At 39.4% G+C, this 230,686-nt stretch carries 210 protein-coding genes, 5 tRNA genes and 1 pseudogene (2 of these 216 cut by a window edge); 113 read left to right on the plus strand and 103 right to left on the minus strand.

From position 1 onward, the window contains the following. From HS960_RS07495 to HS960_RS07515, 5 genes are all read right to left on the minus strand, one after another. Positions 1-1,438, minus strand: partial view of a RagB/SusD family nutrient uptake outer membrane protein gene (locus tag HS960_RS07495; protein WP_153847359.1) — the 5' portion only. 113 nt of this gene lie to the left of the window's left edge; the window shows 1,438 of its 1,551 coding nt (coding positions 1-1,438); it begins with the start codon at positions 1,436-1,438; the stop codon falls past the left edge of the window. 18 nt (positions 1,439-1,456) lie between these two features. Then, positions 1,457-4,729 (minus strand): TonB-dependent receptor, encoded by a 3,273-nt coding sequence (locus HS960_RS07500; protein ID WP_182332007.1) that lies wholly within the window; start codon positions 4,727-4,729, stop codon positions 1,457-1,459. Positions 4,730-4,764: 35 nt separating this feature from the next. Continuing rightward, a complete protein-coding gene (locus tag HS960_RS07505; RefSeq protein ID WP_159726642.1) occupies positions 4,765-5,904 on the minus strand; it encodes a FecR family protein in 1,140 nt (379 codons plus the stop codon). 67 nt (positions 5,905-5,971) lie between these two features. After that, complete coding sequence (locus HS960_RS07510) at positions 5,972-6,529, minus strand: RNA polymerase sigma-70 factor (RefSeq protein WP_159726644.1); 558 nt, start codon at positions 6,527-6,529, stop codon at positions 5,972-5,974. 212 nt (positions 6,530-6,741) lie between these two features. Then, positions 6,742-7,446, minus strand: coding sequence for an LOG family protein (locus HS960_RS07515; RefSeq protein WP_167512255.1), 705 nt, complete (start codon positions 7,444-7,446; stop codon positions 6,742-6,744). Between the two features lie 115 nt (positions 7,447-7,561). Here HS960_RS07515 and recR point away from each other — a divergent pair, with 115 nt between their 5' ends. After that, on the plus strand, positions 7,562-8,176 hold the full coding sequence (gene recR / locus HS960_RS07520; protein WP_088161620.1) for a recombination mediator RecR: 615 nt from the start codon (positions 7,562-7,564) through the stop codon (positions 8,174-8,176). Here the strand turns inward: recR and HS960_RS07525 are convergent. From HS960_RS07525 to HS960_RS07535, 3 genes are read right to left on the minus strand one after another with little or no spacing between them, the layout of a single operon-like run. Further along, positions 8,173-9,348, minus strand: coding sequence for an oxygenase MpaB family protein (locus tag HS960_RS07525; RefSeq protein ID WP_153847355.1), 1,176 nt, complete (start codon positions 9,346-9,348; stop codon positions 8,173-8,175). The two genes, recR and HS960_RS07525, sit on opposite strands and share 4 nt — an antisense overlap. Positions 9,349-9,353: 5 nt before the next feature. Beyond that, positions 9,354-9,707 carry a hypothetical protein gene (locus tag HS960_RS07530; protein ID WP_182332009.1) on the minus strand — a complete coding sequence of 118 codons (354 nt, stop codon included), beginning with the start codon at positions 9,705-9,707 and terminating at the stop codon, positions 9,354-9,356. Between the two features lie 14 nt (positions 9,708-9,721). Continuing rightward, positions 9,722-10,336, minus strand: a complete 615-nt coding sequence (locus tag HS960_RS07535) for a hypothetical protein (protein ID WP_153847353.1) — start codon at positions 10,334-10,336, stop codon at positions 9,722-9,724. 390 nt (positions 10,337-10,726) lie between these two features. Here HS960_RS07535 and HS960_RS07540 point away from each other — a divergent pair, with 390 nt between their 5' ends. Continuing rightward, positions 10,727-11,578 carry an AraC family transcriptional regulator gene (locus tag HS960_RS07540; RefSeq protein ID WP_159726649.1) on the plus strand — a complete coding sequence of 284 codons (852 nt, stop codon included), beginning with the start codon at positions 10,727-10,729 and terminating at the stop codon, positions 11,576-11,578. Between the two features lie 76 nt (positions 11,579-11,654). Beyond that, on the plus strand, positions 11,655-12,908 hold the full coding sequence (locus HS960_RS07545) for an amidohydrolase (protein ID WP_182332011.1): 1,254 nt from the start codon (positions 11,655-11,657) through the stop codon (positions 12,906-12,908). A gap of 82 nt (positions 12,909-12,990) precedes the next feature. On the opposite strand, the gene HS960_RS07550 is transcribed toward HS960_RS07545, so the two are convergent. Beyond that, on the minus strand, positions 12,991-13,578 hold the full coding sequence (locus tag HS960_RS07550; RefSeq protein WP_228280237.1) for a hypothetical protein: 588 nt from the start codon (positions 13,576-13,578) through the stop codon (positions 12,991-12,993). Positions 13,579-14,125: 547 nt separating this feature from the next. Here HS960_RS07550 and HS960_RS07555 point away from each other — a divergent pair. The 3 genes from HS960_RS07555 (at position 14,126) to HS960_RS07565 (ending at position 17,210) form a co-directional block, all read left to right on the plus strand. Further along, a tRNA-OTHER gene (locus tag HS960_RS07555) sits at positions 14,126-14,187 on the plus strand. A 403-nt stretch (positions 14,188-14,590) separates the two neighbouring features. Then, complete coding sequence (locus HS960_RS07560; RefSeq protein WP_153847350.1) at positions 14,591-15,685, plus strand: slipin family protein; 1,095 nt, start codon at positions 14,591-14,593, stop codon at positions 15,683-15,685. A gap of 103 nt (positions 15,686-15,788) precedes the next feature. Beyond that, positions 15,789-17,210, plus strand: coding sequence for an RtcB family protein (locus tag HS960_RS07565; protein ID WP_159726655.1), 1,422 nt, complete (start codon positions 15,789-15,791; stop codon positions 17,208-17,210). A gap of 81 nt (positions 17,211-17,291) precedes the next feature. Here HS960_RS07565 and HS960_RS07570 read toward each other — a convergent pair whose 3' ends face one another. From HS960_RS07570 to HS960_RS07585, 4 genes are all read right to left on the minus strand, one after another. Beyond that, a complete protein-coding gene (locus tag HS960_RS07570) occupies positions 17,292-18,587 on the minus strand; it encodes a chloride channel protein (RefSeq protein ID WP_182332013.1) in 1,296 nt (431 codons plus the stop codon). 94 nt (positions 18,588-18,681) lie between these two features. Beyond that, entirely contained in the window at positions 18,682-19,140 is a 459-nt protein-coding gene (locus HS960_RS07575; RefSeq protein ID WP_153847347.1) for a GyrI-like domain-containing protein, read from the minus strand. A gap of 61 nt (positions 19,141-19,201) precedes the next feature. Continuing rightward, positions 19,202-20,059, minus strand: coding sequence for a DUF6265 family protein (locus HS960_RS07580; protein WP_182332015.1), 858 nt, complete (start codon positions 20,057-20,059; stop codon positions 19,202-19,204). A gap of 35 nt (positions 20,060-20,094) precedes the next feature. After that, positions 20,095-20,652 carry a DUF4256 domain-containing protein gene (locus tag HS960_RS07585; protein ID WP_153847345.1) on the minus strand — a complete coding sequence of 186 codons (558 nt, stop codon included), beginning with the start codon at positions 20,650-20,652 and terminating at the stop codon, positions 20,095-20,097. Between the two features lie 133 nt (positions 20,653-20,785). Here HS960_RS07585 and HS960_RS07590 point away from each other — a divergent pair, with 133 nt between their 5' ends. Further along, on the plus strand, positions 20,786-21,655 hold the full coding sequence (locus HS960_RS07590; RefSeq protein ID WP_153847344.1) for a DUF808 domain-containing protein: 870 nt from the start codon (positions 20,786-20,788) through the stop codon (positions 21,653-21,655). 82 nt (positions 21,656-21,737) lie between these two features. Here the strand turns inward: HS960_RS07590 and HS960_RS07595 are convergent, their stop codons facing one another. The 3 genes from HS960_RS07595 to acnA form a co-directional block, all read right to left on the minus strand. Beyond that, a complete protein-coding gene (locus HS960_RS07595) occupies positions 21,738-23,123 on the minus strand; it encodes a WG repeat-containing protein (protein WP_182332017.1) in 1,386 nt (461 codons plus the stop codon). Positions 23,124-23,261: 138 nt separating this feature from the next. Further along, positions 23,262-23,846, minus strand: a complete 585-nt coding sequence (locus HS960_RS07600; RefSeq protein ID WP_153847342.1) for a pentapeptide repeat-containing protein — start codon at positions 23,844-23,846, stop codon at positions 23,262-23,264. 278 nt (positions 23,847-24,124) lie between these two features. Further along, on the minus strand, positions 24,125-26,893 hold the full coding sequence (gene acnA / locus HS960_RS07605; protein WP_228280238.1) for an aconitate hydratase AcnA: 2,769 nt from the start codon (positions 26,891-26,893) through the stop codon (positions 24,125-24,127). Between the two features lie 224 nt (positions 26,894-27,117). On the opposite strand from acnA, the gene HS960_RS07610 reads away from it, so the two are divergent. The 4 genes from HS960_RS07610 (at position 27,118) to HS960_RS07625 (ending at position 31,083) form a co-directional block, all read left to right on the plus strand. Then, a complete protein-coding gene (locus HS960_RS07610; protein WP_153847340.1) occupies positions 27,118-27,648 on the plus strand; it encodes a TlpA family protein disulfide reductase in 531 nt (176 codons plus the stop codon). 113 nt (positions 27,649-27,761) lie between these two features. Further along, complete coding sequence (metA, locus tag HS960_RS07615; RefSeq protein WP_182332019.1) at positions 27,762-28,703, plus strand: homoserine O-acetyltransferase MetA; 942 nt, start codon at positions 27,762-27,764, stop codon at positions 28,701-28,703. Between the two features lie 61 nt (positions 28,704-28,764). Further along, complete coding sequence (locus tag HS960_RS07620; protein ID WP_153847338.1) at positions 28,765-28,968, plus strand: hypothetical protein; 204 nt, start codon at positions 28,765-28,767, stop codon at positions 28,966-28,968. Between the two features lie 111 nt (positions 28,969-29,079). Further along, entirely contained in the window at positions 29,080-31,083 is a 2,004-nt protein-coding gene (locus tag HS960_RS07625; protein ID WP_159726661.1) for a M13 family metallopeptidase, read from the plus strand. A 73-nt stretch (positions 31,084-31,156) separates the two neighbouring features. Here the strand turns inward: HS960_RS07625 and HS960_RS07630 are convergent, their stop codons facing one another. The 6 genes from HS960_RS07630 to HS960_RS07655 all read right to left on the minus strand — a co-directional run bounded on the left by HS960_RS07630 (position 31,157) and on the right by HS960_RS07655 (position 36,585). Next, entirely contained in the window at positions 31,157-32,371 is a 1,215-nt protein-coding gene (locus tag HS960_RS07630; RefSeq protein ID WP_182332021.1) for an MFS transporter, read from the minus strand. A 122-nt stretch (positions 32,372-32,493) separates the two neighbouring features. Continuing rightward, complete coding sequence (locus tag HS960_RS07635) at positions 32,494-33,453, minus strand: bifunctional metallophosphatase/5'-nucleotidase (RefSeq protein WP_182332024.1); 960 nt, start codon at positions 33,451-33,453, stop codon at positions 32,494-32,496. Beyond that, positions 33,431-34,192, minus strand: a complete 762-nt coding sequence (locus HS960_RS07640; protein WP_228280240.1) for a 5'-nucleotidase C-terminal domain-containing protein — start codon at positions 34,190-34,192, stop codon at positions 33,431-33,433. The genes HS960_RS07635 and HS960_RS07640 overlap by 23 nt, the downstream gene beginning before the upstream one ends. 145 nt (positions 34,193-34,337) lie before the next feature. Further along, on the minus strand, positions 34,338-35,405 hold the full coding sequence (locus tag HS960_RS07645; RefSeq protein ID WP_153847334.1) for an EamA family transporter: 1,068 nt from the start codon (positions 35,403-35,405) through the stop codon (positions 34,338-34,340). Between the two features lie 18 nt (positions 35,406-35,423). Further along, positions 35,424-35,897: an Lrp/AsnC family transcriptional regulator gene (locus HS960_RS07650; protein ID WP_046673335.1), complete on the minus strand. Its 474-nt coding sequence runs from the start codon at positions 35,895-35,897 to the stop codon at positions 35,424-35,426. A 184-nt stretch (positions 35,898-36,081) separates the two neighbouring features. Further along, positions 36,082-36,585, minus strand: coding sequence for an FUSC family protein (locus tag HS960_RS07655; protein WP_075992664.1), 504 nt, complete (start codon positions 36,583-36,585; stop codon positions 36,082-36,084). 214 nt (positions 36,586-36,799) lie between these two features. Here HS960_RS07655 and HS960_RS07660 point away from each other — a divergent pair, with 214 nt between their 5' ends. The 8 genes and pseudogenes from HS960_RS07660 (at position 36,800) to HS960_RS07695 (ending at position 48,995) form a co-directional block, all read left to right on the plus strand. Beyond that, positions 36,800-39,721 carry an FAD-binding and (Fe-S)-binding domain-containing protein gene (locus tag HS960_RS07660; RefSeq protein ID WP_228280242.1) on the plus strand — a complete coding sequence of 974 codons (2,922 nt, stop codon included), beginning with the start codon at positions 36,800-36,802 and terminating at the stop codon, positions 39,719-39,721. A 93-nt stretch (positions 39,722-39,814) separates the two neighbouring features. Further along, positions 39,815-40,465: a hypothetical protein gene (locus tag HS960_RS07665; RefSeq protein WP_153847333.1), complete on the plus strand. Its 651-nt coding sequence runs from the start codon at positions 39,815-39,817 to the stop codon at positions 40,463-40,465. 208 nt (positions 40,466-40,673) lie between these two features. Next, positions 40,674-41,818, plus strand: a pseudogene (locus HS960_RS07670) (DUF763 domain-containing protein). 84 nt (positions 41,819-41,902) lie between these two features. Beyond that, positions 41,903-42,304: a hypothetical protein gene (locus tag HS960_RS07675; protein WP_153847331.1), complete on the plus strand. Its 402-nt coding sequence runs from the start codon at positions 41,903-41,905 to the stop codon at positions 42,302-42,304. Positions 42,305-42,482: 178 nt separating this feature from the next. Beyond that, positions 42,483-43,565 (plus strand): efflux RND transporter periplasmic adaptor subunit, encoded by a 1,083-nt coding sequence (locus HS960_RS07680; protein ID WP_145326753.1) that lies wholly within the window; start codon positions 42,483-42,485, stop codon positions 43,563-43,565. Positions 43,566-43,586: 21 nt separating this feature from the next. After that, positions 43,587-46,751 carry an efflux RND transporter permease subunit gene (locus HS960_RS07685; RefSeq protein ID WP_182332026.1) on the plus strand — a complete coding sequence of 1,055 codons (3,165 nt, stop codon included), beginning with the start codon at positions 43,587-43,589 and terminating at the stop codon, positions 46,749-46,751. After that, positions 46,744-48,183, plus strand: coding sequence for a TolC family protein (locus HS960_RS07690; RefSeq protein ID WP_153847329.1), 1,440 nt, complete (start codon positions 46,744-46,746; stop codon positions 48,181-48,183). The genes HS960_RS07685 and HS960_RS07690 overlap by 8 nt, the downstream gene beginning before the upstream one ends. Before the next feature lie 125 nt (positions 48,184-48,308). Continuing rightward, a complete protein-coding gene (locus HS960_RS07695; protein WP_182332028.1) occupies positions 48,309-48,995 on the plus strand; it encodes a Bax inhibitor-1/YccA family protein in 687 nt (228 codons plus the stop codon). Positions 48,996-49,074: 79 nt separating this feature from the next. Here the strand turns inward: HS960_RS07695 and HS960_RS07700 are convergent, their stop codons facing one another. The 5 genes from HS960_RS07700 to HS960_RS07720 form a co-directional block, all read right to left on the minus strand. Beyond that, a complete protein-coding gene (locus HS960_RS07700; protein ID WP_153847327.1) occupies positions 49,075-49,587 on the minus strand; it encodes an SRPBCC family protein in 513 nt (170 codons plus the stop codon). A 138-nt stretch (positions 49,588-49,725) separates the two neighbouring features. Continuing rightward, on the minus strand, positions 49,726-50,166 hold the full coding sequence (locus HS960_RS07705; RefSeq protein WP_153847326.1) for a carboxymuconolactone decarboxylase family protein: 441 nt from the start codon (positions 50,164-50,166) through the stop codon (positions 49,726-49,728). Positions 50,167-50,292: 126 nt separating this feature from the next. Beyond that, complete coding sequence (locus tag HS960_RS07710) at positions 50,293-50,658, minus strand: VOC family protein (RefSeq protein WP_153847325.1); 366 nt, start codon at positions 50,656-50,658, stop codon at positions 50,293-50,295. A 27-nt stretch (positions 50,659-50,685) separates the two neighbouring features. Next, positions 50,686-51,717: a glutaminase A gene (glsA, locus tag HS960_RS07715; RefSeq protein WP_153847324.1), complete on the minus strand. Its 1,032-nt coding sequence runs from the start codon at positions 51,715-51,717 to the stop codon at positions 50,686-50,688. 103 nt (positions 51,718-51,820) lie between these two features. Continuing rightward, the gene (locus tag HS960_RS07720; RefSeq protein WP_200845518.1) at positions 51,821-53,212 is read right to left on the minus strand and encodes a glycoside hydrolase family 10 protein; all 1,392 of its coding nucleotides are present in this window, start codon (positions 53,210-53,212) and stop codon (positions 51,821-51,823) included. Positions 53,213-53,535: 323 nt separating this feature from the next. Between HS960_RS07720 and HS960_RS07725 the strand changes: the two genes are divergently transcribed. From HS960_RS07725 to HS960_RS07750, 6 genes are all read left to right on the plus strand, one after another. Then, positions 53,536-54,702, plus strand: a complete 1,167-nt coding sequence (locus tag HS960_RS07725) for a porin (protein ID WP_153847323.1) — start codon at positions 53,536-53,538, stop codon at positions 54,700-54,702. Positions 54,703-54,722: 20 nt separating this feature from the next. Then, positions 54,723-56,153, plus strand: a complete 1,431-nt coding sequence (locus HS960_RS07730) for an anion permease (protein WP_075992653.1) — start codon at positions 54,723-54,725, stop codon at positions 56,151-56,153. Positions 56,154-56,168: 15 nt separating this feature from the next. Continuing rightward, the gene (locus HS960_RS07735; RefSeq protein ID WP_153847322.1) at positions 56,169-56,825 is read left to right on the plus strand and encodes a succinate dehydrogenase cytochrome b subunit; all 657 of its coding nucleotides are present in this window, start codon (positions 56,169-56,171) and stop codon (positions 56,823-56,825) included. 12 nt (positions 56,826-56,837) lie between these two features. Beyond that, on the plus strand, positions 56,838-58,754 hold the full coding sequence (locus HS960_RS07740) for a fumarate reductase/succinate dehydrogenase flavoprotein subunit (RefSeq protein WP_153847321.1): 1,917 nt from the start codon (positions 56,838-56,840) through the stop codon (positions 58,752-58,754). An 11-nt stretch (positions 58,755-58,765) separates the two neighbouring features. After that, positions 58,766-59,515 carry a succinate dehydrogenase/fumarate reductase iron-sulfur subunit gene (locus HS960_RS07745; protein ID WP_075992650.1) on the plus strand — a complete coding sequence of 250 codons (750 nt, stop codon included), beginning with the start codon at positions 58,766-58,768 and terminating at the stop codon, positions 59,513-59,515. A gap of 249 nt (positions 59,516-59,764) precedes the next feature. Beyond that, entirely contained in the window at positions 59,765-60,661 is an 897-nt protein-coding gene (locus tag HS960_RS07750) for a polysaccharide deacetylase family protein (protein ID WP_153847320.1), read from the plus strand. Positions 60,662-60,704: 43 nt separating this feature from the next. Here HS960_RS07750 and HS960_RS07755 read toward each other — a convergent pair whose 3' ends face one another. Next, positions 60,705-61,247: a GNAT family N-acetyltransferase gene (locus tag HS960_RS07755; protein WP_182332030.1), complete on the minus strand. Its 543-nt coding sequence runs from the start codon at positions 61,245-61,247 to the stop codon at positions 60,705-60,707. A gap of 492 nt (positions 61,248-61,739) precedes the next feature. On the opposite strand from HS960_RS07755, the gene HS960_RS07760 reads away from it, so the two are divergent. Then, a complete protein-coding gene (locus tag HS960_RS07760; protein ID WP_153847319.1) occupies positions 61,740-64,955 on the plus strand; it encodes a SusC/RagA family TonB-linked outer membrane protein in 3,216 nt (1,071 codons plus the stop codon). Between the two features lie 36 nt (positions 64,956-64,991). Continuing rightward, positions 64,992-66,869, plus strand: a complete 1,878-nt coding sequence (locus HS960_RS07765) for a RagB/SusD family nutrient uptake outer membrane protein (RefSeq protein WP_153847318.1) — start codon at positions 64,992-64,994, stop codon at positions 66,867-66,869. 45 nt (positions 66,870-66,914) lie between these two features. Here HS960_RS07765 and HS960_RS07770 read toward each other — a convergent pair whose 3' ends face one another. After that, positions 66,915-68,126 (minus strand): MFS transporter, encoded by a 1,212-nt coding sequence (locus tag HS960_RS07770; RefSeq protein WP_153847317.1) that lies wholly within the window; start codon positions 68,124-68,126, stop codon positions 66,915-66,917. Between the two features lie 88 nt (positions 68,127-68,214). Next, positions 68,215-68,874: a FadR/GntR family transcriptional regulator gene (locus HS960_RS07775; RefSeq protein WP_153847316.1), complete on the minus strand. Its 660-nt coding sequence runs from the start codon at positions 68,872-68,874 to the stop codon at positions 68,215-68,217. Positions 68,875-69,078: 204 nt separating this feature from the next. Here HS960_RS07775 and HS960_RS07780 point away from each other — a divergent pair, with 204 nt between their 5' ends. From HS960_RS07780 to HS960_RS07790, 3 genes are all read left to right on the plus strand, one after another. Continuing rightward, complete coding sequence (locus HS960_RS07780) at positions 69,079-69,438, plus strand: hypothetical protein (RefSeq protein ID WP_182332031.1); 360 nt, start codon at positions 69,079-69,081, stop codon at positions 69,436-69,438. Positions 69,439-69,813: 375 nt separating this feature from the next. Then, entirely contained in the window at positions 69,814-71,610 is a 1,797-nt protein-coding gene (locus HS960_RS07785; protein WP_182332033.1) for a serine hydrolase, read from the plus strand. Positions 71,611-71,649: 39 nt separating this feature from the next. Further along, positions 71,650-71,916: a hypothetical protein gene (locus HS960_RS07790; RefSeq protein ID WP_088161582.1), complete on the plus strand. Its 267-nt coding sequence runs from the start codon at positions 71,650-71,652 to the stop codon at positions 71,914-71,916. Between the two features lie 81 nt (positions 71,917-71,997). On the opposite strand, the gene HS960_RS07795 is transcribed toward HS960_RS07790, so the two are convergent. Beyond that, a complete protein-coding gene (locus HS960_RS07795) occupies positions 71,998-73,518 on the minus strand; it encodes a Na+/H+ antiporter (RefSeq protein WP_288062412.1) in 1,521 nt (506 codons plus the stop codon). 425 nt (positions 73,519-73,943) lie between these two features. Between HS960_RS07795 and HS960_RS07800 the strand changes: the two genes are divergently transcribed. Continuing rightward, positions 73,944-74,375, plus strand: a complete 432-nt coding sequence (locus tag HS960_RS07800) for a pentapeptide repeat-containing protein (protein WP_202883768.1) — start codon at positions 73,944-73,946, stop codon at positions 74,373-74,375. Between the two features lie 71 nt (positions 74,376-74,446). On the opposite strand, the gene HS960_RS07805 is transcribed toward HS960_RS07800, so the two are convergent. Next, positions 74,447-74,911 (minus strand): Lrp/AsnC family transcriptional regulator, encoded by a 465-nt coding sequence (locus HS960_RS07805; RefSeq protein ID WP_075992641.1) that lies wholly within the window; start codon positions 74,909-74,911, stop codon positions 74,447-74,449. 192 nt (positions 74,912-75,103) lie between these two features. Between HS960_RS07805 and eat the strand changes: the two genes are divergently transcribed. The 13 genes from eat to HS960_RS07870 all read left to right on the plus strand — a co-directional run bounded on the left by eat (position 75,104) and on the right by HS960_RS07870 (position 89,589). After that, on the plus strand, positions 75,104-76,426 hold the full coding sequence (eat, locus tag HS960_RS07810) for an ethanolamine permease (protein ID WP_182332037.1): 1,323 nt from the start codon (positions 75,104-75,106) through the stop codon (positions 76,424-76,426). Further along, positions 76,423-77,784: a glutamine synthetase family protein gene (locus HS960_RS07815; protein ID WP_159726690.1), complete on the plus strand. Its 1,362-nt coding sequence runs from the start codon at positions 76,423-76,425 to the stop codon at positions 77,782-77,784. The genes eat and HS960_RS07815 overlap by 4 nt, the downstream gene beginning before the upstream one ends. 7 nt (positions 77,785-77,791) lie before the next feature. Then, positions 77,792-78,949 carry an iron-containing alcohol dehydrogenase gene (locus HS960_RS07820; protein WP_182332039.1) on the plus strand — a complete coding sequence of 386 codons (1,158 nt, stop codon included), beginning with the start codon at positions 77,792-77,794 and terminating at the stop codon, positions 78,947-78,949. Continuing rightward, positions 78,924-79,700 carry a gamma-glutamyl-gamma-aminobutyrate hydrolase family protein gene (locus HS960_RS07825; protein WP_200845520.1) on the plus strand — a complete coding sequence of 259 codons (777 nt, stop codon included), beginning with the start codon at positions 78,924-78,926 and terminating at the stop codon, positions 79,698-79,700. The genes HS960_RS07820 and HS960_RS07825 overlap by 26 nt, the downstream gene beginning before the upstream one ends. Continuing rightward, complete coding sequence (locus HS960_RS07830; protein WP_182332041.1) at positions 79,678-81,057, plus strand: aldehyde dehydrogenase family protein; 1,380 nt, start codon at positions 79,678-79,680, stop codon at positions 81,055-81,057. The genes HS960_RS07825 and HS960_RS07830 overlap by 23 nt, the downstream gene beginning before the upstream one ends. A 312-nt stretch (positions 81,058-81,369) precedes the next feature. Further along, complete coding sequence (locus HS960_RS07835) at positions 81,370-81,858, plus strand: NUDIX hydrolase (RefSeq protein ID WP_182332043.1); 489 nt, start codon at positions 81,370-81,372, stop codon at positions 81,856-81,858. A gap of 26 nt (positions 81,859-81,884) precedes the next feature. Next, positions 81,885-82,586: an HAD family hydrolase gene (locus tag HS960_RS07840; protein ID WP_182332045.1), complete on the plus strand. Its 702-nt coding sequence runs from the start codon at positions 81,885-81,887 to the stop codon at positions 82,584-82,586. A 239-nt stretch (positions 82,587-82,825) separates the two neighbouring features. Continuing rightward, a complete protein-coding gene (locus HS960_RS07845) occupies positions 82,826-84,553 on the plus strand; it encodes an amidohydrolase (RefSeq protein ID WP_182332047.1) in 1,728 nt (575 codons plus the stop codon). A gap of 411 nt (positions 84,554-84,964) precedes the next feature. Further along, on the plus strand, positions 84,965-85,681 hold the full coding sequence (locus tag HS960_RS07850; RefSeq protein ID WP_182332049.1) for a hypothetical protein: 717 nt from the start codon (positions 84,965-84,967) through the stop codon (positions 85,679-85,681). A gap of 89 nt (positions 85,682-85,770) precedes the next feature. Then, a complete protein-coding gene (locus HS960_RS07855; protein WP_228280244.1) occupies positions 85,771-86,499 on the plus strand; it encodes a hypothetical protein in 729 nt (242 codons plus the stop codon). Positions 86,500-86,681: 182 nt separating this feature from the next. Further along, positions 86,682-87,869, plus strand: a complete 1,188-nt coding sequence (locus HS960_RS07860) for a S41 family peptidase (protein WP_202883769.1) — start codon at positions 86,682-86,684, stop codon at positions 87,867-87,869. 79 nt (positions 87,870-87,948) lie between these two features. Beyond that, positions 87,949-88,944, plus strand: a complete 996-nt coding sequence (locus tag HS960_RS07865; RefSeq protein WP_182332050.1) for a hypothetical protein — start codon at positions 87,949-87,951, stop codon at positions 88,942-88,944. Positions 88,945-89,124: 180 nt separating this feature from the next. Further along, positions 89,125-89,589 carry a GNAT family N-acetyltransferase gene (locus HS960_RS07870; RefSeq protein WP_182332052.1) on the plus strand — a complete coding sequence of 155 codons (465 nt, stop codon included), beginning with the start codon at positions 89,125-89,127 and terminating at the stop codon, positions 89,587-89,589. A 110-nt stretch (positions 89,590-89,699) separates the two neighbouring features. Here HS960_RS07870 and HS960_RS07875 read toward each other — a convergent pair whose 3' ends face one another. Beyond that, on the minus strand, positions 89,700-90,425 hold the full coding sequence (locus HS960_RS07875; protein WP_153848844.1) for a DUF6090 family protein: 726 nt from the start codon (positions 90,423-90,425) through the stop codon (positions 89,700-89,702). A gap of 241 nt (positions 90,426-90,666) precedes the next feature. On the opposite strand from HS960_RS07875, the gene HS960_RS07880 reads away from it, so the two are divergent. Continuing rightward, complete coding sequence (locus tag HS960_RS07880; protein WP_182332054.1) at positions 90,667-91,827, plus strand: TlpA disulfide reductase family protein; 1,161 nt, start codon at positions 90,667-90,669, stop codon at positions 91,825-91,827. Between the two features lie 126 nt (positions 91,828-91,953). Here HS960_RS07880 and HS960_RS07885 read toward each other — a convergent pair whose 3' ends face one another. The 4 genes from HS960_RS07885 to HS960_RS07900 all read right to left on the minus strand — a co-directional run bounded on the left by HS960_RS07885 (position 91,954) and on the right by HS960_RS07900 (position 93,988). Next, positions 91,954-92,439, minus strand: a complete 486-nt coding sequence (locus HS960_RS07885; protein ID WP_153848842.1) for a GNAT family N-acetyltransferase — start codon at positions 92,437-92,439, stop codon at positions 91,954-91,956. 142 nt (positions 92,440-92,581) lie between these two features. After that, on the minus strand, positions 92,582-93,127 hold the full coding sequence (locus HS960_RS07890) for a hypothetical protein (RefSeq protein ID WP_153848841.1): 546 nt from the start codon (positions 93,125-93,127) through the stop codon (positions 92,582-92,584). A 2-nt stretch (positions 93,128-93,129) separates the two neighbouring features. Next, positions 93,130-93,342 carry a hypothetical protein gene (locus HS960_RS07895; RefSeq protein ID WP_120334399.1) on the minus strand — a complete coding sequence of 71 codons (213 nt, stop codon included), beginning with the start codon at positions 93,340-93,342 and terminating at the stop codon, positions 93,130-93,132. A gap of 558 nt (positions 93,343-93,900) precedes the next feature. Further along, positions 93,901-93,988, minus strand: a tRNA-Ser gene (locus HS960_RS07900). 114 nt (positions 93,989-94,102) lie between these two features. Between HS960_RS07900 and HS960_RS07905 the strand changes: the two genes are divergently transcribed. Both HS960_RS07905 and HS960_RS07910 read left to right on the plus strand, forming a co-directional pair. Beyond that, a complete protein-coding gene (locus tag HS960_RS07905) occupies positions 94,103-94,603 on the plus strand; it encodes a GreA/GreB family elongation factor (protein ID WP_228280246.1) in 501 nt (166 codons plus the stop codon). 35 nt (positions 94,604-94,638) lie between these two features. Continuing rightward, positions 94,639-95,190, plus strand: coding sequence for a BON domain-containing protein (locus HS960_RS07910; protein WP_159726716.1), 552 nt, complete (start codon positions 94,639-94,641; stop codon positions 95,188-95,190). A gap of 74 nt (positions 95,191-95,264) precedes the next feature. Here HS960_RS07910 and HS960_RS07915 read toward each other — a convergent pair whose 3' ends face one another. The 6 genes from HS960_RS07915 to HS960_RS07940 form a co-directional block, all read right to left on the minus strand. Continuing rightward, positions 95,265-95,990, minus strand: coding sequence for a tRNA threonylcarbamoyladenosine dehydratase (locus tag HS960_RS07915; protein ID WP_153848832.1), 726 nt, complete (start codon positions 95,988-95,990; stop codon positions 95,265-95,267). A gap of 77 nt (positions 95,991-96,067) precedes the next feature. Continuing rightward, positions 96,068-96,733, minus strand: a complete 666-nt coding sequence (locus HS960_RS07920; RefSeq protein ID WP_159726718.1) for a TatD family hydrolase — start codon at positions 96,731-96,733, stop codon at positions 96,068-96,070. A gap of 61 nt (positions 96,734-96,794) precedes the next feature. Further along, positions 96,795-98,081 carry an anthranilate synthase component I family protein gene (locus tag HS960_RS07925; protein WP_153848830.1) on the minus strand — a complete coding sequence of 429 codons (1,287 nt, stop codon included), beginning with the start codon at positions 98,079-98,081 and terminating at the stop codon, positions 96,795-96,797. 3 nt (positions 98,082-98,084) lie between these two features. Further along, positions 98,085-99,362: an adenylosuccinate synthase gene (locus HS960_RS07930; protein WP_070564133.1), complete on the minus strand. Its 1,278-nt coding sequence runs from the start codon at positions 99,360-99,362 to the stop codon at positions 98,085-98,087. 128 nt (positions 99,363-99,490) lie between these two features. Continuing rightward, entirely contained in the window at positions 99,491-99,982 is a 492-nt protein-coding gene (locus HS960_RS07935) for a Fur family transcriptional regulator (RefSeq protein WP_046673375.1), read from the minus strand. A 110-nt stretch (positions 99,983-100,092) separates the two neighbouring features. Continuing rightward, on the minus strand, positions 100,093-102,312 hold the full coding sequence (locus HS960_RS07940) for a RelA/SpoT family protein (RefSeq protein ID WP_070564136.1): 2,220 nt from the start codon (positions 102,310-102,312) through the stop codon (positions 100,093-100,095). A gap of 151 nt (positions 102,313-102,463) precedes the next feature. Between HS960_RS07940 and HS960_RS07945 the strand changes: the two genes are divergently transcribed. From HS960_RS07945 to bshB1, 3 genes are all read left to right on the plus strand, one after another. Further along, on the plus strand, positions 102,464-103,096 hold the full coding sequence (locus HS960_RS07945) for a DUF4294 domain-containing protein (protein WP_153848812.1): 633 nt from the start codon (positions 102,464-102,466) through the stop codon (positions 103,094-103,096). A gap of 19 nt (positions 103,097-103,115) precedes the next feature. After that, positions 103,116-103,607, plus strand: coding sequence for a glutathione peroxidase (locus tag HS960_RS07950; RefSeq protein ID WP_153848813.1), 492 nt, complete (start codon positions 103,116-103,118; stop codon positions 103,605-103,607). Positions 103,608-103,780: 173 nt separating this feature from the next. Beyond that, positions 103,781-104,512, plus strand: a complete 732-nt coding sequence (gene bshB1, locus HS960_RS07955) for a bacillithiol biosynthesis deacetylase BshB1 (protein WP_153848814.1) — start codon at positions 103,781-103,783, stop codon at positions 104,510-104,512. A gap of 105 nt (positions 104,513-104,617) precedes the next feature. Here bshB1 and HS960_RS07960 read toward each other — a convergent pair whose 3' ends face one another. The 5 genes from HS960_RS07960 to HS960_RS07980 are packed head-to-tail and all read right to left on the minus strand — an operon-like array spanning position 104,618 to position 108,626. Next, positions 104,618-105,145, minus strand: a complete 528-nt coding sequence (locus tag HS960_RS07960) for a hypothetical protein (protein ID WP_159726720.1) — start codon at positions 105,143-105,145, stop codon at positions 104,618-104,620. 54 nt (positions 105,146-105,199) lie between these two features. Continuing rightward, positions 105,200-106,009 (minus strand): phosphate ABC transporter ATP-binding protein, encoded by an 810-nt coding sequence (locus HS960_RS07965; RefSeq protein WP_153848816.1) that lies wholly within the window; start codon positions 106,007-106,009, stop codon positions 105,200-105,202. Beyond that, positions 105,967-106,818 carry a PstA family ABC transporter permease gene (locus tag HS960_RS07970; RefSeq protein ID WP_159726724.1) on the minus strand — a complete coding sequence of 284 codons (852 nt, stop codon included), beginning with the start codon at positions 106,816-106,818 and terminating at the stop codon, positions 105,967-105,969. The genes HS960_RS07965 and HS960_RS07970 overlap by 43 nt, the downstream gene beginning before the upstream one ends. Further along, positions 106,811-107,707 carry a phosphate ABC transporter permease subunit PstC gene (pstC, locus tag HS960_RS07975; RefSeq protein WP_153848818.1) on the minus strand — a complete coding sequence of 299 codons (897 nt, stop codon included), beginning with the start codon at positions 107,705-107,707 and terminating at the stop codon, positions 106,811-106,813. Before pstC ends, HS960_RS07970 begins: the two co-directional genes overlap by 8 nt. 1 nt (position 107,708) lies before the next feature. Next, positions 107,709-108,626: a PstS family phosphate ABC transporter substrate-binding protein gene (locus HS960_RS07980; protein ID WP_228280248.1), complete on the minus strand. Its 918-nt coding sequence runs from the start codon at positions 108,624-108,626 to the stop codon at positions 107,709-107,711. Positions 108,627-108,825: 199 nt separating this feature from the next. On the opposite strand from HS960_RS07980, the gene HS960_RS07985 reads away from it, so the two are divergent. From HS960_RS07985 to HS960_RS08025, 9 genes are all read left to right on the plus strand, one after another. Beyond that, positions 108,826-110,931, plus strand: a complete 2,106-nt coding sequence (locus tag HS960_RS07985) for a HEPN domain-containing protein (RefSeq protein ID WP_182332058.1) — start codon at positions 108,826-108,828, stop codon at positions 110,929-110,931. A gap of 12 nt (positions 110,932-110,943) precedes the next feature. Continuing rightward, positions 110,944-111,702: a uroporphyrinogen-III C-methyltransferase gene (gene cobA, locus HS960_RS07990; protein ID WP_182332060.1), complete on the plus strand. Its 759-nt coding sequence runs from the start codon at positions 110,944-110,946 to the stop codon at positions 111,700-111,702. A 2-nt stretch (positions 111,703-111,704) separates the two neighbouring features. Further along, complete coding sequence (locus tag HS960_RS07995; RefSeq protein WP_153848822.1) at positions 111,705-112,283, plus strand: precorrin-2 dehydrogenase/sirohydrochlorin ferrochelatase family protein; 579 nt, start codon at positions 111,705-111,707, stop codon at positions 112,281-112,283. Then, on the plus strand, positions 112,273-112,974 hold the full coding sequence (locus HS960_RS08000; RefSeq protein WP_159726730.1) for a phosphoadenylyl-sulfate reductase: 702 nt from the start codon (positions 112,273-112,275) through the stop codon (positions 112,972-112,974). Before HS960_RS07995 ends, HS960_RS08000 begins: the two co-directional genes overlap by 11 nt. Positions 112,975-113,027: 53 nt before the next feature. Continuing rightward, positions 113,028-113,918 carry a sulfate adenylyltransferase subunit CysD gene (gene cysD, locus HS960_RS08005; protein WP_088161554.1) on the plus strand — a complete coding sequence of 297 codons (891 nt, stop codon included), beginning with the start codon at positions 113,028-113,030 and terminating at the stop codon, positions 113,916-113,918. A gap of 29 nt (positions 113,919-113,947) precedes the next feature. Then, positions 113,948-115,192 carry a sulfate adenylyltransferase subunit 1 gene (locus HS960_RS08010; RefSeq protein WP_182332062.1) on the plus strand — a complete coding sequence of 415 codons (1,245 nt, stop codon included), beginning with the start codon at positions 113,948-113,950 and terminating at the stop codon, positions 115,190-115,192. A 488-nt stretch (positions 115,193-115,680) separates the two neighbouring features. Continuing rightward, positions 115,681-117,012 (plus strand): NADP-specific glutamate dehydrogenase, encoded by a 1,332-nt coding sequence (gene gdhA / locus HS960_RS08015; RefSeq protein ID WP_182332064.1) that lies wholly within the window; start codon positions 115,681-115,683, stop codon positions 117,010-117,012. 102 nt (positions 117,013-117,114) lie between these two features. Further along, positions 117,115-117,360 carry a hypothetical protein gene (locus tag HS960_RS08020; RefSeq protein WP_153848492.1) on the plus strand — a complete coding sequence of 82 codons (246 nt, stop codon included), beginning with the start codon at positions 117,115-117,117 and terminating at the stop codon, positions 117,358-117,360. A gap of 7 nt (positions 117,361-117,367) precedes the next feature. Then, entirely contained in the window at positions 117,368-117,703 is a 336-nt protein-coding gene (locus tag HS960_RS08025; protein WP_227550360.1) for a hypothetical protein, read from the plus strand. A gap of 28 nt (positions 117,704-117,731) precedes the next feature. Here the strand turns inward: HS960_RS08025 and HS960_RS08030 are convergent, their stop codons facing one another. The 3 genes from HS960_RS08030 to HS960_RS08040 form a co-directional block, all read right to left on the minus strand. Beyond that, positions 117,732-118,388 carry an MgtC/SapB family protein gene (locus tag HS960_RS08030; RefSeq protein ID WP_159726732.1) on the minus strand — a complete coding sequence of 219 codons (657 nt, stop codon included), beginning with the start codon at positions 118,386-118,388 and terminating at the stop codon, positions 117,732-117,734. Positions 118,389-118,451: 63 nt separating this feature from the next. Then, positions 118,452-120,821, minus strand: coding sequence for an endonuclease MutS2 (locus tag HS960_RS08035; RefSeq protein WP_159726735.1), 2,370 nt, complete (start codon positions 120,819-120,821; stop codon positions 118,452-118,454). Between the two features lie 21 nt (positions 120,822-120,842). Beyond that, on the minus strand, positions 120,843-121,613 hold the full coding sequence (locus tag HS960_RS08040) for a DUF4296 domain-containing protein (RefSeq protein ID WP_153848495.1): 771 nt from the start codon (positions 121,611-121,613) through the stop codon (positions 120,843-120,845). A gap of 73 nt (positions 121,614-121,686) precedes the next feature. On the opposite strand from HS960_RS08040, the gene HS960_RS08045 reads away from it, so the two are divergent. The 10 genes from HS960_RS08045 to HS960_RS08090 all read left to right on the plus strand — a co-directional run bounded on the left by HS960_RS08045 (position 121,687) and on the right by HS960_RS08090 (position 129,628). Next, complete coding sequence (locus tag HS960_RS08045; protein ID WP_153848496.1) at positions 121,687-122,379, plus strand: YggS family pyridoxal phosphate-dependent enzyme; 693 nt, start codon at positions 121,687-121,689, stop codon at positions 122,377-122,379. Further along, positions 122,372-122,824, plus strand: coding sequence for a GNAT family N-acetyltransferase (locus HS960_RS08050; protein WP_153848497.1), 453 nt, complete (start codon positions 122,372-122,374; stop codon positions 122,822-122,824). Before HS960_RS08045 ends, HS960_RS08050 begins: the two co-directional genes overlap by 8 nt. Positions 122,825-122,845: 21 nt before the next feature. Next, the gene (locus HS960_RS08055) at positions 122,846-123,637 is read left to right on the plus strand and encodes a DUF3298 and DUF4163 domain-containing protein (RefSeq protein ID WP_153848498.1); all 792 of its coding nucleotides are present in this window, start codon (positions 122,846-122,848) and stop codon (positions 123,635-123,637) included. A gap of 23 nt (positions 123,638-123,660) precedes the next feature. Continuing rightward, a complete protein-coding gene (locus tag HS960_RS08060; protein ID WP_153848499.1) occupies positions 123,661-124,923 on the plus strand; it encodes an aspartate kinase in 1,263 nt (420 codons plus the stop codon). Continuing rightward, positions 124,924-126,111 (plus strand): THUMP-like domain-containing protein, encoded by a 1,188-nt coding sequence (locus HS960_RS08065; protein ID WP_182332066.1) that lies wholly within the window; start codon positions 124,924-124,926, stop codon positions 126,109-126,111. Positions 126,112-126,157: 46 nt separating this feature from the next. Beyond that, on the plus strand, positions 126,158-127,147 hold the full coding sequence (locus HS960_RS08070; protein ID WP_182332068.1) for an LLM class flavin-dependent oxidoreductase: 990 nt from the start codon (positions 126,158-126,160) through the stop codon (positions 127,145-127,147). A 58-nt stretch (positions 127,148-127,205) separates the two neighbouring features. Then, positions 127,206-128,018 (plus strand): hypothetical protein, encoded by an 813-nt coding sequence (locus HS960_RS08075; RefSeq protein ID WP_153848502.1) that lies wholly within the window; start codon positions 127,206-127,208, stop codon positions 128,016-128,018. A gap of 11 nt (positions 128,019-128,029) precedes the next feature. Continuing rightward, positions 128,030-128,686 carry a DUF1345 domain-containing protein gene (locus tag HS960_RS08080; protein WP_153848503.1) on the plus strand — a complete coding sequence of 219 codons (657 nt, stop codon included), beginning with the start codon at positions 128,030-128,032 and terminating at the stop codon, positions 128,684-128,686. A 44-nt stretch (positions 128,687-128,730) separates the two neighbouring features. Beyond that, the gene (locus tag HS960_RS08085; protein ID WP_088161542.1) at positions 128,731-129,117 is read left to right on the plus strand and encodes a hypothetical protein; all 387 of its coding nucleotides are present in this window, start codon (positions 128,731-128,733) and stop codon (positions 129,115-129,117) included. A gap of 91 nt (positions 129,118-129,208) precedes the next feature. Next, positions 129,209-129,628 carry a c-type cytochrome gene (locus HS960_RS08090; protein WP_075992600.1) on the plus strand — a complete coding sequence of 140 codons (420 nt, stop codon included), beginning with the start codon at positions 129,209-129,211 and terminating at the stop codon, positions 129,626-129,628. 201 nt (positions 129,629-129,829) lie between these two features. Here the strand turns inward: HS960_RS08090 and HS960_RS08095 are convergent. Next, positions 129,830-129,909, minus strand: a tRNA-Leu gene (locus HS960_RS08095). Between the two features lie 182 nt (positions 129,910-130,091). Between HS960_RS08095 and HS960_RS08100 the strand changes: the two genes are divergently transcribed. After that, positions 130,092-131,045: an aldo/keto reductase gene (locus HS960_RS08100; protein WP_159726742.1), complete on the plus strand. Its 954-nt coding sequence runs from the start codon at positions 130,092-130,094 to the stop codon at positions 131,043-131,045. 243 nt (positions 131,046-131,288) lie between these two features. Here the strand turns inward: HS960_RS08100 and coaD are convergent, their stop codons facing one another. From coaD to HS960_RS08115, 3 genes are read right to left on the minus strand one after another with little or no spacing between them, the layout of a single operon-like run. Continuing rightward, positions 131,289-131,765 (minus strand): pantetheine-phosphate adenylyltransferase, encoded by a 477-nt coding sequence (gene coaD, locus HS960_RS08105; RefSeq protein WP_159726744.1) that lies wholly within the window; start codon positions 131,763-131,765, stop codon positions 131,289-131,291. Position 131,766: 1 nt separating this feature from the next. Next, positions 131,767-132,306 (minus strand): 16S rRNA (guanine(966)-N(2))-methyltransferase RsmD, encoded by a 540-nt coding sequence (rsmD, locus tag HS960_RS08110; protein ID WP_153848506.1) that lies wholly within the window; start codon positions 132,304-132,306, stop codon positions 131,767-131,769. After that, positions 132,297-133,094 carry a DUF3822 family protein gene (locus HS960_RS08115; RefSeq protein ID WP_153848507.1) on the minus strand — a complete coding sequence of 266 codons (798 nt, stop codon included), beginning with the start codon at positions 133,092-133,094 and terminating at the stop codon, positions 132,297-132,299. Before HS960_RS08115 ends, rsmD begins: the two co-directional genes overlap by 10 nt. A gap of 85 nt (positions 133,095-133,179) precedes the next feature. Between HS960_RS08115 and HS960_RS08120 the strand changes: the two genes are divergently transcribed. The 3 genes from HS960_RS08120 to HS960_RS08130 all read left to right on the plus strand — a co-directional run bounded on the left by HS960_RS08120 (position 133,180) and on the right by HS960_RS08130 (position 137,728). Beyond that, complete coding sequence (locus HS960_RS08120; protein WP_159726746.1) at positions 133,180-134,604, plus strand: ATP-dependent DNA helicase; 1,425 nt, start codon at positions 133,180-133,182, stop codon at positions 134,602-134,604. Positions 134,605-134,691: 87 nt separating this feature from the next. Next, the gene (locus HS960_RS08125) at positions 134,692-137,178 is read left to right on the plus strand and encodes a S9 family peptidase (protein WP_159726748.1); all 2,487 of its coding nucleotides are present in this window, start codon (positions 134,692-134,694) and stop codon (positions 137,176-137,178) included. A gap of 7 nt (positions 137,179-137,185) precedes the next feature. Then, positions 137,186-137,728: a hypothetical protein gene (locus HS960_RS08130; protein WP_153848510.1), complete on the plus strand. Its 543-nt coding sequence runs from the start codon at positions 137,186-137,188 to the stop codon at positions 137,726-137,728. A 20-nt stretch (positions 137,729-137,748) separates the two neighbouring features. Here HS960_RS08130 and ruvB read toward each other — a convergent pair whose 3' ends face one another. From ruvB to pdxH, 5 genes are all read right to left on the minus strand, one after another. Next, on the minus strand, positions 137,749-138,771 hold the full coding sequence (gene ruvB / locus HS960_RS08135) for a Holliday junction branch migration DNA helicase RuvB (protein ID WP_153848511.1): 1,023 nt from the start codon (positions 138,769-138,771) through the stop codon (positions 137,749-137,751). A gap of 11 nt (positions 138,772-138,782) precedes the next feature. Beyond that, on the minus strand, positions 138,783-139,520 hold the full coding sequence (locus HS960_RS08140; RefSeq protein ID WP_153848523.1) for a polyprenol monophosphomannose synthase: 738 nt from the start codon (positions 139,518-139,520) through the stop codon (positions 138,783-138,785). Between the two features lie 363 nt (positions 139,521-139,883). Beyond that, a complete protein-coding gene (locus HS960_RS08145; protein ID WP_153848524.1) occupies positions 139,884-141,050 on the minus strand; it encodes an NADH-quinone oxidoreductase subunit D in 1,167 nt (388 codons plus the stop codon). A 35-nt stretch (positions 141,051-141,085) separates the two neighbouring features. Further along, positions 141,086-141,574, minus strand: coding sequence for an NADH-quinone oxidoreductase subunit C (locus tag HS960_RS08150; RefSeq protein ID WP_159726750.1), 489 nt, complete (start codon positions 141,572-141,574; stop codon positions 141,086-141,088). Positions 141,575-141,576: 2 nt separating this feature from the next. Beyond that, positions 141,577-142,230 carry a pyridoxamine 5'-phosphate oxidase gene (gene pdxH / locus HS960_RS08155; RefSeq protein WP_153848513.1) on the minus strand — a complete coding sequence of 218 codons (654 nt, stop codon included), beginning with the start codon at positions 142,228-142,230 and terminating at the stop codon, positions 141,577-141,579. Positions 142,231-142,383: 153 nt separating this feature from the next. On the opposite strand from pdxH, the gene HS960_RS08160 reads away from it, so the two are divergent. From HS960_RS08160 to HS960_RS08170, 3 genes are all read left to right on the plus strand, one after another. Beyond that, positions 142,384-142,947 (plus strand): YqgE/AlgH family protein, encoded by a 564-nt coding sequence (locus HS960_RS08160; RefSeq protein ID WP_075992590.1) that lies wholly within the window; start codon positions 142,384-142,386, stop codon positions 142,945-142,947. A 170-nt stretch (positions 142,948-143,117) separates the two neighbouring features. Beyond that, a complete protein-coding gene (gene htpG, locus HS960_RS08165) occupies positions 143,118-145,007 on the plus strand; it encodes a molecular chaperone HtpG (protein WP_153848515.1) in 1,890 nt (629 codons plus the stop codon). A 247-nt stretch (positions 145,008-145,254) separates the two neighbouring features. Next, positions 145,255-145,328: transfer RNA gene (locus tag HS960_RS08170), tRNA-His, on the plus strand. Positions 145,329-145,474: 146 nt separating this feature from the next. Here HS960_RS08170 and HS960_RS08175 read toward each other — a convergent pair. Beyond that, a complete protein-coding gene (locus HS960_RS08175) occupies positions 145,475-146,626 on the minus strand; it encodes a glycoside hydrolase family 130 protein (protein WP_182332070.1) in 1,152 nt (383 codons plus the stop codon). Positions 146,627-146,919: 293 nt separating this feature from the next. On the opposite strand from HS960_RS08175, the gene HS960_RS08180 reads away from it, so the two are divergent. The 3 genes from HS960_RS08180 to HS960_RS08190 all read left to right on the plus strand — a co-directional run bounded on the left by HS960_RS08180 (position 146,920) and on the right by HS960_RS08190 (position 149,507). After that, positions 146,920-147,672: a DeoR/GlpR family DNA-binding transcription regulator gene (locus HS960_RS08180; protein WP_159726754.1), complete on the plus strand. Its 753-nt coding sequence runs from the start codon at positions 146,920-146,922 to the stop codon at positions 147,670-147,672. 11 nt (positions 147,673-147,683) lie between these two features. Further along, positions 147,684-148,400: a ribose 5-phosphate isomerase A gene (gene rpiA / locus HS960_RS08185; protein WP_182332072.1), complete on the plus strand. Its 717-nt coding sequence runs from the start codon at positions 147,684-147,686 to the stop codon at positions 148,398-148,400. 78 nt (positions 148,401-148,478) lie between these two features. Then, a complete protein-coding gene (locus HS960_RS08190) occupies positions 148,479-149,507 on the plus strand; it encodes a Gfo/Idh/MocA family protein (protein ID WP_182332074.1) in 1,029 nt (342 codons plus the stop codon). 52 nt (positions 149,508-149,559) lie between these two features. On the opposite strand, the gene HS960_RS08195 is transcribed toward HS960_RS08190, so the two are convergent. Together HS960_RS08195 and HS960_RS08200 are read right to left on the minus strand one after the other, a co-directional pair. Continuing rightward, positions 149,560-150,453: a cation diffusion facilitator family transporter gene (locus HS960_RS08195; RefSeq protein WP_153848520.1), complete on the minus strand. Its 894-nt coding sequence runs from the start codon at positions 150,451-150,453 to the stop codon at positions 149,560-149,562. Positions 150,454-150,547: 94 nt separating this feature from the next. Then, complete coding sequence (locus HS960_RS08200; protein ID WP_153848521.1) at positions 150,548-151,108, minus strand: TlpA family protein disulfide reductase; 561 nt, start codon at positions 151,106-151,108, stop codon at positions 150,548-150,550. A 273-nt stretch (positions 151,109-151,381) separates the two neighbouring features. On the opposite strand from HS960_RS08200, the gene HS960_RS08205 reads away from it, so the two are divergent. Then, complete coding sequence (locus HS960_RS08205; RefSeq protein ID WP_153848661.1) at positions 151,382-152,707, plus strand: retropepsin-like aspartic protease; 1,326 nt, start codon at positions 151,382-151,384, stop codon at positions 152,705-152,707. 155 nt (positions 152,708-152,862) lie between these two features. Here HS960_RS08205 and HS960_RS08210 read toward each other — a convergent pair whose 3' ends face one another. The 3 genes from HS960_RS08210 to HS960_RS08220 form a co-directional block, all read right to left on the minus strand. After that, positions 152,863-153,084: a heavy-metal-associated domain-containing protein gene (locus HS960_RS08210; RefSeq protein WP_075992582.1), complete on the minus strand. Its 222-nt coding sequence runs from the start codon at positions 153,082-153,084 to the stop codon at positions 152,863-152,865. A gap of 141 nt (positions 153,085-153,225) precedes the next feature. After that, a complete protein-coding gene (locus tag HS960_RS08215; protein WP_153848662.1) occupies positions 153,226-155,643 on the minus strand; it encodes a heavy metal translocating P-type ATPase in 2,418 nt (805 codons plus the stop codon). A 126-nt stretch (positions 155,644-155,769) separates the two neighbouring features. Further along, positions 155,770-156,030, minus strand: a complete 261-nt coding sequence (locus tag HS960_RS08220; protein WP_145330518.1) for a hypothetical protein — start codon at positions 156,028-156,030, stop codon at positions 155,770-155,772. 174 nt (positions 156,031-156,204) lie between these two features. On the opposite strand from HS960_RS08220, the gene HS960_RS26995 reads away from it, so the two are divergent. The 4 genes from HS960_RS26995 to HS960_RS08235 all read left to right on the plus strand — a co-directional run bounded on the left by HS960_RS26995 (position 156,205) and on the right by HS960_RS08235 (position 160,203). Further along, positions 156,205-156,336 carry a hypothetical protein gene (locus HS960_RS26995; protein ID WP_259254939.1) on the plus strand — a complete coding sequence of 44 codons (132 nt, stop codon included), beginning with the start codon at positions 156,205-156,207 and terminating at the stop codon, positions 156,334-156,336. Positions 156,337-156,480: 144 nt separating this feature from the next. After that, entirely contained in the window at positions 156,481-156,624 is a 144-nt protein-coding gene (locus HS960_RS08225; RefSeq protein WP_153848663.1) for a hypothetical protein, read from the plus strand. Positions 156,625-156,711: 87 nt separating this feature from the next. Beyond that, complete coding sequence (locus tag HS960_RS08230; protein ID WP_182332076.1) at positions 156,712-157,080, plus strand: response regulator; 369 nt, start codon at positions 156,712-156,714, stop codon at positions 157,078-157,080. 12 nt (positions 157,081-157,092) lie between these two features. After that, positions 157,093-160,203: a lantibiotic dehydratase gene (locus tag HS960_RS08235; protein WP_182332078.1), complete on the plus strand. Its 3,111-nt coding sequence runs from the start codon at positions 157,093-157,095 to the stop codon at positions 160,201-160,203. Here the strand turns inward: HS960_RS08235 and HS960_RS08240 are convergent. Beyond that, a complete protein-coding gene (locus HS960_RS08240) occupies positions 160,173-160,877 on the minus strand; it encodes a LytR/AlgR family response regulator transcription factor (protein WP_153848666.1) in 705 nt (234 codons plus the stop codon). The genes HS960_RS08235 and HS960_RS08240 overlap by 31 nt on opposite strands. A 28-nt stretch (positions 160,878-160,905) precedes the next feature. Next, entirely contained in the window at positions 160,906-162,015 is a 1,110-nt protein-coding gene (locus HS960_RS08245; RefSeq protein WP_182332080.1) for a sensor histidine kinase, read from the minus strand. Positions 162,016-162,410: 395 nt separating this feature from the next. On the opposite strand from HS960_RS08245, the gene HS960_RS08250 reads away from it, so the two are divergent. From HS960_RS08250 to HS960_RS08265, 4 genes are all read left to right on the plus strand, one after another. Continuing rightward, entirely contained in the window at positions 162,411-162,863 is a 453-nt protein-coding gene (locus tag HS960_RS08250; protein ID WP_153848668.1) for a DinB family protein, read from the plus strand. Between the two features lie 184 nt (positions 162,864-163,047). Beyond that, entirely contained in the window at positions 163,048-163,518 is a 471-nt protein-coding gene (locus HS960_RS08255) for an OsmC family protein (RefSeq protein WP_153848669.1), read from the plus strand. Positions 163,519-163,653: 135 nt separating this feature from the next. Next, positions 163,654-164,889: a TCR/Tet family MFS transporter gene (locus tag HS960_RS08260; RefSeq protein ID WP_327196885.1), complete on the plus strand. Its 1,236-nt coding sequence runs from the start codon at positions 163,654-163,656 to the stop codon at positions 164,887-164,889. Positions 164,890-165,113: 224 nt separating this feature from the next. Beyond that, positions 165,114-166,550, plus strand: coding sequence for an MFS transporter (locus tag HS960_RS08265; protein WP_227550368.1), 1,437 nt, complete (start codon positions 165,114-165,116; stop codon positions 166,548-166,550). 115 nt (positions 166,551-166,665) lie between these two features. Here HS960_RS08265 and HS960_RS08270 read toward each other — a convergent pair whose 3' ends face one another. Further along, positions 166,666-167,535 carry a pirin family protein gene (locus tag HS960_RS08270; protein WP_182332082.1) on the minus strand — a complete coding sequence of 290 codons (870 nt, stop codon included), beginning with the start codon at positions 167,533-167,535 and terminating at the stop codon, positions 166,666-166,668. Between the two features lie 246 nt (positions 167,536-167,781). On the opposite strand from HS960_RS08270, the gene HS960_RS08275 reads away from it, so the two are divergent. Continuing rightward, positions 167,782-168,651: an alpha/beta hydrolase gene (locus HS960_RS08275; protein ID WP_159726778.1), complete on the plus strand. Its 870-nt coding sequence runs from the start codon at positions 167,782-167,784 to the stop codon at positions 168,649-168,651. A 42-nt stretch (positions 168,652-168,693) separates the two neighbouring features. On the opposite strand, the gene HS960_RS08280 is transcribed toward HS960_RS08275, so the two are convergent. Next, a complete protein-coding gene (locus HS960_RS08280) occupies positions 168,694-169,620 on the minus strand; it encodes an SRPBCC family protein (RefSeq protein ID WP_227550369.1) in 927 nt (308 codons plus the stop codon). Positions 169,621-169,671: 51 nt separating this feature from the next. Next, positions 169,672-169,800: an EthD family reductase gene (locus tag HS960_RS27140; protein WP_153848672.1), complete on the minus strand. Its 129-nt coding sequence runs from the start codon at positions 169,798-169,800 to the stop codon at positions 169,672-169,674. A 167-nt stretch (positions 169,801-169,967) separates the two neighbouring features. On the opposite strand from HS960_RS27140, the gene HS960_RS08290 reads away from it, so the two are divergent. Continuing rightward, a complete protein-coding gene (locus HS960_RS08290) occupies positions 169,968-170,957 on the plus strand; it encodes a GlxA family transcriptional regulator (protein WP_182332083.1) in 990 nt (329 codons plus the stop codon). A 7-nt stretch (positions 170,958-170,964) separates the two neighbouring features. Further along, positions 170,965-171,765 (plus strand): GNAT family N-acetyltransferase, encoded by an 801-nt coding sequence (locus HS960_RS08295; RefSeq protein ID WP_153848674.1) that lies wholly within the window; start codon positions 170,965-170,967, stop codon positions 171,763-171,765. A gap of 62 nt (positions 171,766-171,827) precedes the next feature. Here HS960_RS08295 and HS960_RS08300 read toward each other — a convergent pair whose 3' ends face one another. Beyond that, positions 171,828-173,030, minus strand: a complete 1,203-nt coding sequence (locus HS960_RS08300; protein WP_153848675.1) for an MFS transporter — start codon at positions 173,028-173,030, stop codon at positions 171,828-171,830. A gap of 170 nt (positions 173,031-173,200) precedes the next feature. On the opposite strand from HS960_RS08300, the gene HS960_RS08305 reads away from it, so the two are divergent. Further along, on the plus strand, positions 173,201-174,799 hold the full coding sequence (locus HS960_RS08305) for a sulfatase family protein (RefSeq protein WP_182332085.1): 1,599 nt from the start codon (positions 173,201-173,203) through the stop codon (positions 174,797-174,799). Between the two features lie 42 nt (positions 174,800-174,841). Here HS960_RS08305 and HS960_RS08310 read toward each other — a convergent pair whose 3' ends face one another. The 7 genes from HS960_RS08310 to HS960_RS08340 all read right to left on the minus strand — a co-directional run bounded on the left by HS960_RS08310 (position 174,842) and on the right by HS960_RS08340 (position 188,141). After that, on the minus strand, positions 174,842-175,639 hold the full coding sequence (locus HS960_RS08310; RefSeq protein WP_153845988.1) for a GIY-YIG nuclease family protein: 798 nt from the start codon (positions 175,637-175,639) through the stop codon (positions 174,842-174,844). Between the two features lie 47 nt (positions 175,640-175,686). Then, positions 175,687-178,623 (minus strand): DNA polymerase III subunit alpha, encoded by a 2,937-nt coding sequence (dnaE, locus tag HS960_RS08315; protein WP_182332087.1) that lies wholly within the window; start codon positions 178,621-178,623, stop codon positions 175,687-175,689. Continuing rightward, entirely contained in the window at positions 178,604-179,788 is a 1,185-nt protein-coding gene (gene dinB / locus HS960_RS08320) for a DNA polymerase IV (protein WP_120336176.1), read from the minus strand. Before dinB ends, dnaE begins: the two co-directional genes overlap by 20 nt. A 162-nt stretch (positions 179,789-179,950) precedes the next feature. Continuing rightward, positions 179,951-181,984, minus strand: a complete 2,034-nt coding sequence (locus tag HS960_RS08325; protein WP_182332089.1) for a heavy metal translocating P-type ATPase — start codon at positions 181,982-181,984, stop codon at positions 179,951-179,953. A 34-nt stretch (positions 181,985-182,018) separates the two neighbouring features. Beyond that, on the minus strand, positions 182,019-183,329 hold the full coding sequence (locus HS960_RS08330; RefSeq protein ID WP_153845984.1) for an efflux RND transporter periplasmic adaptor subunit: 1,311 nt from the start codon (positions 183,327-183,329) through the stop codon (positions 182,019-182,021). Positions 183,330-183,336: 7 nt separating this feature from the next. After that, positions 183,337-187,659, minus strand: a complete 4,323-nt coding sequence (locus HS960_RS08335; protein ID WP_153845983.1) for a CusA/CzcA family heavy metal efflux RND transporter — start codon at positions 187,657-187,659, stop codon at positions 183,337-183,339. Between the two features lie 152 nt (positions 187,660-187,811). Further along, positions 187,812-188,141, minus strand: coding sequence for a DUF6660 family protein (locus tag HS960_RS08340; RefSeq protein ID WP_153845982.1), 330 nt, complete (start codon positions 188,139-188,141; stop codon positions 187,812-187,814). Between the two features lie 499 nt (positions 188,142-188,640). Here HS960_RS08340 and HS960_RS08345 point away from each other — a divergent pair, with 499 nt between their 5' ends. Then, on the plus strand, positions 188,641-190,257 hold the full coding sequence (locus HS960_RS08345; protein ID WP_153845981.1) for a fimbrillin family protein: 1,617 nt from the start codon (positions 188,641-188,643) through the stop codon (positions 190,255-190,257). 79 nt (positions 190,258-190,336) lie between these two features. Further along, positions 190,337-190,507: a hypothetical protein gene (locus HS960_RS08350; protein ID WP_167512273.1), complete on the plus strand. Its 171-nt coding sequence runs from the start codon at positions 190,337-190,339 to the stop codon at positions 190,505-190,507. 101 nt (positions 190,508-190,608) lie between these two features. On the opposite strand, the gene HS960_RS08355 is transcribed toward HS960_RS08350, so the two are convergent. The 7 genes from HS960_RS08355 to HS960_RS08385 form a co-directional block, all read right to left on the minus strand. After that, positions 190,609-191,268, minus strand: coding sequence for a DUF6266 family protein (locus tag HS960_RS08355; RefSeq protein ID WP_182332093.1), 660 nt, complete (start codon positions 191,266-191,268; stop codon positions 190,609-190,611). Positions 191,269-191,652: 384 nt separating this feature from the next. Next, the gene (locus HS960_RS08360) at positions 191,653-192,819 is read right to left on the minus strand and encodes an alpha-hydroxy acid oxidase (RefSeq protein ID WP_182332095.1); all 1,167 of its coding nucleotides are present in this window, start codon (positions 192,817-192,819) and stop codon (positions 191,653-191,655) included. A gap of 99 nt (positions 192,820-192,918) precedes the next feature. Next, entirely contained in the window at positions 192,919-193,689 is a 771-nt protein-coding gene (locus HS960_RS08365) for an SDR family NAD(P)-dependent oxidoreductase (protein WP_182332097.1), read from the minus strand. A 57-nt stretch (positions 193,690-193,746) separates the two neighbouring features. Then, the gene (locus tag HS960_RS08370; RefSeq protein WP_153845977.1) at positions 193,747-195,390 is read right to left on the minus strand and encodes a sodium:solute symporter; all 1,644 of its coding nucleotides are present in this window, start codon (positions 195,388-195,390) and stop codon (positions 193,747-193,749) included. Positions 195,391-195,399: 9 nt separating this feature from the next. Continuing rightward, entirely contained in the window at positions 195,400-196,620 is a 1,221-nt protein-coding gene (locus HS960_RS08375; RefSeq protein ID WP_153845976.1) for an enolase C-terminal domain-like protein, read from the minus strand. A gap of 48 nt (positions 196,621-196,668) precedes the next feature. Continuing rightward, on the minus strand, positions 196,669-197,715 hold the full coding sequence (locus tag HS960_RS08380) for an alpha-L-fucosidase (protein ID WP_153845975.1): 1,047 nt from the start codon (positions 197,713-197,715) through the stop codon (positions 196,669-196,671). Between the two features lie 41 nt (positions 197,716-197,756). After that, positions 197,757-198,185, minus strand: coding sequence for an L-rhamnose mutarotase (locus tag HS960_RS08385; RefSeq protein WP_182332099.1), 429 nt, complete (start codon positions 198,183-198,185; stop codon positions 197,757-197,759). A 167-nt stretch (positions 198,186-198,352) separates the two neighbouring features. Here HS960_RS08385 and HS960_RS08390 point away from each other — a divergent pair, with 167 nt between their 5' ends. Beyond that, positions 198,353-199,231, plus strand: coding sequence for an AraC family transcriptional regulator (locus HS960_RS08390; protein ID WP_153845974.1), 879 nt, complete (start codon positions 198,353-198,355; stop codon positions 199,229-199,231). A 136-nt stretch (positions 199,232-199,367) separates the two neighbouring features. Next, a complete protein-coding gene (locus tag HS960_RS08395) occupies positions 199,368-199,859 on the plus strand; it encodes a low affinity iron permease family protein (RefSeq protein WP_182332100.1) in 492 nt (163 codons plus the stop codon). Between the two features lie 4 nt (positions 199,860-199,863). Here HS960_RS08395 and HS960_RS26885 read toward each other — a convergent pair whose 3' ends face one another. Continuing rightward, positions 199,864-200,040 carry a hypothetical protein gene (locus HS960_RS26885; protein WP_228280251.1) on the minus strand — a complete coding sequence of 59 codons (177 nt, stop codon included), beginning with the start codon at positions 200,038-200,040 and terminating at the stop codon, positions 199,864-199,866. Between the two features lie 124 nt (positions 200,041-200,164). Then, on the minus strand, positions 200,165-200,752 hold the full coding sequence (locus HS960_RS08405; RefSeq protein ID WP_182332102.1) for a YciE/YciF ferroxidase family protein: 588 nt from the start codon (positions 200,750-200,752) through the stop codon (positions 200,165-200,167). A gap of 657 nt (positions 200,753-201,409) precedes the next feature. Here HS960_RS08405 and HS960_RS08410 point away from each other — a divergent pair. Both HS960_RS08410 and HS960_RS08415 read left to right on the plus strand, forming a co-directional pair. After that, positions 201,410-202,018: a DUF4142 domain-containing protein gene (locus HS960_RS08410; protein WP_182332104.1), complete on the plus strand. Its 609-nt coding sequence runs from the start codon at positions 201,410-201,412 to the stop codon at positions 202,016-202,018. A 73-nt stretch (positions 202,019-202,091) separates the two neighbouring features. Further along, positions 202,092-202,592 (plus strand): hypothetical protein, encoded by a 501-nt coding sequence (locus tag HS960_RS08415; protein WP_182332106.1) that lies wholly within the window; start codon positions 202,092-202,094, stop codon positions 202,590-202,592. Between the two features lie 33 nt (positions 202,593-202,625). On the opposite strand, the gene HS960_RS08420 is transcribed toward HS960_RS08415, so the two are convergent. Both HS960_RS08420 and HS960_RS08425 read right to left on the minus strand, forming a co-directional pair. Next, the gene (locus HS960_RS08420) at positions 202,626-202,859 is read right to left on the minus strand and encodes a hypothetical protein (protein ID WP_153845969.1); all 234 of its coding nucleotides are present in this window, start codon (positions 202,857-202,859) and stop codon (positions 202,626-202,628) included. A gap of 135 nt (positions 202,860-202,994) precedes the next feature. Then, complete coding sequence (locus HS960_RS08425) at positions 202,995-203,480, minus strand: DUF421 domain-containing protein (protein WP_153845968.1); 486 nt, start codon at positions 203,478-203,480, stop codon at positions 202,995-202,997. A 230-nt stretch (positions 203,481-203,710) separates the two neighbouring features. Between HS960_RS08425 and HS960_RS08430 the strand changes: the two genes are divergently transcribed. The 4 genes from HS960_RS08430 to HS960_RS08445 all read left to right on the plus strand — a co-directional run bounded on the left by HS960_RS08430 (position 203,711) and on the right by HS960_RS08445 (position 206,260). After that, positions 203,711-204,454: a nucleotidyltransferase gene (locus HS960_RS08430; protein ID WP_159726798.1), complete on the plus strand. Its 744-nt coding sequence runs from the start codon at positions 203,711-203,713 to the stop codon at positions 204,452-204,454. A 1-nt stretch (position 204,455) separates the two neighbouring features. Beyond that, a complete protein-coding gene (locus HS960_RS08435; protein WP_182332109.1) occupies positions 204,456-205,190 on the plus strand; it encodes a metallophosphoesterase family protein in 735 nt (244 codons plus the stop codon). A gap of 177 nt (positions 205,191-205,367) precedes the next feature. Next, a complete protein-coding gene (locus HS960_RS08440) occupies positions 205,368-205,937 on the plus strand; it encodes a type 1 glutamine amidotransferase domain-containing protein (protein WP_159726800.1) in 570 nt (189 codons plus the stop codon). A 71-nt stretch (positions 205,938-206,008) separates the two neighbouring features. Next, positions 206,009-206,260, plus strand: a complete 252-nt coding sequence (locus tag HS960_RS08445) for a Rho termination factor N-terminal domain-containing protein (protein WP_182332111.1) — start codon at positions 206,009-206,011, stop codon at positions 206,258-206,260. A gap of 142 nt (positions 206,261-206,402) precedes the next feature. Here HS960_RS08445 and HS960_RS08450 read toward each other — a convergent pair whose 3' ends face one another. After that, on the minus strand, positions 206,403-207,059 hold the full coding sequence (locus HS960_RS08450) for a response regulator transcription factor (protein WP_182332113.1): 657 nt from the start codon (positions 207,057-207,059) through the stop codon (positions 206,403-206,405). A gap of 207 nt (positions 207,060-207,266) precedes the next feature. Here HS960_RS08450 and HS960_RS08455 point away from each other — a divergent pair, with 207 nt between their 5' ends. After that, positions 207,267-207,482, plus strand: coding sequence for a hypothetical protein (locus HS960_RS08455; protein WP_088161489.1), 216 nt, complete (start codon positions 207,267-207,269; stop codon positions 207,480-207,482). Between the two features lie 134 nt (positions 207,483-207,616). Here HS960_RS08455 and HS960_RS08460 read toward each other — a convergent pair whose 3' ends face one another. After that, the gene (locus HS960_RS08460; RefSeq protein WP_153845962.1) at positions 207,617-208,177 is read right to left on the minus strand and encodes a DUF4230 domain-containing protein; all 561 of its coding nucleotides are present in this window, start codon (positions 208,175-208,177) and stop codon (positions 207,617-207,619) included. Between the two features lie 202 nt (positions 208,178-208,379). Between HS960_RS08460 and HS960_RS08465 the strand changes: the two genes are divergently transcribed. Beyond that, positions 208,380-208,453 (plus strand) — tRNA-His (locus HS960_RS08465). A 185-nt stretch (positions 208,454-208,638) separates the two neighbouring features. On the opposite strand, the gene HS960_RS08470 is transcribed toward HS960_RS08465, so the two are convergent. After that, positions 208,639-208,971 (minus strand): YegP family protein, encoded by a 333-nt coding sequence (locus tag HS960_RS08470; protein ID WP_182332115.1) that lies wholly within the window; start codon positions 208,969-208,971, stop codon positions 208,639-208,641. A 970-nt stretch (positions 208,972-209,941) separates the two neighbouring features. Further along, positions 209,942-210,721 carry a class I SAM-dependent methyltransferase gene (locus HS960_RS08475; protein WP_120335935.1) on the minus strand — a complete coding sequence of 260 codons (780 nt, stop codon included), beginning with the start codon at positions 210,719-210,721 and terminating at the stop codon, positions 209,942-209,944. A 174-nt stretch (positions 210,722-210,895) separates the two neighbouring features. Here HS960_RS08475 and HS960_RS08480 point away from each other — a divergent pair, with 174 nt between their 5' ends. The 7 genes from HS960_RS08480 (at position 210,896) to HS960_RS08510 (ending at position 216,854) form a co-directional block, all read left to right on the plus strand. Next, entirely contained in the window at positions 210,896-211,852 is a 957-nt protein-coding gene (locus HS960_RS08480) for a bifunctional helix-turn-helix transcriptional regulator/GNAT family N-acetyltransferase (protein WP_159726808.1), read from the plus strand. Positions 211,853-212,005: 153 nt separating this feature from the next. Continuing rightward, positions 212,006-212,539: an RNA polymerase sigma factor gene (locus HS960_RS08485; protein ID WP_159726810.1), complete on the plus strand. Its 534-nt coding sequence runs from the start codon at positions 212,006-212,008 to the stop codon at positions 212,537-212,539. Next, complete coding sequence (locus tag HS960_RS08490) at positions 212,520-212,792, plus strand: hypothetical protein (RefSeq protein ID WP_159726812.1); 273 nt, start codon at positions 212,520-212,522, stop codon at positions 212,790-212,792. The genes HS960_RS08485 and HS960_RS08490 overlap by 20 nt, the downstream gene beginning before the upstream one ends. Before the next feature lie 12 nt (positions 212,793-212,804). Continuing rightward, the gene (locus HS960_RS08495) at positions 212,805-213,488 is read left to right on the plus strand and encodes an ATP-dependent Clp protease proteolytic subunit (protein WP_153845956.1); all 684 of its coding nucleotides are present in this window, start codon (positions 212,805-212,807) and stop codon (positions 213,486-213,488) included. A gap of 96 nt (positions 213,489-213,584) precedes the next feature. Continuing rightward, positions 213,585-213,995 (plus strand): VOC family protein, encoded by a 411-nt coding sequence (locus tag HS960_RS08500; RefSeq protein WP_159726814.1) that lies wholly within the window; start codon positions 213,585-213,587, stop codon positions 213,993-213,995. An 84-nt stretch (positions 213,996-214,079) separates the two neighbouring features. After that, a complete protein-coding gene (locus HS960_RS08505) occupies positions 214,080-215,180 on the plus strand; it encodes a DNA alkylation repair protein (protein ID WP_159726816.1) in 1,101 nt (366 codons plus the stop codon). Between the two features lie 120 nt (positions 215,181-215,300). Beyond that, on the plus strand, positions 215,301-216,854 hold the full coding sequence (locus HS960_RS08510; protein ID WP_159726818.1) for a M20/M25/M40 family metallo-hydrolase: 1,554 nt from the start codon (positions 215,301-215,303) through the stop codon (positions 216,852-216,854). Between the two features lie 4 nt (positions 216,855-216,858). Here the strand turns inward: HS960_RS08510 and HS960_RS08515 are convergent, their stop codons facing one another. The 8 genes from HS960_RS08515 to HS960_RS08550 all read right to left on the minus strand — a co-directional run bounded on the left by HS960_RS08515 (position 216,859) and on the right by HS960_RS08550 (position 228,071). Further along, entirely contained in the window at positions 216,859-218,451 is a 1,593-nt protein-coding gene (locus HS960_RS08515) for a helix-turn-helix domain-containing protein (RefSeq protein WP_159726820.1), read from the minus strand. A 39-nt stretch (positions 218,452-218,490) separates the two neighbouring features. Beyond that, positions 218,491-218,907, minus strand: a complete 417-nt coding sequence (locus HS960_RS08520; RefSeq protein WP_153845952.1) for a hypothetical protein — start codon at positions 218,905-218,907, stop codon at positions 218,491-218,493. A 165-nt stretch (positions 218,908-219,072) separates the two neighbouring features. Further along, entirely contained in the window at positions 219,073-219,618 is a 546-nt protein-coding gene (locus HS960_RS08525; protein WP_202883771.1) for a DUF1573 domain-containing protein, read from the minus strand. Further along, positions 219,599-221,734 carry a DUF4838 domain-containing protein gene (locus HS960_RS08530; protein WP_153845951.1) on the minus strand — a complete coding sequence of 712 codons (2,136 nt, stop codon included), beginning with the start codon at positions 221,732-221,734 and terminating at the stop codon, positions 219,599-219,601. Before HS960_RS08530 ends, HS960_RS08525 begins: the two co-directional genes overlap by 20 nt. Further along, positions 221,721-224,534 (minus strand): tetratricopeptide repeat protein, encoded by a 2,814-nt coding sequence (locus HS960_RS08535; protein WP_182332117.1) that lies wholly within the window; start codon positions 224,532-224,534, stop codon positions 221,721-221,723. The genes HS960_RS08530 and HS960_RS08535 overlap by 14 nt, the downstream gene beginning before the upstream one ends. Further along, positions 224,527-225,963 carry a glycosyltransferase family 2 protein gene (locus HS960_RS08540; RefSeq protein ID WP_153845949.1) on the minus strand — a complete coding sequence of 479 codons (1,437 nt, stop codon included), beginning with the start codon at positions 225,961-225,963 and terminating at the stop codon, positions 224,527-224,529. The genes HS960_RS08535 and HS960_RS08540 overlap by 8 nt, the downstream gene beginning before the upstream one ends. Positions 225,964-225,975: 12 nt before the next feature. Then, complete coding sequence (locus HS960_RS08545) at positions 225,976-227,148, minus strand: HEAT repeat domain-containing protein (protein WP_153845948.1); 1,173 nt, start codon at positions 227,146-227,148, stop codon at positions 225,976-225,978. A 338-nt stretch (positions 227,149-227,486) separates the two neighbouring features. After that, positions 227,487-228,071 carry a helix-turn-helix transcriptional regulator gene (locus HS960_RS08550; protein ID WP_159726824.1) on the minus strand — a complete coding sequence of 195 codons (585 nt, stop codon included), beginning with the start codon at positions 228,069-228,071 and terminating at the stop codon, positions 227,487-227,489. Positions 228,072-228,874: 803 nt separating this feature from the next. On the opposite strand from HS960_RS08550, the gene HS960_RS08555 reads away from it, so the two are divergent. Together HS960_RS08555 and HS960_RS08560 are read left to right on the plus strand one after the other, a co-directional pair. Continuing rightward, on the plus strand, positions 228,875-229,447 hold the full coding sequence (locus HS960_RS08555; protein WP_153845946.1) for a Crp/Fnr family transcriptional regulator: 573 nt from the start codon (positions 228,875-228,877) through the stop codon (positions 229,445-229,447). Between the two features lie 76 nt (positions 229,448-229,523). Continuing rightward, on the plus strand, positions 229,524-229,940 hold the full coding sequence (locus HS960_RS08560) for a Cif family virulence factor (protein WP_153845945.1): 417 nt from the start codon (positions 229,524-229,526) through the stop codon (positions 229,938-229,940). A gap of 121 nt (positions 229,941-230,061) precedes the next feature. Here HS960_RS08560 and HS960_RS08565 read toward each other — a convergent pair whose 3' ends face one another. Further along, positions 230,062-230,686: the 3' portion of a CPBP family intramembrane glutamic endopeptidase gene (locus HS960_RS08565; protein WP_200845524.1), read on the minus strand. It continues 104 nt past the right edge of the window; the window shows 625 of its 729 coding nt (coding positions 105-729); its start codon lies off the right edge, out of view — the gene reads right to left on this strand; its stop codon occupies positions 230,062-230,064.

Genomic DNA, 230,686 nt, shown 5'->3' on the forward strand with positions numbered 1-230,686 from the left:
GTTTGCCGTTATCGCATGTAAATTTTATTTCATTTAGTTTATTCATTACATCTACCGTGACACCATAACGATTTAAATCATCCCAACGTTGACCTTCGAAAGCAAGTTCCAATCGGCGCTCGTTGAGAATGATGGCCTTTAGTGAACTGGAGCTGACACCGGATAAATCTGACAGCCCTGCGCGATGACGTATGACATTAATGGTGTTTATCGCACCAGAAGTATTTCCCAAGGCGTTTTGAGCCTCTGCTTTAAGCAGAATGATGTCCGCAAGCCGCAAAAGGTAAAAATGATCGCCACTTTGGAAGCTGTTGGCATGTTTTTGCTTTACATTAAATGGGATTTCTGTATCGGCATCTCCACAAGGGTTCCAGAACTCATCTGCCCAAGGGACAGAGAAAAACCAGATGTTGGCATTCTTTCGTTCAGTGTCGCCAGCGTTGTCATAAGCTTCGACTAGATCTTTCGAAGGTGTGCCATACCGGCGCCATTCGTTTTCGTTGATTTGGCCATTTTCATCAAGATCCGGGAAAAAGAATGCGCCACCCCAACAGCTTAGATTGGGACTGCCGGCGATGTAGGGAATCTCTATGATAGATTCACTGTTATAGTTATGTTTACCGTCAAAAAGATCCGCATAGTTTTGAAGGAGCTGATAGCCACCTTTTCCAGTAATCACTGCATCGGCGTATTGCAAGACCTTATTGTAATCTCGATCAGGGCGTTGTGCCCATATCTTGGTCAGCAAGGCATTTGCAGCACCTTTTGTAGCTCTAACCTTGTCAATAGAGGCTTGTCCAAATCCATCGGGAAGATTGTTTGCGGCCACCTGTAGATCCGAATCTATAAAATCATAAACCTCCTCTACAGTTGATCGCTTGATGCGTAATACTTCGGCATCAGTACTGTTGGAGTGTTTTTCCAAGGGGACACCACCGTAAAGTTTGACCAATTGATAATAATGGAAGGCTCTTAAAAATGAAGCTTCTCCAAGAATTTGTTTGCGTCTTTCATCCGAAAAGGTAGGATCTGTGACTTTATCAACATTGTCGATAACGATATTGCATTTTGAGATTGCTCCATACAGTTCTTCCCAATCCCTGCGTACCATTTCATTGGTATTGGTAATGGTATTATAGTCAATTTGTGCAAAATCTATTTCGCCACCACCGGCAGCATGCGCATTGTCCGAACGGATATCGGTCTGTAAAATCATTTCCCATTGATAATAATTGGCATTGCTTCCTGGGCGAGTACCATTGCCTATAAAAGAATTATAGGCCCCGTTTAATGCTTTCTCAATATTGTCTCCGGTGAGATAGGCATTTTCACTCGTTACCGTGGAGGTAGGCTGAAGATCTAAAAACTTTTTGCAGGAATTTAGAGCAAGAGAAGCCAATAAGGCGATGGCTAATGACGTATATCTATTTGATTTCATTGTTTGTAAGCTAAAAGGTTAAAAAGTTAGGTTTAAACCAACAATAAAGGTGCGTGCCTGCGGCGAAGTACCAAAATCGATGCCCGGCGCCATATTGGAGCTCACGGTTTCCTGGTTAGTTCCCCCATACATGCTTACCTCAGGATCTAGACCTGAGTATTTTGTGAATGTTAACAGATTCTCGCCTGTTACATAAAAACGGACCTTATTGAGCTTCCATCTTTCAAGCACTTGTTTAGGTAGGGTATAGGCCAAAGTCATCGATTTTATCCTGAGGTAGGAACCTTTCTCTACAAAACGGGAAGAAATCTGTGAATTGTAGTTGTCATCTGTATTGTTTAGATCCGGACGTGGCATAGTACTATTTTTGTTATTGACTGTCCATCTGTTTAACACGGCAGCACTTTGGTTTCTCGGTTCCCACATACCCTCTGTATAAATACGTGTCGCATTAAGGATATCATTTCCCTGTACACCCTGTAAGAAAAAAGAAAAGCTGAAGTTCTTATAACTAAAATCATTTGTCATGCCATAAGAGAATTTTGGTGTAGCATTACCAATGATAGCCATATCACTCGTTTGAAGACCTGCTTCAGGGTCGGCCATCTGATAGATCATATCTCCGGTCTCTGGATTGACGCCTTTCGCGACGTAACCCCAGAATGATCCCAATGCAACCCCTTCTTTTGCAATCGTACTATTGCCACGGCCATCAATATTTCCGTCATAGTAGGTTCCGCCATCAATATTCAGTACTTTATTGCGATTGAGCCCAAAGGTGACTGTTGTATTCCATTTGAAATCGTGAACGAAATTTCGGCTACTCAATTCGAATTCGAAACCTCTATTCTGTAGGTCGCCGAGGTTTTTCAGCGCAGTTCTATAACCGGAACTATACGGAACTCTTGAGTTGAGAAGTAGGCCTACAGTCCTTTTTGCATAATAATCTGCACCAAATATCAATCTAGAATTAAAGAAACTGGCATCCACACCAATGTCGGTCTGGTTTGTCGTTTCCCATTTTAGATTGGGGTTGTCCAAGGTAGAGGGTGTATACCCCGGTACAACCTGATCGCCGATATTGTACGATCCCGTGACGTCAACTAAACCAAGATAGGAAAAGGCCGGGATTTGGCTATTTCCAACCTTACCCCAACTAGCGCGGATTTTCAAATCGTTTACTGTGTTTTTCAGCGAACTGAAGAAATCTTCATTGGATAAACGCCAGCCGGCAGAGAAAGAAGGGAAGTAACCCCAACGGTTATTAGGCCCAAATACAGATGAGGCGTCAGCTCTCAGATTTGCTGTAAATAAGTACTTGTCGTTATAATCATAACCGATTTTTGCAATGCCGGAGACAGTGGATACAGCAGCATCTATCGCTGTTGGCATCGCCGTAATCATCGAACCTCCATTGACGGTGTGAATCGCTGGATTAGCAAAATTCTGGGTAGCAATATTTGAGATTGTTGTTTGTGTTTTAGTGGTAATATAACCTAATAAACCTGTGAAGTGGTGCTTGTCACTAAAAGTTCTGTCATAGTTTAATGTATTTTCGGACATCCAATACTGATTGTCCTGCTGCTGGAGCGTCGCCATTCCTTTATATTTTCTACCCTCTGTCGTGCGGAACGGATCTACAAAAGTGCGGTACTGGTTGTTAAATTTCTCATACCCAAACAGCGATTTGAATTTTAGTCCCGGTAGGATATTAGCCTCCACAAAGGCATTTCCTGTAAATCTGTTGTTGATATAACTGTGCTCGTTGCCTGTTGCCAATGCAACGGGGTTGTCAAGATCCGTATAGAATGGATCTACTGTGAAAGCCCCCTTATCACCGTATATGCCGATGACTGGAGAGCCCAGGTAAGCATTCATGATGACCCCATTTCGGGAGTTCTCGTTAATGTCCACATCGTACCAACGGTTGTAAGATAAGCTTGTTCCAACTTTAAAGATTTTATTGATCTGGTGATCCAAATTAACCTTAAAATTGACCTTGTTTACTGTATTGGTGATGACCGTACCATTATCTTTTTGATAAGATCCAGAGATGTAAAACCCTGTCTTTTCATCTCCACCGCGTACTGAAGCCTGGTATTTTTGGCTGTGGCCGGTGCGGAATAGCTGATCTGGCCAGTTCGTATCAGCGGTATATTTCGACCAATCCAAGGCTTCTCCCATCTCAGTCATTAATTCTCTATACTGTACCGTATTTAGAACGCTAGGCTTTTTTCTGATGGCTGAAAATCCCTGATAGGTTTCGAAATTTACCTGTGTCTTACCGTTTGTTCCTCTTTTGGTCGTAATCAACACAACGCCATTGGCTCCTGAAGATCCATAGACAGCGGCAGAAGCAGCGTCTTTTAATACCGAAATGCTTTGAATATCTGATGGATTGAGCTCCGATATATTTTCAGTAGGAACACCATCTACAATGTATAATGGATTGCTACCTGCAGTGATTGTTGAGGTTCCGCGAACTCGAATGGAGAAGCCAGCTTGAGGTTGTCCGGAGGATTTTACAATTTCTACCCCCGCCATTTTACCTTCCATGGCACTCGCCAGTTGGGTCACAGGGCGATCTTCAATATCCTTTGTGCTCATGGTTGCAATGGCTCCCGTGATGTCCTTTTTCTTCTGTGTTCCAAAACCGACCACAACGATCTGTTCCAGTTGGTTGTTGGCAGTTTTCATCTGCACGTTGAGGAAGCTATTGGAGCCTACCGTACTACTGATAGTCTCATAACCTATCGAACTAAAGCTGAGTTGATGTGTAGAGGTCGCTTCAATCGAGAATTCACCTTTGCTGTCTGTTTCCGTTTGTTTACCTGTTGTTGTATTGCGGATTGTTACCCCTGTTAATGCTTTACCATCGCTATCGGAAACACGTCCTTTGACAAGCTTTTGTACATTAATCGTGTTTCTTGAGGGCATGTCATCTGTTTTCCTTTTTAGGACAATGGTGTTGTTGACAATTTTATAAGAATACGATAGCTCTTTTAGGTTGTCATCCAGAATTTCAACAATAGAACCATCTTTATGGTTTATTCGGATTTTTTGGTTATCATTAATCTGTGAGTTATCGTACAGAAACACATAAGAACTCTGACGCTCGATCTCTTTAGCAAACTTTGCCAAAGTGTATTCCTTGTCTTGTAACTTTATTTTAGTTTGGTTTACATTCGCCATCGCCAAATTATTTGCATGGGAAACGCATTGGATCGCAAGTAAAGCAGCAAATAGTTTTGCCTTTTTACCAGCCCCTTGGATGGTTTTAAGTTTATACATAATTAGTTGGGTAAGTTTGTTTTATATTAAATAATTTAGAGTTCAACTTCAATTTTATTGTTTTGCAATCGACATTTTATATCCAGGAAGTTGAGGGTCTCAACCAGTTGCTGGGCCGTTGAATTACGTTTTATTTTTCCTGTCAGTTCACGCTTTTCATTTGTTCCTTTATAGACAATATCTACATTATACCAGCGTTTTATGGCAGCGAGTGCATCTTTTATTGGTGTCGATTCAAAATAGAAAAAGCCATTTTTCCAGGCCATTGCCTCTTCGATATTGGCTTCTGCTACGATAAGATTCCCGCCTGTAGTAAATGCTGCTTGACCAGGTTTCAGCATTTTTGACTTGCCGAATTGCGAGACTTGTACAGAACCCGCTATAAGTGTGGTTTTATTGTTTTCATTTGGATAGGAGCTTACATTAAAATGGGTTCCGAATACGCGGATGGTTTGTTCATTGGATCGCACATAGAATGGTCGCTTACTATCGTGGCTGACTTCAAAATAGGCTTCACCCGATAATTTTACTTCACGGCTATTCGACGCAAAAGATTCAGGAAATGTCAAAACGGAGCCAGCGTTTAGCCACACCTTACTGCCATCGGCCAAAATTATCGTATACTCTGTTCCAATCGGCGTTTCAATGGTATTGGTACGGCTAGCAGCAGTATTCTTACTGGCTGTAAATTGATATTGCACGGTTCCGGAAGCAGTTGTAACAACTTTCACCTGTTCATCCTGATGGAGAACGCTCTTTTGGTGGGCAGAAAGGTCAATTTTAGTTCCATCGGCTAAAGTTAATACGGCTGCTTTAATGCCCGGATGAACTTGCTGTTGTGTCTTCACGGCTACCTGCGGGCTATCTCCGGTTGTTCTTTTAACAAGGTAAAGGGGCAATATAAATAACAGTGCCAAAGCAGCAGCTATTCCACCCAATTTCATCCATTGTGGAATTCGCTTGATTTTTGACGCTTGGATTTCCTGCTTTATATTTAAGAATAACAGCTCTTTGAGTTGTTGTTCATCTGTTGCGAGCTCCTCGGGGATAGGGAGAGGTTCGCCATTACTTGTTTCATACCATTGTTGCAGTTCGGCTTCTTCTTCAGGGGTACATGTGCCTTGAAGCCATTTATAAGCCAATTGCTTTATCCGGAATTGATTATGATCAACCATATTTAGGGGTTATTTATATATAGAGTCCCTAAATTGGGCTGATACCCTGACAAGAAGAGAAAAAAAATTACAAAGTAATCAGAAAGCGCTGAATACCAGCGCGTATTTTTTTTAAGGCACGGCTTAATTGGGTTTCGACAGTTTTCACAGAGATGTTCATACTTTCAGCGATCTGTTTATAGGAGAGTCCTTCTTCGCGGGATAATTTGAAAACAAGCTGGCATTTTTCAGGCAGTTCCGAAACAAGCTGATCTAGCCGAACACGAAGCTCTTCAAACTGAAGCCAATTTTCCGTCGAGTTATCAAAATCTACCCATTCCGTATCATGCTTAAAAGCTTCCTGCTTGTATTGTTGTGCCAGATATTTAAATACTTTGTATTTAACGGCCACGGCGAGATAGGAGGCGAGATTGCTTTCAATTTGGAGTTGATGGCGTCTCAGCCAAAGAGAAGTAAAGATATTTTGTACGATTTCCTGCGCATCTTCCAGTGAATTTGTTTTGCGGGCCGCCTGGTAATAAAGCTTTTTCCAATAGCGATCATACAAAGCTTCGAAAGCTAAGCTATCGTCTTGTTGAATCAACACGATCAACTCTTCATCTGAATGGCCTCCAAAATCTTTCATGCAAGACAATAATTTGTTTTTCTATGGTTATACGACGTGAAATGCTAATTTCGCTATAAATGTAGGGACTAAATTATGAATAATGCAACTTTAATATATAAAAGCTGGCTTTAAGCAGCTAAACGCGTATTTTACAAAGGATAGCAGCTTCGAATAGACAAAAAAAAGGAGTATCTGAATCAACAGATACTCCTTTTTTGAAGTGGTGCTTCTTAGAAGTTTGGTTTCAACAAGTATTTATCGTAGAATCGGAAAATATGATCAGCTGCTTCCTCGGCTGTATCCACAATTCGAAACAGTTTTAAATCCTCTTCACTGATATATTTGTTTGAAATCATTGTATTTTGAACCCAGTCCATTAATCCTTTCCAATATTCAGAGCCGACCAATACGATTGGAAAACGTGCAATTTTACCGGTTTGAATCAGTGTGATTGCTTCAAAAAGTTCGTCCATGGTTCCGAAACCTCCAGGCATAACAATATACCCTTGAGAATACTTCATAAACATGACCTTTCTGACGAAGAAGTACTTAAATTCAAGCAATTTGTCGCGGTCAATATATTTGTTGTGAAATTGCTCGAATGGTAATTCAATGTTTAGACCAACAGACTTACCTCCAGATTCGTAGGCGCCCTTATTGGCTGCCTCCATAATACCCGGTCCACCACCGGAGATAATACCATAACCGCGTTCCGTCAATAAGCTAGCAATATCTACTGCCATTTGATAATATTTGTGTTCGCGCGGGGTACGTGCTGATCCAAATATTGAAACACAGGGGCCAATTTTTGCCAATTTCTCAAACCCATCCACAAACTCTGACATCACTTTAAAAATCTGCCATGAGTCTTTTACTTTAATTTCCTGCCATGTTTTGTTTTCAAATGCGCGGATAATTTTATCTTCTTTTGTAATGTCCATATATAACGTTATACATTTAATTTTTAAAACCTAATTTTTCAAAAAGGAATACAATATAGCTATTTTTTTAATACTAGCTACTTTTTCTGATTATTCTTACATTTGCATTATGAATTTTTCTTCTAAACTTCTCGAGAACGCAGTGGCCGAATTTGGAAAATTACCTGGCGTGGGACAAAAGACGGCATTAAGACTGGTTTTGCATCTGTTGAAGCAATCCGACGCAGATGTAGCGCGTTTTACGGCCTCTATCGATCGCTTGAAAGAAGATATTCAATATTGCCAAGAATGTTTCAATATTTCTGACCACAGTATATGTGAGATATGCGCCTCATTCAAACGCGATAAAAGTTTGATCTGTGTTGTAGAAGACACGCGAGATGTGATGGCCATCGAAAATACAAATTCCTATCAAGGTGTATATCATGTTTTGGGAGGATTAATTTCGCCTATGGATGGTATTGGCCCTGCTGATCTAAAAATCGAAGGGTTAATTAATCGAATCCAAAGAGGTGAGGTAGAAGAAGTTATTTTGGCCCTTTCAGCAACAATGGAAGGGGATACCACCATTTTTTATTTATACCGTAAATTGCGTGAGTTTGATGTAAAAATTACAACGATTGCCCGCGGTATAGCCTTTGGTGGTGAGCTGGAATATGTCGATGAGCTGACCCTGGGACGCTCCATTGCGACACGGGTGCCTTACGAGCGCAACGTTGGTTAATTGTATTTCAGATAGATTTGTTTCACGCCTTCGTGTACTTTTCTTCCTTTGTCAATTTGTTGTTGTCGCCATAAGCTGTCGGTAACCATACGATTTGCTTTTTTATTTTTTAAGATATTCACATAAGCAATTTTACCGAGTACCGTCTTCTTTAAACCCAATAGTGAACACGAGTAGTCTCCCAATAGATAATGATTGTAGTAGAGATGAATTTCGCGCATGAGCTTTCGTCCCCATTTGTTTGTGGGGTAGGCTGCTTTAATGGGCTCTTCCATAAGCGCTTTTGCTAAAGCTAAACTATCCTGATCTCCTGATTGTTGTGTCATGGTCCAATAATACAAAGCTTCAATAGCTTGCTCCTCTGTGTCGGGGAGAAGTTGCATTGGAATACCCAGCAATGTTCCGATAAATTTCCAGACATGGAATAAACCTTCAACCTCGTTTTTCAATACATTGAATTTCATGCGTTTTAGTCCTGTTAGGTAAACAAGAGAAAATCCAAGATTGGTTGCAAGCATATCCCATGTGTTTAATGGAATACCCCATTTTTCTGTTTGCCACTGACCGTGCTTTAGGATGTTTAATCGCGCATACGAATGGATACATCGGGTGAGTAGAATGGCCTCTATGCCAATATTACCCTTTTTCAGTGCATCATCGCCTGTGATATCAACCCAAAAGGTTACCGTTTCGGTGAGCCGTTTGACAGCGCCTTTTTTTAGTGCCCCCGTAAAGATCAAAGGTTTATTGATCGCGCTGGATTCATAGCCCCCCATGAGGACATAATCCCGTAACACAATAAGTCCTGATAAACCAGAACGTTGACTGAGCCCAATGCCTTGTTCTATTTTATTCCAATCTAACCAAGAAGGGCTGAGATCTAATGTATTTAAAAAATTCAGCAATACATGTTCGTATGCTGCATCAATAGGCTTGCCTGCAAGTGCATCTTTAAGCAGTTGTTGACCTTGATGGAAACCAATTTTTAGGTGTAGCTGCTCGACAAGTTGGTCGCAGCTATTGTCAAATTGATAGAGTAAAGGAGTAAATTGATCGGCAGCAGCCATGGAAAGTTTCGTTGGCAATTTGCGAAGCAATTCGACACCAAGACCCTTCGACCAATAAAAAGAAAATGAACTTGTATTAACTTGATAACGTTCGGGTACTCGCATATCTTTTATTGAATTATCCAAACAGTATAACTTCCAGTTAGTGTGATACTATCATTTGATTTATTAAACTTAAAGTCTATATAATCCATTTGACACGATGAGAGATCACTGCAGCAAAATTGACGATCAATTTTAAAATGAAGTCTAAATGAACCTTCGGTAATATTTGTATAAAAAGTCAATCCACTTACGCTAAAGTCACTTAAATGCGGTGCCCCATCTTTATCTTCCAATTGCTCGATAACGTAATCATTGATTTCTTGCTGATGTTTGTCGATGAATGGTATAAGATCTTGACTGCTGAATGGTATGATTAAATCGTCTTTTTTTAGTTGGATTCTGATGTTAATTTCTGTCATCTTATTATGCTGTACTAATAAAGATCTCTCCAGTTTGGAATATATAAACTGAAAATTGCTTCTGTTTCTTTTCGCGTCTTATGAGCAAATTTACAGAAAGCCTTTAGAATAATTAGATTGATGTGTTCTTTTTCGAAATTAATGAGTCGATTTGAAAAATGAAATCCACCTTCAACGATTCTAAAATCGTTTTTGGATAATTTATGGATGGTTACTGTAGCTACATCATATATATCCAACTGTTCTTCCCAATAAGCAATCTGCTTGATTATTTCATGGTAGAGTAATTCCTGACTCCATTTGTGCAGTAATTTCAATGTATTCGTGCTCTTCTTTTGATATACACATATACTTGTAGCTGTCAGTTCAACGGTTGCTAGCGTTGTGGAAGGATAGATCTTGACCAAATAAGGTTTTCCAAATAGGTAGTAGGGGGCTTCTAGATAGGAATAGGATATACCTTCCGATTTACTTTCTGGAGGGTTTAACTTGATGTACTCTTTAAGGAAAGCAACATCGCAATGTGCCGGAGCATGTACACGATAGGGTGATGAACTACCCGAAATTTGGATATAATCTTTATTCCAGGGAACTATTTCATAAAATATACGACCGATTTCGATTTGCATTTCTCAATTTTAAATTAGTTATGGGGCGTCGGCATTCAATATCGCTTGATACCCTAGCAACTGCGTTAAAGTAACATTTTTTTATATTAAACAATAGTTATAATCGTAACAATTTTCTTTTATACAGGGAGTCCAAACAATAAGAGTTTCGTTTGAACAAATTATGGACTACGAGTAATCAACTTCGGACTGTAAGTAGTATGTCTGTACGATGTAGACATAGTAAATACACTTAGAAAAGGTGGACTCAACGTGGACTTACTGTGGACTCACTGTGCTTACAGGACGAAGTTGGTCATAAGTTAGTCGTAATTTTTAGCATTGTTACCAGCTCTCACTAGCTTTTGTTTTTTGTTTTAATATTTAGATACTATCTTTGGAATACTGTTTATGTATCAACCCAACGACCATTTTCCAATATTAGACCTGCAGAAATTTCAGGAAGGGATTATCGCTGACCGCGATTTACTTTTTCATGAACTCATTGGCCCTAGAGAAATTAGTGAACCGCACAAACACGATTTTTTTATCCTTTTATTATTCCAGGAGTCTGTAGGTACACATACAATAGATTTTGACCGTTTTGTACTAGGCTCAAATCAGCTACATCTGGTTTTTCCGGGACAGGTACATCAGTGGCAGATGGCTGATCCTACCTATGCACTGCAGCTCATGATCAGCAGACATTGGTTCGAAAGTTTATTACCTGCGTTGCGATTTCCTATTTCTTATTATCTTAAGCATTTGGTCATAGATCTTTCAACGACCAATTTTCAGTCGTTATTGACAGAATTCAAGGCAATTGCAGATGATTTACAGGATGGTGAGATCCTATGGGAATTGATTTACGCACGGGTCAAAGTAATTACGCTTCTGATCAGCAAGATCGTTCAGGATAATTATGATGATTATGAACAATATCAGGCTAATCCAATTATGGCAAAATTTGTGCAGCTTATCGATGAATGGTATAAAAGTGAAAAATCAGTCGCTTTTTATGCCGAAAAGCTAAATATTTCGGCAAATTATCTGAATGTGTTAAGTAATCGGGTTTTACAGAAATCAGCTTCATTTTTGATTCAGGAACGTGTGTTACTGGAAGCAAAGCGGTTGCTTAAAATTTCGGATAAAACGATCAAAGCTATTGTCTTTGATTTAGGGTTTTACGATAATGCAAGCTTTAGCAAGTTTTTTAAAAGTCATACGAATATGACGCCAAGCCAGTTTAAAGCGCAGCCATAATATCTACACAAGCTGTGATAATTCGTACAAAGATCATTGTCTCAAATCACTTAGCTTTGGTAAAAATGATATAGGTATGAATGAGATCAATCAGAATCAAGAGACATATTTGTTGAAGAATGTATTGCTAGAAACAGGCTTTCTTTATGAGCATGAGGAAATTGTTGCTACAAAAACAGCATTGTTTGACATTCAAATTGAAGCAAATAAAATAAAAAGTATTGAGCCAGCGCAATCGGTAGCGAATGGAAAAGCTTTTGATGTGAAAGGTAAATTGGCATTGCCGCCATTCCGTGACATGCACATTCATTTGGACAAAACCTTATATGGTCTGCCCTGGAAGGCGGTATTTCCAAAAAATAGGACTGTAAAAGATATGATTGCCAAGGAACAGGTGATCATCCCCGAGTTGTTGAAAACCTCTGTCGAACGGGCCGAAAAATTAATCGCGCTTTTACAGGGCTACGGAACAAATTTTGCACGTACGCATTTTAATGTAGATCCAACATCGGGAACAAAGTCATTGGAGCATTTGTTACAGGCGCTGGAACATTTAAAATATTCATTTGCTGCAGAACTGGTTGCATTCCCCCAGCATGGCCTATATTATACAGAATCGGCGAAACTTATGGAGGAGGTAGCAAAATGGGGGCAGGTGGATTTTATTGGTGGTTTGGATCCCTTTAGTATTGACGGCAGTATTGAGAAACCGATGGACTTGACAGTTCAACTTGCATTGGATAATAACAAAGGAATCGATATCCACTTGCATGAGGGTGGGGAATCAGGTGTTAAGACCATACATTATTTGATTGATAAAGCATTGGAAAATCCGGCATTGCAGGGACGTACATTTATCAGTCATGCTTTCGCCTTAGGCTACATGCCGAAAAAGGACTTAGCACATACGGCCGAACGAATGGCAGAAGCGAAAGTTGGTATCTGCAGTTCGGTTCCTTTTCGCAATATGTTGATGCCATTTCGGGAACTGAAAAAAGCGGGAGTGGAAGTTTTTGTAGGAAACGACAATGTTCAGGACCATTGGGGTACTTTCGGTAGCGGTAATATGCTTCAAAAAGCCAATCTAGCTGCGGAATTATATGGTTATGAAACTGAATTCGAGTTATCCCGTTGCCTTCGTTATGCGACCAATGGCAAAATTCCGCTTGATGATCAAGGGAATTCCGTATGGCCGAAAGTTGGAGATGATGCTAGCCTCCTTTTTGTCGATGCGAGTTGTTCTGCAGAAGCAGTTTCTCGCATCTCAACCGTCTATGGGCTTATCCATCAGGGAAATGTGGTCAAATGGAACAATAGTTCCCAAGCTTAATTGAAAGTAGCAAATAATCATAAATTGAGAATGCCAATTTATCGTCTAGAAAATTGGCATTTTCAATGCTGGGGGATAACGTTTAGTGTAGGAAAGTCGTCTTGCAGTAATCTATTTTATAAGAACCTTGCTCATTGACCAATTGAACTTCATTTTTGGTTCGGATGTCATTACCGTAATCAATAAATACGATAAATTTGCTTTCAGTTACTTTGTCGACTTTGACATCCTTGATATCCAATGCGTCGTCATTACCTCTTCCAAATAACCAGGTTTCCTCCGTATATAAGGAGTAGATTTTTCCCCATTTGGCCTTATAAGCTGCCTCAGCTTTGGGTAGTTCTTCATCTGTGAGGTTGGAGGGGCCGTAAATTTCATTCGCATCTTTTAAAAAGTCTTGGAATCGCTTGGTACATAATGCGTCCTCTTTATCCAGATAGTAACAATATTTTCCAGATGCGGAACCTGTACATTGAAAAATTCCTTTCAACCAAGCTTCTGCTTGCTGATTCTGACCCACTGCCGTGTCTTGCTCCGCTGTCCTTGTGCTGTCTTTGAATGGTATTTGCTTTGCAGGATGATTTGCAGTAGTGCTTTTATGGTCTTGCGCTGAATTTGCACAGCTTGCTAACATGCAAAACAGCCCTATTGTTGCATATAAACTTTTCATTTTTTGATATCGTCTTAATATTGGAATAAAATTAGGATATAAATTGGATAACATGATCACGGATTACCACTATATTCAACAGAATATTCATCAAAAAATCTAATTTTCCATTCTTTTTGAAATAATGCAGCGGGCCGTAAGTCTACCATGTCGATTTAAGACGCAATGAATTTGCGTAGTTCAGGACTTCTAATCTTTTTTTACAACAATTATTTATTTTTATTACCTGTATATCAGAGCTATATAATTTTATATGAGTTTTTCTTATTTCTTTTTATTGTTACGCAAATTCCCTGCGTATTAAACCAATGATATTTGTAATGTCAACAATGACAAACGTTCTTTGATGGAAATTATAGCGAAAAGCTTTAAGATATATACTTTATTATGAAGTATAAAAGAGCCTTTCTTCTTCAGATTGCATCCTGGTCACCTGTTTCAGTATAGCAGGTTAGTATTGTTCTCTATGAGTTTCAATATACTGATAAAACGAGAAGTTGAAAGGAAAGTGCTCGTGTTAGAGGTTCGAATCCTCTCCTGTAAAAAAGGTAGCTCAAGGGTAGAGCAAAGCAGTTAGTTGTGGGGCGTAGGTTCGATTCCTACTCCTGAGCAATCAGGATAGTTCAGTCAGGTTAGAATAACAACACAATCGTGTGGGTTCGAATCCCACTTCCATTTTCGGATGGAATAGCATAAGGGTATTGCATCGAACTGTCCATTCGGACATTCAAAGTTAAGACTTTCTTCAAAAAGGTCATTTGGTAGAAGCTTGCTATCTTTTATCCTGCTTATAGGCTGTTTTCATGCGATTGAGCAATTGATTGATGGCCTGAGATTCCTAAGTGAGGTATCTGCGTTTATAATAAAACGTCATGACAATAAGATGGGGTATTTGTTCATCGACTTTTGATTTTAAAAAAGGGTACCAGGACTTTCGAATCCCGCTTGAGGTCAAGGGATAAAAAATAGCAGGTTTTATAATAGAAATGAAGAAAATTTAAAAGAATATACAATGAAAAGAGTACAGCTAACTACAGACGAAATCGGATTGGTTGTTAAGAACAATGCGGTGATCCGTGTTTTGAAATCCGGTAACTACTGGTTGGGATTTGGTGAAAAACTGGAGAAGTACACGATTACTCATCCATTTCCTTCCGGTCGCAATGTTGATGTACTGTTGCAGTTGACAGGTTTTCGCGAATTGGTCGATATCGTTGAAGTAGGTGATACGGAGATCTGTCTTGTTTTTTTGAATGGTAATTTTGAAAAGACGTTAGCGTCTGGCAGGCATGTTTTTTGGCAGGAATTGCGCGAACGCAGATTTCAATTAGAAGACATTACGGAGATTGAGATCCCTGCATCTGTTAATCGTCAATTGCTGGAGAAGCAGAGCTTAGGCTATTATGTACGTCAATATAAGATTGAACCAAATGAGAAAGCGCTGCTTTTTGTAGACGGTGTGTTTGTGGATATTTTGAAGTCGGGAACGTATTGTTGGTGGAAGAATGCAAAAACCATAGCGATTTTAAAAGCTGATATGAGGGTCTTGACATTGGAAGTGGTAGGACAGGAGATCTTGTCCAAAGATAAGGCACAGATCAGAATCAATTTCACGCTGCAATATCAGATTGTGGATATTGTCAAAGCGCTATTGGATAATAAAGAATATGAAAAGCAATTGTATTCGTTGATGCAGTTGACCTTACGGTCATATATTGGCCAGATGACTTTAGACGAGTTGATGGAGCGAAAGACTGAAATACAGGGCTATGTCTTAGAAAACACATTGCCACAAGTCGCGGGCTTGGGTATAACACTGTTGACCTGTGGCGTTAAAGATGTTATTTTACCAGGAGATGTGCGGGACATCATGAACCAGGTGTTGATTGCGGAGAAGAGGGCGCAGGCAAATAGCATTATGCGTCGTGAAGAGACTGCTTCAACACGGAGTTTGTTGAATACTGCGAAGCTGATGGAAGAAAACAGTATGTTGTTTAAATTGAAGGAAATGGAATATGTCGAAAAGATTGCTGAAAAGATCAATACGATTTCGGTTTCCGGAAATGGACAGATTGTTGATCAGCTCAAGCAATTGTTTGTGAAATAAAAGATTAAAATGTTGAAAGAGGTGCAGGTAGCAACGTAAAGAGATGTTGTTACCTGCTTTGGAGAAATTGTATGGCTGCTCCATCAAAAAAGAAAGTAAAAAAATGGAAAATAAAAGAATAAATGGCAATGATTTAATTGCATTAGGATATAAAGAGAATCATACTTTGGGTGTTGCATTGAAAATCAACAGTAAAAGACACGGTTTTACGCGGGTAGAAATGCTCGAAAAGTTCAAGTCTGTCCTGGAAGATCCGACCGGGTATTCAGAAGATGCTGTTTTCGGAATTTTGGCCCATGCCATACTTGGACAAGAGGCTGTTGATAAGTCGTTAATTGCATTGAACGAGACTCCGGCGGAATATACGATCTATGGCGCATCTGAAATCGAAACCGGGGCAAAGGTACAGATGAATATCGCTATGAAATTGCCTGTTTCAGTTGCCGGAGCGCTGATGCCGGATGCGCATCAAGGGTATGGATTACCAATCGGAGGTGTACTAGCGACCAATAATGCCGTGATTCCTTACGGTGTTGGTGTCGATATTGGCTGTCGTATGGCTTTGTCAATCTTCGATCTACCAGCGTCAATTCTCGAACATAATTTGACGGCTTTGAAGGAAGTTATTATGCGCAATAGTAAGTTTGGAGCTGGTAATGGATATTTGAGACATGAACGTGTAGATCATGAGGTGCTAGATAACAAATTGTTTAGGGAGAACAGTTTGCTTTCTTCATTGAAAGATAAAGCCTGGACACAATTGGGATCTTCAGGTGGTGGAAATCACTTCGTGGAGTTTGGTATCGTCGAATTTGAAGAAAGAGATGAGGTTTTGAACATTGATAGCGGAGCATATTTAGGCTTACTGACACATTCAGGTTCAAGAGGAATGGGCGCTACCATTGCGGCACATTATACCAAGTTGGCTAAATCCTTATGTAAGTTGCCTTACCAAGCGGAAAATCTGGCCTATTTGGACCTGGACAGCCATGAAGGGCAAGAGTATTGGTTGGCTATGAATCTCGCCGGTGATTACGCGTCAGCCTGCCATGAAGTGATTCATGAAAAAATTAAGTCGGCTTTAGGGGCAGAATTACTTGCAAAAGTTGAAAACCACCACAATTTTGCATGGAAGGAAACCTGGAATGGTCGGGAGGTAATTGTCCATCGAAAAGGGGCTACGCCAGCTGCAAAAGGGGTAATGGGGATTATTCCAGGCTCCATGGCTACACCAGGTTTTTTGGTGCGCGGAAAAGGCGAGTTGAGTGCTATTCAATCGGCATCTCATGGGGCAGGGCGATTGATGAGCCGTACACAAGCGATTAAAACCCTATCTTCTCATGAGCTTAAAGAGATTCTTACAGATAAAGGAATTACGTTAATTGGTGCAGGGATGGATGAAGCGCCAATGGCCTATAAAGATATCCATACTGTAATGGCATCGCAAAAGGACCTCATTGATGTTGTGGCCAAGTTCCTTCCAAAGATTGTCCGTATGGCTGATGATGGGAGTAGGGAAGATTAAATTATGAAAAGAGCTCCTTAAATGTATTTAAGGAGCTCTTTTATTATAATTTGATCATGTTTTGTTGATCAATAAGTGAGATTAAAATGGTTTGGCTGTTGCTACTTCCTTATAGGTGTATACGTTATAGGGATATAGTTTTTTAGCTAGCGCTTTCGCAATAAAACTGCTAATAAGTAGCGGTGCCAGAAGCAAATAGCCACCCGGAACAAGACTTGCGATAATAAAGATTGCTGTAAAAGGGGCATGTATTGCTGCCGAAAGCATTGCCGCTGCACCAAAAAGAGCAAAATTTATAACCACCAATTGTGTGCCTAGGTAATGATTGCAAAGTTGGGCAAACAAAACGCCTAATAATGCCCCTGTTACAATGCTGGGTGCAAATACACCGCCATCACCACCTGCACCTAAGGTCAAAGAGGCTACAAAAGGTTTTAAGAGAACAAGCAGGATCAGCGGAAGAAAGTAAGCTAAATTTATGGAATCATGGAGGCTACTTTTTAGAATCTCCCCAAGGCCATGATAGCTATCGCCATAAAGTGCCGGCAAGAAAAAGATAAACGTCCCAACGGCAATTGCGCCCAAGTTGACACGGATAAAATTACTTTTTATGCCTGCAAAATAGGACTTTGCATAAATAACAATTTTAGTAAAATATAACGCTAAAATCCCGCCAATCAGTCCTAAAATAGCGACAAAAGGGATCGCCTGCCATCGCCATGCTTTTACCTCAAATGTAAATAAAGGACTTGCGTCAAGGTAATAAACAAATACGGACGCCACAGCCATTGAAGTTAGTCCACTAATGAGTAAAGTCTTATTATATCTCCGTGCAATTACCTCAAAAGCAAAAAGAAAACCACCCAATGCGCTTCCAAACAACAGTGTGACTCCAGCAATTACGCCTGCGCAGATCAACTCGGTTTTGTAGGCCCAAGCCGGATGTAATCTCTTATACGCTTGGTTGCCTACTGTAGCTGTGGCAACAACTGTGGAGACTTCAACACCGGTTGAACCACCGAAAATTACAGTTAGAAAACCATTGATATAATGTGAAGGAATCTTAAAAAAAGGCAAATGGTCTTTTCTTGTTTCCAATGTTGTATAGATTTCTTTGATCCCTTTATTTTTTCTGTTTTGAAAAGCGTATTTCCGTAAGAAATAAATAGCTGTAATACCTATGCTGGGTAGAATAATAAACAGTTTAGGATTCCAGGAAGATACTCTTTCAAACAATTCTTCCTGTACATAACCTGTGCTGTGCTTGAGGCTGTATGCCAATAAGCAACAAATGATACTAACGAGAGCTGAACTTCCAATTAATTTTAAATAGCTATATCGAACAACTTTTTTTCTGTATGTCGTATTGCCTTGCATAATGTTTTTCTTTAAATTGGCACAAAGGTAAGGGTTATTTAGTTTAAAATAAATGATAAATACCTTAATACATACTTTTTGTTACGGTATACCGCTAATGGATACCTATATATATATCCACCTTTGCATCTTGTGGATTTTGGGCTTTTTCGCCATATATTTCGAAGTCTGCGGCATACGTTCTTGGTAAATCCGAACTCCATATCTTTTGCCAAGTTTCATAAACGATGCCATCTTCTAAACTTCCTTCTGCAGTAAAGTGTTGGTAATGATTTTCAGCAATATGAATACCGTCCAAGTCTTCGGGCACTTCTTCAAGATTGCTCACTTTACAGCCCAAGAAAGTGGTATAAGGTAAGGTGTGATCCTTTTCATATTCGGTATAGATACAGTAGAGTTCGCTGGATATCTTATTGGGAATACGGCTTAATACATCTTCTTTAAAAAAGCGGCTCCAAAGTTCCGGAATGTCCTTAGCTGCCTGTCCATCTTGGTTGCTCGTACGGATGGCAAGGCCAATTATACTGAATGAAGGGATTGTTTTATTTTTCATGACTTTTAGTTTTCCCCAAAGTTAGATCGGCAAATGACAGCTGTATGTCACGAACAAACAGCTAATGTTGTTTTTTCCAGATTTTATCTACTTGAGACAGGTATTCTGCCAAAGCAGCTGAACCATACCAAGGGTAAAATGAAGCTTCTAAGAGACCATTCTTTATCGCCGGATCGTTTTCTAAAATACGCTTTGCCGCATCAATAGAAGCCATGTTATTTAATATAAAAAGGCCCCGGAAGTTATTGTCATTTTTTCCAAATGGGCCAGCAACAATCAGTTGCCCATTTTTTACGAGAAGATTGATATTTTCCATGTGACCTTTGAAACATTCATTAATAAATTGTTTGTCTGTTGTTTTATTCTCGCCAGTTTTCAGGAGGACAAAGATGTAGGATTTCATTCCATAATCATCGGCCCCTAATTTTTTTGCGAGTTCCTGATCGTAATTTGGGTTCGCTAGGGTCGTTGTGGGTACGATTTTAGTCACATAAAAAGATCTGACTTTTCCCGATTTTCCTTCCACTGATATATGAAGTCGGTTTGTAGCGACGGGTGTATATCGAATGTAATTAGGGAAATCATGGGCTTCATTAACAAAAGAATAGGTACTATCCTGATAATTTAGCTCAAAATTGACTTCTTTCCCATTGTTTTGTCTGATGACCAGTGCTGTATATATGATTTTATCCTTTATTTTGGTCAATTTTAGGTATTCACTGACTATCTTTTGGCCATTTTTCAACGCATAGGAAAGGCCTTTTAATTCATGATCGTTTATACGATCCCATTGTTCGTATTCCTCTTTATTGTCAACCTTCCACGTTCCTTCTAAGAAAGAAGGAAAAGAGACTTGTGAAAAAAGTGGTTGAGCAGCTCCCAAGCAAAAGAGCAGGGTGGCGATTAAAATTGTTTTCATATAGGTTTTATATTTTGACGGTTAAGTGCTTTTATTTAAAGAAAAAGTATGGTACGAAAGCCCCGTGCCGCATAATAGGAGATCGCGCCATTATGATAGGTGAAAACTTGGTTGTAACGTCTGTCACCGAATAAGGCGCCACCAAGCTTACGAATAGCCTCCGGAGTTTGTATCCAGCTGGAAGTTTTTAAATCAAATTCACCTAACATTTGGAGTTGGCGATAGTGTTGTTCAGAAAGCAGCTCGGTTCCCATTTTTTTAGCTTCTTCGACAGCACTTCCAATAGGTTTGTTTTCCTTTCTGTCATCTAAGGCTTTTTGGTCAAAACAGAGGCTTCTCCTTCCTTTGGGACTTTCTTCTGTACAATCCACAAAAGCATACTGCTTTTTGTTTGGATCAATAATAACAAGGTCGGGCTCGCCAGCGCTCTTTTCCATTTGGAACAAGCTCCATAATTTTTGGGGGCTTTCAAGCAATTTATGCACTACTTCGTCCCAGCTGATCTGTGGGTGTCGTTTGGGGAATTTCTGAAACCTTTCTTTTAGCGTTTCGAGTAGCATTGACTGTTCCTCTTGTGTAAGCAAATTTTTCATAATGGTTGTCCTTGTGGTATTAAAATTACGTATTTAATTCAAATGTAATGTAGCTTGATATTGCAAATGGATTAAATTCCTTATTTCAAAATTGAATTAAATTTATATTTTTACGTTCAATTTTTATATAAATATGGCTTCAGGAATATTTGCAATTCTAGATGATATTGCAGCATTGATGGATGATGTGGCAGTAGCGAGTAAAATCGCAACAAAAAAAACTGCTGGAATCTTAGGTGACGATTTAGCGGTTAATGCCGAGAAAGCGACTGGCTTTTTAGCTTCACGCGAGCTCCCAGTTTTATGGGCAATTACGAAGGGCTCTCTGCTCAATAAGTTGATAATTGTACCAATAGCATTATTACTAAATGTCTTTTTTCCAATTGCCATCAAATATATTCTAATTTTGGGAGGTTTCTATCTTGCTTTTGAAGGTGTTGAGAAGATTATTGAATACCTGTTCCATCGCAAACATCCTACGGAGGAAACAAAAGTGGAGACTGTCGTTGCTGAAAACTCAGTTGCTGCTGAAAAAGCGAAGGTAAAATCGGCTATTACGACAGACTTTATTCTTTCTGTGGAAATCGTCATTATTGCTTTGGGAACGGTTTTGGGAAAAAGCTTGTCCTTACAAATTATTACGGTTTCGGTTGTTGCTTTTCTGGCCACAGTTGGAGTCTATGGTATTGTAGCACTTATCGTTCGTATGGACGATGCCGGTTATAAATTGATTAAAACCTCACGTGAAAAAGGCCCTATTGCGAGCCTAGGTCGGTTTTTAGTCCGTGCGCTACCCTTTGTTATCAAATTATTGGCTGTTGTAGGTACATTTGCTTTAATTCTGGTTTCAGGCGGAATATTTGCGCATTATATTGATTTCTTACACCATGCGCTACCAGCTCTGCCAGGAATGATAAAAGAGCTGTTATTTGGCCTAGGGGGAGGTCTTATCGTGGTGGTTTTATTTACGATCGGCAAAGGGCTGTTTAAAAAGAAAAAATAAACTCCTATTGATCTTTGATGATCGGCAACCCTATAACAAAAAGCAGCAGATATATCTGCTGCCTTTTTTTGTTATAGGGTTCTTAAATTGTGTCTGTTGCCTCTGCCGCGGCATCCATTTCTACACGTTCACCTTTTGTATTAATCAAAATTACATCGTCCGAATCCGCTAAAGAGACAGAAGCCACGCCATCACTGAAAGAGGTGGCCCCGCTGTATATAAATGGTATGGCCACTTTTCCCTGGCCATCTAAATAACCATACTTTCCATCTTTACTAGCAAGGAAAAGATTAGGTTCTTCTGTAACTGAAATCAAATCGTAGTCGGGAGCAACCATTTTATTGGTTTTTATTTCAGTAAGATTATACGTGTCGTTTTCGATGCTGATGAAATGCGTTGAATTATTTTCAGAAATATAGCTATACGTCGCCGGGACAATTATTTTGCCCGCCTGATTCAATATACCATATTTATTTTTCTGTTGAAATACGGCATAACCACCGTTAATAAACGATATCATATCATAATTTGCGGAAATTAAAATTTTGCCGGATTTATCCATGACCCCATATTTTTCGTTTAGTCCAAAAACCAGTTGCCCAAGGTGATCATCGTAACCTAAATAATCGTATTGGAAGGGGATGATTGGTTTACCGGCCAGATTAATGGCACCATATTTTTCATTTTTATATTGAACTATACTAAGATCGCCAACAAATGGTGCGATGTATAGGTATTGTGCTGGTACAATTGTTTTTTCTTCGCCGTCTTGTACCCCTATGAGATTAGTTGCAGCATCTTCAAATAAATACAGATTTTCAGCAATCTGGTTGCTCTCTTCCGAATCTTCCTCGTCGTCATAAATGGATGCTACTTGCTCATAATCCTCAGATACGATAAAATCTTTATCGTCCAGTTGGCTATCGGCGATGTTCTGGGCAATCATATCCATTCCAAGAGGTGTTGTTAGCTGTAGCACAGCCCCGGGGATTTTTTTGAACAGATCAAATCCCTGCCAATAGGTGACTGGCAATTTATCGCTATACCAGATCGATAAGGTGCTGTTTTCCTCGTTATCTTCTGAAATAGGAATTTCGACCTGAGCTAGTTTGCAGGGATAACCGGCAATCATTTTCGTTTGGTTTGGGACGAATTTGATCGCATGTGGGCTGAGCTCATTTTCTTTAACGACGTATTTTGCCAGTCCTGGGTACAATATAATTGATTGTTCTTCATTTTTTTTAATGAGAAAGATTGACTCTTCGCCGTCTCCGGAAGCCGATATAACTTTTATTTTATCATTGTTAACATACGCTTCGTAAACAGAAACTGGAGCTGCTTGTGCTTCTTCGCTGGGATCGACAGCATACGTAATGGCATAGTTGATCTTGAATGCTTTATTGATCTGGGCAAACGACATTGTGCTGGCCGCTAAGATAGCTGCGAATGATAGGGATATTTTTTTCATCTTCTTAAACTTTGAATGACAAATATCCTGATTCAAAGTGAGGTGTTTTATCCCTGAAATCCGTTATTTAACGATAAATCAACATGTTTCAAATGAATACATTGATTTTGGGAGTTAGTTGAACGGCCTTTCCCATATTTAATCAATAAACAGTTGATATTTAAGTAGTAGACCAGGCAGTTGTTCCGGACCAAATTTACTTTTTTTCATACGATTGACCTCTGGATCTAGCTGGATATTGATCGAAGACCGAAAGTCACAGCCCTCGAGATTGCATTGTACAAATCGGGCATTTAACAAATTCGTTTTTTTAAACAGCACCTGTTGAAGGTTGGCCCGTTCAAAATCCACATGTTGCAAAGAGCATTGTTCAAACTGGAACTTCTTTATATTTCTTTCAAAAAAAGAGGAGTAATCCAGAACCGAGTTGCTGAAATTGGCATGAAAGGAAAATGAACTACATTCATTAAAGTGTATGCCTAGCATTTTGCAGTCATTAAAAACAACATGATCTAATTGTGTGCCCTTTAGACTGACATTGGAAAGATTACACGATTTAAATTCACAATTTGTGAATAGGAGATCTACGAGTTCTGCGTTCTGGAAATCACATTGCTCAAAGGTGCATTTGTAGAATTCCTGAACTTGCTTTAGTTCAGGTGTAAATGTTTGTTTAGTGATTGTTTGTTCGACAAGTTCTTCCATTCTGTATCGTGTTGGCATTGATTTTAGCGAAAATAAGCAATTCTCCCGAATGATTTTACTTTAAAATAAAGTCAAAGGCGCTATTTCCGCTTGCGGACAAAATACCTGATTTCAGGGATAAAAAGGGGGATTTTTTATAGCTATTTTTGGTGTAGCCATAAAACATAATTCTTGGGGTGCTGAGGGGAAGACTGACGTATTGTAGAACTCTGGTAGGTTTTAATATAGTTTGTTAAAGGGCACTGATCAGTGCCCTTTACTATTTTAGGTATTCCGATCCGCTAATTTGCACAATGTTAGTTGTTCTTTAAATACTGACGCAGCACATATTGTAGAATACCGTCATTCTTAAAATACTCTATTTCAATGGCTGAATCAAGTCTTGCTTTCACCTGAAATGTGGTTGTTTTTCCATTTTCATGAACAGCATTTACCGTGAGGAGTTTATGAGGTGTTAAATCGGTCTCAAGTCCCGTGATGTTATAGACTTCTGTTCCATCTAGTCCTAATTTCTCTGCGTTTTCGTCATTGATAAATACAAGAGGTGCTACGCCCATACCGACAAGATTACTTCGGTGGATACGCTCGAAACTTTCAGCGATAACCGCCCGTACGCCAAGGAGGAATGTCCCTTTCGCTGCCCAGTCTCTCGAGGAACCCGAACCATACTCTTTTCCTGCCAGTACGATGAGCGCTGTGTTGTTTTTGCGATATTCCATTGCGGTTTCAAAAACAGTCTTCACCTCATTGGTGGGGAAATACCGACTAAAACCACCCTCACGATCGGTAATTTTGTTTTTAATACGCACATTGGCAAATGTTCCGCGCATCATGACCTCGTGGTTCCCACGTCTAGATCCATAAGAGTTGAAATCTTCTTTACTTACATGATGTGATCTGAGGTATTGTCCAGCTGCAGTTTCTTCTTTGAATGACCCTGCGGGTGAGATATGATCCGTTGTCACCGAATCACCGAGATAAAGTAATACCCTTGCATTCTGAATATCCTGTATTGGATTAGGAAGGGCTTGTAAATTCTCAAAAAATGGCGATTCTTTTATGTAGGTGGACGTGTTGTCCCACTGGTAATTTTGATCAAGATTCACTTCAAGTTCTTGCCAGTCTGTCGACCCGTCGAAGATGACATCATAAACTTCTTGGAAATCCGATTGTTTGACGCAGGCATTGACGGTGTCGATAATATCCTCGCGGCTTGGCCAAATATCTTTCAGATATACGGGCTGACCGTTAGGATCGTAATCCAATGGTTCCTCCAAGAGATTAATATCCACTCTTCCGACCAGTGCATAGGCAACAACAAGCATCGGCGACATTAAGAAGTTCATTTTTACCTGTGGATGCACACGGGCCTCAAAATTTCGGTTACCGGATAATACCGAGGCAACAATCAGTTCACCTTTTTCTACCGCCTCTGCTATTTGTGGTGGAAGAGGACCGGAGTTTCCAATACAGGAGGTACAACCGTAACCCACGGTGTGAAAACGCAGGGCATCAAGATCAGCACTAAGTCCTGATCTTTCAAGGTATTGTGTAACGACTTTTGAGCCAGGGGCTAAAGAGGTCTTTACCCAGGATTTGGTGCGAAGTCCGCGCTCGATGGCGTTACGGGCCAATAATCCTGCACCGATCATGACAGTAGGGTTCGAGGTATTGGTACAGCTTGTTATAGCTGCAATCGCAATACTGCCATCACTGACAATATACTCCTTATGATTGTGTTTGATGCGAACGGCATGAATAGACTCTTGAATAACTTCATGCGGTGAATCATGTTCGACGGGTACCTTACCAAAGGTAAACTCTGTGCCAGAGCCGCCGTCAGCAAGCCAGGCAGATTCCGATCGTTGCAAAACAGGGACATATTGTCGATGGTGTTCGCTGTCTAAGAGTTGTGAAAATGTGGTTTTTAAATCCTTCACTAGAATTTTATCCTGAGGCCTTTTGGGGCCAGATACAGTTGGCTCCAGGCTCGATAAATTGAATTCAACAACCGACGAATATTGAATTTCTTCCTTGCCTGTGCGCCAGAGTAAGTTGCTTTTACAATAATCTTCAACAATTTTAATCTGCTCTGCACTTCGATTGGTGCTATGCATGTATTCAAGGGTTCGGTCATCAATCGGAAAATAGGTAACCGTACAGCCAAATTCGGGGGACATATTGGAGATTGTGGCACGATCTGTCACCGAAAGGCTGTCCAATCCATCGCCAAATACTTCAACAAATTTACCCACAACACCTTTATCGCGAAGTATTTTTGTTATCGAAAGGACCATGTCGGTCGCGGTGCATGTCGCTGGTATTTTGCCCATAAGTTTAAGGCCGATAACTTCAGGACAGGTGAAAAAAATAGGTTGTCCAAGCATGGCTGCTTCAGCCTCAATGCCACCAACTCCCCAACCTAGTACACCAATACCATTGACCATTGGTGTATGTGAATCCGTCCCTACTAAGGTATCCGGAAAAAGCCAATTGTCGCGTTCAATTACTCCTTTGGCAAGATATTCCAAATTGACCTGATGGCAGATACCCATACCCGGAGGAACAACGGTAAAATTTTTCAATCCTTTCTGTGCCCATTTAAGGAGTTCATAACGCTCGCGGTTGCGTTCATATTCCAACTCGACATTCTTGTCATACGAGTAGTCTGTGCCAAAGTAATCGACCTGAACGGAATGATCTATGACTAGATCCACAGGGATAGCGGGATTTATTTTTTGTCCATCCTTGCCATGACGGATAAATTCGGCACGTAGGGAAGCCATATCGACTACAGCAGGTACTCCGGTAAAATCCTGCATTAAAATTCTGGCCGGTTTGAAGGGTATATCTTTGTCAACAGGCTGTGGAGTCCAATGAATCAGGGTATTGACATGCTCGTCCGTGATGCTAAATCCATCATGGTTACGCAATACATTTTCCAGTAGTATCCGGATACTAAATGGTAGGTGCGTGATATTACCTTCGGGAAGATCTTTAATAGCACTATACTGGTAAACTTTTCCGTTAATTTCAATTTCTCGTATTGATTTCTCTTTGCTCATATTCATTTACTTATTTTCATACTATATAATACACATATCCCCGAATTTGTTTGTAATATCTTTTACACATATCTTTCGGCTTTTGTATTCCAAAACGGAATTTATGCCTATGTAAATAATGAATTAAAAAATTGGATAAAAAAAAGATTGCTTTTTCTGATTTAGAGACAATCAAATTAGGATGCAAACGTTATGTTAATGTTTATGCTTAGAAACAGTGTTGTATGAGAAAAAGAGTAAATTATAGTGTCCTTTTCTTGGTTAGTTTGTTGTTTTGCAGCCCATTTCCGGGTAAAGCAAGTACACTTTCTGTTGCCGAAGGGGAGGACAATGGCTGGACCGAAGGGTATGATCTTAGCTTTAGGGACAGTAAAAACAATGTGTTGACCCTAAATCAACTCAAGGGGAAAGTTGTGGTTATTAATTTATGGGCGACATGGTGTCCACCTTGTCTTGCTGAGATGCCTTCATTGGATCAACTCTATAAGGACTTTAAGGGCAACGACACTATTATTATTTTGTCTGTCGATATTGATGGAAATCTTAGCGCTTCGAGAAAATTTATGGCGAAAAGGAAATATAGTCTACCTGTCTATCAGTTAAATTCGGCGTTGCCGAATGGATTGAGTACCACAAGCATACCCACAACAATTATTTTGGACAAGGCTGGTAAGCTGGTCATTAAGCATGTAGGTGGAATGAATTTTGGCTCGCAGAAATTCAGAAAATCCCTATTGGATTTAAGTAAGGAATAGATTTTGGTGTTGGAGATTATAACAATATAATGGAAGATAATTTATGTTTCATTTAGCATTTATGGCATTTTCTTGCTAATTTTGCATGCTAATTGTATAAGGAGAAATTATCTATGCCGGTCAAACTTCCTAATAACCTTCCTGCCATTGAGCTGTTGAAAAAGGAGAATATATTTGTCATGAGTGATTTAAGAGCAAATGAGCAGGACATTAGACCGCTTCGCGTTTTAGTGCTGAACTTAATGCCGCTTAAAATTACGACAGAGACAGATTTTATTCGTTTGCTGTCAAATAATCCTTTGCAGGTAGAAATGGAATTTTTGCGACTTGAAACGCATGTTTCAAAGAACACTCCCGAAGAGCATTTGGAGATGTTTTATAAGAGCTTGACTGAGGTTAAGGAGAATTTCTACGACGGGATGATTATTACTGGAGCTCCAGTTGAAATGGTTGCTTTCGAAGAAGTGACCTACTGGGCAGAAATTCAGACCATCTTCGATTGGGCACGAACCCATGTAACATCAAGTTTGTATATCTGTTGGGCGTCTCAAGCTGCATTGTATCATTTCTATGGTGTAGAGAAGAAGCCATTAGCGGAAAAGCTTTTTGGTGTATTTAAGCATACTACGTTAAACAAAAGACATCCGCTATTCCGTGGATTTGATGATGAGTTCTTTATACCGCACAGTCGCCATACGACTATTGAGAGGGATGATATCCTGGCAAAACAGGGTATAGAAATTCTTTCTGAATCGCCGGAAGCAGGTATTGCTATTGTTTCTTCACGAGGTGGACGAGAGTTTTATTTGACGGGACATTCAGAATATGCTCCTTTTACACTGGATGAAGAGTATAAAAGAGACTTAGAAAAAGGGCAGGAGATTGCTATGCCAGCAAATTATTATGTCGATGACAATCCCGAAAACCGTCCTCTAGTACGCTGGACAAGCCATGCAAACCTCCTTTTCAATAATTGGTTGAATTACTTCGTGTATCAAGAAACTCCTTTTGATCTAAAAGATGTGGTTTACTTAGGCGAAATCAAACAAGGATAATTTAATTCATTTCAAACAAAAACGGCTAAAAAAGCATTCTATTCATGTTAAGTGATTAAATATGAAAAAGACTGCTTTACTAGTTTGTTCTGTTCTTTCATTTTTTTTATTGAAAGCACAGGTTACGCTAGAAGAAAATCAAAAACTCAAAGAAGCGAATGGTACTTTATGGTATGCTAATCCGTGGATCTGGATCGCAGGTATTGCCTTATTCTTACTGATTTTTATCCTTGTACTACGTAAATCAACCCGCAATAAAGCATAGACCTAGCTATGCTTCTTAATTTTGGTTGTCATTAGAACCATATTTGTTGCATCAACAATAGAAGAACTTTTCTTAAGTTTGTGTATAGCGATAAACAAACTAAATTTTTATATGAAGAAAAATCTACTTTTAGCTGCCTTGTTAGCCTGCGGCTCGTTAGCAGGTCATGCGCAAAACAATGCAATCAATGTGAGTTACATGGATAAAAGTGTTCGTCCTCAAGATGACTTTTATAATTTTGTGAACGGGCAATGGATGAAAACAGTTAAAATACCTTCCGATAAAGCACGGTGGGGTTCTTTCGACGAATTGCGTGAAAATACCGATATTGCTACTTTGAAGGTTTTGCAAGAATCATTATCTGGACAGTTCCAAAAGGGTACAGACAATCAGAAAATAGGTGATTTGTATAAATCATTTGTGGATATGAAAACACGTAATAAACTTGGTTTAGCGCCTGTTAAACCTTATCTCACTAAAATTGCTGCAATTAAGAATTTCGATGATTTATATAAATATCTTGTTGAGGTAGCACCCATTGGTGGAAATCCTTTTTTTAGTGGCTATGTATATGCGCATCTTAAAAATTCCGATGTCAATACGGTATACCTCGGCGGCGGAAGTCTAGGGTTGGGACGTTCTTATTATCAAGTAAAAGATAAGAAGAACGAAGAAACGTTAACTGACTATTCAAATTATATTTCTGCACTTTATGCTAAATCGGGCCAGGTTACGAAGGATTTAAAAGGTCCAAAAATTGTTGCCTTTGAAAAACAGATAGCGGCAAACCTTAAAACTGTTGAGCAATCACGTGATGCTAATGGTCGATATAATCCGATCGCTGTAGCTGATCTAAAAACGATGGTGAAAAACATCGATATTGCAAAGTACCTAAAGGATGTCGGTTTTAAGGCTGATACTGTTATTGTGCCGGAAATAAAGTATTATGAAAATTTGGATCGAGTTTTCAGTCCTGAAAACCTACCTGCAATCAAGGAGATATTGACATTTCATATCTTAAATAATGCAGCGTCATATACCACACAGGAGTTGAATGATCTGTATTTTGACTTCTGGGGTCGTAAGTTAAAAGGACAAAAGGAGCAGCGTGCTTTAGATAAGCGTGGTGTGGAATTTGTCAATTCGATCGCAGGAGAATTATTAGGGAAATTATATGTGAAAGAAAACTTCCCTCCGAAGGCCAAAGCTGAAGCTGAAGAACTTGTAAGCTATCTTGTTAAATCTTTCGGGCAGCATATCAAGGGATTAACTTGGATGTCGGATGAAACGAAAGTAAAGGCATTGGACAAACTGGCTAAGTTTAAAGTTAAAATTGGCTATCCGGATAAATGGAAAGATTATAGCAAACTTGATGTTGGTACATCGTTATATGAAAATGTATTGGCTTCGAGTAAATGGGCATTTTACCAAAATTTGGCGAAGCAAGATAAGCCAGTTGACAAATCTGAATGGGGGATGACTCCGCAGACTGTGAACGCTTATTATAGCCCATTGTTTAACGAGATCGTCTTTCCGGCAGCGATTCTTCAGCCGCCATTCTATGATTATAAGGCTGATGCTGCAGTTAATTTTGGTGGTATCGGTGCGGTAATTGGTCATGAACTTTCGCATGGATTTGACGACCAGGGTGCTAAATATGATGGAAATGGAAACCTGAACAACTGGTGGAGCGATGGTGATAAGGCGAAATTTGAAGCAGCGGCTGATGCTTTGGTACGTCAATTTGAATCCTATGAGCCTGTACCGGGCGTTTTTGTGAACGGTCGCTTTACATTAGGGGAGAATATTGGGGATTTGGGAGGCTCATCAGTTGCTTTTGATGCATTGCAACTTTATCTGAAAGATAAGGGAAATCCTGGATTAATAGATGGTTTTACGCAGGACCAGCGCTTTTTCCTTTCCTGGGCAACGATATGGAGAACGAAGACTACAGACGAGTTTGTGGTCAATCAAGTGAAAACTGACCCACATTCTCCGGCACAGTACCGCGCTTTTGCGCCGATCATTAACCTGGATGCTTTCCATAAAGCTTGGGATACAAAGAACGGCGACAAAATGTTTGTTCCGGTCGATAAACGTATCAAAATTTGGTAGGTTATCAATCATTTTACAAAAAGCGGGTGTATTTAATTTTAAATACACCCGCTTTTTGTTTATTTAGTTTATACTATTTCATCCATTTCAGAACCAAATAGAACCCGATTGCCGTTGCAGATAGGGTCAATGCAGTTGCCCACCATAGTGTTTTAAAACCAAAGGAGTCGACTATGCTTGTCCCTAAAAGTGGTGAAAATATATTTGCAGCTGAAAAAGCAAGGGAATTGAAGCCCATGTATGCTCCTTGTGTTTTGGGTGTCGAGCGGTTAACAGAAACCGTTGCCATAAAAGGTAATGTCAGCATTTCGCCGAGACCAAAAATAAAGAATGTGAAATATAACCAACCGAGCCCGCCAGTAAAATTTAGCATGGCATAAGAGCTGGCACATAAAAATGTTCCAAAGACGAGCGTGCTAATTAACGAAAATCTTTTTTCAGCGATATGGACGATAAACATCTCCAGCAATACAATAACGAAACCACTCCAACCGAGTAGAAATCCGATTTGGTGATCGTTCAAATGATGAACCTCACGGTAGAAAAGTGGTAAAGTCGTAATCAGCTGAAAGAAACAAAAAGAGAAAATACAACAAAAGATATTGAATAAGACAAAGGGCAGGTCTGTATAAGGATTTCGTCTTTTTTGAGGCAATTCGTTTTCAGGAATAATCTCTTTTTTTGATTTGATATCGCTTCTTTTTTCTCGTTTATGAAAAAAGACAAAGAAAATCACTGCAGCGCAAAGGACGGCAAAAGAATTTCCATAAAAGATCCAATTGAATGAGATGGTGGCCAAAAATCCAGCAACTGCTGGGCCGATTGAAAATCCCAAATTTATGGCTAAGCGATTCAATGAAAAAGCACGCGTGATATTTTCTGGTTTAGCGTAACTCGCCACTGACACCGAGTTTGCAGGTCTAAAGGCATCGAAGATTAAGCTTAAGGTAAAAATCATGATGGATAACGACTGCACCTCTTTGAAATGTGGAATCAGTAAGAATAAAGGAGCGGCTAATACGAGACTTCCGAACTGAACCTTGAAACTACCAATCCGGTCAGTCAGCCAGCCACCTATATAGGAACCACAAACGGAGCCGAATCCATAACTCATCAATACCACACCAACTTGTTTAATGTCAAAATGTAGAACCTGGGTCATGTAGAGTCCAAGAAAGGGAATCACCATACTTCCCATTCTATTAATAAGCATGACTATGGCAAGTAGCCATGCGGCTTGAGACAGTCCCTTGAAGGAGTCGAGGTATATCGATAAAATTCTTTTCATTAAATGATGAATCAGCTTGTATAGATCGTATAAGTTTTTTAATTCATACGTCTTCTTGTAGTATTGGTAAAAAAAATGCCAAATTGATTAGTCAACTTGGCATTTATTAAAATTAGATCATATTATGCCAATATGGACTCTGGAATTGTAGGATTGACCTGATAGGTACTTGCGACCATTTGTTTCTTCTCAGACCCCGGCTCCATAATAAAGTCAATACGTCCTAGATTAATCCCGGCAAAACCGACTTGATTCACAACGGTCTTTGTTCCTTTTAAATTTGTAACCAGTGTTGGTTCATTTAAGAAGGTATGGGTATGGCCGCCGATAATTAGGTCGATGTCCGAGGTTTTAGCGGCAAGGATCAGATCCGATACTTTATCGTTTTCATATTGATAACCTAAATGCGATAAACAGATGACCAAATCACATTTGTGTTTTTCCTTCAATATGCGGACCACCTTGTTGGATACTTCAATAGGATCCAAATATTTCATTCCCTTGAAGTTATTGGGGTCAACCAATCCTTCAATATCTACCCCTAGTCCAAACACACCTATTTTTATTCCACCTTTATGGAATATGGTATAATCCTGGGTTTTCCCCTCCAATACAGTCCCTTTGAAGTCGTAATTGGCTGTTAAGAATGGAAATTTAGCGTGATCCAGGTACTTTACAAGGCCGTTAAGACCATTGTCAAATTCATGATTTCCGAATGTTCCCGCATCATAACCCAGCTTTGTCATGAGATCAAGTTCAAGTTTTCCTCCAAAAAGATTAAAATAGGGCGTACCTTGAAACATATCGCCTGCATCTAGTAATAGAAGGTGTTCTTCTTCTTTGCGGATTTTATTGATAAGTGTACTTCTGCGCGCAACACCAGCCAATCCCTGATATTTACCGCCGTCCATTGGAAACGGTTCAATACGGCTATGAACATCGTTGGTATGTAAAATTGTAAGCTTTACCTTTTTGCTCTTCGCGTCGACTTGAAAAGGAAGTGATCCCAAAGCAACTGCAGCAGAAAATCCACCAACTTGCTTGATAAATGATCTTCGGTTAATTGATTTTAATTCTTCCATCTAATTCTGCATTTACTTTTTTGCCTTCTTTCGTTAATTCACTCACATATTCAATCAAACCTTCACGCATACGTTGCGGATAATCTGCCCGCGATACAGGTTGTGTCAACAGGGTGAGGTTGTCACCACCATTGGCAAGATAATCATAGGTCACTAGTTTATATAACTTATCGTCTTCAATAGCTTGACCTTTGATCATGATGTCCTGAACTTTGTTGCCTGTAATTGTCAAAGTCATTCCAGCAATAGGTTGACCATGTGTGGTTGCAATATAGTCAGCAAGCTGACGAATTTGACTACCTTTAAGTTCAAGGATGGTCAATGTATTCTCAAAGGGCATAACCTCGAAAATATGTCCTACGGTAATATCGCCTGCTTTAAGGTCGTTTCGAATCCCACCCTTTGTTGCGAACGCTAAATCCGCAAAGTTATGGGCGTTATGTTCACTCATCCACAACAAGGCTTCACAAAAAAAGTTGCCCATTAATGTTTCCGCTGTTTTCTCTTTTGTCAATGCCTTGTCCGCATGTCCTATCACACGGTTCATTTCCGCTTCCATTTTGTGTTTGAAGGGCTCGTAGATTGATACGACTGCAGGATCAGCTTGCATATCGCTATTGATATGATATTGTTGGAAATCTTTTTGCGTTGGATGGAGCTGTTTTGTACAACCTGTAACCATCAAAAGCGAAGCGACACCAAGGCTACCAATAAAGGCAATTTGCTTCGATATATTCATTCTTTTTAATTTAACCAAATACTTTGCAAAGTTAGCCAATTATATATGAACAAATCTTATCCAATGTTAGCTAATTTTTAAAAACAACAAAAGCTTAACATTGTTACACATTAAGCTTTGTCCATATAATTAGAAAAATAACAACCTAGTGAACTAATTCCGTGTCAGGAATAGTATTGGCATCCATTTGGCGATCTGCTGTTTTCAAGTTCTCTAGCTTATTACCTTGTTGGAGGATCTTTTTCCTTTTGCTGCGCGACGACAGTTTGGTGCGATACGCTTTCCAGTTCATCAACAAGACTGAAAATAGAATAACGGCTAAACCGACAATTTGCAAGGAGGTTACCACGTGCGAAGTGAAAAAATGACTTAAAATAAGTGCAATAATTGGGTTCACATACGCATAGGTACTTACTTCCATTGCTGGACGCACCTGCAATAACCAAATATAAGAGCTAAAAGCAAGAATTGAGCCAAATGTAATTAAATACCCCAAATTGAACCAATCTACAGGCGCCACACTACGCAGTGTAAATGACGCATATTCGCCGGTAAAAAGCGCCGTGATATTAAAGAGGACACCTGCGGTAACCATTTGCCACGCGGTCTTCACCATAACATGTAGATCCTCTTTTTCTTCTTTTTCAGATTTTTTAAAATACTTGGAAATCAATGAACCTACAGTCCAAGCGATAGAACCCAATACTAAAATCGATAAGGCAATCACCTTAAGGGTGCCATCTGTATTGTCATTGGTCGCCATGATCTGTTCAGCAAATAGCATCACAACACCACAGAAACCTAATGCTACGCCGGCAACTGTGCTAATGCTGCTAAAGTTTTCTTTCCATTTTGGTTTGTCCAATAATATAAACCAGATTGCAGCAGCAGCAGCAATAATAGCGGCAACACCACCAGATACATATTGCTCCGCCCAGATAACCCCTGCCATATCGACAAAGAGCAATAAAAAACCTACGATTGCGGCCTCCTGAATAGAGCGCTTGTTAAATAATTTAAATCCTTTTATGGCGCAATATGTCATTAGGATTGCACTGGCTGCAACAAATCGAAACGAACCCAAAATAAATGGGGGGAAACTATGTAATGCTTTTTCTATAAAGAAAAAGGTAGAGCCCCATACCACATAAATAATGAAATAAGCAACAACAACCATTACTGGACTAGCTGCCTTTTTTTGTCCTTGCAACATAATTAAACCTCCTTTCTATTACTCAGGTATCACAACCTGCTGATCTTCCTTGACTGTCTGAAGTACAATTGTTGTTCGCGTTGAAATAATACCTTCAACTTTACTTAATGTATTCCGCATGAGATCCACTAAACCTGTAGAATCTGCAGTTCTTACTTTAATAAGGTAACCATCATCACCTGCAATATCATGTACTTCTTGAACTTCAGGGATTTCGGCAAGTGCCAACCCTACACCCTGTTCGCCAATAATATCATTGGCTTTGATAAAAATAAACGATAAAAGTTTCTGATCGACCGCGGCAGGATTGATCTTGGCACTATATTTTAAAATCACATCTTTTTGCTCAAGCTTCTTTACGCGCTCGAGGATTGCTGATGGTGCCATACCTAATTCTCTTGCGATATCAGCATTGTTGATCCGTCCATTATCCTGCATTAAGCGCAAGATTTTATAGTCGACTTGGTCTAAATTATATTCTACTTTTGTCATTTCGACTGCAAAGGTAGGTAAAAAAGCATAATATTCAAAATTATTTATACAATTCTGAATATTATTCTGATAAAGCGGAACTATATGTGAATTTTATTCGAATTCATTGTAAAGAAATCTTAACCATCTGGGTTATGGTACTGAAAGTAAGTATATTGCTTTTTAGGTTGCCTAGCGATATAATTCAACAATTATACCTTTTTCTTAATTTCAGAATAATATTTCTTGTAGACAGGATGACCCCCAATCCAATCAGACAACCTAGACAGACACAGCCAAAGCGATCCAAGGCGGCGAAGTAGGAGCGGCTTTGCTGTTCATGAAGGTAGACGATAATTAGTGCGACCATAGATGTTCGCGCCACAGCCATGATGTTGAGTAGCTTACATGTAATCAACGACGCGACAATGCCGATAATCATGGCGTACAGTTGTGAAATAGGTACAAAATATAAACTAAGCCCAATTGCCGAACCTATAAAATTGGATTTAGCGCGATCGATAGCTATTTTTTTTGATTCATTCTCTTGTGGCGAAATGACCAGTATAATCGATATGAGTGTCCAAGAAACAGAATACTGGGGAAAGGATACAAAGAGTGGGTAACCTATAAGGAAGCCAATCAATACCCGAATGGTGTATATAATAAAATCAGAATGAAGCGTATAGCGAAGGAATAGATTACGCATATAAGGAAGATATCAATCGTTAACTAAATGATGTAGCGCCACAAAAATACACGCATTGTTTGAAGGAACGAAATAAAATTGACTTTTGTGGTAAATTACCCTGTTTTGCGTTTTTATGCGTTTTTTGTTTTTGATTTGTGCGTTTCTTGCATTCATCTCTTTTTCCGATGCATAAATTTGACTAAATTTGTTTCATACATTAAATGCAGATTAAGTGAAAGATCAAAATCAATTAGCCTTATTAGCGTCTCAACTCAAGGGGGAGCTCTTTTATACCAATGAAACCAAGGATCAAACAATGTTGCTTGCCTATTCGACCGATGCGTCTGTTTATCAGGAAAAGCCGTTGGCTGTAGCAATACCAGCTGATATTGATGACATTAAAAAATTAATTGATTTTGCGCAGCAGCATAGGATAACTATAATACCACGTACTGCTGGTACCTCTTTGGCGGGACAGGTTGTAGGCCATGGTATTATTATGGATATTTCTCGTCATTTTAACGGTATTATTGAACTTAATGTCGAAGAGCAGTGGGTTCGGGTGCAACCAGGCGTGATCCGTGACGACTTAAATAGTTATCTTAAACCATTCGGACTGATGTTTGGGCCTGAAACTTCGACGGCAAGCCGTGCCATGGTTGGCGGAATGATTGGTAATAACTCTTCGGGTTTGCATTCAATTGTCTGGGGAGATACACGGCACAATTTGATTTCGGCCAACGTACTTTTGGACGACTGTTCTGAAGTGACTTTTGAGGCGATTGATGAAGCAGCATATTTTAAGAAATTATTATTAGCTGGTCGTGAGGGCGATATCTATCGCAATATGAATGAATTATTGACAGATCCACAACATTTAAGTGCCATAGAAGCGGGCTACCCCAAACGATCCATCACAAGAAGAAATACCGGTTATGCATTGGATATTCTTGCTGATCGTTCGGCCCCTTTCAATATGTGTAATTTATTAGCGGGATCCGAGGGAACTTTGGCTATCGTTACAGAAGCGAAACTCAAACTGATGTCCTTACCACCTCAAGAACTAGGTTTACTCTGTGTTCACTTTGCAGATATGGTGGAGTGTATGCATGGCAACGTGATTGCCCTGGAGCATAAGCCAGAAGCATCTGAACTGGTAGACAAATACATCATGGATTTCACGGTTGGGCATCCAACCTATAAGTATAATCGTTTTTTTATTGAGGGTGATCCCCAGGCTTTATTGATTGTTGAGTTTAGGGGGCAGACAGCAGCTGAAACAGAATCGAAAGCGATGGCCTTGAAAGCGGATCTAATTGCCCGTGGCTTAGGATATGCCTATCCTTATATTACCGGTATTGAACAGACGAATTTAGTTTGGGATGTGCGCAAAGCAGGACTTGGTTTAATCCGTAATTTGCCTGGGGACAGTCAGCCTGTAAATTTGATTGAAGATTGTGCTGTTTCACCTGAGGACCTACCTGCTTACGTGAGTGATATTCAAAAGCTTTTGATAGAAGAGGGAGTACATGCATCTTATTATGCGCATGCAGGAGCTGGAGAGCTACATATCGAACCCTTTGTAAATCTGAAAACTGCAGCGGGGAAACGTACTTTTCGTTCAATCCTCGAAAAAGCGAGTGATCTTGTATTAAAATATAACGGTTCGCTAAGTGGAGAGCACGGTGATGGTCGCCTACGCGGAGAGTTTATTGGCAAAGTGCTTGGTGAAAAAGTTTACAAATTACTTGAAGATGTAAAATCCATCTTTGATCCACAGGGTGTTTTTAATGCAAATAAGATTGTCAACACACCGCCAATGGATTCTCATCTGCGTTATGACAACGATAGCAACCGAACAGCAATAAAGACCTACTTCGATTTTTCTAAAGATGAGTCTATCCTTCGGTTGGCGGAGAAATGTTCAGGTTCGGGAGATTGCCGCAAGACTGAAATTACCGGTGGAACAATGTGTCCGTCGTTTATGGCTACGCGCGATGAAAAAGATACAACACGGGCGCGGGCAAATATGCTGCGTCAGTTTTTAACAAATTCCACAAAGAAAAATCGTTTTGATCATGAAGAGATCAAGGAAGTCATGGACCTCTGTTTAAGCTGCAAAGGCTGTAAAACGGAGTGTCCTTCCAGTGTGGATGTAGCCAAAATGAAAGCCGAATTTTTGCAGCACTATTATGATGAGCATGGTGCGGGATTTAGAACAAAATTAATCGCTAATTTCACCCAGTCTCAGAAACTCGGATCGTGGGTTGCACCTCTTTATAATTTTGTGGTCAAAAATGATTTCTTGTCAGGAATGGTCAAAAAAACAGTAGGATTTGCGCCAAAGCGTTCCTTGCCAACAGTCAATGGAACGACCTTAACCCAATGGGTAAAAAAACAAGCGGCGGTAAGTGATGCCAAGCGTCGTGTTTACCTTTTTTCGGATGAGTTTACCGAATATAATGATGCAGAGATCGGTATTACAGCGTACAAATTATTGACGGCATTGGGGTATGAAGTAGTCATTCCAAAACATGTGCAAAGTGGGCGCACTTATCTTTCCAAAGGGTTTGTGAAAGAAGCAAAGAAGATTGCCAATCAAAATATCCATTTCTTAAAGGGATTAATTACGGATGATACGCCACTTTTAGGTGTTGAACCATCAGGGATAATTACATTTAGAGACGAGTATTTAAGTTTAGTAGACGATGATTTACGAGTTGACGCACAAAAAGTAGCCAAAAATGCGTTGATGATTGACGAATTTCTGTTGACTGAAATGAAGGCAGGACGTATTCATCCGGAACAGTTTACTGGAACAACAAAAAAGATAAAGCTGCATGGTCACTGTTACCAAAAGGCTTTTCACCTCGTGACTGTGACAGAACAGGTTCTATCATTTCCAACGAACTTTAGCGTAGAAACTATTCCTTCGGGCTGTTGTGGTATGGCAGGGTCATTTGGTTATGAGGCTGAACATTATGATGTTTCGATGAAAGTGGCCGAGCTGGTTTTGTTACCAACCATACGTAAAACATCATCCGATACTTTAATTGCTGCGGCGGGTACTTCCTGTAGGCATCAGATTAAAGATGGTGTAGGAAGAAAATCTTATCATCCTGTGGAAATTTTATACGATGCTTTATTGAAATAAAATAAAAACATTGATAATAGTTGTTTGTTATCAGTAATAATGGTAATATTATAAGAGCAATATTCATTAATAACTGATAACAAACAATTCAATATGTACAAGATTCAATCTATAGCATTTCTTGCAACCGCTACGGTGCTGATGGCTAGTTGCGGAAATTCCAATCAAAAGAAAACTGATGGAAGTGATACAACAACGGTTAACAAAATTGAAGGTGTAAAAATCGAACAATTTACTAATGGTACACCGGGTGCAGAAAAGAAGAACTTTTTTCTACGTATCACAGATGAGATCTTAACCGATTCAAGTCGGATCTATATCACAAAATCTCTTTACAAACAAGATACTGTAGGAGCGAAGTTTGAGGTTGTAGATTTTATACCCGCAGGTATAATAGATGGCAAGCCGAGTGATGACGTCGGTTTTACCAAAGGTAAAATTAGAATCTCGTCATCGGGTCAACAGTCCGACAATTTAATTAAGGCGTTAGGTGACTTATTTCAGACTCCTACAACGGATTCTTTTACAAAAGATGTAATTCTTCCGAATGTGTTTTCATCCAATAAGGTGAATGCTGACTTGTCCAAAAAAACAGCATATAGCTTTAAACTATTTTTGGACAATAAAAAAGCTGCTCCAGCGGAGCTCTTCTTTAATGTAGACACGTATAAGCATTCTATTGAGTTTTCTGAAAAAGATCCTTCATTCCGAGCTGGATTGTTATCAGCGTTAACGGGCAAATAAACGGGTTTTGACATAGGGTAAGCTATATATGCTTATGTCTTATGAATAGATTGATCTTAAAATAAAAAGGCTAGATGGATTCTAGCCTTTTTATTTTCGCAAAAAAAAGATAGATTTGTGCTAATATATTTAGTTTACAATGAAACGGTCCGGCACTGCAGATCTCCCATTACACTATGGAAAAGTACCAGCGTGGCTTTACGAACGTATGGCTTCCCTAGGTCGTTCAATAGTTGAAGTTATCCTAATGGATTATGGTAAAGATGAAGTTTTAAGAAGACTGGCGGATCCATTCTGGTTTCAGAGTTTTGGTGCCTGCTCGGGATGGATTGGCATTCTTCAGGGATCACAACAGCTGTTATGGGGGCATTAAAACGCGCTATTAATCCAGATGCGAAGTCGCTGGGGCTTTATATCTGTGGGGGGAAAGGCAAATTGTCTATGCAAACTCCACAGGAACTACTTCAGTTGTCAGATCGAATTGGGTTGGATGGCAACGGCTTGATTCGCAGCAGTAAGCTTGTCGCTAAAGTGGATAACACAGCCATTCAAGATGGTTACCAACTGTATTTACATAATTTTATCGTAACAGATCGTGGTAATTGGTCTGTTGTCCAGCAAGGTATGCATGAAAAGGATGGGACTGCTCGTCGCTACCATTGGCATTCTGAAAAGGTCAAATCGTTCGTTGAAGAACCTCATGCTGGTATCAGTGGGCCTTCGCAAGGTATAATCCTTAACTTGACAGCTGCAGAAGCGGCAGCCAATAGAGCAGGTATTATGACTATAGTGGGAGAGGATTCAACTAAAGTAATGCAAGATTTCGCTAAACTTATTATGCCATCTCATCACGATGTACGTGCTGCAGATGTTGACTTGAAGAGGTTGGGGGCGATGTTGTACGTCGCCCGAGAAAGTCAACCAAGCCATTTTGAAGACCTACTGCTTTTAAAAGGAGTTGGTCCCCGCACGTTACAGTCATTGGCCTTGGTTAGTGAGGTGATCCATGGAGCTCCTTCACGGTTCAACGACCCCGCACGATTTTCGTTTGCTCATGGCGGAAAAGATGGACATCCTTTTCCGGTTCCATTAACCATTTACGATGAGAGCATTCAGATTTTACAAAAAGGTGTTGAAAAATCTAAACTGGGTTATGGTGAAAAATTAAAATCAATCGCCAAGTTGCACCAGATCGTGCTGGATAGCGAAAAAGATTTTCAGCCTCAGTTTGATATTGAACAGATTATAGCGGAGGAACGAAGGGATTCTTGGAAGTATGGGGGCAGAACAGTCTTTGGAGATGCAGAACCTTTGAGAACAAAAGGAAGGGGTTTGCAATTATCACTTTTCTAGCGGAAATCAGCGGATTGTAATTGTTTTGTTAAAATGTGTTAAAGATCGTTAAAATTATTTGTACGCTAGTATATTTGCTCCGCAATGAAAGCGGTTATTACCATACTCCTTTTCCTATGCTTCTTATTTATCAGAAGCAGTAATAGCCATGCTGTGCTCATTGAATCCGATCGACCAGCTGTTAGTTTTATGTTTCAGCATAATCATGCTGATGTGCAGAAGTATATTGATGCATCGGTTGATCACATAGATCCGCTATTTTATGGTAATATACACAGTGATAATCCCGTTATAGAGGAGTTTGATGCCGAGAATTTTCAATTGACTAAGGATTTGCAGGTAACGTCTCAATTTGTTGCGCTGCTGCTTTTTGCAATTGTCCTTTTTGTTTTTGTTTTTCGATTTGCAAAGAAGATTCCTTTTTGCAATTTCATAGCCTATCTTTTCCCTCAAAGATATGTTCTTCAACAAAACTGGAGAATCTAAAACATACCCTTCGAAATTTCATATGCTTTGGTGGATATCTTAAGGGATGCTCCATTGAGTTGTAATCGATTTGTACAATCTATTAACAAGTCGGAAGGACCATAAGCCAAAGTAGAGGTTATTTCACCAACCAGCACAACAAACAATCAAACTTATTTTTTTAATTAGACGCTTACAAATGAAAAGAGTATTTATGCTCGCTAGTTTGGCTATTAGCTTATGCCAAATCGGGTGTACTTCCAAAAAGGAAGAAAAGGAAGAAAAAGAGAAATTTACAGCGACCTCTCCGGTACAAATGGATACAACTATCCGTAAGGATTTTGTCTCCCAGATTAGATCTTTCCGAAATATTGAGCTTCGGGCTCAAGAGAAGGGCTATCTTGAGCAGATTTTCGTGGATGAAGGACAATTTGTCCATAAAGGGCAACTACTTTTTCGGATTATGCCGAAGATGTATGAGGCCGAATACCGCAAATCTTCTGCAGAAGTTAATGTAGCGGAAATTGAAGTTCAAAATACAAAAACATTAGCTGATAAAAATGTTGTATCGCCCAACGAACTCGCTATGGCTAAAGCGAAGCTTGAGCAAGCCAAAGCTGAGGCAGCGATTGCAAAATTACATCTCTCCTTTACAGAAATCAGGGCACCTTTTGATGGAACGATTGATCGGATTCCATTGAAATTGGGAAGTTTGGTGGATGAAGGCGAATTATTGACAAGTCTGTCCGATAATAGTGAGATGTTGGTTTATTTCAATGTTTCCGAACCAGAATATTTAAGTTATCAAACTAACGTGAGTAAACGCGGGGATACCCATGTGGGCCTCTTACTTGCCAATAATGAGCTATTTGCTCAAAATGGTCTTGTAGAGACCATAGAAAGTGAATTTAACAGTGAAACAGGAAATATTGCTTTTAGAGCGAAATTTCCCAACCCAAACCGTCTATTAAAACATGGCGAGAGTGGCAAAGTGGTGATGAACTTTCCGTTGAAACAGGTTTTAATTATTCCACAGAAAGCGACATACGAAATGCAGGACCGTAAATATGTGTATGTAGTCGATAAGGATGGTAAATTAAAAGCTCGTCATATCACAATTGGTAACTCCCTACCAGATCTGTATGTGGTAACGAGCGGACTTCAAAAAGATGATAAATTTTTGTTGGATGGTATTCAGAAAGCGAAAGAGGATGATAAAATCAGCTACAGCTTTGTGCAACCTAAAGACGCCATTTCAAATTTGAAGTTAAAAACAGAATAGACCCCTTACACTTAAATTACTATGTTTAGTCGTTTTATAAATAGACCAGTACTTTCGATCGTTATATCACTGATCATTGTGTTTTTGGGTGTGCTTTCTATGGTACAGCTTCCTGTAACACAATTTCCATCTATATCGCCACCGAAGGTGAATATCACTGCCGAGTATCCTGGAGCAAATGGTGAGTTGATGATTAAATCAGTTATCATACCGCTAGAGCGGGCGATAAATGGGGTTCCGGGCATGAAATACATGGCTTCTGATGCCGGTAACGACGGGGAAGCAAGTATCCAGGTGGTATTCAACCTAGGAACAGATCCGAATCAGGCTTCGTTAAATGTGCAGAACCGTGTGGCTTCTGTGGTCAATAAGCTTCCTCCAATTGTGGTACGTGAGGGGGTGAAGATTACACGTGAAGAATCCAATATGCTCATGTACATCAATCTCTATAGCAAAGACAAAGAGCTTGATGGAAACTTTATGTATAACTATGCGGACATGAATATTGTATCCGAATTACGTCGTGTAGACGGTGTTGGGGTAGCTAATATTCTTGGAACGCGCGAATTAGCGATGCGTATTTGGTTGAAACCAGATCGTATGACAGCTTACAAGATTTCTGCAGAAGAGGTGATGAAAGCCTTATCAGAGCAGAGTTTGGAAGCTTCACCAGGTAAAGCCGGCGAGTCGTCTGGTATGACCTCCCAATCTTTCGAATATGTATTGAAATACCCGGGACGTTTTACGACAACTGAAGGTTATGGCAATATCGTATTACGTGCGGGTGAAAATGGTGAAATGTTACGCTTAAAAGATGTTGCGGACATCAAATTCGGTTCAGCGATGTATGATATCTATTCTACACTGAATGGAAAACCATCCGCAGCGATTGTCTTAAAACAATCCTATGGAAGTAATGCTTCTCAGGTAATCCAAGACGTTAAAAGCAAAATGAAGGAATTGAAGGCATCTTTTCCTAAAGGGCTGGATTACGAAATTAGCTATGACGTTTCAAAATTTTTGGATGCATCCATGGAAAAAGTAGTCCATACTTTATTGGAAGCATTTGTGCTTGTTGCTATTGTCGTTTTTCTATTCTTAGGAGATTGGCGCTCGACGTTGATTCCAACTATTGCAGTGCCGGTTTCATTGGTGGGATCGTTTTTGTTCATGCAGTTTTTTGGAATTACCATCAACTTGATCACCCTATTTGCATTGGTGCTTGCCATTGGTGTGGTTGTGGATGATGCGATTGTGGTTATTGAAGCTGTCCATGCCAAAATGGAAGAGCTTCATATTTCGGCTTATAAGGCGACCAAAAAAGCGATGCATGAAATCAGCGGTGCCATTGTTGCGATCACATTCCTTATGGCGGCGGTTTTTATCCCCGTTGCCTTTATGTCTGGTCCAGTAGGGATATTCTATCGGCAGTTTTCCATTACCATGGCAACATCAATCATCTTATCGGGTGTTGTGGCATTGACACTGACTCCAGCATTATGTGCGATCATGCTGAAGAATAATCATGGCGAGCCAAGAAAGAAATCCATTATCGATAAGTTTCTTGATTCTTTCAATAGATTGTTTGATAAGATGTCCAACAAATATGTTTACTTGTTGAAAGGGATAGTGGATAAACGGGTGTTTACATTTTTAGTATTGATAGGTTTTTGTATTGGAGCCTATTTTTTGAATAATGCTGTTCCTGCAGGTTTTATCCCCAATGAAGACCAGGGGATGATTTATGCTATTATTCAAACGCCGCCAGGGTCGACATTGGAAAGAACCAATCTAGCGGCCCAAACATTGCAAAAAGAAGCTGAAAACATTGATGGTGTACAATCGGTATCGTCGTTAGCTGGTTATGAAATCCTGACTGAAGGAACTGGAGCAAATACAGGTACTTGTTTGATCAACTTGAAAAGCTGGGAAGAACGTAAAGAATCCTCGCAAGAGATTATTGAGCAACTAGAGGCTGCTGCCAAAAATATCCCAGGGGCGTCTATCGAATTTTTCCAACCACCGGCCGTACCGGGCTATGGTGCCGCGGGTGGATTTGAGCTTCGTCTTCTGGACAAAGCCGGTTCTGGTGACTACAAGAAAATGGAAACGGTAAGTAGGGATTTTGTGCGTGAGTTGAATAAGAGACCTGAATTATCATCCGTATTTACCTTCTACAGTGCGAGTTTCCCACAGTATATGTTGCATATAGACAATGATCTGGCGCAACAGAAGGGGGTTACTATTGATAATGCACTGAATACGCTTTCGACTTTGGTTGGTAGTAATTACGAAACGAACTTCATTAAGTATGACCGCCAATATAAAGTTATGGTTCAGGCTTTGCCGCAATACAGGGCTTTGCCGGAAGATATCTTAAAGCTATACGTGAAGAATGAAAAAGATGAGATGGTTCCATTTTCAGCATTTATGCATATGGAAAAGGTTTACGGTCTTTCTGAGATCACCCGACACAATATGTATATGGCGTCCGAAATCTCAGGCTCTGCCGCACCGGGTTACAGTAGTGGTGAAGCAATTCAGGTGATTAATGAAGTCGCCGCTAAAACTTTGCCTCGGGGCTATGGTATTGATTGGGCTGGTATCTCCAAGGATCAGGTAGGGCGCGGAAATCAGGCGATTTATATCTTCTTAATTTGTCTTGGTTTCGTTTATTTGATACTTTCCGCACAATATGAAAGCTTTATTATGCCTTTTGCGGTGTTGCTTTCTTTACCAATCGGGATCTTCGGTGCCTTTCTACTATTGAAGTTATTGGGATTGGAAAACAACATTTATGCACAGGTCGCTTTGGTCATGCTCATAGGTCTACTTGGCAAAAATGCCGTGTTGATTGTTGAGTTTGCCGCTCAGCGGCATTCGCAAGGATTGAGTATCATCGAAGCTGCCTTGGACGGTGCAAAAGTGAGGTTTAGACCTATCTTGATGACATCTTTCGCCTTTATCGCCGGGTTGATTCCTTTAGTTATGGCATCTGGTCCTGGGGCGATAGGTAACCGTACGATCGGTACAGCAGCAGCGGGAGGTATGTTGTTTGGAACAGTGTTCGGTATTTTAGTGATACCAGGCTTGTACTATATCTTTGGAACTATTGCCTCTAGACGTAAGCTTATTAAACACGAGGATGAAAATCCATTAACTGAAGAACTTGATAATAATGACTAATCGCAGAAAAATACAATGGGTCATTGCATTTTCGCTTTCAGCAGCAGTGACGGGATGTAAGGTTCCGAAAGCGACACAAATACAGGAGAATAAATTTGTTCCGCAGCAATTTACAGACGTAGATAAATCTGACACAACGAATTCAGCATCGGTTAAGTGGCGTGAATTTTTTACTGATCCAAATCTAGTTGTATTAATAGATACAGCTTTGAAAAACAATCAGGAACTGAATGTTACTTTGCAGGAGTTGGCAATTGCAAAAAACGATATTCTTTTACGAAAAGGGGCGTTGAAACCTACCGTTGGTTTACGTGCCGGAGGAGGTGTTGAAAAAGTTGGACGATATACCAGTCAGGGGGCGGGTGATGCCAGTACAGAAATTGCTCCTGGAAAGGAAATGCCGGATCCACTGGGAGATTTGACAATTGGTGCGTATGCAAGTTGGGAAATCGACGTTTGGAAAAAACTTAAGGACTCCGAGCAAGCCGCACTCAACCGCTATCTTGCTACTGTAGAGGGGAAAAATTTTGTCTTGAGTAGCCTCATTGCCGAGGTTGCCCGTTCGTATTATGAATTATTGGCATTGGACAATCAGTTGACCATTATCAAACAGAATATCGAGCTACAGGACAATGCGCTTGCGGTAATCCGATTGCAGAAACAGGCTGCTCGTGTAACAGAACTGGCGGTTCAAAAGTTTGAGGCTGAAGTGTTGAAAACCAAAGGTATGGAATTTGAGACGAGGCAGCAGATCAAAGAAACTGAAAACCGTATTAATTTTCTGTTGGGGCGTTTTCCACAAGAGATCAAACGCGACAAAAGCAATTTTGTCGATTTGATCCCGGCGAAGGTTCAAACAGGTATACCGAGCCAATTACTGAGCAATAGACCTGATATTCGTGAGGCAGAGTATGAGCTCGCTGCCGCGAAGTTGGACGTACAGATCGCGCGGAAAGAGTTTTATCCTTCTTTGGAGATTTCGGCGGCTTTGGGTTTACAGGCATTCAAGCCTTCCTATCTATTTAAGATGCCTGAATCAGTTTTATATAATCTAATAGGGGAGCTTGCAGCGCCATTGATAAATAAAAATGGGCTTAAAGCGGAATTTAATACGGCCAACGCGAAACAAATACAGGCGGTATATAATTACGAGAAGACAATTCTGAATGCTTACTTAGAAGTCTCTACACAACTTTCTAATATTGAAAACCTAGGGCGCAGCTACGATTTCAAAACAAAAGAAGTTGAGGTTCTGAATAATTCCGTGTCTGTGTCCAATGATCTCTTTAAATCAGCGAGGGCAGACTATATGGAGGTTTTAATGACACAACGCGATGTGCTGGATTCGAAACTTGAATTGATAGAAACGAAGAAGCAGCAGCTCAATGCTGTTGTCAATATCTATAAAGATTTGGGAGGAGGCTGGAAATAAGTTGTTTGTTTGAATGGACCCCGCTAGGCGGGGTTCTTTTTTTATAAGCCTATGCAAACTTCTTTCTTGTGGAAATAGAATTAATGCTTATTTTTAATCGTTATTTAATCAATCGTATTTGTTTTATGGAATCACAAGAGTACGTTCTTATCAATGATGACGCTGAAAGGGGAGTGTTTTATAAAAAAACTTATCTTCATGTTGCGCTTTCGATTTTAGCATTTATCGTTTTGGAAACTTTGCTGATCAAATTGATCCCTTATGATTTTATCGTTTGGATGGTTAGCGGAAAATTTATTTGGTTGTTTTTATTGGGATGTTTTTGGTTAGGGTCCACACTTTCATCAAGATGGACACTTTCGCAAAGCCGTCAAACCCAGTATCTAGGACTAGCTTTCTATATTGTACTGGAAGCAATCATCTTCCTGCCGATGATTTTTATGGCGGTGTTTATGACCGAAGGAATTAGTGTCATTTATCAAGCAAGTATAATGACTTTGGCATTGTTTACTGGGCTTACTGTCGTTGCATTTGTATCCAATAAAGATTTTTCATTTCTCAGGAATATCCTGGTAATTGGGGGCTTCTTATCCTTGGGGGCAATTGTCGCTGGAGCTATTTTTGGTTTTGAACTTGGATTATGGTTCTCGGTTGCAATGATTGCACTTGCTTCCGGAAGCATACTCTATCAAACTCAAAATCTGAAGTATAGTTACGGCAACGAACAATACGTTGGGGCGGCCCTACAGCTATTTTCATCAATAATGTTGCTATTTTGGTACATTCTACGAATTTTAATGCGCAGAAGATAAATTTTGTTCATTTTAAAAATAAGAAACGGTGGTTAAAGTAAAGTTTATTTTAATCACCGTTTTTTACTTTGTATAGTCTCTATTTTAGTCTATTTTTTAGATTCTTCAACCCTTGATCGAAATCTTTGTTCATATTCATAAATAAATTCATAAAGTTCCATGGATAGGGCGATTTTCCTGAAATACCCCAAGTCACTGAGGTTTGATTAGGCGAGATCTCTTTTAGGATAAAATAACCTTTGGCTGGTTCGCCCATGCCGAAATCGAGGGACGTTTCGATCGTTTCGCCATCGACGATTTTTGTAATAGTCTGTGAACCTTTACCAACTTTCTTACCATCCCAGCTGGATTTATAGCCAACTTGACCATCTACACCCTGTTCAGTTTTTTTCATTTGGGGATCTGAGAGTTGCCATACACCAAAGTTATCTTGGTTCTTAAGCATTTTTACATAGTTGAACACTTCCTGCTTTGGCTTATCGATCGTGATCTCACTTTGGGCCGAGAAGTCTTTACTGACGAAGATCGCTGTAATTAAGGGTATAGCGATGATGATCGCTAAAACAATTAGGATTTTTTTTATAATTTTCATAATCATGTATTTATATAGGTTTTCCTAATAAAGATAAATGATAATTGTGATTTTAACAGGAAAATAAAAGGAAATTATTTGTAAATGAAAAAGCCTTTTCCAATATTGGAAAAGGCTTTTTTGCGAAAGCGCCTAAAACTACTTTAATAGTTCCAAATGCGTGCTGATGCCAATTCTATTCCACGCATTTATGGTAATAATTGCCATAATAATCTGTGCAATCTCCTTTTCTTCAAATATTTCTTTTGCTTTTTGAAAAGTGCTTTCTGTCAATCCCTTTTGATGTATCAATGTGATCTCTTCTGTCATCTCCAACAATATCTGTTCTTCCGTAGTGAATAGATCCGTTTCTCGCCAGGCATTTAATAAAAATATCCGTTGCGGAGTTTCACCATACTTCAACGCATCCTTTGTGTGCATATCTAAGCAAAAAGCACAGCCATTGATCTGTGAAGCACGTATTTTTATGAGTTCCTTTTGAATAGGATTTAAAAAAATATCGTTGAGATATGTTTCCAATCCCATCATCGCCTTATAGGCGGTTGCATCTACTTTTGCAATATTAAATCGTGTGGTCATTGTTTTAAATTTTGATAAGACAAAGTTGCATCAAACATTCAACACAAAAGTTAAACTGGTTTAAGAACGGATATTTTTTACTGATGAATACAATCCAACATGCGATTGACAAACAAATAGATCTGACTAGGCTGATACAATCAGGTAATAGTTATCGGGGTCACGTAGGATAAATTGATCCTTCAGAGAATTCTCATTGTAATGTATATCTTTCTCAATGACTGCATTTAGCAAAGTAGCGTTTTCGAAAATTTGCTGTAAATTGTCTACTCTAAAGAATAATATGAATCCATTCCCTGCATTTATTTGATCGAGCATAGTAGGGTGATCATGTTCACCCCATTTGTGTAAACAGAGAATAACAGTTCCGTTATCCGTGAGAATTTCAAATGTTTCTCCTCCATGTTGACCGGTACAGCCTAAAAGCTTTTGATAGAATTGTGAGCTTTTGGGAACGTTATCCACTGCGATGATTGGTTCTGTCCGTATCATGTTATAGTTGATTTTAATTTACTAAGGTTAATAAAAGAGACTTAGTGATTTCTCTTCCACCAAATCTAATATCATGCGATATGCAGCCACAGAGTTACCGTGTTGATCCAAGGCTGGACTATAGGCCCCTATACCCATTTTATTCGGTACACTTACTGCGATTCCGCCACCAACGCCCGATTTACTCGGAAGTCCCACAGTTCTGGCATATTCGCCACTAAATTCGTACATCCCTGCAATGAGCATTTGCGATTGAACTAACTGGGATAGACTTGGATTATTGTATTGCTTATTTCCATCATAGCGCACACAATGATTGGCAAAAAAGAAACCTATTTTAGCCAGATCCTCTGCGGTTATCTCAATTGAGCACTGTTTAAAATAATTATTTAGTTTATCTTCACCTTCACCATCAATGAGTCCATTGTTGCGCATCAGGTAGAACATACCTCTGTTTCGATTTCCAGTCTCCCGCTCCGAATTATATACGGATTTACTATAATCAATATTTTCATTATTTGTTATAAAACGAATCATATGGAGTATTTTAAGAAAAGGTTCCTCACCTGTTCCTTTAATGAGCGATGTTGTTAAAATGGCGCCGGCGTTCATCATCGGATTGAGCGGTTTGCCCGATGTTTCCAAATTCGCAAAATGATTGAAAGGTTTGTCTGTACCAAAGTACCCCATTTTATCAAAAATATTTTGTTCTCCGTTTTCCAATACAGCAACCATTAATGAAACAATTTTTGAAATACTCTGAATGGTAAATCTTTGTTGTACATCTCCGATACTAACGATTGTTCCATCACTATTTACAACCGAAAGAGCAATGGATGATGCGTTGGCTTTACCCAATTCCGGAATATAATCGGCCACTTTACCTTCTTTGAATGACTGTCTATTTTTATCCAATATTCTATCCAATAATGCCTTATCAATAATCGCGGTTTTAGGACCCTGCTGGTTTTGAATGCTATTTTGAGCAAAGGCTACAGGAATTGATCCGCAACATATCAAGCCAATAATACAGGCTGCCAACCTAAGATTTTTTCTCATTTTTTAATTATTTGTTCGTTCCAAAGATAGGAAACAGTGTATTAAAAAGAAAAGAGGTGCTAAATAAATAACGTTTTAGCACCTCTTCTTAGTAGGTCATCCTTTAGGCTGCATTTGGAGCTGGATCAACATTCCAACCGGAAAGTATTCCGCCATAGAAAAAGAAGGTGACGTAAAAATTCTTTTTGCTCACCTTATCAGTAACGAGGTACTTTTGAGTGACATCATATGCATCTATTTTTTTATATTTAGATAATGCTATCGGGCTGGCAGCAGGGTTTTCTGAGCGGACCAAATCTTGTATCTTTTGGTTGATTAATTTCATAATACCTTCTTTTTTAAAGGGATTATTTTCGATTTTCACGTGCGCCAAACGTGTTAAAGTTCCATTATTTTGAGCTTTTCTCGCTTTCGCAGCAGTTGTATAGGCTCTGAATTTTTCCCTGATCTGAGGATCTTTTAAGCTATGGATGGTAAAAATAGAAATTCCCTGCGCACCATTATTTAGTGCCTCATCCATATCGGCAAATATTTCCTCATTATTTTTAGCCATCAATCCACAATATAGGGTAGTATTTGCACCTTTGTCGCGCACATTTTCTAAGGTACAATCGCTAATAAAGCTTGGATCTTCTGTATAAAAATTGCTGTATACCATCGGAAAAACAACATCTAAATTCCACTTACCCCAATCTTGACGTACCATACGCGAAGCCATTTTGGGGGTCGGAAATGGGGATGCTGCCATTGTTTTGCCATGAGAATGAACAATTTCTGCAATCATATTGGCGATATCTGTTATCTGATCGCAACGAAATTGGCGCCATTTGAGATCTTTCGATGGATCTTTTTGTGCACGAGGGTCATAGCCATATTGTTTTTTAAATTTTTCTATAGCAATGGGATGGTATCCGTAATCCCAAGCGGGATACTCGCGATCTTGGACAATATTATATTTAGGCCAAAGGGTTGTGGGGAGGACAACATCCACATAACGATTGTAGTCAATAGAGATACCCGCCAATCCCTCAACTTCACAATAGGATTCAATTTTCTTTTTGATATATTCTTTTACTCCTGGTACTACAGGCGATAAAAATTTATAATAACCAACGTATGCAGTGGTATCTGCGAGACTTTTTCCGTTGCGATTGACACTGAACCAATCTGGATGCTCTTTAAGTATTTTATCTCTATCATGTTCCAGATTCATCGTCCAAAGCCACGCGATAACTTGGATGCCATATTTTTTTGCAATAGGAATTGCTACACGATACTCATCTGGACTAGCAGCATTTAACATCACGCCATCGATTCCTAGGTAGTTCATCTCACGGCAAATAGAATCAAAGTTTGTTTTGGCGTTGTAATCTAGCCAAGTCCAAAACATGGCAGGTTTTTCCTTGTCTGAGGCGTGAGCGCTTGATACTGAAAAGCTTTGGATCAAAAGAAGCGCAAGACCAATAAAGCATGTTCTGATTAGTTTTTCTTTCATAATATATTTATCGATTCTAAAATGTATTACATATTTAAATGACGAAGTTTTTTCATGAAGTGCAAAATTCATGAAAAGATCAATCTATAGGTTTTAAATTTAGATTGTATTGAAATTCGCCTGTGAAATTACATAAAAAGGTGGAATTTATACCTGATCTTTTTTTAATCAGTTTGATTTTTTTACAGTTATTAAATTTTATTAGAATAACAAAACATTTTTTAAAGCTATGTGTTGTACCTACAACATTAGATTTAGAACGACAAGATTATTAACAATGAGAAGTAAGCTGGGCTACTGGCTAAGAAAAAAATTGTTTAAGTATGAAGAAACGCTATATTCCAATTTCTATTGCATGTTTATTGAGCCATACCTTGGTCAAAGGGCAAGAACCAGGTACTGTACAAGAGAATAAAGTTGATTCTGTGCAACAAAAAAAAGACGACACGACGTATCCCAAGCTTCAGGTGAAAGGTTTGTTTCAGGCCCGTTACCTTGTTAGTGCTACAAAAGATGTTGATGTCAATGGGCTACATCACAGTGATGGTTCAGGTACGGATAACAATTTTATGGTGAAATATATGCGGGTACAGATGCGCGCTCAAATTAGCAAGCGTACTGAAGTTGCCGTATTAGCTAACCTCGCAGATTTCAAAAGCGATCCCAAAACAAAAGTGCTCGAAAATGCCTACTTGAAATATACATTTAGTCCCAAATTGGCAATCACAGTGGGCCAATTTCGTCCTTGGTTTGGCATCGAGGAAACTTACCCTATTGACATCATCAAATCTTTGGACTGGTCGAACCAGTATCTTGAATTCGGTAAATTAGGTTGGGCAAGTTTTCAAATCGGGGTTGCTGCGACAGGCGAGACTACACTAGGTGATATGCCCTTTAGTTATTCCTTATCTGTGGTAAACGGAAACGGGAAGAATCAAGTTGTTGATAACGATAATGGTAAGCAATATGCCACCCGTCTGGTCTTTGGGCTTTCAAAGAAGTATGGTGTTAATTTAGGGCTTAATGGTGGCGTAGGTGATGTGATGAAAAAACAAGTACATGCATTGGGGGTAGATCTAACTGGTAATGTTAGTTTTGGTAAACGATGGAATCTTGATATGCAACTGGAAGCAAAACAGGCGATCAATCATAACCTGTATTATTCTTTGGAAGAAAGTGCGCGAACATCCAAGTTGAGCGACTATTTGGTCCGCGGTATCTATTTTCTACCCAACTTAAGATATGAAGTAAATTATTTCAATCTAAGTGCTTTTGAGCTATCATGTCGGTATGAGTATATTGACCCAAATTACAAACTCAATGCAAATGCGCGTCAAACATATACGCCGATGTTTGGCTTGGAATTTTTAAAAAATTATGGTGCAAGGATACAATTGGGACTTCAATTGGACCGATATAAAAAGCAGACAGAGAATACCAGCGAATTCAACAAAAATTTATTTATTGTTCAAGTACAAAGTCGATTCTAATCTATTAAACTACGTTTATCATGAAAGAAATAAGTATTAAAAATGTTGCCATTACTTTCTTAGTAGCACTCATTTTATGGTTTATCCCAATACCGAAAGGCGTCAGTCCGGAAGCCTGGCATTTATTTGCAATTTTCGCCGCAACCATTCTTGGGATTATTTTAAAAGCGGCTCCTATGGGTACCATGTGTATGATGGCCATTGCGTTTACGGCCCTGACACAAGTATTGGCCCCTGGAGATGCGGGTAAGTCGATTACTAAAGCTTTGACGGGTTTCGGAGATAAGGTAATTTGGTTGATTGGTATCTCATTTTTTATTGCCCGGGGGTTTATTAAAACTGGACTGGGAAATCGAATTGCCTTTCTTTTTATTCGAGTTTTTGGAAAGAGTTCATTAGGGTTAGCTTATGGATTGGGGTTGGCAGATGTTTGTTTAGCTCCGGCGATTCCCAGTAATACAGCCCGAGGGGGAGGGATTATTTATCCCATCATGAAATCGATGGCAATTAGTTTTGATTCTGTTCCAGATAAGCCAGAGACACATCGAAAATTGGGATCCTATCTAACTTTAAATAGTTATTATATGAATCTAATTGCGTCTTCGATGTTTTTGACAGGAACGGCCAGTAATCCAATGTGTCAAAAATTTGCTGCGAACCTAGGAATTGATATTACCTGGATGTCCTGGGCTATTGCTGGATTTATACCTGGTATTGTCGCATTTTTTGTAGTACCGCTTGTTCTTTATAAGTTATATCCACCTGAATTGAAAAAAACAGGTGATGCACCTAAGATGGCGGCGCAGAAATTAAAAGAGATGGGACCAATTTCCAGGAATGAATGGTTAATGCTTTTGGCGTTCTTTATCTTGTTGGCATTATGGATTTTTGGTGGTTCTTTTTCAATTGATGCGACAACTACAGCCTTCATCGGTTTGACGCTACTTTTACTGACCTCTGTATTGACCTGGGAGGATGTTAAAGCCGAAAAAGGAGCATGGGATACGATTGTTTGGTTTGCTGTTTTGGTTATGATGGCCAGTTCTTTAAATGAGCTTGGCTTTATCGGTTGGTTTAGCGACCTGATCAAAGTACAGATTGGTGATTTAAGTTGGCAAATAGCCTTTCCGGTAATCATTCTTGTTTATTTCTTTAGTCACTACATTTTTGCGAGTGCTACCGCCCATGTTGCGGCTATGTATGCGGCCTTGTTGGGGGTTGGTGTTTCTTTGGGTATTCCGCCAATGCTGCTTGCAATGATGCTTGGATTCTTGGGCTCTATCTATGGTGTTTTGACACATTATGGCCATGGCCCTGCACCGGTATTTTTTGGAAGCGGATATGTCGATTTAAAATCATGGTGGCTGCGTGGACTGGAAATTGGTATCGTATTATTGGTGATTTATATGGGTGTCGGTGGATTGTGGATGAAGGTTATAGGCTATTATTAAAATTAAGATCTTATTATGTTATCTACATTATCAAAGAAGATGCTTATGTGTCTGACGGGTTTATTTTTAGCGTTCTTTTTACTGATTCACTTTCTAGGGAACTTACAGCTATTCTTACCGCAGGAACAAGCACATCTACAATTTAATGCCTACTCACATTTTTTGGCAGGCAATATCTTGATCAAAATTATTTCTTACGTACTTTATGCCAGCATTATTTTGCATGCTTTGGACGGATTGATCATTACCGTAAAGAATAAAAAGACCGGTGCCCACTATGTTTCAGATCATCGGGGAAGAGCAAGTAAGTGGTATTCGCGCAATATGGGGATTTTAGGGACCCTGATCCTCATTTTTTTAGTTATCCATTTCCAGAATTTTTGGTACGTGTACAAATTTGGCGCTCCTCCACTTGATGAACGTGGTAACAAGGATTTATATGTGCTTGTAATCGAGGTTTTTCAGCAATGGTGGTATGTTCTTATTTACGTTTTATCGATGGTTGCCCTGTGTTATCATCTTATTCATGGGATTCATAGTGCGATTCGAACTTTAGGCTTATTCCATCCCAAGTTTGTTAAATGGTTTAAGATTATTGGTATCAGCTATTCGGTCATCATCAGCATTGGTTTTGCTTTGATGCCCATTTATATATTTTTTACAGCTAAATAAGGGGGAGAAGTCATGACATTAAATTCAAAAATACCGGATGGACCATTGGATCAAAAATGGACTCGTTATAAAAAGACTGCCAAGCTTGTTAATCCTGCAAATCGTAAAAAACTAGATGTTATCGTTATCGGAACCGGATTGGCGGGTAGCTCCATTGCAGCTTCTCTTGGGGAGATGGGGTATCAGGTAAAATCCTTCTGCTTTCAAGATAGCCCGAGAAGAGCGCATTCTGTGGCTGCTCAAGGTGGTGTAAATGCCGCAAAAAATTATAAAAATGACGGGGACAGTGTTTATCGTATGTTTGTTGATACCCTAAAGGGTGGTGATTTTCGTGCCCGTGAGGCCAATGTATATCGTATGGCCGAATGTTCGCTCAATTTAATCGACCAGGCAGTTGCACAGGGTGTTCCTTTCGGTCGTGAATATGGAGGCTATCTGAACAATCGATCTTTCGGAGGTGTACAAGTAAGTCGTACCTTCTATGCGAGAGGTCAAACTGGACAGCAGCTTCTTTTGGGAGCGTATCAGGCACTTATGCGTCAGGTCGGCAAAGGTGCCGTACAGCTTTTCTCCAGACATGAAATGCTCGACATCGTTGTAATAGATGGAAAGGCCCGTGGCGTTATTGTTCGAAATCTCGATACAGGGGAGCTTGAACGACACGCTGCACATACCGTTATACTAGCAACCGGAGGGTATGGTAAAATTTATTATCTATCGACACTAGCAATGGGCTGTAATGGCTCTGCCATTTGGCGGGCACACAAGAAGGGGGCATTAATGGCCTCCCCGAGCTGGATTCAGATTCATCCGACTTCGTTGCCGCAGTCTGGCGATTATCAGTCTAAATTAACACTAATGTCAGAGTCGTTACGCAATGATGGAAGGATTTGGGTTCCGTTGAAAGAAGATGAGAAGCGGGAACCAAACGCTATTCCTGAGGAAGAGAGAGATTACTATTTAGAACGTCGTTATCCGGCATTTGGTAATCTTGCTCCAAGGGACATTTCATCTCGAGCGGCCAAAGAACGGATTGATGCTGGCTTTGGGATTGGTCCACTTAAAAATGCTGTTTACCTTGATTTTGCGAAAGCTATTAGAGAACAGGGGAAACAGAAAATACAAGAGAAATATGGCAATCTGTTCGATATGTATGAAAAGATTACGGGATATGATGCTTATAAAGAACCAATGATGATTTCACCTTCCGCGCATTTTTCAATGGGGGGATTATGGATAGATTATGAGCTGATGACAAGCCTACCGGGCTTATTTGCCTTAGGTGAGGCTAATTTTGCAGACCACGGTGCAAATAGATTGGGCGCCAATTCCTTACTCCAAGCCTCTGTGGATGGTTATTTTATTGCGCCCTATACGATTGCAAATTATTTGGCAAACGATATTCACACGGGAAAAATTTCTACAGACCATATTGAGTTTGAACGTGCAGAGGTAGGTGTCAGAGCGCAAATTGATCGATTTTTAAAGATTAAAGGCAGTAAAACCGTGGATTATTTTCATAAAACACTGGGTAAAATACTCTATGACTATTGTGGGCTCGCACGCAATGAAAAAGGGCTCCGTCATGCTATTGTAGAGATTAATAGACTGAAGCAAGAGTTTTATAAAAATGTTATTGTTAGTGGTGAAGCCAATACTTTAAATACGGAATTGGAAAAAGCTGGACGTGTAGCCGATTACTTTGAAATTGGAGAATTGATGTGTTATGATGCGTTGACGCGGAACGAATCCTGTGGTGCACATTTCCGGGAGGAATATCAGACTGCAGATGGCGAGGCATTACGGAATGACGCTGAATACCAGTTTATTTCCGCTTGGGCCTGGAAAGGAGAGGGACAAGAACCTGAGCTAATTCGGGAACCATTAATTTTTGAAGAGATACAACCAACTGTAAGGAGCTATAAATAAATAGAACGATTATGGATTTACACCTTAAAATATGGCGGCAAAAAGATCGCAACGCTACAGGAAAATTAGTTACTTACACCTTAACAGATCTCAATCCACATATGTCGTTTTTGGAGATGTTGGATACCCTGAATGAACAGCTTATTACGCATGGAGACGACCCTGTAGAGTTTGACCATGATTGTCGTGAAGGGATCTGTGGACAATGCGGTATGATGATCAATGGCATCGCACATGGACCTCTTAAGCATACAACCACCTGTCAGCTACATTTACGTTCATTCAAAGATAACGATACGATTCTTATTGAACCTTTTCGATCAGCAGCATTTCAGGTTAAAAAGGATTTGAAAGTGGACCGTTCGGCATTTGACCGAATTATTTCTTCTGGGGGATTTGTATCCATCAATACTGGTCAAGCCCCAGATGCTACAGTGATCCCTATTTCTCATGAATTAGCTGAGTCAGCATTTGACTCAGCAGCCTGTATTGGCTGTGGTGCTTGTGTTGCAACGTGTAAAAATGGTAGTGCTGCACTATTTACCTCTGCAAAGATTACCCATATGGCTTTGCTTCCACAGGGAAAAGAAGAGCGCAGTGAACGCGTTTTAAATATGGTGAAGCAAATGGATTTGGAGTCATTTGGTCACTGTACGAATACAGAAGCCTGCGAGGTGGAGTGCCCACAAGGTATATCAGTTTTGAATATAGCGCGCATGAATTTTGAATATAACAAAGCACTATTTTTTAAAAAGAAATAGAGACCAACTGTCGAAAAAAGTGGCACGATTGTTTCTTATATCGGATTTATAATAAAAACTGAAGCCATAAAAAGAGGTGTACGGGATTGTTGAAGGTTACTAACCTTATCCCTGAAAATAGGGATTTGTAAGATTTTATGGTTAATAAATAGGTTTTTGTAGTAATTTTGAAAAAAGAAATTCATTAAAGTTATAGCGATTGATATGAAGTGTAGTAGGTTGTTTGTGGTACTTTTCATTTGTAGTACAATGTTTAGTGTAACCGCATGTAAGGATTTTTCAAACAAAGTCTTGGGGAAAGGCGAGCTGAAGGACACACTTACGGAGAAATTGGTTGTCAAGGAAAAAATACCACATTTGTTGAATAGGTGGGATTCGCTTCAGAAAAATCAGATTCAATTTACAGTAGATAGTTTGCATCCTGTTCCGATCAAACAACAAAAACGTGAACTTAAGGATTCGCTGCGGAAAGCATTTAACACGTATCCAAAACATATCTACCTGACTTTCGATGACGGACCATTGATTGGTAGTGCCTTTATTGATTCTATTGCGAAAGAAAAAAACATTAAAGTGAGTGTATTCTTGATTGGTAAGCACGCTAATATGAGCAAAGGGAGGAAACGTGATCTTGCCCGTTATGAATCCAATCCGCTTATAGCCTGCTATAATCATAGCTATACGCACGCAAACAATCAGTATTCTCGATTTTATAATAATCCCCAAAATGCTTTTGCTGATTTTGAAAAGAATGAAAAAGATCTCAATCTAAAACATAAGATCGTTCGACTTCCGGGCAGGAATATTTGGATATATGATAATGTTCGTAAGATCGACCTTAAAAATGGATCTAGCACCGCCGATCTATTACATAAAAACGGATATACAATTTATGGTTGGGATGTCGAGTGGCGGCTTAATAGCATCACTGGTGCACCTATACAAAGCCAGGAGTCTACTTTGTCACACATTCGGAATTACATGAACAATAAAAGCTCAATGGTGCCTAATAATGTTGTTTTCTTGATGCATGATGATATGTTTCAAACGCAAAAGGGACAGCAGGAGTTGTCTTCTTTAATAGATGCATTGAAAAAAGATGGTTATCAGTTTGAATTTATGCAAGACTATCCGATTAAATATTAAATAGGATTGTTAATTAGCATCAAATCATAATGAAGAGTTTGGTTTATGAAATAACACCAAACTCTTCTGGATAATGGACAGTGCCCTGTATACCTTTTAAGGAATTGTCTGTTAGTTCTTTTATCATACAATTTTCATCAGGAACATCAAATGGAAATTTTATACCATAGACTGATGCAGGTACATATCCAAATTTAGGATAATAGTCTGCATGTCCGAGCACAACTACCGATCCAAAACCTAATTCTATTGCTATCTGATGGGCGCCAAGAATTAATTTACCGCCAATTCCCTTTCCTTGAAACTGAGGTAGCACAGCGACGGGAGCCAAGGCAAGAGAATCGAATGCTTTTTGATTCTCTTTATCAATAATCTGAATCTTTGTCAGGAGGATGTAGCCTGCTATTTCTCCTTCAACTTCTGCCACCATAGAGAGTTGTGGTATAAATTCTGCTGTCTTTCTCAGTTTTTCTACTAAAATGTGCTCTTGATGATCACTAAACTGTTCGTTTTCAAAAGCGAGTCGGATCAGTTCGAATACAATAGTTGGGTCACTTGATTTTTCTTGCATAATTTTAATGTTCATAGTTTTGTTTGTAGATATAAGTATTTCGTTGCTATTAATAAAGCCGTATTTGGCTCCATTGTTTGTACATACATAATTGTTTTTAAAAAATCAATTATAGATCTAATTATAAAGGATAAAGATGCATATTATTATTTTAAAAATTGATAATATACTTTCGATATACTAGAGTTTACTTTTCTTGCAAAAATTTCGTTTAAAGACGAGCTGTTAGCGATTTTTGTACCATGTATCATCCTCATAAGGCTGGATTATATCTGTTCGAAAAATAAGGCTAACCAGTTTGCTTTCTCAAACCGCTTACTTTCAATTGATTAATGTTAAAATGTTAAATAGTGTAAAATTAACACTTGCTTTGTATATTTATTTTCGTATTTTCATGTTAGATAAACAATTATAAACCACTTCTGATAAGACGCCTAAACCGACATGTCTTTAAGAGGTAAAAAAATAACTAATTAAACACAAAATTTAAACAATTAAACAGTTTTTATGATTAACTGCCATTATTTCTCAAATCAATGGAAGAGAGCGTTTTGGACTGGATCATTGTGCTCTTTAGTGGCCCTGAGTCCTCAAATCGTTGATGCTGCAACCCTCGCAAGCCATGGAATTCTCTTTCAACAGGAGCTAAGTGTTTCTGGAACGGTACATGATGAAACAGGAATGCCAATTCCTGGAGTAACAGTATCTGTAAATGGAACGAGCCTAGTAACAAAAACCGACAATCAAGGTAAGTACAAATTGGATAAGGTCCCTATGAATGCGATCATTAATTTTCGTATGGTGGGTAAACAGTCGATGGATGAATCTGTAAAAGGACGGCATGCGATAGATGTCACGCTTTTGAATTCGGAATCCAATCTCGAAGAAGTCGTTGTTGTTGGTTACGGGAAGCAACGTAAAGAGACTGTTACAGGTGCTGTAGCTACTGTCAAGGGAAGTGACCTTGCTCAATCTCCCGCGTTGAACGTTTCCAATGCATTAACAGGACGGGTACCGGGAGTTACAGCGACCAATGGGAGTGCTGAGCCTGGATACGATGGTTCCAATATCAAAATACGGGGTACGAATACATTAGGAAATAGCAGTCCTTTAGTCGTTATTGATGGGGTTCCTGCACGGGAAGGCGGAATCGACCGGATCAATCCCCGCGATATAGAAAATATCTCGGTTTTAAAGGATGCTTCTGCTGCCATTTATGGTGCCCGGGCAGCAAATGGGGTTATTCTTGTGACGACAAGAAGAGGGAAGACAGGAAAGCCTCAGTTTTCTTATACTTTTAATCAAGGGTATTCTCAGCCGACTGTAATACCTAAATTGACCAATGCAGCTCAATTTGCTGAGATCCGTAATGAACTTGAGATCTATAATCTTCCTGTTGAAGAATGGTCTGCGGCTTACACGGCTATCAGTGATAAAGGTAGTTACAATAAGCAAGGTGGCGGAGTATTAGATGCGCCATTTAAACCGGAAGATATCCAAAAGTTCAAGGATGGATCAGATCCTTGGGGACATCCGAATACGGACTGGTATAAGGCAACTTTAAAAGACTGGTCTCCTCAACAACGGCATAACTTGCAAATTAATGGGGGTACCGAGGATGTAAAGTATCTCATGTCTTTGGGGTATCAAAATCAAGATGCCTACTATAAAAATTCGGCTACAGGATATAAACAATATGATTTAAGGATTAATCTAGATGCTAATATCAGCCAGTATATCAAAACACAATTTGGTGTTTTAGGAAGACAGGAAAATCGGAATTTCCCTACTAAGAGTGCTGGTACTGTCTTTAGGATGTTGATGCGGGGAAATCCGACACAACCAGCAATATGGCCTAATGGAATGCCAGGACCAGATATCGAAAATGGCGAAAATCCGGTGGTAATCACCACTAATGCGACAGGCTACGATCACGATAAACGCTACTATTTTCAAACAAATGGGCAGGTTGAGATTACAAATCCATGGATAGATGGCCTTAAATTAACATTGAATGCCTCTGTTGACAAATATGTAAAAAATCAAAAAACATGGGTTACACCCTGGACATTATATTCTTGGCAAGGGGCTTATGAAGCGGATGGTAGTACACCACAACTGGTTCCGGGAAGACGCGGGCCTGCCGATCCAAATTTGAATCAAAGTAATGAAGATCAGTTAAATATCTTACTCGGAGGGATCTTGAGCTTTGACCGAAAATTTGGTGACCATCAAGTGAATGCTATTGCTGGTATTAACAGAGAAACAATCGATAATGATAAATTTAGTGCATATCGTCGCTATTTTCTTTCAAATGCCATCGATTATCTTTTCGCGGGTGGAGAACAGGAAAAAAATAATGACGGATCTGCATGGAAAAGAGCAAGGTTAAATTACTTTGGTCGATTCGGCTATAATTACAAAAGTAAATACATCGCGGAATTTCTGTGGCGTTATGACGGCTCGTATATGTTCCCTGAAAGTGAAAGATTTGGATTTTTCCCAGGTGCTATGGCGGGCTGGGTCGTATCGGAAGAAAATTTCTGGAAGGAAAATGTACCTGTAATTAATTATTTCAAGATACGTGCCTCCTATGGCCAGATGGGGAATGACAACATCTATTATGATGACAAGTTACAAGAATATCAATATTTTTCAACCTATTCTTTTGGAACCTATATCGTCAACGATAAACTAGCCAAGACTCTTTATGAAAGTCGCGTTCCTAACGAAATGATTACTTGGGAGGTCGCCAATAATTATAATCTTGGATTTGACTTTCAGTTTTTGCAAGGAAAGTTAAATTTCGAGTTTGACATCTTTAAAAATCGTCGTAATTCTATTCTATGGCGGAAAAATGCTTCCATACCGCAAAGTACAGGGATGACATTGCCAGCAGAAAATATTGGTAAAGTGGATAATAAGGGCTGGGAGTTTAATTTAGGTTACCGTGGTAAAGTGGGAGATTTGGGCTATACTGTAGGTGTCAATGGTGGTTATGCGAAAAACAAAATTATCTTCTGGGATGAAGCTCCTGGCGCGCCAGCATGGCAACAAAGCACAGGTAAACCTATCAAAACGGATATTTATTATGTTTATGATGGCGTATTTCGCGACATGGAAGACATTGCCAACAATAAGTTGGATTACAGTGCCATTACAAAAACTCTACGTCCAGGAGATATGAAGTATCAAGATTTCAATGGTGATGGAAAAATAACACCAGATGATAAAGTTAGACGCGACAAAAATAGTGATCCTACGTTCCAGGGCGGGTTCAATTTTAGCTTAACCTATAAAGACTTTGATCTATCGGTACTATTTCAGGGAGCTACAGGTGGAGAGATACGTGTAGGCACGGATGAATCGGGTTCTATCGGAAATTTTGTAGAAGAGTTCTACGATAAACGTTGGAGCATTAGTAACCCGAGCAGTGTATACCCCCGTTTGACAGATCGTGGTAATCAATATTATTCCTATAACAACACCTATTGGATGCGCAGTACAGATTATCTAAGGTTGAAAAACGTAGAATTGGGGTATAATTTAGCCTCAAGTATTTGTAGCAAAATTGGTATTGGTTCATTACGTCTCTATGCAAATGGGATGAACCTCATTACTTGGAGTAAGATAAAAATGTACGATCCAGAAGCTGTGAATGCGTTGGGCCAATATTATCCGCAGGCGAGATTGATTAATGTCGGTGCATTATTATCGTTCTAACCAGCTGTTATCGCAAGAACTTAACTAAGAAAAAAAATGAAAAAAATTAAGAATATATCCCTTATACTACTTGTACTTTCTGCTTCATTACAAGCTTGTAATGACGATTTTGTAAGCACAAAGCCACTCAGTGAAGTGCCACAGGAGATCGTTTGGTCGGATGCTGGGTTGTCTGAGGCTTTCGTGACAGAAATCTATAACGGTTTTGGAGTAGGAGGCTTTTATGAACAGGAAATGGCATCCATGACAGACGAGGCTTTATTTACACACCCTAACCGCGGAATAAATACTGTCACCGAATCTCGATCAAATCCAGCTGATCAAGGCTATATAATGGATACTTATGAATATGGACGTATGTATACGCGTATACGGGCAACAAATATCGCCATTGCTAATTTAAGCTCACCCAAGTTTGACAAAGCAAAGGCTGACAAGCTTTTAGGCGAGGCTTATTTCCTACGTGGGTATTATTATCAACAGCTGTTACGTTTTTATGGAGGTATACCAATTGATAATAAGATCTATACATTGAATGATAAAGACTATATGGTGCCAAGAAACAGCTATGAGGAGTGTGTCAATGCGATCGTGAAGGATCTCGATAGTGCAGCTCTTTTGCTAAAGGGTATTTCATCGGCAAAGGGACGTGCAAATGAAACCGCTGTATTGGCCTTAAAGTCAAGAGTGCTATTATATGCTGCCAGTGACCTCCATGATGGAAGTAAAGCAAAAGCAAAATCTACCTTATTAGCAGGATATAAAAATCCAGAGTATTTAATGTATACCAATGGTAGTCAAATGGAACGCTGGACTAAAGCAAAAACTGCAGCAAAAGCCGTATTGGATCATACAGAATTCGCCTATAAGTTAGACTTGACTCAACCAGCGTCACCTAGTGAGGGAACGGCCAACTATATGGCTGTATCATTAGGAGGGGGTAGTAAGACCGTTGATTTTACAGCTGGAAAAGATATAATTTTAGGTCGATTCTTTATTGATGAAAAAGATGAGCGAGGTGGTTGGGTAGGACGTGACAATGGGCCAAATGGTTATCACAACTGGGCAGGAAATACACCGATTCAGCTATTGGTAGACGACTATGAGACTAGTAATGGCCAAAAATTTGATTGGTCCAATCCTTCTATGGCCGCAAGCCCTTATCAAAACCGCGACCCACGTTTAAAGGCAACGATTTTATATGATGGTGCAGATTGGAAGCCTAGGACAGCAGATGTTGCTGAAAGAGATAAGGCAAATCAAATTCAAACTGGACAATACGAAGTAATTAATGCGAAAGGACAGAAGGTTATTCAATTTGGTCTCGATACAAGAAAGAGTCCAATTGAAGACTGGAATGGTTCGAGGACGGGGTATTATATTCGTAAATTTACAGATCCAGATCCTACAATGGAAGATCAAAATACACGACAACGTATTCCTTGGCCAATGTTTCGCTATACGGAAGCGATATTGAACTATGTAGAAGCATGTATTGAATTAGGGGAAGAGAATGAAGCGAAAATATGGTTAAATAAAATCCGATTCAGAGCAGGAATGCCAGCAATATCCACAAGCGAAACGGGTACAGCATTAAAAGCACGCTATAGAAACGAGCGCCGTATCGAATTGGCCTACGAAGAGCACCGCTTCTTTGACGCTAGACGTTGGATGATAGCTGCAGAAACTATAGGTCGTAAGGCAAATATTATAAATATCACGGGAACCCTTAAGGCTGGTAAAAATGTGACTCTTTACCAATATAATCCAGAGAATTACACTTATACCTATGCTGTTTCAAATATAGATCCAGGAATTGAAAATAGAAGTTGGGACGACAAGATGTATTTTACCTCTATAAACAGAGATGAGATAAACCGAAATACTAAACTAATTCAAAATCCAGGTTATTAATACTGAAAAGCCCTTCTTTAATAGTAAGAAGGGCTTTTTAAAGGATTAATTTTTCCTTTGAGTAATATTAGGCAATAAGCCTGTAACTATTCCAATTAGTGGAAGATAAGCACAGATGTTGAATACATATTCAATTGAAGTACGATCTGCGAGCCAGCCCAACACAGCTGATCCAATGCCCCCCATGCCAAAAGCAAAACCAAAAAATAAGCCTGCAATCATCCCAACCTTTCCGGGGATAAGCTCCGTTGCATAAACCAAGATAGCTGAAAATGCCGAGGAGATGATCAAACCGATTATAATAGCAAGGACAATGGTTAGTCCAAGACCTACATGAGGTAATAACAAAGTGAAAGGTGCTGCTCCAAGAATAGACACCCAAATAATTAGCTTACGACCATATCGGTCTCCCAAGGGACCACCCAATATGGTTCCGGCGGCAACAGAAGCAAGAAATATAAATAAGTAAATCTGAGATTCCTGGACCGAAACATGGAATTTATTGATCAAATAGAAGGTGAAGTAGCTGGTCATCGAAGCCATGTAAAAATACTTGGAAAAAATGAGTACCAATAAAATCACAAGTGCAAATATCACTTTTGATTTTGGCAGGTCAGCTTTTAAAGCACTAACAGAAGTTGTTTGTGTCTTAGGCTTGAGGTGTATTTGATACCAATTACCGACATAAGTAAGAATCATAACGGCTACAATGGCCAATACGCCAAACACACCGATGTATTGTTGCCCCAAAGGGATCACAATAAGCGCTACAAGAAGGGGACCTATTGCACCACCAGCATTACCGCCGACTTGAAAGATAGACTGTGCGAGCCCCTTTTTGCCTCCGGAAGCTAAATGGGCAACTCGAGATGCTTCTGGATGAAATATAGACGAACCCATCCCAATAAGGCTTACAGAAAGGAGAATGTAGATAAAGTTTGACGCAAATGAAATGCATATCAAACCGGCTAAAGAGAAAAACATCCCCACGGCAAGTGACCGAGGTGTAGGGTTTTTATCTGTATACAAACCAACGAAGGGCTGCAAAATAGAGGCGGTAAGTTGAAAAACCAATGTTATAATACCAATTTGCGTAAAACTAAGGGCATAATTTGATTTTAACATGGGATACACTGCTGGGATGACAGATTGAATCAAGTCATTAAGCAAGTGTGAAAGACTAATCGCAAATAAAATCGGATAGACGGTTTCGGAACTTTTCCAAGATCCACTCGGGTTTAGTGATTGTGTTTTCATAAAGGAAATATTCATCAGGTCATCTGATGTTTTAATTGATAAAAATAGAATATATTGATATTGATAATTTGCATATGCTACAGGAAAATTACAGTTGTTGGATAATTCGGTTGGCAATATCAACAGCTTTTTTCACTTCTTTATCTTTGATTGCCAACATCAGTTCCTCGTGTTGCTGTTGTGAAGCTAAGAAGGGGACTGTATCCTTATAAATAGTCATGAAGAACTTATTGACATGCTCAGATAAGGTTGTATATAGCGCGGTCAAAATACTGTTTCCACATGATTCAGCAATTGCACTGTGAAAGGATATATCAGCATTCACGCATGCTGTCAAATTTCCCATTTCGGCATATTTAGCTCTATTTTTAAGTGCTTGCGCCATATCTTTGAGGCCTTTCGAAGTACGATTTAAGGCTGCTTTTTCAATAATTCGCAACTCTAATACGTGTCTAACTTCAAAAATATCGTTAAAATTGGCTTTCTCAATTTTTGAATCAAGGGCATGATGACCCGTACTACTTTTGACAAAAGTACCAAGACCTTGTTGCACATTTAGATAGCCTGATTGACTTAAATATTTGACAGCTTCACGAATGCTGGATCTGCCCACAGCAAATTGTTTCATCAATTCTGGTTCGGTAGGAAGTTTAGATTCTACAGGAAATTCGCCCAATTTGATTTTTTCTTCTATTGCTGCGGCAACTTCCTCCGCCAAGGATCTTCGTACGATAGCTTCAGTCTTCATATAGTCATATCATCTGATGATTGCAAAGGTAGTAGAATTTTTTGAATTCTTATTTATTTTCAAAAATTTGATCAAACTAACCGAATATTGTTACGACCACATCAGATATTTATTACAGAGTTTACTGTATTAAATTTATTGGCAGTTTTAGGGTAATTAACAGAGAGGACGGTCCTCCAATGTATTTATCTAAAACTTAGAAACATGAAAAAATTAATGATGAGCGTCGTAGCCTTGGCTTTATTGTCATCTGCTACTTTTGCAAAAACAGGTCCAAAAGTGGTCGACAACAGTGTTGTTGAAAAATCAAAGATTTACAAATCACAAACTGAAAAAACTCATTTAAATATCGTGAGCGAAGTCAAAGAGATCAAGGTCGGAAAGTCTCGCACGCTATGTAGATTGACGATGAGTATCTATAATACAAGCGGTCAGTTGATCGAAACTCAGGTTCTCACATACAACAGCTATGGTGCCAATGATATGTATTATAGCAACTGTGGAGCATGGTTTAGCGCTACTATTCAGAATTATCAAAACTATTATGGTAACCCCAATCATTAGGGATCAATTAATCAAACGATGTGGCGGGAGCTAGTATGCCCCGCTCATATTTTTCTGTAATACAACCAAAAGGAAACTTTTATTTACGATCCTACTACGACAATGAAGATGGCTGCTGCATGCGAACATGCGATAAGGCAGACAGGTGATGATGTTAGAAAATCGAGGTACCACTTAGCTAATTAAATTGATCGTATTCGGACATTAAATGTCCGAATACGATCAATTTATATTAAAGTATTGCTATATTAAATTGTCTTATAGCTACTTATCTTTTTGGCAATAAAATTGACATTAGATTTCAATGAAGAATTACAAAGCTAAAGATTGATAGGAGAGACGCTTTGTATTAACATTTAAATGATCATAAATAAAATGAAAGCTTTACCAATTACTGGAATTTTTGCGATACTAGTGTCAACCGCATTTGCTCAAACGGCCCATCAAAAAATAAATGAGATTTCTCATGTCGAATCCAGTCTAATACCCCCTGTTCGTTTTGAGGGTGAGCCGACATGGAATATTATATCGCGTATGGAATTCTATCAGGTTCCAGGGGTAAGCATCGCTGTGATAAAAAACTCTGAAGTATTATGGAGCAAAACTTATGGTTTTGCGGATCTCGATTCGAAAACGCCTGTCAGGTCAAATACCTTATTTCAGGTAGCCTCCATGAGCAAGCCTGTAAGTGCATATGCCGCACTGAAGGAAGTGGAGCTTGGCAAGTTGGAATCCAATGCCGATGTGAATTTGTACCTGAAATCTTGGAAAATACCAGAAAATAATTGGACCAAAGTGAAAAAGGTTACACTCAAAAATATCATTAGCCATACTGCGGGACTTACTGTAAGTGGATTCCCGGGGTATCGGATAACAGACCCAATTCCTACAGCGGTTGAAGTACTGAGTGGTCTAAAGCCCGCTAATACACCTATGGTTTATGTTGATAAACTTCCTGGCTCAAATTTTCGATATTCAGGCGGTGGGTATACGGTACTTCAACAGATGCTCGTTGACATTGAAGGAAAAGATTATGGCAGTATTATGGAAGAAAAGGTACTTTCACCTTTAGGTATGAAAAATAGCACTTTTGCCCAGCCTCTTCCTGAATCGAAAAGACAATTTGCGGCGACGGCTTATACGATGGATGGCAAAAAAGTCGAAGGAAGATATCATGTCTACCCAGAACAGGCAGCTGCAGGCCTGTGGTCAACTGCAGAAGATTACGCTAGATTCGTAATCGATATTCAACGGACCTTAAATGGCAAAAGTAGTCTTGTTATCTCTAAGAAGATGGCAGAAGAATTCACAAGTTCCTATATTGAACCCATTATAGGATTAGGTGTATTCCTAGAAGATTATAACGGCTCATCTTATTTTTGCCATGGTGGATGGAACGAAGGCTTTAGCTCCTATTTTATTGGAAATAAAACAAGCGGTGATGGAGTAGTTATTCTTACGAACACAAACAAACCTGAATTTATCAACGAGCTTGTCCGAGCGGTCGCATTAACTTATCAATGGCCCAATTATCTAGCCCCAATAAATAAAATTTTGCCACTAAGTCCTCAAGAACTGCATGACAATAGTGGACGTTATAGATCTGGAAAATATGGTGTTATAAGGGTCTATAATCAAAATGGCAAGCTAATGTCAGCGCAAAATCTAGACAAGCCTGTAGAATTGGTTAAAGTTTCTGCAAATACATTTGCTATGCGAGATCGAAACGTAAACGTCATATTTTCAAAGGATACCGAAAGCGGTCAATATGAGCTTGTACAGATTTTGCGCGATAAAAAGATTTATTCCAGAAATCCGAAAGTCAATGCAAATGACTGGACTCCGCTAGAGCTTATTTTAGAAGGAAATTTCGAGGATGGATTAAAAGCTTATCAAAAAGCAAAAGAACAGGATAGTGCAGATGATTTGCTTTCAGAAGGTTTCCTGAATGGCGCAGGTTATGAACTGCTCAATCAGCATAAAATAAATCAAGCTATTGATATATTTAAGGTGAATACGATGCTACATACTAAAAGTGAAAATGTTTATGATAGTTTAGCGGAAGCCTACCTGAAATCAGGACAAATAGATAGCGCTAAGGAGAATTATCGAAAAGTTTTAGAAATTAATCCTAAAAATGAAAAAGTCAGTAAGATTTTAGAAACGTTATGACACAAATATAATGAGCTTTTTTTTTGCTAATTTGCGACCATGTCAAATCAAGCTAATAATTATCGATTGTTTTCCAAGGAAATTCTCTCACTTTGGAAAAGCCAGGATGTATCATATATTAAAGTAGAAGAATTATCCATTGTTGAAGGAATCACTTTTTTTGAACTTATACCAGATTCCGAACTGTTGGATGAAGGCGGGGTAGAAACACTCTATGCCATAGATTCTGAAGATGTAGAGGATATGTTGGTGTTTAGCAAAAATATTCGTTTTGTTGTCCACGACATTTATTTGGATGAAGATTAAGTAAATTAGCTATTTATGATCGACAATTCAAACGGTATTGTCGATCATAAATATACAGCAGTAGGCTGATCTAGGGGTAAACTAACTTCTCATATTCAATCTTTCTTCCTGAAGATCTAATAAACGAAGGTGTTTTCGGATGATCTCTTCGTCCAATAAAAGTTCCTCGCGGTTTTTATTGATCAGCCAAATGCGTTGGGTTTCGAGGATATCGATATAGATTTTACGGTATTCGGTGTAATTAATGATGATCTCGGAGCTCCGCAATTGATTTTCGTACTTCTGTAGTTGATCCTTCAAGGTAGGAAAACTTTCAACTTTGTCCGCGTAATCATTACGAATCTTGTCAACGGCGACTTGAGCCAGTCTGTTCTGAATTTCATAATCGATCTCCTTTTCACTTCTTACAAAATCTCTATCTATTAATTTGATTTTTCTTAATATAAAGGGGAGCGTCAAGCCTTGAACAAGTAAGGTTAACAGAATCACGACAAATGTGATGAAAAGAATGAGGTTTCGTTGAGGGAAAGGAGATCCATCGGCTAAAGTTAATGGGATGGATAGTGCTGCTGCCAAAGAAACGACGCCACGCATTCCCGTCCAGCCGATAATCATTGGCGTTTGCCAACCGGGCGATTGAGCATCTGCAACCGTTATAAAATTTCTCATGATCAAGGTGGTTATTACCGCAGCATACCCTGCAAAAACTCGTACAAGAATAAGGACTATTGTAACGGCTACGCCATAGCCAATAGCAGTAGAGATATTAGTATCACCCAATCCAGAAACAATTTCCGGTAAATCTAAGCCGATAAGCATAAAGACGATGCCATTCAACAGAAAGCAGAAGCTTTCCCATACGGTTACTGTCCGGATCCGGGATGCACTGCTCAAAAAATCGTGACTACGATAAGAAAGAAATAAGCCGCCACTGACAACCGCAAGAACCCCAGAAGCGTGGAGCTGTTCCGCTACCAAATACATCGAGAAAGGTGCAATAAAAGTTAGCAATATATCTGTATTGGAATCGGTTGGTAAAAGTTTGTGCATTTTCAGAAAAACATAGGCAATTGTAAGTCCGATTCCCACTCCACCAACACACATCCAAATAAAGCTTCCGGCGGCTTGGTACCATACATATTGGCCAGTAGCAGCAGCAATCATTGCAAAGCGAAAAATTATTAATGAGGAAGCATCATTCAACAAACTTTCGCCTTCCAGTATGGACGCCAGCCTTTTGGGTACCTTCACGAATTTTAAAATTGCACCGGCACTAACCGCATCAGGCGGGGAAACTATTCCACCCAATAGAAAACCGAGAGCTAAGGAGAATCCTGGAATAAAATAGTTGGCAAAAACGGCAACGGATAATGCTGTAAAAAAGACGACAACAAAGGCAAAGCTGAAGATAATCCGACGCCATCGCCAGAGTTCTTTCCAGGAAGTTGACCAAGCTGCCTCGTAGAGGAGTGGCGGTAAAAAAATAATGAATATCAATTCGGGTTCTATCTTTATAGGAGGAACTCCCGGGATAAAACTTATTACAAGTCCCGCTAATACAAGTAAAACAGGGTATGCAACCTGAATTTTCTTCGCCAGCATTATCAACATAGTGATTAGTAGGACTAAAAAAAGGTAAAACTCAAAATTCTCCAACATATGTAAATTTTAGGTACATAAATATAGATCAAATTTCTAGAAATATTTAAACTAGCTTGGCGGTATTCATGGTTGCCTACGAATTGCTACAAGAAAGTCATCTACCAACTGGACAATTGAAGAGAACATGTTTTAACTTAGATTCCTATGGTAAATGTTCCTAAATTAGGCGAAATTTATCTTTGACTTTACCCCAAGATTTAAAATATTGGATGGCGTCACTATAAACAAAGCTTCGTCTTTTAAGAGTTTTTACTTAAAATCTTCTTTAAATAGCTGCATAGGGCTATATTTTAAGAGTAACAACGCGAAATTGTTAGAATACAACGATAAGTAGCCTAATTACAACTGGAGGTATTGGTATAAAGTTGGCTGATGTAAAATTTACAGCGTCGGATCTCAGAAAAACCATTTTTGAATACTGTGAATTTAATGGTGTTAGCTTTAAGTCTTGTGATATGAGAGGTATAAACTTCGATGGGCAAGTTTTTGTCGATGTAAAATTCGATAATGCAGACCTTGCAAACAGTTCATTTAGCGGGGTGATTCTTAGAAATGTTTCCTTTCGGCCAACGTTTGCGCTTACCAATAAATACTATAAGAGTATTAAAACTATTGATTTTGACGGAGCATCAATGGACAAATTAACCTACGCAGCTCTAAAGGGGTGGGCGTATCGCTTGAGGATATTGTTCTCCTATAAACAACACTGCACATACAGACGGCATGGTTCTGCAGGTATGAACCATTGTCTAAGTATAATTGCTATACCAATGAAATCCATAATTTCGGGAGGCTAAATTAAGACAGTCATTGGTACAGAATCGGAAAGCTGAATCATTTGAAAGCCAAAATACGCTAGACTAAATTATCAGAGAAAGATTGGGAGACGAGTTGTATTCACGATTTCTTTCATCACAAAATAACTTTCCATATGTCTGATTCCCTTGATTGTTGCCAGTTTATTAAAATTGAATTCATGATAGTGATCAACATCCCTAACCATCACCTTTATTTGATAGTCAAATGCACCCGTTACATGAAAACACTCGACTACTTCTGGAAATTTTTGTATCTCTTCCATAAATAACAAGGCACTTTCATTGGAATGTTTTTCCATACTGATTGATACGAGCACCATTAGATTAAGATCAAGTTTTCTTCTGTCCAGCAGAAAGACTTTCTGTTTGAGAACGGAGGTTGCGATTAACTTCTTAATACGTTCGTATACGGGAGTCATGGATAAATTAACACGGTCAGATATTTCCTTGTTACTTATATTAGCATCCTGTTGCAACAGGTCCAGAAGCATGAGGTCCTTTTCATCCAATTTCATTATCGTAGTAAATTAAATCTAAAAAAAGTATATCTAAGACTATAGTTAGATCGTATACACTAGTAAATGATATCTAACCATATTGTTTTACTAAAATAGCTATAATTACAGATATATAACACTATCATTTAAACTATATGTAGTAAATTTAGGTTAGTTAATTACTATCAATTTACCAACCTAAATAAAATTATGAGTGAGCCTCAATTAAAAAAAGTCCTTGGTCCTGTTATGTTATGGGGATTAGGTGTAGGCTATGTTATCTCGGGAATGTATTTTGGATGGAATCTCGGTTTGGCGGAAGGCGGCACATTGGGATTGGCCATTGCTACAGTATTCGTTATTATCATGTACCTTACATTTACCTTCAGCTATACAGAGCTGGCTTGTGCGATCCCTCGGGCTGGCGGAGCCTTTGAATATGCAAATCGAGGACTGGGCAAGCATTTGGGATTTGTCGCCGGTATTGCACAAAATATCGAGTTTGTTTTTGCACCGCCTGCCATTGCCGCTGCTATAGGTGCTTATCTACATTTACTACATCCTTCGGTTGACTATCTTATTTTTGCGATTGGGGCCTATGTGATTTTCACTTCAATGAATATATTGGGGGTTAAGCTCGCTGCATCATTTGAATTGGTTGTAACTGTTCTTGCGGTTATTGAATTACTGATATTTGCAGGCGTTACATTTCCAGCTTTCGAATTTTCCAACCTTGAGCACAACGCATTGCCCAATGGGTTCTCGGGTATTTTTGCTGCTATTCCGTTTGCCATCTGGTTTTTTCTCGCTATTGAAGGTGTGGCCAATGTCGCTGAGGAAACTATCAATCCACAGAAAAATGTATTAATCGGCTTTGGATCGGCCATAGTGACTTTAATTGTGCTTTGTATCATTACATTTTTATCGGCGGTGGGTGTCGGGGGTTGGGAGGCTGTTGTGTATCCTGTCGGAAGCACTGAACCGTCAGATTCGCCGTTGCCACTTGCTATTGCACATGTCATTGATAATCGCCATATTCTTTATAAATTACTTATAGGTGTTGGTCTATTGGGTCTTATAGCCTCATTTCATGGTATCATTCTCGCTGGTGGCAGAGCTACCTTCGAGTTTGGGAGAGTGGGTTATGCACCGTCGATTCTTGGGAAAGTGCATCAACGATTTAAGACTCCGGCCAACGCACTCTTAATCAATATGGCTATTGGCATCATAGCATTACTGACCGGGAAGACCGCAGGCATTATTACCATCGCATGTTTTGGGGCAATCTGTCTTTACATTATATCCATGTGGTCATTTTTTGCCTTGCGAAAAAAGGAACCTGATCTGGAACGCCCATTCAAAGTTCCATTGTATCCGCTGTTTCCGGCGATTGCGTTGATTATTGCTATCGTGTGTCTCATTGCAATGATATATTATAACCCATTGACAGCTCTATTATTCTTTGGGCTTGTCATCTTATCATACCTCTATTTCCTAATCTTCCTTGACAAGGACAAAACCATCAAATTATGATAACTAAAAATGAAATAATTTCCAAACTAAAAGCTTGCACAAGTACTCACGTTAAAGTTGCCGTTGCAGATATAGACGGGGTCTTACGTGGAAAATTCATGCATCGCGATAAGTTTATCTCTGCACTGGACAATGAATTTGGATTTTGTTCGGTGGTGTTTGGATGGGATGTTAATGATCAGGTTTATGACAATGTGGAAATTACAGGCTGGCATACAGGATACGGCGATTTCCCGGCACGTATTGATGGAAATACATTTCGACAGATTCCCTGGCAGGAGGATATTCCCTTTTTTCTAGCTGATTTTGAATCTCCACTTTCTCAGGACCAAAATGTGTGTCCAAGAGCTCTCCTTAAAAACATAATTTCACAGTCGGAGACTGCTGGATTTAAACCAGTTTTTTCACAGGAATTTGAATGGTTTAATTTCGTGAAAACCAATGATACCTCTTCCCAAAATAGTTTTAGAGACATGACACCAATCACATCTGGTATGTTTGGCTATTCCATCTTACGGATGTCCGACAATTATGGTTTTTTTCAGGATCTTTTAGCTATGCTCGAAAGATTCGGCGTACCTCTTGAGGGGCTGCATACGGAGACTGGGCCGGGTGTACTGGAAGCTGCTATCCAATGTAGTGATGCTCTTGAAGCTGCAGATAGGGCTACTCTCTTTAAATCTGCCGTCAAAGAAATTGGGAAAAAACATAATATTACCGCGAGTTTTATGGCTAAACAAACAAAGGACTTACCAGGCTGCAGCGGCCATGTGCATCAAAGTCTTTGGGATCTCAACAAACAGAGCAACCTCTTTTATGATAAAGAAGATGAACTCGGAATGAGCCAGTTGATGAAGCATTTTCTTGCTGGGCAATTGTATTGTTTACCTGATATTCTACCGTTATTGGCACCTACTGTTAATAGTTATAAAAGGCTGACTGAAGGAGCATGGGCACCTACAACCCTGACCTGGGGCATAGATAATCGTACCACAGCACTCCGCGTCATTGAAGGTGGCCCTAAAGCCACGCGCATTGAACACCGTGTTGTCGGTTCAGATGTGAACCCTTACTTGGCCATAGCAGCATGTTTGGCTAGCGGGTTGTATGGCATCAAACATAAATTGCCATTGGACAATCGTCATACTATTGGTAATGGTTATGAAGATCTGCAACACGGCGTATTACCAAGAAATCTCTACGATGCGACCACTCGAATGGCGCAATCGCAAATAGCATCCGAGTTGTTTGGCCAAAAGTTTGTCGATCATTTTTGTAAATCAAGGTTATGGGAATGGCGACAATTTTCAGAGCAAGTAACAGATTGGGAAACAAAAAGATATTTTGAAATTATATAACTGAACGATGGATACAGCAAAAATTTATGGTTTTAATTTTCCTACACCGATCCGTTTTGGTGCTGGAGTGATCGACGAGCTCCCAGGCTATTTATTGGCCAATGGACTTAGCCGCCCTTTATTGGTAACGGATCCGACTATTGCCGAACTGCCATTTTTTAAGGAAGTTCAACAAAGGCTGACGAACAAAGGGATCGACGTTATTGTCTTTCATGAGTTGCACAAAAATCCTGTAAAATCTGATGTTCTCTTGGGAGGAGATGTCTTTAGAGGGCAAAATAGAGATTCAATTATTGGCGTTGGCGGTGGAGCAGCACTCGACGTAGCTCGGGCGATTGCCTTGCGCGCAAATCACCATCGTGATTTATTTGATTACGATGATCTGATCGGCGGCGATATCTATGTGACCAACGAGATACCACCATTGATTACTGTACCTACGACCGCCGGCACCGGGAGTGAGGTAGGCCGTAGTGCTATTATTTCAGAAGATGAAACCAAGAAAAAACGAATTCTGTTTAGTCCGAGATTGATGGCAAAAATTGTATTTGCCGATCCTTTACTTACAATGGACCTGCCACCGTTTATTACGGCGGCAACGGGAATGGACGCACTTACGCACAATATGGAAGCCTATCTGGCCAAAGGGTACCATCCAATGTGTGATGGTATTGCGCTTGAAGGAATGGCCATGGTGGCTACTTCGATTGAGTGCGCTACAAAAGAATCTGACTTGCCATCGCGCTCTAAAATGCTTTTGGCATCATTGATGGGAGCTGTTGCATTTCAGAAGGGATTAGGAGTCGTTCATAGTTTAGCGCATCCGCTTTCTTCGCTCCTCGATACTCATCATGGACTGGCCAACGCGGTGAATCTTCCTTATGGCATGCAGTTTAATTATGTCGGTTTTGAAGATCGTTTCGATAAGATGGCCATGGCTTTGGGGCTTGGCAACAATGCTGGAGACAAGGTTGTTGACTATCTGTTTGACCTCAATGTACGTTTGGGACTACCTACACAGTTATCCGCAATTGGCGTACAAAAGGAACATTTGCAACCTTTATCAGAACTTGCGCTTGCAGATTTCTGTCACCCATCGAACCCCAAGCCCGTTAGTAAAGCCGATTTTCTTGCAATTTATGAAACCGCATACGAAGGAAAATGATATGTTAAAAATCGGTATTAGTGCCTGTTTTTTTTATCCTGACCCAGACAGGACGGTCTTTGGTCACAAATCACTGAGTTATATGGAAAATGATATGGCTCGATGGATTAGTAAAAAAGGTGTGCTTCCTATATTATTGCCGGATCTTGAAGAATCATTATTAGCGGACATCTTACAACAGATGGATGGCATAGTTCTTCAAGGTGGAAGCGATATAGCTCCTCAACACTATGGAGAAGAACCTATCGGCCCCTGGAAAGGAGACCCTTATCGGGATCAATATGAGCTAAAGATATTGGATTATGCCATCAGAAATCATAAGCCTGTCTTAGGTATCTGTCGGGGATTTCAGTTGATGAACGTGTATTTTGGAGGTACAATGTATCAGGATATCGTTAGTCAGCTTCCTCATTCGGCTGTACATCGTTCAGCAAGTTTATATGATACAATCAATCATCCGGTGCATATAGAACCAGGAACACTTTTCGACAGACTATATGGCCATGTTGCCAATCCATTGGTCAACACGGTACATCATCAGGCTGTTAAAGATCTTGGCCGTGATCTCGAAGTCTATGCGCGCTCGGAAGATGGATTTATCGAGGCATTTGGTTATACCAAAGAAGCGACCGGGAAAGTTATGGGTGTCCAATGGCATCCCGAATTTTCCCAAACACAGAAGGGAATACTTTTAGATGAAAATTTGATTTTTAATGTTTTTATTGAACATGCAAGACAACATAGAAATTAGAAATCCTGCAACTGGCGCTGTAGCGGCAACGTTGCCTTCAACCACAACAGTTGAGTTGGAAAATACACTATCCTTACTAAAGCAAGGACAGCACACATGGGCAAAAGTTCCTTTAAAGGATCGTTTAGCGTGCATCATACAATTTGGGCAGCTGATCTTGGCAAATAAACAGGAGCTTGCAGAGATCCTTACCAAAGAAACGGGCAAACCCATAACACAATCGCTTAATGAAATTAACGGAGCACAGAACCGTATTGAGTATCTCCGAAAACACGCTGAAAGATGGCTTTCAGAAGAAGTTATTGTGAATGATGGAGCTACGCTAGAACATATTCTATATGAACCACTTGGTGTAATTGCCAATATTTCTGCATGGAATTTTCCTTATAATGTCGGCTTCAATGTTTTTCTCTATGCCTTGGTTGCGGGCAATGCTGTTCTCTATAAACCTTCTGAATTTGCCACGTTGACAGGCTTGCAGTTTGCAAAATATCTTTATCAGGCAGGCGTACCTGATAATGTATTTCATTGTGTTGTAGGAGATGGGCGGATTGGCCAGCATATCTTATCATTGCCATTGGACGGCTATTTTTTTACTGGATCCTATAAGACAGGAGTGCATATTGCCAAGACCGTAGCACATAAATTAGTTCCAGTCCAGCTTGAGTTAGGCGGGAAGGATCCGCTATATGTCACTGAAGATGTCAAAGATATAAAACAGGCGGCAGTGTCGGCAGCTGAGGGCGCTTTCTACAACAATGGGCAGAGCTGTTGTGCTGTTGAACGCATCTATGTTTCAGAACAGATATACGATCAGTTTATCGAGGCATTTATTGAGGAGGTAGCGTCCTATCGGGTGGGCGATCCATTCGCTGAAGATACATTTATTGGCCCTTTAACCAGAGCTGCTCAACTGGACGTTCTTGAAGAGCATGTGAAAGATGCCCTTAAAAAGGGAGCAATACTGCGGTTGGGCGGACACGCATTAGAAGGTGAGGGATATTATTATGCCCCAACTGTATTCGAACATTGTAATCACAATATGGCACTTATGCGTGAAGAGACTTTTGGTCCGCTGATAGGTATACAAAAGGTATTTTCAGACGAGGAGGCAATAACGCTGATGCAAGATACGACGTATGGCCTTACTGCAGCAGTGTTTTCTTCCGATCAGGACAGAGCAATGGATATCCTTGGCAAAATGGATACAGGAACAGTATATTGGAACTGCTGCGATAGGGTAAGCCCTAATGTACCTTGGTCCGGACGGAGGAATTCTGGTTTAGGTTCAACTTTGTCGGCTCAAGGTATTCGGGCATTTGTTCAGCCTAAAGCCTATCATTTAAGACCCGTATAATTCATATCTATTTTACGGATATAGCCCATTATGCCGATAGTTCATCGGATAATGGGCTTTCCATTTATACGATGTTATAAGCCTAGATCCATGAAAATATTGAAACCATATTATCCTCAAGAGCTATTCAAAATGAAAGATGAGTGTGTAGAGATTATTAGCTCGCCTCGTGGTAAAGCTGTCACCAACGCGATTTATGTCGATGAGATAGATACGCAAGTCGTCACTTAGGAGATATAAACTGAATGAATTCGCTAAAAATGCTTGAAGACTCTCACAACATTTTCTATTTTTGTTACAAACAGAAAAGAGATGAGCAATGAAGTGACAGGTTTGAAGCGCGTAGCCACACTATGTATATTAAGAAATAAAGATAAGTTTCTATTGCTAAAACGCCTTAAAGAACCCAACAAAGATATGTATGTTCCCGTTGGTGGAAAATTAGACCCATTTGAAAATCCGGATGATGCAGTGGTGCGTGAGGTCATGGAAGAAACAGGAATCCATATCACTTCAAAACAATTTTGTGGCATGTTAACCGAAACATCACCGGTCAATTACAATTGGATCAGCTATGTATATGTATCCGATATCGAATATGTAGAGGTTCCCTATTGTAATGAAGGTGACCTCGAATGGATCTCTGCAGACGAACTGGAATCTATTCCGACCCCTTTAACTGATCTTTATATCTATGATTATGTGGCTAAGGGAAAGCTGTTTGCTTTTAATGCCCTATATGATTCAGCCCTAAACTTGACGGGGCTATGGGAACAATATGATGGTACCAAGATCAAGTAAACTTCGTAAATTGAATTAAAATTAGAATGATTATCAATAAAAATGCCATTAAAGTCATTGCATTCGATGCAGATGATACATTATGGATAAACGAGCCATATTTTCAAAAAGCAGAACATGATTTTTGCGCACTATTGGAAAATTATCTTCCACAACATGCAGTTTCAAAAGAGTTATTTGAAACAGAAATGAATAACCTGTCCCTCTATGGGTATGGTGTGAAAGGCTTTATTCTTTGTATGATAGAGACAGCCAGTCGTATTTCTGCTGGACAGCTGTCGCTGAAGACAATAAACAAAATCATAGCGATTGGACAGGATTTACTAAGGATGCCGATTGAATTATTGGAAGGTGTCGAAGATACGCTGGTAAGGCTTAGTGCACATTATAAATTAATTGTAGCCACAAAAGGGGATCTTTTGGATCAAGAAAGAAAGCTAAAAAATTCGGGGCTCCAAAAGTATTTCCATCATGTGGAGATTATGAGCAACAAGAAAAATGAGGATTACATAAAATTATTGAACAAAATTGAATGCCCCGCCGAAAATTTTATCATGATCGGAAATTCAATCAACTCCGATGTTCTGCCAGTATTGGAATTGGGAGGGCAGGCAATACATGTCCCTTACCATGTGACGTGGACACATGAGCAAGCTAGTGATGAGGTTAAACCAATCAATTTTCTTCAGGTAGAAAGTCTGGATCAACTGCTACCGATTCTGCTTTAATCGAAAATGCGCATCTAGATGCGCATTTTTAGTAACATTTCAATGCCCACTATTTTTAATCTTTATCCTCCATACCGATCTGCAGTCGGTTCAGTGCATTCATCAAAATGATCCTCGCGGTTAGGTCGACGATCTGTTTATCACCGAACACAAAGCATTAACTGACTATTCCCCTGCAAAGAGTTGCGAAACAATTAACTGATTTCTTTTGTTATTCATTAGTACAGTTAACCTTTCACATGGCAATAATTACGAAATATCTATTTTTCTTTTTACCTCTTTTTATTTTAAGCTGTAAGAGCAATCAGCAAAAAGGGGATACTTTCTATTTTGGCGGAAATATTGTAACGATGGAAGATGATTTACCTCAAGTAGATGCTTTAGTATTAAAAGACGGGAAGATTCTTTTCGTTGGTAACCAGAAAGAAGCAGATCCCTATATAGGAGAAAACACCAAACAGATCGATTTAAAAGGAAAAACTTTATTGCCTGGCTTTATTGACGCCCATGGCCATATCACTTCAAGAGCAGGAATGGAACAGGCAATAGATTTATCTCCAAGTCCATACGGTACAGTTAATTCAATACCCGATCTTCAAAAGGCTCTATTAACAGTAATTAAGCAAACAAAACTGGGGGCGGCTGTTCCTGTATTAGGAAATGGCTATGATGACGCCATCATGCGTGAGCATCGTCATCCGACTCGTCAGGAATTGGATGCAGTCAGTACGACAAATCCCATTATTGTCATTCATGCTTCTGGTCATGCAAGCGTTGTCAATAGTGCGATGTTGAAGTTGTTAGGTATTGCCGAAAATGTGAAAGACCCCGAGGGAGGGCATTATGGCCGAAGCCCTGATAATCAACTAAACGGTAAGCTGGAAGAAAATGCCTCTTTCGCCGCGTTGGTGAAGTTAACGGATATGATTCCCAAGCCCAAACAGGCAAAAGATGAACTATCCCAATCCCTAAAAGATTTTGTCAAAGCGCAGGACGAATGGCTTAGTTATGGTCAGACAACAATCTGTGATGGACGTTCGATGGGAGTGAGTGTTGGCTTGTTAAAGGAAGCTGCTTCGAAAAATCTTTTAAAGGCTGACGTGGTTTATTTTCCGGATTTTGAAGCAAACAAAGCCGAATGGAAGTCCTTTAAACCCAATTACATGAAATACGAAAAGCACTTGAAATTTGGTGGATTTAAATTTTCGGACGATGGCTCACCTCAAGGGAAGACAGCCTGGTTGACAGAACCATACCTCGTTCCACCAGAAGGCCAATCGGCCGACTACAAAGGCTTTCCAATTTTTTCAGACGAGACCCTCTACAATGATTTAAAAACAGTGTTTTCAAATGATATTACAGCGCAATTACATGTTAACGGCGATGCGGCTATTGATCAAGCGCTTCGTGTGATCGGCAAATTGAAAACCGAAGGAATTTATAAGCCTGAGCTTAGGGCAACCTTGATACATGTGCAGAACAGCCGACCTGATCACATCGCCAAGATAAAAGAGATCGGTGTTATTCCTTCATATTTTTCGTCCCATGTTTATTTATGGGGGGATTGGCACTATCAAAGTGTTTTTGGCCCCAAACGTGCGGCGTTTATTAGTCCAGCTCAATCAGCAAAAAAAGCAGGAATATTGTTTACCATTCATCATGATAGTCCTGTAACACCTCCCGATCTAATGACTGGGGTGTATGCAGCGGTCAACCGGACGACACGTTCGGGTATGTTATTGGGTCCAGATGAACGAATTGATGTAAGGGACGCGCTCAAAGCAATTACGATCAATGCTGCCTATCAGTATCAGGAAGAAAAAGATAAAGGCTCTCTTAAAAAAGGAAAACTAGCTGATTTCGTTATTTTGGATCAGAATCCGTTAACAATTGACCCCAAAAAATTACGGGATATCAAAGTAGTTGAAACCATCAAAGAAGGGAAGACAGTCTTTAAGCGAAATTGATCAATCTGCAAATCCAATAAATAAATACATCATTGTAAACCACATTTTAATTCGCAATTGTTTGGGAAAAACCCGCTATCATTCTATGTTTTTGCCATTCTCTTGGGAGGATGACGCTAAGTAGAAGTCCTCGTTTTCAAGCGGATCAAATGTTGAAATAAAACAGGAGAGTTGCATAACGATACAGCAGCATCAAATTTTCTTCTTTTAAAAAAATATAGCGAATAATAAATCGCCGCATGCAAATATAAAATGGTCTTTAACTCTTGTGGCTTGTGGCCTATCTTTATAAGATAATCAGTTCAAAATTTCATTTTTAAATGAATTGATCTATTTTATCATGCGATGCAAGGAAGTTCATCTCAGATAGGATCCTTCTCTTACTAAAATCAAGAAATAAATATGAAATTGATGTTGATATTTCTTTTTTCGATAAACCTTGTTTACGGTCAATCTATACCAAATTTAACAGTAGGTTATGGAGACAGGTATGATAGCTTACCTAAATTAGTATTCAATACAGCTACATTAGAAGACTATCGTAAAGCATTTAGCTCCAATCACATTGTCAATAAAACTCCTGCTGTTGAAAGGAAAAATCTTGTGATCCCAACAGGCAAAGGCAAGCTAGAGTTCAAGAAATATAGTTTTTCAGCAGATCAGGGCGATGGATTTAGGGGCTGGGCCTATAAAGGCTATCTTCCCCAACTGAAAATGCATATTCTCGTAAGCAATCATGTTTCCGAATCATTAGGTTTTAGCGATCTGGTTTTACTCGATAGCACCAATGGTAGTCAACATACAATTGCTTCAATTGGCGATGGTGCAGTTGAAATACCAATTCCTTCTCCAAACGGATATTTTCTCACTTACTATTACAATCAGGTATATACTTCAAATAGTTGCTTTATTGGGATCCTTGCTGTCCGCAAAGGAAAAGCTCCTTTCCGGATCAAACTTTCCGAATACAACAGTTTTGAAACGGATAATTGGGCAGTGGAAGATATCAGATGGATCAATAATACGACAATTATCATAAAAGCTTATACGCTTAAGAAAATTGACAATGAAAACAGCAAGCAGTTTGCCTACTACATTGCCCGATTAAGACAAGAAAACAACAAGTAAGGTATAGTGACTTGCTGATCACTTGAGTAATAACGGATCAATTTATTTAATAAGGTAAAGTAGTATCTACTTTACCTCTTAAAAACTTTATGAAAACACGACATAATATCATCATTTTAACTGCTGCAATTTGCTCTTGTAACAACCCTAGCATCCCCCAACAAAAACAGGTTGTGAAGCAATCAGAACATCCTATTGACGGAGAAGTAGCAATCTCCCAGCAGCAGATAGATACTGCACCTAACTCACATACTGCGAATAACGTGAAGACTACAACAGCAATAAGGTTCAATGAATTTGTCGTTTCGATTCAAGGCATGGCCATTTTTGATCCAGAAAAGATGGATCAGCTACAAAGGGACACTGTAGAGATCGATGCAGAAGTCGGAGAAAGTATCGAGGGAAGTTATATTTCTATTTTAAATGATCAGATTAGTGATTTGAAGGTGGAACAACGCTATGAAACCAGCGTAACTATTATGAACGAAGGGCCTCATTGTGATCTTACTGATTGGAAACATTTTAACTCAGACTGGAAGTCTTTAAAACAAAATAGGAATGGACTATTTTTTAGTGAAGAATATACCGATCAGGACTATCGATCCTTTCCCAGCGTGTCTATGGACGAGTTGAGGCAAAAAGTAAAAGAGCACTGTGGTGAAGAATGGTTTAAACTTTTGGCTAAAGTAAAATCGCCAACTGAATACCCATCATCAGTCAGTATAAGCCGCTATTTCTTACGGATCACATGTCGTCGTAAAGACAACGGTAAAGAAGTTACCAAATTTATAATTATCAAAACTCCTATGGGATGTTAGTAGTTTAGTTGCTGAATCACAAAACTAGTGTTTTCCAAGTTATAAATCTATGCAAAGAAATTATGAAAAAGTAATGTACCTTCCGAAGTGTCAGCATTATTTTAACGATGGTTTTATTATTTTTGTTACGGACTGAACCAATAAAATACCAATTCAAGAACACAACGATGAAATTAAGCCTATTGACTAAAGCTATTTTTACTATAGTACTCTTATTTTTGACAGAGAATAACATTTTCGCTCAAACCAAATACCAAAAGGATTTTTATGAGTTTTGGTCTGATATCAATAAACATTATGCCTATTTAGAAAGGCAAAATATCGACTGGAATAAAGTCAAAGAGATTTATTCAGCACAAGCAGAAGAAGTTACAAACGACAACGAGTTTATTCAGTTACTTGAAAATACGTTGAATGAGTTGTACAATGGACATTCCTCATTAAGCATGAATCTTAATACATCAAACAGGCTAATTCCATCGTGGTCCGACATACGTATCGAAAAAGATCAGAACAAATATTTAATAAAAGACTTAAGAAAAGGTTTTGGTGCAGAATTAGCGGGGTTAAAAATTGGTATGCAAGTAACTCTTTTCAACGGAGTATCAATAGATGAACAGTTAAAAAGTTTCTTACCTCGATTTACAGATTATCACAGTCCAAAGATGTATCAGTATGCTTTAGATATGCTTTTTGCAGGAACTCACGATAAAAAGCGGGTGATTACCGTAGTTGAAAACGGAGAACGCAAAACATTTGAACCAGTGAGCTATGGCAATAGGAATGAATTGTTGTATTATAAAGTTATAAATGAAAACACGGGGTATGTCAAAATCAATAATTCATTGGGAAATAACAACTTGATTGGTGAATTTGATAAAGCTCTTGACAGTTTGATTTTCCATAAAAACCTTATTTTGGATTTGACTGAAACTCCTAGCGGCGGAAATTCAACTGTTGGGAGAGCCATTATGGGGCGGTTTGTTAATAAACTTCTACCTTATCAGATTCACGAATTTGATGAGAAGGATTATGACACAAAACGACATTGGGTGGAGTATGTAAGTCCACGTAAGAAAATCTACAAGGGTAATGTGTATGTCCTCGTGGGACACTGGACAGGAAGTATGGGAGAAGGGATAGCTATAGGGTTTGATGCACTAAACAGAGCGACAGTTATTGGCACACCTATGGCGGGACTATTAGGCGCAATTTCAAATTTTCGTCTCACAGAAACAAAAATTGGATTCCAATTCCCGACTGAGAGATTGTATCATATCAACGGAATACCAAGAGAGGATTTTATTCCCAAGATTTTATGTGAAAATATCGAAGAAACATTAGAAAAAGCTAAGGAGGTAGCTTTGTAGATTAAGTAGGAGATTACGACTCAGTTTGTCCTAAAACTTGTGGAGCAATGTTATGATCAATGTGAACAATAAAAAGTTTATGCTTAATAAAGTTAACGATACTTTTATCCTTCTTTTGTTTATGCTTCTTTCCAACTACTGCAAAGCACAAACGGAAAATAAGAGCTTAAATATACCTGTATCTGTTAAAGGATCTACCTTTTTTAACGCGGATAAAAAAAACTGCATAGCGCTTCCATTTGGCTATTCAAATATCTCAAAACAACTGCCTGTCGACTCCATAGTGTCTGCTATACAAGATCATCGTGGCTTAGAAAATCTTTATGCGCTCAAATTTGAGCAATTACTCAAAAACGATCTTGTGATGCTACCCGAAGCATATGACGTTTCTTTTCCATTTGAGCAAGGTATCGGCAAAGAATATAGTCATATTAAAATTGCCTCTAATTTTCTCAGTTATAGAGGTTATTCGCTGCATTTTCTGGCTGTATATAATGCCGCCCGCTATAGCGAGCCATTCGTAGAAAAAATATATCTAATTTCAGTAAAGAATGGGAAGCCAGTTGATATAAAAAGAATATATCTTCATCATGAGGGAGAAATGGGATTCACGGACTATACATTATTTTATATAGATAAAAACTCTATAATCTCATTGCGGGATTATGAATTTAATGAAAATCCCTTTAGACAAAAACCTGTTTATCAATTTCAGCTTTTACGTAACGGAACATTTGTCAGATACTATGATCAGAATGGTTTATATAAAACTGATGAAGAAGAGGGCTCAATAAAAAATCACCACAAAGAAGGAAATTGGATAGAATTTAAAGCAAATCGGTATGTGGATTTACAAGAATACCCATCATTTACAGATTCGTATACGTACTTGGAAGCAAGGTATAAAGGAGGTCTTCCTGATGGCAAATGGAACTGTTATAAATTATTGCAAGAATATAATGAAGAAACAGGTGAACCAATAATCAGCACAAGAAAAATGGGACCATTGATTTATACTGAACTATACAAAAATGGATTATTGGAAAAACGAGAGTTTCATGTTCTTGATAAGTAGGTAGTCTGTTATAACTGATAAAATATGTAACTTGTATTTGAAAAGGCAAAAAGGTTCTTAAGTTCCTTTCTACAAGAACTTAAAATATGAAAATAATACTATAGTTGCTATTCGTTTTGTAATTTGCAAATATTGGATATAGCCAACAAAAGGCAAAATAATAGACGTAGATTCTTAATTATGGAAATAATCATCAGACAAGCAAAAGAAAGCGAAATCAATGTATTAATCGAGTTTGAACAAGGAATTGTTGAAGCTGAACGACCTTTTGATAATACATTGAAGTTAGGCAAAATTCATTATTATGATCTACTAGAACTGATCAGGTCCAGGGAGGCTGAAGTTCTTGTTGCAATTGTTGACAATCAAGTTGTCGGATCAGGATATGCGAGATTATTGGATGCAAAACCTTATCAAAAATATGAAAAGTATGCTTACCTCGGATTTATGTTTGTTAAACCCGAATATCGAGGGCAGGGTATCAACAAAATGATTTTACATCGATTGATCAACTGGGCAAAAGAAAGAAATATTTCAGAAGTGAGACTTCAGGTTTATGAAGAAAATACGAGTGCAAAAAAAGCCTATGCAAAGGCAGGCTTTAGACCAAATCTTCTGGAAATGCGTATGGAAATCGATGATTGATAGTAATGAAATTCATTGGGATAATTTCTATAACAAATTAAAAAAAAGACAGCCTTTAGAAATTTAAAAGCTGTCTTTTTTTTGGCGTTATGCACTCATTCGAAACCGATTTATTCGTTATTATGCTCAATTTCGGCAATGATTTCTTTGGCAGATTTGATGACCTGATTATTCAGCTGAATAATCATATTTGCTTGAGATGCTGCATTGATAAGGATTCCTTTTACTTTTGGCGATGCATTAACTGCTTTATACATCATATCGGGATTTATATTTGCATTAGGAATGGATACTAATTCATCGGCGAGCTTAAAAACCAATGCGTTGTAGTAGGTTTGCCAATCGTCTTTTGATGGCACTACGGTTTGATAATACTCCAAAATTCCTGTTTTTAATTTTCGATCCTTGATGAGACCAATTTTCCCGCTAGATCGGAATCCTTCATAATTTCCTGTATTTCTGATCTTAAAAATCGGATTAAGGTTCATCTTAATACGGTCATTCGGGTTGACTTTCACCAAGCTATCAATTTTTTGTTGGTTTAGTTCTCCGTAAAATTTACAACCTTCAGCTGTATTTGTCAAGTAGGAATTTTGCTTTTCCAAGTCGTAGACATCTTTTTGGAGGTCGACTTTTAGATCTTCCAAAAATTCTTTTACTTCTTGTTGTTCATGCCGATGCTCGCTCCAGCCGTGAAGCCATATAGAAAGTGATACTGCAAAAACGATAATGAAGATCTCAATGGATATTTCTTTCAGTTTTTCAGAGAGGCTATGCTTTGGCTCTTTTGCGGTTTTATAAATTTTCTTCGTGTGCTTAATGATCTCGTCTTGCATTTTACAGCTTTAAGTTAATATAAAGGTGATTTTGTTAAATATTGGTATTAATACACAAAGATGCAAAAGTTTGGTAAAACACACAAATTAATAACTTGTCCATTACTTTTTTGAGGAAGAAAACAGGTGTCAAGTTGTTTTATTGGGGGATATGCCATGGATTAAAGAAAATAGTAACAAGCTCAGAACAGAGAAATTGCGTATATTTATGATAGTAAATTACCAGAAAATAGGCTATATTATGAAAATATGGACAGGATTGCTATTAATAGCGGTTTTTATACTTCCTTTCCTCGCTTGTGGACAAAATCCCTATCAGATAAATGGGGCGATACCTCAATTGAAGGACGGTTCCAAAGTATTTTTGATCTACGAAATAGAAGGTAAGTCTGTTGTTGATTCCACTTTTTCAAGAGGTGGAAATTTTTCATTTTCTGGGACGGTAGACTATCTTGTTTCATCGTCGCTATATCTCGATAAAAATCCTTATGTAAATAGACCCTCTCGCAATGAGCAAATGGATTTTTTTCGTTTTTACCTTGAGCCTGTCACTATGCAAATGCAAGCAAGCGACTCCTTGAAAAATATAACGATCAGTGGATCTCAAATTAATCTCGACCAAGATGCTTTTAAAAAGATGCGTAGCTCCATAGATGATAACTTTACAGCACTTAATAAAGAATTTTATGCACTTTCAGCCAATCAACAAAACGATCCTAAAGTACGTGAAGCTTATATTGATCGGGAAAAAGGATTAATGGATGACCTATATCGTGTTCATTTAGAATTTGCTCGTCAGCATCCATCGTCCTATCTTAGTTTAATCAGTTTATCCTTTGTTGCTGGACAGGAGAAGTTTATGGAAGAGGTTAAAAGGATATATGCCGATTTAGCTGAGAAGCTCAAAAGCTATCCTTTGGCCAAAGATATACCCATGCAGTTAGAATCGTCAATCAGGACCAAAGTTGGACAGGTTGCCCCCGATCTCGAACTTCAAACTCAAATGGGTACAAGTCTAAAATTATCTGAATTCCGAGGAAAGTATCTATTGGTAGACTTTTGGGCTAGTTGGTGTGGACCATGCCGCGAAGAAAATCCAAATCTAGTAGCGCTTTACAATAAATACAAAGATTTTGGATTCGAAATCTTAGGAATATCCCTGGATAAAGCGGCTCAACGCGAACAATGGGTCAAAGCAATTGCAGATGATAAGCTGAGCTGGCCACAAGTATCTGATTTAAAAGGTTGGGATAGCCAAGCAGCAAAACGTTATGGCATCAATTCCATACCAGCAAGCTTCTTGTTGGATCCTACAGGAAAAATTGTGTACCGCAACCTCAGGGGGAAAGATTTAGAAGAAAAAATACAGGCGATCTTTTCAGATAAAAGCGATCCTAAATAACCGGTTTAGTAGTATATACAATAAGCTCTATTAAGATTGGGATATTCTTGTTAGGGTCGCGAAACCTAAGGGTGAAACCGACTGAGGGGGGAGCTGGTAATAAAAATAGACTGATCAAATCGCTCATTAATCTAATCTATAAATAAATTCCTCAATTTCGATTTGGCGTGCATTAGCAAAACCGCGATCTGTACCAACCCTAACAAAACCACAATTTTCCAATACTTTTTGGGAACCGAGATTATCGAAAGCGACGCGCCCATAAATAGGACGGTTTGTTTCAATTGAAAGAAACGCTTTAAGTGCCTTTGTTGCAATTCCACGTCCCCAGAATTTTCGGTCAATCCAATAAGTGATCTCAGCATCACCTTCAATAATAAACTTCGCAATACTTCCTACAATTGTCCCATCAATCAGAATCGTTTGATTGTTTATGCTTGGCTCATTGAGAAATTTAGCATATTTCTCAAGGTAAGCTGTCTGATCTAAAGAAGTACTTGAGGTAAAAGCTGCGAGATAATTTGCTTCTTCATCAAGCTGAAACTGATAATGTGTTTCTAAATCCGCGTATACTGTCGGTCTAAGAGTAAATTGAAAGTTGAGGTCATCCATGCTTTTTTATGTTCGGTTTATTCCCAAATATAGTAATAAATACTTTTCCTTTAGTCTTCATCGAAGTCAACCCGACGACAACTTGAGGAAAAGCCGAACAGTGCTCGAACAAAGGTAGAATTTAAGCCGATGTGATGTTGCTTCATTGAGCCCATATGGGGAGATAGGTAGATACCTCGATTCCTGAAATATTATCCTGATATTTAAAAACAGTTTCAGGTACCATGTGGTTTTCGCTTATATCGACCCCCTTAACAGAAGAAAAGAGATTTAGATGCCTTTTCACAAGCGGCATGGTATGAATATATAAATGGGTTATTTTGTCAGTGCTAGAGTCGCAACCACTATTTTTCTTAGCTTTAGACCTCGCATGGCATATATACATATTATCGGTGTAAAAAAAGATCATTTCAATCTTATTTTCAGGGTACAACGCTTTAATATCGTGTAGCATTTGAAGATGCGTCTTATTAACCATATTGACCTCCACAGCAAAATCTTCGTCATTACTTAGCAGCATCAATAGCTGTTCCTCAAATCTCCTATATCCATCTTTTAAACCTAGTGCAGCATAGCTTTGAACAAAGAGATTAGGGTCAAGTATCTTGATCCCCTCGGGAATGAAATACTGTCCACAAGTACTTTTCCCAATATGAGGAGGGCCAGTTATCACATATATTGTCGCCATGATCAGATACTTTGAATTGTCCCATCGCTATGCTCTTCAACCATTTGCCCATCCTTGCTATAAACCAATGGCTGTTCACGAGAAAACAAATAGGAGCGAATACTCTTTTGCAATTCTTGCCTCCATTGTATCTTTTCATCCGCAGACATAGTGAATGGATCTTTTTTCATCTTTCCAGTTTTGACAAGTTGTTCTTCTTGAATAATCCTTTTCATTTAAAAATTAATTAACATTAGCTTGTACGATCAATTAAATATAAACATATATTAATATATTATAAAAAAATATTAACACAAAATGCGTGAGAAATTTGATAGACCGACTTTAAATTGGCAACAAAATCCATTATAAAATTAACAGGCGCTGTATATTCTTTTTATCAAGAAAGTATACAAAAGAATTATACAGTTGATTGTTTAAGTTATATACTGATTCGAATATCTCAGGGGCTCAAGGTAAAATTTAGACAACTAACAAAGTTTAGAGAGTTACTTTTCACTCGGGCAACTATTTCCTTTCCTGAAGATCATGAATATAGTTTATTCCATCTCGAACATAGAACTTTTTGAACTTACCAATTTGGCCTGGGCTCTCGTATTAATAAACAACTCTCCAGTCACCGGATTTGGCTCCAATAATGCGTGGAATTTTGAAAGACGAAGTTCTCGTAAAACGTTTCCTTCTTTGGTTTGGTTTTGGCGCTGTTTTTGGTGCTGGTACATCACCTAAAACAGAAAAACCGTTCTTAACAACGTTAAAAACGGTTTATTTTGCGGAAAGGGAGGGATTCGAACCCTCGATACAGTCATCCCGTATACAGTCTTTCCAGGACTGCTCATTCGACCACTCTGACACCTTTCCGTGTTTCAGTGCACAAATGTAGCAATTTTTTAATTTATTGCAACCTTATTCGTGTTATTTGCCATCAGATTTGTTATATTCTATTGAGACTAAGTGTATTGTTTTTATTTTTTAATGAATAAAACTTATTTCTTATTTTTCGGAATGACAAATAATTATTTCGACATAAAAGGGGAGATCCTCGACATAGCACTAAAACGTACTCAGGAACGTATCACAATGATAGAATCTGCTTTAGAAACAGCCAGAGATTCAAGTAATGACGATACCAAAAGTAGTGCTGGGGACAAATATGAAACTTCACGTGAAATGATTCAACAGGACATCAATCGCTACCAAAAGCAACTCCTGGAAGCCAATAAAGATCTACAGCAACTGATCAGTATAGAATCATTACAAAATGATGTAATGGATGTCGCCAGACTAGGAACGCTTGTTCAAACCAATGTTGGACTATATTTGATCGCCACAAGTATTGGAGCCGTAAAAATAGGGGCTAATAATATCTTCGTCATTTCGCCTGCATCTCCAATTGGACAACTACTTATCGAAAAAAAAATAGGTGATAGTTTTGTTTTTAACAACGTTAATCAAAAAGTTATTGCAATCTACTAAGTGATGAAAATACCGAAAAATTAAACAATATGCCGATGCATCTGTTCTTATTTAGTACAGAAACGAAGAATGACATGAAATTGAATAATTTACTTTTAATCTTCTTACTTGGTGCTTTACTGTTTATTCACTCTTGTAGATCGCCCGAATCCGACGAAAAACTAAGATCAAAAATCGAGGCAGCATTGGAAACTACTGCAGGCATCGAAGTAGATGTCGAGGAAGGGAATGTAACGTTGGATGGACAGATAGGTTCGGATTCGCTCAAGCAGGATATAGAAAACAAAACAAAATTAGCAGGGGGAGAGGATATCAAATCCATTCACAACAATATCATTGTAAATCTTCCTGAACCAGAAGATGCCCGTGAAAAATATCATGAAATTATGGGCGGCGCGATAGATTCTACCTTAACGAGAGATGTCAATCTTGTCCTGGAAGATTTTCCAACCATTACGGCCCAGGTGAAGGAAGGAATTATAATTGCGACAGGTAATCTTGAAAAATCAAAAATCGATACACTAAAGAAAAGATTAGAGCATATCAAGCCCAAAGGCATTGATATGAAAGGTGTCACCAGTCGTTAAACAAAGAAAAGAAGCTATCCATCGATTGACGGGTAGCTTCTTTCATTTGTTCATATGTTTATTTAATGCCTAAGTTAAGCATTTTCTATTAAATCTCGTATAGCAACAGAAGCTATTGCCCCACCAAAGGCTGCTGGTAGATATGACATGGTACCGTAGGCAGACTTTTTAAAGTTACTCCCATCAGTATATAATAATGAATCCTTGTTTGGAAGTTCAGTTGAAAATGCCACTTTTACCCCATCTCGAATACCATGTTTGCGCAATTTTTTACGGATATGATGCGCTAATTTACAATTATAAGATTTACCGATATCGTCAATTTTTATTTTCGTGGGGTCCACTTTCCCACCAGCACCCATTGAACTCACAAATGGTATATTGGCTTCCAATGCCCTCCGAATGAAAAATAGTTTCGGTGTAATACTATCAATGGCTTCAACACAATAATCCGGAGCTAAATCTAATAAAGCTGGTATTTTTTCTGGAATGATAAAGTCTTGTATTACGGTTAAATCCAACTCAGGATTAATAGCTAACAATCTTTCCCGCATAATTTCAGCTTTTGCTTCACCATGATTGGTTGCCAAGGCAGGCAATTGTCTATTACGGTTGGACGGGTCCACTGTGTCTCCATCGATAATGGTCATTTTCCCAACACCTGCCCGGCATATAAATTCTGCAGCAAATGAACCAACACCACCTAATCCCAAAACCATCACATGCGAATTAGCTAATTTTTCAACCGCCGTTCTACCGATCAATGCTTCGGTACGTGACAGCCAGCTTAAATCTTTCATCTATTTAAATTTGTTTTTATATTATGATGAATTCCCAAAATCTATCATTCAACGTGAATAATCAAATTATGATGGGTTCATTTATTAAATACTTTCTTATAATTTTGGAATAAAGCCCGTTTTAACTCTTCCAGTTCGATCGATCTGAGCCGAGCTACGTAGCGATAAAGTGTAGCAATTTCTACAGTCGTATCTGTATCTGTTTCTAAAAACAAATGGCAGAGTGAAATATTTTGTAAAAGTTCGTCTTGACTTCCGTTTAAACAATGTTTTCCTATGGAAAGATAATACCCTTGATCGATTAACTGTTGAGCCAAGGTCCAGTTCTTACGATATCCATGAAAAACAACAGCTTCGTTAAAATTCACTTTTTTTAGACAATCAACAATCTCCTGAAAAGCTCGAACACAATGAATTATCAAGGGCTTCCTATACGTTTTAGCCAAGCGAACCTGTTGATCAAACACAGGCTGTTGGTCGGAGAGGGAAGTGGCGATATTTTTGTCTATACCACATTCACCTATGGCTAAAACTTGACTCCGAGCTAATGCGTCTACCAGGAGTTCCAAATCGTGTTCAGTATTCTCATTGATATACCATGGGTGTAAACCTACTGAACAATCCGCTTCAGAAATTGTCTCCGAATGGTTCAACGTGATATTCTTAATAGAAAGAGTAACACGTTCTTTGACCGGATAATTCCGATGCGTATGTAGATCGATATAGGGAATCTGTGTAGCCAACGAGACAAAGGTCGAAAAAATACTTGAAGCAAAAAATATTCTCTACAAAATTAGTATAGTTTTATTCTCCCAAGCTAGCATCTAAAGCTTCAAGAATACCAGAAGCCTTCAAAAGACATTCTTGATACTCCTGATCGGCAGCTGCCTGATTGGTAACTGCTCCACCAGTATGAAAGGAAAGGTACCTTTTTTGTTTATTGTAAAGCAATGAACGGATAACGACGTTAAAATCAAATTCATCATGCACAGTGTCAAAGTAACCGATAGATCCAGCATAGATACCTCGCTTTCGAGCTTCAAGCTGATCGCAAATTTGCATAGCTGCAATTTTGGGAGCACCTGTCATCGAACCTGCCGGAAAGGTATTTCTAAATACATCCACATTGGCGACTTCTGGATCTTGCATGCAGGTAATAGTCGAAATCATTTGATGCACTTGTTCGAAGGATTGAATCTCAAAAAGGCGGGTGGCCTCAACCGTTCCGGGAAGAGCACTTCGTGTCAAATCATTACGAACCAAATCAACGATCATCACATTTTCGGCGATCTCTTTTTTTGACCTCAACATATCAGCTATAATCTGTTGGTCCTCTGTTGGATTTGCCCCCCTTTTGGCCGTTCCTTTAATCGGCTGAGAAATCAACTTTCCTTGTCTTTTCGCTAAAAATCGCTCCGGAGAAGCACTCATGATAAAATGATAACCTACCTTGAAAAATGAACTAAAGGGCGTAGGTGATATGGTATTCAACCGATGATAAACTTCCATAGGAGAGATATCAGCATCATCAGCAAAAAATTCCTGGCAAAGGTTCACTTCATAGATGTCTCCACGCTGAATATGTGCCTGTACATTTTCAAAAGCTTTGACATATTCACCCTTTGTCCAACGCGACTGCACCTGCACAGAAATTGGGGTTATCGCAGGAATCTGAGTATCGGAAATAGCCTGATAGATTTTAACAGGATCCTCGGCTTCTATATGCACTTGACCCGCCATCCATCGAAGTGTAATTGCCGGCACAAAGAAATAAGCTTCTGGAAATTCGAGCTGATCCTTTCCTGTTGTCTGTAATTCTTCTATCTCATTCTTAAGGTCGTAGGATAGAAATCCGGGGATAAACTGAGATTGATGTAATCTCAAAAAAGCGTCGAGCTGGTCAAATACATTTTCATTTGCACGGAAAGAGAATAATGCCTTGACAGCCAAGATCTGTTCAAATTTGCCCCATTGATCGGACATCCCATTACTATTAAAGAAAGAAATTTCATCAAATTGCCCCGACCAGTGCAGGGCTTTTTGATGAAATTTATCTTTAGAATCGAGAAGATCAAAACTTTCGATCCGCATAGTTTATTTTGATAAAGCTAATGTTTGTTTACGATCAGGACCTACCGATAGGATCGTGATAGGTACTTCAAGAGCTTTCTCTAAATAAGAAATATAATTTTTTAATGCTTCAGGTATTTCTTGTTCAGACGTTATACCGGTCAAATCTTGTTTCCACCCATCAATTTCTTCTAAGATAGGTTCTGCTTGATGCGTGATGATTTCATAAGGCATATAATCAATCACTTCACCATTATACTTATAATGTGTACATGCGTAGATTTTGTCGAAGGTATCCAAAACGTCAGCCTTCATCATAATCAAGTCTGTCACGCCATTCAACATAATGGCATATTTCAAAGCTGGAATATCGATCCATCCCGTACGACGAGCACGGCCTGTAGTCGCTCCAAATTCATGACCTAATTGACGTAATTTTTCGCCAGTTTCATCGTGAAGTTCAGTAGGGAAGGGACCGCCACCTACGCGAGTCGCATATGCTTTAAAGATACCATATACCTTGCCGATTTTATTTGGTGCGATACCTAAGCCTGTACAAGCTCCGGCCGTTGTGGTATTAGATGAAGTAACAAATGGATAAGAACCAAAATCAACATCCAAAAGCGTACCTTGAGCACCCTCAGCTAACACACGTTTGCCTTCTTTCAGATATTGATTCACCAAATGCTCTGAATCCACATGTGGGATAGATTTAATGAATTCGATTGCATCTAAAAATGCTTTCTCTTTTTCACTGAAATCAGGTATTTCACCGTAATGCGAAAGAATACTTAGGTGTTTTTCTTTCAACTTTTGGTAACGCTCTTGAAAATCTGGAAGTGTTGTATCACCGACACGTAAACCATTTCTACCGGTTTTATCCATGTAAGTTGGACCGATACCTTTCAGCGTGGATCCGATTTTTCCTGCACCCATTTTTGATTCTGAGGCAGCATCCAATAATTGGTGCGTCGGCAGAATAAGGTGTGCTTTACGCGCTAAAACCAAATTGCCTTTACCCACCGGATCAAAACCAGCTGTCTTCAGGTTGTCTAACTCTCTTTTTAAGATAATCGGATCGATAACGACGCCATTACCAATAAGATTTAGTGTACCTTCATTGAAGATACCAGATGGAATTGTGTTGAGTACGAATTTCTTGTTATCGAATTCCAACGTGTGTCCGGCGTTAGGGCCGCCTTGGAAACGAGCGATTAAATCGTATTTTGGACAAAATACGTCTACGATTTTACCTTTACCCTCGTCACCCCATTGTAAGCCCAAAAGCACATCAACTTGCATAGCTTTTAAAGTATAGTAATTAAAATGTTATTAATAAAAATAGACTCTATTCAAAAATAAAATGTTCAGGAATTTTCCCCCTGAACATTCCTGAACAAATGTACTATTATATTTAAGAAAATATAAGATTAATTTGAAATAGCTTCGTGAGCGACGGTCTCTTCTTTTTTGTTCTTAAGTTGACAGTCTTGACATACACCATACAAATTGAGAGAGTGGTGCTTAATGTCAAATTTTAAAAGATCCCCCATGAGACTCTGAATTTGATTGATACGTGGATCACAGAATTCAACGACCTTATTACATTCAATACAGATCACGTGATCGTGTTGTTTGAACCCATAAGACTTCTCAAATTGCGCCATGTTCCTTCCAAACTGGTGTTTTGTAACCAAGTCACAAGAGACCAAAAGTTCTAGGGTATTATAAACTGTAGCACGACTGACACGATATTTCTTGTTCTTCATATGGATATACAAAGACTCTACATCAAAGTGATCAGTACGTGAATAAATCTCTTCCAAAATCGCATAGCGCTCTGGTGTTTTTCTTAGATTTTTATTTTCTAAGTAGGCTTCAAAGATTTTTTTTACAGTTGCAAAATTTTCAGCTTGATTCATAGTAAAAATATTCTTGTACAAATTTACCAATTAAGATTGATATTTCCTCTATTAAAAATAGTGCTTAATAGTAGTCGCCTTAGCGTAATTTTCAATCCAACTCTTGGCTATTAATTTTCCGATTCATATCGATTGACACCTGTTATCCCTCTGACTTGCTTTAAATTTCTCATCAAACTTTCAAGCTGAGCAGTATCATTCACATAGACCATAATATTACCATCAAAAATACCTTCGTTACTTGAAATTGACAAGGACCGAATATTAACAGCAAATTCTTGCGAAATAACAGTTGTAAGCTTATTTACTAATCCAACATCATCTATGCCAACTATATGTAAACCTGTCAAAAATGCAGAATCTTTTGTAGAAGCCCAGCGTGCTTTTAAAATTCTATAGCCATAATTTGCCATCAGCTTGGAGGCATTTGGACAGCTCGTACGGTGAATTTTTATACCATCATTAACTGTCAAAAAGCCAAAGACATCGTCACCAGGGATAGGGTTACAACAGGGTGCTAACGTGTAATCGACTTTCTGCATGTCGTCACCAATTAAGATCGTGTCGAATTCCTTCTTATTTATCTTTTCAACTAGTCCACCTATATGGGTATTAAATTGATTTCCTGATGAAGAACTTACATTAATTTCAACTGCTTTTTCATGCGCGACATATTCTCTCAGTTGCCGAATATCAACAATGCCCTTAGCAACATTGTAGAAAAGATCCTGCGAACTAGGATATTTTAAAAAGTTGGCAATTTTATTAATATTATCCGTATTATAGGTAACTTTTAGCGATTTCAACTTACGTTCCAAAATCTCTTTCCCATCCTCCGCAACTCTTCTCTTTTCCTCTTTTAAAGAAGATCTGATTTTGGATTTGGCTTTTGCAGTCACAACAAAATTCAACCAATCCTCCTTAGGCGACTGCTTGCTCGATGTAATAATCTCTACCTGATCCCCATTTTGCAAAATATGACTCAAAGGAACAAGTTTGTGATTTACTTTGGCGCCAATACAACTTGCCCCAATATCAGAGTGGATCTCAAAGGCAAAATCTAAAGCAGTGGCATTGTTGGGTAGTTGAATCAGTGTTCCTTTGGGGGTGAATATAAAAATCTCATCGGAGAAAAGATTCATCTTAAAATCATCCACAAAATCCATCGCATTTTGATCCGGACTACTTAAGACATCGCGTACCTTTTTGATCCATTGATCCAAGCCAGAATCTGAATTTGATTCTTTATACTTCCAATGCGCTGCAAACCCTTTTTCGGCAATTTCATTCATCCGTTTGGTTCGAATCTGAACTTCTACCCACTGCCCTTTAGGTCCCATTACCGTAGTATGTAAAGACTCATAACCATTTCCTTTCGGAGAGGAAATCCAATCCCGAAGACGGTCGGGGTTAGGGCGATACAAATCTGTGACAATAGAATAGACTTTCCAACATTCGGTTTTTTCTTTTTCATCCACAGCATCTATTACAATACGTATGGCAAACAAATCATAAACCTCCTCAAAAGGAATCGATTTTTTTCGCATCTTATTCCAAATAGAATGGATTGATTTAGGTCGCCCAAATACGGACGCCTTAATACCCTGTTCCTCCAATATCTCTTTGATGGGACCAATAAAATCGCCTATAAATTTTTCGCGCTCGGCTTTCTTCTCATTCAGTTTTCGAGCTATAAATTTATAGGTGTCCGGATCGGTAAATTTCATCGAGAGATCTTCCAATTCGGATTTTATCGCATACAGCCCAAGACGATGTGCTAATGGTGCATAAAGATAACTTGTCTCCGAAGCAATCTTCAGCTGCTTATCCCTGGCCATAAATTCCATAGTACGCATATTGTGCAGCCTATCTGCCAATTTAATGAGAATTACACGAACATCGTCAGCCAGTGTGAGCAACATTTTTCTGAAATTCTCCGCTTGCATGGAACTGTTTGGATCAAAAATCCCTGAAATTTTGGTAAGCCCATCGATAATTCGGCGAACTTTCTTACCAAACATTTCTTCAATTTCATCCAATGTAACATTGGTATCTTCAACTACATCATGGAGCAAGGCGCATACTATAGATGTTGTTCCTAAGCCAATCTCTTCAGCAGCAATCTGGGCAACAGCTATTGGGTGATAAATATAAGGCTCTCCTGATTTGCGTCGCATCTCTTTATGACTATCCAATGCTAAATCAAATGCCTTTCGGATCTCCTGCTTGTCTCCACGCTGTAAAGTTGGCTTACAAGCGCGCAACAATGCACGGTAACGTTTCCTTATCTCTTTGTTTTCTGCTTCAATATCAATCACATAATCTTTCATAAACGTTGCAGGTAAATGATGTTTTTTGAGTAAATTTGTGTAATTTAGTTAATGTATTCTTGAATACTATTTTCAAGCTAACTTATTTTGTAATAAATCTACCAAAATATTATAGCATTGACAAATTAAAAAGCGTTATATAATTGCCCAAATGAAGACAATATTATTTTGTTTGCTTTTCCTCACAAGGACTTTGTCCGTATGGGCACAGTCTCAATCACTCACTCTTCCTTTGTATGGAGAGGGGGCGCAGGAGATCGTAAACAGCTATATGACAACAACCTTGACAAGCGGAGAGGTGCTACCTTGGTTTCCGATTCCAGAGGTCACTGTTGTAGCCAAAAGAACCTGGTCAAGTGAAGAAGCACGAAGAGAATATCTCCGCTTTAGAAGAAATGTCCTAAAGGTTCTTCCTTATGCTATATATGCGCAAAAAAGATATGATCAGCTAGACAGAGATCTCGCGCTAACTTCGGACAAAAAGGAACATAAAGCATTGGTTGAAAAATGTGAAAGTGACGTAAAACAGATGTTTGACCGAGAAATCAAAAATATGACTATTTCACAAGGCAAAATACTCATTAAATTGATCGATCGTTATACGGGACATACCGGTTATGAAATGGTAAAGGAAATGAAGGGTGGGATTTCCGCTTTTTTCTATCAGGGAGTCGCGAAAATATTCGGTCACAACCTAAAGTCAACTTATGACCCAAAAGAAGACTTTGCCATTGAAAATATCATTAGGGAATTCGAGAAGTCGAGACCTCAACCTGTTATGTGACCAATCAAACCAAAACCAGATGAAAACAGTATACGACTTTGACGCACTTCAGTTTAACGGTAAAAAAAAATCCCTCGCTGATTTTGAAGGTAAAGTTTTACTCATTGTCAATACTGCCAGCCAATGTCTCTTTACCAGACAATTTAAATCGCTCGAAAAACTTTACCAAAAATATAAAGACCAAGGTTTCGAAATTCTGGCATTTCCAGCAAATAATTTTCGTAACCAGGAACCGTTAACCGGTAGTACGCTAGAGACATTCTGCCGGATCAATCAACAGGTGAGTTTTCCTATTTTTAAGCGTAGCCATGTTATCGGCGAATACACAACACCTTTATACAGTTTTCTTTCGAGCAAAGATCAAAATGGACATATTAACAGTAAACCTTCCTGGAATTTCCACAAATATCTGGTAAACAAAAAAGGAGAGGTCATTGATTTCTATTATCCGACTACTTCGCCATTATCAAGTAAAATTTGTCGCAATATTGAGCGTCTTTTACAAGAGTAACCCATAAACTGCTTACATTTGCCGCAGTTCCCCACAGCACAGGCCGAGTCGTATATGGACTTGGGATCAATAACCACACGGGATTAGTAAAGGTTTTTCGCCAAAACTATCCATCGGTCAATTGGAATGATTTGTCATAAAAAGGGAAGCCAATTAAAAGAGAGAAATATTATATGTTAAAATTAGATCTACTTATCATTGCTGTACATCCAGATGACGCTGAGCTAGGCGCAGGAGGTGTGATGGCAAAATATGTTGCAGAAGGAAAAAAGGTAGGAATTGTTGATTTAACCCAAGGTGAGCTCGGCACGCGTGGCACAGCGGAGACTAGAGCACAAGAAGCAAAAGATGCTGCCGAAATATTAGGGCTGGCCGTTAGAGAAAATCTTGGCCTAAGAGATGGTTTCTTTGAAAATGCTGAAAAAGAAAAAATGGCTGTAATAAGGGCCGTCCGCAAATACCAACCGGATATTATCATTACAAATGCCATTACTGATCGCCACCCAGACCATGGAAGAGCGGGACAGATGGTCAACGAAGCCTGCTTTCTTGCTGGCTTGAGAAAAGTGGAAACTTTTGATCAGGACAATATTCCTCAGGAGGCCTACCGCCCTCGATTGGTACTGCAATTTGTACAAGACTATTATATCAAACCTGATGTTGTCATTGATATAACAGATTATTATCACATTAAAGAAAAATCTGTACTAGCTTACAAAACTCAATTCTATACCGGAGAAAATGTAAATCCGGATGAACCACAGACGTATATTTCTAATCCGGATTTCATGGAATCGACTGCTGCTAGAGCGCGAGAATTTGGACGGTACATTCAAGCGAAATATGCCGAAGGATTTACTTCCAAGAAGATACTTGGCGTTGATGATTTATTTCATCTGAAGTAGGAAGTAGAATCTATCTGATACTATGGTAAAATAAAATGCGGGATTATTCATATTTTAACTAGAATGGTCCCGCATAATTCCTTAAACGAGGTTTATAAACTGATTTTATGGAAACGATATCGGTGGCATGCTGATTTTACTGATGTTTATCCCAACAAAGCAATCGTCTTGACAATTATCGGGAACATAGCCCGCAGAAGAAATTAGACCATTGTTTTTGGCTTCAAAATAGATCTTTGAGTCTTTTCTTTTTATCAGCCAATCCTTCTTTGCTCTCTCATAAACTTGATCCAGCGTAGAAGCTTCATAGCCTTCGTCGTGCGTATTTAATTCAGTCTTGTTTTCGGTCCATTTAGCATAAGTCTGCACTTTGCCATCTTCGAGGTGTGTTTTGGCTTCATATGATCTATGTTCTACCTGACCGTTAAAAACTGTTATTGTGGTCGTACTATTACTTCCTGTCCAGGAAGAGCTGGTAACAGTATATTGATAAGAATTTGCATTCTCCTTTTTATATTTTTGATAAGCTTCATAACTCTTATCAAATTCAGAAGAATAAGCGACATCTTTACTACAGGAAATAAAAAAACTTGACAGGACCAATGGTATGGCAATAAAACAGCTACTTTTCATAATTAAGTTATTTAAATCTTAATTAGAACGATCCCGCCTGCACATTTGCTACACCTAGGAAATAAACCCTTTTACATATTGTTTTGTTATTTCATTTTGAGGATTTAACAGAACCTGCTCTGTTGGGCCAAACTCAAGGATCTCGCCCCCGTAAACAAAAAGGACATAATCAGACACGCGTCTTGCCTGTCGCAAGATGTGCGTCACCAATACAATGGTATAATCTTTCTTCAATTCAATTAATAATTCCTCAATTTTAGCAGTAGAAAGTGGATCTAATGCAGATGTCGATTCATCCCCAAGGATAATCTCAGGTTCTACAGCCAAACCTCTTGCAAGACAAAGCCTTTGTTGCTGACCAATGGACAATCCGCTAGCCGAATGTCCGAGGCGATCCTTGACTTCGTCCCATAGAGCCACATTTCGCAATTGTGTTTCCACAATTATGTCCAACTCCTTTTTGCTTCGAGTACCATGTATACGAGGACCATAAGCCACATTGTCATAGATCGACATTGGTAGCGGATAAGGTTTTTGGGACAAAAGTCCCATTTTCTTACGAATATGCGTTACTTCAGCATTTCTACCATAAATATCCTCACCATTAACGAGAACCGAACCCGTTATTTCAACACCTTTAGTATCGTCTACCAATCTATTAAGCGTCTTCAAAAGCGTTGTTTTCCCACAACCTGAAGGACCAATAATAGATGTGACACTATTGTTTGGTAGCGCGAGGTTGATATTTTTGAGTATATGTCGCCCGTCAATATAAACGTTAAGATCCTTGATTTCAATATGTGGATTGATCAAGGGATTTGTTATCGACGATTTTTTTGTTTCGATTGAAGGATATGAGTGCATACTACAATAATTAAAATAATGATTGTTAAAACTAAAGCTGAAGCATAAGCGCGCCCCTGAACTTCAGGAATAGGACTACTTAACTGAAAAAATATGGCCAATGGCAACGTTGCTGCCGGTTCATCAATATATTTTGGAAGATTATCACTAAAACCTGTTGTCAATAAAACGCCTGCAACATCACCAATAGCACGCCCAAAAGCCAACAAAATTGCAGTAAGAAGCCCTGTTCGGACACTCCTTAGCATGACCTTAGCCAATTCCCAGCGTGTTGTCCCTAGGGAAAGAGTAACATTCTTTAGGTCTTCAGGAATGGTTTTGATCAATTCGTCCACAGTACGAACCACAATTGGAATCGTTAGCAGTGTCACTGTAATGATACCCCCCAATAGCGATGCTCGAATACCTAAATAAACCATAATTCCAAAACCAACAGCCCCATAAACAATAGAAGGAACACCATACAATACATCAAACAACAATTTAGAAAGTTGAGTCACTTTTGATTTCGCTCCCAAATAAACATTAAGGTACAACGAAATCGGAATTCCTATAATTGCAGACAGGGCTGTTGCCACACCTGCTAAATAAAGAGAACCCAAAATCGCATTCAAAATCCCACCTTCCTTTCCAATATAAAATCCACCTTTTGGCAACTGACTAACCATCGCCCAACTGAGATAAGGAAGCCCCTTATACAAGATAGTTCCTACGATAAAAAATAGGGAAGCAGTGACAGTTATCCCAGAGAGATGCATAAAACCTTTGGCTACCTTTTCACTCAATAGCCGTCTTTTCGTATTATCCATGCTGAGCTCCTTCCAGTCGTCTCAATATAAGACGAGATATTAAATTAAAAACAAATATGATCACGAACAGCAGCAACGCTGAGAACATTAATGCAGATTCATAAAGCGGAATTGACATCATTTCCCCAAAATTATTGGCTATTAATGCTGGAATTGGATATCCCGCATCAAATACCGAAGTCGGCACCTTTGCAACATTGCCACAGACCATCAATACCGCTATTGTTTCACCAAAGGCTCTAGATGTTGACAAAACAATGGCAGCAACAATACCCGGCCTAGCTTTTTTCAGAATAACATGTTTGATGGTATCCCATTTTGTCGCACCTAAAGATAGCGAGGCCGCCTTTAAGTCATAGGGAATGGTCTGAAGTACCTCAACCATGATGGAGATCATGATGGGAAAGATCATCACCGCTAATACAATACCGCCAGCAAGCACAGAATATCCAGAGGTTACAACACCAAAGATCGGCGCTATATACAACTGAATCAAGGGTACAATAAACAAGACACCCCAGACTCCATAAAGTACAGGTGGTATTGCAGCCAAGATATTGACCAAAGGAAGCATCATATTCTTTAAAGCATCCGAAGCATATTCAGTTAAGTAAACAGCAGTCAGTATACAAAGTGGAATCGCAATAATAAGAGAAATCAAGGTAACGGCAAGCGTGCCTGCAATAAAAGGCAAAAAGCCAAACGACCCTTTCATTGGTGACCAAACCTTATCGGTTAACAGTTGAAAGATATTACTGTATTCAAATAACGGAATCGATTTTATGGTTAAACCAACCGCAATAATCACCACAACTGAAAGTGAAATCAGTAAGAGGAGCAAAGTGGATCGCTTGACCAATATATCTTTAACGAGACGAGTATTTAGCATGCTATAACTTATTAAGTTCTTCTTTTATCAGTGTTTCATTTAGTGGGACATAACCATTTTCAAGGAGCTGCGATTGCGCCTGTTTCTGGAGCACAAAAGAAATAAACTCCTTCAACAGAAGGGATTCGGTCTTATTACGCGTTACAAAGGTTAACTCTCTTGAAGGTGGAGCAGGGTATTTCCCTGTAGCAACGGCCTCTGTCAAATTAGATAGTGTACCATAAAACTGCTCATTATCTTCAACATGTCCATTTTTATTCAGATCCAAAGGAACAACAGCAATACGGTCAAAGACCTTGTTAGTTTTTAGATTATAAACGTAATTAATGTTATTGAATCCAATCCCATTGATATCATCCTTAATAGCTTGGGCAATCCCGGGATCACCAAAAATGCCAATACCTTGCAGATCTTCCTGCTTATGACCAAAAAATTTGGCCCATGTTTCAGCTGCTCCAGCAGCATCCGAACGCACATACACGTTGATAGGATCCGCCGTAAACTGAGAATCAATTTCTTTCCAGGTCTTAAACTTTCGATTCACAAAAATATTCAGCAATTCTTCGCGACTCAAACCACGCTTCAAAATAGTAGGATAATTAGGGTTGTCAGGATTGATCGTACAGATAACGGCGTCTTTTGCAACAATAATTGGAACAGCCCCTTTTTTTATTTCCTGCTCATGTAGATCTCTAGATACCATCCCAATATCAACCATCCCTGTAAGAACATCTGCAATTCCTTTTCCAGCACCTCCAGCTGAAATATTGAAGCGAACATTGGGGTGTATTTTTTTAAAATCTTCACTCCAAACCAGTGCCAAAGGATAAAGGGCAAATGCACCGGACAAAGAAATATTACCTTCAAAACCATGTTCCTTGCTGTAACCATTTTTAACTTTCGGCGCACAGGAAGTCATTTTAAATACGATTACATAGCTTAAAATCAGAACTATAAAACACTTTCTTATCATTACACCTAAAAGTCTACAGGTTTTGTATATTAAATTTTATAGGGCAAATATATATTAATTTGGTAGATATTATAGAATATTAAAAAAATATTTTTACATTTGACCCTGAGAAAAGAATACTAAATCAATAGATTTTATTTGTTATATGCAAAGCTTCCGCACAGAATTAGAAAACCCAATCGTGGAAAAGGAAATTATCGAACTTGAAAAAAAGATTCGATTGTTCCATGAGGGCAAAATTGCCGACGAGAAATTTAGATCGTTGCGTTTGGCTAGGGGGGTATATGGACAAAGACAACCTGGAGTTCAAATGGTTCGTATAAAACTTCCATTTGGAAAGGTTACGTTTAAGCAATTGAACAAAATTGCAGCGATATCAGACGAATACGCAAGCCGCAACCTGCACCTGACCACACGTCAAGATATACAGATTCATTACGTTAGCCTTGACCGTACACCGGAACTTTGGTCCAAATTGGCAGAAGACGATATTACATTACGTGAAGCTTGTGGGAATACAGTCCGTAATGTCACCGCTTCTCCAAGTTCAGGAATCGATCCAAAGGAACCTTTTGATGTTTCGCCATATGCTCAGGCTACCTTTGAATATTTTTTACGTAATCCAGTATGTGCGGAAATGGGACGAAAATTCAAAATGTCATTTTCCGCCAGTGATGAAGACACGGCGTTTTCCTATATTCATGACCTTGGTTTTATTCCAAAAATAAAAGTTGTCAATGGTGTGGAAACTAGGGGTTTTAAAGTGCTATTGGGTGGGGGATTGGGATCTCAGCCTTTCTTAGCATCAGTAACAAGCGAGTTTCTACCAGAGGATGAACTGATCCCCTATATAGAAGCTACACTTCGTGTCTTTGATCGTTATGGCGAAAGAAATAACCGCAATAAAGCTCGATTCAAATACCTTATTCAGAAATTAGGGTTAGAAGAAGTGCTAAATTTAATTGAAGCCGAAAAAATTGCGACGAAGGTGAAAAGCTATCCGATCGACCGAACCAAAATCGAACAGCCATTACCACCAGACGACAGCCAGTTATCAGCTATTGATCTAGATAGCGACCTAAACTATCAGGTCTGGAAGGGCACCAATACATTCGGACAAAAACAAGACGGATATTATGGTGTCTATGTACGGGTATCCACGGGTGATATTGGTACAGATAAAGCACGTGCGTTGGTTGCTGGTCTGAACAATTTGGTCGCTGACGATATCCGTATCACGCAAAACCAAAGCTTACTGCTAAAATACGCAACAGAAAAGTCACTGCCACATATTTATCAATTACTTAAATCTTTGGATCTAGCTCAGGTCGGTTTTGATAGTACAGCAGATGTAACAACTTGCCCTGGTACGGACACCTGTAATCTAGGCATCTCAAACAGTACCGAAATGGCCCGGGTTATTGAATCTTATATCGCTGAATTTCATCAAGATTTTGTCTTTAATCGTGATTTAAAAATCAAAATTTCGGGCTGTATGAATTCTTGCGGCCAACATGGTCTGGCACATATTGGCTTTCATGGTAGTTCAGTCAAAGCGGAAGGCAAAGTGGTTCCTGCAGCACAAGTTATGCTTGGCGGTGGAACAATTGGCAATGGTGAAGGGCGTGTTGCAGAGCGTATTATCAAAGTACCAACAAAAAGAGTCTTACATGTTGTAGAATGGGTGCTAAATGATTATAAAAAAAATGCGGAAGCAAATGAAAATTTCCATGCTTACTACGACAGACAAAGTAAGAATTACTTTTATAATCTTTTAAAACCGCTATCGGATCTGACCAATCTCGCTGAAGACGAATTTGTCGACTGGGGGCATGAAGGAACTTTCCAAACGGCAATCGGGGTTGGCGAGTGTGCGGGTGTCGTTATTGACTTGGTTGCCACATTGATCTATGAGGCGGAAGAAAAGTTGCAATGGGCAAATGAAACATTTCAAGAATCCAAATTCTCGGATGCAATTTATCATGCCTATAATGCCTTTGTACAAGCAGCAAAAGCCCTATTATTGGATAAGGGAGTTAGCGCAAGCACACAAAATATCGTAATAAACGAATTCCAAACACATTTCGTGGAAACAGGTGAATATAATTTTGACAAAACGTTTCCGGAATTAGTCTTACAGATTAGTAAAAATGAACCAACGGAGCATTTTGCAATCAACTACCTTCAGGAAGCAACGAAGTTTATCAATGGAGTCTATCAACGTAAAAATTTAAAACCAGTATTGGTATAGGAGGGAATAGGTATGTCAATAAAAGCAAAAGTAACATTAGTCGGAGCAGGTCCGGGTGACCCGGATCTGATCAGCCTAAAGGGCATCAAAGCAATAGAAAAAGCAGATGTCATTTTATACGATGCCTTGGTGAATGAAGAATTACTGGATTACGCACAGGCTGAATGCATCAAGATATACGTTGGAAAACGAGCAGAACAACTCTCTACTTCACAGGATGAAATTAATCGCCTTTTGGTGGATTATGCCTTAAACTATGGCCATGTTGTCCGTCTAAAAGGTGGTGATCCATTTGTTTTTGGCCGTGGTGGAGAAGAAATTGATTACGTACAACAATATGGTATTGAAACGGCAGTTGTGCCGGGTATTTCCTCCGCAATTGGGCTTACCGGACTACAACAACTTCCATTAACTTACCGGGGAATCAGTGAGAGCTTTTGGGTCATTACAGGTTCCAAATCGGACGGCTCACTGTCAACAGATCTTTATCTGGCGGCAGAATCCAAGGCCACTGTCGTTGTCTTGATGGGCTATGGAAAATTGGCAGAGATCGTGGAAATTTACCGTCAAAGAAATCTGCACAATTTACCAATAACCTTAATTCAAAATGGTTCATTGCCTAATGAAAAGGTTGTAATGGGTACTATCGATAATATTCTTGACGAATCAACAGAGAAAAGGGTCGGCGTACCGGCGATTATTGTAATCGGCGAGGTCGTTGCTAAGCATCGTTCATTCCAACACATTAAAGAAAAAGCTTTAGCTTTATAGATATGAACCAGCTATTTCCAATATTCGTCAAACTAAATCAAATTGACACCTTACTTGTTGGAGGCGGGAAAGTTGCATTGGAAAAATTTCAGGCTTTAATATCCAATGATGAAAGCTTAAAACTGACCATTGTGACTAGGGAAATCATCCCAGAATTTGAGGAACTATTGCAAAATTACGCACAAATTCAGCTCAACATTCGTCCTTTTGCACCAGATGACCTTACGGACAAACAACTTGTCATTGCGGCAACCAATAACATTGAGCTTAACGAGCAGTTGCGTAATTTAACAAGGCAAAATAACATACTATTTAATGCCGCGGACAAACCCGAATTATGCGACTTCTATCTCGGATCCATTGTAAAAAAAGGCAACCTGAAAATAGCCATTTCCACCAATGGTAAATCACCAACGATTGCCAAAAGGGTGAAGGAACTATTAAATGACCTGCTACCGGAGGAAATTGACGAAACACTGTCGCTCATGAGTACTTATCGAGAGCAGCTTAGAGGAGATTTCGAATACAAAGTAAAGCAGTTGAACGAGCATACCAAAAATATATTACGTTATGAACGTTAAGGAAATTAAAGAAATTATTGGCAAAAAAAAAGGAGTGGAGCTCTTACAAACAATAGCCTCCTTATTTCCTAATGAGGTAGTTTTTTCGACCTCTTTCGGTATTGAAGATCAAGTAATCACGGAATGGGTCGGTAAAAATAATATCAATATCGAAATATTCACGCTGGATACTGGACGACTGTTCAAAGAAACCTATTCCCTGTGGAACCGTACCTTGGAGCGCTATCATTTGCACATCAAAACCTATACTGCTGATACAACATTGTTGGAAGATTTTATCAGCAGAAAAGGCCCAAACTCCTTCTATGAGTCGGTTGAGAATCGAAAGGAATGTTGTAGGATAAGGAAAATTGAACCTTTACAACGTGCGATTAAAGGAAAAAAAATTTGGATAACGGGCATCCGATCAGATCAATCCATCAATCGCCACGATATGGACTTTATCGAATACGATGAAGCAAACCAAATCATCAAAATCCATCCTTTATTTGACTGGACTTTTGAGGAAGTAAAAAAATATTGTAAAGAACAATATATCCCTTACAATGTGCTGCACGACAAGGGTTTCCCAAGTATCGGTTGTCAACCTTGTACAAGAGCGGTACAAGAAGGAGAGGACTTCCGCGCTGGTAGATGGTGGTGGGAAGATCAAAGTAAAAAAGAATGTGGTTTGCACGGTGTTAAATCATAAAATAGCGAAGCAGAAACCCAAATTCATTAAATCAAATTTTATTATTTCAGAGAATGGACTATTTAGATCATTTAGAAGCGGAAGCAATATATATTTTAAGAGAGGTAGCCGGACAATTTGAAAAACCAGCGCTATTATTCTCTGGTGGTAAGGACTCGATTACACTTGTTCACTTGGCAAAAAAAGCATTTAGACCGGGTAAATTTCCTTTCCCATTAGTTCACATTGACACTGGTCACAATTTTCCCGAAACAATCACTTTCAGGGATTCTCTGATTGAAGATATAGGAGAAAAACTTATTGTTGGTTATGTTCAAGACAGCATTGATCAAGGGAAAGTTGTTGAACAAAAGGGAAAAAATGCAAGTCGAAATGCCTTGCAGACAGTTACCTTACTCGATACAATCTCAAAACATGGTTTTGACGCTTGTATCGGTGGCGCACGTAGGGACGAAGAAAAAGCCCGTGCCAAGGAAAGAATCTTCTCAGTGCGTGACGAATTTGGACAATGGGATCCCAAACGCCAAAGACCTGAGCTTTGGAGCATCTTTAATGGCAAAATAAATAAGGGTGAAAATGTCCGCGTGTTTCCCATTTCAAATTGGACCGAGCTCGATGTTTGGAATTATATTAAACGCGAACAGATCGCATTGCCATCTATCTATTTCAGCCATGAACGGGAGGTTATTACCCGCAATGGGCAATTGATGGCTGCCGCCTCATTCTTAAATATCGATGCAGAGGATAATATAGAACGTAAATCTGTACGTTTCAGAACTGTGGGTGACATGACTTGTACAGCAGCGGTAGATTCAACGGCAACTGAGCTAGATGATATTATCGCTGAAATCAAGGCCTCAACGGTAAGTGAACGTGGTGCCAGAATGGACGACAAAGTATCTGAAGCAGCTATGGAAGAACGTAAAAAACAAGGATACTTTTAATTCAAATCAAACACCTGATATTGACAACAATGAATATATTGAAATTTATAACGGCCGGTTCTGTAGATGATGGTAAAAGTACCTTGATTGGCCGATTACTATACGACACAAACTCCATTTTGGATGACCAATTGGAAGCTATACAACGTGCCAACCGGAAAAATGACGACGGGACAGTAGACTTGGCCATATTGACTGATGGACTTAAAGCTGAACGCGAACAAGGGATAACAATCGATGTAGCATATAAATATTTCCAGACTGAACAGCGAAAATATATTATAGCCGATGCTCCAGGACATATCCAATACACCAGAAACATGGTAACTGGCGCTTCCAATTCCGATCTTATAATCATTTTGGTTGACGCTAGAAAAGGCGTAATAGAGCAAACAAAACGCCATTCTTTCATTGCTAAATTATTGGCCATGAAACAAGTTTTGGTCTGCATTAACAAGATGGATATGGTCGATTATAGCGCTTCTGTTTTCGAACAGATCAAAGCCGATTATTTAACTTTAGCAACTAATCTCGGACTTAAGGATATTGATTTCATACCTGTTTCAGCCTTAAAAGGAGACAATATTGTCCATAAGTCCGAAAGAATGAGCTGGTATGCAGGCGAATCTTTATTGGATTACCTGGAAAATGTAGAAATTCACGAACAGGAAGCAGCCAGTTGGCGGTTTCCCGTCCAATGGGTTGTAAGACCACAAACAGAAGATTTGCACGATTATAGAGGTTATGCAGGCCGCGTACTAGGAGAGGGCTTAACGGTTGGTGACCAGGTCATTGTTTATCCAGCAGAAACATATAGCACAATTCAAGCGATTGAATTAAACGGACAACAACTTCAACGGGCTGAAAACGGACAATCTGTCATTGTACACCTCAGTGATGATGTTGATACTAGTCGTGGCGATACCATTGCGAGTGTAGAACATCCACCGAAGTTTGAGCGTAATATTCAAGCAAATTTATGTTGGTTCGACAATAAACCTTTGGATACAGAACAAGTTTATCTTGTCCAAAGCCACAGTAAATTAACCAAAGTTAAGATAGTAGATGTGTTGTATAAATTTGATATCAATACACAGGAAAAAATATATAGCGACCCGATCAAACTCAATGATATTGGTCGAATAGCCATTAAATCCGCTGAGAATCTAGTATTTGATTTGCAGCAGGAAAATGCTGCAAATTCTCAAGCCATTGTTATTGATCCACGGACAAATCTAACCGTTGGAGCTTTAATGATTCAAGCTGTCGATTAATATTTTTTAAACGTAAATATTCAACCTAAATATTTTTCAAGGAACTCAGACATTGTCTGAGTTCCTTTTTTTACGAAGTTTAACTAACAGGGCAGGTCCCGATTTAAGATATTTAACATAATATAAATTATAAACAAATAATGTACAAAGAGGGCGTAGGCATCCGGATTAAAACTAAGCTGAATATTTGCCAAATAATCAGTAAAAAGCATTAGATGTTAGATATTTTATAATTATAGACCTCATTTTAAAGTATTTTATCAAAATAGAATTATTTTCGTTTTTCAATAACAAAAATCGAACAAAATACAGTTAATACATCACTACACACACATTTCACCAACGAATCATCGATTTTAAACGAAAAATATAAAATATGAAATTTCATTAAAACAGATTAATATTTGTAAATAATTAACAAATATTGGTTTTTCATTAAAAAATACATAAATTAGTGCCAGCCAAAGGGAAATTTTACTAATTAAAACATGTCAAAAAATTTTAACGAGTTCATCTCAATCGTTGAGAAACGCAATCCAAATGAACCAGAATTCTTACAAGCTGTAAAAGAAGTTACCGAGGATTTATTTCCTTATATTACCGAAAACCATCCTGAATTTTTCAACCAAAAGATTCTTGAAAGACTGACTGAACCAGAGCGGATTATATCCTTCCGTGTAACTTGGTTGGATGATAACCACCAGGTACAGGTAAATCGTGGTTATCGAGTTCAAATGAACAGTTCAATCGGTCCATATAAAGGCGGTCTCCGCTTCGCTCCTTCTGTTAACCAAAGTATTTTAAAATTCCTCGCTTTTGAGCAAGTATTTAAAAACAGCTTAACAGGACTGCCAATTGGTGGTGGTAAAGGGGGCTCTGATTTTGATCCTAAAGGTAAAACAGATAATGAAATTATGCGTTTTTGTCAAAGCTTTATGACTGAACTTTATCGTCATATTGGCGCAGATACAGATGTTCCTGCGGGAGATATTGGCGTTGGTGGACGTGAAATTGGCTTCTTATTTGGTCAATTTAAACGACTTCAAAACAATTTTACAGGGGTTCTAACGGGTAAAGGTGAATTATGGGGTGGATCATATATTCGTCCTGAAGCTACTGGTTATGGGCTTCTATATTTTGTTGACTGTATATTCAAATATCAAGGAAAATCTTTACAAGGTAAAGTAGCGACAGTATCTGGTGCTGGCAACGTAGCCTTTTACGCTGTTGAAAAAGCCGTTCAACTTGGCGCCAAAGTAATTACAGTTTCAAATAGTTTGGGTACACTTTATGATCCTGATGGTTTTGATGCTGAAAAAATGGCATTTGGGGCTACTTTGGGAAGAAACCTCGATCAATATCCTGCACGTTATCCGAATGCCCAGTTCTTACCTGGTCAAAAGCCTTGGCAATTTAAATGTGATATCGCATTACCATGTGCAACACAAAATGAATTAGAAGAATCGGATGCTAAAGCGCTTGTAGCAAATGGTTGTATCTGCGTAGCTGAAGGTGCTAATATGCCTTCTACTGCAGAAGCTATTAAAGTTTTTCTAGACGCAAAAATCAGTTTTGCTCCTGGTAAAGCTGCGAATGCTGGTGGTGTTGCTGTCAGTGGCCTGGAAATGTCTCAAAACTCAATCCGTACACAATGGTGTACAGAAGAAGTTGACAACCGCTTAAAAACTATTATGGAAAGCATTCACGAAACTTGTTTGAAATATGGGCAAGACAGTGGATTCGTTAATTATTTGAAAGGTGCCAATATTGGTGGTTTTATAAAAGTCGCTAACGCGATGAAAGCACAAGGTATCGTATAACACGCCTTTTTCTAATCATATCATAATCCTGAGCGCTCAAATGCATTGCATTTGGGCGTTTTTTTATATTTTTATGCTAATTTTAAAAAACACGAAATTTACATGAGATTAATAGCTGAACTCCCCCATCCCGATTGCAAGATTTCAATTTTTGGTATGAATCAAAAATTCATTATTAAATTCGAGCAAGGAAACTTAGAACAATCCTATAAAATTGCAGAAATGGATATAATTGGCGGTGTAAATGGGGTCTTTGATTTACTCGACGAAGAATTTCTAAAAAGTGTGATCGATCAATTCGCATCGATGCGCCAATCTTTTAACAGTGCTTACAGTAGATACGAATAAAAAATCCATGCTGAACTATATCTATTTTGTGGCATTTTGGGCCTGCCAAATTATTTCATCTATCCTGTTTAAACTTGGCGGGATACATCCAAAGTATAAATGGACAACTTTAATTATTGGAAACATTATTCTTTTATCGGCAAGTTGGTTTCTTGTACAGTTATTTAAAAATGTCTCTCAACCTATCGTAATTGCCTTATGTTCTGGCGGTACATTTTTGACCGTCCAGTTAGCGATGGCGCTATATTTTAAAATTCCATTGAGCTGGCAGCAAGTATTGGGTATGTTTGTCATTATTTCAGGTATGGTTTTGATTACTTTTGGAGGTAAAGAAACGACCTAAGCTATGCTGAGATTAGTTATAGATCTGTTTATTTGTTATAGTAAAACTCATCTATAACTAATGAACCTGCCAATTGTTGGTTAAAACGATCTAGATCGTTCATTTTGCCAGAAATATCATACATTACCTCCAACTTACCATTGATCTTTTCAATAATACGCCTGGTAGCTTTAATCTTAAAATCCAATGCCAACTGTTCAAACTCATGTAAGTGATAAAACTCATTGGAACTAAATTTCACGTGTAGAGAACGGATTAGGTAATAACGAGCCAGAAGAATTTCGATCCGCTGAAAAAGTGCGAGTATTACCACCATAAAGACAGCAAAGGAAATGGCATAAACCAATTGCCCCAATCCGGCAAACATGCCAATACCAGCTGTCGCCCAAATAACGGCCGCTGTTGTGAGACCGCTAACAGATAGCTTACCTTTAAAGATCACACCTGCGCCAATAAAGCCTATACCAGTCACAATATTTGCAGCAACGCGATCCGTACTATTTCCAATAAACAAACAGGAGGCAATAGTAAACATCGCCGAACCGAAACAAATAAGCACTACCGTTCGAAATCCAGCAGATTTATTCCTATACTCACGTTCAAAACCAATTAAACTGCCACACAAAATTGAAGTGACAGCGTTTAACAGAGGCTCACTAGTCAAAAAGTTAATAATATTCTCCATACTAAACTTTGCAGAAAGATGAAACATGGAGCTGCGAATGTTCGGAGCTCCATGCAATTTAGGCTATAGATAAGCGTAAGTTATACCATCGCCCCCACGATCCTGATGCTCGTCCTCAAAACGGCTTACATGGCTATATTTACGAAGGTAGTCGCGAATAAATTTGCGCAAAATACCATCACCTTTACCATGAATAATTTTTAAGGATGGATAACCTATCATGACAGCCCGATCCAGAACACGTTCTAATTCATTCAGTGCGTCTTCTGTGCGCATGCCTCTTAAATCAAGTTCTGGTTTAAAATCAGCTACACTACCAGAAGATAGTGATTTTGATAGGCTTTTTGCAGACTTCTTCCCTTCCCGACCTTCGAGTTTAAGCACATTCTTTCGCTTTTGAACAGTACGCAATTCACCCATGGCAAGAATAAGATTGTTCTTTGCAATTTCGACAATCTGCGCTTCAGCACCATTATCTATAATCTGTACCCAATCCCCAATATTTAATACGGTGGATTCAGGCATTTTCTCTTTGACGATTTGCTTTGCTGGTTTTTGCTCTTTGGGGAGAACAGCTTGAAGTGCCTGATCCAAATTGCTGCGCAACTCACGTGTTTTCTCTTTGTCCGCTTTTGCAGATTTGATCTGTGCTACCGTATTTTCGATTAACTTATTCGAACTTTTAATAATCTGCTGTGCTTCCTCTTTCGCCTTCTTCAAAATCACGCGCTTATTTTCTTCCAAATAACTTTGCAATTCCAAATACTCCGATTTAATTGACTCCAGTTCCTTCTCGCGCTTATTAATAGCAACTTTTGTATCAAACACCTCTTTCTTTTCTCGTTCAAGATCGATCAATAGTGTATCTACCTTCTTCTGTTGAACACCAATTTTACTTTTAGCAGATTCCAAAATATCCTTACTTAATCCTATTTTCTGCGCGATTTCGAAAGCATAAGAGCTTCCTGGCTTGCCAATTTGAAGGATATACATCGGTTTCATTTCGCGATTGTCAAATAACATTGAAGCATTTTCCAAACCCGTCGTGTTACTAGCAAATACTTTAAGATTTGAATAGTGTGTTGTCACAACTCCCCTAATTTGTTTTTTGCTAAGTGATTCCAATACAGCCTCAGCAATAGGTCCGCCAAACAAAGGGTCAGTACCTGTTCCAAACTCATCGATCAGTACCAAAGTACGCCCGTTTGCAAATTCTGTAAAATATTTCATCTTGGACAGATGTGCACTGTAGGTACTTAAATCACTCTCAATGGATTGATCATCGCCTATATCTGCAAATATTTGCTTAAAAACACCGACTTTACTTGTCGGTTCCGCTGGTATTAATAAGCCCGATTGCACCATGATTTGCAACAGACCAACCGTTTTCATACATACAGATTTCCCTCCCGCATTTGGCCCTGAGACAACAATAATGCGTTGAATATTATCGATTTGAATATTCAACGGAACAACAGTATGATGCTGATTCAGCAATAGAAGCGGGTGTCGACCATTGACCAAATTAATCTCGGCCTCCTTCGATAACTCGGGCATCTCCGCCTCAATATCCAAGGCAAAAAGTGCTTTCGCGCGCACAAAATCTACTTTGGTCAATAGGCTATGATAGGAAAGCAATAGCGGAATATGTGGTCGGACCTTGTCCGTTAGCTCCACTAAAATACGGATGACCTCACGTCTACGTTCAAACTCTAAATCCCTAATCTTATTGTTTAACTGAAATACTTCTTCAGGTTCTATATAAGCTGTTTGTCCCGTAGCTGACTCATCATGAATCAAACCTTTGAGCTTTCTTTTATTTTCCGCAAGAATAGGAATACAGAGCCTTCCATCCCGTATCGTCAGATTCCCGTCCGCTGTCCAGCCACTGTCCTGTGCGCTCTTAAAGATACTATTGATACGTTTAAGTGCCTCCTGTTCTGCTCGTTGAATCTGTTGGGTTATTTCCAATAGTAATCGGGAAGCATTATTTTTAAGCTTTCCACGTTCATCAATGACCATTTCGATATCGCGAATAATCCCCTTTTCGATCGGTAAATGTTCAAACAATATTTCTAGATTGGGATAGAGTCCTTCCCGTTCATTAAAATAACGAATAATCGCGTAAACAGTCTTGAGGGATAATAACACCCGAAAGAATTCATCCTCGAATAAAAATGCTCCCTCAACCCGAGCCTTCTCAATAATGGATCTAAGCGGAAAGAAATTTTCAACTGGAAATGCGCCATCATTCATTAGAAGATCCTTAAACTCGCTGGTCTGTCTTAAAAATCGGTCGATTTGGTCAAACCGGGTTTGAGGTTGAATTTTTTCAACTAGCTCACGCCCCGACTCGCTTAAGCATTTTTGTTTTATTTTATCTTTTATCTCGGAAAATCCGAGTTTATCAATTGCATTTATTGGATATACCATAGAAATTATATTCTTTGATGGTTAAAGTTTCGTCGGCGGCTTGATATGTTGCGGCGGCGTAAGAATTGGTCTTTTTTCCAATTCATTTGTTGGTAATTGTGGCTCCACACGCTTTTGTGTCACAACAGTATCCTTGACTGAAGTACCAGGTGTTTTCAGTTTGGAAGCTGTATCTTTCTGTGGAGAAGGTGATTCAATTGGTAAATTTGAATTACCAACCGACAATTGGTTCATGAGATAGCCGTTCAAGCTTATACCAGTCTTTGTCTGAAAGCTTGTATTAAACAAGGAAGAAGCTTCTCTAAAGTTGAATTTCGTCTTATTTGGCAGATAATGGATAAGGGCTGCAATTCGTTCCTGATAAGCCTGCTGTGCACGCATAACGCGATTGGTGCTATCTTGAATACGCATATTCTGTATTGAATCGCGCGTTCGAATTGAATCTTGTTTTTTACGTTCTATATCTGCGTAAATCTTATTCTCCTTCGTTAAATTATCCTCCACTTTTTTATAAATCGCAGACATCACTTCAGCATCCTTACCATAATAGTCTAAATTCTTTCGAAAAGAAATCGAATCCAATCCATATTTATCAAAGGTCACTTGATACAATGGCAACATCACTTTACGTGCACTATCAATGGGTAAAATATTAAGATAAGAGTCTGTCAGCTGAATTTCTGTCAATGCATCCACAAACTTACTTTGAGAGATAATATCTTTCCCCCCAGTTCCGACACAAGAACCAAATAAAAAAATCACTGCAAGTAGATTCAGTATTAATCGTAGCATTTCGTAGTTTTGTACAAATTTACAAAAAGCACCGACATTTGGCACTTTTTACATCATCAAAACTATATCGGAAATGAGTATTGCTAATAATTTAGAAACGTTAAGATTGGAAACCGAGGCTGTTGGGGTACAACTTGTAGCAGTTTCAAAAACAAAATCCAATTCGGACATTATGGAAGCCTATGAGGCAGGACAACGTATCTTTGGTGAAAATCATGTTCAAGAATTAGTTGAAAAAGCAGAGCTTTTACCTAAAGATATTCAGTGGCATATGATTGGTCACCTTCAAACAAATAAGGTTAAATATATTACACCATTCATCAGCTTAATTGCGTCAGTTGATTCATTAAAATTATTAAAAGAGATTAACAAACATGCTCAGAAAGCGAAGCGTACAATCGACTGTTTGTTGCAGGTATATATTGCAGAAGAAGAAACAAAATTTGGTTTCGACCATGCTGAGCTAGTTGAGCTTCTTCGCGACGACGAGTTTCTAGAATTAAAAAATATTCGAATTTGTGGCTTAATGGGCATAGCATCCAATACGGATAAAGAAAAAGTCATTAAAGCTGAATTCTATGAGTTAAAAATGTTATTCGATGGGATTAAGGCAAGTTTTTATCGGAAGGAAGAGTATTTCAATATTCTCTCCATGGGGATGTCTTCAGACTATAAGCTGGCGATTGAAGAAGGTTCAACAATGGTACGCATCGGAAGCACAATATTTGGTAAAAGAGTAATCAAGCACTTCAAAAACAATGATTAAAGCAACCATACGAGAGGCAATTGACAATGATTGCCCACAAATGCTCGAGCTGATTAAAGAATTGGCTATTTTTGAAAAAGCACCAGACGAAGTCACAGTATCACTTGAAGAATTTAAAGATGCAGGCTTTGGAAAGAATCCCGTTTGGGGCGCATTTGTTGCTGAAGTGGATAGCGAAATTGTCGGAATTTCATTATATTATGTCCGATATTCGACGTGGAAAGGCAGAAGACTCTATTTGGAGGATCTGATTGTCACCGAAAGAATGCGAGGTCTGGGGATAGGAAAACTGCTTTTTGATAAAACTTTAGCTTACGGTAAACAATGTGGATTCCATGGCATGGTATGGCAAGTCCTCGATTGGAATGAGCCCGCTATAAAGTTTTATGAAAAATATAAAGCAAACTTTGATGCCGAATGGATCAATGTGTCAATCACTTATTAAATAACAGAGATAATCTATTCAATGCGATTTTACTTTTCTTTAATAGTATTAGTTATCAGCTGTTTGCTGTCCGCTTGCAATGACCACAAAAAGGCCGCTATAGCGACACAGCCCACAGACACACTCTCCTATAGTCAAAAAAGCATAGATGAGCATAGCAATTATTTTCTAAAAGAAGATGATCGACTGGATACAACGTATTTTCGCGCAAAATACCCTGTTTTTCAAGAAGATAATATTAATGAACTTATCACCACTATTGTTCATCTCGAAGGCGACACAAGTATGCAGGAGGCCGCCCGTCGTTTTATTAATTCTTACAATGAATATGTGGAGGATAATAACGGCAAATCCACTTCAACCTGGAACCGGGACCTACAGGTCGATGTGATTGCCAATACTCCTGTTTTTCTGGGACTAAGGACAAAGCAGGACGAATACACGGGCGGTGCACATGGTGACCACTTTACCCTTTATTCAAACTTCGATAGACAGTCAAACAAACAGATTATGATTGATGACATTATTCAGAAAGAGAATAAAGATAAATTTGTCAAAATCGCTGAGCAATATTTCCGCAAACAAGAAGGGTTAAGCACGGACGATTCTTTAAGTGGAAAGTATTTTTTTGAAGATGGTAGGTTTTCGCTCGCAGATAATTTTACGTTTGAAAAGGACGATATTCTATTTTATTATAACGTATATGAGATCAAATCCTATGCGGAGGGAAATACAGAATTACGTATTCCCTACACGACATTCAAACATTTGATTTCGGACAAAGGATTACATTATATAAATAGTATCAATTAGCAATCAACTAAACTAATAAATAAATGCAGGTTTTTAAATTTGGGGGCGCATCAGTAAAGGATGCAGAAAGTGTCAGAAATTCAGCGCGGATTATTTCAAAATACAAGGGCGAAGCCTTGTTAGTTGTCATATCAGCGATGGGAAAGACAACAAACCTTCTAGAAAAATTGACCAAAGAATATTTTAACAATACTGGCAACCAATTTCAGACATTGGAAGAGGCCAAAGAATTTCACTTTCATATCCTTCGAGAATTATTTCCTGAGGCTGAACACCCTATATTTGATGAAATTTCTAACTGCTTTGTGGAGATCGAGTGGATTTTAGAGGAGGAACCTCAAGATTCATATGACTATCTTTTCGATCAAATTGTATCGATGGGTGAACTTATCTCGACAAAGATCGTGGCAGCTTATGTTGCTTTTATCGGTGAAAAGGTAAAATGGCTCGATGCGCGTGATTATATATTCACAGACAATACGTATCGCGAAGCAGTTGTAGACTGGAATAAAACTGAAGAAAAAATTCGCACGGAGCTGCCTGCAATACTTGACGAATATATCGTGATTACGCAAGGTTTTTTGGGCTCTACCTCTGAAAATTTCACAACTACTTTGGGTCGTGAAGGCTCCGATTATTCGGCTGCGATCTTTGCTTCCTGCCTAAATGCCGAAAATGTAACGATTTGGAAAGACGTTCCGGGTGTACTTAATGCCGATCCAAAATGGTTTGAGAAAACCGAGCTAATTCCCGAGTTATCCTATACGGATGCCATCGAACTTACCTATTATGGTGCAACGGTCATTCACCCTAAAACCATCAAACCATTACAGAATAAGAAAATCGCATTGAACGTACGTTCCTTTGTCGACCCCGATTCTCCGGGTACTATGATAAAAAGTACGAATCAAACCTTACCTGTTCCTTCTTTCATATTCAAGGTAAATCAAATTTTTATTTCCATCTCTCCAAGGGACTTCTCTTTTATCGTGGAAGATAATTTAAGAGATATCTTCAATCTATTCTACGAGCATCGTATCAAAATCAATATGATGCACAACACAGCTATCAATTTCACCGTTGCAGTAGATGATACTGGAAAAAATCTGGTGGACTTAATCAATGAGCTGGAGCAAAGATTCAAAGTCAAATATGAATCCGGACTCGAGCTTATTACAATTCGTTATTACAATCAAGAAACAATTGATCGCGTTTTGGTTGATAAGCAAGTTATTAGTGAATTAAAGGATACATATACCTGTCAGCTTCTCGTAAAGAAAATATAAATGAATACATTGATCCTTCAAGAGGAGATTCAACAGTTTTTAGAAAAAAACGCACTTGAGTCCCCTACTAAAATTGCATTAAAAAAATCTCCTTTTGAAGGAATATCGTCTTCCGAGCTTGCCGCACAACTCGACGGAAGACAACGGGCTAGCACAAAAATTCCCTTATGGGCGGAAACGCCAGGAATCTATTTTCCTGCCAAGCTTAACTTGGAGCAATGTTCTTCGGAAACAACGGCAGTATTCAAAAGTTCACTGATTAAAAAAGGTACAAGCTTAATTGATGCCACCAGTGGCTTTGGCGTAGATAGCTTTTATTTCTCAAAACAGGCTGCACAGGTTACGTCTTGCGAGCTAAATCCTGATTTGGCAGCGATCACAAAGCATAATGCCGCTTTATTAAAAGCGGATAACCTTCAGATCATTGCCGCTAACGGTGTCGATTATATTCTCAATGATCCAATCAAACAATTTGATTACATCTATTTAGATCCTTCGAGAAGAGTTCAAAACAAAAAGGTCTTTTTATTGGATGAATGTGAACCTAATTTAGTGCAATTGCAGGATGACTTTTTTCAGCGCAGCAACACCATCATCAGCAAACTTGCACCACTATTGGATATCTCTTCTGCCATACAACAGCTGAGACATGTGAAAGATGTTTATGTTGTATCCTCACAAAATGACTGCAAAGAGCTTATTTTCGTGCAAGAAAAAGATCATGAAGGTGACGCCGTCATTCATGCCGTCAGATTATATCACGGACAGCAACAAGTTATCTCCTTCACCTATGAAAGTGAGCGCGCTCTCGTAAATGAATATAGCGAACCACTATCCTATTTATATGAACCAGATGTTGCTCTCTCCAAAGCTGGCGCCTTTAAAACGGTTGGCCAATTATTTGACATTAAAAAACTTCATAAAAACACGCATCTCTACACTTCCGATCAAAAGATCGAAAACTTTCCTGGTAAAACATTTATCGTAAAACAGGTAGAATCCTTTTCTGATTTCAAGAAAAACAAGAAATCATTGCAATCAGGGATCATTGCCAAAAATTTCCCGCTCAAAACAGAAGAGATTAAAAAGAAATTTAAAATCAAGGATGCTGGGGACTCCTTTTCTTTTTTTACGACAACCCTAAATGATCAATTTAGTGTCATACATACACAGCGAATACTAGAATAGACATTTTCATTACAATTGTCGAAAATCTTCTCCGTAATTTTAATGTATGGATAAAATAGCATTATCAGCATTGGATTTAGCTCCGATCAAAAAAGGGGAGCATACAGCGAGCGCGTTGGCTCGCACCGTAAAAATTGCCCGACATGTAGAAAAATTAGATTTTAAAAGAATATGGATGGCCGAACATCATAATATGGAATATATTGCCAGTTCAGCAACTTCACTCCTAATACAACATATCGCATCAAATACCAGTTCTATTCGCGTGGGTTCTGGTGGGATCATGTTGCCAAATCACGCTCCTTTAGTCATCGCAGAGCAATTTGGAACCTTAGAAACCTTATTTCCAGGGCGTATTGACCTAGGTTTAGGACGTGCACCAGGCACTGATCAATTGACCGCAATGGCTTTACGTAGAAACAACTTGAATACAGCCTTTCAATTTCCACAAGAGGTAAAAGACTTACAGCGCTACTTCAGTGCAGACAACTATGACGCAAAAGTACGTGCCTTTCCGGGAGAAGGACTGGATATTCCACTTTATATCCTCGGGTCAAGTACCGATAGTGCCTATTTAGCCGCTAGTCTAGGTCTTCCCTATGCTTTTGCAACGCATTTTGCTCCAGCTCAGTTTGCCTCAGCAAGCATGATCTATCATCAAAATTTTGTTCCTTCTAATGCATTGGAAAAGCCATATTTCATCTCTTGTGTCAATGTTATTGCTGCCGATAGTACCGAAGAAGCCAATTTTTTGGCAACCAGTTTCTATAATCTATTTGCTGGTATTGTGACAAATACCAGAAGGCCACTTTCAGAACCTACTCAAGAAGTTATCTATAAAGGCATTCCAGCTATAGAGCAAGCCGTGCAAAGTATGGCTTCCTGTGCATTTATTGGCGATGGCACTAAAATTCTTCCAGAAATAGAAAAATTCGTAAACGATCACAAAGTGGACGAGATCATGGCCACTTCCTATATCTTTGATAATGAAAAGTGTCTCCACTCGTTGTCATTGTTGAAAGAAATACTCACTTAAGGATCCAAGCTACTTTATATACGGTGAATTTTATATATTTAAACAAAATTCACCGTATATGAATGTTTTTTTCCCCCTCAGCCTAATATTGGGTTTGCTCTCCCTGCAGGCATGCACCAACCATACAACAAAACAACAGCAAGATCGACCTGATACAAAAAATGTATCAGACAGTCTAACGATATCGACTGTCGAAGACACAACATCTTCTATTTACCCAAAAGCAGATCCTTCAAAAGGTCAGATTTTCCTTGTTCGTAGTTACCGTATCTGGGAAAAGGAAGATCCAACGGCTGTCTTAAATAAAGATTGGTATGATATTTACGAAGAAAATGGCCAATACTATTTGGCAAAGGCGGATTATGTAATTAAAGATGGTTTTGATGATTGTGCTCAAGTGCCTTCTAAAAGTGTCGAATCACGAAGAAATTCTTTGTTATTCCTGAAATTTAGCGGCCTTAAGCCCGGTCTTATAGAACATGTTAAAATAAATCAGTCCGAGATTTGGCCAAAAGAATCCGTCCAGTATACTTTTAAGAACCAAAAAGTAAACCTTAAAGCACTAGGAGATATTAAATCCACTGAAGTGCAAACTGACGAAAATGGTCACGAGAAAGTATTTCATGAGGTTGCCAATTATAGACTCAACTATAGTGCAACTAATGGAAATAAAGAAAAGACACTTTTCCAGGTAGATCAATATGACCATGTGTTTATGAAGACATTATTTGTTGGAGATATTGACCGGGATGGCGCTCTCGATTTTATTTTTTCCAATCCAAGAAATTATGAGGAAGAGGCGCTATTGCTGTTGCTTTCAAATCATGGCAACCCACTGATTTTTGATGCAGAAGAACAGTTTGATTGTTAATAGAACGTGAAATGGGAAAAATAAACTATTACCTACATCGAATGCAATCCATTCATAGGGCACTGATTTCGGTCTGTATTTTTTTATTGATCTACTTCATCTCTCCCATTAAAACCATCCCCTTGCTCAATTTAATGTTGTGCTGGTTTGGTTTTTGTCTTTCCTACGTTTTTATATCTTGGTATATATTCTACACCACACCTATTTCTACAATTGCTCGAAAAGCACAGCAAGAAGATGGTAGTCGTCTCTTCGTATCCCTTTTTATTATTTTAGTGACCATAGGCTGTTTTATTTCAGTATTAATGATTATCATATCAAGTAAGGATAAACAGCTGAATGATGCTTACATTATCATTATTTGTATGCTAGCCATGTTGGCCTCATGGATATTGGTTCATACCATATATACCTTTCATTACGCACGCCTATACTACGAACATAATGCAGGTGGAACTGGACTGGAGTTTCCAGGAGATGATCAGCCAGATTATTTGGATTTTGCTTATTTTTCATTTGTAATGGGCTGTACCTTTCAAGTATCTGATGTGGGAGTCTCTTCAAAAAAAATAAGAAGAGTAGCATTATTTCACGGCCTCCTCTCCTTTGCTTTAAATACGTTTGTCGTTGCATTGACTATTAACATCATTTCTGGTTTGATCAATTGAGATTTTGGCCAAAAAAGCTTATTTTAGCACAAAAAATTACACACATGAAATTGTTCATCCCCTTAGCTGCGCTCAGTTTATCTATTATTCTAATCACCTCATGTGCAAAAAAAGATAACACAGGGGACGGATCTGCAGGGGCTTCCGGCAGTTTTATAGGCCGTGTTCAATATCAGGATAATTCATTGGATGTGGATCGGGATAATCGTTTGATACGTGTTTTACAAGTGAGCGGAAACACCTATAAAATTGAATTTTATACAGGCATTCCGAATATTACAGACTTTGTATTAAATAAAACAAATGATAGTACCTGGGTCTCTTCCGACACCACCGGCTTAAAAAACGTGACGATTGAGGGGAAAATGCTGACAATTAACTACCAGTCCAATAGTCAAAGCTGGAACGTTACGGATGCAGTACGTAAATAATAATCAATCTAAATTGTCATATTAACTTCATTTTCTGTTTGAAAATTATCGCTTTCTCCCTATATTTAGGTAAGCATAAAGGAAAAGAGAAATGAAAAAAATAAATAAATTAGGTGCAATTGCATCGGTGTTTGCTATCGCCCTTGCTTTGAGTGCATTTAGCTTCCAACAGGAAAAACCTAAAGAAGAACCAAAACCGACCAATCTAAAAGTTCTTCCCAAGAATATCTCCCACGATGAATTGATTTCTACGATGAAGGAATTTAATGTCGCTTTGGGCGTAAAATGTGGTTTCTGTCACGCACCATCGAAAGAGGATCCTAAAAAAATGGATTTTGCAAGTGACGATAACCACAAAAAAGAAATTGGACGAGCGATGATTAAGATGACCCAAAAGATAAACAAAAAGTATTTTAATCGTAGCTGGGATAGCTCGCCTGCCAAAGCTATTTCCTGTAAAACCTGTCATGGCGGAAAAGAAGAACCAGAGATGGTCTTGGCAAAAAACTAATCAAACCACATATTCATGTAACACCATAATACCCTGTATTATGGTGTTTTTTATTTCTAATACATTTTAATGGAGAAAGCTGAAAAGCAGAAGAATGAGGCCATTAGTTTTGGAAATGACCTTAAGCTAAGCATAAAAAGCAGTGAGCAAGTAAGTAAGAAGTAAGTAAATAAAAAAAGCTTCTCTATTGAGAAGCTTTAGTACCCGGAGCCGGAGTCGAACCGGCACGGTTTCCCACTGGTGTTTGAGACCAGCGCGTCTACCAATTCCGCCATCCGGGCATATCCGTTTGGGATGATGCAAAAGTAAGCAAAGTTTTTATTATTCCAAATCACCATAACGCGCATTTTTAAAACTCACTGAAAATGAATGAGAAAATTTTAAAAAAACTTTTCACTGCCCTATCAATTGATTGAAAATGGCCTTTTTTACGTAATTTTAATCAGGAAACAATCAAATGATCATGGAAAAAGTAAAACTCGGAAACAGTGAAATTGAATTCAAACCTCTTGTCTTTGGTGGAAATGTATTTGGCTGGACCGTCGATGAGAAACAGTCTTTCGCCCTGTTAGATGCTTTTATCGATATGGGATTCAGTCTTATTGATACATCCAACAACTATTCACATTGGGTCCCGGGGCACAGTGGGTCCGAATCAGAAACAATTATTGGCAAATGGATCAGCAAAAGAGATATTCGCGATAAAATTCAGATTGCAACAAAAGTCGGCGGACGTCGAATAGACAATAGTAAACCTAATCTTAAAAAAGAGTATATTATTAAATCTGTGGAAGATTCCCTCCTTCGGTTGAACGTAGACACAATCGATCTTTATCAATCTCATCACGATGATCTGACAACTGGAATCGATGAAACACTGGAGGCTTATCATCACCTGATCCAGACTGGAAAAATAAAATGGATCGGTGCTTCAAACCTAAGTCCAGAACGTATTTCAGAATCCCTCCAAATAGCCGAAGACCACAATTTACCATATTATATCGCTATCCAGCCTGAATATAACCTTTACGACCGTATGAAATACGAAGAGCAGTATGAACAATTGGCCGTTGATAATCATCTGGGCGTAATCAGTTACTATTCACTTGCCAGTGGCTTCCTGTCGGGCAAATACCGCTCTATTGATGACATCAAAGAGACTAAGCGTTACGATGCATTAAAAGACAGGTTTAACGCGCGCGGCCTGCGCATTTTAGATGTGTTGGCTGAGATAGCACACACACAACAAGCTAGTATGTCAGCTATTGCCTTAGCCTGGAATTTACACAGGCCCTCAGTTACGGCGCCTATTGTAAGTGCAACCAGTATCCAACAGCTCGAGGAGCTCAGCAGAGCTGTAGAAATTAAGCTGACACCGGAAGAGTGTTTTCTCTTGGACAAAGCAAGCTCTTACTAGACTAAAAACAAGGGAAAAACAATTTAACACACTGAAAATAATAGTATTAAAAACACTTCAATTGCATTACCAAATAATATTTGGCCACACAGCATACAAGAAAGTGAAATGACCTTAATTTAAGAAAACATATTAGTTAGATAACGAATATAAGTTCCTGTTTTTCAAATATAAAAAATGGCTAACAAAATAATATTCTGTTAGCCATTTTTGTTAATACCTCGTTGACTTTACTCAGGTGACTTATCTTATCTTTTCATTCAACAAAGATAGAATGGAAACAGGCACCATTGTACTGATATCTCCTCCATTAAACCATACGTCTCTAACAATGGATGAAGAAATATGAGCCTTTCCAGATCTACTCATTAAAAAATAGCTTTCAACATCATTATTGAGCAATAAATTATTTTGAGCAACAGCGTTTTCAAATTCAAAATCATTAGTATTTCGGAGCCCACGCAATATAAAACGCGCTTTAACTTGCTTACAGAAATCTACTGTAAGACCTTTATATTTATGCACCTCAACCCTACTTACGTCCTTAAAAACACGGCTAATTGAATCTACCCGCTCGTCGTGATCTAACATTCCTTTTTTATTGGCGTTATAGCCCACGGCAATAATAATTTTATCAAATAGCGGCATTGCTCTCTCAACAAGATCTTGATGAGCTAAAGTAAAGGGATCAAAAGAGCCCGGAAAAACAGCAATTTTCATATTAGATAGTCTTAGCGTAAAAGGAAAATGATGAATACCCGTATTTTCTAGTTTCTATAAAATTTGGATGATCTTCCATCTGTCTTGTTGACGGATGCTCAACAACAAGAAGCCCATGTTCATGTAACAATTCTTGTTCAAAAATTAATTTTGGCAATTGTGGCAATTTGGGAATATCATAAGGTGGGTCTGCAAAAATAAAATCATAAGTATTCTTACAGCTGGCAATAAACTTAAATACATCGGCTTTCCTTGCTTTAATTTGCTCCAGTTTCATCTTCCCGGCCGTATCATTAATATATTGCACGCATTTGAAATGAAGATCTATTGCATCTACTGATTCCACATCCCGTGATGCGAGCTCAAAACTAATATTCCCTGTTCCTGCAAAAAGATCCAGACACTTTAAACGATCAAAATCCAGTCGATTCTGTAAAATATTAAACAGCGCTTCCTTAGCGATATCCGTGGTTGGCCTCACAGGTAAATTGGTCGGTGGGTTCAGCCTTAAACCACCTAAACGACCTCCGATTATTCGCATAGTATAGAATCAAACAATACATTATATGGGGCCAAATTTGACTCGATCTCGCTATCTGCCAATACGACTTTTGTCTTCAAATCCAATATTTCGATATCACCCGCATAAGTAGAGATACGTTTATAATAGGATTCATTTGGAATTTCTCCTGAAAGGAGCACTTTATTGATGGAGTCCCCTAGATTGAATTGTGTTAAAATATTAAGCACATAGTAGCTGATATCATCTAGATTATGAATTTCAAAACTATTATAAAGCTGGAAAACACCATTTTTAAACAGATAAAAATCAACTGTATTGTCAGCTACAAAATGAAGCCCCAACACACTCCCCCTAATGGATACACGCTCCTGTGCACGGTCAAGTACAACCGCAAATTCTGGAAGTATAACAGCATCAGGAAACAACCGCTTCCATCTATTCAATAAAAGTCCATCAAACTGATATACAGCAACTAAATTAAGATTATCTAAAGAATAGCTAAATGTATTTTCAAGATCAGTTGTACCTAAAAACTGTAGGTAATCGCTGATGTTTTCGCTCAGAAAAAATTCTTTTGGAATAAATGTAAAAGTTTGATGTGGTATCACAACGCGGACAAACCGAAACGGAAGGCTCATAATTCGTGTGGCATCCAAAATTGGCTCCTCAGACGGATACTCGATCAAAATCGGTACGATCGACTTTTTATCAACCACCGCCAAGACATCCTTCTGAAAGCCAGCCTTGACCAAAAGATTGTATTCCGGTAAATAATGAATATTAAATTGTTTTGAAATATAATTCATTCGCTGAATTGTAAAAATTAAAACTTCTTAGAGCAAAAATAGCTTTTTCTAGAGGATAAGACAAACCTTTTAAATAACTTTGAGGGTGTTCATCAAAAATCTGTTAATACAGCAATTCCCTTGGCAAGCCACCGAACAGCAGTTGGAGGCTTTCGAATTATTGCAAGAATTTCTACTCGCTTTTGACAAGCAATCCTGCTTTGTACTTAAAGGATACGCGGGTACGGGAAAAACAACGTTAATTTCTGCGCTAGTTAAAGTGCTACCTGCATTGCGAAAAAAAGCTGTTCTGCTCGCGCCAACAGGAAGGGCTGCAAAAGTGATCACCTATTATTCGGGACGCAAGGCACTGACGATCCACAAGAAAATATACCGTAAAAAATCTGCTGTTTCATTCCAGCTGGATTTCACCTTGGCGGAGAACCTGCATGAAGACACTTTATTTATCATCGATGAAGCCTCAATGATCTCCAATGCGTCTGTGAATGCATTTTCGGCAAGCCTTTTGGACGACTTGATCCGTTATGTGCAATCAGGGAAGAACTGTACCCTATTATTTGTTGGAGATACGGCTCAATTACCTCCAGTGGGACTCTTGGATAGTCCTGCCTTAAACCCAAGCTATCTCGAAAGTGAATTCCATCTTTGCGTTTATCCTTTTGAGCTAACCACGGTTGTCCGCCAATCCAAAGACTCCGGTATATTGTATAATGCAACCAAAATACGCGAAGAGATAGCCTCGGCAGAGGAAGATCAAAATGACTTCCCCTTTCCAAAATTCATAACAAATGGATTTAAAGACCTTTACAGGATGACAGGTGAACGGTTAATCGAGGGAATAAACTATGCATATGACAAATATGGGCTCGAAAATACAATGATTATCTGCCGTTCTAATCGATCAGCAAATTTATACAATCAGAATATAAGGAACAGGATTTTGTTCCGGGACGAGGAGCTCACTGGCGGAGATTATATTATGGTTGTAAAAAACAACTACTTCTGGCTGCAGGAAAACAACATGGGCGATGGATTTATTGCAAATGGCGATATGGCGAAAGTCCGAAAAGTAAGTAATATCCACGGTCAGCATGGATTTCGATTTGCAGATGTCACACTTGAATTTGTAGACATTGATGAAATAGAACCCATCACCTGCCGCGTTATCCTAGACAGCCTTTATACAGACAGTCCCAATCTGCCCTATGAAACCCAAAAAGCACTCTACGAAGAGATTGCTTTGGATTATGCCGACATCATGGATAAGAAGGACAGACTCGAAGCAATTAAAAAAGATCCTTATTATAATGCGCTTCAGATTAAATTTGCATTTGCAATTACCTGCCATAAAGCACAAGGCGGCCAGTGGCCAATCGTATTTGTCGACCAGGGTTATATAAACGATGACATGTTGGATCTTGAATTTTTAAGATGGCTATACACTGGGGTTACCCGGGCAACAAAGGAACTTTTTCTGGTCAATTTCAATGAAAACTTCTATCCATCATAGGATTATTACACGAATCATTCGCAAAAGAACCTAATAATAGATATTTTTACGTTCGGAACCATTATTATACAATTATCTATATTATTAATGCATAAGTACTACTTAATCTTAGCGGCGAGCTTATTGCCCTATGTTAGCACTGCACAACAGGCGAAGGAAGCGCCTATAAAGCCCAATTATCAGTTGGCTGCAAAATTCTCCCCTGAAAAATTAAAGAAAATGATTTTTTCGACTAGCATCAAACCAAATTGGATCAATTTTTCCGATCGCTTTTGGTATGATTACGCAAGTCCACAGGGAAGAAACTGGTACATTGTAAACCCTGCGCTGAAAAAGAAAGAACTTCTTTTCAATAATGAAAACATCGCCGCTCAGATTACTAAAATCGTTAAAAATCCTGTAGATGCCCAGCATCTGGAATTACAGGGGCTTCGATTTACCAAAGATGAGAAAAAATTAAGGTTCCAGGTTCAGAGTACCAAAGATACGGTGAAATCCAAAGATGAAATACAAAAGCTCAAGAACAAGTCCGATACGACCAAAAAGAAACTATTTTATTTGGAATATGACTTAGCAGCACAGTCTGTCGTTGAAATCAGTGACTCAACAAAAGTAAAATCACCATTGGGGTGGGCGACATTCTCCCCTGACACCAATACAGTCTATTTTGCGAAAGATTACAACTTGTATTGGATGGATAAATCCAACTATATTAAAGCGGTAAAGAATGAAAAAGACAGCACCATTGTAGAGCACCAGATAACAAAAGACGGTGTACAATATTATGCTTGGGGCGGCGATGAATACAGCACTACTACAGGTGAGGACAAAGACAAAGACAACGATCAGAAACGTAAACGAGTATGGGTCAGCTGGTCGCCGGATGGACGTTATTTTACCTTGACCAGAAAGGACAACCGTTCTCTAAAACCCTTATGGGTAATCAATAATGTTGGCTCATCTAGACCAACACTTGAAACTTATAAATACCAAATGCCGGGCGAAGTCGATTCGACAGAAACTGAACTATATATCTTCGATGCAGCAGCAAAAACTCCACGCCGCATCAATATAGCCGCGTTTAAAAATCAGACCATCTCTACCTGGACAAAAACTCCGGATAAAAATTCTTATAAAGAGGATTATTTTATCAACTACTGGTTAGGCAATAACGACGAGTTCTATATTTCACGCGCTAGCCGTGACCTCAAACGGATTGATCTCCTAAAGGTCAATATAAATGGTACGGTAAACAATATTATCCAGGAGCGTTCCAATGTATATTTGGATGTTCAAAAACCATTCCTTATCGAAAACAAAAAGCAATTAGTCCATTGGTCAGAAAGAGATGGCTGGGGTCACTACTACCTTTACGACACGAATGGAAAATTGATTAATCAAATCACAAAAGGTGCCTTTCATACGGAGGAAATTACCGGTTTAGACCCTGCTTCAGGTACACTATACTTTACAGCATCGGGGCGTGAGAAAAACGAGGACCCCTATTATCTACATCAGTACAGTGTAAATACAAATGGCTCCGGAATTAAATTATTAAACTCAGGAAACTTTGATCACCAAGTGGAAATGAGCGAATCTTCCCGATACTTTGTCAATAATTCCTCTAGAGTAAACACGACTCCTGAATCTGTCTTATACAATAGCAATGGACAGAAAGTAATGACACTGGAAAAGGCAGATCTATCCTTACTATTTGCTGCGGGGTACAAATTCCCGGAACCTTTTAAAGTAAAAGCCGGAGATGGTACCACGGATCTTTATGGAGTCATGTATAAACCATTTGACTTTGACAGTACCAGAACTTACCCCATTGTGGAATATGTATATCCCGGACCCCAAACCGAGGCTGTCAATAAATCTTTTGGAAGAAGTATGGACAGAATCGACAGGCTAGCGCAGTTTGGCTTTATCGTCATCACAGTCGGCAACCGTGGCGGACATCCTTCACGTTCACAATGGTATCATACCTATGGTTATGGCAATTTGCGCGACTATGGTTTGGAAGATAAAAAAGTCGCTGCAGAACAGCTTGCAGATCGTTATAAATACATCGACATTAACCGCGTTGGTATAACTGGCCACTCCGGAGGTGGATTTATGTCTACAGCCGCAATGCTTGTTTACCCTGATTTCTTTAAAGTTGCGGTATCTGGTGCTGGAAACCATGAAAATCAGATTTACAACCGTTGGTGGAGTGAGCGCCATCATGGGGTAACAGAAAAAGTATCCGCTAAAGGCGATACAACATTCTCCTACCAAATCAATAAAAATACGGAGCTCGCAAAAAACCTAAAAGGTAGACTACTTATCGCTACCGGAGATATTGACAATAATGTACACCCGGCAAATTCCATTCGAATGGTAGACGCATTGATAAAGGCTAACAAAAGATTTGATTTCCTGCTATTACCTGGACAAAGACATGGCTTTGGCGATATGACTGAGTATTTCTTTTGGAAAATGGGCGATTACTTTAGCCAATATCTGTTGGGTGATTCCAAGATGAACGAAGTTGACATGACTGAAATGAATCGAGAAAAACCACAAAAATAACGGTTACATGACCTACGATGAAAAATTAGCATTTTTATCCGTTACCTTGAGATCTTTCGAGGTAACGGATTTTTCTTTGGATATTCTTCAAGGAATAACCCTGGCCGATCTGCTGAACATCTCCTTAGAGAAGGACAAAAAGATTGCCTTTCGCGCCGCTTGGGTATTTGAAACCATCGTTTTAAAGAATACAACGTTGCTAAAATCTGTTCTCCCACAGTTCTTGGACAATTTAAAAAAACAAAAGAACTGGAGCTGCCTTAGAAGCTACACTAAAATTTTGCTATTTTTGACGTCGAAAAAAAACAAAGAATATACGCTTCAAAATGAGATAGAAGAAGAAATTATCGAGCATTCCTTCCAATGGATGATTGAACCTACATGTCCTGTCGCTGTACTGGTCAACTGCCTGGACATCTTAAATAACTTGCGAAAGAAGCACCCTTGGGTATATGAGGAGTTGCAGGCCCAGATAAGCTATTTTCAACGGACAAAACCTAGTCCAGCCTTATTGAGCCGGACTAATAAAATTATTCAGCAGAAAAATTAAAATATACTTTTCACTCGCGCTTAAAACAGTGTATTTCCTTTCGAGAGGTTGACACGGCCCAAATGCTTATAAGCAGCCTCGGTACATTCGCGTCCCCTTGACGTCCGCATAATATATCCTTCTTGAATCAGAAAGGGTTCATAGACTTCCTCAATCGTACCTTCATCCTCCCCAACTGCTGTGGCTATGGTTTTTAATCCTACAGGACCACCTTTGAATTTGTCGATAATGGTCGTTAAGATTTTGTTGTCCATCTCGTCTAAACCATTTTCATCCACATTAAGCGCATGCAAAGCATACTTCGCTATTTCTTTATCGATGCTCCCATTGCCCTTTATCTGTGCAAAATCCCGTGTACGACGCAGTAAAGCATTGGCTATCCGGGGCGTCCCTCTGCTCCTTCGTGCAATCTCATAGGCGCCTTCATCAGAAATCGGTGTGTTTAAGATATGAGCCGAGCGCAGCACAATAGTTGTCAGCAGTTTTGCATCATAATATTGTAAGCGTGAATTAATTCCAAAACGTGCACGCAAGGGGGCTGTCAAAAGACCTGAGCGGGTTGTTGCCCCTATCAAGGTAAACGGGTTCAGGGAAATCTGAACAGACCGTGCGTTTGGCCCCGTTTCCAGCATAATGTCAATTTTGAAATCTTCCATTGCCGAATAGAGATATTCCTCTACTAAAGGGCTTAAACGGTGGATCTCATCGATAAACAGGACATCTCCTTCTTCAAGATTTGTCAATAATCCTGCTAAATCACCCGGTTTATCCAATACAGGTCCCGAAGTAATTTTGATACCAACCCCCATCTCATTAGCAATAATATGGGATAAGGTCGTCTTTCCTAAGCCTGGGGGGCCATGCAGCAAAACGTGATCCAGCGCCTCTCCTCTCAGCCTAGCTGCCTTCACAAAAATATTGAGGTTTTCTAATATTTTAGCCTGTCCCGTAAAATCTTCAAAAGCCTGAGGCCGCAAGGCCCGTTCAATATCACGATCTGTATTGCTCAGACGTTCTGGATTTGGATCTAAATTCTCGTTCATTGTGGCAATATTTAATTTCTCTTGTAGCGCTTTCCGATACTTCCTAATTTCAATTGGATAACTCCAAAAAAAGCTTCCTTAAAGATACTTGTGCTCATCTTTGATGTACCTTCGGTCCGGTCTGTGAATATAATGGGTACTTCAACCACATTAAAGCCATATTTTATGGCAGTGAATTTCATCTCAATCTGAAAAGCATAGCCTACAAACTTAATCTTTTCGAGTGGGATTGTCTTGAGGACTTCCCTGGAGAAACAAACAAATCCCGCAGTAGCATCCTGGATATTTATTCCAGTTATAAAACGAACATATACCGAAGCGAAATAGGACATCAGCACACGGCTCATCGGCCAATTGACAACATTCACGCCCTTGATATAACGCGAACCTATGCTCATGTCTGCGCCGTCCACACAAGCCTGCCGTAAGCGAAGCAGATCCTCTGGATTGTGGCTGAAATCAGCATCCATCTCGAAAATATATTGGTAATGTTCGCGGGATAGTGCCCATTTAAATCCATGGATATATGCCGTTCCTAACCCCAGCTTCCCGGTTCGCTCTTCGATAAACAAACGGCCAGTAAATTCATTAACCTGTAAATTCTTGATGATTGTAGCCGTCCCATCGGGAGAACCATCATCTACAATTAAAATATCAAATGCATGTGATAAGGAAAAAACTTTGCGAATGATTTTTTCAATATTTTCCTTTTCATTATATGTTGGAATGATAACTAAACTATCCGTCACTTTTTTATATTTAAGACCAGTAAAGGTAATCATTTACGTTAAATTCTAATACAGGAATTCGATGAAATCTACAGGATAATCAACAATACTCGGGAGAAAAGACAGTAAACCCTTCAAGCTCAAACCAACACACCGGCATCATAAATAAGCGGCATCAATAAGTTACACCCTATAAAAAGAGAAGCCCGCTACTTTGGGAGTAACGAGCTTTCATTAACCAATTATAAACTTAAATTATGAGACTGCAAATATGATGAAAATTGCTTTCATTTACAAATTTATTTGCGTTTTCATGCAACATTTTCAATACAATCTCTATTTTATTTTGCTAAATCGTTTATAAAACATGCATACTACCGCAATCTAACGATCCACCTCCCCCAAAACGATATCAATCGACCCAAGGATCGCTATCAAATCAGCGATCAGCACCCCTTTTCCGAGTTCTGAAATCACCGAAAGGTTATTAAAACTTGGCCCCCTTGATTTTACACGTAATGGAATATCTGATTTATCTTTTGTGACAAAGTAGAACCCTAATTCTCCTTTCGGATTTTCAGCACGGACGTAGTAGTCCTGCGCTTTCAAATTCACTTTCTTCGGAACCAAAGCTCGCGGATCAAATTCGGCTGTGCGTATAAAGTCTTTCTGTAATCGCTCAAGGCATTGCTCAACAATGCGAACAGATTCCTTGACCTCATCTACTCTAACTTTATAACGATCCCAGCAATCACCAAGTGTCCCCATTTCACCTTTTCCCACAGGTATCTCAAAATCAATTTCTGGGTAAACAGAATAGCCATCTATTCTTCTCAAATCCCATTTTATCCCCGAAGCACGCAGCATAGGCCCCGATACACCATAATTTATGGCAACATCAGCAGGAAGTACACCTATTTTAGCTGTACGGGAAATAAATATTTGATTCTGTGTCAATATCTCATCAAGTTCGACCAATTTAGGCTTGAAATAGGCAATAAATTCCGTACAACGCTCTTCAAAGCCAACGGGTAAATCATAAAATAAACCTCCTACCCAAATATAGTTGTACAACATCCGGGAACCTGAGGCCCATTCCAACATATTCATGATATGTTCACGATCCCTAAAACACCACAGAAATGGCGTTGTTGCGCCGATATCAATACCATATGTACCAATAGCTATAAGATGGGATGCTATCCGGTTGAGCTCACAGACCAAAACCCGAATGTACTCTATTCTCTTAGGTATTTTACTGTCGAGTCCAAGCATACGTTCAACCCCCATTACGAAAGCATGGCTATTGTTCATCGAGGCCAGATAGTCCAGGCGATCAGTAAATGGAATTGTTTTTGCATAATTCAACGATTCAGCATGCTTATCAAAACAACGATGCAGATAACCCAAGTGTGGAACAACCTCTTTCACGATCTCTCCGTCTGTAATCAGTTGTAACCGAAGTACACCATGCGTCGAAGGATGCTGAGGTCCCATATTCAACACCATTTCCTGGCTTGAGATCTCTGTGAGGTGTTTTTCATAGCGCATTAATGCCTCTTTATATTTTGGATTCGCCATTTTTATCAATTAATATGAATGCCATGATATTTTTCTGCTTCCTCATAATCCTTTCGTAAAGGATAGCCTTCCCAATCGTCAGGCAGCAAAATCCTTCTCAGGTCCGGATGTCCCTCAAAATATATCCCCATAAGGTCAAATGCTTCGCGCTCATGCCAGTCTGCAGTGCGCCACACCGAAGTAAGCGAAGGAATCTCAGGTAGTTCATTCAGCGAACGATTACCAGCCAACTCAACTTTTAAGACCAAACCGTGTTGATAAGGCAAGGAATTTAGATGGTAAACAATGGCAAAATGCATTTGATAATCCACTGCAGTTAGGTTGCTTAAAAAATCAAAGTACAAGCCTTCTGTATCCCTCAGAAATAAACAAACGGCTACAAGATCTGCTTTATCAATAAAAAGTGCTGGCTGCAGCCCATTCCGATCTTCTTTAAGAATAATTTGAGTTCCAAATTTGGAAACAAGCATCGATTTAATTTCGTCAAATGTCATATTTATGGAGCTATGCGCGTAATCTTCCAGGAATCTGACACTTTTTTATAGACCATACGATCATGTAGCCGACTTGCACGCCCTTGCCAAAACTCGAAATAAATCGGTTTCAATAGATAGCCACCCCAATGTGGTGGTCTCGGTACAGAATCGTTTCCAATATATTGGTTCTCGAGTTCCTCTACCCTGTTTTCCAAAAAACTGCGGTTAGGGATTTCGTGACTCTGCGGGGATGCTAACGCACCGATACGGCTTGCTTTTGGCCGCGATTGAAAATATTCATCCGAATCGGTCTCACTCACAAAATCAATAACACCTTCGATCCGGACCTGTCTTTGTAATTCAGGCCAAAAAAACAACAATGCAACATGCGGATTAGCTTTCATGTCTTCCCCTTTACGGCTTTCATAGTTTGTAAAAAAGACCAGTCCCTCTGCTATGATGTCCTTCAATAAAACAACTCGCGAGGACGGCAATTGATGGGAAGACACCGTTGAAAGTACCATGGCATTGGGCTCGATTACCTCGCTGTGAATAGCCTCGTCAAACCATTTTTTAAACTGGTGGACTGGATCATGATCCACATCCGATTCAGATAGGCTACCTAATACGTAATCCTGTCTGATTGCTGCAATATCTTTATGTTGAATGGACATAGAAACCTGTTTTTATATCCTACAAACTTACTAAAATCATTGCTTTTTCTCTATAAAGTTAGTAGAAATTGACAAAATCCTAATTTTGGCACAAATCTCGCATAGATTAAATAAAAAAGATTAAATTCAATAAATAATTAAAATTCGCGCTATATGTTTACCGAACTAGACCCACAAAAAGGAAGTTTATTGATTTCCGAACCTTTTATGCTAGACCCCAGATTCCTCAGATCTGTGATATTGTTATGTGAGTACAATACGGAAGGTTCACTCGGATTTGTTCTAAATAATCAAACCAATGTTCGCATAGGCCAATTATTGGAATCTATACCGGATTGCAATTTCCCGATCTACGTCGGCGGCCCTGTAGCTCAGGAAAGCCTTTTTTTTGTCCATAGCCGTTTTGATTTACTGTTGAGCGGCGAAGAAGTGGCTCCTGGAATCTATTTTGGAGGCGATGAAGAGAAGCTTATCGAAGCCATACAAACGGATAGCATAAAACCTGACGAATTAAAATTCTTTATCGGATATTCTGGATGGTCTGCCGGTCAATTAGACGGCGAAATAAAAGAAAACAGCTGGGCTGTACAAAACAAATACCACCATCAGCTCATTTTTGAAGGTAACGGTGAATTGTTGTGGAAGGATGCCATTATTGGACTTGGCCCCAAATATGCACATGTAGCCAATTTCCCACAGAGCCCAGGCCTAAATTAATGTTAGGGACTTGCGCTCGCTGGCAGTTTACTTGAAGAGCCCGTAAATTCAGCGAATGTGCCTATGACAAAATAGGCTGTTTACTGCCATCATGTCCTATAAAGCCGATTTGGAACACTGATTGTATGTTTTAAACAAATCATAAAATTAAAAATAGCGACATACAAATTATGAATCCAGAAAAAGGTAGTATTTCAATTCACACGGAGAACATATTTCCCGTAATCAAAAAGTTCTTATATTCTGATAATGAAATTTTCTTGCGTGAACTGGTATCTAATGCAGTTGATGCTTCTCAAAAAATCAAACGCCTGGCATCTTTGGGTCAATACCAAGGTGAAACAGGTGAATTGATTGTAGACGTAAAATTTGATGAAGCTGCCAAGACCATCACTATTTCTGACAATGGTATTGGTATGACTGCAGATGAGATAAAAAAATACATCAACCAGATCGCTTTCTCAGGAGCAACAGAGTTCATGGAAAAATTCAAAGAAGCAAATGATGCAAATGAAATCATTGGCCGCTTTGGTTTAGGCTTCTATTCCGCATTTATGGTAGCCGATACGGTAGAAATCCAATCCTTATCTTATCAGGATGGAGCAGAACCTGCTCATTGGACTTGCGATGGTAGTACATCTTACGAAATTTCTACAGGTACAAGAACCACCCGTGGAACAGATGTCATCTTGCATATTAACGAAGAATCAACTGAATTTTTAAGCCAGGCACGCTTACAGGATATTTTAGATAAGTATGCTAAATTTCTTCCTGTTTCAATTCGTTTTGGTACCAAAACAAATTCTGAACCAGATGGTGAAGACGAAGAAGGAAAACCAAAATACAAATCTGTAGAGGTAGATAATATCATCAACAATACCAATCCGGCCTGGACAAAATCGCCGTCTGAATTAAAAGACGAAGATTATCTAGCCTTCTACCGCGAACTCTATCCCTACTCTATGGATGAACCGTTGTTTTGGATTCACCTCAATGTAGATTACCCATTCAACCTAACAGGTATCCTCTACTTCCCTAAAGTTAAAAATGAACTGGAGATCCAACGCAATAAAATCAAGCTCTATTCTAGACAAGTGTTCATCACCGACGAGGTGAAAGATATTGTTCCTGAATTCTTGATGTTACTTCATGGGGTAATTGATTCGCCGGATATTCCATTAAACGTATCCCGTTCGTTTTTGCAGGCAGACAGTAACGTTAAAAAAATCAACAGTTATATCACCAAAAAGGTGGCCGACAAATTGAACGAAATATTTAAGACTGATCGTAAGGGATTTGAAGAGAAATGGACAGATATCGGTTTATTTATCAAATACGGTATGCTAAGCGATGAGAAATTTGCTGAAAAAGCAAATGACTTCTGTTTAGTAAAAAACACAGGCAACCAAAGTTTCACCATTAAGGAGTATTACGAAAAGGTCAAAGATATTCAGGTAGATAAAGATGGAAACATTGTTTACTTATACACACATGATGCTGCTCAACAAGATGGCTTTATCCAAACTGCATTAAATAAGGGGTATGATGTTTTGATGCTCGATGGACCACTGGATACGCACTTTGCAGCTTATTTGGAGCAAAAAGGCGGTGAAAAGGTACAGCTGAAGCGTGTAGATGCTGACGTTATCGATAAATTGATCCAAAAAGACGAAAAGGTCGAACTTGCCCTTTCGGAAGAAGAATCTAAAAAAGCGTTAGCGGTCTTTGAAAAAGCAATCTCCCGTCAGGATATGAAAGTTGAAGTTGATGCGTTAAATGAAGGCGATTTGCCTGTGTCGGTAACAATTGATGAATTTATGCGCCGAATGAAAGATATGGCCAAGACAGGCGGTGGTATGAATTTTTATGGTTCATTGCCCGATAATTATAAGGTAACTGTCAACGGCAACCATCCGCTGATCAAAAGAATCTTATCGTCATCGGACGAAGAAGGTTCAAAGCTAGCAAAACAGGCTTTTGATTTAGCGCTCTTATCCAGAGGTTTATTATCAGGAGCAGATCTAACATCTTTCGTGAAGAGAAGTGTAGAAATGATCTAATCATATTTCTTTTAACAAAAAATGCGGTTTCTATGGCAGGAACCGCATTTTTTGTTAAAGATCGGAAGCAAATGACAAATTTAGACAAGCGAAATGCATATCAACATCGAAACGTAACCGTATCGATGTTTTTTATTAAAATTTAATAAACTAATCTTCACCTAGTTGGCAATAAACGCTGTTTTTTTTCAATCAAATATTTGGAGGGAATAGGGTTTAATCGTACTTTTGTATCATCAAAATCACGGTAGGTATAGCTCAGTTGGTTAGAGCACTAGATTGTGGTTCTAGGGGTCGTCGGTTCGAACCCGATTACTTACCCAAAAGGCAGATCAAATGATCTGCCTTTTTTAATTTTACGTATTTAACCAATACAGTCTCCCTTCAAAACTGCTCCATCAATCCTTAATTAATATAAAATTCAGACTCAATACTGTTTTCATGCTCTACAAACAGACCTACAGCGATTAGGGTAAGGGGTCCATGACAGAAGGATCCCCTGGATCATAAATACCCACAGCAACTTTGGAGTCAGCGCAGCCATAATATAAAAACCATTTTTGTTTAAAAAAGACCAATCCCTCAATAAAAACCGTACCATCGATATATTGCCCACTTTTTTCGAAAGATTCCATGGGACGCAAAAACGGAACATCCATTCGAGCCAATACGCTTGTCGGATCTCGTGGATCAAATAAACCCTGCCCAGCGGAATAAGTATTTTTATTAAAACGCTTATCTCCTTTCTCAGCGTGATTCTTACCATTGTACAGCAATACAATTCCTTTATCAGTCAAAACCGCCGGGGGACCGCACTCCGTCAATGAACTATCAAAATAACCATCCCTCGGCGAAATAAAAGCGATCAATTCCCCCTTTTTATCTGTTACGGGCTCCCAATCAATCAAATTATCAGATGTGGCGCCATACACACCATGTTCCCCCCAGTACAACCAATATTTCCCATTGATTTTAGCTATGACCTGCCTGTTACCTTTCATTACTGTCACAATAGAAGCTGATTTATGCGGTTCATCAACAAGAGTGGGCCTGTTTTTCGATTTTTTAAAAATGGGGCCATACTTAGTCCAGTGTTTCAGATCAGTGGATATTGCTAAACCTAAGCGTGGCACCTTCCGATTCCATTGGGTATAAAATAGCACAAAACGCCCGTCCTCCGTCTGTGATAAGCGGGGATCTTCCGTCCCGCCGGGCCACTCGTTATCCTGCTGCTCATCAGAAGCTGGATAAAATACCGGTGTTTTCTGTCGTTCAAAATGAATACCGTCAGCACTAGCTGCTAATCCCAGTCGAGAAGTCCGGTGGCCAATAGCCTTTCCTGTCCGATCTTCTGCACGATAAATGACATAGACACTATCTCCCTTTACCACTGCAGCAGGATTAAAAGTATCGTTGTCCTCCCATCGAATCTCCTTCTTCAGAATTGGATCATAAAATACCGAACTCGTATCAGGCTCAATAATTGGATTGATACCTTTGGACCGCTCAAAGCCTCCTAATACCCATTGTTCTTTCTTAAGCTTTCCGCCAGGCTGCACGCTACAGCTACATAAAAAGACGAATACAATAGAACCTGCAATTTTAACGATAACATTCATGTTTTATTTGATCTCCCATGCTTAAGATGCAAACCTGTAAAGGCAAAAATTAGAATTGGTTACAACAGAAAGGTGAGTGAATCTACCCCCGATCATTCACAAATATAACGCTATTTGAAAGAAATAAATGCCATAAAAACAAGTTCATCAAAAATTGAATTGGAAGCCATCCCCAAAAAACTAATAAACAATTTATCGATAAACAACTTATCATATTGCAATATATTGCAACATAACAACAAATATAAGGTCAAATATTGCAACATATAGCACAAAACCATTATATTTATAGCATGATATCCAAAGAAGAACGCCACGATTTTATATTAGTGAAAATCAAAAAGGAAAGAAAATTAGCGATGACAGACTTAGCGGCCGAACTTGGTGTCTCTGAACATACCGTCCGACGTGATCTTAAAGAGTTATCCGACGCCGGCTTGCTTCGTGCTATTCGGGGTGGCGCCACGCTACGGTCAAACATGCCATTCGACATATACGACCGAAACAACCTTGATGTTATGGAGAAACAATCCATAGCAGAAAAATCGATCACACTATTGAAAAATCATCAAGTTGTCTTTTTCGATGGCGGCACAACAACACAGACAATTGCTGGAAATATTCCCGATAGCCTAATCCTTACTGTTGTCACACATAGCCTCCCAATAGCCAATATACTTGCCAACTTCCCAAACATCACCTTGATTTTTGCTGGTGGCACTTTCTGCAAATCATCACTTACTATGCAAGGACAGCAAACCATCGCTACATTTGAAAAAATATACGCGGATATCAGCTTCATAGGTGTATGTAGCCTGGATCTCTACCGCGGACTTACATCAAGAACACACGAAGAAGCAGATGTCAAAAGAGTACTATGTAAAAATTCAATGAACATCGTTGCTGCCACAACAAGCAATAAGCTGGATACCTTGGCTTCTTTCCTAACATGCCCCGTCTCTGATATCAGTTATTTAATTACAGAAAAGGATCCTTTTGACCGCATTTTACAGCCTTATGCCGCACAAGGTATTACAATCTTATAAGTTTACCGTTTATGAACAATCTCAAACAGGAAGCTGCCAAAGCTGCTCTTCAACTATTAGAACCCGATCAGCTCATTGGATTAGGTGTTGGATCAACAATAGCTTATTTCATCGAATTAATCGCCAGTAGTATCAGCTTTAGATCCCGCTTAAAATTTACATCGCCTTCTTTGGAAACCAAAATGCTGCTCCAAGAGAATGGACTTATTTGTGTTGATAACAGTATCCTAACAACCCTGGACTATTATTTTGACAGCTGTGATCAGGTGGACATTCATTTAAATGCATTCAAAAGTGGCGGCGGCGTACACACGGGTGAGAAGATTATGGCGAATATGGCACAGAAGTTTATTCTCTTGGTCGATGGCTCAAAGATGGTCGAAAAACTTAGCACAAAGTACCCACTATGTGTTGAAATTATACCCGAAGCTTGGCTATCGGTACTTAAAAAACTAAAATCAAGTTATTCTACAACGATATCCGACATTGTATTACGAAAATCTGGACAAAAATCGGGTCCTCTCCTTTCTGAGAGAGGTAATTTCCTGGCAGATATTTATTTTTCTAAACTGCCCGATATTTTTGATTTGAATAAACAAATCAAACTCATTACAGGGGTTGTAGAACATTCACTTTTTTATCAGCTGTGTTCGGTATGTCTTTTGGCAACAGAAGATGGCGTAACACATTTATATGCAAACCGCATTGGAGAATCAAACACGGAATAAGAATATCACGCAGTAGCATTAAAGTTTATATTGAAGTCTAACAACTAACAAGACAACGCTAAACTAATTTAAATCAACATGAAACACACTCAAATTAACTCAGGAATACTGAGTTTTGGCATGTCAGGACGTGTTTTTCACGCACCATTTATACATACCAATCCACATTTCAATCTCAGCGCTGTTGTAGAACGGTCGAAAAAAGCAGCACATGAGTTTTATCCGGCAATAAAAAGCTATAATAGCATCGCTGAATTACTAGCGGATGAAAGCATCGAACTGGTCATTGTGAATACACCAAACTATACACATTTCCAATATGCCAAAGAGGCTCTAGAAGCAGGAAAACATGTATTGATAGAAAAACCTGCCGTTGATGACGCTACGCAATTCGATACTCTTCTTGCCATCAGCCAAAAACAAGGTAAACAATTATTTTTCTATCAAAACAGAAGGTATGATGGTCACTTTTTAGACATTAAAAAGGTAATCGACAGCGGAGAATTAGGAAAGCTGATTGAAGTGCATTTCAGATTTGATCGCTATAAAATGGAATTGGGGCAAAAATACTTTAAGGAAGATACGCAATATATTTCCAATGGCATTACTTATGATCTAGGCCCTCACCTTATTGATCAGGCAATCTCACTTTTTGGAAAACCGGTTAAATTTACCAAAACAACATCCATTAACAGGCCGGATTCTAAAGTTGCAGATTATTTTCACTACCAGCTCTATTATCCAGCTGGACTGAACGTGTATTTAACGGGAAGTCTACTTGTTGCCTCTCCGCAGCCCGCCTTTATTTTACATGGTACAAAAGGGAGTTTTATCAAGAATATGACGGATGTGCAAGAACAGCAATTGCTAGATGGTATGTTACCTGACAATCCATCTTATGGCCTTGAGCCAGCCGGCCAAGAGGGGAAACTTGTTACGATAGACGCATCAAATCAAAAACATGAGTCTTTAGTAACGCCACATAAAGGAGATTACAATCAGCTGTTTGAAGCCATTTATGAAAGCTTAAGAAATAATGTCGATTACCCTATTAAAGCGGATCAGATTAAATGGCAGATCGAATTGCTTGAAGCTGAAAACACCTAAGGTTCTAAAAAATCAAATGGCGGCACGGTTCAAAGTAACATGTGCTGCCATTTCAATTTGCTTCCCAAAGACATTCGTTCGGTTCAATATGGATCATCACATGACCTAGATCAGGAATATGCGCAACCAAATGGTCTTTGAGTTTATGCGCCAGCTCATGCCCTTCCCTTACGGTAATTTCACTATCAACAATAGCGTGCAGATCGACATGATATTTAGCCCCCGATTTGCGGACAAAACATTTTTCTGTGGCTTTTATCCCATCTACCTTTAATGCTTCTTCCCGGATATTATCAATGACCTCATCGTATACATTTTCATCCATTATCTCGCCAAGCGCCGGTCTGAAAATATGATAACAGTTATACAGTATAAATCCAGCAGCAAATAATGCCGCATAGTCATCCGCATTTTCATATCCTTTTCCGAGCAACAATGCAATAGATATCCCAATGAATGCTGCAACTGACGTTATCGCATCGCTTCGATGGTGCCAAGCGTCTGCACGAAGTGAAGAACTATTTGTTTCTTTACTTTTCTTCATAACGATCCTATAAGAAATTTCTTTCCATACAATGATCCCGCCAAGAACAAATAGGGTCCAAGGCTTTGGCAGGTCATGTGGCGTTCCTATATTCTCAATACTTTCATAAGCAATTATGGTTGCAGAAACGATGAGAAAACCAACGACAATAAATGTAATGAGGGGTTCTACCCGACCATGACCATACGGGTGATTGTCGTCGGCAGGTCGTTGCGCATATTTTAAACCTAGAAGCACTAAAAATGAAGAGAATATGTCCGCTGTTGACTCAATTGCATCCGCAATCAAGGCATAGGAGTTTCCAAAGAAACCAGCTAGCCATTTTAACAATGCTAGTAATGCATTGCCTACAATACTAAAATAAGTCGTTCTGACTGCAGTCTGCTCTTGAAGTTCGGACATAGCTGTAAATTAACTTGACACCGCGAAAATACTGTTTTTTCTCTTCAAATTCTATTCTCCATCCATAGAAACTAGCGATTACAACGATGGATCTTTAACTGCCGCTCGCGATATCCTGCAATGCTTTTTTTATTTCAGGAGTTCCATAGTCACGGCTTCCTTCCAAACGCTCTACGATCTTTCCAGTTTTATCCAAGATCACCGTTGTCGGGATGGACTGCCCTAAGAATTCTGCAGGAATTTCACCCTCTGCTATATAAAGGGGCAGATCATACTTGTTTTCCGCCATGAATGCTGAAGACTTCTCCATGTCGCCATCAACATCCACCATGAGGAAAACGATATCCTTATTATCTTTAAGTGATTGCCTAAGCTGGTCAATAGAAGGTAGTTCATGAATACAAGGAGGACACCAGGTCGCCCAGAAATTGATAAACACGACCTTACCTTTTAAAGCACTTAATTGAAGAACCTTACCCTCTTTATCCTTAAAAGATAACTCCTGCGTTGTGGGTACAGTAGCTGCAGCAGGTTCCTCCACCTTTTCGGCCTTGATCTCTTTTTTAGTTCCTGTGTTTCCACAGCCAAAAAATAAACTGGTTGATAAAGCCGCAAGACCAAAAAAAATAACCCCGCTATTAAACCTAATATTCATCGTCTTTTGTTTCATTAAATTATTCTATTAAAAATAAATCCTGTTCACTAATCGTTCTCTTAAAGTAAGGGTTAAAAGATTAAATCCGAATTCGGAGATCTCGTCAATCCAATCCTCCTAGGAGAAATTTCTCAAAACATTAGCTAATTTAACCTTAATTATTCAAGACCACAAGTATCGCACACAACTCCACAACATAAACCATTGATCAATAATAAAATAAGTAATAATAAAATTAAAAAAATAACAAGAACTTTTCCGACATTTAAAAGCGTGAACATATCATTGATCAAAAGACAATTTATTGACTACATCATGAATCTCCCAGCAAATCATTTCAAAAAATACTTGTTAACATATTTCCTGTTATTCATCACCCCCCAGTTTAATTTCGGGCAATCCACCTCAACTAAATTCAACAAGCTATATCAGCTAATAGCATCAAAAGATTTCTTCACCGCCCGCGACCTGTTTAAGGTAAATAAAACTTTCTTAAACGCCCATGAGCAACTTTTTATTTTGGCAATACTCGATAATGCCTTTAACAGCCCCATCACTTCAAACAAAAAAATCGCATTGCTGAACACAGCAACAGAAGAATTGCCAGACACACTGCGACTAAAAATACGCCGTATTCAGGAAGATAATTTTGTCAAATTGAAGGATTACGCTAGGGCAAAACAGACAACGCAGAAAATCCTACTCGAATTCGATCCCTTGCTGTCAACAGATACAAGAGCGGATCTCCGAAACAATCTAAAAATCTGGTCGGCACTTGATCATGTAAGACCGCAGCGTATACAAATCAACGACGATACCCGTCTTAAAATGACGAAAGATAAAGCCGGCTTAAAGAATCTAAAAGTAGAGGTTAACGGCGATACAGCAAGTTTCATATTTGACACCGGAGCAAACCTATCGACAGTTTCGGAGTCCGTGGCCAAACGACTTCATATGGATATTATCCCTGCAGATATTGATGTAGACGCAATTACAGGTATTGCTATCAAAGCCGATTTAGCAGTCTGTAAACAATTAAAACTTGGTAACATCAACATATCGAATGCTATATTTCTGGTTTTCCCAGACAGTGCACTTTATATCCCACAAATTGGCTATCAGATCAATGGCATAATAGGCTTCCCAGTCATAGAAGCAATGCAAGAAGTACAGCTTACACAAGATGATGTTTTTATTGTACCCAAGAGACCTACAGTTGCAAAGAAGGCTTCAAATCTTGCAATAGATGGGTTATCACCGCTTATTGCCATTGATGGAAAGCACTATACCTTTGATACAGGAGCGGAAAAAACAATCCTTTATGCGCCATTTTACGAAACCTACAAACAGTATATCGAAAAATATGGTATACCGACCAAAGTCGCCATGGGTGGCGCAGGTGGTAACGTTGAATATGATGGCTTTGTCATACAACATACATTCCATATCGGCGATAAACCCATCGCTCTTAAAAAGATAAGCCTATTAAAATCTAAGATCAAGAATGAAACCGTGTATGGAAATATAGGACAAGATATTATCCGCCAATTTTCTAAAATGACACTTAATTTTAAAGATATGTTTATCCATTTTAATTAACAGGAATCTAAAATTAAAATGGATAAAAGGTAAACCCCAAATTTAATACTAATAAAACTGACCTCAGTTTCGTCTCATAATTATACTTCATAAAAACACCCTAAAGGTTTTGTCCAACTTTTAGGGTGTGAGGCTTCTATAGATTTATGGAACAATTATGCGGAGTAGGTCACTGCATTAAAACCCTTCTTTTTGATAATTTCAATTATTTCTTCCTCCGAAACACCTTCAGATTTTACAGTCAGAATTTTGTCTGCATTTGTGGTGTCAACATTCCATTCACAGATACCGTCCACACTATCCAAATCTGCACTTACTTTGGATACACATCCCCCGCAAGTAAGGTTTGTTTTGAATTGAAGTTCTTTGCTTTCCATGTTATTTAATTTTAATGTTATTAATCTATTTAATTATCTATACAAATATCCCTTTAATCAATCGGCTATACTTATAGTTTTTCTATTTTGTTTTACAATATTTACCGTTTAAAACGAGGTCTACAGCTTAACCATAGTTAGCTATTTTTTCCAACGAAGCCGCAAGCTATTACTGACGACACTTACACTGCTCAATGCCATTGCAGCTCCAGCTATCATCGGGTTTAAAAGGAAGCCATTGAATGGATACAGAATACCTGCAGCGAGGGGAATCCCAATTAAATTATAAATAAACGCCCAAAACAAGTTTTGCTTAATCGTTGCGACCGTTTGTTTCGAAAGTCGAATTGCCTGGGGTATCTTCGTCAAATCAGAAGAAATAATTGTCATTTTCGCTACATCCATTGCAATATCACTTCCTTTTCCCATTGCAATACTGACATCCGCTGTTGCTAAGGCTGTACTATCATTAATACCGTCCCCAACCATAGCGACCACCTGCCCCCTTTGCTGTAATTCCTTAACAAAATCGGCTTTGTGCTCTGGCAATACCTCAGCTTTGTAATGCTGAAGACCTGTTTCCGCAGCGATGGCCCTGGCTGTAGCCTCGTTGTCACCAGTCAGCATATATAGTTCAATTCCCATTGCTTGCATCTCCTTGATAGCGCGTACAGAAGTTTCCTTAATCCGGTCCGCAATGGCAATTACAGCTAATGCAGTATGACTATTGGCAAACCAGATCACTGTTTTCGATTGATTTCCCCATTGAGTAGCATGTTCCATCAATTCTGTCGAAATTGTAATTCTATTTTCATCCAACAACCTCCGATTCCCTACGTAGTAAGTTTCGATTCCTTCACTGCCCTTTACACCCTTCCCCGTAATACTTTCGATAAAGGATATTGGAGTAACTTTCACATCATTAAAATACCCTACAACAGCTTCTGCCAATGGATGTTCTGACTGTTTCTCCAAGCTCAACAGGATACCTTTCAAATTATCTTCATTATTTTTCCAATACACGTCAGTGACAACAGGTTTTCCTTCCGTAATAGTACCGGTTTTATCCAAAACAACTGCACTTACCTTTTTGGCCAGCTCCAGACTTTCCGCATCCTTAATTAAAATGCCCTGTTCAGCTCCCTTACCCACTCCAACCATGATCGCTGTAGGAGTTGCTAAACCTAGTGCACAAGGACAAGCAATAACTAAAACCGTTACTGCCGCCAATAAACCCTGTACCAGATGGTTTTCTCCACCTAAAGTAAACCACAGTAGAAAAGTTAAAATAGCAATACCAATGACAACAGGAACGAATACACCAGCAATTCGATCGACCAGTTTTTGAACAGGAGCCTTACTTCCCTGTGCATCCTGTACCATTTTAATGATCTGTGCAAGCATTGTTTCCCGACCAACTTTTGTAGCTTTGAATTGAAAACTGCCCTTCTGATTGATCGTCCCTGCAAATACCTGCTCATTTCCCGTTTTTAAAACCGGGACCGGCTCCCCGCTTAACATACTTTCGTCAACATAGGAATTTCCACTGATAACAACACCATCGACAGCGATCTTCTCTCCTGGTTTTACCAGAATGATATCGCCGGTATTAACGGCTTCTATAGGGACCTGACACTCTACCCCATCCGATTGAATGACCATAACCGTCTTGGGCTGCAACCCCATTAGCTTTTTAATGGCAGATGAGGTGTTGCCTTTGGCCTTTTCCTCCAGCAATTTACCCAATAAAATAAAAGCAATGACAACAGAGGCGGCCTCAAAATACACATGTGCATGCAAGCCACGTTGATGCCAAAATTCAGCAAAGAGCATATTAAATACACTAAATATGTAGGCTATTCCAGTGCTTAATGCAACGAGTGTATCCATATTGGCCGAACGGTGTTTCGCTTGTTTCCACGCATTGACAAAAAAGTCCTTGCCTAGCCAAAGAACTACAGGTGTAGAAAACAGCCACATAATAGGATTTGCGTACGGCATATCCATAAAGAACATACCAATCACGACTACGGGAAGCGATAGCAATACTGCCCATCGTGTTTTGATTTTAAGCTTGTGAAATTTAGCTGCGTGAATAGCCTCCAAAGTTTCCTGCTGTGTAGATTCATCTTCGATTAATAAATCATAGCCACCAGCCTGGACTGCTTTCTGGATTTTTAAATGATCCGTAATATTAGGCAAATACTCAACCGTAAGGTTTCCGGTTGCAAAATTTACAGACGCATTAACAACCCCTTGTTCATATTTCGCCATACTTTCGGCGCTACTGGCACATGAGGCACAAGTCATCCCAAGAACTGGAAATGTCTTGGTCAATGTAGAAACACCATAACCAAGATCTTTGATCGTCTTTACACTGCTAACGACCGCTTCGCTATCTTTAGGTACGATAACAGCTCTATGATTATTCAATTCCACCCGATAGCTCGCCAAGCCTTTGACCTGAGCTAGTCCTTTTTCGACAATTGAAGCACAATGTTCACTTTCAACATCTTCTAAAGGTAGATAAACCGTATCTTTATAAATATCTGTCGCCATAACTGATTGTTTTATTTTACACAACAAATTTGGCCACAAATAACATCGAAATCATTACACAATTAGGGAATTGATTTGTAATATTTATTCGATAATACGATACGACAGGTTTAACTCAATTCTTCTTTAGCTTTCAACTTCTTCAACAAAACCATAGATAATATAATCACCACGTTCTTCGAGTTTAATCGTTTCCATTCCACTCCAGCCGGATGCATTGGTATTTTCATCGATAAAATTTTGAATTCTGTCAAATGCGACACCAATCTTTGTTTTCCCATCTGCATAGATCTGATATTTCGCAGAGGTCTGCCAGCTTACTTTTTTTCTAAATAACCGTAAACCTTCTCTTTTCAAAAAACTGTGCATTTCATTAGATAAATTCATATTCTCAATTGTTTTACGCGCCCACACTACTCACCTTTTTATTTGGCAGATGCTTTTTTGGAAGGACTTACCTCAAGCCCTCTCATTAGTTTATCTATTTACGCTATATGGTTTTAATGGCTAAATAAATGGTTTTTCGCTGCTAAAATAGATAGGTCTAAAATAATGAACCAGATGGAATCATACAATGAAGTAGCTGCTATTTCATCGTACTCAAATGCTGTTTCGTCGAATTTTCCAACAGCATACGATGGACCTTCTTTCAATGCTAATTATAATCTGGCAGACTATTCGAACAGCGTCTAATACACTGCGAACAGAAATAGGAACAGGCGCTATTTTTTCGTCGAATAGATTCTTTAGTTCGTCCGATTCATTTTCAATTCTGTCGATATTTTTCGTTGTTCTTTTCCGTAGAAAGCACATTTGCTTACAATTTAAACGTAAACTATGGAAAACATTGAAAATTTTTTAGCGGAGGATTTTGTATTGGATGTACAAACTGTCTGCGTGGTCGAACCGATCTCATTTTTTGATTTTGATGACATGGAACTGGTAACTATTAAGACAGTTACATCTTCAAAAGTAATATAAAAGAGGATAATGCTGTGAAGGCGTTCTGGTAGGCGCCTTTACAGCAATCGTCTTTATTGCCTACTAAATAAAAAAAGAACCGAGTATATGATTTCACCCAAGCTTAAATGTATTCTCATTGAGGATGAACCCCTGGCGACAAAAAAGATAGTTGAATACATTCATATGTTTCCAGATCTTCAATTGATAAAGATGGTTGAAGACATTGAAAATCCAGCATTATTTAGTCATGATTTAAAATCTGCAGACATCTTATTCCTCGATCTCATTGTTAGCGGCGGCAATATTAATACACTTGCCGAATTGATCGCCGATATTCCTATCCTGATCATTACGTCCGCTGTGTCACGCTGGCATTATCCGGAATTTATCAAAAACAGAAAGCATTTTGCGCTGCAAAAACCAATTTCGCCCGAAATGTTTCAGTCTTGTATAAAAGAAGTCATGCAATACTAGTCCTACTAATTCATGTCATTATTCCACTTATCCGATTATTTTCTTCTGCGCACGCCGCTACTTCCAGCTGCATTTGCCGTTGATCTTTTAACGATAAAAGAGATAAATGAAATGGAAGAGAAACTTCGTCATTTGTTTCAAGATGAGCAATTAAAAGAAGCCTTATTTTTGGCGAGCCCTGCCTTCTCTGTAGAGGTTCAAAAATGGCTTGAATATAAGAAAGAGAGCAGCTCAAAAATGATCGCTTCACTACTCAAATATGCGATTAGGATGAGCACCAGAAGTACGCCTTTCGGGTTATTCGCAGGGGTATCTTTTGGGAACCTTACCGTCTCCGAAAAAAAGGTATCGTTAATTAGGGCTAATGCGAATAAAGCTGTATTAAAACTGGATGCCACCATTTTGACAGGAATTATTGAACAGCTTTCAAAAGACAAAAGAATTTACAGTCAACTCTATTATCGTATCAATCCGACCTTATACTTAGATGGTAAATATTACAAATATTATCAAAAAGTGGCAAATGGGAAGAAAGGACAGCATATCCTGAAACGCATAAGGCTTACTCCAGTTTTGGATCGAGTCATCCAATACTTTGAACGCAATAAGAGAACCAGCCACTATCAATCATTAATCGATCTGCTGCAAGGTCTTGGAGCATCAACAACGCATGCGAGCCTATTCGTCAATAACCTCATCAGCCTTGGAATCATATCGTCTGAATTACAGCCCAATGTAATTGGCCGAGGTTATCTGGACAGCCTGATAACCTCGCTTGAAAGAGTGGATAAGGCGGAAAATTATTTAAATCCTTTATTAACAGTAAAAAAATGGCTTCATAGTTCTCAATCTGTCATTGAGATCCGAAACGCCATCCTTAAATTATTGCAGCCTTTAGCTCCAGACCTTGATATGACCAATTCGTTACAGGGGGACCTCCTCATGGGGATGGACGAAAATAACTTATCAGATACCGCATTAAATCACATAAGAGATCAATTTCAGGATTTACTACCACTTTGCAGCCAGGCTAAGTTAACAGATTTTGACCAGTTTAGAGCTGCGTTCTCTGTTAAATATGAAGATAGAATGGTCCCGCTAACGACAGCTCTAGACCCCGATATTGGGATTGGTTACGGACGTCAAGAAGGTGTTTACAATATAACGGATGAAATACTCGGGGAAGTTAAAAACATCACTCCGACGGGCGAAAAAAAATATGGGGACCACCATTATCAAGATCTGGTCATTGAAAAATTTGTAGAAAGTGTAAAAAATCAATTCACCGAAATTCGGCTGACCGGCAAAGATCTAAATCATATCGCTAAACAGCGTAAACAAACAGTCCATACTATCCCTTCTTCATTCTATGCCATCGGCAATCTCCTTAGAAGTTCATGTCAGGAAAATTTATTCTTCAATCTAGGTACTATTGGTGGTTCGTCATCAGGAAACTTAATTTCCAGATTTGCACATTTGGATGAAGAATTGCATAACAAATTAAAAGAATCGGCCAACAAAGAGCAGCAGCATTTTCCCAATGCAATACTTGCCGAGATTTGTCATTACCCAGACAATAATGCTGGTAATATAATTTATAGACCTGCGCTGCGAAAGGCATCAATTTGCCTAAGCCCAACAATCGACGAAGAACAAGAGCAAATTGATGTCAATGACTTATACCTGTTCCTTAAAGAACAGCGTCTAATCTTGTGGTCCAAGAAATTCAATAAAATGGTTATCCCCCGTTTGACGACGGCCCACAATTTTGAACAGGGTATGAATATTTACAAGTTTCTCGCAGATTTTCAGTTCCAAAATAATAGGTTGGATCTTTCCTGGAATTGGGGGATTATGAAAGAGCAGCCGAGGCTCCCAAGAATAAGCTACAAAAATATTATCTTGTCTAGAGCCCAGTGGCGAATTCAAAAAATAGCGAAATACCCCAGTAATCCTCAGGCTTTCATAAAAAATATACAAGCGGAGTTAGCAATCCCTGCAATGGTCATCATCAGCAGCGGCGATAATGAACTGTTGATAGATTTAGACAATCCTTTTTGCATAGAAATCGTATTGGATCATATGTGCAAAAGAGAGACCATATTAACCGAATATATCCTGAATGACTATTCATCAGTAGCCAGGGATAAAGATGGACATATTTTTGCCAACGAAATCATTATTCCAATAGAATCACAACAGGAGACTTTCACAAATGAATCAGCTCCGCAAGACAATAACCTAAAAAGATGCTTCCCTTTGGGCAGTGAATGGCTTTACGCCAAGATCTATTGTGGTTTACATTTTGCAGACACCTTGTTAAAGGAAGTTTTCCCCATTATCGTAGCGACAATTAGTCAGCAAAATGTCCTAAAAAAATGGTTTTTTATACGGTACAACGATCCATCGCCCCACATTAGGTTTAGAGTTGAGCTTTCAGATCCAAGCCAGTATTATTCCGTTATATCCACGCTTAATACCCTATTAGAACAGTTTATTAAAGATGGTCAGATATCAACGCTATCCTTTGACACTTATACACGGGAGATTGAACGCTATACCCCATTTTGTATGGAACTTAGTGAGGAGCTATTCTATCAACAGAGCGAAACGGTACTGAAGGTTATTCAACAAAGTACTTCAAACAATGATCGATGGCGCCTGGCTTTCGAAAATATTGAGTCGCTATTAGAAGCTGCAAAATTTACGCTGATCGAAAAAAGAGATTTCTGCCTACAGATGAATACGCTTTATCAGCAAGAATTTGATAATAATAAAAACCTTTGGATTCATCTCAACAAGAAGTTCAAAGAGAAAAAAGACTGGTTCGACAAACCTTTAGACAACACGGAAAACTCCCAGAAGAAACTAAATGCACTTCAATACAACATATTTAACACCTTACGGAGCCATACCGATCTAGACGAATTCAAGTCGGCCCGAACATCGTTACTATCAAGCTACATTCATATGTTTATTAACCGATTGTTCATGTCCGATCAACGCTTACATGAACTTGCTGTTTACCACTTTATGCTTGGCTATTATAAAATGCAAATTGGAAAACAGAAAGAACGTATGAATCCGATAAATTATATAAGTCCCATCTTCGCGAAAAGTTGATTACGATATTGTAAACCGATACCGAGTTCTGTCCCATTTTTCAGAATGACTTTACTTGCCTCAACACCCTTGATCTGTTTGATATTGACAATATAGGACCGATGCATACGAGCAAACATATCCCAAGGTAGTTCTGCTTCCATATCTTTCATGGTAGACAGCAACGTTTGCATACCTTCTAACGTATAAATTTGAATGTAATCCCCCCAGGCTTTTAGATAGAAAATATCCGCCGGATCTATAAAAATAGTTTTGTTCCGATCCTTTATCTTAATCGCCTTTCTTTCACCTTGTGGGCCCCTTCTAGAAAACAAAATTGCCTTTTGAACTTTTTCAATTGCCTTGATCAAGCGCTCTTCCGTCAGGAGTGGCTTTAAGATATAATCGATCACATCCAGCTCAAATCCATCGACCGCATACTCATAATGCCCAGTTATAAAAACAACAAATGGTGGATGAGCAAGTCCTTTGAGAAAGGTAATTCCATCCATTTCAGGCATATCTATATCCGATAAAATGAGATCTACCTCGTGCTGTCTTAAAACGTCAATTGCTTGCAATGGGTTTTCGAATACACCCAATATTTCAATCAGGCCTAACTTGGAAACTAATTTCTCCAGGCGACCTCTCGCAATAGGCTCATCTTCAATAAGGATAGTTTTAATTCTATTCATAAGTACTTCGCAACCCGCTGCTTTGGTGCTACGGCTCTGTTTCCGAATGTAAAGTTACAACAAGATTAACACTAAATACACCCTCATGCGACTTTATTTCCAAATTGTGATTATAAGGATAATGAAGTTCCAGTCGTTTTTTTACATTTTCTATCCCTAATCCACCGATATAATTTTCTGGTTTTGAAAGTTCTCTATACGCATTAGCCACGTGCATATATACCTTATCATCCCTCACTTTAATGTCTATGGATATCCATCCCGCCGAAGAACTTAGCCGAGGGCCGTGTTTAAATGCATTTTCTACAAACGGAAAAAAGATCAAAGGAACCATCATGCTGTTTTCGTCTTCAGCCGCCAGATTTAATTTGATCTGCACGGTCTCGCTATAGCGTAACTTTTCCAATTCAACATAATCCTTTAGCAATTGAAATTCGCGGCTAATTTCTATCCTGGGTTGATTACTTTCATGCAGTAAATACACCATAATACTGCTTAAACGCATCATACTTTCGCCGCCTCTTTCATCATGATCGGATACCAGCACATAGATGCTATAAAGTGTGTTAAGTAAAAAATGTGGGTTAATCTGGTATTTTAGAAAGGCAAGTTCCAACTGGACATTGTTCAATTCCAGTGCTGAATTTTTCAATTCAAGTTTCATTTTTGAATTTCTGACAGACATAAATGCCTGTACAATTTTTACGGTCAATGGCAGCGCCACCAAAAAAATAAAATCCAACAAATAATCGCTAATGGAAGAAAGGCGAAAAGCACCAAAGATGCCTTGACTTAATATTATTTCAAGATAGCTTGACAGGCGAATATCTGGTGTTAGATATTTCAACGTTAATAGTGCAGCAAAGTAACTTAGAAACGACCACCAGGCGTAAATAAACAACAACCATAATATACATAACACAAACTTCCCTGGAATAAACCATCGCGGGATGATGATATATGCTGTCACATAAAATATTGTCAACAAAGAAAATACATCCTTTACAAACAAAATCCAGGAATTATCAATATCTATCCGCTGATAGGAAATGAATTGCATTCCCAAAACCAAAAACCAAAAACACAAGTGAAGGATAATACGTTTCCCCGTATTGTAATTTTGGAAAAACCTGTTCATAGATAGCATACTTTTCAATAATATCAGTCTAATATAATGATATCCTTTAGTTTGTGGTAGTCTGACTTGTCAAGTGATAACGCAAAAAGACATTTCTGCGACAAAAAACAAAAACCTATAATGCTAACAATCTGAATATATCCCAATTAAGAACTGAGCAAATTCAAAAAATAGAATTACGCACAAAATAATTAAATTGTAACAAATATATTGCTTTAAAATGACTATGATTTTTAGCGTGCACACAACAGCTAGTTCATCCAGCAAATAAAGTAATTTGCTAGGTTATCAATATAGAATAGCGTTATTCTATAATTTTAATTAATTAGGTAATTTTCATTTACTTCTATCTTCCGTATATTTAATTTTATAGAACCCACATAAACAACAATTAGATGTCAACTACTTTTATGCAGCTTTGGTTATATAATAACTGGGCCAATACAGCACTACTGGATAAACTGAAAAGTGAAGGCGAAAAAGTACCTCATTCTTGCATACGGCTCTTTAGCCATATTGTCAATGCGCAGATTATTTGGTTAAGTCGATTAACTGGTGAAAAACCACCTGTTGGTGTTTGGGATGAGCACAGTATCATCGATTGCCAAAGGTATCACGATTTAACTTCAGAAGGATTTGGGCAGCAGATTCAGCGCAGAAATGATATGGAGGATGAAATTATCAATTATACAAACACACAGCATCAGGCTTTTCATAATAAGGCCAACGACATTCTGTTACACGTCTTTAATCATGGCACCTATCACAGGGCGCAAATAGCAAGCGAAATGCGAAAAAATGGGATTGAGCCTATCAACACAGATTATATCACTTTTGTTCGCACATAACAGTACTGTAATCAGACACCACTGCAGTCTGATTACAAACGAAGTAGTTTTATCGAAATGCCAATTTGCTCCAAATGATAAATATAAAATTTTGATCTAGTCAATTCGACCTATCCTGCACATCTTGCAATTTGCGGACTAGACGTCCTATAATATTGGAGAATACCTTAAATTTGAAACAAAAATGAGTTACAAACATATCTTCAAAGCGTCCTTAACTTGGAAAAATCCTGAACAGCCTACTGCTGTGGGTTCAAAAATTTATACAAAGAGCCATCACATCGCGATCGAAGGGAAAGCTGACCTGCAAGTTTCCGCAGCAAAAGCATTCAAAGGTGACCCCGCATTGTACAATCCGGAAGATTTGCTGCTTAGCAGCCTGATTTCTTGCCACATGATGTCCTATTTGTACGTCTGCTCACAAAATAGCATCGAGGTTTTATCCTATACGGACAATGCTATCGCTACCCTCGAAACGGATGGAGATGGAAGTGGTCGTTTTACAGAAGTCACACTACACCCCGAGGTTCTCATCACAGATAAATCCCAGATAGAACTTGCTTTATCCTTACATGCCCAAGCAAATAAACTGTGTTTTATTGCGAATTCATGTAATTTTACTGTACGGCACCATCCAAAATGTCAAGCGATCTAATCAGACTTAGGCGTTCTATCGAAAGAAAAAAACTTCTTGTTTTTTGTTTGTTAACACTACCGAAAATATAACACGCAGCACAAATTAGTAATTAAATAACAAACAAGTTTTTAAGGATTTCATTACTTTTGAATCATGATGGAAAATTCCAAGAAAAAAGCAGCAATCGGATTCATATTTATTACACTACTAATCGATATTACGGGTTGGGGAATCATTATTCCAGTCGTTCCTAAACTTATCGAGGAATTGATTCATAGCGACATCAGTGAAGCGGCAAAATATGGCGGCTGGCTCGGCTTTGCCTACGCTTTCACACAATTCATCTGTTCTCCTGTCGTTGGTAACCTCAGTGATAAATATGGCAGAAGGCCAATTATTTTGATCTCACTTTTTGGGTTTGCTGTAGACTACATCTTTCTTGCCCTCGCGCCAACTATAGGTTGGCTATTTTTAGGACGTGTTATCGCTGGACTGACAGGCGCTAGTTTTACAACGGCAAGTGCTTATATCGCTGATATATCCACGGATGAAGATCGGGCAAAGAACTTTGGTCTAATAGGCGCTGCATTTGGTCTAGGCTTTATCATCGGCCCAGTTATCGGCGGTCTACTCGGTCACTATGGTGCCAGGGTTCCCTTTTATGCGGCCGCAGGACTGTGTATGCTAAACTTCCTGTATGGCTATTTTATCTTACCTGAGAGCTTAGATAAAGAAAAACGTAGAGCTTTTGAATGGAAACGCGCAAATCCAATTGGATCCTTTAAGTTTCTTGGAAAACATCCAGAAATATCCGGATTAATCGTTGCCTTAATTTTAATATATATCGCAGGTCATGCAGTTCAAAGTAACTGGAACTTCTTCACCATGTATAAATTCGACTGGACAGAAAGAATGGTAGGTATCTCATTAGGTGTTATTGGATTATTGATTGGATTGGTTCAGGGTGTTTTAATTCGATGGACTACACCCAAACTTGGTGAACAAAAAAGCATTTTCTATGGATTGACCCTGTATGCCATTGGACTACTGTTATTCTCATTTGCAAGCGAGGGATGGATGATGTTCGTCTTCCTTATCCCTTATTGCTTGGGTGGTATTTGTGGACCAGCTCTTCAGTCTGTTATTACCAAAAATGTTCCTTCAAACGAACAGGGTGAACTTCAAGGTGCACTAACGAGCTTAATGAGTGCAACATCGATTATTGGTCCACCGATGATGACAAACCTATTTTATTATTTCACCCATGACAAAGCACCATTTAAATTTTCTGGCGCGCCGTTTTTCTTAGCATTTATCCTGATGACGATTAGTGTGATCATTGTATATAATGCTTCTCGGAAAAAGAGAAATCAGCAAATAAATCTTTAAACCTGATTGATCAGTCTGCACTATTTTCATCTAAAATTCAACTGGCCTATGCATATAAGAACTGCATAGGCCAGTTGAATTTTAAACCTTTGACTTTAAGCGACACACGATCTCCTGTGAAATATTAAGATAAGAAGCAACTATTCTATTGGATAGCCTTCTGACAACCATTGGATTCTCATCCAACAATAAACGATATTTTTCAAGGGCATCTAGCATTAAAAATGGCATCCAGACGCCTCGCAATTGAAAACCATGACTTAAGTCAAAAAACAGAAACACAATATCTGGTCCAGTACACAATCATCTCACTTCTGGATCAATTTAGGTTAATCAAACTTCAATTCTTCAATTCATGGATCGAATTCTTCAATTCCTACATTACTGATCGCTGTAAATTTGCAGGCAAGGAGATAAAATTCAAAATGATACATACAACAGACATAACAAATCAAAACATAAAACTCCACGTAAACTCAAAACGGGATACACCTATACTGACGAAGCCTCTTTTATGGCTTATTACCTTGACAACTGGAGTAGTCGTCGGCAACAACTATTATAATCAACCGCTTTTGGGATTGATGGCGAAAGACTTTCACGTTAGTGAAGCTGCAATTAGTATGATTGCTATGCTCACCCAGATCGGTTTTGCAACAGGGCTACTCTTTATCGTTCCTTTGGGAGATATGATAAAAAGAAAGAAATTAATATTATCAATTTTTCTACTCATCATAGCCTCCTTATTGGCAATGGTCTTCGCTCCCACTCTTGGGCTGCTCTATATCGCAAGCTTTATGGTTGGATTTAGCTCAGTCGTTCCCCAAATGCTCGTCCCCCTTACGGCCGAACTTGCTACTCCCGAAAAACGCAATTCTTCAATCGGAATGGTCATGAGTGGCTTACTATTAGGTATTCTGCTCTCCCGCGTCGCAGCAGGATTTATTGGCGATATCTGGGGATGGCAGGCGATCTATTATATGGCGATTGCATTAATGGTTCTATTCATGTTATTATTAGCTTTCGCACTCCCCGATGTGAAACCGACATTTCAAGGAAGTTATCTACAATTAATGCACTCATTGATCCATCTGACAAAAACTCAACCGGTGTTACGGCTATCTGCACTCAGAGGTGCCCTAGGTTTTGCGGGATTCAGTGCTTTTTGGATTACATTGGTATTTCATTTACAGGAAGCTCCTTTCCACGCGGGGTCCGCTGTAGCTGGATCCTTCGGATTAATAGGGGCTGTTGGCGCTTTGGCAGCAGCATTGGTCGGCCGGATCGCAACGCGTGTTTCTACGTATACCGTTATTCTTGGTTCCATATGTATCCTGCTATTGAGCTGGATTGTATTCTACATCGGGGGGAATAGCTATATCGGATTAATAACTGGTGTAATCTTAATTGACCTGGGTTTACAATCAATGCATATCAGCAATCAATCTGCTTTCTTTGCCTTAAATATCGGGGCAACCAACCGACTAAATACAGTCTATATGTTTAGTTACTTTGCGGGTGGATCATTGGGTAGTTACCTGGCCCCTCTCGCTTGGAAATACTTTCAATGGAATGGCGTGGTGTCGACAGGCTTTTGTTGTACACTACTGGTTCTCATCATCCATATCTGCTACGACAGACGGCCAAAAAAATTTTCTTAGTCGTTGAACACCATAATCTAAAGAAAAGCTAATTAACAGAAAATCTTCTATATGATGATATCCATTAATGGCCTACATGTTATACATGTAGGCCATGGATGGAAACTTATATCACTTATTCGAGCACACCAAACTTGCCAGCTTGAAAATCTTCAAAGGCTTGGTAAATCTCTGCCTGTGTATTCATTACAAATGGGCCATAGCTCACGATAGGTTCATCGATGGGCTCACCGCTTAACACAAGTAAAACCGCATTTTTATGGGCCTTTATCGAGATCTCTTCACCATCATGACCAAATAAAACAAAACTATGTTCCTTCGCAAGTTCACCGTTGACCTCGACCTCCCCATTCACAACCAGCATCGCAGTATTATGATTTTGTGGAACTAAAAAATTCGTTTCATGTTGCTCCGCCAATTTGATATCAAATAGATTGACAGACGTATAGGTGCTCGCTGGCCCTACCGTATCCTTAAATTTTCCCGCGATGACATTAACTACCCCTGCTGCGTCAGGCAATAGTACCTTCCCCATCTGATTGGCTGTAATCGCCTGGTAATGTGCCTCCGTTGATTTATCTTTCGCTGGTAAATTAACCCAGAGCTGAACCATTTCAAACAATCCACCTTTTTTTGAAAATTCCTCTTCATGGTATTCTTTATGTAATATACCCGCACCGGCAGTCATCCATTGTACATCACCCGGACAAATAACTCCGCTGTTTCCCGAACTGTCGTGATGGGCTACACTACCTTTGTAGGCGATAGTAACGGTTTCAAATCCCTTATGCGGATGTACATCCACGCCTCTGATATGATCCGAAGGTCCAAAATCAAATGCTGCGTTGAAATCCAGTAAAAGAAATGGACTCATCCTCTTTTGGGAAATCCCATTCCCTGGTATCATATTAAATACACGAAATCCATCTCCTACCATACCCGGTTGAGCTGGACGTTGGAAAATTCTTTCAATTGATTTTTTCATGTTATGATCTCCTTTTTTATCGTTCTTGATGAATTTAAGTTGAAGCCCAAATTGATTCACTTCATTTTAAATTGCTATCTCAAAGGTACGACGAGAAGAAGCCTGCTTCCAACAACCTGGATTAAGGCATAAACTTAACCTAGATTAAGTTTATAAGAAAAGATACTGCTAAAACTAGGAATCCCACATTTTCTGGATGCCATAGAAATGTGTAACTTCAATAAAAATCATAGACCAAGTATCTTTATGCACTCAAACAATACCGTCACATTAACAAAATTCTACCGTCACCTTTGGTTACGTCCAATACTATTACTCTTGCTATTCATCTTTTTATACCCCGCAGTACATGCGCAATCCAACAGTAAATCTAAAGTGAAACCAAACTGGAATGAAATACTTGAAGAACAACTGTTTCCAGGTAAAAAGCTCCAAGATTCCACGTTCCGCTTTCAGGGCAAATTTGAAGAACAATTTATCACAACAGCAGATCATGTTAAACTCCATGGAATCTTGTTTAAGGCAGACAAGAGCAAAGGACTAATTTTCTATTTGCATGGCAGTAATGGGGCTGTAGATACCTGGGGTAAAATTGCCAATATCTATACTGATAACGGATATGATCTTTTTATGCTGGATTACCGAGGTTACGGAAAAAGTGAAGGTAAAGTAACCAATGAAGAACTACTTTATCGTGATCTGCAAACGGTCTATGATAAGCTGACACAACAGTATCCGGAAGATCACATTATCATAATCGGTCAATCTATGGGCACGGCACTTGCTTCAACTATTGCTTCGCATAATTCTCCAAAAATGCTTATTCTTCAGGCACCTTACTATAGTTTTCAAGATTGGACACAACATGTCGCTCCTGAACTCGATACAAGCGGGATCCCCTTTTATTTCGACAATGCTGCGGCATTGCAAAAAGTAAAATGTAGAACGATCATCTTCCACGGAGACCAGGATAATGCCGTCTATTTTGATTCTTCCATTAAACTGAGTAACTTTTTTAAAAAACAGGATAAATTGATACGTTTGGCAAAGGAAGGACATAATGATTTTTCTAAAAATAAAGACTATCTGCATGCGATTGCCGAGCTATTGCGATAGTCTCATTTTATACCAAAAATACACTATGCCCCTTCAGGAATTTTATACCTTAAATTCGGGATAAGGAAAACCCTTTCCTTTTTCACAGAAAAATTTTAAACTCCTGAAAAATAGTGCCCAATCAAAACTGCAGGAAGCAAATTCCGCACTATAATTTGCCCAGCCATCATGGTGAAACAGCAGCATACATCCCTTTTGCTGAGGTTCAAGTTCAAAGGTCAGTGTCGTTCCAATCCATTCCTCAAATGCCTTGACACAGCGCCACTCGACCCTGGAATAAGGCTTCAGCGAAATAACTTCCATATTTTTAAAATAGCTCGGACCAAATCCAAACCGCAGGATCGCACCAATCTCCGGCTTTGCCTTGGTATCTGGTGTCCACCAGCCTGCTAGTCCTTCCGCCGTTGTAAGCGCCTTGTAAACAGTCTCTACAGGAGTTTCAATTAACAGCCTATGGTAGATACTTTTTGTCCCAAGATCATGTGGTATGCGATTCTCTTCCATAGCCCCCAGCGCTATTTCCTCCTTTGGAGTAGGCTGTCCCAGCCCAGTTAAAATCAATTGTCTTAGGCTGTCCGCTATATAATACGTCCAGGCATCATGACATACCTGATAACATTCCATCTGGGAATTAAGCCCACGATGGGTGAAATGTAATGTAGTTGTACCCGCATCTTCCACAATATCGAAGATAATGGAACTATTAGTCCATTCCCGTTCATCCTGGGTGAATTTAAAATAGTTTTCGAGGACCCGCCAGACTACTTTACGATCTGTTTCCATCGTTTCTATTCGTATTCGACAACGATGTACATCCTGATAATGATATATAAACTCATCATGCAAAGCAGCAGTTGGCCCTTCAATATTTTGAGACCACCATCCGCGGACATTATTGATTGCTTCAAATACACGTTGAGCACCTGCTTCAACGGTAATGCTTATTTTAAAATCTTCCTTTTTCATCATTCATCGTATTTTATAACGTTAACTCATACTTCTTATATTCCTATACCTCAATCAAATATGTAAATCTAAACGAATAAGTCCCGGAAGCGTTTTTGCCAAGGGAATATGTGTCTCAAAATAGTGTTTGTCAAAAAACTCCCTATTCGTAGGAGTCTTGTATATTGCGATCATTCGTACCATCTTGTGGTATTAATTTAAATTTATAGATCAAATATAGCGGACTTCAAAACACAAAAAGGGGTGTAAAATAGACATTCTCAGCGGTTGATTTAGACAAGTCGTTTCGGTATATTTGGATAGTATCAAATAAGCGTATTATCGTTTATTCAATCTTATAAACTTTCAACATGAAACATCTAACGATCTTAGTTCCAGACAGTCAGACAGGCCCTAATACCATATCGTGCATTGTTGGAACATACCATGTATTCACAGAAGCGAACCGCTATTACGATAAACTGAACAGGGAACCTATATTTAATATAGAATTGGCAGGAGTTTCCAAACAGAGTAACTTTGTCAATGGATTATTAACGGTCATGACGCAGAAAGATATCACTACGATTCAAAAGACCGACCTCATTATTGTACCCGCTGTCATTTCTAATTTTAGTGCGATAGAAGCTGGTAATAGCATGCTCTCAGCATGGATATTAGACCATTATACCAAGGGAGCAAATGTTGCAAGCATGTGTACCGGCGCATATCTGCTCGCATCCACAGGGCTTTTGGATAACAAAAACTGCTCTATCCACTGGAAATCAGCGGCAAATTTTCATAAGCTCTTTCCAAAGGTTAACTTAAAAACAGAACAAATTATTACTGATGAGCAAGGAATCTATACCAATGGTGGCGGTTATTCGTTCCTTAATCTCCTCCTTTACCTGGTCGAAAAGTTCTACGACAGACAGACGGCTATTTATTGCTCCAAAATATTTCAAATTGATATTGCCAGACAAACACAGTCCGATTTTATGATCTTTAATGGTCAAAAATCACATGGAGATGAAATGGTCATGCGTGCACAGGACTATCTCGAGAATAACTTTTCAGAAAAAATTTCCATGGAGAAGTTATCTGAAAAATTCACTGTCGGACGTCGGAATTTCGACCGTAGATTTATTAAAGCGACAGGCAATACGCCCGTGGAATATCTTCAACGGATAAAAGTAGAATCGGCAAAAAAAGAATTGGAAAGCTCGAGGAAAACGGTAAATGAAGTGATGTACGCTATTGGATATACGGACATAAAGGCTTTTCGCGAGATATTCCGTCGGTTTACAGGACTCTCTCCCCTTGAATATAAAAACAAGTACAATAAAGCAGTAATAAAATAGATGTTAGATGAATTTTGAACCGATTCAGTTTTCTGATCTCTCCGTCATCACAGCATTAAGTCCAGAAGGATGGGGTAATGTGCCGATCAAAATACAGCATTATATAGAAAGCCCTTTTTGTTTCCCCATAAAACTCCTGGTCGATCAGAAAATTGTGGCCATAGGTACGACCATTATCCATAGCAACGTTGCCTGGCTCGGACATATTATCGTCGCTCCCGATGAAAGAGGAAAAGGCTATGGGAAACAAACCACCCAAGAACTTATTCGTATAGCAAACAACAAAAAATGCAACAGCATTCAACTCATTGCAACGGATATGGGCGCGCCTGTTTACACAAAGCTCGGCTTCAAGGAATCTTCTTCTTATCTTTTCTTTGATGATATACAAGCACCCCATCTTGAAGAAGCGGACAATAATATACAGCAATATCAATCCCGATACAAAAAGCAACTTCTGAGGCTCGACCTAACAACCGCAGCTGAAAATAGACGATGCGAAATAGAACCGCATTTCATTTCAGGTTTTCTATATGTGAAGAACCAAACGCTCCGCGGTTATTATTTTCCTTCTTTGGGAGAAGGCCTTATTGTTGCCAATGAACAAGCTGCAGGAATGGCATTGTTAAAAATGTATTTAATGCAAAATTCCAAAGTTGTGCTACCGAAAGAGAATACAACCGCAGTTTCCTTTCTATTGAACCAAGGTTATCCAATAAAACGTCAGGCCAAGCGCATGTACCTGGGTGAAAATATCGATGTTCAATTTCAGTCCATCTTCAATAGAATTGGTGGAAATCTAGGTTAACACCAATTCTATACGTTATTTTTTTAAAACCGATAGCAAATTTCAAGACAACATAATGGACTCTACGAAAGCTGACCTACCGCATCCTCAAGAACCTTTTTGGCAGCCACAGCCGGTTGCTTTTTGCTTCGTTGGATATAACATAGGGAAATTACGATTCCTAAAGCTGCCATAACCGCACCAACCAAAGCCGGAGAAGTATAACCATAGCCTTGATTAATGGGTACACCACCTAAAAAGGCACCCAATGCATTCGCAATATTAAAACAAGCAGGTCCTAAAGAAGCAACCAACATTTCAGCATCACTTTTTACCGAGTTAAGCAATAATAAGGTTAACGAAGGTACGAGCGCAAAAGTAGTGACTCCGGTTAAAAAAGTCATCACCAAGGATACCCAAACGTTGTCAGACAGCCCGTAAATAACCAACATACATAAAATCTGAACCACCAGTACGGCTACAACCACCTTTGTTGAAGAAAAAGCGTCCGTCAACTTCCCTCCGATCAAATTCCCCACAAACATACCTAATCCAGCCAAAACCATAATATAAGGCAGGTATTTATCAGCAACACCAGACACTTCAGTCATCAGCGGAGCTATATAACTTATCCAGGCAAACAGTGCCCCTGGAGCTATTGAAAATAATAAAACCATAAACCAGACATTCACATTGCGAAAAATGCCAAAGTCCTTCCAAGGATTATTTTTAGGTGCTGCTTTCATTTTAGGCATCCACAACTTTAAGGCTAACATGGTCAAAATACCGACGATAACAATCAATAGAAAAGTATAACGCCATGAAAAATGATGTCCAATATAGGTACCCAATGGAACCCCAAATAAATTGGCAACTGTCAATCCGGAAAACATCGTCGCTACAGCCTGCGCTTCTTTACCAGGATCGGCCAATCGACTGGCAATAACAGACCCTACCCCGAAGAAAGCACCATGTGGCAATCCCGAAATAAAACGCGATACCAACAAAAGACCATAGTCTGGAGCAACTACAGATAATCCATTAAATAGGGTAAACAATCCCATGAGGATAATCAAGGTCTTAAGTGGCGAGAATCGATTCATAACAACCACCAACAGTGGGGCACCGATAACTACACCTAAGGCATAAGCTGTAATGAGATAACCAGCTTCCGGAATTGAAACTTGCAGACTTTGGGCAACGTCCGGTAGCATCCCCATCATACTAAATTCGGTAATTCCTATCCCCAATCCCCCCAGTGCAAGTGCTAATAAACTCTTCTTCATATATAATTGAAATTATTAATAACACAAATTTCTATCAGAATAATTTAATAAACAAATCATTTAAATAGTACAACCTATCATTAAACTAATAGCACCGACATTGTCTCAATGAAAACACCTATATTAGCCTGAGGTAAAATCGATCAGCATAACACATTCAAACCTTAACCATGAAACTGCATCATTATATACTTACTTTCACCTTGTACACACTTGTACCTTCTTGGGCATTGGCACAAAAAGGCCATGCAAAAAAGCATCCAAATATTGTATATATCATGAGTGATGACCATGGTTATCAAGCGATCAGCGCTTATGGTTACGGATTGAACGAAACGCCCAATATTGACAGATTAGCAAAGGAAGGTGCCATTTTCACACGTGCGACCGTGACAAATTCATTATGTGCACCCAGTCGGGCTGTACTCCTAACTGGGAAGCACAGTTATATGAATGGGAAAATTGATAATGAGGCAAAATTCGATTGGAATCAGGACAACTTTGCCAAGATTCTCCAAAAAAATGGGTATCAAACGGCATTAATCGGTAAAATCCATATGGATGGCCTACCCCAGGGATTTAACCACTCAGCGGTCCTTATTGACCAAGGCGAATATTATAATCCAAACTTTATTATCAATGGTGTAAAACAACAAATACAAGGCTATGTATCGGATCTCACCACCGATATGACCCTAGATTGGATCGCTAAAAGAGATACCAGCAAACCTTTCTGTGTGCTCTATCATCAAAAAGCGCCACACCGAGAGTGGCTACCGGCTTTGCGACATCTTCAACAATATACATCAAAAACCTACAAAGAACCGAATAATCTATTCGACACCTACGAAGGAAGAGGAACTGCTGCTAAAACCGCTGAAATGAATATCCTTAAACACATGAACTGGGCTGGTGACAACAAGATACCTCCTGCGCTAATGGATGAATTGGGACTAAAAGAATATCTATCCTGGGATAAAGCTGCCTTCAATGGAAACCTAGGAAGAATGACTGCAGCGCAGCGCGCAACATGGGATTCAATCTACAACCCAATCATGGCAGATTTTAAGATGAAATATCACAACATGTCCAAAGAAGACCTGATGCGCTGGCGATATCAACGTTATATGCAGGATTATCTGGGTACCGTTGCTGCAGTGGACGACGGTGTTGGACGTCTATTGGAATTTTTGAAAGACAATGGACTCGACGAAAATACAATTGTCATTTATACCTCAGACCAAGGGTTCTATCTGGGTGAACATGGTTGGTTTGACAAACGTTTTATGTATGAAGAATCGCTCCGAACCCCCTTATTGATCCGCTATCCAGCAGAAATTAAAGCTGGCCAATCCTCAAAAGCACTTGTTCAGAATCTTGATTTTGCCCCCACAATCCTAGATTATGCAGGACTTACAATTCCGAAAGATATGCAGGGAAAATCTTTTCGTGGTCTACTCAATGGAAAAGAAAAACAATGGCGCGATGCAGTATATTACACCTACTATGAGTACCCTTCCATTCATATGGTAAAACGACATTATGGGATTCGTACCGAAAGGTACAAACTGATCCATTTCTATTATGACAAAGATGAGTGGGAATTATACGATCTAGAGAAAGATCCACAGGAAATGCAGAATGTATACAATGTACAAGCATACCAAAACGTACGTGAAGAAATGCATCATAAACTGGACGAAGCCCGAGCCTACTATAAAGATTCCGATGAGAACGACAAAAAGTTTTTACCGAAGGTAAAACAATAATTTACTGGCCTACTAAGCCATTAAATTATTGTTGTTAAAAATCTAAACAGGGTTGAGTTTGAAATAACGTCTCAAAATACGTCTAACATCTCTATTATCGGCTTTGAAGATGATGGCTTCTCGCTTTTTCTTTTCGCTATATACACGCTTATTACAGTAGCCAAATCCTTTATACCGACCATCCAACAAGTAAACAAGTCCCTTTTCTTTGGGATTACGCCCTAAAAACTCCAAAAATATTTCGCCCATCGGAAGCTCCGAAGAGGCTACAAATTCCTGCACTCTTCGATTATAGTCTTCTGGAAGCTCCTGCGCAATACATGCCCCTTTGCAGGTCTTCAACATATATTGAAAACAATGTTTCGTATACGTCTGTAATTTGTTTATTTTTTGGCAGAGCTGATACGCTTCCACAATATTGAATAATTGCTCGCGCCCCTCCTGGTAACTCGAAAAAGTCATGAACTCTTCTCGCTCGGGATCAAGCGCCTCAACTTGAAGAACTTGATAGCCCAATGGATTCACTGCTAGATAAAGGCCAAATCCGTAGTAGGTTCGACGCTGCGCCCGATTATAATAGGGTTGATATTTTTTGATCAGGTCAGATTCATGCAATAGCGCTAGTAGTTCATGGCCCGTCAGTTCAAATCCAACTCTGCGGGCTGCTCCTTGGATTTTGCGTTCCTTAAAATCTGTACTTCTAAAATGCTGCAATAACCTATTTCTAATATCGATACTCTTGCCGACATAAATTAGCGCATCATGCTTATCATAAATATAATATACGCCGACTGCAGAGGGTACCCCTTCAAGCAATCCGGCAATTTGCTCTTTCGTCATCACTTTAACAGCAGGTAATATCTTACAAAGGTAATTTAAAAAATAGGCTATTCACTTCGCGGATCAGATTTTAAGGGCATCTTGGCGCATCGTCTCACTTCGAGTGTGGGGCAACCATAGTCAACCACAATTTTCCCTTCGATCAAATAAATACCGTTTCCCCGAAGTGGAAATTCGACAAGTGTCTGCGGGAAATGAACGGTATCAAAAAAATGCCCTTCAGCATCCAAAAAGGTCCCAAATTTCATCTGCCCTCCATTGCGCATCCTGACAATTTTTTTACAGACGAAATCGCCGACCATCCGAATTGTTTCACCTTCATGCGCCGTCATGTCTTCTGCAAAAATATCACCTCTATAGCTGCTTTTTGCCAAATCAAACAATGTCCCCGTAACACAGAAACCAATCAATTCCAGTTCATCATAATAGTCTTCCAAGATGTTTTCTTCAAGCAAAGGAAGTAGCGGTTTTCTGGTCTCGATTTCAAAGAGAACATTTCCGCCACGGGTAGGTTTATATTTACTCATCATCAAATGGCCTTCCCACAATAATTGCTTTTTCCCTATGGCGGTAAAACGCAAGGCTCCCACACGGATTAAAATGATCAATTGCTCCAAGCTAATTTCCGTCCGGCCAATAAAATTTTCTAAACTGAGATAAGGTCCATTCAATTCCCGTTCATTAACAATCCGTAAAGCCAATTTTTCCTCCAGATGCTGCAGGCAATCAAAGCCCAGATAGATATCCTTTCCAAAAATACGTGCATTTAAACGAGACTGGTTGACACAGGGCCGGCAGATGGTAGCGCCCGCAACGCGCGCTTCATTGACGTAAACCTTACGATTATAAAAACCACCATAATTATTGAGTACCGCAACCATAAACTCCAATGGAAAATACGTTTTTAAGTATAAACTCTGATAACTCTCAACAGCATAGGAGGCTGAATGTGCCTTGTTAAATGAATAGCCCGCAAAGCTCTCCATCTGTCTCCAGATTTCCAAACTTCCCTGCTCCTCGTATCCTCGAGTTTTGCAATTGGCAAAAAAACGTCCTTTGATGGCCGCAAGATGATCTTTATCACGATACTTGCCCGACATCATTCGTCGCAGTACATCTGCATCTGCCATGTCAAGACCACCGTAGGCATTCGCAATTTTCATCACATCTTCCTGATAAACCATCACACCATAAGTTTCCTCCAACTGTTCTTTGAATACTGGATGCGGATAATTCGCAACAGACGGATCGTGGTGACGTCGGATATACTCGCTCATCATTCCTGAACTCGCTACACCAGGACGAATAATGGAAGATGCTGCCACTAATGTGTTATAGGTATTACATGACAATTTGGTCAGAAGTTGCCGCATCGCAGGACTTTCTATATAAAAACACCCAATAGTATGGGCTGACTGTAATTGCGTTGCTATGAGCGGATCATGAAAGAAAAGCTTGGGGTTGTCGGTATCGATCAGCTCGCCCAAATTCTCACGTACGATTGCTTTACAGTCTTTGATATGCCCTATTCCCCGTTGCGATAGGATGTCAAATTTTTCAAAACCAATATCTTCGGCAACATACATGTCAAATTGCATCGTGGGGAGTCCTTTAGGAGGGTAGTCCATAGCTCCATAGCATGTTAAGGGAGCCTCGGAAATGAGTACACCACTCGCATGAATTGAACGTTGATTAGGAAAATCCGCCATCCGATTATAGACACTCAAAATGGTATTCGTTACCTCATTTTTGTTAAGCATATGTTCAGGTTCGTTGATCAACCGATCTATTTCTCCTTTAGGAAGACCATATACCTTTCCGAGCTCACGCAAAATGCTCCGCGACCGAAACGTACTCATTGCGCCCATCAATGCAACGTGTCCACTTTTATACTTATTAAAAATATAACTATACATAGCGTCACGTTCATTCCAGCTAAAGTCAATATCAAAATCGGGGGCACTCTTCCGTTTCGGATTTAGAAAACGTTCAAATGGCAAATGCAGAGCGATGGGGTCAACATCGGTAATTCCCAAACAATAAGCAACGGCAGAGTTTGCTCCAGATCCACGCCCTACGTAATGAAAGTCGCTATGCCGTGCATAGCGACAGATATCATTCGTTATCAGAAAATAGCTTGAAAATTTAAGTTGTTCAATAATTTCCAATTCCCGCTGGATTCGTTCCATTGCAACGGAATCATTTTTTCCATAACGTCTTTCCAGTCCCGCTAATGCCTGACTAAAAAGCAATTGCTGATCTGCATAATGACTGTCTGTAAATGTGGTTTTATTTTTAACTGTCTCAAAGTCGAAGTAAAAAGAGCATTGGGCAAGCAGTTGCTCTGTATTGTTCATAAGCTCGGGCAGATCCGAAAACATTTCTGTTAAGGTCATTCTTGACAAAAGTACTTCATCTGAATGGGCCACCTGATCCGCTTCCAATTGTGATATCAACAGATTATTGTCAATGGCACGCAATTGCCTATGTAACACATAGTCATTTTGTTGGAAACTTACCGGTGCTAATATGACACAATTAGCCAAAATTTTCCGGTCCAGCAAACGTACTTTGGTGCGTTCCGAAGGCCTTATGCCAATATATTCATAGTCGCGCAAGCCATGGTGGCTGATTGCTGAAAAAGGATAAACAACAAATACCTCTTCAAAATCAGGAGCACGTTGCGGTACCGATCGTTGCTCCATATTGAGTTTGGTACGATAGGCATTAATCTCCTGAAAACCACGTTCGTTCTTCGCTATAGCGACAAAACAAAGCTTATCATCGGCTCGAAACTCCATTCCTGCGAGTAAATTCAGTCCCTTTTTCCGACCCAACCGAATAAAATCCAATGACCCGGAAGTATTATTAATATCGGTTAGTACGGCAGTATCGTAACCACCGGACTGAATACCTTCGATAAGGTCTTCCAGACTCAATGTGCCGTAACGCAAACTATAGAAACTACGAAGATTTAAGGGCATCTACCCCTCCTTTCTCCCCGGGCATGGGCACACAGATCCCTTTCATCAAAAACGCTGTACCGTAACGACTTTTAATACGATCCATCGCCTGCATCAGATTTACCTCTTCGGCATTATCCGCAAATAGATCGGTTTGGTAAGCTCCATAGATCAAACCAGAAAACTTAACCCCCACCAACCGAATTAACATGCGGCGACTATATAATTTTTTAAATAGGGATAGCACAACTTCAATCAATTTTCGATCGGAATTGGTATAACCGATCTGCAATTGTTGGGTATGGGTATCAAAATTACTATAGCGTATCTTCAACGTAACACAGCTGGTAAGCCGCTGTTCTTTACGCAATTCAAAGGCAAGATTATCAACCATACCGATGAGTGTCCGCCGCAATACATCCATATCAATCGTATCCTGCTGATAGGTCGTTTCTTTGGACATGGATTTCTGTTCACGAAAAGGGACCACAAGCGTATCATCCAGACCATTGGCCTTCCGCCAGATATTTACACCATTTTCTCCTAAGACCTGTTGTAACGTAAAAATCTCCATTTGTTGCAACGTTCCAATTTTAGAAATCCCCATATTACGCAACAAGGTATACGACTTATCGCCGACCATCGGTATTTTCCGAATAGAAAGCGGTGCCAGGAACTGCTTCTCTGTACCTCCATTTACTTGCAGCTCACCACATGGTTTCGCCTGGCCGGTCGCTATTTTAGACACCGTCTTATTGACGGAAAGGCCGAAACTGATCGGAAGCCCCGTTTCCCGAATAATACGCTGCCGCAATTCCTGTGTCCATTTCCAGCATCCAAAGAAACGGTCCATTCCAGAAACATCAAGATAATGTTCATCAATGCTTGCTTTCTCTACAACCGGTGTCTCAAGCGAAATAATTTCGGTCACCATATTGGAGTAATAACTGTAGAGATCATGATCGCCTTTGACGACAACAGCATCCGGACACATTCTTAATGCCAAGCGCATCGGCATCGCGGCATGCACCCCTGATTTTCTGGCTTCATAGGAACATGAAGCCACCACGCCCCGATCACTGCTACCGCCAATAAGTACCGGTACACCATTAAGTTTACTGTTTATCAGCCGCTCAACTGATACAAAAAATGTATCAAGATCACAATGTACGATGCTCCTTTCCATATCATTCATGTATTGACGTCTTATATCGCCTAAAAGCAATAAAAATCACGCTCAAATATACTAATATATTTAGTATTTATAAATGATAGCGAATAAAAATAGGAATACACCCGCCCTTCATTTCGTTCAATGAAAAGGACGGGTGTAAGTTAGCGCCAATTGTTAAAATTTCATTTTTTGAATTCTAATGGCATTCAATATCGCAATTAGCGATACGCCAACATCGGCAAATACAGCCTCCCACATTGTTGCCAAACCTCCAGCTCCAAGAATCAACACGATCCCTTTGACTATAAAAGCAAGGCCAATATTCTGATAAACAACTTTTTTCGTTTGTTTCCCAATGCGAATGGCCATTGGAATCTTCGAAGGTTTGTCATCCTGTATCACGACATCTGCCGTCTCGATCGTCGCATCACTGCCCAGTCCACCCATCGCTATTCCAACATCACTCAGTGCGACAACCGGAGCATCGTTAACGCCATCACCAACAAAAGCAACAGATTCATTTAGCCCCTTTATTTCCCTGACCTTATTCACTTTATCTTCCGGAAGCAGGTCACCATAGGCCTGATCTATTCCAAGTTCCTTGGCAACATAGGCGACTACCGTCGTCTTATCCCCGCTCAACATCGTCGCTTTTACACCGAGCTTATGCAGTAGCTGAATTGTAAGCGCGGCATCTGCTTTAATCCTATCAGCGATGGTCATGAATCCTACAAATTTACCGTCCAAAGCGATGGCAATGGTCGTATATACGATACTATTCGGATCGATATCATAGGCTACATTAAACTTGTCCAGCAATTTAAAGTTACCCACCAGCAACTCTTTGCCTTCAGTAATTCCCTTTAATCCATGTCCGGCGATTTCTTCTATATTATGGAGATTAATAGACTCGTCGATCGCACCTGCATATTCCCTAATCGCTGTTGCAACTGGATGGCTGCTGTGGCTTTCTATTTTATTGACGAGCTTTAAAATTCTTGCCTCGTTGTAACCAGCCTGTAACTTAATTTCCTGCACCTTAAAAACACCGGCAGTCATTGTTCCGGTTTTATCCATCACCACATGCCGGATATCTGCCATCGCATCCAAAAAATTACTGCCTTTAAAAAGTATACCATTTCTACTCGCGGCACCGATTCCACCAAAATACCCCAAAGGAATCGAGATGACAAGTGCACAGGGACAGGATATCACTAAAAATACGAGTGCTCTATACAACCAGTCGCTAAATACATATTGATCGACAAACAAGTAAGGTAGGAGGCAAATTCCAATAGCCAAAAACACGACAATTGGGGTATATATCTTAGCAAATTTACGGATAAACAGTTCAGTAGGCGCTTTTTGAGCTGTAGCGTTCTGTACAAGCTCAAGGATTTTACTCAGTTTGCTATCTTGATAAGCTGTTGTCACCCGAATTAGGCTCACCGTGTTCATATTAATCATTCCTGCCAGCACAACATCACCTTTCATTTTTGTATCTGGCTTGCTCTCGCCAGTCAGCGCAGCAGTATTAAATGCGCCTTGTTCAGACAGCAATTCACCATCGAGCCCGAGCTTTTCGCCAGGTTTCAGCTGAACAATTGCTCCGATACCTGCGTCTGCGGCTTTGATTACTTTGCTCTTTCCATTCTCCAAAATGGTCACTTCATCCGGACGCTGATCCAGTAGTGCCTTAATATTACTTTTAGCTCTACTCACCGCTAAGGTCTGAAATACCTCGCCTACGGCGTAAAATAACATCACCGCTACAGCTTCTGGGTATTCTTTGATCGCAAAAGCTCCTATCGTAGCGATACTCATTAAAAGAAACTCCGAAAAGATTTCCCCTTTAGCAATACTCTTTAGGGCATCTCTGATTACAGGATACCCAACAGGCAGATAAGATACGATATACCAGCCTGAACGAACCCAATCCTTAAACCATGCTTGCGCAATCCAATTATCCATGGCTATTGCTGCAATGAGCAAAATAAAGGAAATTAGCGCGGGTAAAAACAACTGCATCTGACTAGCCCCTGCCGTTGAGTGGTCGTGACCGTCTTCATCGTGGCTATGATCATGACCATGACTGGAAGCCGGAGCTTTCCCAATAAGGTCTTCTGCTCCCGCCTGACTATATATTTTTTGTGTCTGTGTACAACAAAGCTGTCTGCCTTGTGCATCATAACTATGTTGATGTTCCATAACTTGCTTTGATTATGTTAACAAATACTGTCAATTAATGTTCGTGCCCACCTGTATTGCTCATTTTAGCATTGATAAAAAAGGCACCCTTTACAACAATTTTCGTCCCGGCAGGAACTTCGGTAACCGGGATAATCGCCGTATATCCCAAAGCAGACACGCCTTTTTGAATCTCTATTTTTTCAAAATTGATGTTTTTAGCCTGTTCTTCACCATGCTGCCCAGCTTCTTGCTCATTTTTATGCGCATGTTTTGCTTCACCTTCATCGTGCGCATGCCCGTGATCGTCGTGCCCTTCTTCATGCTCCTCAGGTTTCTTGTCTGTCTCCACAAAAATATAATACTTACCGTCAGCCTCCACGATTGCGTCATTCGGAACAGCCGGAGTCCGTACATTATTGACACCGATCATACCCGTGATGTTCATCCCATCAATCAACCCCACTTTGCTGCCCACGACCGTACTGTGCACAGCGATGGTCTTGCTATCATTTTCAAAGGAAGATCCAATCGTAAAAACTTTGGCGGTATAGGTTTTATCCGGGTTGTTGGTCAGTTGAAAGTTGATGAGCTGTCCGACTTTAACCAAAGGTAGATCCTTTTCAAACACCTGCAGATCCAAATGCAGCAGACTATTGTCAACAATCTCGATCACTGGCGAAGAGACATCTACATAACTCCCAATTTTCGCAAAAACATTACTTACTGTTCCATTGATAGGGCTTGTTACGGCCAATGAGGTCCGCATATTAGAAAGATTCACGCTATTGGGATTTATGCCCATCAATTGGATCTGTTGTTGCAACGAGGCCTTTCGAGCCCGTAAACTGTTGAAGTCTGCTGTTGCTGCCTGCAGATTTTTCCGTGCGCCCGCATTACCTTCATTGAGTTCCTGTTGCCTTGCCATTTCTTGTTCCGCCAAGGTAATCTTACTTGCGAGGGATACATATTCCTCCTGCAACTGTACAAACTGGGGGTTGGTAATCGTAGCGATCACCTGCCCCTTGCGTACGTTATCCCCCAACTGCACGTTTAATGTCTTTACAACACCACCGTAAAGCGTCGTTGCATTCGCTTTATTGTTATTGGGTACACTCAAAAGTCCATTGGCCTTGATTGTAGCTGTTAGTTCCTTCTCTTCAATACCTCCAAAAACGATGCCCACAGCTTTTATTTGTGCCGCACTCAGTGCCGCTACGGTAACCGGTCCTTCCTCATGCCCCTCTTCGGATTTAGGCGCTTCCTTTCCCTCCGGTTGACCTTTACGCTCCGACTCATTAGAACCGCAACCGTAAAAAACAGTAACGGCTATACATACGATAAATATCTTTATGAAAACTTTCATTGTTGACTTATTTGTTATTGAAGTAATTATATTGAATTGCTGATTGATTATACTGATTGAGGACTTCTAAATAATTCTGGCGAATCCCAATGGCCTGACTTAAAAATTGACTTAATTCAGCAAAATTGATCTCCCCAGTTCTATACCCCAAACTAGCCGCTTTAATGATGGCATCAGCTTGTTTTAAACCCGAAGACTCGTAAAATTGTAGTAACGCACTATTCTTGTCAATTTCAGCAAGTGCATTCCCTTTATTTGTCTGGAATACCTGCGTATCATATTCCAACTTACGCTGTTGAACTTCCATTTCAGCGTTGGCAGCCTTCACTTTACTTTTATACGCGCCTAGGCTAAAGACCGGAAAAGATGCGGAGACCGAAAATCCCGATAAGGGATCCTTGGCTCCCCAAACACGTTGGGAGAAAAATCGACCCGAGAACTCAGGCTTATTTGTATTTTTCTGAACACTGATATTCGATGAAGCGATATTTACGTTTTGCTGCTGTAAAACAAGTAAAGGATGTACTGTTTCCTCAGATGGACTGGCGTTCACGACAATCTTCTCCAAGGACTGATCCAATGGGAGCATCCACTCGTTACGGTCCAACAAGAGCATAAGTTGCTGTTGCTGGATAACAATGTCCTTTTTGTTTTGAACAAGCTGCGCCTGCAGTTCCTTCAGTTTTGCCTCAGCTGCGATCTTATCCAGCGCAGCCACGTCACCCGTTCTAAAGCGAAGTTCAGTTGCTTTGAACATGGCTGTATAGATGCTATCCAACTCCATATACAGCTTTTGGCGATCCTGGAGATACCAAAGTTGAAAATAGGCTGTCCTTACGTCTTTGGTAATCGCAGTTTTCAATACATCCGTATTCAAATTCGCATATTTTAGTTGCTGTTTAAAATACTCCTTGCGCGCCGCATAGAGCCCGGGCCAGGCAATACTTTGCGTTATACCAATTTTCAATAAGCCGGCCTTATCCGTAGGACGGTAATCTTCATTTTCTGCAAAAATCCCGGTCTTGGGGATTTCGGTCGCCGTTTTAACATTGAAACCAGCGCCCACGATTTCAGCCTGGTTGATCTGAAACTGGCGATTGCTCTTCAGCGCAGTTTCCACAGCTTCTGTAACAGAAATGCGCTCTTGGCCAAACACCTGAGATCCCAAGGCCATAAATAAGAAAACAAGTACTGTAACAAAGGTCTTAGCACCCCTACTTCGTTTCATATTCAATTTAGAATTAAAAATTATATACAATAAGGGCAGCACAAACAACGTCAGGAAAGTTGCTGTTGTCAACCCGCCGATAACAACCGTTGCCAAAGGCTTCTGAACTTCAGCGCCGGCACTTGTACTGATTGCCATCGGTAAAAAGCCCAGTGAGGCCACTGTCGCTGTCATCAGTACAGGACGTAAACGAGTCAAAGTACCTTCTTTAACGCGTTGAAAAATATCATCGACGCCCTCTTTCTTCAACTGATTGAATGTCCCAATTAAAACGATACCATTGAGTACGGCCACGCCAAACAAGGCAATAAAACCGATACCGGCACTAATACTGAAAGGCATGCCGCGCAACATCAATGCAAATACACCCCCGATAGCACTCATTGGTATTGCGGTAAAAATTAGCGTCGCCTGCTTAAAGGAATGGAACGTGAAATACAACAGCATAAAAATAAGCAATAAGGACACTGGCACAGCAATCAGCAGGCGCGAACTCGCTTTTTGCAAATTCTCGAACTGACCTCCATAGGTGAAATAATAACCCGCAGGAAGTTTTACATTTGCAGTCAATTGTTGTTGGATATCTTTTACTACGGTTTGAACATCACGCCCTGCCACATTAAATCCAATCACAATTCTTCGTTTACCAGCTTCGCGACTGATTTGGGCCGGCCCCAATTTATAATCAATGGCAGCAACCTGAGAAAGAGGGATCTGTGTGCCCGTATCTGTAGGAATCATCAGATTACGCACATCATCAATACTATTTCTGTGCGTTGTATCTAACCTGACGACCAGATCAAAGCGACGTTCATTTTCATAGATCTGTCCCGTACTCCGACCGGCAAAGGCGGTACTCACCACATCATTGACGTCCTGAATTGTCAATCCATAATTCGCTATACGGGTGCGGTCATAAACGATATTAATTTGCGGGAGACCGGATACGCGCTCCACTTGTGGAGAAGTTGCTCCTTGAACGGATTGAATCTGAGCGGCAACCACATTGGCGTAAGCGGCCAGTGAATCGATGTTTTCACCGAAGATCTTTACAGCAACATCCTGACGGATACCCGTCATTAACTCATTGAAACGCATTTGAATAGGTTGATTTTTCTCAAAGAAGACACCCGGAATTACTTCTAGCTTCTCCAGAATAGCGCTCCCCAGTTCTTCATAAGAACGGCCCGACTTCCACTCTTTTTGAGGCTTCAATACCACCATAATATCTGTCGCTTCCGGTGGCATAGGGTCTGTCGGTACTTCCGCAGCTCCTGTTTTACCGACGACCATCTTCACTTCATCGAACTCCTTGATAATCCGGGAAGCCTGCATAGAGGTTTCAATACTTTGCGAAAGCGAGCTTCCCTGAGGAAGTATGCAATGGAATGCATAATCGCCTTCCTGCAATTGTGGAATAAACTCGCCCCCCATGTTCTTAAAAAAGAAGGCCGACAAAGCAAAAATGGCAACAGTTAAACTCACGATCAGGTATTTAAACCGAATTGCTTTTTGTAATAAAGGCTCATAAATACGTTGTAGTCCTGCAATCATCCGGTCACTCAACGTTTTCTTGTCGCTGTGTTTTTTCGGCAGAAACAGAGCACACATCATGGGGATATAGGTTAACGAGAGAATCAATGCTCCGAAAATGGCAAACCCAACTGTTTGTGCCATTGGACGAAACATTTTCCCTTCAACACCCACCAATGTTAAAATTGGAATATAGACAATAAGAATAATAATCTCACCAAAGGCTGCACTGGTACGAATCTTTGAAGCAGACTCAAATACCTCATGATCCATTTCGGCCTGGGTCAATTTCTCGGTTGACTTTCGTAAGCCTAAATGGTGTAGCGTCGCTTCCACCACAATGACGGCTCCGTCCACAATCAAACCGAAATCTATCGCACCCAAACTCATTAAATTGGCGCTTACACCGAACACGTTCATCAGTCCAAGTGCAAACAGCAGCGCCAGTGGAATCGCCGAAGCAACGATAAGGCCTGCCCGCAAGTTCCCAAGAAATAATACCAGGACAAAAATTACGATCAGGGCGCCTTCAATCAGATTTTTTTCAACGGTACTGATCGCACGCCCAACGAGGTCTGTCCGGTCTAAATAGGGCTCTATAACCACATCATCAGGCAAAGACTTTTGGATAGTCGGTAGTTTTTCTTTCACACGATTGACCACCTCATTGCTGTTTTCACCCTTTAGCATCATGACAACGCCACCCACAGCATCTACCTCACCATTGTATGTCAAGGCTCCATAACGCACAGCATGACCAAAACGTACATCTGCAACATCTTTTACATAAATCGGTATAGACCCTGATTTTCGGATAGCGATATTTCTGACATCTTCCAAAGAGGTCGCCAGTCCAATCCCCCGGATAAAGTATGCATTCGGTTTTTTATCAATATAGGCACCACCTGTATTTTGATTATTTTTCTCTAGGGCAGTAAATATCTCTGGAATCGTAATATTCATCGCCTTAAGTCTATTCGGATCAACAGCTACTTCATATTGCTTAAGCTCGCCACCGAAACTATTGACCTCGGCAATTCCAGGAGTTCCATAAAGCTGACGAGCAACAATCCAATCTTGCATGGTTCGCAAATCTTTTGCGTTGTATTTCTTTTCGCTTCCCTTTTTGGGATGGATAATATATTGATACACTTCTCCCAATCCGGTACTTACTGGAGCCAACTCAGGTTTGCCAATACCCTGTGGAATCTGATCCACCGCTTCTTTCAAACGCTCACCGATCAGCTGACGGGCAAAATAAATATCTACATCATCGTCAAAAACAACGGTAATGACAGAAAGTCCGAAGCGTGAAATACTCCTGATCTCCTCAATTTTAGGTACAGTTGCAATACTTTGTTCAATTGGAAAAGTCACCAATTGCTCTACTTCCTGTCCGGCAAGAGTTGGACAAGAGGTAAAAATCTGAACTTGATTATTGGTAATATCGGGAACGGCGTCTATGGGTAGTTTCGTCGCACTCCATGCCCCCCAAATGATAAGCAACAAGGTCATTAAACCGATAACGATCTTGTTCTTAATGCTAAATTTTATAATATGATCTAACACAATATACGTGATTAATGCTTAAATAATAGCTCGTTAGAATATCTTCATCGCTTGTCGTAATAAAATACAACAAACGGATTCCGAGCACAAAGCTGAATAAAGAACAGCATAGTGCGCTCCATCAGATTTGTTTCTAGAATTTTTACGAAAAATTAAGCATTAACCTTTGGCGGCTGCCAGATGCTTCCAAAATAACTGGAAACAATCGCTGTATTGAGGACAGGATTACGATTATCAAAATAAATTGACACCGGGACACCATCTATTTGTGGAAATAGATACGCATAAGCCGTTATATTTCCACTACAACAATTGCAATAGCAGAAAATAGAACAGGCATCAGATGCATCATCACTATGGTTATGAGTTTGGTTTAATTGTGTTTCCATAGCTGTCTGCTCACAGCGATTGCTAGAATCACTGCAGGGAACAAAAGAAAGTCCCATAATATATGCTATCAATATGAAAACAATTAACCTCATGAATACGCAAATTTAAAAAAAATAAATCATAATCTCCCCTTAACCCCGGAAATCTATTGGTTAGTATCAACTTCAGTACCTCCAATAAAATAAGGAGACAGTCGCTCTCAACTGAGCGTTTTTTTTCATCTCTTAAGCCTCATAAAACCGCACAATCCTACACAACATGATTGCTTGATGTTCTGATTAACTACAAGTAAATTATTATTCAAATAAAACGAATTGTAATTAACAGAAAAACACATAAAACATGTTCAAACAGCATTTTAAACACAAATGAACACTATTGTAGATGTTTCTCTACAAGAAATATAAGATAACATAAATACAGTAGATTAAGTAAAATGCTATTTATATAATTGCATCGATAAAAAATAACAGTAATAAAAACGCAATGGTATACCATATTTTAAATACAAATAGGCATACAACTGCAAGAGTTTTTGCAAAACAAATCAACAACGAAATCAAATAATCAAAAAATCAATAACAAAACAAAATGTCAATTAACATGAATCTAATCCCCCATCGCCGACTGACAAACCTGTTCATGCTAGGCTGCAGTGCTTTCGCACTTAGCCTCTACTCATGTAACAAAAGTGGAGAAAACACCGCATTAACAGGAGAAACTGTCGTTAAAATCAATCTATCGGGCGTAGAAGCTTACAATGAAACAGACAACAGTGCTGTTCAAAAGCAAGCATCTGCAAACGCTTCGCATTCATCAAGCAATGCACCTGATGTACAGGAAATGACTGTACCGTTAGAAAACGGAGGCTCAGTTGACGTTGTCCTAACAAACAATTCAGCGGTTACAAAAAGCCTCGTCGCTTCATCCAACCCCAAACTAGCGGCTGTCCAAACACAAGAGAAGCCATTGGACAAAAACGTCAAGTATAAAGTTGTTGTCTATGACAATCAAGGAGCTTACGTAACGGCAAAAGATTATAGCTACGGTGAGGAAGCTACTGCCGCGGGTATCGTTCTTGACGCCGGAAAATCATATACGTTCATTGCCTATTCGATCAATAGCACCACAGCATTACCGGCTATTAATAATCAAAACACGCTTTCTGCAGCGAACTTGAGCAATATTAGCGGTGATTTAATGTATTACACAGGTACATTAACGTTAAAAAGCGGTGTAAACAATTTAAATGTTGTATTAAAACACAGATTTAGCCAAATCACCACAACATTGACCATGGATCCAAGTATGACCGGAGCCATCACTCAAATCGGGACGGCAGTACTAAAACCTAGTCACAGTAGTGCTAATTTGAAATTCTCAGATGAAACATTAACATACAATGGCTTGAACAACGCCGGAGTCACCACACAATTCCCGGCTTTAGGAAATGGCTTACGTACTGTGATCAGTAACCCATCGTTATTGATCCACCCCACAACCAGCAACGGAACATTGATGCTCGGCAGTCTAACCCTTGATGATGAGACCAAAACAAACATCACCATTCCAAATGTTAAGATCAATCCTGGACAAAAATACGATCTGAAACTTAACTTCAGAACCTGTACACAAAATGTAACCAGCAGTGGTCTGGACTGGAGCTATCCAGCAACAACATCGGGTGGCAAAACCGGTATTATGAAAGACGGTAAATTCTATGCCAATGGAACAACAATTGATAGAAGCTTTACTGCTCCAGCCGCAGACTATGGTTTTGTTTTCGACATGACCGAATTGGACAATGCATTCAACATGGAAGTGAATGGTGTCAAATTAGCGAAACAGGAAATTCAATTTGAGGTAGGCGCTTCTTCTGCTCAAAACATCCAGTTTGTTGATGGAAGCAAATACGCTGGCAACAATATTGAAACCAACAAAAGAATCGATCAGGTTTACAACATGAAAGGTACAAGTACAAGTCCATTGATCAAACTTGTCATCAGCAGAACTGGCCAAGTAACCATGTTTGGTAGTAAAACATCCGGCGGTCCTTTATACGAACTTAAACTCGTGAATGGCAACAGCTTCAATACATTCCCTTGGAGTGCAACACAAAGCAACACTGTAAAAGTAACCCAACTTGTTGATGGACGTACTATTATCAAGGGTGTAGGTGCTGGAAAGAAGAAAATCCCTTGCCAATAATCAATAAATAGATCAATAATCAGAAAGACTAAAACTTGCTGAATATAACATAAAAAAAAGCAAGATAAAAATAGATATTATGGAAAAGAAATTAGCGTACATCGCCCCCAAAATTAATACAACGACAATCGAACTTGAGCAAGGTATTGCAGCTGGTTCGGCCTACGCCAGACCAGAAGATGCCAACAGCGGTAAAGTAAACGAACAATGGGAAGTAGGATCAACAGATAATAGAAATATCGACTGGTAAACTATTTTCAACAGTAAACAAAAGGAAGGGGCTATCAAAGTTTGGACTGCCCCTTTTTTATGCAATTTTATAATACACGATCGTGTCATCCATATTTATACTCAAACCTTTAGCGTACCCAAGTGCAGACTGTCTGTATTCCCTCCGCCATAACTCTCAATAAAAAAGATATACACCTCATAGGTCACTTCCTTTCTATGTTTTGGAATTTCAACAGTCTGTTTTCCGGACATTAAACTGCTTTTCAAATCGTTCATCACAAGTGGATATCCACCTCCGTTATCCGCTGCATTATACAGGATTAAGAACGAATCGTAAGATCCCGTGTCAAACTTTTCCTCCAGATAGGCATCATATTCCCAGGTGACCAGAAGCACTTGGTTTTCTTGATCGAAATCCATTATGTAGGAAGTAATGGGATTGGGGCTTCCTTTGGCAATCATAAATTTTGGCCAATCAACGACAAAACCGTCTTCTTCCCGGATAAGTGCTTCGTTCAAATTATAAGACATCGCGACATCGTATGCCCGTTTAGGATAGCTGTACGCTTTATAACCCATATTGATGATCGGTTTTAATTGGCCAATATGTGACCTCACAATTTTGAAGCGTTTTCTACTCAGCAATTGCTCAGGAGTCGGCTCCCGTTTTTTAACGCGAGGGAGAGATCGTACATAATTTCCCGTTTTAGTCGACACAAACACAACAGAACCTGCTTTCCCGGAAACAGTTCCATTTACACCATTTTTGATGATTGCCATAATTGATTGATTATGTTATAGATAATAAAGATAAACATTAATACGAAAACATACGCATACCAAATTATAACAAACAACAGTTTTCAATCGATACTTAGACAGTAATTAGTCACTGTTTATTCAGTCTTCACTGAGCAAGTACTGAACAATCACTGAACGAGCACTGAATAAGCACTGTTTAAAAATGGAATTTGGTTACCATCTGTTGCATCTAAGAACTAAAGGAGAAAAGGTAAAAGCCGACGGCCTTTCATGCGAACCTATAAAGCAAAAAAAATGTCTCCTACATTTGCTTAATACAAACATAAGAGACATCTTCTTCTTTTTATCGTAGGTCTAATTGCCACCCCAAAGCTGGATCGAAAACTCGACCTGCTACTGCAGTTATAGGACAGCCTGCAGACGTTTTGGAAAATCTTCGATCTTTGAAAGACTCAATTGCTTCATAACCTGAAACAAATGCGTCTTAAACATATTGATTGTATGTTCCCCACCTTCATTGCCCAATGCGCCAACGCCATACATAAATGGTCTTCCCATAAAATTGAAATCTGATCCAACTGCATGTGCCCGCGCAAGGTCAACCCCTGATCGAATACCACCATCTAACATGATTTTTATCTTCTTTTTATATTCTGGGTTGCTCGCCAAGTGGATCAATGAATTGATCGAAGATTCACTTGCATCGAGCTGTCGTCCACCATGATTTGACACAATGACTCCATCAACGCCCAATGCGATAGCAGCCTGCATATCTTCATCGATGGCAATCCCTTTAAGCACCAAGGGCCCTTTCCAAAGATCCCGAATAGCTTTAATTTTCTCAACATCAACTTTACCCGTAAATGTCCTGTTCATAAACTGTCCCAGCTGCGCTAAATCAAGTCCCTTTTCCATATAAGGCTTCAATGTTGCAAAAGAAGGAATTCCATGTCTTAATGTTTCTATACCCCAAGTCGGACAGGCAAAGGTTTGCAAGATATTGGCGATACTCATTTTAGGTGGCATAGACAATCCGCTTTTTATTTCACGATAACGAAGTCCAAAAGCAGGCACATCCACCAGAACTACCAATACCGGACATTCAACAGCCTCCAGACGTTTAATAATATCATCGCGCAACCTGTTTTCCGTAGGATGATAGAGCTGAAACCAGGCTTTCCCATCAGATACCTCGGCAATACGTTCAATACTACTTGTTGATACTGTACTCAAAATATAGGGAATATCATTTTTTGCCGCCGCTTTCGCAAGAATCTCCGGTGCATTCGGCCACATCAATCCCTGAAGTCCAATAGGTGAAACACCAAAAGGTGCACTATAACGACGACCGAATAATTCTACAGATAGGTCTATTTCTTCACTTGCAAGCAGATATTGCGGCTTCAACAGAATATTATCAAAATCATTCTCATTTCTGGCAAGGTTCAATTCTTCATTTGCACCTCCGGTCAGATAATCAAATGCAAATCGGGGAATCCTTTTCTTCGCTTTAATCTTTAGATCTTCAACAGAAGGATAACGTGTATTATATATAAATTTCTGGCTCATGATTGATGTATTATTTATAAACAGTCTATGACTGCGCGCCAAACTTAGATAAATTGCATTTCAAATGCAAGCTAATTGTAGCTAATATAAAAAAATCTGTCATACATTTCTGCGATACCCCAATTCAGCACCACCACTTACAGGTAGATTTACCCCTGTGATAAACCGTGCTTGGTTTGACAGCAGAAACACACAGGCGTCGGCAATGACATCGCCCTCAGGACAGTATCCCAGCAAATGAATATCCTTCAAAAAGTCAAAAACCTGTGTTGGATGCGCTTGCTCCAGGGTCCATTTGTTGAGCATGGGTGTCATAACAGCTGCAGGCATTACCGAATTGACACGAATACCGACAGGTGCATAATCTATGGCCATAGATTTTGTCAACGCGTTGATAGCACCCTTTGTGGCGGCATATGCCGCATGGTTCTCCTGGCCAATATCCCCCACTAAACTGCTCGTATTTAGAATACAACCAGCAGATTTCTTTAAATGAGGATAACCATACCGTGTAGTCAGAAGAACACTTTTCATGTTGGTTTCCAGCAACCTTGTCCATTCATCGTCCGTAGTTTCATGCAAAGGCTTTGACGGGCTTGCCAGACCAGCATTGTTATGGATTGCATCAAGCCGCCCAAAAACAGCAACAGTCTTTTGGATGGCCAAATCAACTTCTCGGGCTTGCGTAACATCCGCACAGATACCAATATGTGGCGCGCCGATCAGTTCGGCTGTTGCATCTACCGATACTTGATCGAGACCAATAAAGGCCACCTTTGCCCCTGCTTTGACATAGGCTTTTACACATTCCAAACCGATTCCAGCACTTCCTCCTGTAATCAATATTATTTTATCTTCTAAGATTTTCACGTTTTTATTATTCTTGTATTTAGCATCAAGTTCCAAAGAATCGGAACAAATTAAAAATTAGTTGAAAATTACATATAAAATCACGACAATAGCTAACAGCAATGCCGACAAAATACGGTAATTCCCGATACCCGGCCAGGCTTTACCCCGAAGTGGATCCATAGGGCTCTTCCAGTACAAATCCCGACTTTGTGCAGTATGCTGCACGGGATACTTATACGATAACAAAACCTGAAGTAACATACAGATCAAAAACAAATAGAAAGCCATCATCATAAATGGAGTCTGTCCTACCCACGAGTCAGGTAGCAGCTTATTCAGCAAAAATACGGCAACCCCCAAAACAGAACCTATCCACAAGGTAAGTTTTGCAGCTGTTGCCGATGCCCCTTTCCAAAACACACCTAAAAGAAATACGCAGGTTATTGGTGGTGCAATATGTGCAATCACATCATTTATGCCATAAAAAATACTCTCATAGCGATCCAATAGCGGTAAAAGAGCCAGGGAAAATCCCATGGCAATAACTGCGGCAATTTTCCCGATACGAATTAGCTGCCCATCAGAAGCAGCAGGGCGCCGCTGTTTAAAGATATCGTAACTCACCATGGTCGATATCGAATTTAGCGCACCCGATATCTGACTCATTAAACCCGATAAGAGCGCCGCTACCAAAACACCGATCAATCCCGAAGGCAAAAGTTGCGTAATCATGAGTGTATAGATACCTTTTGAATTGACCTGCCCTTGATGGTCTACGCCAAGACTGCTTAAATCCAATTGACCTGTTTTAAACAGGGTATACGCAAATAGCCCGGGAAGCACAAAAATAAATACTGGCAGAATTTTCAGAAAACCACAAAAAAGGGCGCCCACACGTCCATGGTTTTCGTCCTTAGCTCCTAAAACACGCTGAACAATCGTCTGATCGGCACACCAATACCAGATACCCAAAATCGGATAGCCAAACAATACGGCATACCAAGGCATTCCACTTCCATCGTTGCTACCACGGAGCATAGAAAGACGATCAAGGGCATTATCCTCTACCAGAACAGCTTTCATCGGCATCCAACCGCCCATCTTGTCAAAAGCTGCAAAACTGATAATAAAAGCCCCAGCAAGCAACACAATTGTCTGGATAGATTCCGTCACCACAACAGCGCGTAATCCGCCCAATATCGTATATATTCCAGTTATCACACAGATTACCGTAATACTCAAATACATATTAAATCCAAAAAGTGTTCGCAGCACAATCCCTCCGGCCAACATCGAAAAAGCGATATGAATAACAATGGCCGATAGTATGGAGATAAACGTGAGCCAATCTCTGCTGGCACGATCATAACGCCGTTCCAGAAAGTCGGGCAAGGTTGTAACACCCGATTTGAGGTAAAATGGCACAAAAAAAAGCGCCAATAAGATTAAAGTAAAGGCAGCCATCCATTCAAAGTTGCCGTTAAGCAAGCCTGTATCAAATCCGCTCTGTGCCAAACTAACCAGATGTACCGTTGAAATATTAGTTGCAAAAAGCGCCAACCCAATGGCCGGCCACCGGAGTGTCTTTCCAGCCAAAAAATACCCTTCAGCGCTTATTTCTTTTACTTTCTTAAATCGCCCTGAGCCAGCCAATATGCCGACAACCAAAATCAACACAATATAAAAGATGGCGATACCTAAATCTAAATTTCCTAACATAACGTCAACTTATAACAAATCACAACTGCTTCCCACATCCATTGGGGTACGGTACACGCCATTTGCTATAGACACAGGATGTACAAAATGAGACTTTAGGTGTGGAATATGCTCCAAAAACAAAGCCTCATGCCCAAGGCTTATATGGTTAAACAAAACAAGATGCTGATGAAGCTGCCCCATATCACCGACATGCGGCACAACGGGAATATTATATTTTCGACAAAGTAGACTCACTGAAATAAACTCGCTCACACCGCCGACTCGAACAGCATCCACCTGTACAAATCCCGCCGCACCCATTTGAAGGTAATTTTTAAACAAGATGCGGTTCGGCACATGCTCACCCATGGCAACTTTTATCGGCGCAATGTGCTCGGCTAAGCGTTTATGCCCAACAATGTCGTCGGGATGTGTCGGCTCCTCAACCCAAAAAGGGTTCATCTCCTTAAGCTCTTGACAGATGGATAGCGCCTGAGGTAGCGTCCATTGCTGATTCGCATCGAGCATTACTTTGGCTTCATCACCCGCAACCTCCCGTACAATATGCGCACGACGAATATCCCGTAATGGATCTTCACTGCCTACTTTGAGTTTCATTGCGGAGAAACCGTTGTCTAAAGCGCGTTTACAGTTCTCCCGTACTTTTTCATCAGAATAGTTAAACCAGCCTACTGATGTGTCGTAGCCCGCATAGCCCTTTTCAATAATGTCCATTCTTTTATGACCAGTTGAGATAGTCGACTCCAGCAGGCTGATGGCTTCAGCCTTTGTAAATTCATCTTCCAAATAGGAAAGATCCAACGTATTGACAATCTCCTCAGCGCTGAGGTCGGTTAACAGCTTCCAAAGTGGAACTCCTCTTGTTTTAGCCCAGAGGTCAAAACAGGCATTTGTTACCGAAGCTAGGGCCAAATGAACGATACCTTTATGGGGACCCAACCAACGAAATTGCTGTTCGTTGCTCAACTTATTAAACAATTGACCAAAATCTGCCATAAGATCTTCAATTGGAATCCCTTTCAATCGTTCGGCATAGAAAGCTGCAGCACGACAGACCAGCTCATTTCCTGCTCCCAGTGTAAAAGCCAAACCTGTCCCTACGCGCCCCTTATCATCTACCAATCGAGTCACAGCATAAGAATAGATCGGATCCTTGTGTATCGCATCACTGCCCGCACCTGTAGCCAAAGGAAATCTCCGATCCTGAATATCAAACGTCTTTATCATAAAATCTTAACGTACTTGTTTTTAGTATTTAGGTTAATCTATTTTGAATTACAACTTTAACTTATCCTTTAATTTGCGCAAAATGTCAACATCCGAATCCTTTATGCGTCCCATCCGATTGGGACCAACGTTTAAGATCAGGATATTGTCTTGTGCTGTTGCGGTCTGATAAATCCCCGCAAGCTCTTCCAAAGACTTATACTTCTTGTCCGTGGTATTATAAAACCAGCGTTCTCCAAGTACCACTGTTGTCTCAAAAGGCATATAATACGTATTCCCCTGGGCAATAAAAAGCTTAGGATCGGGATTGATCGGAAGATAAGGATCGCCTAGCCTAAAATCACTTGGAAAATAACGTATAGGGTAATAATTCTGCTGATCTTTCGGCAAAACTATGTGTTTGTCTGTATTCTCAGGTGATCCTATACTCCAGTTTATACCAATTTGACATCCGGTAACCTTTTTCTTGATCAAATTGTAAATCGCCTGCGTGGGCCATCGATAGTTCTCTTTTTCCCAGCCACCGTCCAGCCAAAGCTCAACGATATCTGTATACTTTTTGGTTATATCAACTAACTCATTAAGTTGGTTCAACATATATTGATTATATGCTGCATCTGCAGACATGTCTTTTACATTGGGATTCTGCTTTCGGTCCCATAAAGAATAATATAAACCAAGGCGCATCCCCTGTTTGGCGCATTCTTTAGCCAGCTCCTGCACAACATTTGTCGCGTTTGAAGAACTCGCCACATCGTAGTCCGTATACTTACTATCCCATAAACAAAAACCTTCATGATGTTTCGTAACCAAAATCATGTACTTCATCCCAGCTTCCTTTGCTGTCGAAACCCACTGTTTAACCTCAATAGCCGATGGTGCATACGAGCTAGCGGGTTTAGATCCGTCTGTCCACTCCTGGTCATGAAATGTATTCATGCCAAAATGAACGAACATACCATATTTTCGGTCAATTTGCTCCCGCTGATAAGCATTGGGATGTATTGATGGAACAGGTACAATAGTCTTTGTCTGAGCACAGAGATTTGTTCCCAATACAGCAAGTGCCAAACTAAATAATAATTTCTTTCTCATGGTTATATAATGTTGGTTATTACAGCATTCATTCTTTTTCTTTATTCCGTATGGAATACCTCCGCCATACCAGACCATATTTCCCCTTTCTCCTGCGCATCGGACAGGGGTTGCTGACAAGGATCCGTTTCTTTCCACCAACGCTGTGTCTCTGGATCGGACGCCATCTTCTGCATATCAAGCTTGAAATTTTGTCCTACATATTCGAAATAGCTGAAAAGAAAAAATTTACCATCTATTTCCTTCAAAAAAATAGAATAATTGCGGATATGACATGCGTCGATCTTTCGAAGTACTGTGGGCCAAACCTTGGCATGAAGTTTCTTATAATAAGCTACTTTCTCTGCTTTTAATCCTGTTATAGATGCGTAGCGAGTCACAGTACGACTTCTTTCTGCAGACCGAAAGGCTGTCGCACAAAGTACGACAAAGACGATCATGATGCTATAAGGATATAATTTAGGATTCATAAGTTCTGCACGTTATTTTATACTATTCGAAATTACGTGCTTAACAGTACCGTGACTACTGCTAGATTGCTCATTTCTCCCACTATATTAACATTTTTACCTCTGTTTACTTATTTTTAGGACAAAATAAGCTATCTTGCTTGTTCTTAATTAAAATAACCAAACGCATGAAACCTGTTTTTGCAAAAATTCTGGAAGGTGCAGCTATTACGACTTTTGCAACCAAAGATGTCCAGCGACCATTCTTCTCCACCGAATTTCACTTTCATAGCGCCTGTCAGATGACCTATATTGTGGAAAGTGAGGGAAAACGGATCATTGGAGATAATGTGAGTAACTTTGCTTCTGATGAACTCACTTTTGTAGGACCCGATCTGCCACATGTCTGGCACAATAACAATATAAATTGCCCAGGCTCTGCTATTGCGGAGACAAAGACATCCCGCTCTTTGGCCTTGTATATAGAACCAAAATTAATGATTAAACTTTTAGGGCATTTCTTTCAGACACACAAAATCGAAGCATTCTTTTCGGCCTCAAAACGTGGTCTCCTATTCCGTGGCGCAACAAAGGAACAATTGAAGGTAAAGCTAAAAAAGATTGTACAGCTGGATTATGGCTTTGAGAAAACCATTTTGTTATTGGAGATTATCGAATTGATGTTATCAACAGATGAATTTGATTACCTCTCCAGCGCGGGATACACCCACAACTATAGTCCTATTGACAATAGTAAAATTGACAGCATCTTTAAATTCGTATTTAACAACTATACTGGAGAAATTCAATTGGATCAAGTTGCGCAGCTATCTAATATGTCGAAACATTCCTTTTGCCGTTACTTCAAATCCCGTACGCAGAAAACCTTCGTCCAGTTTGTCAATGAGGTGCGCATTAGCGAATCCTGTAGATTGATCGCTGAAAATAAGCATCAAATCACGCACATTGCTTATGCCTGTGGTTTCAATAGCCTTTCAAACTTTAATAAAATTTTCAAGTCAATTAAAGGAGTCACACCTAGTCAGTACAAATCTCAAATACGGTAGTAGCAACAAAGCAGGTAGGTCATTCTTAGCTATGGAGCAGACAAACCTTTGAAAAACTGATCTTTTAAGGTAAAAGCTAATAAATGCAAACAAATTCGGTATCAGTGGGGTCTCTATAGAAACTTAAAGTTTAGTGATGAAAAAGAGAAAAAACTTATTTGAACGGTTCTCAAACTGGGCGACACACGCAACTGGTAGTTCAGCAGCATTTATTATTGCAACCTCTACAGTTATCATTTGGGCAGTAAGTGGCCCCATATTTAACTACTCTGAAACCTGGCAACTGGTCATCAATACAGGTACGACCATTGTTACTTTTCTAATGGTATTTCTTATTCAAAAATCGCAGAATAAGGATTCAAAGGCAATCCACCTCAAGCTCAATGAATTGATTGCCTCTCACGAAGGCACTAGCAATAGAATGGTTAATTTGGAAGATCTCAGTGAAGAAGAACTTGATCAGCTTGCGAAATTTTATGCCCACGTCGCTAAACTGGCGCTTCAGGAAAGTGATCTTACCTGCACACACTCAATTGATGCCGCAAAGGAAAATCACGCTTTTAAAATGAAGGCTCGAAAAGAAAGACACGACGCCTCAGACGATAATAGAACAGACAAGACGGATTAGCATTTCAAATTATGGATGGCAACCTTCCCGATCCTTTATGACTGTCCTCGCCATGATCAGGTCGAGGATCCATTTCACAAAAGAGTCCTGGCCAAGGTTGAGACTGGCTCTTAAACGGTGTTTTTGGGTATTCAATTTTACCAATAGCAGCCGTTCTTCCCATATTATCTGAATATTTCATAGCTCATTTTTTGTAAAAGGCCCAACGAAATTGAGCCTTTTACATTTTCTTTACGTAGTTGCTTTTATTAAAACACGCATTAATCATGTCCTTCGGCTTTCACAATCTTGTTATAGACAGCTACCTATTTAGCTTTCGAATTAAGATTTGTATCGGCCAGCGCGCTTAGATCTTCGTCGCATTTCTTTTCCTCACCCAGTGTTTCAAGTAGTAATTTCAATGCATCCTTGTGCTCTAACACTTTTGCAAAAGCCGCCAGCGTACCATAAGTAGCAATTTCATAATGTTCCACCTTTTGAGCCGCAGCAATAATAGCGGCATCCCGAACAGCCCCGACTTCTGTTTCTTTCATAAGGCTTTCTGCTTCTTCAACCAAGCCCGCCATCGCTTCGCATTTTTCAGCTTTTGCTTTCACTCCTATAAACTCAAAACATTGTTCGAGGCGATCCACATGTGTTTCTGTTTCCGCCAAATGTTTAGAAATAGCAGATTTCAATTGTTCTGAACTTGCATTTTTTTCCATCTTAGGAAGTGCCTTTGTCAGCGCTTTTTCAGCCCAGTAAATATCTTTCAGACCATCTTCAAATAATTCGGCTAAATCCTTTGCGGCACCTGCCTCGGCACGTAGCTTTCTTCCTTGCGAAGCAGATCCTGAAGTTGATGTGCTACCTGATTTTGTGCTTGTTTTGCTTTTGTCTGCTGTTGTTGCCATAATAATAAGTTTTATGCTCCGAAGAGCTGTTCGTCAAATAAACAGATCTCAAACTTTTTTCGTTCAGCCAGTCATGCTGATACTTTCAAATCAAGCATTTACCACATATCTCCAGTAAAAACACGTTTTTCCGAAACAAGACCCCAAAAGAACAACCACGCCACAATTAACGTACAAATCATGCTACATTGCGCACTAACACAATTAACGATCTGACAACAGCGGTGGTTCATCAACAAAATGATTATAAATTAAATGTAGCATGAATAAAAATTGTACAGTTCAGGATGCCCATCGAGGTATGGCCATCCAAAAACAACTGTTTCATAGCTGTCTGTTTTTTATTTTTAGTTTAGTTGAGAAATTGATTTTTGACTGTCCCCCAATTGACATAAAAGCTTTAATCATGGTGTAATACGAATTTGTACGATGTATTTACGTAAACAACACAGTTTTCGATTTAAATACGTAAAATATAACAGTTCCAAACCCTAACTTCTCGACCACTGTTCACTATTAAACACACACAAAAGAGTCTATGTTTATATCATCAGATCGTCTTTATCCTTTTTAGCATCCTCTATCATCCTTAGTTATGGACAAAAAGGAAATGATAACCGTAATAGCATACATCGTTAACAATTAAACAATAGCATTATGAAAACCATTTTAAAAACTTTGGGAACGCTGCTTGTGATTTTTGCCTGCATTTTAACAGTACAGGCGCAAGACAGCAACCCCGCTCAGCCACAGCCTGGAGACCTGGACTTTGCCAGCAAAGCCACGGCCAGCAACAATTTCGAACTGCAGGCAGCAAGCATTGCTCTTGCAAAATCACAAAACGCAAATATCAAACAATATGCACAGATGATCGCAGACGACCATACTGCTGCTGGAAATGAACTGTCGACCATTGTAAAGAATAAAAATTGGCAGCTGAGTACGAGTGACGATCAAAATTACAAAGTTATGATCGACCAACTCAATAATGCGGACACAGCAAATTTCGACCGCGTCTATACCGATCTGATGGTTAAGAGCCATCAGGATGCTATTTCACTTTTCAAAGATGCAAGTACAGGTACAGCAATTACAGATGCTGACCTTAAGAAATTCGCTACTGATAAAATCCCCACATTTGAAAAACATCTTGATCAAATTAAAAATATGCAGCCTTCAGATCCTCCGATAAGTGATATGCGCATTACACCCAATGCGCCATCTCCAGCTATCAAGAAAAAAGTACCCAAACCGACATTAAAATAAAATCATATTTCATTCATTCACTCCGGAGGACAAAGTCATTAAGGCTCTGTCCTTCGTTAATTCTCATAATACCATGGAACAAACATTCGACTACAAACATGAACTTCTTAATAGACAAATGGCGCTACGTGCTAAAATTGAAGAAAGCCCTATTGCGGGCGAAATTAAAATGAGTTATGGGCTGGATTTTTATCAGGAAGAAGTGCGGTCTATGGGTCTAGCGATGATTCGCGATGGCTGGGACATGGAGGGCGAACAACTGATTCTCCAATACGTACACGAACACTATCCGACACGATCGAGGGATGAACTTATTTGGATCAACAAAATGATGCATTACCTGGAGGTTATTACTGATACCTTTATCGATAATCTACATGCTGAGGGCTACCGCTGGTTACAAGGGAATGTGGATATGCCCAATGAGCACGCGATATTCTACCCAGTTCATGACTTAGATGCATTCGGAAAATTAGCCCAAGAACTAGGGTTGAATACACTTGTAGATCTGAAAATACCTAACCCATTGGAACAGTTGCCAGGTTGGATCTATTATCGTTCTGGAAGTAAATAATTTTGCGCCATTGTTCGAAAAGATACAACCAGGTCAATCCGTACTTTTATCGCGATCCAAATTGTCTAATGGCACCCCTTCTTTTGCGCTCCCATCCTCATTTTTTGTCGTATCTTTTCCACGGCTTCGGTGGATATTGTCCAAGGGTAGACCATTTTGGTTGACTACGGTGTCTATCTTAGTTTCCTCTCCTCCATTATTAGCGCTATTATCGCAAGATATTGCTGTTGCAGCAAATGCGATGGCCAAATACACGTATTTAATCATAATCTATATTTTTAATTTATTCTTCTTTAACCCTCTTCCCAGTTTAGCTATGCGGAGTGTCAACAGGCTTTAATTCAGTGATCCTTTTTGACGTAGAAGTTTAGTTTTACCAAGGAAAAGTTACCTGTTAAGTATTTATTTTCTTTCCTTGAGTGTAAAGCTTATTCGACCATTCGGTTCCATCAAAGCCATATCTACTTCATCGAGGTGCTTGCTGTTTGTTTCTAGCCGCAAGCTCGTCAGTAGATCTGTGCGACTTACACCCAGTCGATCCATCTGATCCCATTGGATTTTACCGTTCTTGTATAAAACAGCCGGCTTACCTTTTACCATATTACCCAAATAGGGAAGCCGGGCCGATACCTGGGCCAGGATTTTATTGACAATAATCATTACAAAGCCGGCAAACACCGTTGACAGGAACGGCGAGGCGCCAACTATTCCTCTAGCCAACACTGCCCCTAGTATAATAATGATTACGAAATCCACACCTGACTTTCGGCCGAGAATTCGAATTCCTCCTAATCGAACCAAAAAAAGCGCTATAATAAACATAATAAACGCGCGCGATCCCATCTGTAACATCGTGAGATCCTCACCAGAGCCAAAAAAACTGTCCATATTTATGCTGTTTTTATATCTTTGTTATACGCCCATCCATACTTCATCGGGCAATGAGCCTTTACTTTATTTCAGAACATTTTATTTCAGAACATCGATAAGAGCCCTCCGAGTTCCAACAATTTTTAAATTGAGTACTTTTACCTATTAAACAGGTGGATAATACGTTTTCATTGACTATCAACAAACTACTTCATTTATTTGACTGTCTTTAAGGAAAAGTAGACAATATGATTCATTTAGATAATCCACCTGAGGATTGCTTGGCTTTCTTTCAGGATACATTGAGGCTGCTGCAGGAGAACGGATGTCAATTTATGGTAGGTGGTGGTTTGGCCATGTTTCACTACACTGGGATCATACGGCCTACGAAGGATATGGATATTTTTTGCAAAAGCAGCGAATACCCAAAAATTCTCAAACATTTTGCCGCTAGCGGTTATAAAACAGAACTGACGGATGTGAGATGGCTGGCCAAGATTTACAAGCCCCCCTACTTTATTGATATTATTTTTGATAGTGTTAACCACAATTGTACTGTGGAACAAGATTGGTTTGACAGGGGGCCTGAAGGAGTGCTGTTTGATACAACAGTACGTTATATGCCCGCAGAGGAACTCGTTTGGTGTAAACTGTATGTGCAAAACAGAGAGCGGCACGACAGCGCCGATATAAACCATATTTGGCTAAAATATGGGAAGAAACTGGACTGGGATCGCTTATTGGCGCGGATGGATCAACATTGGCACCTCTTGTTGGCTCAAATGCTCATCTTTCAGTTTACCTATCCGCATGACTATCGCGATATTCTTCCAAAGGACTTATTTGATCAGCTTATTAAGCGGGCAGCAGATCAGTATGAACTACCTCCTTGCTTAGAGAAAGTTTGCCTGGGACCGCTCATCGACCAGACGCAATATGAGATCGATATTAAAGAATGGGCGTATAAATCATATACCATAAAAACTGTTTGAGATGAATAAAAAGACAACAATAGCCGCTTTGGGCGATATACATATGAATGCTAATCAGCATGGAAAATGGAAAACAAAATTTGAAGAGATTTCAGAAAAGGCAAAAGTCCTGCTATTGTGTGGTGATTTAACCGACACGGGTGATGAAGAAGAAGCTGAATTACTCGTTGCCGAACTTCAATCCATCAAAGTTCCGGTCGTCGCCGTATTAGGAAATCACGATTATGAAAAGGGACGGCAGAAACAGATTCGCCAAATTTTGACCGACAGTAAAATTACGGTTTTGGACGGCGAAGCAATCGTGATCGAAAATATTGGTTTTGCTGGGATAAAAGGATTTGGTGGAGGATTTGACCGTTATATGTTATCGATGTTCGGCGAAGATGCCATGAAAAGTTTTGTGCAGGAAGCTGTTAACGAATCATTGCTCCTGGACCGCGCTTTGGCAAGGTTAGAGCAAGAGCATGCAGCTATAAAAAAAGTCGCTTTGCTCCATTATGCACCTATCGCAGAAACAGTATTGGGTGAACCCGAACAGATTTATCCTTTCTTAGGCTCAACACATTTAATGGAGCCGCTCCAGCGGCGTAAAGTTACTGCCGCCTTTCATGGGCATGCGCATGCGGGAAAATTCAAAGCCCTATCCCCTGCCGGAATACCCATTTATAATGTGGCAGTACCTGTATTGAAAGCTCATCATGGCGACGATACCTGCTTTGCACTTATCGATATTTAATTAAATTTTATTCATTTGGTGTAGTTTTATCCGTTACTTTTTATTCAAAATCAACTTTAGCTTGACATTATGGCAACTGACAAACCCCAGCTCGAAGGTAATTTATTTCAAACCTTCGTAGGTTTAGATCCGTTCCTTTTAAGAACACAAAACATATAATACAAACAAACTTTAGATATGGAAAATTTAAAAAATAAGCGGATTGCCATATTGGTAGCCGATGGATTTGAAGAAATTGAATTGACCAGTCCCAAAGAAGCGCTGGAAAATGCAGGCGCCAAAACAGATATTTTATCACCGGCTAAAGGAAAAGTTCGCGCAAAAAATGGTGATGAATGGTCAAATGATTATCCTGTCGATGTTGCTCTTCAGGAGGCAGAAGAGGATCAGTACGATGGATTGCTGCTACCCGGCGGAGTCATAAGCCCCGATAAATTGAGAACCAATAAAACGGCTATTGCTTTGATCAATGCTTTTTGGGAACGCGATAAACCGATCGCGGCAATTTGTCACGGTCCACAATTACTTATTAATGCGGATTTGGTACGTGATAGAAAAATAACGTCTGTCGAAGCCATTCAAATGGACCTGATTAATGCAGGCGCATTATGGGAAGACAGTAACGTCGTCGTTGACGATAAACTTATTACGAGCCGCACGCCCGACGATTTACCCGCTTTTAATAAAGCCATTATCAAAGCATTTGCTATGGAAAAAAGAACAAAGCGTAATAGTACCATCCAATAACGTATTAAAACGACCAACCTTTTGCACCTGTAACATGTTCAGCATATAAGTAACAAATAAAACAGAACATTATGAATACAACAAAAAGTTCAAGCCATACGACTGCCAAAGGACAATCGCAGGGCAACAGCAGCAACAAAGAAAAAAAATCAGCTCCAGCAACTGCTAAAAGCGCTTCTGCGTCTAAGAGTTCACAAAATGGAAGTTCCGAAAAAACCAAAGCTGAGCTCTTGGAAATGGCAAAGAAAATGGATATCACAGGACGTCATGATATGACAAAAGATGAACTTATTAAAGCCATCGACAAACAGGGCAAAAAATAGACCCGTTTTTAACGGATAGGTTCGGCCACTATAAAAAAGACCCGCAGCAGATGCGGGTCTTTTTTATTTCTTTTTTCCATTTTGGTCCCGACAACGCGGTTTTCATTCTTTGTAGCCATATTCATCTATTGTTGTTGTTCAATTAATGTAAAAGCATATGATGAAAACCAAATCGGACAAGGCCCGCGGTATTTTTTGTATTGGTTTTCTCGATAAGTTTTTGTCGATGTCCTTCTACGGTACGTTTGCTTAAAAAAATACGGTCAGCAATCTCACCATTGGTATATCCCTCAGCGATTAGTTCCAAAACGTGCAATTCCCGTTCTGAAATATCATATTTTAACAAAATACGGTTTAGGTCCAGGGCCCTGCCCGCATAGTTTTTATACTCATTAAGACAGGAAGCACTTAAGGAACCACTGATATATTTTTCTCCTTTAGCAACTTGCCGAATGCCAAAAAGTACCTCATCACAACTACTATCCTTCACTAAATAGCCATCTGCTCCGGCACGTAATGCATTTGCCGCTATATGTTTGTCATTTTCCATCGTCAACGCAAGGATTTTTATATCGGGGTATTTCTGTTTGGCAAATTCAATGAGGGCTATCCCTCCCATCTCGCCCATATTAATATCAGTAAGGATCATATCCGGTCGATGATTGATTTTTAAAACATCCAAGGCTGCCTCAGCACTTTCAACATCAGCCAAAACAGCGATATCATCTTGCGTTTCTAAAATCAGCCGAAAACCACATCTTACCAAATGATGGTCGTCGACAAGCAATATCTGAATCATATCTGTCTGTTTAATGAACTTATGTACTCATAGGAACAGTACTCAATTGTAAAAAGTTTTTTACAATTTATCTAAAAACAAAGAATATAAGGTTGGATTTCTTTTTCTATTATAATAGCTAATTTAAAATCCGAAACCCTTTTGACCTGAGCTTTGTTCTTCGGCTGAGTGTATGCAGCGTCATGCCATCATTAAACAATAAATAATATGAAGAACCCAACAAAATTAATTGCCGTCGGTCTAATTTGCTTAGCAGCCTATGGATGTAATGGCGTTAAAACTGATGATCAAAAATCAAAGGAACTGATGCGGGACTCCGTTCCCAACGATACCACGACGATACAATATCGCGATACCACATCTGCAGAATCCCGTGGAGAAATCCCGCCAACACCACAGCCCGATACATCGACAAAAAAGTAAAATGAATATAACTTAGCTATTGTTCTTTGCTTGATAATAGCATAATTATGAAATCCTCCCATCGTGAGATGGCTGGAGATTAGATTTATTGTAGAGAGCTAGACAATGTTAACATTGCCTAGCTTTTTTTGAATTTATTCGAAAGTCAGGTTGATCTTCGAAAACCCCAATCCCTGTAAGAGCGGTTTAAACACGGTGGTTGCATTGGCCTTGGTTTGCTGCAGAATGTCTGATTTCTTAACATCATCAGCAACAGCTTTTTCCGCGGCTTTGTAAGCTTCATCCACAAGCTCTGCTTCGCGCAAGAAAGCCATTTTCGTATCATAGACTTTGGATGCTTCATGATCGATCTTGATGTAACAGATTTCTGGAGCAGGCAATTTGATGGAAACCGAATCCCCTACAACCTTGATATCTTCCGGACTAAGCTTTGTAAGATTCACACAGCCTACGGCATCTGCTTTGACTATTAACAATACACTAGCGTCGGGCAAAAACGTATTCACGTTTTTATGCTCCACCACATCGCTATAGCGGTATTTGACCAATTCCAGTTTTCCCATTGCTTCAATGCGATCCACCAACAACTGATGTTTGCTTTCCACTGTCGGTCCGCTGTTATATTTTTTATACACGAACCAAGCGCCCACTGCCAAAATGGCTACGATAATTAGAAATTTTAAAAATTTTCCCATAAACTATAGTATACAAATTAAAGACCAAGCTGCTTTTTTAGGCATTTAACCTGAAAATATTACCTAAATATTATTCTCTAGGGTCGCTAAACGGGCACGCTTGAAAATTATACCTTTTGATAGACAATTGTTTAGTCAAAAAGTTTAAAAAACATTTGGAACATATAAGCTATAATACTACTTTTGTGACATCAAAATCATGGTAGGTATAGCTCAGTTGGTTAGAGCACTAGATTGTGGTTCTAGGGGTCGTCGGTTCGAACCCGATTACTTACCCAAAAGGCAGATCAAATGATCTGCCTTTTTTGTTTTCTTGTAACTCCTTGTTAATCTAATCTATTCAAAAAAACTGAACTGACCTATACGGTTCGATGTAGTAGGTTTTTGTAAGTAGATCATTCAGGAAAAATAAAGGGCTACATTATTGGACATTAAATATTATCCTAAGATCATTAAACCAATCACGAAAGAGTCCGGTCATTGATCAATGCTGTTTCAGAAAATGATCTGACGAATTCAATTGCATTTATTAAACTGGCCAAGCTTTCATACTTTAGGCCACTACCTATGATCTGGCCATTAGTCCCTGTTAACTCAAAATAGAGTTTTCCACTGATGGCTCTACACTTAATTTTAGTATCATCTTTTGCATTTCTACGGATGGAAGCAATGCTATTTAAACAATTTTCTTTAGTTATATAACATTCACTATTTAAAATTACCTGTCCATTGTCTGCGATTAATTGAAACTGATATTCGCCATATTTCGTTAATGTAATCTCAAATATTCCCATACGTCAGTGCTATTTTACTCTTATTGTATCTTAAATTATTCCCCTTATCCAATTTGAAAAAAGTTATACTGTCCAAGGGAATTCATTATAAAACATAAAAAATCCCACTCATACAGATACGGTGGGATTTTTAGCAGTCTATTTGACGGATTCTTTGGGAACCGGAACTAGGCAAATTAAATGTTATAGCTAATAATTTTGCCATATCGTAATAAGAACAAAGCTAATTCATTAGTCCTTTCTTTCATTATCCTAATCATTCCATTTGTTTACAAATTTATTTATCAACTAGGCTAGTATTTTTTTTCATCTGATCAGTCTTCAAAAACAATAAAAAATGATTTGAATTCATTTTCTATTGTTTTTTATTCTAAGTCAACAAATAGTATAAGTAAAAATTTAAATCGCGCAAGGAATAAACCAAATTATCCAATCTATAAAATGATATACACTATACTTTTGACACTCATATATTAACAGCATACATATTACTTAAATCTTCTCTAAAAGGAAAGCTGAACTAAATTCCGAGGATCTACGTCGGAAAAATCGAAATGGAGCATTATATTGCGGCAAGATCATCCAACATTAACACAATAGAATCTGTCAATATCAAAAAGGATAGACTACAAATTAATTAAATATTGCAGTGCTAAAGGAATAAATGAACATATATTATTGGGTAAAGAAACTTACCCACTCCGGCGGAACTTGACGGATTCTTGGAGACCGAAGCGAGGTAAGTATATCTTTTGTAGATGTAGTTTTTGTTACATTACAAATGTAATCTATTGAAGCATAAAACATGTTGCCATAATCATTCCTTCCGTTTACAAATTCAACTATTTTATAATTTTTCAAGACTCGTTTACCCTTTATTACCCCGTGACGGTGGGAAAAATACGTTTTAAGCATCTTTTTCAGATAACAACAACACAATACACATGAAAGGTGCTATCTCTACAAACTATTAACGCCACATAAACCCGCCAATACGGAAAAAACGGAGCAACTTGTTGATCATGGTCAAAGCAGGTTTCTTAATCTTCCATTTTAATCCATCGAATCCTGTGGGAGCCGCATTGAAATCTTTCACTGTCGCCGCTCCTGTCTTCATATGTATCGGCGCTTCATCCCTTCGATGCTTCTCCACGACCAAGATGCTATCATAATAGTGTAGGGAACTTACCGAACGCGTAAATCCATTGACCTTCAGTCCACGTTGTTCGGAATGGTAAGCATTGATGTAATCAATAAAATTTTTACTGTATTCAATAAAAGTACCATTCCTTTTATGGCCACCACCATAAAATACCTGATAAGATGTATGTAAATCTTCGCAAAGGTAAACGCCATTATCTTTCACATGATCAAAAAGCTCCTCAAATGTCACAATCTGTTGTATCATCGTATGGCCGCCATCATCGATCAATATATCGATCGGCGGAATGGATTCTTTTACCTGGCGTAGGAACTTCCGGTCCGACTGTGAACCAATAAATATCTCTACATTCTCTTCTTCGAGTTCCTTACAGTGCGGATTGATGTCGATACCGTAAATTTTCGCACGATCACCAAAATAGTTCTTCCACATCTGAAGACTTCCGCCCTGAAAAACCCCAACTTCCAACACCACGATCTCTTTGCCTTTGAAACGACTAAAATGTCTGTCGTATACATCGAAATAATGCATCCATTTATTGATTAGCTTCGCATCATTATTTCGGAAATAAGTTTCTAACTCGTTCATGTCCTTCGGTCTATTTTAAGGGGTTCTGGTTTTTTATGCTTTGAATTTATTGAAATATAACGAAAAAAGCAACGATATATTTTTGTTTCAGCAGAATTTTAAAATTTAAATTTTACAACATTTAAATTATTTTCCTACATTTACATAACTGGTTATATAATTACTTATAATACAATGAAACTATTTGAAAAAACAGGAAAAATAGCATTAGGAAGCAGATTGCGCTACATGGCTTCAAATATCACAGAAGAGGCCGCCCGATTACATGAGCTTTATCAGATTGATTTTGCGCCCAAGTGGTTTCCCGTTTTCTTTATCTTGTCTGAGGGTGATTCAAAAACAATTACCGATATAGCAACAGAGATTGGCCACTCCCAGCCATCAGTCACTAAAATCGTTAAAGAAATGATCAACGCAGGTCTTGTAGAGGATAACCTTCGCTCTGTGGATAAACGGCGAAATATGGTTGGATTGACCGATAAAGGAAAAATGCTTTGGGAAAGAATGAAAATTCAATGCATCGATATCGATCGCGCCATAGATGGGATTATCCAGGAAGCCACGCACAATCTATGGGAAGCTTTAGCTGAATGGGAATTTCTCCTTGAACAAAAATCCTTGTTGAAACGCGTTCAGGAACAAAAGAAAATGCGTGAAAGTAAGGATGTCAACATTGTTCCATACAATTCAACATACCGCCTGGCATTTAAGTCTTTGAATGAGGAATGGATTTCTACCTATTTTGAAATGGAAGAAACTGACCATAAAGCACTTGACAATCCAGAGGAGTATATTTTGGCAAAAGGGGGTAAAATTATGGTTGCTCTTTATAACGATGAACCTGTAGGTGTATGCTCACTTATTAAAATGAATCATCCCGATTTTGACTATGAATTGGCAAAAATGGCGGTATCCCCAACAGTGCAAGGCAAAAGTATAGGCTACCTTTTGGGAAGAGCAATTATTGAAGAAGCAAAAACCTTAGGGGCATCAAAACTGTTTCTCGAGAGCAACACCATTTTGAAACCTGCAATCAATCTCTATTACAAGTTGGGTTTCCAAAAGATTAGCGGCTATCCAAGTCCTTATCAACGATGTAATATCCAGATGGAACTGGATTTAAAAAAATAGCCTTGAGCAGTAGAAACATAAACTGGAATAAGCTAAATCAGATAAGCGAATGAATGCTTCCCCAAAAAAGGGAAGCATTTTTGTTTAACTAATTTTTCAAATAAAAGGTGATACTTTTCGCTAAATTGGTACATGTCTATAAATGATATTGCTATGCAACAATTGATCAATTCAAATCGAACAATAGACCGACAGGTGCTCTTTATGAACTTGTATAAAAGTACATTTCCCATCGTGGCTAAGTATATCAGTCGCATGGGAGGTAATTTGGATGAAGCCAAAGATGTATTTCAGGACGCTTTGCTGGTGTATTATGAAAAGATTCTTTTAACAGCAGCACCACTAAACAACGATATTGGCTATTTGGTTGGAACAGCCAAAAATCTATGGTTAAAACGGTATGGTCAATCCAGTCCAAACCTTCCCCTGGATCAAGTGGATATTGCTTTGACAACCGAAGAGTCTCCTTCTAGCACAAGGCTGTTTCGTTTTTTGGAGACTGCTGGGCGTAAATGTTTAGAACTCTTGAAAAGCTTCTATTATGATCAAATGTCACTGCAGGAAATTGCAGATGAATATGGCTATTCGGGAACAAGGAGCGCCACTGTACAGAAATTTAAATGCCTAGAGAAAGTTAGAGAATCCGTTAAACAAAAATCCCTGGTTTATGATGACTTCATGGAATGAAACTCAGCAGATAGAAGCGTTTATCTTTGGAATAGCGGAGCCGGAAGATGCACTGCTTTTTGAAGCGAAATTGGTGTTGGACGAAGAGTTGGCACACAAGGTTATTGCGCAACAAAAAGCTTATGCAGCTATTCGGCAATTCGGGCGCAAACAAGTGAAAATGGAAATTGAAGCCATAACGCAGGCATTATTTACGCATCCTGAACATGTCTCTTTTAGAAAAAAAATAATAAAGCTATTTAGCAAATCCTAAATTCCTAATATCATGACGATTGACAAAAATGAATTCCGCAAATTTGCGGTAGGGCATTGTTATGTCCAAAAAGATCTGGTGGATCATTATATTTCAGGCATCGAGCAGTCGCGCATTCCGTTGGCCATGACGCCATATATCACCGAAGAACGCGAATTGCGCGTATCACAAATGGACGTATTTTCCAGATTGATGATTGACCGTATTATCTTTATGGGTGCTCCCGTAGAATCCAACATCGCCAATATCGTACAAGCCCAACTGTTATTCCTTCAATCTGTCGATCCAAAAAAAGATATACAACTGTATATCAACTCTCCCGGAGGCGAAGTGTATGCCGGATTAGGTATTTATGATACAATGCAATTGATCAGCCCGGATGTTGCAACGATCTGCACTGGTATGGCACTCTCCTTTGGTGCGATATTACTCTGCGGCGGTGCTGCCGGCAAACGTAGCGCACTGGAACACGCACGGGTGATGCTTCATCAGCCACTTGGCGGTGTTCAAGGCCAGGCTTCGGACATCGAAATTACAGCCAATCAAGTGCTGAAAATCAAGAAAGAGCTGTATGATATTATTGCCAAACACAGTGGACAGAGCTATCAACGCGTACATGATGTCAGCGACCGGGATCACTGGATGGTTGCTGCAGAAGCAAAAGAATTTGGAATTATTGACGACGTACTAATCTAGCAAGGATAAGTAAATTTATTGACAGTTTCAATCGGGCTATTGACAGACTATTGTCAATGGCCCTTTTAACTTTGTCATCAATAAATTTATATCAGCATGAAACTAACATCCATTCGACTGATTGCAAATGACATTCAGCAGTCCGTCAGATTCTATGAAGAAATACTGGGGCTCGCCGCTCAATGGTTTACACCAGATTTTGCCGAGCTTTCCACCAGTTCGATTACCATAGCTATAGGAAGTACTCGTACGATGCAAATGTTTAGCGACAGCCCCATTATCTTTGGTAACATGGCCCCTATTATTATTGAATTTTTAGTGGAAAATGTAGATCATGAATATATTCGGATCAAAAATAGTGCTTCAAAAATCATTCAGGAGCCGACAACAATGCCTTGGGGTAATCGCTCATTGCTTTTTTGTGATCCCGATGGTAACATGCTTAACTTTTTCACTCCGCTGAGCTCTGAGGCGATCAAAAAATTTGGCGTAGAAGCCACGAACTAATCCGCTCACATGACAAGATACTAAAGTCTAAAAATTAGTATCTTGTCTTCCTTAATCGATATTTAACAGCTATTTCTTCAACTCATGGCCCTAATTAAAGATATATATACACCGGAATTTTATCAGTTTATTGCCGATCAGTTCCACCGCGTTGACAACAGTTTTAACAGAGAACAGTTTATCAAACGCGTTTTTTCAGGCAGTTTTCATGAAATGGAATGGAAACAGCGTACAAAACATAGCACAGCGGCCTTACATGAATTTATGCCGGCATCCTTTCCCGAAGCAGCGGCCTTACTAACACAAGTGGTGGAACATCTCCTAGAAACGAAGCATCGGGGAGGCCTTGAATATGTTATTTTTCCGGACTATATCGAAACTTACGGCATCGGAGATTTTGAAACAGCTGTGCAGTCATTTGAAATCGTCACGAGATTCATAACCTGCGAATTTGCCGTCCGTCCATTTATTATCAACTATGGATCTCGTATGATCGCGGAAATGGAAAGATGGTCCAAAAGCCCACATCCTCAAGTTCGACGCCTCGCAAGTGAAGGATCTAGGCCCCGACTCCCCTGGGCGATGGCAATTCCAGCGTTGAAAAACGACCCTTCCCCTATCCTGCCTATCCTCCAAAACCTCCATAATGACCCATCCGAGAGCGTCAGAAGAAGTGTGGCCAACAATCTCAACGATATTGCCAAAGATCATCCCCATCTCGTTCTGACCATTGCCCAGCAGTGGAATGGCATCAGTAAAAATACAGATGCCATCATCAAACATGGCTGCCGTACCTTACTCAAACAAGGACATCCAGCGATTCTAAGCTTTTATGGACTGGATAGTAGTGATTTTCATATTAGGAATCTCAGTATCCATACACCGGCAGTTAAAATAGGTGAACACCTTATTTTTTCCTTTGAAATTGAGAATGGAAGCAGCAGCGCCAGATCACTACGTCTGGAGTATGGGTTGTATTATCAAAAGTCAAATGGTCAGCTATCTCGAAAGGTATTTAAAATTAGTGAACGAATCTATCAGGGAACTGAAATAAACCGTATCGAGCGAAAGCAATCTTTCAAATTGATTACTACCCGTAAATTCTATGCAGGGAAACATAAAATTTCAATTATCGTCAATGGGCAAGAAACAGTTCAACAGGAATTTGAGCTATTGCACATTTAACGGGAAATAAGAAACAAACGAAGGGCTTTCGTGTTCTACTAGAAACAACAGGATATACGCTGGACAGGTTTTTCCCAGCGTATATAAGGTAAGTTCTTATGTTAATATGAGGTGTCTGTTATGAAGAAAATTCTCTTAATCCTTTTTGTCTTACTTATCCTATTTATCATTGGGCTTTTAATTAGAACGCTGACTTACCCGTTTACGCGTGTCAAAAAATCTGCTGCAACGCCTGTGCAGCCAGCGGTCAATGATAGCCTTGTTGCCCGATTTGCCGGCGGCATCAAAATAGCCACAATCTCTATTGGCGACTCGACATTATTTAATCATGTTCCTTTTGAAGAACTTAATAGTTACATCAGGCACAATTTTCCACTGATCTATCGCTCTCTGGAAACCTATACGGTCAATGGCCACGCGCTGGTCATTCGACTCAAGGGAAGCGACAATAGCTTGCTTCCGCTAGTCTTTCTTTCGCATATGGATGTTGTTCCTCCCGGTTCAGCTGCTATAAAAAACAACGATTCAACGCTATTTCAGCCTAGAGACCAGGCAATACCGCCTGTTAGCGAAATAGCCGAAGAATGGGACTATGCACCTTTTTCGGGGGCAGTAGCCAACGGCCGCATTTATGGCCGCGGAAGCTTAGATATGAAAGGCATGCTCTTCTCCTTACTTGAAGCTACGGAACAGTTGGTTCGAGAACAGGTACAGCCCAAGCGGGATATCTACCTCGCTTTTGGTTTTGATGAAGAAGTTGGTGGCGTACGCGGCGCAGCTAAAATAGCAGACTACTTCAAAGAAAAAGGCCTTAAATTCGAAGCCGTTTATGACGAGGGTGGTCTCATTCTGGAAAAGGGCTCGGTCAAGGGAATCAGCTCCGATGTAGCATTGATCGGTTGTGCGGAGAAGGGATTTTTATCCCTGAAAATAAAGGTTAAAGGTCTTGGTGGGCACTCTTCGATGCCACCAACAACGAGTGCAATTGGTAAAGCGGCAGTCATCATGCAGCGCTTAGAAAATCACCAGATGAAAGCACAGATCGGCCCTATTATCCAAAACTTCTTTCAACAGGTTGGTGGTAGTATGCCTTTTGCCTCCCGCTTTGCGATCGCTAATCGCTGGATTATGGAACCTTTACTTCTGGCTCAACTAACGAAAAACCATTCGACTAATGCCCTCGTGCGAACAACTACGGCACTGACGATGATGAAGGGCAGCGATGCCCCCAATGTACTTTCACCTGAAGTTGAATTTGTCGTCAATTTTAGGCTATTGCCTGAAAACACCATACAGGAAGTTCGGGATCATGTCGAGCAGGCTACAAGCGGGTTTGATGTTGAGATCGAACAGGTCGACAATGCCCGAGAAGCATCCAAAGTCTCACCAACAGACGTTAAAGCGTATAAGATGATGGAAGCTTCTATCCGCAGACTATACCCTGATCTTATTGTTACGCCTTACCTGACCGTTGGCGGAACAGACGCTATCAAATACCAAAATCTCAGTGATCATATTTATCGCTTTATGCCCATTAAAATTAATCACGCTGAACAGCAGAGTATGCATAGTACCAATGAATACATCAGCATTGAAAACTACCTGAAGATGATAGACTATTTTTATTACATTATGCGTCACTACGACGATGAAACTAGTGCCAAAACGGACTAGCTTGCTAAAGGTTATATTGCTCCATTTCCATTTTTACAAAATGTACAAATGCCGAAGGTGGCATTCCGGTAACGGTTTTAAAGGAAGAAGAGAATTTACTTAATGATGCAAAGCCACACATATCTGCAAGATAGGATAATTTAAAATCCAGGAGCTCCGGAGAAGTACGGATCTTATCCACAATATAATCAATCCGCCTTGTCTGGAGATAATCGTAAAAGTCTTTGCCTTTGAACTTTTGGATGATATAGGTTACATAACGGCTGTTCGTTCCCATGCTGGCTGCAAGCTGGCTCAGTGTAACTCCCTTTTCCAGATAAAATAACTCGGCTTCTTTTTTGAGCAGGAACTGATATAATCGGTCTTCCGTTTCTTTAGACATATTAACCTCTTTCGCTTTGATATTGCCCGGATTTTCTACGCGCTCATTTAGCAGAAGTTCGGGCTTGATCTGCGGGCTGCCAATAACCATTTTTGCAGGTTGTTTTTCCATTAGATCAACATACTTTTTTCGATAATTCCGTTGTTTTTCATAAAAAAACAAGATCACGCCAGTCGCCAAAAGTAAGATCACAGTGATACCGCCCAATGCGAAGATTAACCTATTCCTATAAAAAAACTTTCTTTCATTGAGGTTTTCTATGAGATCATCGGAAATACTCTTCGCTACATTGTCTCTTTTCTCCTTGAGGTCAATAAAAAGGGAACGATATTGAAGTGACTTTTTTTCATCTATACTTTCCTTATAATATTTTGACAACGTTTCGTAGGTTAACATGCTTAGTTCCTCTACGCTACCATTTTCGAGATAAGGTTGTACCAAATCCAGGTATTTCTTTGCGTTTTTCAGATCATTGCGTGCAAGTGCCACTTCGGCCTGAGCACGATAGATATACGGTTTGAGATTACTTTCAACCGTTTTAATTTTATCGAAGGAAGAGTTCAAAAAAGAATCTGCAGCCGCCAAATCGCCTAAATTCAAGGCACAAATTCCCATAAGCTGATCATTTGTAGCTTTAATGAGCAATGCCTTTTTATCATCATTGGCATTGTGTTGAATATAGGATGAAGCCTTAACCACATATGCTTTGGCATCCAAATAATTACCCTGGGCAAAACTATGAAATGCTCTTTCATGTAAAATATTGATACGTGTAAGCATTTTCATGATCGGATCAGTTTGATTTTCATTGGAAACTTCAGCTTTTCTCAAAAAACTCTCGGATGCTTTCAGTAGGCCCAATTGACGGAACGAGGTTGCCAGTGAGCCCGAGGTCGTTGCCTGCCAGGAAAAGTTCATGGTTGCATTGGAGATTGTATCCGCGCGCATAGCACTTTGAATACTCTGTTTCATATCACCTTTATTTTCATAAAGCTTAGACCACAACATATAAACTTTAATTTTCTGTTCATCGGTATTAGCGACATGTCGCAAAGAGTCTGCAACGCGTTCCGCCTCCTTTATGTCAATGGCTACCAAAGATACAACAACATCCAGGTAACGTTTGTTGAACTGATCCTCCTTTAATTTCTGGCCGTAACTATGCTGTAGCAAAACGAGAAATAATAAAAAAACAAAAATAAATGGCTTCATCATAAACCTATACAGCAGTAAAATATTCGTAAAACTTATATTCTAATCCAAAACAAAAAACCACGACAGCAGTAGTGTCAATAGTCCTCCGAGTAACGCAGCCAAGAACACATCTTTGGTCTGCCATTGTCTTTTTTGCACTAACTTTTTTACATCTTTCCTCACGACATATTCATTGTAATCGTAGTATGCGCGTAGATTATTGGAATCAATAACAACTTCGATCGTACGCTCTATTTCCCGTTCCAAATGTATAAGGGCCAATTGTGAGGAAAGATAACCGATCTCATTGTCGGCGACTTCACGCAATTGCAAAAAATCCTCGAGTGCCTTATCCAGATCCTCTGATAATAGTAACTCATTATTTGGGCAATATTTTCCAAGTGCCGTGGCTAACCTTTTCTCCAATTCAATCAAGGCCACCAGCAATTCTTTCGGCTCGTATATTACAGTATCCATATATTAGATAAATAACCATATAGGCAAACCTATCATCGGCGCTAAATATCCTATTTTAAATTTGTGTTAAAAATGACAACTATCATCTCGAAAATGACTGACATCACTAACGTATTATAAACTAATAATTAACAGGAATTACATCTCCCAAGATATAGCCCAGAGCTATTTGTCATGAATGCTCTTATTAAAATCTTCATCCATAAAATATCCCTTATTATTTTCTGCACCGTCTACGAGGGTTTTCAATCCACCCTGCGCCCGGATCTCTTCACTATAGAGCTCTTCATAATCTTTCGTATACAGCGCATTTGGCACCACATTGATATCAAATATTATTTCGCGAATGGGTGATTTCTCAAAATTTCCGTATAACGTAATATAATGTTTGACGTAACCCACATTTTTTGCGCTATTGTAACTGAATGTCAATAAGCGTTCCTTACCTGGGGGGATGGAAAATGCCCCTAGCCCTTCTTCAACTTTCAGGCAGCCACAGGAAGTAATGATATCAGTGATCATCATCGGATTCTTACCTGTATTTTTCAAGTTGAAAGAAAGATCTTTTTCCTGGCCGGCTAGCAATGGATAATAGTGCCGCTCATTATCTTCAATTTCTATACTGGTCTTGCGGTTTGCGATATCCATACATGACCCCAATAGCAGCATAGCAGCTGCGAAAATTGCATTTTTAATATATCCGTATCTCATCACAGGCAATTACTGATTTTTTAATATCCTTACTCTTGTATATTCTTAGTTGAACCGTTCCATTTTTCTCCAGTTCGACCTCCCTTTCCAACACAGCAACTCCCGATTGTAATTCAAAATCATTTGCCGTATAAGTTGCTACTTTGCGGCCATTGTAAAAGAATTCAACATGATCTGGCACTAGCATTCGATGCTTGGCATGCACCAGGCAACGTAGTGTAAATCTCTTTTTCTGCTCGGACTCATTATGAAAGATACCGTCAACTACGATATCTTCACCCGCTAGGAACCAGCCCTGATTAAAATCACTGGCAAAACCGTCTAACCCATCACTTAATAAGTAACTATCTTCAAAACTTTGCTTCGATATCAACCCTGTTGCTTGTGCTTGCGCAAAGTCATTCCGCTTGAAGGAATTTTCCTCAAACGCTTTCCAGTCCTGGATATACCTATGAATTGCTCCATCCTCTTCCTTGTAGTTCTTCAGGTCAGCATAGGTTGTATAGGCAGACAGTCTATCCAGTGCCTCTTCTTTGTTATCGCTATTGGTTTCCAACTTTGGCGTCCTTTTCATATCGTCCTGCATTCTTCCTGCGCTGGCATACTGAATTTGAAGTTTGGTATAAGCCAATGCCGTTAATAATTTGTCGATTTTCTCCCGTTCATTACCCACGGTGAACTTATTCAATTGGATCAATTTCTCATAGAAATGAAAAAACTCTTCCTGGTCAATATACGTCCGTAAAGCCTCGCGAAAGGAGGAGTAAACATCCGTTGGGTGGTTTCTTTTAAGGGCGCTACGCTCCAGTCCAATTAAGTAATTTGACAGCAATTTTCCAGTATTTGGATAAAACCGTTGCAAGTAGTTTGTTATCAATTGCGGCACTTCCAACGATGGGTCGATCATTAAGGCGGCAAATACATAAGTTTTGACATCTTCGAACGAGCTATAATCATAGCCACTACCATTTAGAAATAGCCCATCAATTCCAAGGCTATTAAAAAAAGGTAGCTGTTTCTTTACACGCTCCATGACCGGAAATGGCGTGAGATAGTCGTCAAAATTTGAAACATAATCCCAACTGTACAGATCCCTCACCTTTGTTTTCCAATTGTTCGCTAGCATTGAAAAACTAGACACAGCAACCGAATTCAAATCGAGAAATGCAGTTTTTGGCAAATCGATCGTGCTAACAAATGCACCGATATTCTCCATTAACATTCTTTTCGGCGCTTCGGCAGTGGATCGATAAGCGAGGGTAAAAAAATGGTGTTTTGGAAATTCTTGTGCCAGCCGATTAAGCAGATCGCCAACTGCTGCAGTGGCACTGGTTTTCGTATTCCCCTTTTTTTGGCAGTCGTTACAAGTACAAACCAAGTCATTGTCATTTGGAGCTATCATAAAATGGGTTGGTGCCTTTGTTCCATCTCCATATTGATCTCTTATATATGAACTTATCGCATTGTAGGTTTCCTGTGCTGAAAAACAATACTGCTCATTTATTCTCTTTCCGTCTACGAATGCATAGGAATTGGTCGGTATGCTATTTCCAAAAACGCGTTTTAGATTATGCCCCCAAATTCCCCAGTCCCGATCTGTAGCTTTGGTCAACAGTATCCCGGCATAGTCCGCGTCCAGATTTGATGGTAAATGAGGCTCGCGGTATTGCATCGAAAAATGCCCTTTATGACTGTTAAAATTTAGGTAGTTGGGTGGCAGGTCAGCGACATCCAACTGATGGAAATTTGAGAAATGATCAATTAAAAGATAGGAAATCCAACATAGTGTAGCATACTCGCGTCCAAAGATAGAAAGCCGATCTTTTTCATTACGGATTTCATAATCGGAATCCAAATCCGAAACAAGCTCCAGGTACACCGTGTTTGCTCCCTGAAGATTGATCTGATCCGAACGTTTTACCTGAAAGGCCGTTCTATTTTGAATGCGTTTTTTTAGGTGATAGTATAAATAATCTGCCGCATTACGACTGCTTTTATCACCATTGGATGCTATGGTGAGCTGTGGCGACTCAAACTTGAATGTACTCGCCTCACCCGCACAGCTTAACAGCAAAATTTGTAAAATAAATAATATGGCGACCTTAAAAAGATACATTTAACTGAAGATATAGATTATATAAATTTCGGTAAGTACTGTTGTCCAACTCTTTTCCTGTTTGGAAATTATACCAGGTACCAATTGCGCTCACGCCAATATTACGGCTGATAGATCGTCCTAATCCTGCTCCTACCATCGCATTGAAGACATTAAAACTATTATAGAATTGATTGTCCAACAAGTCAATATCGGGGGAGTTACCAATACTTCCCATGGCTAATACATAGTTTTTGGGATTCATAAAGTACTGCGCTTTTCCCATTAGACTATAGAGATATCGCCCTTGACCAGCGCTATTCAGATAGAAATTACTCAACTTGGCATTAAGGCGAAAATCCTCGATTTCCTTGCTGATTCCGAGATTCAGATTAAACAGATTTTGCTTGGTATAGAAACTCCGAAAACCCAATCCCGCCTCGGCTTCCCAAGAGGGTTTCCAGGTATAAATTGCGGCTGCATTCAAGGCAATTTTAGCAAAATACTTATTGGCCCAAGCGACATCCATGCGACTAGACAAATCTGCTGTCCATGGTCTTGCCCATTCAAATTGTCCCTGAACTCCCTTGCCTTCAGCACGACCAGCGTAATTTATCCGCCCCGTGTAAGTGCTTCCGTCTGCATTTAGTCGGGTATAATCGACTGTAGAGATCGTTGAAATGACGTAGTCATCACCAAACCTAGCCCTTAAATGCGATACTGAAACCGTATTATGGAAAGATTTTTGCCCCAGATAATTGAGGTGACTTTTGAAATCATCCAATTCCAGCAGTGAGGGTTCATAAAATTTCTGATAATAGTATGCCGAATCGTAATTTCTTAGTCCCTCGTAAGCTAGGCCTTTCATATATTTCAGCACCTTGTTGTCTTTGTAGTGCAATGCAGTGTCGATGACCGTCAAGGCCATCTCATGCTCCTTTCCCTTTAGCAAGCGTCCGGCGTATTCCTCTGTCGTATTTGTGAAAGTATTTACCAAAGGTATGTGGAAGGGATTGAGTTTTACCTGGCTATGTAAAAGTGCCCAAGAGTCCGCAAGTTTCTCTACCTTATGAGTCATTGCTTCAGCGAGTTTTATCTTAAACGCGACATCATCGGCATATTGTCCTTCGGCAATCTGTGCATAACGCAACATGGCATCGTTGTCTTTCAGCTGATAACAGATATTGATCATATAAAGCAGTGCATATTGATTATATTGATCAACGGTGAGCCACCTGTCGACAGACTGTTGCGCTTCAGTGAGTTTATACGCTTCAAGTAGGTTTTTGACGCGTGGTATCATGATGTCACTATAGCCGCTCAACAAACGCTGACGCTCTTCCTCATTCGCTCTACCCAACACCTGTTCGTAAATCAAAAGCGCTTGATCGTAGCGTCCCTGCTTATTGTACAGATCCGATTTCTTTAACAGCAGTGTTGCATCGCCTGGCTCGTCAAGGAGAATATCGTCCAAAACAACAATCGCCTCCTGATACCGACCTTCTGTCACATAAGCATTGTACAATCCCTGTTGCGCTATCGCTATCGATGCATCATCCCCATAACGTATGACATCTTTCCAATCACTAATGGCTACCCCAATTTTTCCATCCTGAAAACTCGTTTTCGCCTGCTGTAAAGTGAGCGTGACATAGGATTCACGGAGATCGGTATCTCCGGGATATTTTGCAAAATAGGTTTTCGTCAAAGTTGATACTTTGGCTTGATTACCCATACGCTTGTACACCGTCAATTCTCTCACGTCTAACTCCTTACTCCCGCCTACACTACGACGATGTTTAGTTAAAGCAACAATAGCACCTTCATACTGCTCTTTTGCTATTAGGTCATTATACACATAATCAAAAGCCTCCTTATTTCCAGGTGCGCCATCAAATATTTTTCCGTATAAGCTCGCAGGGTCATTATTTTTAGCATTTCGTGCCGCTTCAAGCAAAAAATAATTGTATTGCGATCGCAAACTGCCACTACCACCATGTTTAAGTTGATCATCCAAAAATGTCAGGATTTCAGGATACCGTTGTTGATGCTCTAATATTGCAATCTTCTTCTGCACAAAAGCAGCATCTCGGGGAAACTGATTTAGTGCCCTTTCGGTGTAGACCAGTGCATTATTAAAATCGCCCGCCTTGATATAGTTATCGATAATCGAAAAGTAACTATCCTGTTTTCGAGGTTGATCTTCGATCAATTTTTTGCCCATTTCAATGGATTGATCAAGCTTGCCTGATTTTTTAATTTCTGCGCTACGTTTCTCCAGGAGATAATTCTGATCCGATTTAAGTTCGGTATCCTCTGGATAAATCTGGGCGATACGCTTCAATAAGCGATCTGCCTCGACCTGGTTGCCCATGGTCCGGTACAATTCAATTTTCTTGCGCCACAAGCCTTTCCAATAAGGATTAACCTCCAATAGTTCATTGATATAACAGATCGCGCTCGAATAGCGCTGTGTTTCGGTCTCCACAGCAACAAGCATATGCTTGGACTCCACATTTGCGGGAGCATATTCAAGTGATTTTACAAGCTCATATCGCGCTTTATCGTACTGTTGCCGATGAAGATAATATTTCCCGAGCAGCATCCGCATATCGGAATCTTTGGGATTTTTTTGAAGAAATTCATCGACTTTTTTCTTTCCTTCCTCCAACTTTCCCTGGCTATAGAGTTCATTAATTTCGTTGGCATCTTTATTTCGTTCAATTGTCGTTCCGGCCCTTTGGGCATAGCTGGGATTTGCCAGCAGTAAAGCGCCAGAAATTCCTATAAAAAGACTGGCGTATGTAAACTTCTTAAACATTGTTATTGGCAGCGTTAACATTTTTTGAAGGCGAAAACCCTTGACGGGTCATCTGTCCCCATTTGAAATTTCGTTTAGTTAAATATTGAATGTATCCTCTAAGGGTAAAAACCACGACCAAAGGATGGTATATAATAGCTTCAAATGCCGAAAACAGCACGAGCTTGAGGTATTCCCAAAAGTTTTTGTAAAGCTTATTCAATACCAGATCATACGATACGGTAATGATAGATACAGAGAGACCAATGAGGTATGCATAAAGCAACATCATCCAAAATGTATCAAAATTGACCTGATGCGTAAACAATAAAAACAACAGGAATAAAAATCCAGTAAACTCGATTATTGGAGCCAGAAATTCAAAAAAGACAATGTAAGGCATCACAAGCAATCCAAGCCGGCCATAGTCCTTGTTTAAGAAGAATTTCCGATGATCGATAATGAATTGCAGCATACCACGTCCCCATCGGGTACGCTGCCTATTCAGCACTTTTATATTTGGTGGTCCTTCTGTCCAACAGAGACTATATGGGCATTGTGCAATCTTGTATTTCTTTCGGTTTTCCCGCATATAGGCTACCATCCGCACCGTCATATCCATATCTTCGGCATGAGAAGCCGAATCAAAGCCGCCTGCAGAGGTCACCACTTGAGTATCAAAGAGACCAAACCCGCCGGATACGTTTGGAATAGCATTGAGCATCGACCAGCCCATTTTGGCTACCAGATAAGATCGGAGATATTCTGTTTCCTGAAAAAGAGGAATAAGGCCTTTTGGTGGTCTTACACGTGTAATTTGTCCTTTGTCTATCGAACAGCTATTCACCATACGCATGGTCGCTCCGACTGCAATCACATGCTGTTCACTATCCAATACAGGCAAAATAATTTTGCTCAGGGTATCCTTGGCAAGAATACAATCAACATCGGTATTGATAAAATAGGCGTATTGAGCCATATTAACACCTGCATTCATTGCATCCGCCTTTGTTCCACCATTCTCCTTATCGACCACAATGAGCTTACTAAAAGCCGGGTTTTTGGATCGTAATATGCGATGAACAGGCCTACAGTATACTTTATAGACATAATAATAAGGAACTTCTTCTAGTTCAAATTCGTCTATTAAAATCGCTAGGGTCTTGTCTTTACTACCATCGTTAACAATAATTACTTCAAAGGTTGGATAATCGAGATTTAAAAGAGAGTTGACACTATCAGAGATAATCACTTCTTCATTGAATGCTGGCGCAACAATAGATATTCCTGGCGCCTCTTTCGGAAAGTTTTTTAGATAATGTTCGTCTCTTTTTGTGTAAGAATAACGATAATGTATCGTTTTAAAATAGCTCATTACGAGCAATGCTATATAGAAAATAGCAAGTGTAGTTGCATAAAAGTAAATAAGATAAGTAAAGAAGTATACCATTTTTCTAAAAGTTTAGGCTGATACGAAAATATTTTCTGAAAACACCTGATCCAGCAGCAGGTGCTCTTTCTCCTTGGCGCCAAATCGGGCGTCTTCTTTTAGCTGATGAAGTTTCTGCTTTCCTTGTTCACCATGACATTTAATAGAACGCGCCACAAGCAATTTGATATTTACATCTGCTGTTGACTGATAGGTCTCTACAAGGAAAGCCAACGTGTGTTCATCACGCAGACCACCCAGCGCTTTAATGATAGCCTCTCTGACACTGCTATTCTCCAAGGCGAACCTATCGATTAACACAGGTGCACATTCAAAATAGTCGAGTTCTCCAAGCGTCATTACGATCTGTGCCCGCACATCCTTATTCTCTTGTTTATCAAGAAGTGTCAATAAAGTTGCTGAAGCCTCATATTGTTTGAAGAAACCAATCTCACGAAGCACAAAAATGATATAATTTGGATTTTTTGAATTATTAATCCAGCGAAGTAAATTGGGCAATTTACCTTCATTTGACTTTTTAATCAATGTGGCATGAAGACGTAATTTATCCAACTGAGTGAAAGCTTCATCAAAGTTTTCCTCCATAAATCGGAATGGGTTATAGGTGTCTTGACTGGTATACAGGTCACGTGCTGCCTTACGCAGTTGGATATCTTTATGAAATGTTGACTTGGAGAGCACCCCACTATTCACTCCATTATCTATTTCACCCACAATTTGTAAGACTTCACGCCGACGGTCAATGGCAGCAACGCGCATACGTTTTTCCCAAAAACGCGTCAATCCCAACGCTTCAAGGCAATTCTTATAATTAATAACATTAAGTGCACTTGCCTTCTCTACCGTATTTTTGACCGAAAGAACAAGATCGGTCACCAATTCCCATTTCCACTTTTTCACTTTACTTACATCATAGTCCAGAAGAGCCTGGATTTCCTCGACATCATAGTTCGCTTTGTTACGCATAACAAAATCCAGTTTCTCCTCAAAATGTTGTTTCGTTTTGTTCTTTCGCCGTTCTTCCCGATTTATTTTATACCCTATAAACAATAAGCGCAGTATGCCACATAGTGTAATTACTGCCAACAACATGACCATCACCAAGGTCATTCGAATAATTAAGGGATATCCATTGTAAAGAGAGCTCAGGTAGCTCAAATAATACAGATAAAAATCGTAATACATAATCTTCTTTTTTTGGGTTGATAAACAGTCCTCAGTTTTCTACCTTACATCCATTCAGATACGAATAGATTCATTGTCAAAGACATAAAAACTTATTGACAAAGATTATCAATCGATCGGAATAGCATGTCTCAAACAAAGGACATATCATCGCGGATAAATTTATCGCTCAGCGATAATACAAAAAGGAATAAACCGTAAACAATTAATAACAAGCTTCTTACAAAAGAAAATAAGCCTAATGTCCCTTAAGGCGGGACAACTGTTTTTACGATAAAAAGAAAACATTTCTTTTGTGAAAAAATAAAATTGCCCCCACAAATTGAGACAATTCAAATTTATCCACATACCATTGAAAGACAACCTAAGCGATATTGATGGGGAGAACAACCAAATTCAGTTTGGAAATTGCGATAAAAAGAAGCCCTAGAATTAAAACCACAAACAAAAGCCAGATCGCTGATGGTGTAGACGAGTTCCTGTGAGCGCAGCTGTTTGGCTGCATAGCTTAGTCGCAATTGATTGATAAATCCATTCAGCCCTTTATCATACTCATCTTTGAGAAAAGCCCCTACCTGATGTACAGGAATACCCACTTGCTGGCAGAAGCTTTCCTTATTGAGATCGCTATCCAAATATGCTAAGGTTTGTATAAAATAGTCAATGGCTTTTCTATATTCTAGCTGTTTTTCTGCACTCATTGGAGGAAGAGAAAGTTTGCCTTTCTGTTTTTCCAACTGCCGCACTATATCGAGCTTGAGTATCTGTTGTGGAATTACAGAAATTTTACTTGCATTAAAGGCTTCTGTTTGTATTAACTTTGCATCTGGAGGCACAACAAACTTGATTGCTGACAGGAAGATCACATATAAGCCTATACTGAATCCCCGATGAATATTAAAATTAACATCAAAATAGGCCATTCTAAAGATCAAAAAAGAGGACAAAAAAACAAAAACAATTATACTAGCAAAAAAGATTATTCTTTTAAGGTTAAATTTTAAAAAATCGTTTTTCCGCATTTCAAACCACAACCAAACCATGTACCCTAGTAGATGGATGTAAGATAAAAAATTAAGAAAGATGGAATAGTCGAGGTTATACTGGTATCGAAGGGTAAAATTGCTGCATAGCAATACAAAGATAAGCATGGCTCCAAAAAAAGGGAACATATGCTTCCACAAACCAAATACCGTAGATCCGGCAATGAGATCATGAACTAATAGTGCCAAAGCGGGTCCATACAATAATCCATTAGGAAAGATCAGCAAAAGATATAGCCACTCAGGAAACAAGTGGTTGCATAAAAATCCGAACAGAATCTGAAACAAACCCAATGAGAGAATAATCATAAGGTGTCTCTGAAATAATGTATTTTCTCGTCGAATACTGAGGAAAACAAGCGTAACATTCAATAAAAATACCAAAACAGCAACTACAGATAAAAGCATATTCTTTACGTTAATAACATCGATATCCAGCGAAGAAGATACACTAAGGTGTAGGTTTCGACGGAATAGGTATCATAAATGTAGTTCAAAAAAAAGTTAAACAATAAGTTAAAATCGATATTCAAAAAACCTGTAGCCGAAGCGCTACAAACAGCTCACTAAGAAAACCTTAGCCATTAAGTAAATAATTACAACTCTTCAAAAAATAGTTCCCAAAATTTCGACAGTAGAAAAATTGGCTTTAGGCGCACTCAATTTTTTTTTTAATTTTGACCATGGACAATCTTCGCAATTACATTCACGCACTGGTTGACTTTTCGACGGATAGCTGGCACTTGCTGCAGCCAGCATTGACATTGCGTAACTTCAAAAAAAATGATTTACTGCTGAAACAGGGTAAAGTTTGCAATTCGCTCTTTTTTATCGACAAAGGCTATTGTAGAAGTTATTATGTTATTGATGGAACTGTCAAAAACACAGGATTTTTCTTTGAAAACGACATCGCTACCAATATTCAAAGTTTTGGCAGTGGGCAAAAATCCGAATTTAACATCGTAGCCTGTGAGGACTTAAGGACCATTATTTTTGATAAGTCGACACTATTTGAACTTGCTGCACAGGCTATAGAAATAGAGCGGTTGGGACGGCATTGTATCAGGCAGTTTGCTTCACGCCAGGAAGAGTTTGCCAATCTATTTAAACTCTATTCGGCTGCTGAACGCCTGTCTTATCTAGAACGCAAATATCCTGAAATCCTACAACGTGTGCCACTTTCTCAATTGGCTTCCTTTTTGGGAGTAGCTCGAGAAACCTTAAGCAGAATTCGTAGGAGAAGGCTAAACTCTTGATATTATGTGACGATAGTCACGGGTTAGAATAATTTCATTTTGGGAACTTTGTATCAATTAAACAAAGATAAAAGATATGAAAACAGCTAATAATGCACTCTTGGATTTCGAAAAATTTATGGCTATCCGTTTAAAAGCCTCAACAGATTTTGTGGAGGGTCATTTTGATTCCCTAAAAGATATTTCTGTCTCAAATGAGCCTGCAACAATTTTTCCGCCCAATGGAATATACATTTCTGGGCTATTACAGGTCAATGATTTTAACCAAAAAGGAGCTTCCAATTTCCTTCCGGGTGCACAAAACAAATTTGAAGTGATCCATCAAGATGCAAGTGATACACTAGCCTATTGGACGGGTATACAACGTTCGTCCGTCAACATAAAAGGGCAAGATACCGTGGTGATTTTCAATCTCAGAATCACCGAAATCTTCAGAAAAGAGCAAGGTAGCTGGAAGCTTATGCATCGACATGCCGATACACTGTCCGAATAGTCTAAATGACCTAGGAAGCAGCAGTTTATTTATAGATCGCTATGGTTTGTGCCCTCTGCTCCTTATGGTCAGATACTCAAAATTGATCGGCTACGTGCAGCAATGGTCCACCAGCGATTTCCTACGATTTGAGTTCGGCATCGCTGGTTGATCCCTTGAATTTCTTATTCCAAAAGAGTAATAAAATAATAAACAGTATAAATAATAACAGGGTGACTAAATTTGTCTTCCCCAACAGTGCGTGTAAAGTAGCTGGAGCTATAATTGAATTGGTTCTTATGGTGGAGAAAGTCAATACAAACGAAAAGACAATACACAAAAGCACAAATCCGGCAAAGCCACCAAATTGGCTAAAATTATCAAAAATTAAAAGATGCCAAATCGCCCAAAATATTCCCGTAATCACACTTTTAATGGGCCATTTTATTTCTCCTAGACTATCATTCAAATAGCCCCGCCAAGTAAATTCCTCCATGATATCATACAGCAATGTAAACAGGCAGAACAACAATGCCCATACGTGCTCATCGACACCGTAATTATTTTTGAATCCATAAATACCATATCCTGCAAATAAAAGGAATGGAAACAAAAGTGACTTTATTTTATTAGGACCAAAAAGTGTAACGGTGGAAACGACTTTTGACAAAGCATAAAAAAATGCTGAGATAATCAGAATAATAAATCCGTGATTCATATTCCAAGGCAATGGAAAACTAAAAACATCTTTCATAGCCATCTGGAAA

It is taken from the genome of Sphingobacterium paramultivorum (genome assembly GCF_014109745.1).
GTDB lineage: Bacteria > Bacteroidota > Bacteroidia > Sphingobacteriales > Sphingobacteriaceae > Sphingobacterium > Sphingobacterium paramultivorum.

What these genes read in the sequence shown, in the direction of transcription:
- HS960_RS07500 (WP_182332007.1), bottom strand. Translation starts at nt 4,729, where the DNA reads ATGTATAAACTTAAAACCATCCAAGGGGCTGGTAAAAAGGCAAAACTA.
- HS960_RS07505 (WP_159726642.1), bottom strand. Translation starts at nt 5,904, where the DNA reads ATGGTTGATCATAATCAATTCCGGATAAAGCAATTGGCTTATAAATGG.
- HS960_RS07510 (WP_159726644.1), bottom strand. Translation starts at nt 6,529, where the DNA reads ATGAAAGATTTTGGAGGCCATTCAGATGAAGAGTTGATCGTGTTGATT.
- recR (WP_088161620.1), top strand. Translation starts at nt 7,562, where the DNA reads ATGAATTTTTCTTCTAAACTTCTCGAGAACGCAGTGGCCGAATTTGGA.
- HS960_RS07525 (WP_153847355.1), bottom strand. Translation starts at nt 9,348, where the DNA reads ATGCGAGTACCCGAACGTTATCAAGTTAATACAAGTTCATTTTCTTTT.
- HS960_RS07530 (WP_182332009.1), bottom strand. Translation starts at nt 9,707, where the DNA reads ATGACAGAAATTAACATCAGAATCCAACTAAAAAAAGACGATTTAATC.
- HS960_RS07535 (WP_153847353.1), bottom strand. Translation starts at nt 10,336, where the DNA reads ATGCAAATCGAAATCGGTCGTATATTTTATGAAATAGTTCCCTGGAAT.
- HS960_RS07540 (WP_159726649.1), top strand. Translation starts at nt 10,727, where the DNA reads ATGTATCAACCCAACGACCATTTTCCAATATTAGACCTGCAGAAATTT.
- HS960_RS07545 (WP_182332011.1), top strand. Translation starts at nt 11,655, where the DNA reads ATGAATGAGATCAATCAGAATCAAGAGACATATTTGTTGAAGAATGTA.
- HS960_RS07550 (WP_228280237.1), bottom strand. Translation starts at nt 13,578, where the DNA reads ATGAAAAGTTTATATGCAACAATAGGGCTGTTTTGCATGTTAGCAAGC.
- HS960_RS07560 (WP_153847350.1), top strand. Translation starts at nt 14,591, where the DNA reads ATGAAAAGAGTACAGCTAACTACAGACGAAATCGGATTGGTTGTTAAG.
- HS960_RS07565 (WP_159726655.1), top strand. Translation starts at nt 15,789, where the DNA reads ATGGAAAATAAAAGAATAAATGGCAATGATTTAATTGCATTAGGATAT.
- HS960_RS07570 (WP_182332013.1), bottom strand. Translation starts at nt 18,587, where the DNA reads ATGCAAGGCAATACGACATACAGAAAAAAAGTTGTTCGATATAGCTAT.
- HS960_RS07575 (WP_153847347.1), bottom strand. Translation starts at nt 19,140, where the DNA reads ATGAAAAATAAAACAATCCCTTCATTCAGTATAATTGGCCTTGCCATC.
- HS960_RS07580 (WP_182332015.1), bottom strand. Translation starts at nt 20,059, where the DNA reads ATGAAAACAATTTTAATCGCCACCCTGCTCTTTTGCTTGGGAGCTGCT.
- HS960_RS07585 (WP_153847345.1), bottom strand. Translation starts at nt 20,652, where the DNA reads ATGAAAAATTTGCTTACACAAGAGGAACAGTCAATGCTACTCGAAACG.
- HS960_RS07590 (WP_153847344.1), top strand. Translation starts at nt 20,786, where the DNA reads ATGGCTTCAGGAATATTTGCAATTCTAGATGATATTGCAGCATTGATG.
- HS960_RS07595 (WP_182332017.1), bottom strand. Translation starts at nt 23,123, where the DNA reads ATGAAAAAAATATCCCTATCATTCGCAGCTATCTTAGCGGCCAGCACA.
- HS960_RS07600 (WP_153847342.1), bottom strand. Translation starts at nt 23,846, where the DNA reads ATGCCAACACGATACAGAATGGAAGAACTTGTCGAACAAACAATCACT.
- acnA (WP_228280238.1), bottom strand. Translation starts at nt 26,893, where the DNA reads ATGAGCAAAGAGAAATCAATACGAGAAATTGAAATTAACGGAAAAGTT.
- HS960_RS07610 (WP_153847340.1), top strand. Translation starts at nt 27,118, where the DNA reads ATGAGAAAAAGAGTAAATTATAGTGTCCTTTTCTTGGTTAGTTTGTTG.
- metA (WP_182332019.1), top strand. Translation starts at nt 27,762, where the DNA reads ATGCCGGTCAAACTTCCTAATAACCTTCCTGCCATTGAGCTGTTGAAA.
- HS960_RS07620 (WP_153847338.1), top strand. Translation starts at nt 28,765, where the DNA reads ATGAAAAAGACTGCTTTACTAGTTTGTTCTGTTCTTTCATTTTTTTTA.
- HS960_RS07625 (WP_159726661.1), top strand. Translation starts at nt 29,080, where the DNA reads ATGAAGAAAAATCTACTTTTAGCTGCCTTGTTAGCCTGCGGCTCGTTA.
- HS960_RS07630 (WP_182332021.1), bottom strand. Translation starts at nt 32,371, where the DNA reads ATGAAAAGAATTTTATCGATATACCTCGACTCCTTCAAGGGACTGTCT.
- HS960_RS07635 (WP_182332024.1), bottom strand. Translation starts at nt 33,453, where the DNA reads ATGGAAGAATTAAAATCAATTAACCGAAGATCATTTATCAAGCAAGTT.
- HS960_RS07640 (WP_228280240.1), bottom strand. Translation starts at nt 34,192, where the DNA reads ATGAATATATCGAAGCAAATTGCCTTTATTGGTAGCCTTGGTGTCGCT.
- HS960_RS07645 (WP_153847334.1), bottom strand. Translation starts at nt 35,405, where the DNA reads ATGTTGCAAGGACAAAAAAAGGCAGCTAGTCCAGTAATGGTTGTTGTT.
- HS960_RS07650 (WP_046673335.1), bottom strand. Translation starts at nt 35,897, where the DNA reads ATGACAAAAGTAGAATATAATTTAGACCAAGTCGACTATAAAATCTTG.
- HS960_RS07655 (WP_075992664.1), bottom strand. Translation starts at nt 36,585, where the DNA reads ATGCGTAATCTATTCCTTCGCTATACGCTTCATTCTGATTTTATTATA.
- HS960_RS07665 (WP_153847333.1), top strand. Translation starts at nt 39,815, where the DNA reads ATGTACAAGATTCAATCTATAGCATTTCTTGCAACCGCTACGGTGCTG.
- HS960_RS07675 (WP_153847331.1), top strand. Translation starts at nt 41,903, where the DNA reads ATGAAAGCGGTTATTACCATACTCCTTTTCCTATGCTTCTTATTTATC.
- HS960_RS07680 (WP_145326753.1), top strand. Translation starts at nt 42,483, where the DNA reads ATGAAAAGAGTATTTATGCTCGCTAGTTTGGCTATTAGCTTATGCCAA.
- HS960_RS07685 (WP_182332026.1), top strand. Translation starts at nt 43,587, where the DNA reads ATGTTTAGTCGTTTTATAAATAGACCAGTACTTTCGATCGTTATATCA.
- HS960_RS07690 (WP_153847329.1), top strand. Translation starts at nt 46,744, where the DNA reads ATGACTAATCGCAGAAAAATACAATGGGTCATTGCATTTTCGCTTTCA.
- HS960_RS07695 (WP_182332028.1), top strand. Translation starts at nt 48,309, where the DNA reads ATGGAATCACAAGAGTACGTTCTTATCAATGATGACGCTGAAAGGGGA.
- HS960_RS07700 (WP_153847327.1), bottom strand. Translation starts at nt 49,587, where the DNA reads ATGAAAATTATAAAAAAAATCCTAATTGTTTTAGCGATCATCATCGCT.
- HS960_RS07705 (WP_153847326.1), bottom strand. Translation starts at nt 50,166, where the DNA reads ATGACCACACGATTTAATATTGCAAAAGTAGATGCAACCGCCTATAAG.
- HS960_RS07710 (WP_153847325.1), bottom strand. Translation starts at nt 50,658, where the DNA reads ATGATACGGACAGAACCAATCATCGCAGTGGATAACGTTCCCAAAAGC.
- glsA (WP_153847324.1), bottom strand. Translation starts at nt 51,717, where the DNA reads ATGAGAAAAAATCTTAGGTTGGCAGCCTGTATTATTGGCTTGATATGT.
- HS960_RS07720 (WP_200845518.1), bottom strand. Translation starts at nt 53,212, where the DNA reads ATGAAAGAAAAACTAATCAGAACATGCTTTATTGGTCTTGCGCTTCTT.
- HS960_RS07725 (WP_153847323.1), top strand. Translation starts at nt 53,536, where the DNA reads ATGAAGAAACGCTATATTCCAATTTCTATTGCATGTTTATTGAGCCAT.
- HS960_RS07730 (WP_075992653.1), top strand. Translation starts at nt 54,723, where the DNA reads ATGAAAGAAATAAGTATTAAAAATGTTGCCATTACTTTCTTAGTAGCA.
- HS960_RS07735 (WP_153847322.1), top strand. Translation starts at nt 56,169, where the DNA reads ATGTTATCTACATTATCAAAGAAGATGCTTATGTGTCTGACGGGTTTA.
- HS960_RS07740 (WP_153847321.1), top strand. Translation starts at nt 56,838, where the DNA reads ATGACATTAAATTCAAAAATACCGGATGGACCATTGGATCAAAAATGG.
- HS960_RS07745 (WP_075992650.1), top strand. Translation starts at nt 58,766, where the DNA reads ATGGATTTACACCTTAAAATATGGCGGCAAAAAGATCGCAACGCTACA.
- HS960_RS07750 (WP_153847320.1), top strand. Translation starts at nt 59,765, where the DNA reads ATGTTTAGTGTAACCGCATGTAAGGATTTTTCAAACAAAGTCTTGGGG.
- HS960_RS07755 (WP_182332030.1), bottom strand. Translation starts at nt 61,247, where the DNA reads ATGAACATTAAAATTATGCAAGAAAAATCAAGTGACCCAACTATTGTA.
- HS960_RS07760 (WP_153847319.1), top strand. Translation starts at nt 61,740, where the DNA reads ATGATTAACTGCCATTATTTCTCAAATCAATGGAAGAGAGCGTTTTGG.
- HS960_RS07765 (WP_153847318.1), top strand. Translation starts at nt 64,992, where the DNA reads ATGAAAAAAATTAAGAATATATCCCTTATACTACTTGTACTTTCTGCT.
- HS960_RS07770 (WP_153847317.1), bottom strand. Translation starts at nt 68,126, where the DNA reads ATGAAAACACAATCACTAAACCCGAGTGGATCTTGGAAAAGTTCCGAA.
- HS960_RS07775 (WP_153847316.1), bottom strand. Translation starts at nt 68,874, where the DNA reads ATGAAGACTGAAGCTATCGTACGAAGATCCTTGGCGGAGGAAGTTGCC.
- HS960_RS07780 (WP_182332031.1), top strand. Translation starts at nt 69,079, where the DNA reads ATGAAAAAATTAATGATGAGCGTCGTAGCCTTGGCTTTATTGTCATCT.
- HS960_RS07785 (WP_182332033.1), top strand. Translation starts at nt 69,814, where the DNA reads ATGAAAGCTTTACCAATTACTGGAATTTTTGCGATACTAGTGTCAACC.
- HS960_RS07790 (WP_088161582.1), top strand. Translation starts at nt 71,650, where the DNA reads ATGTCAAATCAAGCTAATAATTATCGATTGTTTTCCAAGGAAATTCTC.
- HS960_RS07795 (WP_288062412.1), bottom strand. Translation starts at nt 73,518, where the DNA reads ATGCTGGCGAAGAAAATTCAGGTTGCATACCCTGTTTTACTTGTATTA.
- HS960_RS07805 (WP_075992641.1), bottom strand. Translation starts at nt 74,911, where the DNA reads ATGAAATTGGATGAAAAGGACCTCATGCTTCTGGACCTGTTGCAACAG.
- eat (WP_182332037.1), top strand. Translation starts at nt 75,104, where the DNA reads ATGAGTGAGCCTCAATTAAAAAAAGTCCTTGGTCCTGTTATGTTATGG.
- HS960_RS07815 (WP_159726690.1), top strand. Translation starts at nt 76,423, where the DNA reads ATGATAACTAAAAATGAAATAATTTCCAAACTAAAAGCTTGCACAAGT.
- HS960_RS07820 (WP_182332039.1), top strand. Translation starts at nt 77,792, where the DNA reads ATGGATACAGCAAAAATTTATGGTTTTAATTTTCCTACACCGATCCGT.
- HS960_RS07825 (WP_200845520.1), top strand. Translation starts at nt 78,924, where the DNA reads ATGAAACCGCATACGAAGGAAAATGATATGTTAAAAATCGGTATTAGT.
- HS960_RS07830 (WP_182332041.1), top strand. Translation starts at nt 79,678, where the DNA reads ATGCAAGACAACATAGAAATTAGAAATCCTGCAACTGGCGCTGTAGCG.
- HS960_RS07835 (WP_182332043.1), top strand. Translation starts at nt 81,370, where the DNA reads ATGAGCAATGAAGTGACAGGTTTGAAGCGCGTAGCCACACTATGTATA.
- HS960_RS07840 (WP_182332045.1), top strand. Translation starts at nt 81,885, where the DNA reads ATGATTATCAATAAAAATGCCATTAAAGTCATTGCATTCGATGCAGAT.
- HS960_RS07845 (WP_182332047.1), top strand. Translation starts at nt 82,826, where the DNA reads ATGGCAATAATTACGAAATATCTATTTTTCTTTTTACCTCTTTTTATT.
- HS960_RS07850 (WP_182332049.1), top strand. Translation starts at nt 84,965, where the DNA reads ATGTTGATATTTCTTTTTTCGATAAACCTTGTTTACGGTCAATCTATA.
- HS960_RS07855 (WP_228280244.1), top strand. Translation starts at nt 85,771, where the DNA reads ATGAAAACACGACATAATATCATCATTTTAACTGCTGCAATTTGCTCT.
- HS960_RS07865 (WP_182332050.1), top strand. Translation starts at nt 87,949, where the DNA reads ATGCTTAATAAAGTTAACGATACTTTTATCCTTCTTTTGTTTATGCTT.
- HS960_RS07870 (WP_182332052.1), top strand. Translation starts at nt 89,125, where the DNA reads ATGGAAATAATCATCAGACAAGCAAAAGAAAGCGAAATCAATGTATTA.
- HS960_RS07875 (WP_153848844.1), bottom strand. Translation starts at nt 90,425, where the DNA reads ATGCAAGACGAGATCATTAAGCACACGAAGAAAATTTATAAAACCGCA.
- HS960_RS07880 (WP_182332054.1), top strand. Translation starts at nt 90,667, where the DNA reads ATGAAAATATGGACAGGATTGCTATTAATAGCGGTTTTTATACTTCCT.
- HS960_RS07885 (WP_153848842.1), bottom strand. Translation starts at nt 92,439, where the DNA reads ATGGATGACCTCAACTTTCAATTTACTCTTAGACCGACAGTATACGCG.
- HS960_RS07890 (WP_153848841.1), bottom strand. Translation starts at nt 93,127, where the DNA reads ATGGCGACAATATATGTGATAACTGGCCCTCCTCATATTGGGAAAAGT.
- HS960_RS07895 (WP_120334399.1), bottom strand. Translation starts at nt 93,342, where the DNA reads ATGAAAAGGATTATTCAAGAAGAACAACTTGTCAAAACTGGAAAGATG.
- HS960_RS07905 (WP_228280246.1), top strand. Translation starts at nt 94,103, where the DNA reads ATGAATAAAACTTATTTCTTATTTTTCGGAATGACAAATAATTATTTC.
- HS960_RS07910 (WP_159726716.1), top strand. Translation starts at nt 94,639, where the DNA reads ATGCATCTGTTCTTATTTAGTACAGAAACGAAGAATGACATGAAATTG.
- HS960_RS07915 (WP_153848832.1), bottom strand. Translation starts at nt 95,990, where the DNA reads ATGAAAGATTTAAGCTGGCTGTCACGTACCGAAGCATTGATCGGTAGA.
- HS960_RS07925 (WP_153848830.1), bottom strand. Translation starts at nt 98,081, where the DNA reads ATGCGGATCGAAAGTTTTGATCTTCTCGATTCTAAAGATAAATTTCAT.
- HS960_RS07930 (WP_070564133.1), bottom strand. Translation starts at nt 99,362, where the DNA reads ATGCAAGTTGATGTGCTTTTGGGCTTACAATGGGGTGACGAGGGTAAA.
- HS960_RS07935 (WP_046673375.1), bottom strand. Translation starts at nt 99,982, where the DNA reads ATGAATCAAGCTGAAAATTTTGCAACTGTAAAAAAAATCTTTGAAGCC.
- HS960_RS07940 (WP_070564136.1), bottom strand. Translation starts at nt 102,312, where the DNA reads ATGAAAGATTATGTGATTGATATTGAAGCAGAAAACAAAGAGATAAGG.
- HS960_RS07945 (WP_153848812.1), top strand. Translation starts at nt 102,464, where the DNA reads ATGAAGACAATATTATTTTGTTTGCTTTTCCTCACAAGGACTTTGTCC.
- HS960_RS07950 (WP_153848813.1), top strand. Translation starts at nt 103,116, where the DNA reads ATGAAAACAGTATACGACTTTGACGCACTTCAGTTTAACGGTAAAAAA.
- bshB1 (WP_153848814.1), top strand. Translation starts at nt 103,781, where the DNA reads ATGTTAAAATTAGATCTACTTATCATTGCTGTACATCCAGATGACGCT.
- HS960_RS07960 (WP_159726720.1), bottom strand. Translation starts at nt 105,145, where the DNA reads ATGAAAAGTAGCTGTTTTATTGCCATACCATTGGTCCTGTCAAGTTTT.
- HS960_RS07965 (WP_153848816.1), bottom strand. Translation starts at nt 106,009, where the DNA reads ATGCACTCATATCCTTCAATCGAAACAAAAAAATCGTCGATAACAAAT.
- HS960_RS07970 (WP_159726724.1), bottom strand. Translation starts at nt 106,818, where the DNA reads ATGGATAATACGAAAAGACGGCTATTGAGTGAAAAGGTAGCCAAAGGT.
- pstC (WP_153848818.1), bottom strand. Translation starts at nt 107,707, where the DNA reads ATGCTAAATACTCGTCTCGTTAAAGATATATTGGTCAAGCGATCCACT.
- HS960_RS07980 (WP_228280248.1), bottom strand. Translation starts at nt 108,626, where the DNA reads ATGACTTCCTGTGCGCCGAAAGTTAAAAATGGTTACAGCAAGGAACAT.
- HS960_RS07985 (WP_182332058.1), top strand. Translation starts at nt 108,826, where the DNA reads ATGCAAAGCTTCCGCACAGAATTAGAAAACCCAATCGTGGAAAAGGAA.
- cobA (WP_182332060.1), top strand. Translation starts at nt 110,944, where the DNA reads ATGTCAATAAAAGCAAAAGTAACATTAGTCGGAGCAGGTCCGGGTGAC.
- HS960_RS07995 (WP_153848822.1), top strand. Translation starts at nt 111,705, where the DNA reads ATGAACCAGCTATTTCCAATATTCGTCAAACTAAATCAAATTGACACC.
- HS960_RS08000 (WP_159726730.1), top strand. Translation starts at nt 112,273, where the DNA reads ATGAACGTTAAGGAAATTAAAGAAATTATTGGCAAAAAAAAAGGAGTG.
- cysD (WP_088161554.1), top strand. Translation starts at nt 113,028, where the DNA reads ATGGACTATTTAGATCATTTAGAAGCGGAAGCAATATATATTTTAAGA.
- HS960_RS08010 (WP_182332062.1), top strand. Translation starts at nt 113,948, where the DNA reads ATGAATATATTGAAATTTATAACGGCCGGTTCTGTAGATGATGGTAAA.
- gdhA (WP_182332064.1), top strand. Translation starts at nt 115,681, where the DNA reads ATGTCAAAAAATTTTAACGAGTTCATCTCAATCGTTGAGAAACGCAAT.
- HS960_RS08020 (WP_153848492.1), top strand. Translation starts at nt 117,115, where the DNA reads ATGAGATTAATAGCTGAACTCCCCCATCCCGATTGCAAGATTTCAATT.
- HS960_RS08025 (WP_227550360.1), top strand. Translation starts at nt 117,368, where the DNA reads ATGCTGAACTATATCTATTTTGTGGCATTTTGGGCCTGCCAAATTATT.
- HS960_RS08030 (WP_159726732.1), bottom strand. Translation starts at nt 118,388, where the DNA reads ATGGAGAATATTATTAACTTTTTGACTAGTGAGCCTCTGTTAAACGCT.
- HS960_RS08035 (WP_159726735.1), bottom strand. Translation starts at nt 120,821, where the DNA reads ATGGTATATCCAATAAATGCAATTGATAAACTCGGATTTTCCGAGATA.
- HS960_RS08040 (WP_153848495.1), bottom strand. Translation starts at nt 121,613, where the DNA reads ATGCTACGATTAATACTGAATCTACTTGCAGTGATTTTTTTATTTGGT.
- HS960_RS08045 (WP_153848496.1), top strand. Translation starts at nt 121,687, where the DNA reads ATGAGTATTGCTAATAATTTAGAAACGTTAAGATTGGAAACCGAGGCT.
- HS960_RS08050 (WP_153848497.1), top strand. Translation starts at nt 122,372, where the DNA reads ATGATTAAAGCAACCATACGAGAGGCAATTGACAATGATTGCCCACAA.
- HS960_RS08055 (WP_153848498.1), top strand. Translation starts at nt 122,846, where the DNA reads ATGCGATTTTACTTTTCTTTAATAGTATTAGTTATCAGCTGTTTGCTG.
- HS960_RS08060 (WP_153848499.1), top strand. Translation starts at nt 123,661, where the DNA reads ATGCAGGTTTTTAAATTTGGGGGCGCATCAGTAAAGGATGCAGAAAGT.
- HS960_RS08065 (WP_182332066.1), top strand. Translation starts at nt 124,924, where the DNA reads ATGAATACATTGATCCTTCAAGAGGAGATTCAACAGTTTTTAGAAAAA.
- HS960_RS08070 (WP_182332068.1), top strand. Translation starts at nt 126,158, where the DNA reads ATGGATAAAATAGCATTATCAGCATTGGATTTAGCTCCGATCAAAAAA.
- HS960_RS08075 (WP_153848502.1), top strand. Translation starts at nt 127,206, where the DNA reads ATGAATGTTTTTTTCCCCCTCAGCCTAATATTGGGTTTGCTCTCCCTG.
- HS960_RS08080 (WP_153848503.1), top strand. Translation starts at nt 128,030, where the DNA reads ATGGGAAAAATAAACTATTACCTACATCGAATGCAATCCATTCATAGG.
- HS960_RS08085 (WP_088161542.1), top strand. Translation starts at nt 128,731, where the DNA reads ATGAAATTGTTCATCCCCTTAGCTGCGCTCAGTTTATCTATTATTCTA.
- HS960_RS08090 (WP_075992600.1), top strand. Translation starts at nt 129,209, where the DNA reads ATGAAAAAAATAAATAAATTAGGTGCAATTGCATCGGTGTTTGCTATC.
- HS960_RS08100 (WP_159726742.1), top strand. Translation starts at nt 130,092, where the DNA reads ATGGAAAAAGTAAAACTCGGAAACAGTGAAATTGAATTCAAACCTCTT.
- coaD (WP_159726744.1), bottom strand. Translation starts at nt 131,765, where the DNA reads ATGAAAATTGCTGTTTTTCCGGGCTCTTTTGATCCCTTTACTTTAGCT.
- rsmD (WP_153848506.1), bottom strand. Translation starts at nt 132,306, where the DNA reads ATGCGAATAATCGGAGGTCGTTTAGGTGGTTTAAGGCTGAACCCACCG.
- HS960_RS08115 (WP_153848507.1), bottom strand. Translation starts at nt 133,094, where the DNA reads ATGAATTATATTTCAAAACAATTTAATATTCATTATTTACCGGAATAC.
- HS960_RS08125 (WP_159726748.1), top strand. Translation starts at nt 134,692, where the DNA reads ATGCATAAGTACTACTTAATCTTAGCGGCGAGCTTATTGCCCTATGTT.
- HS960_RS08130 (WP_153848510.1), top strand. Translation starts at nt 137,186, where the DNA reads ATGACCTACGATGAAAAATTAGCATTTTTATCCGTTACCTTGAGATCT.
- ruvB (WP_153848511.1), bottom strand. Translation starts at nt 138,771, where the DNA reads ATGAACGAGAATTTAGATCCAAATCCAGAACGTCTGAGCAATACAGAT.
- HS960_RS08145 (WP_153848524.1), bottom strand. Translation starts at nt 141,050, where the DNA reads ATGCGCTATGAAAAACACCTCACAGAGATCTCAAGCCAGGAAATGGTG.
- HS960_RS08150 (WP_159726750.1), bottom strand. Translation starts at nt 141,574, where the DNA reads ATGACATTTGACGAAATTAAATCGATGCTTGTTTCCAAATTTGGAACT.
- pdxH (WP_153848513.1), bottom strand. Translation starts at nt 142,230, where the DNA reads ATGTCCATTCAACATAAAGATATTGCAGCAATCAGACAGGATTACGTA.
- HS960_RS08160 (WP_075992590.1), top strand. Translation starts at nt 142,384, where the DNA reads ATGTTTACCGAACTAGACCCACAAAAAGGAAGTTTATTGATTTCCGAA.
- htpG (WP_153848515.1), top strand. Translation starts at nt 143,118, where the DNA reads ATGAATCCAGAAAAAGGTAGTATTTCAATTCACACGGAGAACATATTT.
- HS960_RS08175 (WP_182332070.1), bottom strand. Translation starts at nt 146,626, where the DNA reads ATGAATGTTATCGTTAAAATTGCAGGTTCTATTGTATTCGTCTTTTTA.
- HS960_RS08180 (WP_159726754.1), top strand. Translation starts at nt 146,920, where the DNA reads ATGATATCCAAAGAAGAACGCCACGATTTTATATTAGTGAAAATCAAA.
- rpiA (WP_182332072.1), top strand. Translation starts at nt 147,684, where the DNA reads ATGAACAATCTCAAACAGGAAGCTGCCAAAGCTGCTCTTCAACTATTA.
- HS960_RS08190 (WP_182332074.1), top strand. Translation starts at nt 148,479, where the DNA reads ATGAAACACACTCAAATTAACTCAGGAATACTGAGTTTTGGCATGTCA.
- HS960_RS08195 (WP_153848520.1), bottom strand. Translation starts at nt 150,453, where the DNA reads ATGTCCGAACTTCAAGAGCAGACTGCAGTCAGAACGACTTATTTTAGT.
- HS960_RS08200 (WP_153848521.1), bottom strand. Translation starts at nt 151,108, where the DNA reads ATGAATATTAGGTTTAATAGCGGGGTTATTTTTTTTGGTCTTGCGGCT.
- HS960_RS08210 (WP_075992582.1), bottom strand. Translation starts at nt 153,084, where the DNA reads ATGGAAAGCAAAGAACTTCAATTCAAAACAAACCTTACTTGCGGGGGA.
- HS960_RS08215 (WP_153848662.1), bottom strand. Translation starts at nt 155,643, where the DNA reads ATGGCGACAGATATTTATAAAGATACGGTTTATCTACCTTTAGAAGAT.
- HS960_RS08220 (WP_145330518.1), bottom strand. Translation starts at nt 156,030, where the DNA reads ATGAATTTATCTAATGAAATGCACAGTTTTTTGAAAAGAGAAGGTTTA.
- HS960_RS26995 (WP_259254939.1), top strand. Translation starts at nt 156,205, where the DNA reads ATGGAATCATACAATGAAGTAGCTGCTATTTCATCGTACTCAAATGCT.
- HS960_RS08225 (WP_153848663.1), top strand. Translation starts at nt 156,481, where the DNA reads ATGGAAAACATTGAAAATTTTTTAGCGGAGGATTTTGTATTGGATGTA.
- HS960_RS08230 (WP_182332076.1), top strand. Translation starts at nt 156,712, where the DNA reads ATGATTTCACCCAAGCTTAAATGTATTCTCATTGAGGATGAACCCCTG.
- HS960_RS08235 (WP_182332078.1), top strand. Translation starts at nt 157,093, where the DNA reads ATGTCATTATTCCACTTATCCGATTATTTTCTTCTGCGCACGCCGCTA.
- HS960_RS08240 (WP_153848666.1), bottom strand. Translation starts at nt 160,877, where the DNA reads ATGAATAGAATTAAAACTATCCTTATTGAAGATGAGCCTATTGCGAGA.
- HS960_RS08245 (WP_182332080.1), bottom strand. Translation starts at nt 162,015, where the DNA reads ATGAACAGGTTTTTCCAAAATTACAATACGGGGAAACGTATTATCCTT.
- HS960_RS08250 (WP_153848668.1), top strand. Translation starts at nt 162,411, where the DNA reads ATGTCAACTACTTTTATGCAGCTTTGGTTATATAATAACTGGGCCAAT.
- HS960_RS08255 (WP_153848669.1), top strand. Translation starts at nt 163,048, where the DNA reads ATGAGTTACAAACATATCTTCAAAGCGTCCTTAACTTGGAAAAATCCT.
- HS960_RS08260 (WP_327196885.1), top strand. Translation starts at nt 163,654, where the DNA reads ATGATGGAAAATTCCAAGAAAAAAGCAGCAATCGGATTCATATTTATT.
- HS960_RS08265 (WP_227550368.1), top strand. Translation starts at nt 165,114, where the DNA reads ATGGCATCCAGACGCCTCGCAATTGAAAACCATGACTTAAGTCAAAAA.
- HS960_RS08270 (WP_182332082.1), bottom strand. Translation starts at nt 167,535, where the DNA reads ATGAAAAAATCAATTGAAAGAATTTTCCAACGTCCAGCTCAACCGGGT.
- HS960_RS08275 (WP_159726778.1), top strand. Translation starts at nt 167,782, where the DNA reads ATGCACTCAAACAATACCGTCACATTAACAAAATTCTACCGTCACCTT.
- HS960_RS08280 (WP_227550369.1), bottom strand. Translation starts at nt 169,620, where the DNA reads ATGATGAAAAAGGAAGATTTTAAAATAAGCATTACCGTTGAAGCAGGT.
- HS960_RS27140 (WP_153848672.1), bottom strand. Translation starts at nt 169,800, where the DNA reads ATGGTACGAATGATCGCAATATACAAGACTCCTACGAATAGGGAGTTT.
- HS960_RS08290 (WP_182332083.1), top strand. Translation starts at nt 169,968, where the DNA reads ATGAAACATCTAACGATCTTAGTTCCAGACAGTCAGACAGGCCCTAAT.
- HS960_RS08295 (WP_153848674.1), top strand. Translation starts at nt 170,965, where the DNA reads ATGAATTTTGAACCGATTCAGTTTTCTGATCTCTCCGTCATCACAGCA.
- HS960_RS08300 (WP_153848675.1), bottom strand. Translation starts at nt 173,030, where the DNA reads ATGAAGAAGAGTTTATTAGCACTTGCACTGGGGGGATTGGGGATAGGA.
- HS960_RS08305 (WP_182332085.1), top strand. Translation starts at nt 173,201, where the DNA reads ATGAAACTGCATCATTATATACTTACTTTCACCTTGTACACACTTGTA.
- HS960_RS08310 (WP_153845988.1), bottom strand. Translation starts at nt 175,639, where the DNA reads ATGACGAAAGAGCAAATTGCCGGATTGCTTGAAGGGGTACCCTCTGCA.
- dnaE (WP_182332087.1), bottom strand. Translation starts at nt 178,623, where the DNA reads ATGCCCTTAAATCTTCGTAGTTTCTATAGTTTGCGTTACGGCACATTG.
- dinB (WP_120336176.1), bottom strand. Translation starts at nt 179,788, where the DNA reads ATGGAAAGGAGCATCGTACATTGTGATCTTGATACATTTTTTGTATCA.
- HS960_RS08325 (WP_182332089.1), bottom strand. Translation starts at nt 181,984, where the DNA reads ATGGAACATCAACATAGTTATGATGCACAAGGCAGACAGCTTTGTTGT.
- HS960_RS08330 (WP_153845984.1), bottom strand. Translation starts at nt 183,329, where the DNA reads ATGAAAGTTTTCATAAAGATATTTATCGTATGTATAGCCGTTACTGTT.
- HS960_RS08340 (WP_153845982.1), bottom strand. Translation starts at nt 188,141, where the DNA reads ATGAGGTTAATTGTTTTCATATTGATAGCATATATTATGGGACTTTCT.
- HS960_RS08345 (WP_153845981.1), top strand. Translation starts at nt 188,641, where the DNA reads ATGTCAATTAACATGAATCTAATCCCCCATCGCCGACTGACAAACCTG.
- HS960_RS08350 (WP_167512273.1), top strand. Translation starts at nt 190,337, where the DNA reads ATGGAAAAGAAATTAGCGTACATCGCCCCCAAAATTAATACAACGACA.
- HS960_RS08355 (WP_182332093.1), bottom strand. Translation starts at nt 191,268, where the DNA reads ATGGCAATCATCAAAAATGGTGTAAATGGAACTGTTTCCGGGAAAGCA.
- HS960_RS08360 (WP_182332095.1), bottom strand. Translation starts at nt 192,819, where the DNA reads ATGAGCCAGAAATTTATATATAATACACGTTATCCTTCTGTTGAAGAT.
- HS960_RS08370 (WP_153845977.1), bottom strand. Translation starts at nt 195,390, where the DNA reads ATGTTAGGAAATTTAGATTTAGGTATCGCCATCTTTTATATTGTGTTG.
- HS960_RS08375 (WP_153845976.1), bottom strand. Translation starts at nt 196,620, where the DNA reads ATGATAAAGACGTTTGATATTCAGGATCGGAGATTTCCTTTGGCTACA.
- HS960_RS08380 (WP_153845975.1), bottom strand. Translation starts at nt 197,715, where the DNA reads ATGAGAAAGAAATTATTATTTAGTTTGGCACTTGCTGTATTGGGAACA.
- HS960_RS08385 (WP_182332099.1), bottom strand. Translation starts at nt 198,185, where the DNA reads ATGAATCCTAAATTATATCCTTATAGCATCATGATCGTCTTTGTCGTA.
- HS960_RS08390 (WP_153845974.1), top strand. Translation starts at nt 198,353, where the DNA reads ATGAAACCTGTTTTTGCAAAAATTCTGGAAGGTGCAGCTATTACGACT.
- HS960_RS08395 (WP_182332100.1), top strand. Translation starts at nt 199,368, where the DNA reads ATGAAAAAGAGAAAAAACTTATTTGAACGGTTCTCAAACTGGGCGACA.
- HS960_RS26885 (WP_228280251.1), bottom strand. Translation starts at nt 200,040, where the DNA reads ATGAAATATTCAGATAATATGGGAAGAACGGCTGCTATTGGTAAAATT.
- HS960_RS08405 (WP_182332102.1), bottom strand. Translation starts at nt 200,752, where the DNA reads ATGGCAACAACAGCAGACAAAAGCAAAACAAGCACAAAATCAGGTAGC.
- HS960_RS08410 (WP_182332104.1), top strand. Translation starts at nt 201,410, where the DNA reads ATGAAAACCATTTTAAAAACTTTGGGAACGCTGCTTGTGATTTTTGCC.
- HS960_RS08415 (WP_182332106.1), top strand. Translation starts at nt 202,092, where the DNA reads ATGGAACAAACATTCGACTACAAACATGAACTTCTTAATAGACAAATG.
- HS960_RS08420 (WP_153845969.1), bottom strand. Translation starts at nt 202,859, where the DNA reads ATGATTAAATACGTGTATTTGGCCATCGCATTTGCTGCAACAGCAATA.
- HS960_RS08425 (WP_153845968.1), bottom strand. Translation starts at nt 203,480, where the DNA reads ATGGACAGTTTTTTTGGCTCTGGTGAGGATCTCACGATGTTACAGATG.
- HS960_RS08430 (WP_159726798.1), top strand. Translation starts at nt 203,711, where the DNA reads ATGATTCATTTAGATAATCCACCTGAGGATTGCTTGGCTTTCTTTCAG.
- HS960_RS08435 (WP_182332109.1), top strand. Translation starts at nt 204,456, where the DNA reads ATGAATAAAAAGACAACAATAGCCGCTTTGGGCGATATACATATGAAT.
- HS960_RS08440 (WP_159726800.1), top strand. Translation starts at nt 205,368, where the DNA reads ATGGAAAATTTAAAAAATAAGCGGATTGCCATATTGGTAGCCGATGGA.
- HS960_RS08445 (WP_182332111.1), top strand. Translation starts at nt 206,009, where the DNA reads ATGAATACAACAAAAAGTTCAAGCCATACGACTGCCAAAGGACAATCG.
- HS960_RS08450 (WP_182332113.1), bottom strand. Translation starts at nt 207,059, where the DNA reads ATGATTCAGATATTGCTTGTCGACGACCATCATTTGGTAAGATGTGGT.
- HS960_RS08455 (WP_088161489.1), top strand. Translation starts at nt 207,267, where the DNA reads ATGAAGAACCCAACAAAATTAATTGCCGTCGGTCTAATTTGCTTAGCA.
- HS960_RS08460 (WP_153845962.1), bottom strand. Translation starts at nt 208,177, where the DNA reads ATGGGAAAATTTTTAAAATTTCTAATTATCGTAGCCATTTTGGCAGTG.
- HS960_RS08470 (WP_182332115.1), bottom strand. Translation starts at nt 208,971, where the DNA reads ATGGGAATATTTGAGATTACATTAACGAAATATGGCGAATATCAGTTT.
- HS960_RS08475 (WP_120335935.1), bottom strand. Translation starts at nt 210,721, where the DNA reads ATGAACGAGTTAGAAACTTATTTCCGAAATAATGATGCGAAGCTAATC.
- HS960_RS08480 (WP_159726808.1), top strand. Translation starts at nt 210,896, where the DNA reads ATGAAACTATTTGAAAAAACAGGAAAAATAGCATTAGGAAGCAGATTG.
- HS960_RS08485 (WP_159726810.1), top strand. Translation starts at nt 212,006, where the DNA reads ATGCAACAATTGATCAATTCAAATCGAACAATAGACCGACAGGTGCTC.
- HS960_RS08490 (WP_159726812.1), top strand. Translation starts at nt 212,520, where the DNA reads ATGATGACTTCATGGAATGAAACTCAGCAGATAGAAGCGTTTATCTTT.
- HS960_RS08495 (WP_153845956.1), top strand. Translation starts at nt 212,805, where the DNA reads ATGACGATTGACAAAAATGAATTCCGCAAATTTGCGGTAGGGCATTGT.
- HS960_RS08500 (WP_159726814.1), top strand. Translation starts at nt 213,585, where the DNA reads ATGAAACTAACATCCATTCGACTGATTGCAAATGACATTCAGCAGTCC.
- HS960_RS08505 (WP_159726816.1), top strand. Translation starts at nt 214,080, where the DNA reads ATGGCCCTAATTAAAGATATATATACACCGGAATTTTATCAGTTTATT.
- HS960_RS08510 (WP_159726818.1), top strand. Translation starts at nt 215,301, where the DNA reads ATGAAGAAAATTCTCTTAATCCTTTTTGTCTTACTTATCCTATTTATC.
- HS960_RS08515 (WP_159726820.1), bottom strand. Translation starts at nt 218,451, where the DNA reads ATGATGAAGCCATTTATTTTTGTTTTTTTATTATTTCTCGTTTTGCTA.
- HS960_RS08520 (WP_153845952.1), bottom strand. Translation starts at nt 218,907, where the DNA reads ATGGATACTGTAATATACGAGCCGAAAGAATTGCTGGTGGCCTTGATT.
- HS960_RS08525 (WP_202883771.1), bottom strand. Translation starts at nt 219,618, where the DNA reads ATGAGATACGGATATATTAAAAATGCAATTTTCGCAGCTGCTATGCTG.
- HS960_RS08530 (WP_153845951.1), bottom strand. Translation starts at nt 221,734, where the DNA reads ATGTATCTTTTTAAGGTCGCCATATTATTTATTTTACAAATTTTGCTG.
- HS960_RS08535 (WP_182332117.1), bottom strand. Translation starts at nt 224,534, where the DNA reads ATGTTTAAGAAGTTTACATACGCCAGTCTTTTTATAGGAATTTCTGGC.
- HS960_RS08540 (WP_153845949.1), bottom strand. Translation starts at nt 225,963, where the DNA reads ATGGTATACTTCTTTACTTATCTTATTTACTTTTATGCAACTACACTT.
- HS960_RS08545 (WP_153845948.1), bottom strand. Translation starts at nt 227,148, where the DNA reads ATGTATTACGATTTTTATCTGTATTATTTGAGCTACCTGAGCTCTCTT.
- HS960_RS08550 (WP_159726824.1), bottom strand. Translation starts at nt 228,071, where the DNA reads ATGGCCTATTTTGATGTTAATTTTAATATTCATCGGGGATTCAGTATA.
- HS960_RS08555 (WP_153845946.1), top strand. Translation starts at nt 228,875, where the DNA reads ATGGACAATCTTCGCAATTACATTCACGCACTGGTTGACTTTTCGACG.
- HS960_RS08560 (WP_153845945.1), top strand. Translation starts at nt 229,524, where the DNA reads ATGAAAACAGCTAATAATGCACTCTTGGATTTCGAAAAATTTATGGCT.